The sequence below is a fragment of the Glycocaulis abyssi genome (assembly GCF_041429775.1).
GTDB lineage: Bacteria > Pseudomonadota > Alphaproteobacteria > Caulobacterales > Maricaulaceae > Glycocaulis > Glycocaulis abyssi.
In genome coordinates, this window is sequence record NZ_CP163422.1 from 1 (window position 1) to 169,948 (window position 169,948).

General features: G+C 62.3%; 164 protein-coding genes and 7 pseudogenes. 76 read left to right on the forward strand and 95 right to left on the reverse strand.

The window, feature by feature from the left end:
* Genes repC through AB6B38_RS13995 form a run of 3 tightly spaced genes read left to right on the forward strand, consistent with a single transcriptional unit; the run spans position 1 to position 2,031 of the window.
* Entirely contained in the window at positions 1-1,356 is a 1,356-nt protein-coding gene (gene repC / locus AB6B38_RS13985; RefSeq protein WP_371395199.1) for a plasmid replication protein RepC, read from the forward strand.
* Positions 1,357-1,414: 58 nt separating this feature from the next.
* Positions 1,415-1,645: a hypothetical protein gene (locus tag AB6B38_RS13990; RefSeq protein ID WP_371395200.1), complete on the forward strand. Its 231-nt coding sequence runs from the start codon at positions 1,415-1,417 to the stop codon at positions 1,643-1,645.
* Positions 1,646-1,683: 38 nt separating this feature from the next.
* A complete protein-coding gene (locus tag AB6B38_RS13995; protein WP_371395201.1) occupies positions 1,684-2,031 on the forward strand; it encodes a hypothetical protein in 348 nt (115 codons plus the stop codon).
* A 28-nt stretch (positions 2,032-2,059) separates the two neighbouring features.
* Here AB6B38_RS13995 and AB6B38_RS14000 read toward each other — a convergent pair whose 3' ends face one another.
* From AB6B38_RS14000 to AB6B38_RS14010, 3 genes are all read right to left on the reverse strand, one after another.
* The gene (locus AB6B38_RS14000; protein ID WP_371395202.1) at positions 2,060-2,698 is read right to left on the reverse strand and encodes a hypothetical protein; all 639 of its coding nucleotides are present in this window, start codon (positions 2,696-2,698) and stop codon (positions 2,060-2,062) included.
* Positions 2,682-3,146, reverse strand: a complete 465-nt coding sequence (locus AB6B38_RS14005) for a thermonuclease family protein (protein ID WP_371395203.1) — start codon at positions 3,144-3,146, stop codon at positions 2,682-2,684. Before AB6B38_RS14005 ends, AB6B38_RS14000 begins: the two co-directional genes overlap by 17 nt.
* Before the next feature lie 61 nt (positions 3,147-3,207).
* Positions 3,208-6,090, reverse strand: a complete 2,883-nt coding sequence (locus AB6B38_RS14010; RefSeq protein WP_371395204.1) for a Tn3 family transposase — start codon at positions 6,088-6,090, stop codon at positions 3,208-3,210.
* A gap of 120 nt (positions 6,091-6,210) precedes the next feature.
* Here AB6B38_RS14010 and AB6B38_RS14015 point away from each other — a divergent pair, with 120 nt between their 5' ends.
* Together AB6B38_RS14015 and AB6B38_RS14020 are read left to right on the forward strand one after the other, a co-directional pair.
* On the forward strand, positions 6,211-6,822 hold the full coding sequence (locus AB6B38_RS14015; RefSeq protein ID WP_013496757.1) for a recombinase family protein: 612 nt from the start codon (positions 6,211-6,213) through the stop codon (positions 6,820-6,822).
* Positions 6,823-7,004: 182 nt separating this feature from the next.
* A pseudogene (locus tag AB6B38_RS14020) lies at positions 7,005-7,591 on the forward strand (IS5 family transposase); the annotation flags it as partial.
* A 9-nt stretch (positions 7,592-7,600) separates the two neighbouring features.
* Here the strand turns inward: AB6B38_RS14020 and AB6B38_RS14025 are convergent.
* The 3 genes from AB6B38_RS14025 to AB6B38_RS14035 all read right to left on the reverse strand — a co-directional run bounded on the left by AB6B38_RS14025 (position 7,601) and on the right by AB6B38_RS14035 (position 9,531).
* Positions 7,601-8,068, reverse strand: coding sequence for a DUF411 domain-containing protein (locus AB6B38_RS14025; protein ID WP_112313392.1), 468 nt, complete (start codon positions 8,066-8,068; stop codon positions 7,601-7,603).
* A 102-nt stretch (positions 8,069-8,170) separates the two neighbouring features.
* On the reverse strand, positions 8,171-8,680 hold the full coding sequence (gene lspA, locus AB6B38_RS14030) for a signal peptidase II (protein ID WP_055296365.1): 510 nt from the start codon (positions 8,678-8,680) through the stop codon (positions 8,171-8,173).
* On the reverse strand, positions 8,677-9,531 hold the full coding sequence (locus AB6B38_RS14035) for a cation transporter (RefSeq protein ID WP_371395205.1): 855 nt from the start codon (positions 9,529-9,531) through the stop codon (positions 8,677-8,679). Before AB6B38_RS14035 ends, lspA begins: the two co-directional genes overlap by 4 nt.
* A 56-nt stretch (positions 9,532-9,587) precedes the next feature.
* Between AB6B38_RS14035 and AB6B38_RS14040 the strand changes: the two genes are divergently transcribed.
* From AB6B38_RS14040 to AB6B38_RS14070, 7 genes and pseudogenes are all read left to right on the forward strand, one after another.
* Positions 9,588-9,938, forward strand: coding sequence for a helix-turn-helix transcriptional regulator (locus AB6B38_RS14040; protein ID WP_112313393.1), 351 nt, complete (start codon positions 9,588-9,590; stop codon positions 9,936-9,938).
* Between the two features lie 203 nt (positions 9,939-10,141).
* A pseudogene (locus tag AB6B38_RS14045) lies at positions 10,142-10,438 on the forward strand (Tn3 family transposase); the annotation flags it as partial.
* Between the two features lie 338 nt (positions 10,439-10,776).
* Complete coding sequence (locus AB6B38_RS14050; protein WP_371395206.1) at positions 10,777-10,920, forward strand: hypothetical protein; 144 nt, start codon at positions 10,777-10,779, stop codon at positions 10,918-10,920.
* A gap of 127 nt (positions 10,921-11,047) precedes the next feature.
* On the forward strand, positions 11,048-12,181 hold the full coding sequence (locus tag AB6B38_RS14055) for a TolC family protein (protein WP_371395207.1): 1,134 nt from the start codon (positions 11,048-11,050) through the stop codon (positions 12,179-12,181).
* Positions 12,182-12,189: 8 nt separating this feature from the next.
* Positions 12,190-13,875, forward strand: coding sequence for an efflux RND transporter periplasmic adaptor subunit (locus AB6B38_RS14060; RefSeq protein WP_371395208.1), 1,686 nt, complete (start codon positions 12,190-12,192; stop codon positions 13,873-13,875).
* The gene (locus AB6B38_RS14065; RefSeq protein ID WP_371395209.1) at positions 13,865-17,062 is read left to right on the forward strand and encodes an efflux RND transporter permease subunit; all 3,198 of its coding nucleotides are present in this window, start codon (positions 13,865-13,867) and stop codon (positions 17,060-17,062) included. Before AB6B38_RS14060 ends, AB6B38_RS14065 begins: the two co-directional genes overlap by 11 nt.
* On the forward strand, positions 17,059-17,496 hold the full coding sequence (locus tag AB6B38_RS14070; protein ID WP_371395210.1) for a copper-binding protein: 438 nt from the start codon (positions 17,059-17,061) through the stop codon (positions 17,494-17,496). Before AB6B38_RS14065 ends, AB6B38_RS14070 begins: the two co-directional genes overlap by 4 nt.
* Before the next feature lie 2 nt (positions 17,497-17,498).
* Here the strand turns inward: AB6B38_RS14070 and AB6B38_RS14075 are convergent, their stop codons facing one another.
* The 8 genes from AB6B38_RS14075 to AB6B38_RS14110 form a co-directional block, all read right to left on the reverse strand.
* Complete coding sequence (locus tag AB6B38_RS14075; protein ID WP_371395211.1) at positions 17,499-18,053, reverse strand: RNA polymerase sigma factor; 555 nt, start codon at positions 18,051-18,053, stop codon at positions 17,499-17,501.
* A 16-nt stretch (positions 18,054-18,069) separates the two neighbouring features.
* Positions 18,070-18,513: a Spy/CpxP family protein refolding chaperone gene (locus tag AB6B38_RS14080; RefSeq protein ID WP_371395212.1), complete on the reverse strand. Its 444-nt coding sequence runs from the start codon at positions 18,511-18,513 to the stop codon at positions 18,070-18,072.
* Positions 18,510-18,809 carry a hypothetical protein gene (locus AB6B38_RS14085; RefSeq protein ID WP_371395213.1) on the reverse strand — a complete coding sequence of 100 codons (300 nt, stop codon included), beginning with the start codon at positions 18,807-18,809 and terminating at the stop codon, positions 18,510-18,512. Before AB6B38_RS14085 ends, AB6B38_RS14080 begins: the two co-directional genes overlap by 4 nt.
* Before the next feature lie 253 nt (positions 18,810-19,062).
* A complete protein-coding gene (gene modC, locus AB6B38_RS14090) occupies positions 19,063-20,142 on the reverse strand; it encodes a molybdenum ABC transporter ATP-binding protein (protein WP_371395214.1) in 1,080 nt (359 codons plus the stop codon).
* Positions 20,132-20,803 carry a molybdate ABC transporter permease subunit gene (modB, locus tag AB6B38_RS14095; RefSeq protein ID WP_371395215.1) on the reverse strand — a complete coding sequence of 224 codons (672 nt, stop codon included), beginning with the start codon at positions 20,801-20,803 and terminating at the stop codon, positions 20,132-20,134. The genes modC and modB overlap by 11 nt, the downstream gene beginning before the upstream one ends.
* Complete coding sequence (modA, locus tag AB6B38_RS14100) at positions 20,796-21,593, reverse strand: molybdate ABC transporter substrate-binding protein (RefSeq protein WP_371395216.1); 798 nt, start codon at positions 21,591-21,593, stop codon at positions 20,796-20,798. Before modA ends, modB begins: the two co-directional genes overlap by 8 nt.
* 53 nt (positions 21,594-21,646) lie before the next feature.
* Positions 21,647-22,135: a hemerythrin domain-containing protein gene (locus AB6B38_RS14105; RefSeq protein WP_371395217.1), complete on the reverse strand. Its 489-nt coding sequence runs from the start codon at positions 22,133-22,135 to the stop codon at positions 21,647-21,649.
* A 1-nt stretch (position 22,136) separates the two neighbouring features.
* Positions 22,137-22,586: a group III truncated hemoglobin gene (locus AB6B38_RS14110; protein WP_371395218.1), complete on the reverse strand. Its 450-nt coding sequence runs from the start codon at positions 22,584-22,586 to the stop codon at positions 22,137-22,139.
* Between the two features lie 102 nt (positions 22,587-22,688).
* On the opposite strand from AB6B38_RS14110, the gene AB6B38_RS14115 reads away from it, so the two are divergent.
* The 4 genes from AB6B38_RS14115 to hemN are packed head-to-tail and all read left to right on the forward strand — an operon-like array spanning position 22,689 to position 25,607.
* Complete coding sequence (locus AB6B38_RS14115) at positions 22,689-23,126, forward strand: Rrf2 family transcriptional regulator (RefSeq protein ID WP_371395219.1); 438 nt, start codon at positions 22,689-22,691, stop codon at positions 23,124-23,126.
* Complete coding sequence (locus AB6B38_RS14120; RefSeq protein WP_371395220.1) at positions 23,123-23,848, forward strand: NnrU family protein; 726 nt, start codon at positions 23,123-23,125, stop codon at positions 23,846-23,848. Before AB6B38_RS14115 ends, AB6B38_RS14120 begins: the two co-directional genes overlap by 4 nt.
* Positions 23,848-24,270 carry a YbaN family protein gene (locus AB6B38_RS14125; protein ID WP_371395259.1) on the forward strand — a complete coding sequence of 141 codons (423 nt, stop codon included), beginning with the start codon at positions 23,848-23,850 and terminating at the stop codon, positions 24,268-24,270. The genes AB6B38_RS14120 and AB6B38_RS14125 overlap by 1 nt, the downstream gene beginning before the upstream one ends.
* The gene (hemN, locus tag AB6B38_RS14130) at positions 24,267-25,607 is read left to right on the forward strand and encodes an oxygen-independent coproporphyrinogen III oxidase (protein ID WP_371395221.1); all 1,341 of its coding nucleotides are present in this window, start codon (positions 24,267-24,269) and stop codon (positions 25,605-25,607) included. The genes AB6B38_RS14125 and hemN overlap by 4 nt, the downstream gene beginning before the upstream one ends.
* 9 nt (positions 25,608-25,616) lie before the next feature.
* Here hemN and AB6B38_RS14135 read toward each other — a convergent pair whose 3' ends face one another.
* Genes AB6B38_RS14135 through AB6B38_RS14165 form a run of 7 tightly spaced genes read right to left on the reverse strand, consistent with a single transcriptional unit; the run spans position 25,617 to position 32,039 of the window.
* A complete protein-coding gene (locus AB6B38_RS14135) occupies positions 25,617-26,453 on the reverse strand; it encodes a cupin domain-containing protein (protein WP_371395222.1) in 837 nt (278 codons plus the stop codon).
* A complete protein-coding gene (locus tag AB6B38_RS14140) occupies positions 26,450-28,207 on the reverse strand; it encodes an aspartate aminotransferase family protein (RefSeq protein ID WP_371395223.1) in 1,758 nt (585 codons plus the stop codon). The genes AB6B38_RS14135 and AB6B38_RS14140 overlap by 4 nt, the downstream gene beginning before the upstream one ends.
* Positions 28,204-28,824 carry a molybdenum cofactor guanylyltransferase gene (locus AB6B38_RS14145; RefSeq protein WP_371395224.1) on the reverse strand — a complete coding sequence of 207 codons (621 nt, stop codon included), beginning with the start codon at positions 28,822-28,824 and terminating at the stop codon, positions 28,204-28,206. Before AB6B38_RS14145 ends, AB6B38_RS14140 begins: the two co-directional genes overlap by 4 nt.
* A complete protein-coding gene (locus AB6B38_RS14150; RefSeq protein ID WP_371395225.1) occupies positions 28,821-29,453 on the reverse strand; it encodes a carbonic anhydrase in 633 nt (210 codons plus the stop codon). The genes AB6B38_RS14145 and AB6B38_RS14150 overlap by 4 nt, the downstream gene beginning before the upstream one ends.
* Positions 29,450-30,043, reverse strand: coding sequence for a hemerythrin domain-containing protein (locus AB6B38_RS14155; RefSeq protein ID WP_371395226.1), 594 nt, complete (start codon positions 30,041-30,043; stop codon positions 29,450-29,452). Before AB6B38_RS14155 ends, AB6B38_RS14150 begins: the two co-directional genes overlap by 4 nt.
* A 29-nt stretch (positions 30,044-30,072) precedes the next feature.
* On the reverse strand, positions 30,073-31,254 hold the full coding sequence (locus AB6B38_RS14160) for a hypothetical protein (protein WP_371395227.1): 1,182 nt from the start codon (positions 31,252-31,254) through the stop codon (positions 30,073-30,075).
* Complete coding sequence (locus AB6B38_RS14165; RefSeq protein ID WP_371395260.1) at positions 31,251-32,039, reverse strand: peptidylprolyl isomerase; 789 nt, start codon at positions 32,037-32,039, stop codon at positions 31,251-31,253. Before AB6B38_RS14165 ends, AB6B38_RS14160 begins: the two co-directional genes overlap by 4 nt.
* Before the next feature lie 511 nt (positions 32,040-32,550).
* Between AB6B38_RS14165 and AB6B38_RS14170 the strand changes: the two genes are divergently transcribed.
* Positions 32,551-33,441: an endonuclease/exonuclease/phosphatase family protein gene (locus AB6B38_RS14170; protein ID WP_371395228.1), complete on the forward strand. Its 891-nt coding sequence runs from the start codon at positions 32,551-32,553 to the stop codon at positions 33,439-33,441.
* A gap of 37 nt (positions 33,442-33,478) precedes the next feature.
* On the opposite strand, the gene AB6B38_RS14175 is transcribed toward AB6B38_RS14170, so the two are convergent.
* Together AB6B38_RS14175 and AB6B38_RS14180 are read right to left on the reverse strand one after the other, a co-directional pair.
* On the reverse strand, positions 33,479-34,255 hold the full coding sequence (locus AB6B38_RS14175) for an acyl-homoserine-lactone synthase (protein ID WP_144253274.1): 777 nt from the start codon (positions 34,253-34,255) through the stop codon (positions 33,479-33,481).
* A gap of 78 nt (positions 34,256-34,333) precedes the next feature.
* Positions 34,334-35,071: a LuxR family transcriptional regulator gene (locus AB6B38_RS14180; RefSeq protein WP_144253275.1), complete on the reverse strand. Its 738-nt coding sequence runs from the start codon at positions 35,069-35,071 to the stop codon at positions 34,334-34,336.
* Positions 35,072-35,204: 133 nt separating this feature from the next.
* Between AB6B38_RS14180 and AB6B38_RS14185 the strand changes: the two genes are divergently transcribed.
* The 5 genes from AB6B38_RS14185 (at position 35,205) to AB6B38_RS14205 (ending at position 41,713) form a co-directional block, all read left to right on the forward strand.
* Entirely contained in the window at positions 35,205-35,474 is a 270-nt protein-coding gene (locus tag AB6B38_RS14185; RefSeq protein WP_371395229.1) for a helix-turn-helix transcriptional regulator, read from the forward strand.
* 251 nt (positions 35,475-35,725) lie between these two features.
* Complete coding sequence (locus AB6B38_RS14190; RefSeq protein ID WP_144253277.1) at positions 35,726-36,061, forward strand: hypothetical protein; 336 nt, start codon at positions 35,726-35,728, stop codon at positions 36,059-36,061.
* Between the two features lie 63 nt (positions 36,062-36,124).
* Complete coding sequence (locus AB6B38_RS14195) at positions 36,125-37,438, forward strand: TolC family protein (RefSeq protein ID WP_144253278.1); 1,314 nt, start codon at positions 36,125-36,127, stop codon at positions 37,436-37,438.
* A complete protein-coding gene (locus tag AB6B38_RS14200) occupies positions 37,435-38,580 on the forward strand; it encodes an efflux RND transporter periplasmic adaptor subunit (RefSeq protein WP_144253279.1) in 1,146 nt (381 codons plus the stop codon). The genes AB6B38_RS14195 and AB6B38_RS14200 overlap by 4 nt, the downstream gene beginning before the upstream one ends.
* 13 nt (positions 38,581-38,593) lie before the next feature.
* Complete coding sequence (locus tag AB6B38_RS14205) at positions 38,594-41,713, forward strand: efflux RND transporter permease subunit (protein ID WP_144253280.1); 3,120 nt, start codon at positions 38,594-38,596, stop codon at positions 41,711-41,713.
* A gap of 163 nt (positions 41,714-41,876) precedes the next feature.
* Here AB6B38_RS14205 and AB6B38_RS14210 read toward each other — a convergent pair whose 3' ends face one another.
* The 8 genes from AB6B38_RS14210 to AB6B38_RS14245 form a co-directional block, all read right to left on the reverse strand.
* The gene (locus tag AB6B38_RS14210) at positions 41,877-42,440 is read right to left on the reverse strand and encodes a MucR family transcriptional regulator (protein ID WP_144253281.1); all 564 of its coding nucleotides are present in this window, start codon (positions 42,438-42,440) and stop codon (positions 41,877-41,879) included.
* Positions 42,441-42,512: 72 nt separating this feature from the next.
* Positions 42,513-43,267, reverse strand: a protein-coding gene (locus AB6B38_RS14215) for an IS5 family transposase (RefSeq protein WP_371395230.1) whose coding sequence is annotated in 2 segments (ribosomal slippage) — positions 42,513-42,932 and positions 42,935-43,267 — 753 coding nt in all. Because the reading frame shifts where the segments join, the coding sequence is not laid out codon by codon here.
* A gap of 147 nt (positions 43,268-43,414) precedes the next feature.
* Positions 43,415-44,335, reverse strand: a complete 921-nt coding sequence (locus AB6B38_RS14220) for a DUF2493 domain-containing protein (RefSeq protein WP_144254440.1) — start codon at positions 44,333-44,335, stop codon at positions 43,415-43,417.
* Positions 44,336-44,635: 300 nt separating this feature from the next.
* A complete protein-coding gene (locus AB6B38_RS14225; RefSeq protein WP_371395231.1) occupies positions 44,636-45,670 on the reverse strand; it encodes a toprim domain-containing protein in 1,035 nt (344 codons plus the stop codon).
* On the reverse strand, positions 45,667-46,053 hold the full coding sequence (locus AB6B38_RS14230) for a hypothetical protein (protein WP_144254442.1): 387 nt from the start codon (positions 46,051-46,053) through the stop codon (positions 45,667-45,669). Before AB6B38_RS14230 ends, AB6B38_RS14225 begins: the two co-directional genes overlap by 4 nt.
* Positions 46,054-46,064: 11 nt before the next feature.
* Positions 46,065-46,538 carry a DUF6878 family protein gene (locus AB6B38_RS14235; RefSeq protein WP_144254443.1) on the reverse strand — a complete coding sequence of 158 codons (474 nt, stop codon included), beginning with the start codon at positions 46,536-46,538 and terminating at the stop codon, positions 46,065-46,067.
* Positions 46,539-46,664: 126 nt separating this feature from the next.
* Positions 46,665-48,710 (reverse strand): ParB N-terminal domain-containing protein, encoded by a 2,046-nt coding sequence (locus tag AB6B38_RS14240; protein WP_371395232.1) that lies wholly within the window; start codon positions 48,708-48,710, stop codon positions 46,665-46,667.
* Positions 48,711-48,833: 123 nt separating this feature from the next.
* A complete protein-coding gene (locus tag AB6B38_RS14245; protein WP_371395233.1) occupies positions 48,834-50,045 on the reverse strand; it encodes a DUF932 domain-containing protein in 1,212 nt (403 codons plus the stop codon).
* 471 nt (positions 50,046-50,516) lie between these two features.
* Between AB6B38_RS14245 and AB6B38_RS14250 the strand changes: the two genes are divergently transcribed.
* The 5 genes and pseudogenes from AB6B38_RS14250 to AB6B38_RS14270 all read left to right on the forward strand — a co-directional run bounded on the left by AB6B38_RS14250 (position 50,517) and on the right by AB6B38_RS14270 (position 54,490).
* The gene (locus AB6B38_RS14250) at positions 50,517-51,929 is read left to right on the forward strand and encodes a tetratricopeptide repeat protein (RefSeq protein ID WP_144254495.1); all 1,413 of its coding nucleotides are present in this window, start codon (positions 50,517-50,519) and stop codon (positions 51,927-51,929) included.
* Between the two features lie 194 nt (positions 51,930-52,123).
* Positions 52,124-52,264: a hypothetical protein gene (locus AB6B38_RS14255; protein ID WP_170244621.1), complete on the forward strand. Its 141-nt coding sequence runs from the start codon at positions 52,124-52,126 to the stop codon at positions 52,262-52,264.
* Positions 52,265-52,358: 94 nt separating this feature from the next.
* On the forward strand, positions 52,359-52,769 hold the full coding sequence (locus tag AB6B38_RS14260) for a hypothetical protein (protein WP_144254494.1): 411 nt from the start codon (positions 52,359-52,361) through the stop codon (positions 52,767-52,769).
* 84 nt (positions 52,770-52,853) lie between these two features.
* Positions 52,854-53,257 (forward strand): annotated as a pseudogene (locus AB6B38_RS14265) (IS5 family transposase); the annotation flags it as partial.
* A 79-nt stretch (positions 53,258-53,336) separates the two neighbouring features.
* A protein-coding gene (locus AB6B38_RS14270) for an IS3 family transposase (protein ID WP_371395234.1) occupies positions 53,337-54,490 on the forward strand; the annotation gives its coding sequence in 2 pieces (ribosomal slippage) (positions 53,337-53,610 and positions 53,610-54,490; 1,155 coding nt in all).
* On the opposite strand, the gene AB6B38_RS14275 is transcribed toward AB6B38_RS14270, so the two are convergent.
* The 7 genes from AB6B38_RS14275 to AB6B38_RS14305 form a co-directional block, all read right to left on the reverse strand.
* Positions 54,477-55,661, reverse strand: a complete 1,185-nt coding sequence (locus AB6B38_RS14275) for a TonB-dependent receptor plug domain-containing protein (protein WP_371395235.1) — start codon at positions 55,659-55,661, stop codon at positions 54,477-54,479. The genes AB6B38_RS14270 and AB6B38_RS14275 overlap by 14 nt on opposite strands.
* A 303-nt stretch (positions 55,662-55,964) precedes the next feature.
* Entirely contained in the window at positions 55,965-57,020 is a 1,056-nt protein-coding gene (locus AB6B38_RS14280) for a FecR family protein (RefSeq protein ID WP_371395236.1), read from the reverse strand.
* A 24-nt stretch (positions 57,021-57,044) separates the two neighbouring features.
* Entirely contained in the window at positions 57,045-57,710 is a 666-nt protein-coding gene (locus tag AB6B38_RS14285; RefSeq protein WP_371395237.1) for an RNA polymerase sigma factor, read from the reverse strand.
* A gap of 226 nt (positions 57,711-57,936) precedes the next feature.
* Complete coding sequence (locus tag AB6B38_RS14290) at positions 57,937-58,566, reverse strand: plasmid pRiA4b ORF-3 family protein (RefSeq protein ID WP_371395238.1); 630 nt, start codon at positions 58,564-58,566, stop codon at positions 57,937-57,939.
* 75 nt (positions 58,567-58,641) lie between these two features.
* On the reverse strand, positions 58,642-59,049 hold the full coding sequence (locus AB6B38_RS14295) for a DUF6375 family protein (protein WP_371395239.1): 408 nt from the start codon (positions 59,047-59,049) through the stop codon (positions 58,642-58,644).
* An 11-nt stretch (positions 59,050-59,060) separates the two neighbouring features.
* The gene (locus AB6B38_RS14300; RefSeq protein WP_371395240.1) at positions 59,061-60,029 is read right to left on the reverse strand and encodes a radical SAM protein; all 969 of its coding nucleotides are present in this window, start codon (positions 60,027-60,029) and stop codon (positions 59,061-59,063) included.
* A 95-nt stretch (positions 60,030-60,124) separates the two neighbouring features.
* Complete coding sequence (locus tag AB6B38_RS14305) at positions 60,125-61,924, reverse strand: ABC transporter transmembrane domain-containing protein (RefSeq protein WP_371395261.1); 1,800 nt, start codon at positions 61,922-61,924, stop codon at positions 60,125-60,127.
* A gap of 210 nt (positions 61,925-62,134) precedes the next feature.
* Here AB6B38_RS14305 and AB6B38_RS14310 point away from each other — a divergent pair, with 210 nt between their 5' ends.
* Positions 62,135-64,429 (forward strand): AAA family ATPase, encoded by a 2,295-nt coding sequence (locus tag AB6B38_RS14310; RefSeq protein ID WP_371395241.1) that lies wholly within the window; start codon positions 62,135-62,137, stop codon positions 64,427-64,429.
* 153 nt (positions 64,430-64,582) lie between these two features.
* On the forward strand, positions 64,583-66,208 hold the full coding sequence (locus tag AB6B38_RS14315; RefSeq protein ID WP_371395242.1) for a hypothetical protein: 1,626 nt from the start codon (positions 64,583-64,585) through the stop codon (positions 66,206-66,208).
* Positions 66,209-66,237: 29 nt separating this feature from the next.
* Here AB6B38_RS14315 and AB6B38_RS14320 read toward each other — a convergent pair whose 3' ends face one another.
* From AB6B38_RS14320 to AB6B38_RS14340, 5 genes and pseudogenes are all read right to left on the reverse strand, one after another.
* Positions 66,238-66,921: an SOS response-associated peptidase gene (locus tag AB6B38_RS14320; RefSeq protein WP_371395243.1), complete on the reverse strand. Its 684-nt coding sequence runs from the start codon at positions 66,919-66,921 to the stop codon at positions 66,238-66,240.
* 11 nt (positions 66,922-66,932) lie between these two features.
* Positions 66,933-68,798 carry an ATP-dependent endonuclease gene (locus tag AB6B38_RS14325; protein ID WP_371395244.1) on the reverse strand — a complete coding sequence of 622 codons (1,866 nt, stop codon included), beginning with the start codon at positions 68,796-68,798 and terminating at the stop codon, positions 66,933-66,935.
* A gap of 204 nt (positions 68,799-69,002) precedes the next feature.
* A pseudogene (locus AB6B38_RS14330) lies at positions 69,003-72,277 on the reverse strand (error-prone DNA polymerase).
* On the reverse strand, positions 72,274-73,761 hold the full coding sequence (locus AB6B38_RS14335) for a DNA polymerase Y family protein (RefSeq protein ID WP_371395245.1): 1,488 nt from the start codon (positions 73,759-73,761) through the stop codon (positions 72,274-72,276). Before AB6B38_RS14335 ends, AB6B38_RS14330 begins: the two are co-directional and overlap by 4 nt.
* Positions 73,718-74,341: an ImuA family protein gene (locus tag AB6B38_RS14340; RefSeq protein ID WP_371395246.1), complete on the reverse strand. Its 624-nt coding sequence runs from the start codon at positions 74,339-74,341 to the stop codon at positions 73,718-73,720. Before AB6B38_RS14340 ends, AB6B38_RS14335 begins: the two co-directional genes overlap by 44 nt.
* A 256-nt stretch (positions 74,342-74,597) precedes the next feature.
* Between AB6B38_RS14340 and AB6B38_RS14345 the strand changes: the two genes are divergently transcribed.
* From AB6B38_RS14345 to AB6B38_RS14355, 3 genes are all read left to right on the forward strand, one after another.
* Positions 74,598-75,185 (forward strand): hypothetical protein, encoded by a 588-nt coding sequence (locus AB6B38_RS14345; RefSeq protein WP_371395247.1) that lies wholly within the window; start codon positions 74,598-74,600, stop codon positions 75,183-75,185.
* The gene (locus AB6B38_RS14350; protein WP_371395248.1) at positions 75,185-76,123 is read left to right on the forward strand and encodes a nucleotidyl transferase AbiEii/AbiGii toxin family protein; all 939 of its coding nucleotides are present in this window, start codon (positions 75,185-75,187) and stop codon (positions 76,121-76,123) included. The genes AB6B38_RS14345 and AB6B38_RS14350 overlap by 1 nt, the downstream gene beginning before the upstream one ends.
* 230 nt (positions 76,124-76,353) lie before the next feature.
* A protein-coding gene (locus AB6B38_RS14355) for an IS5 family transposase (RefSeq protein ID WP_371392684.1) occupies positions 76,354-77,153 on the forward strand; the annotation gives its coding sequence in 2 pieces (ribosomal slippage) (positions 76,354-76,689 and positions 76,692-77,153; 798 coding nt in all).
* 12 nt (positions 77,154-77,165) lie between these two features.
* Here AB6B38_RS14355 and AB6B38_RS14360 read toward each other — a convergent pair.
* The 17 genes from AB6B38_RS14360 to AB6B38_RS14440 form a co-directional block, all read right to left on the reverse strand.
* Positions 77,166-78,112, reverse strand: a protein-coding gene (locus AB6B38_RS14360; protein ID WP_371395249.1) for an IS630 family transposase whose coding sequence is annotated in 2 segments (ribosomal slippage) — positions 77,166-77,773 and positions 77,773-78,112 — 948 coding nt in all. Because the reading frame shifts where the segments join, the coding sequence is not laid out codon by codon here.
* A 233-nt stretch (positions 78,113-78,345) separates the two neighbouring features.
* Positions 78,346-79,032 (reverse strand): type-F conjugative transfer system pilin assembly protein TrbC, encoded by a 687-nt coding sequence (trbC, locus tag AB6B38_RS14365; protein WP_371395250.1) that lies wholly within the window; start codon positions 79,030-79,032, stop codon positions 78,346-78,348.
* Positions 79,002-80,018, reverse strand: coding sequence for a conjugal transfer pilus assembly protein TraU (gene traU, locus AB6B38_RS14370; protein ID WP_371395251.1), 1,017 nt, complete (start codon positions 80,016-80,018; stop codon positions 79,002-79,004). Before traU ends, trbC begins: the two co-directional genes overlap by 31 nt.
* A complete protein-coding gene (gene traW / locus AB6B38_RS14375) occupies positions 80,015-80,653 on the reverse strand; it encodes a type-F conjugative transfer system protein TraW (protein WP_371395252.1) in 639 nt (212 codons plus the stop codon). The genes traU and traW overlap by 4 nt, the downstream gene beginning before the upstream one ends.
* A 14-nt stretch (positions 80,654-80,667) precedes the next feature.
* The gene (locus AB6B38_RS14380) at positions 80,668-81,198 is read right to left on the reverse strand and encodes a DUF2726 domain-containing protein (RefSeq protein WP_371395253.1); all 531 of its coding nucleotides are present in this window, start codon (positions 81,196-81,198) and stop codon (positions 80,668-80,670) included.
* Between the two features lie 7 nt (positions 81,199-81,205).
* A complete protein-coding gene (locus tag AB6B38_RS14385; protein ID WP_371395254.1) occupies positions 81,206-81,685 on the reverse strand; it encodes a S26 family signal peptidase in 480 nt (159 codons plus the stop codon).
* On the reverse strand, positions 81,685-82,122 hold the full coding sequence (locus AB6B38_RS14390) for a hypothetical protein (RefSeq protein WP_371395255.1): 438 nt from the start codon (positions 82,120-82,122) through the stop codon (positions 81,685-81,687). Before AB6B38_RS14390 ends, AB6B38_RS14385 begins: the two co-directional genes overlap by 1 nt.
* Positions 82,104-82,391: a hypothetical protein gene (locus AB6B38_RS14395; protein ID WP_371395256.1), complete on the reverse strand. Its 288-nt coding sequence runs from the start codon at positions 82,389-82,391 to the stop codon at positions 82,104-82,106. The genes AB6B38_RS14390 and AB6B38_RS14395 overlap by 19 nt, the downstream gene beginning before the upstream one ends.
* Before the next feature lie 3 nt (positions 82,392-82,394).
* Entirely contained in the window at positions 82,395-84,971 is a 2,577-nt protein-coding gene (traC, locus tag AB6B38_RS14400; RefSeq protein ID WP_371395257.1) for a type IV secretion system protein TraC, read from the reverse strand.
* Positions 84,972-85,349 carry a hypothetical protein gene (locus AB6B38_RS14405; RefSeq protein ID WP_371395258.1) on the reverse strand — a complete coding sequence of 126 codons (378 nt, stop codon included), beginning with the start codon at positions 85,347-85,349 and terminating at the stop codon, positions 84,972-84,974.
* Between the two features lie 11 nt (positions 85,350-85,360).
* Positions 85,361-86,260, reverse strand: a complete 900-nt coding sequence (locus AB6B38_RS14410; protein WP_371395117.1) for a DsbC family protein — start codon at positions 86,258-86,260, stop codon at positions 85,361-85,363.
* Between the two features lie 14 nt (positions 86,261-86,274).
* Positions 86,275-87,537 (reverse strand): TrbI/VirB10 family protein, encoded by a 1,263-nt coding sequence (locus AB6B38_RS14415; RefSeq protein WP_371395118.1) that lies wholly within the window; start codon positions 87,535-87,537, stop codon positions 86,275-86,277.
* Positions 87,537-88,298 carry a type-F conjugative transfer system secretin TraK gene (locus tag AB6B38_RS14420; RefSeq protein WP_371395120.1) on the reverse strand — a complete coding sequence of 254 codons (762 nt, stop codon included), beginning with the start codon at positions 88,296-88,298 and terminating at the stop codon, positions 87,537-87,539. The genes AB6B38_RS14415 and AB6B38_RS14420 overlap by 1 nt, the downstream gene beginning before the upstream one ends.
* Positions 88,285-88,647 (reverse strand): hypothetical protein, encoded by a 363-nt coding sequence (locus AB6B38_RS14425; protein ID WP_371395121.1) that lies wholly within the window; start codon positions 88,645-88,647, stop codon positions 88,285-88,287. Before AB6B38_RS14425 ends, AB6B38_RS14420 begins: the two co-directional genes overlap by 14 nt.
* Positions 88,644-89,252, reverse strand: a complete 609-nt coding sequence (locus AB6B38_RS14430) for a TraE/TraK family type IV conjugative transfer system protein (protein ID WP_371395122.1) — start codon at positions 89,250-89,252, stop codon at positions 88,644-88,646. The genes AB6B38_RS14425 and AB6B38_RS14430 overlap by 4 nt, the downstream gene beginning before the upstream one ends.
* Entirely contained in the window at positions 89,252-89,536 is a 285-nt protein-coding gene (traL, locus tag AB6B38_RS14435; RefSeq protein WP_188452621.1) for a type IV conjugative transfer system protein TraL, read from the reverse strand. Before traL ends, AB6B38_RS14430 begins: the two co-directional genes overlap by 1 nt.
* Positions 89,537-89,628: 92 nt before the next feature.
* A complete protein-coding gene (locus AB6B38_RS14440; protein ID WP_371395123.1) occupies positions 89,629-89,904 on the reverse strand; it encodes a hypothetical protein in 276 nt (91 codons plus the stop codon).
* Between the two features lie 665 nt (positions 89,905-90,569).
* Here AB6B38_RS14440 and AB6B38_RS14445 point away from each other — a divergent pair.
* From AB6B38_RS14445 to AB6B38_RS14485, 9 genes and pseudogenes are all read left to right on the forward strand, one after another.
* Positions 90,570-91,043, forward strand: coding sequence for a hypothetical protein (locus AB6B38_RS14445; protein WP_371395124.1), 474 nt, complete (start codon positions 90,570-90,572; stop codon positions 91,041-91,043).
* Positions 91,044-91,279: 236 nt separating this feature from the next.
* Entirely contained in the window at positions 91,280-91,756 is a 477-nt protein-coding gene (locus AB6B38_RS14450) for a hypothetical protein (protein ID WP_371395125.1), read from the forward strand.
* A 58-nt stretch (positions 91,757-91,814) separates the two neighbouring features.
* A complete protein-coding gene (locus AB6B38_RS14455; RefSeq protein WP_371395126.1) occupies positions 91,815-93,686 on the forward strand; it encodes a ParB/RepB/Spo0J family partition protein in 1,872 nt (623 codons plus the stop codon).
* A 438-nt stretch (positions 93,687-94,124) separates the two neighbouring features.
* Entirely contained in the window at positions 94,125-94,811 is a 687-nt protein-coding gene (locus AB6B38_RS14460) for a ParA family protein (RefSeq protein WP_371395127.1), read from the forward strand.
* Positions 94,812-94,822: 11 nt separating this feature from the next.
* A complete protein-coding gene (locus AB6B38_RS14465; RefSeq protein ID WP_371395128.1) occupies positions 94,823-95,218 on the forward strand; it encodes a hypothetical protein in 396 nt (131 codons plus the stop codon).
* An 860-nt stretch (positions 95,219-96,078) separates the two neighbouring features.
* A pseudogene (locus AB6B38_RS14470) lies at positions 96,079-97,542 on the forward strand (strawberry notch family protein); the annotation flags it as partial.
* Positions 97,543-98,207: 665 nt separating this feature from the next.
* A pseudogene (locus AB6B38_RS14475) lies at positions 98,208-98,753 on the forward strand (strawberry notch C-terminal domain-containing protein); the annotation flags it as partial.
* 63 nt (positions 98,754-98,816) lie between these two features.
* Complete coding sequence (locus AB6B38_RS14480) at positions 98,817-99,632, forward strand: hypothetical protein (RefSeq protein ID WP_371395264.1); 816 nt, start codon at positions 98,817-98,819, stop codon at positions 99,630-99,632.
* Between the two features lie 305 nt (positions 99,633-99,937).
* Positions 99,938-102,214 carry a heavy metal translocating P-type ATPase gene (locus tag AB6B38_RS14485; protein WP_371395129.1) on the forward strand — a complete coding sequence of 759 codons (2,277 nt, stop codon included), beginning with the start codon at positions 99,938-99,940 and terminating at the stop codon, positions 102,212-102,214.
* A gap of 9 nt (positions 102,215-102,223) precedes the next feature.
* On the opposite strand, the gene AB6B38_RS14490 is transcribed toward AB6B38_RS14485, so the two are convergent.
* From AB6B38_RS14490 to AB6B38_RS14500, 3 genes are read right to left on the reverse strand one after another with little or no spacing between them, the layout of a single operon-like run.
* On the reverse strand, positions 102,224-102,892 hold the full coding sequence (locus tag AB6B38_RS14490; protein WP_371395130.1) for a class I SAM-dependent methyltransferase: 669 nt from the start codon (positions 102,890-102,892) through the stop codon (positions 102,224-102,226).
* A gap of 53 nt (positions 102,893-102,945) precedes the next feature.
* Complete coding sequence (cueR, locus tag AB6B38_RS14495) at positions 102,946-103,350, reverse strand: Cu(I)-responsive transcriptional regulator (protein ID WP_371395131.1); 405 nt, start codon at positions 103,348-103,350, stop codon at positions 102,946-102,948.
* 12 nt (positions 103,351-103,362) lie between these two features.
* Complete coding sequence (locus tag AB6B38_RS14500) at positions 103,363-104,079, reverse strand: MauE/DoxX family redox-associated membrane protein (protein ID WP_371395262.1); 717 nt, start codon at positions 104,077-104,079, stop codon at positions 103,363-103,365.
* 242 nt (positions 104,080-104,321) lie between these two features.
* On the opposite strand from AB6B38_RS14500, the gene AB6B38_RS14505 reads away from it, so the two are divergent.
* The gene (locus tag AB6B38_RS14505; protein WP_371395132.1) at positions 104,322-104,723 is read left to right on the forward strand and encodes a hypothetical protein; all 402 of its coding nucleotides are present in this window, start codon (positions 104,322-104,324) and stop codon (positions 104,721-104,723) included.
* Entirely contained in the window at positions 104,720-104,935 is a 216-nt protein-coding gene (locus AB6B38_RS14510; RefSeq protein ID WP_371395133.1) for a GDCCVxC domain-containing (seleno)protein, read from the forward strand. The genes AB6B38_RS14505 and AB6B38_RS14510 overlap by 4 nt, the downstream gene beginning before the upstream one ends.
* 242 nt (positions 104,936-105,177) lie before the next feature.
* Here AB6B38_RS14510 and AB6B38_RS14515 read toward each other — a convergent pair whose 3' ends face one another.
* Positions 105,178-106,323, reverse strand: a complete 1,146-nt coding sequence (locus tag AB6B38_RS14515) for an acyltransferase family protein (RefSeq protein ID WP_371395134.1) — start codon at positions 106,321-106,323, stop codon at positions 105,178-105,180.
* Positions 106,324-106,449: 126 nt separating this feature from the next.
* On the opposite strand from AB6B38_RS14515, the gene AB6B38_RS14520 reads away from it, so the two are divergent.
* Both AB6B38_RS14520 and AB6B38_RS14525 read left to right on the forward strand, forming a co-directional pair.
* Positions 106,450-107,892, forward strand: a complete 1,443-nt coding sequence (locus AB6B38_RS14520) for a TolC family protein (protein WP_371395136.1) — start codon at positions 106,450-106,452, stop codon at positions 107,890-107,892.
* The gene (locus tag AB6B38_RS14525; RefSeq protein WP_371395137.1) at positions 107,892-109,229 is read left to right on the forward strand and encodes a multicopper oxidase family protein; all 1,338 of its coding nucleotides are present in this window, start codon (positions 107,892-107,894) and stop codon (positions 109,227-109,229) included. The genes AB6B38_RS14520 and AB6B38_RS14525 overlap by 1 nt, the downstream gene beginning before the upstream one ends.
* Before the next feature lie 18 nt (positions 109,230-109,247).
* Here the strand turns inward: AB6B38_RS14525 and AB6B38_RS14530 are convergent, their stop codons facing one another.
* The 3 genes from AB6B38_RS14530 to AB6B38_RS14540 are packed head-to-tail and all read right to left on the reverse strand — an operon-like array spanning position 109,248 to position 110,544.
* Positions 109,248-109,823 carry an RNA polymerase sigma factor gene (locus tag AB6B38_RS14530; protein ID WP_371395138.1) on the reverse strand — a complete coding sequence of 192 codons (576 nt, stop codon included), beginning with the start codon at positions 109,821-109,823 and terminating at the stop codon, positions 109,248-109,250.
* Positions 109,820-110,260: a Spy/CpxP family protein refolding chaperone gene (locus AB6B38_RS14535; RefSeq protein WP_371395139.1), complete on the reverse strand. Its 441-nt coding sequence runs from the start codon at positions 110,258-110,260 to the stop codon at positions 109,820-109,822. The genes AB6B38_RS14530 and AB6B38_RS14535 overlap by 4 nt, the downstream gene beginning before the upstream one ends.
* Positions 110,257-110,544, reverse strand: coding sequence for a hypothetical protein (locus AB6B38_RS14540; protein ID WP_371395140.1), 288 nt, complete (start codon positions 110,542-110,544; stop codon positions 110,257-110,259). Before AB6B38_RS14540 ends, AB6B38_RS14535 begins: the two co-directional genes overlap by 4 nt.
* Positions 110,545-110,725: 181 nt before the next feature.
* Between AB6B38_RS14540 and AB6B38_RS14545 the strand changes: the two genes are divergently transcribed.
* Positions 110,726-111,472, forward strand: coding sequence for a copper resistance protein CopC (locus tag AB6B38_RS14545; protein ID WP_217979911.1), 747 nt, complete (start codon positions 110,726-110,728; stop codon positions 111,470-111,472).
* Positions 111,473-111,510: 38 nt separating this feature from the next.
* On the opposite strand, the gene AB6B38_RS14550 is transcribed toward AB6B38_RS14545, so the two are convergent.
* On the reverse strand, positions 111,511-112,398 hold the full coding sequence (locus AB6B38_RS14550; protein WP_371395141.1) for a CopD family protein: 888 nt from the start codon (positions 112,396-112,398) through the stop codon (positions 111,511-111,513).
* Between the two features lie 148 nt (positions 112,399-112,546).
* On the opposite strand from AB6B38_RS14550, the gene AB6B38_RS14555 reads away from it, so the two are divergent.
* The 17 genes from AB6B38_RS14555 (at position 112,547) to AB6B38_RS14635 (ending at position 132,048) form a co-directional block, all read left to right on the forward strand.
* The gene (locus AB6B38_RS14555; protein ID WP_371395142.1) at positions 112,547-112,990 is read left to right on the forward strand and encodes a hypothetical protein; all 444 of its coding nucleotides are present in this window, start codon (positions 112,547-112,549) and stop codon (positions 112,988-112,990) included.
* 932 nt (positions 112,991-113,922) lie between these two features.
* On the forward strand, positions 113,923-114,873 hold the full coding sequence (locus AB6B38_RS14560) for an ArdC family protein (protein WP_371395143.1): 951 nt from the start codon (positions 113,923-113,925) through the stop codon (positions 114,871-114,873).
* A gap of 400 nt (positions 114,874-115,273) precedes the next feature.
* A complete protein-coding gene (locus tag AB6B38_RS14565) occupies positions 115,274-115,708 on the forward strand; it encodes a single-stranded DNA-binding protein (protein ID WP_371395145.1) in 435 nt (144 codons plus the stop codon).
* Positions 115,709-115,783: 75 nt separating this feature from the next.
* Positions 115,784-116,023 (forward strand): hypothetical protein, encoded by a 240-nt coding sequence (locus tag AB6B38_RS14570; RefSeq protein WP_371395146.1) that lies wholly within the window; start codon positions 115,784-115,786, stop codon positions 116,021-116,023.
* 59 nt (positions 116,024-116,082) lie between these two features.
* Positions 116,083-116,565: a RadC family protein gene (locus AB6B38_RS14575; RefSeq protein WP_371395147.1), complete on the forward strand. Its 483-nt coding sequence runs from the start codon at positions 116,083-116,085 to the stop codon at positions 116,563-116,565.
* A 98-nt stretch (positions 116,566-116,663) separates the two neighbouring features.
* A complete protein-coding gene (locus tag AB6B38_RS14580) occupies positions 116,664-117,137 on the forward strand; it encodes a hypothetical protein (protein WP_371395148.1) in 474 nt (157 codons plus the stop codon).
* 156 nt (positions 117,138-117,293) lie between these two features.
* Positions 117,294-117,641 carry a single-stranded DNA-binding protein gene (locus AB6B38_RS14585; protein WP_371395149.1) on the forward strand — a complete coding sequence of 116 codons (348 nt, stop codon included), beginning with the start codon at positions 117,294-117,296 and terminating at the stop codon, positions 117,639-117,641.
* Between the two features lie 127 nt (positions 117,642-117,768).
* Positions 117,769-118,242: a hypothetical protein gene (locus tag AB6B38_RS14590; RefSeq protein WP_371395151.1), complete on the forward strand. Its 474-nt coding sequence runs from the start codon at positions 117,769-117,771 to the stop codon at positions 118,240-118,242.
* A 340-nt stretch (positions 118,243-118,582) separates the two neighbouring features.
* Positions 118,583-119,137, forward strand: coding sequence for a hypothetical protein (locus AB6B38_RS14595; protein WP_371395152.1), 555 nt, complete (start codon positions 118,583-118,585; stop codon positions 119,135-119,137).
* A gap of 1,179 nt (positions 119,138-120,316) precedes the next feature.
* Positions 120,317-121,213, forward strand: coding sequence for a DUF2493 domain-containing protein (locus AB6B38_RS14600; protein WP_371395153.1), 897 nt, complete (start codon positions 120,317-120,319; stop codon positions 121,211-121,213).
* Between the two features lie 1,596 nt (positions 121,214-122,809).
* A complete protein-coding gene (locus tag AB6B38_RS14605) occupies positions 122,810-123,175 on the forward strand; it encodes a ribbon-helix-helix domain-containing protein (protein WP_371395154.1) in 366 nt (121 codons plus the stop codon).
* Entirely contained in the window at positions 123,175-125,358 is a 2,184-nt protein-coding gene (locus AB6B38_RS14610) for a type IV secretion system DNA-binding domain-containing protein (RefSeq protein ID WP_371395155.1), read from the forward strand. Before AB6B38_RS14605 ends, AB6B38_RS14610 begins: the two co-directional genes overlap by 1 nt.
* Before the next feature lie 3 nt (positions 125,359-125,361).
* Positions 125,362-128,319 (forward strand): MobF family relaxase, encoded by a 2,958-nt coding sequence (mobF, locus tag AB6B38_RS14615; protein ID WP_371395156.1) that lies wholly within the window; start codon positions 125,362-125,364, stop codon positions 128,317-128,319.
* Between the two features lie 3 nt (positions 128,320-128,322).
* Positions 128,323-130,011: a hypothetical protein gene (locus AB6B38_RS14620; RefSeq protein ID WP_371395157.1), complete on the forward strand. Its 1,689-nt coding sequence runs from the start codon at positions 128,323-128,325 to the stop codon at positions 130,009-130,011.
* A 2-nt stretch (positions 130,012-130,013) separates the two neighbouring features.
* On the forward strand, positions 130,014-130,898 hold the full coding sequence (locus AB6B38_RS14625) for a hypothetical protein (protein WP_371395158.1): 885 nt from the start codon (positions 130,014-130,016) through the stop codon (positions 130,896-130,898).
* A gap of 50 nt (positions 130,899-130,948) precedes the next feature.
* Positions 130,949-131,359 (forward strand): antitoxin Xre-like helix-turn-helix domain-containing protein, encoded by a 411-nt coding sequence (locus AB6B38_RS14630; protein WP_371395159.1) that lies wholly within the window; start codon positions 130,949-130,951, stop codon positions 131,357-131,359.
* Complete coding sequence (locus tag AB6B38_RS14635; RefSeq protein WP_371395160.1) at positions 131,359-132,048, forward strand: RES family NAD+ phosphorylase; 690 nt, start codon at positions 131,359-131,361, stop codon at positions 132,046-132,048. The genes AB6B38_RS14630 and AB6B38_RS14635 overlap by 1 nt, the downstream gene beginning before the upstream one ends.
* A 135-nt stretch (positions 132,049-132,183) precedes the next feature.
* On the opposite strand, the gene AB6B38_RS14640 is transcribed toward AB6B38_RS14635, so the two are convergent.
* The 3 genes from AB6B38_RS14640 to AB6B38_RS14650 all read right to left on the reverse strand — a co-directional run bounded on the left by AB6B38_RS14640 (position 132,184) and on the right by AB6B38_RS14650 (position 138,191).
* Positions 132,184-133,361, reverse strand: a protein-coding gene (locus tag AB6B38_RS14640) for an IS3 family transposase (RefSeq protein ID WP_371392216.1) whose coding sequence is annotated in 2 segments (ribosomal slippage) — positions 132,184-133,109 and positions 133,109-133,361 — 1,179 coding nt in all. Because the reading frame shifts where the segments join, the coding sequence is not laid out codon by codon here.
* A 45-nt stretch (positions 133,362-133,406) separates the two neighbouring features.
* Entirely contained in the window at positions 133,407-133,814 is a 408-nt protein-coding gene (locus tag AB6B38_RS14645; protein ID WP_371395161.1) for a hypothetical protein, read from the reverse strand.
* A gap of 249 nt (positions 133,815-134,063) precedes the next feature.
* Positions 134,064-138,191, reverse strand: a complete 4,128-nt coding sequence (locus AB6B38_RS14650) for a HigA family addiction module antitoxin (protein ID WP_371395162.1) — start codon at positions 138,189-138,191, stop codon at positions 134,064-134,066.
* A 228-nt stretch (positions 138,192-138,419) separates the two neighbouring features.
* Between AB6B38_RS14650 and AB6B38_RS14655 the strand changes: the two genes are divergently transcribed.
* From AB6B38_RS14655 to AB6B38_RS14665, 3 genes are all read left to right on the forward strand, one after another.
* Positions 138,420-139,517: a type IV toxin-antitoxin system AbiEi family antitoxin gene (locus AB6B38_RS14655; RefSeq protein WP_371395163.1), complete on the forward strand. Its 1,098-nt coding sequence runs from the start codon at positions 138,420-138,422 to the stop codon at positions 139,515-139,517.
* Positions 139,517-140,422, forward strand: a complete 906-nt coding sequence (locus AB6B38_RS14660) for an antitoxin (RefSeq protein WP_371395164.1) — start codon at positions 139,517-139,519, stop codon at positions 140,420-140,422. Before AB6B38_RS14655 ends, AB6B38_RS14660 begins: the two co-directional genes overlap by 1 nt.
* A 402-nt stretch (positions 140,423-140,824) precedes the next feature.
* Positions 140,825-142,002, forward strand: a protein-coding gene (locus AB6B38_RS14665) for an IS3 family transposase (RefSeq protein WP_371392216.1) whose coding sequence is annotated in 2 segments (ribosomal slippage) — positions 140,825-141,077 and positions 141,077-142,002 — 1,179 coding nt in all. Because the reading frame shifts where the segments join, the coding sequence is not laid out codon by codon here.
* Here the strand turns inward: AB6B38_RS14665 and AB6B38_RS14670 are convergent.
* The 6 genes from AB6B38_RS14670 to AB6B38_RS14695 all read right to left on the reverse strand — a co-directional run bounded on the left by AB6B38_RS14670 (position 141,928) and on the right by AB6B38_RS14695 (position 145,944).
* The gene (locus AB6B38_RS14670) at positions 141,928-142,455 is read right to left on the reverse strand and encodes an RES family NAD+ phosphorylase (protein ID WP_371395165.1); all 528 of its coding nucleotides are present in this window, start codon (positions 142,453-142,455) and stop codon (positions 141,928-141,930) included. The genes AB6B38_RS14665 and AB6B38_RS14670 overlap by 75 nt on opposite strands.
* Complete coding sequence (locus tag AB6B38_RS14675; protein ID WP_371395166.1) at positions 142,452-142,907, reverse strand: antitoxin Xre/MbcA/ParS toxin-binding domain-containing protein; 456 nt, start codon at positions 142,905-142,907, stop codon at positions 142,452-142,454. The genes AB6B38_RS14670 and AB6B38_RS14675 overlap by 4 nt, the downstream gene beginning before the upstream one ends.
* 148 nt (positions 142,908-143,055) lie before the next feature.
* The gene (locus AB6B38_RS14680; protein WP_371395167.1) at positions 143,056-143,631 is read right to left on the reverse strand and encodes a zeta toxin family protein; all 576 of its coding nucleotides are present in this window, start codon (positions 143,629-143,631) and stop codon (positions 143,056-143,058) included.
* 8 nt (positions 143,632-143,639) lie between these two features.
* Positions 143,640-143,996 (reverse strand): hypothetical protein, encoded by a 357-nt coding sequence (locus AB6B38_RS14685; RefSeq protein WP_371395168.1) that lies wholly within the window; start codon positions 143,994-143,996, stop codon positions 143,640-143,642.
* 43 nt (positions 143,997-144,039) lie between these two features.
* A complete protein-coding gene (locus tag AB6B38_RS14690; RefSeq protein WP_371395169.1) occupies positions 144,040-144,813 on the reverse strand; it encodes a sigma factor-like helix-turn-helix DNA-binding protein in 774 nt (257 codons plus the stop codon).
* A gap of 22 nt (positions 144,814-144,835) precedes the next feature.
* A protein-coding gene (locus AB6B38_RS14695; protein WP_371395171.1) for an IS3 family transposase occupies positions 144,836-145,944 on the reverse strand; the annotation gives its coding sequence in 2 pieces (ribosomal slippage) (positions 144,836-145,680 and positions 145,680-145,944; 1,110 coding nt in all).
* Positions 145,945-146,032: 88 nt separating this feature from the next.
* Here AB6B38_RS14695 and AB6B38_RS14700 point away from each other — a divergent pair.
* Positions 146,033-146,869: a plasmid partitioning protein RepB C-terminal domain-containing protein gene (locus AB6B38_RS14700; RefSeq protein ID WP_371395263.1), complete on the forward strand. Its 837-nt coding sequence runs from the start codon at positions 146,033-146,035 to the stop codon at positions 146,867-146,869.
* Positions 146,870-147,123: 254 nt separating this feature from the next.
* Here AB6B38_RS14700 and AB6B38_RS14705 read toward each other — a convergent pair whose 3' ends face one another.
* The 8 genes from AB6B38_RS14705 to AB6B38_RS14740 all read right to left on the reverse strand — a co-directional run bounded on the left by AB6B38_RS14705 (position 147,124) and on the right by AB6B38_RS14740 (position 153,297).
* Positions 147,124-148,086, reverse strand: coding sequence for a glutathione S-transferase family protein (locus AB6B38_RS14705; protein ID WP_371395172.1), 963 nt, complete (start codon positions 148,084-148,086; stop codon positions 147,124-147,126).
* 10 nt (positions 148,087-148,096) lie between these two features.
* Entirely contained in the window at positions 148,097-148,960 is an 864-nt protein-coding gene (locus AB6B38_RS14710) for a VOC family protein (RefSeq protein WP_371395173.1), read from the reverse strand.
* A 61-nt stretch (positions 148,961-149,021) separates the two neighbouring features.
* Positions 149,022-149,465 (reverse strand): DoxX family protein, encoded by a 444-nt coding sequence (locus tag AB6B38_RS14715; protein ID WP_371395175.1) that lies wholly within the window; start codon positions 149,463-149,465, stop codon positions 149,022-149,024.
* 26 nt (positions 149,466-149,491) lie between these two features.
* Positions 149,492-150,124: an NADPH-dependent F420 reductase gene (locus AB6B38_RS14720; protein ID WP_371395176.1), complete on the reverse strand. Its 633-nt coding sequence runs from the start codon at positions 150,122-150,124 to the stop codon at positions 149,492-149,494.
* Between the two features lie 134 nt (positions 150,125-150,258).
* The gene (locus tag AB6B38_RS14725) at positions 150,259-151,170 is read right to left on the reverse strand and encodes a LysR family transcriptional regulator (protein ID WP_371395177.1); all 912 of its coding nucleotides are present in this window, start codon (positions 151,168-151,170) and stop codon (positions 150,259-150,261) included.
* 253 nt (positions 151,171-151,423) lie between these two features.
* Positions 151,424-151,681: a hypothetical protein gene (locus tag AB6B38_RS14730; RefSeq protein ID WP_339640332.1), complete on the reverse strand. Its 258-nt coding sequence runs from the start codon at positions 151,679-151,681 to the stop codon at positions 151,424-151,426.
* Entirely contained in the window at positions 151,678-152,331 is a 654-nt protein-coding gene (locus AB6B38_RS14735) for a YcbK family protein (protein WP_371395178.1), read from the reverse strand. The genes AB6B38_RS14730 and AB6B38_RS14735 overlap by 4 nt, the downstream gene beginning before the upstream one ends.
* Before the next feature lie 93 nt (positions 152,332-152,424).
* Complete coding sequence (locus AB6B38_RS14740; RefSeq protein WP_371395179.1) at positions 152,425-153,297, reverse strand: LysR family transcriptional regulator; 873 nt, start codon at positions 153,295-153,297, stop codon at positions 152,425-152,427.
* Between the two features lie 150 nt (positions 153,298-153,447).
* Between AB6B38_RS14740 and AB6B38_RS14745 the strand changes: the two genes are divergently transcribed.
* Positions 153,448-154,167: a putative quinol monooxygenase gene (locus AB6B38_RS14745; RefSeq protein WP_371395180.1), complete on the forward strand. Its 720-nt coding sequence runs from the start codon at positions 153,448-153,450 to the stop codon at positions 154,165-154,167.
* Between the two features lie 128 nt (positions 154,168-154,295).
* On the opposite strand, the gene AB6B38_RS14750 is transcribed toward AB6B38_RS14745, so the two are convergent.
* The 4 genes and pseudogenes from AB6B38_RS14750 to AB6B38_RS14765 form a co-directional block, all read right to left on the reverse strand.
* Entirely contained in the window at positions 154,296-154,928 is a 633-nt protein-coding gene (locus AB6B38_RS14750; RefSeq protein WP_371395181.1) for a DUF6441 family protein, read from the reverse strand.
* A gap of 5 nt (positions 154,929-154,933) precedes the next feature.
* A complete protein-coding gene (locus tag AB6B38_RS14755; protein ID WP_371395182.1) occupies positions 154,934-155,245 on the reverse strand; it encodes a hypothetical protein in 312 nt (103 codons plus the stop codon).
* Between the two features lie 58 nt (positions 155,246-155,303).
* A pseudogene (locus AB6B38_RS14760) lies at positions 155,304-156,230 on the reverse strand (phage terminase large subunit family protein); the annotation flags it as partial.
* Positions 156,178-156,774, reverse strand: a complete 597-nt coding sequence (locus AB6B38_RS14765; RefSeq protein ID WP_371395183.1) for a hypothetical protein — start codon at positions 156,772-156,774, stop codon at positions 156,178-156,180. The gene AB6B38_RS14765 and the pseudogene AB6B38_RS14760, both read right to left, overlap by 53 nt.
* Positions 156,775-156,887: 113 nt before the next feature.
* Here AB6B38_RS14765 and AB6B38_RS14770 point away from each other — a divergent pair, with 113 nt between their 5' ends.
* Positions 156,888-157,034 carry a hypothetical protein gene (locus tag AB6B38_RS14770; RefSeq protein WP_371395185.1) on the forward strand — a complete coding sequence of 49 codons (147 nt, stop codon included), beginning with the start codon at positions 156,888-156,890 and terminating at the stop codon, positions 157,032-157,034.
* Positions 157,035-157,054: 20 nt separating this feature from the next.
* A complete protein-coding gene (locus AB6B38_RS14775) occupies positions 157,055-157,225 on the forward strand; it encodes a hypothetical protein (protein WP_371395186.1) in 171 nt (56 codons plus the stop codon).
* Positions 157,226-157,297: 72 nt separating this feature from the next.
* Here AB6B38_RS14775 and AB6B38_RS14780 read toward each other — a convergent pair whose 3' ends face one another.
* The 4 genes from AB6B38_RS14780 to traN are packed head-to-tail and all read right to left on the reverse strand — an operon-like array spanning position 157,298 to position 165,267.
* Positions 157,298-160,489 carry a conjugal transfer protein TraG N-terminal domain-containing protein gene (locus tag AB6B38_RS14780; protein WP_371395187.1) on the reverse strand — a complete coding sequence of 1,064 codons (3,192 nt, stop codon included), beginning with the start codon at positions 160,487-160,489 and terminating at the stop codon, positions 157,298-157,300.
* A gap of 5 nt (positions 160,490-160,494) precedes the next feature.
* On the reverse strand, positions 160,495-161,925 hold the full coding sequence (locus tag AB6B38_RS14785) for a conjugal transfer protein TraH (RefSeq protein ID WP_371395188.1): 1,431 nt from the start codon (positions 161,923-161,925) through the stop codon (positions 160,495-160,497).
* Positions 161,925-162,746, reverse strand: a complete 822-nt coding sequence (locus AB6B38_RS14790; RefSeq protein ID WP_371395189.1) for a conjugal transfer protein TraF — start codon at positions 162,744-162,746, stop codon at positions 161,925-161,927. Before AB6B38_RS14790 ends, AB6B38_RS14785 begins: the two co-directional genes overlap by 1 nt.
* The gene (traN, locus tag AB6B38_RS14795) at positions 162,739-165,267 is read right to left on the reverse strand and encodes a conjugal transfer protein TraN (RefSeq protein ID WP_371395190.1); all 2,529 of its coding nucleotides are present in this window, start codon (positions 165,265-165,267) and stop codon (positions 162,739-162,741) included. Before traN ends, AB6B38_RS14790 begins: the two co-directional genes overlap by 8 nt.
* A 279-nt stretch (positions 165,268-165,546) precedes the next feature.
* On the opposite strand from traN, the gene AB6B38_RS14800 reads away from it, so the two are divergent.
* The 4 genes from AB6B38_RS14800 (at position 165,547) to AB6B38_RS14815 (ending at position 167,208) form a co-directional block, all read left to right on the forward strand.
* On the forward strand, positions 165,547-165,876 hold the full coding sequence (locus AB6B38_RS14800) for a hypothetical protein (protein ID WP_371395191.1): 330 nt from the start codon (positions 165,547-165,549) through the stop codon (positions 165,874-165,876).
* A gap of 83 nt (positions 165,877-165,959) precedes the next feature.
* Positions 165,960-166,484, forward strand: a complete 525-nt coding sequence (locus AB6B38_RS14805) for a hypothetical protein (protein ID WP_371395192.1) — start codon at positions 165,960-165,962, stop codon at positions 166,482-166,484.
* A 94-nt stretch (positions 166,485-166,578) separates the two neighbouring features.
* Complete coding sequence (locus tag AB6B38_RS14810) at positions 166,579-166,869, forward strand: type II toxin-antitoxin system RelE/ParE family toxin (RefSeq protein ID WP_371395193.1); 291 nt, start codon at positions 166,579-166,581, stop codon at positions 166,867-166,869.
* A gap of 9 nt (positions 166,870-166,878) precedes the next feature.
* On the forward strand, positions 166,879-167,208 hold the full coding sequence (locus AB6B38_RS14815; protein ID WP_371395194.1) for a HigA family addiction module antitoxin: 330 nt from the start codon (positions 166,879-166,881) through the stop codon (positions 167,206-167,208).
* Positions 167,209-167,254: 46 nt separating this feature from the next.
* Here AB6B38_RS14815 and AB6B38_RS14820 read toward each other — a convergent pair whose 3' ends face one another.
* On the reverse strand, positions 167,255-167,890 hold the full coding sequence (locus AB6B38_RS14820) for an SOS response-associated peptidase (protein WP_371395195.1): 636 nt from the start codon (positions 167,888-167,890) through the stop codon (positions 167,255-167,257).
* Positions 167,891-167,944: 54 nt separating this feature from the next.
* Positions 167,945-168,151 carry a hypothetical protein gene (locus tag AB6B38_RS14825; protein WP_371395196.1) on the reverse strand — a complete coding sequence of 69 codons (207 nt, stop codon included), beginning with the start codon at positions 168,149-168,151 and terminating at the stop codon, positions 167,945-167,947.
* Between the two features lie 135 nt (positions 168,152-168,286).
* On the opposite strand from AB6B38_RS14825, the gene AB6B38_RS14830 reads away from it, so the two are divergent.
* Positions 168,287-169,198 carry a toprim domain-containing protein gene (locus AB6B38_RS14830; protein WP_371395197.1) on the forward strand — a complete coding sequence of 304 codons (912 nt, stop codon included), beginning with the start codon at positions 168,287-168,289 and terminating at the stop codon, positions 169,196-169,198.
* A 59-nt stretch (positions 169,199-169,257) separates the two neighbouring features.
* The gene (locus AB6B38_RS14835; RefSeq protein WP_371395198.1) at positions 169,258-169,476 is read left to right on the forward strand and encodes a hypothetical protein; all 219 of its coding nucleotides are present in this window, start codon (positions 169,258-169,260) and stop codon (positions 169,474-169,476) included.
* The last annotated feature ends 472 nt before the right edge of the window (positions 169,477-169,948 follow it).

The following is a 169,948-nucleotide window of genomic DNA, read 5'->3' on the forward strand; positions in this document are numbered from 1 at the left end:
ATGGCTTACGGCCAACAGGCAACGGCGCTTTCCTTGTCCGAGAAGACGGGCTTTCGCCGCAAATTCCCCGAGGATCTTGTCAACGAGGAACTCGTCACCCGCTATGACGATAAACCGGCCCGGATCTCCCGGCTGGAAATGCGCAATGAGGTGAAATGGTTCAGGAGCGCTCTGAATCGGAAACTCAACCTGGCACCGCTCGCCTGGGAATTACTCCTTGAGCTGATCGATCTCTCCCATGATTGCGACTGGCAGGGCGGACCCATCACCGTATGGCCGTCCAACGAGTACCTCATGGAGCGCCTCGACTGTTCCGAGCGGGCCTTGCAATACCAGCTGCGAGCGCTCTCACGTGCGAACCTGATCACGCATATCGATCATTCGTCGCGTAAGCGCTTCGGACATCGCGGCCTCGATGGGCGCATCGTGATGGCTTTCGGCATCGATCTTCGCCCGCTGGCCGCACGCGCCGACGAGCTCGTCGAAATGGCCCGAAACGCACGTGATGAACGTAAAGAGCGCGGCCGGCTTCGCCGGACACTCAAGGTGACGATCGCGCACCTGACAGAATATCTGCGCACGGCGGCCAGCCAGAACAGCGCTGCAGCGGACTGGAACACGCTCTATGACGAGCTTCGGACCATCTCAGAGACCATTTCCCTGAAGCGTATCGCCCTCAATGCCCTCCGGCTCGCCAAGCAAGCCTTGCAAGCCCTGGAAGCGAAAATCCGCAAGGTTCTGGTCAAAGCGCTCCGCCCCAAGGCCCAGAGCGACAACAAGCCCGATAATACTGCGCCCAAGGGTGCAGCCGATTGCACCCTAGAAACAACAACTACCCTTCAATCTTCAAATGAAGATACTGTGATGCCACCAGAAAGTGGCGTTGCCGGAACTGACGAGCCCAGACAGGCTCCCGCAGAGCGAGCGGAGAGGGCGAGGGAAGGGGATTCTGGCCATTCATTCGGAATAACACCCTTTGGCGCGCACCAGCATCTTGAAAAATATAAAATCACGGCCCAGCTCGTCGCTACAGCCTGCCCCAGCTTCTGCTCGGGCCTGCAGGCCGATCCTGAATGGGACGATCTGATCGACCATTGCGACCAGTATCGCTCGCTCTACGGCCTCAGCCCGTCTGCCTGGTCCATGATGATCACGACGCTTGGCGAACGCCCGGCCGCCGTCGCACTGGCCGTGATTGGTGAGAAATTCCTCCGCGGCGCACGTGGCGGCGGAAATATTGTGGAATCACCGGCCGGATATTGCGTCTGGCTTACGCGTCAGGCCAAAAATCGCGGCGTTCTCGATCTCGGACCGAAAATCCACGCCCTGCTGACTAAGGACCAGCGGCCCGGTTAGTCAATCTTCACGTTTTTACCGCAACTTACAAATCGTACACGCAATCGGAGCAGAGACGATGATCGAGAAATGCACAGTGTCGCAAGCGTCCGCCGGCGTCAGTGTCGAACTCTCGGCCGATCTGGCCGACAGCCTCGGAATCCGGCCCGGCGATACGCTGACAGGCATTCGCCTGAATGAGAGCCAGCTCCTGCTTACCGCCTCCGATCCCGATTTCAATGCCCAGGTTGAAGCGGCCCGTCGGTCCGGCACCGAGTTTCGCAACGCCATAAGGGCTCTGGGAACATGAGCACGCTGCCTCTCTCTCGAACGGCCATGACCGCTAGCATGCTCCAGATCGCAGGTCAGACCGGGCAAACCTGTGGCTGGTCCGATATGCAGGCCCTCAAGGCTATTGCCGACAGGCACGCTCACCATCCTGGGCAGCCGCACAAGGCCGCGTCCTTGCTGATGATTGACGTACTGGCCTCTCCGCTGGCTCCCCAGCTGGTGGCGCCACTCGCTCTAGTGCTCGCCGCAAGCTTCTTGCGCGTGAACCGGCAGGGATGGGACATCAGTGAAGCCGAGGCCGTACTTCTGGTCGAGAATGCTCGAAATGGCGCGTTGGGCGTCGATCAGATCGCACGATTTATCGACACGCGACTGCACAATGACCGTCTGGCGCACGCCAGCTGACCAAACTCTTCGCGCATCACTACCAGTTTTAAGTGGGATCGGGGCGAGGGGGCACGATCCACGGGCCTTCGCGCAGATCTTCCGGCCGCACCGATTTCAGATCGTCGTCAGGCGCCAGAAAACGGACCTCTTCCCAACTCTCGCGCAGCTTCGAGTACGTCATATTGTGGATGTAATTGCGGGCGCTGACTTCCGGATAACCCCTGTAATTATATAGATATACGAACTGAGCGATGATCAGATTGCCGGTATTTTCCACCACCTTTCCATCCGGCGTGTCGATGACCGCACAGGCGCGTGCCTCCACATAATCAAGCCAGCTCTTCACCCGAGTGTAAAAAGCATAGGCTTCCTCCGGATGGGAGATCGCCCGCTCAAAGACTTCATTGTAAGCCCAGACCCGGATTTCCCAGCCTTTTTCGGCTTCCGGATCCACACGCCACTGATATTCGTAGTCACCGAAATATCCGGCCCTGAGAACGTCATGCGTTTCATCGCTAATGAACTGGACGGGGAAGTGCTCGAAGCCTTTGCCCTGCCAGATCAGGCCTTCCGCGTGTTTGAGATAATACTCGCAATCAAACCCTTCATCAGCGAAGGGGAGCATGCTCGCGATATTCCAGTCGAGCTTCTTCGTACCCAGCACGTCTTCAATTCCTCCCGCCACGCCGGTGCGCTCCTGGATCAATGATTTCGTCGGCCGACCAGATTCCGACACCGGCACGCCGGGCTTCAGCCTCGACCGCTACAAGCTCAGGCGCCGTCGGCCTTCCGCGAAACCGGTAGACTACAGCCAGACCTTCAGCCACCAGCTGACGGCCGAGATCCAGCTCTCCAACAAAGCATCGTGCGACCCTTCGGCCATACACGTCGCGGCGTTCGCAATCACACCGGACCGCACTCGATCCAATCAGTTGGACCATGCGGATCCGGCCGGCTTCGCCACAATCCCATTGGCGGCCGTCCAAGATCATCGTCTGACCCAGCTCGCAGGCGTCCATGCCTACGATCCGGATCCTTTCACCATCGAGTACGATCGTGTCGCCATCGATCACCCGGACATTGATGCTCGCTGGTCCACCACCATTCGCGTCTGTCGCCTCCAGCCCCATCATGCCGGCCAGTAGTGGGGGTCTGATGCCGGAGAGTGCAGAATCCTACGCTAAGGCCGTTTGGTCATCTTTTGGGCCACCTGTATTCACCGGTGAGAAGGATGTGCGCCCACCCGAGGGGTGAAATATGCGCCAGAAGGTTTGCTGAGCAGTCCAAACCATCACTGCGGCGACTATCGACAGCGTGACCGAGATGTCTGGTGTTCCAGTAAATGATGATGGCGGCGAGGAGGTTCAGCCCGGCCATTCGGAAGTGCTGGCCTTGGGCTGTTCGATCACGGATTTCACCTTGGCGCCCTATGCGCAGGGCGTTTTTCAGCGCATGATGCGCTTCGCCCTTATTCAGGCCGATTTGGGCACGGCGTTGCATGTCGGCATCCAGCAGCCAATCGATGATGAACAGCGTCCGTTCGATCCGGCCGATTTCGCGCAATGCGACCGCAAGTTCATGCTGTCGGGGATATGCAGCGAATTTTCGCAAGAGTTGGCTTGGCGGCATCGCGCCCGCCACCATGGTGGCCGCTGCGCGTAGGATGTCGGGCCAGTTCGAGCTGATGACAGGTTCCCTGACCTTGCCGCCGATCAACCCCTTCAATTCTTTCGGGCAGGATGCCGGATTGAAGAGGTAGAGGCGCTTGGATGGCAGATCCCGGATGCGGGGGATGAACTGAAAGCCCAGAAGGGCAGTGACGGCGAAGACGTGGTCGGTAAAGCCGACCGTGTCGGCATACTGTTCGCGGATTTTCTGACCTGCGTCTGTCATCAACAGGCCGTCCAGGATGTAAGGGGCCTCGTTCACCGTGGCCGGGATGGTCTGGGTGGCGAAAGGGCCGAACTGGTCAGAGACATGGGTATAGGCTTTCAGACCGGGTTCATGGCCGTATTTGGCGTTGATCAGGTTCATCGCCTCGCCCTGGCGCGTGGTCGGGAAGAATTGCCCGTCGCTCGAAGCGGTCTGCCCTGCGCCCCAAAACCGGGCCATCGGCAAGGCAGATTGACCTTCGATCACCATGGCCAAGGCGCGTGCCATCGCCTCGCTTTCCACATGCCAGCGCGACAAGCGCGAGAGCTGGAAATAATCATGGGTGTTCGTGGCCCCAGCCATTTTGCTGAGGCCAAGGTTCAGCCCCTCAGCCAGCAGCACGTTCAACATGCCGACCCTGTCTTTGCATGGAACGCCGGTGCGCAGATGGGTGAAGGCCTCGGTAAAGCCGATCTCGTCATCCACTTCGAGCAGGAGGTCTGTGATCCTGATCTCTGGCAGGCGGTTGTAGAGATCGAGCACCATGGCATCGGCCTCTTCGGGGACAGCGGCCGTCAGACGGTCGATCTTGAGCACGCCATCTTCGATAGAACCTCCCGGAATGGCACCCGCCCTGGCGGCGCGGGCCAGTCGTTCCAAGCCATCTGCTAGGCGAGATTTTCGATCCGCGAGCCAGAGCTCCGGTTCAAACGGCATGGCCAGTTTTGGCGTGGCCCTGGCAACTTCCGTCGGAACCAGCGCGTCCTTGAGATCACCATACCGGCGGGAATGTGCGAGCCAGATGTCGCCGGCACGGAATGCGTCGCGTAGGTGGCACAGGACCGCCACCTCCCAAAGCCGGTTCCCATCGTCGTGATTCAAGTGTCGATGCCATTTCGAAGCCCGGCGCAGAAAGGTCAGTGGCCGGGTAGTTGTCGTTTCCGTACCCGCGACGATGTCGGCGGCGGCAAGCAACGGTTCGGCCACCGGGGCCGCCTGAATATCGAGCGCCCGGAGCATGCGCGGCGCATAGCGTCGGAAGCGATGATACCCGTGAACAACATGTGCCAGTGGATCAGCCGCCAATGTGTCGGTCAGTTGGGCGGCGGTGGAAACAAGCCCCCTCAGCGATGACCAGCCTCCGGCGTTTTGGACGGCCTCCATCAGGGAGGCCTGATCTTCATATGCTTCCAGCAGAGCTGATCCAAAATTTGAGAAGCCCTGCAAGGTGTCTTTCAAAGCAGCCTTGGCGTCATCTGCCCGAGCATCGCATACGCGTTTCGCCTCACGCCACGTCTTCCCCACAATCCGGTCATGGCTTTCGACCACAGCATCGGCAATGGCACTGCGCCATTCCAAAGCGCAAACTGCGAGGATGGCAAGGCGGCGGTCGCCTGAAATATCCCGCAGATCTCCTGCGAAATATCGTTCCCCTTGCCTTCGGAGGCGCGCGATACGGTGGGGTGGCACACCCGACAGGATGCTTCTGTCCACGGCCATGGCCTGCAAGAATTCCAACCGGTCGAGCAGCCGGTTCATGTCCGCCGAGTTCTGGCCCACCTCAAACTGGCGCAGCCAGACAAAGCGGGTGACAGAACTGTCCGCCGTTTCCGTCAGCAAGGCGTCAAGTCGGCTGCACATCTCATCATCCAGCCGGTCGGCAATCCGAGCGTCGATCCGTCGCTCTGCAGCAACGAGTGCATCCGCGCAAAGGCGTTCGATAACCGTGATCCCCGGTAGTATGGTCTGGGTCGCCCGGCATTGTTCCACGAAACGCCGCGCCAAATCCTCGTTCGATCGGGCGGTTTCGGCTGTTCTCTCCAGCCAGGCCTTCAGGTCGCGCGACCCTCGGCCAGTGAACATCTTGTAGCCATAGAGATCCCGCAGGGCCGCCAGGTGTTCATGACGCGTTTCTTCGCGGCTTGCATATCCAGCCAGATCGTCTGACTTCAGCCCAAGTTGCGCTGCCAGGAAGCGCGTGATCTCCATTGGAATGACCTCGCCCGGGGTCAACAACCGACCGGGATAGCGCAATGCGCAAAGCTGGAGAGCAAACCCAAAACGATTGTGGGGGCGGCGGCGGGCGCGGATGATTTCCAGATCGTCGTCCGCAAGGATGTAGTGGCGCAACATCGCCGTTTCATCGATCGGAAGATCAAAAAGTACTGAGCGCTGACGCTCGGTGAGGATAGTACGATGCGCCATATTTCTTTTGCTTTCTACATATGGTTTGCGTATTGATGATTAAGATATTGAATAAGGAATTGTTCGGATGGCCGAAAGCGCGCCGCTTTCCAGAACACCTCAAACGAACGTTTGTGAAACATGCTGATCGGCTATGCGCGGGTTTCGAAAGCTGACGGCAGCCAGTCCCTCGACTTGCAACGAGATGCATTGATCGCGTCCGGCGTCGAGGAGGACCAGATCTACTCAGATCTGGCGTCCGGCAAGAAGGATGACCGATCCGGTCTGGAGGCCTGCCTCAAAGCATTGCGTGAGGGGGATGTGCTGATCGTGTGGAAGCTCGACCGCTTGGGGCGCAGCCTCCACCACCTTGTCAAAACCGTCAGCATGCTGTCCGAGCGTGGCGTTGGCCTCAAAGTTCTCACCGGGCAAGGGGCGCAGATTGACACAACGACTGCGGCTGGAAGGCTTTCATTCGGCATCTTTGCTGCGCTTGCCGAATTTGAAAGCGAGTTGATCCGCGAACGCACGATGGCGGGGCTCCAAGCCGCCCGCGCGCGCGGCCGAAAGGGAGGAAGAAAGTTTGCGCTGACGAAAGCGCAGGTCCGCATGGCTCAGGCCGCAATGGCTAGCCGCGACACATCGGTTTCAGAACTCTGTAAGGAATTGGGGGTCAAACCGGTCACACTCTACCGATATGTCGACCCGAACGGCAATCTACGCGATTACGGGAAACGGGTTCTCAGCGCTTAGCGTAGGATTCTGCACTCTCCGGCATCAGACCCCTAGAGCATGGGATGGCTAGGCGCCACACCCCGCACAAGACATTGGAGACGATCCACCGCCGAAAACCATCATGAGGCGCTCAATGCGACCTCGGAGAGAACCATGACCCCGGACGGACACAACCCCACGCTTGACGAGGCCGCAATCAGAGAACGCTCTACAGCCGGTGGAAGCGGTGGAGCGAGAAAGGCATCTTCGCCCGGATGATGGCAGGTCTGGCCGCTGAGCACGGCGAAGAGAAGACCGTGATGATCGACGCGACATATCTCAAGGCCCATCGAACGGCGACCAGCATGGCCGCGAAAAAGGGGGGCGTGGTCGTCTGATCGGTCGAACCAAAGGCGGCATGAACACCAAGCTGCATGCCATCTGCGACAGTCAGGGACAACCGATCGACCTGTTCGTCACCGCCGGACAGGTCAGCGATTACATCGGCGCACGCGCATTGCTCAGCGGCCTGCCAAACGTCAAATGGCTGCTCGGGGATCGGGGCTACGATGCTGACTGGTTCAGAGAAGCTTTGCAGGACAAGGGGATACGCGCCTGTATCCCAGGCCGGAAGAAACGCAAGACACCGGTCAAATACGATAAGCGCCGATACAAGCGGCGCAATCGCATCGAGATCATGTTCGGAAGACTCAAAGACTGGAGGCGTGTCGCCACCCGATATGACCGGTGCCCGAAGGTCTTCCTTTCGGCGATCGCCCTCGCCGCCCTCGTCATCTACTGGTTATGAATCCTGACCCTAAGCTGCGGAATAGCTCGTAAAGACCTCGCTGCTACCATCCCGGCGGATCAAGAACACATCATAAGCTTCACGCTGATCTTCTGGGCCCATTCCAGGCGACCCATAGGGCATGCCAGGAACAGCGAGACCGACAGCATCTGGCCGTTCAGCCAACAGGCGGCGGATGTCGGCGACCGGCACGTGCCCTTCGATCATGTAACCCTCAATCTCGCCCGTGTGGCACGATATCATTCTTTGCGGGATGCCGTTGTCCAGCTTGTGACGCATCATAAGAGTCCCAAAGCTCCGCTCCTCGGTGACGCGAAAGCCCTCCTGCCTAAGAATGGCGACCCAGGCGCGACAGCAGCCGCAATTAGGGTCTTTGAGAACGTGGATTGTTGGTGCAACTTGCGCAAATGCCGCAAGCGGCGCGGCGCTGGCAATGCCAGCGACGGCGGTCAAAATTTGGCGGCGCGTTATGTGCATCGCATTTCTCCTTTTGGATGGCATGTCTTGTGCGGGCCTTGGGTTGCGCAGTTGGGCGAACGTGCTGTCGAAGCCCTTTGCGGATGGTATGCCGGACATCGTTTATCTCCCCGTGATATTTCCCTCGCGTTGGTCTTGTACCTGATGTCCCGGCTTACCTTTCGTCGCGCGAAAGCCGTCCCAGAACAGCAGTGCCACCCCACAGAAAATCGCCACGTCAGCGAGGTTGAAGGACGGCCAGTGGTATGTTCCGAAATGAAAATCCAGAAAGTCAGGGACCGCCTGATAGCGCAGACGATCAAGGATATTGCCAAGCGCGCCTCCGATGATCAGACCGAGCGCCGCACCTGTCAGCCTGTCCGGAGCCTTCCACAGCCAGATCAGCAGCCATGCCACGACCACGGCAGCAAGTGCGACCAGACCCCACCAGGGTACGACCCCGCCGAGCATACCGAAGCTGACCCCATCGTTCAAAACCCGCACGAGGTTGAGAAAGGGCAGAACCTCGACCCCGTTCTCAAGCGCCGGGGAGTTCAGGGCAAGAGCCTTGGTGCCCTGATCAACACCAAACGCGGCGATGGCGCAAAGCCCACCGAGAACGCGGCTGTTCATGCCACCGCCTTCAGATCGGCCCGCGCATCGCGGATGATCGCCCAGGAAGAATGCAGGAATAACCCGGCGATGCCGAAGGCGACAATGAGGTCGGGCCACGCGCTACCCAGCCAAACCACCAGACCGGCCGCGACAACGACTGCCGCATTGCCAATGGCGTCGTTGCGCGAGAACAGCCAGACGGCACGCATGTTCGCGTCCCCCTTCCGGTACTGCAGCAACGGCAGCACGGAGATGACATTGATCACAAGAGCAATCAGGCCCAGAAGCCCCATCAGCGTGGCGTCTGGGGTTGTCGGCTCGAATGCCCGCATGATGGTTGTCCCAAAGACGCCAAGACCGAGCAGGGCAAGGAAGATGCCTTGGATCAGGGCCGACCGCGCCCGCCAGAGAAGACTCCAACCGATGGCCAGCAGGCCGAGGAAGGTGATCGCGCCATCACCAATAAAATCCAGCGCGTCGGCCTTCACCGCCTGTGACCCGGCAATAAACCCACCAATCATTTCCAGAACGCCGTAACCGACATTTAGAATCACGACGATCCAGAGCGCGCGGCGGTAGCCCGGGTCCTGATGGGCCGCACTTTGCTGAAGGTCCTCGTCGCTCTCGATGCGGTCGAACCCATATCCCGTTGTCTCAACGGCTTTTTCGATCTCCAGCAGGCTTGCTTCAGGGGCTTTCAGAGTCATGATATGGGTCGCCGCCGACACCTTCACCTCATCGGGCGCGACCCCTGCAGATTGCGCCGCCCGTTCAATCTGCGCGGCATCCTTCGCGCAATCCATGCCGGAGACGCGGTAACGGAAGGATGGGATATCTGCCGCCGAACCGGTGCTATCAGCGTTGGCCATGGGTGCAATACTCCTGCTAGGGTGAATCAAGAAACAACATATCAGTGAGGAATGATATGGACCAGGTTGTCGCCGACCGCAACACCGGGGCCACCGCCATCGAGCGAAGAGCGAAGCTGTTTCGCGGCTTTGCGGACCCAAGCCGTCTCGCGATTCTGGACGCCTTGTGCGAAGCGCCGTTGGCCGTTCACGAGATCGTGACGCGCACGGAATTATCGCAATCAAACGTCTCCAACCATCTCCGATGTCTTTTGGATTGTGGGCTTGTCGCCAGCGACCGCGATGGACGCTTCATCCGCTACCGTATCAGCAGTCCGCGTATTACAGCTCTTTTGAATGACGTGGACGCCCTTCTCGATGTGGTCGCAGAGGGTGTTGAGGCGTGTGACAATTATTGCGGGGAATAAACGGTCCTTTGCGTGTGTGCTTGGATTCCATGAAAGGTTTGGATCGCAATAATTTAGTCGATCAACGGACGCAGCAACTCCACTGCATCGACATCTAGTGCCACTGCGACCTTTTCTAGGGTCAGGATTCATAACCAATAGATGACGAGAGCCGCGAGGGCGATGGCTGAGAGGAACACCTTGGGGCATCGGTCATAGCGGGTCGCGCCCAGATCGGCCTGAACAAGGGCGAAGCCCATCACGCCCTCAAGAATGCGCTGCGTATTGGCCGCCAAGGTGAAATTCGCGACCGGACAACCGAAGGCCAACATTTCAGGATGGCCGGGCTGAACCTGCTCACCACCATCATTATCTACTGGAACACCAAGCACCTCGGTCAGGCTGTCGCCATCCGCCGCCGTAATGGGTTGGATTGCTCACCCGACCTGCTAGCGCATATCTCACCCCTCGGATGGGCCCACATCCTGCTCACTGGCGAATACAGGTGGCCCAAAAGATGATCAAACCACCTTAGCGTAGTATTCTGCACTCTCCGGCATCAGACCCCTAGTGTTGCCAACGCCAGTGCCACAATCGCCATCGTCTGAAACCTCCGCCTGCGGGACAGTCTGATCATCCTGTTCATAGTTTTTCCTGCCATATCGCAACCCGCTTGCGTATATGATCCGTAACTTGTTAAAACATCATGAGGCACAATAAAAAAGCAAACTATATTTCTCATAACGTTTATTATGCGACGGCCCGGTGTAAGCGCAAAGTAGTAATCTTGCATCTGTGCCGCATAGAAATCTTGCACGCTAGCCTCCTCCCGCGCGGTCATTTGGAGGAGGCCCTAACGATGCTGGATGTGTTTGACGTGAGCCGGAAAGAACTGCAGCGCGCCGAAATCCTTGACGATGTGAAGGCCGGGCGCCTGAGCCTGAAAGAGTCGCCTCAATCAGCCGGATATACGCAAGCTTTTGGATGCATTTTGAGGGAATGATCGGTTAGCGGCGTAACACGGCGGCAACCCCGTTCGTTACCTCTGTGCCGTCATGCTCCTCTTATCCATCCTCATTGCCGCCCATATGCAGGCAGCTCCTTTGTCCACTCCAGCGGTGCAGGAGTTGATGGTGCAGCTGGACGCACACCCTGCCCTGCAGGCCTATACCGCTGAATCCCGCGCGGCAGAGGCCATGGCTGAGGGCGCGATGGGCCTGCCCAATCCCCGGATTGGCGCCGCGGTGGAAAACGTTCCGGTCAATGCGCCGCTGCGTTTCGACACTTCGGACATGAGTTCGCGTTCCGTGATGGTGTCGCAGGACATTCCGGGTCGGGGCCTTCGCGGTGCCAGGGCCGATGTTGAGCAGGCCGCCGCGCGGCTGGTCCTGGTCCGGCGAGAGGCCCTGCGGGCCCAATTGGCAGGAGAGCTTCTGTCTGCTCTGGCCGAATATGAGATGGCTGGGGCGCTGGAGGGTCTGCTGGACGCGCAACTCGCCCTTCTGGATGAGCGCGAGGCCTATCTCAGCGGCCGCATCGATGCCGGAGACGCGCTCTTTGCCGAACTGGCCGAGACCGACGGGGAGCGCGCGGCCATCGACCAGCGGCGTGCGGACGTAACCCGGCAAAGTACACAGGCCCTGAGCGTGCTGACCCGCCTGGTGGGAGAGGTGCGTACCCCTCCCCCCGTTTCACCCATTCCTCCCCCCGCTGCGGAAACCGGCGAGACCGTGTTCCACGCCGTGCGCGTGGCCCAGGCAGTCGTACAGGCTGCCGAGGCCGGCGTGTCGGTACGCGAGCGCGAATTCGACCCGATCTACAGCGTCAGCCTCAGCTATATGAACCGCGAAGGCGCCCCAGGCATGCGCGCAGATGACATGGTCAGCGCGCAGCTGATGGTATCGGTGCCGCTCTGGTCGCGCTGGAACCAGACCCCGCGGCTGGAGGCAGCCCGCATCAATACCGAAGCGTCCCGCCTGCGCCTCGCCGATGCGGCGCGTGTGTCTGCCGACGCGTTCCGCGCTGCCGCCGCCGATTACGCTGCCGCGACGCGGTCCATCGCGGCACTGGAAGCGCGCCACACGGCGCTGGACGCAGCCCTGGCCGCCGCCAGCAGGCGTTACGAGGCCGGGGATAGCAGCCTTCTGCCTCTCATAAATACACGTATCACCCAGACGGAGCTGCGCATCCGTCTTCTGGAACAGCGTCTGGCCGCAGACCGCGCGGCGGCACGCATGCATGGCCTTGTGGCAGGTGAATTATGAAATCGCTGATGGCCCTTTTCGTCCTGGTAGTGGCGGCTATCAGCCTGTCCGCCCCGCCGGCCGCTATCGCGCAGGAGCAGCATTATACCTGCCCGATGCACCCGCACTATATCGCGTCCGATCCCGGCACCTGCCCGATCTGTGGCATGGATCTGGTCCCCATGGAGACCGGCGAGGCGGACGCTGATATGGCGGCAGAGGGCCATGAACGCATGACGGTGCGGGTTCCGGCCGAAACCATCCAGACCATGGGGGTGCGCATTGCACCGGCTGAAGAGGCCCTGTTTGGCCGGCAGATGCGCAGTTTCGCCGCCGTGACGCCGGATGAAAGGGCCAGGCATGCCGTGTCCAGCCGGGTGGCAGGCTGGATAGAAACCCTCGATATCCGTGCCGTGGGCGATCCCGTGGCGCCGGGCGACCGGCTCTTTACCCTCTACAGCCCTGAACTGGTTTCCGCCCAGCAGGACTATTTCGCCGCGCGCGCGGCGGGCGGAAGGCGGGCCGATGCTGCCGAACGCCGCCTGCGCTCCCTCGGCGTGCAGCCCGAGGTCATGGCGCGCCTGCGTACGCGCAGCGAAGCCCTGCACGCCATCCCGGTCTATGCGCAGGCGGCGGGCCGGGTGTCGGATATTGCCGTGGCCGAGGGACAGTATGCCGGACCCGGCGCGGCGATCATGACCGTGCAGGATTACAGCCAGGTCTGGCTGATAGTGTCGGTGTCCGAACAGGACCTGCCCTTCCTGCGTGAGGGTACACCGGCACAGGTAACGCTCCCTGCCCGGCCGGGGGAAACACTGTCCCTCGCCGTGGACTATATCTATCCGACCGTGGACACCCGCACGCGCACCGGCCAGGTGCGCCTGATCGTGCCCAACCCGGATGGCACGCTGCGGCCCGGCGCGTTTGCCGATGTGGTCTTCGAGGCAGATCAGACGCGGCGGCTCTCGGTTCCTTCCGAGGCCGTGCTGATGGACGGCACGGGATCGTGGATTGTCGTCTCGCTGGGCGAAGGGCGTTTCCAGCCGCGCCGTGCCGAAACCGGGCTGACGGCGGGCGGCCGCACCGAAATCCTCACCGGAGTGGATGCGGGCGAGATGGTGGTGGTTTCCGGCCAGTTCCTGATCGATTCCGAAAGCAGCCTGCGCGAATCCTTCCGGCGGCTGCAACATGCCGCCCTGCCCCTGGCGCTGGTCACGCTGTCACAGTCCGAACAGGCAGTGGTCGACCATGTCGTTGATGCCGCCCTCTACCTGCACGAGGCTCTGGTGGACGGTTTCGACATCCAGCCGGGATTTCTCGATCCGGCGCTGGACGCGGCCCGCCATATCGAGGAGCGCTGGGCGCAGACACCACTGGCAGCCGTGATGGAAGCCGCGCGCCCGCCGCTTCAGGCGGCGCAACAGTCACGCACTGAAAGCGGGTTGCAGGACGCACTTGCAAGCCTGGTAGGTGCGCTGGACCCGTGGCTGATGGAGGGCCGGCCGGAGCATTACCGCGAGGCCGGGCTGGTCTACCTCACCGATGAAGAGAGCGGCCGCAGCTGGCTGCAACTGGGCACCGCACCCCGCAACCCGTATGGCGCCGGGCCTGTGCAGGCCACGCCATGGCCTGACCTGTCCCACCGGCGTGCGGAAGCCGAAGACGCCCGTTCGCGCGAGACGCCGGAAAGGCCGGATGCTGGCCATGTCCACTGAACACGAACTGCACGACCCTTCGCGCAGCTGGGTGGCGCGCCTGATCGCCTGGTCGGTAAACAACCGGATTCTGGTGCTGATCGGGGCTGTGGCACTGCTGGCCGCCGGGCTGCGCGCCGTCGACAACATCCCGCTCGACGCGATACCGGACATGTCGGACACCCAGGTGATCATCCGCACCGATTTCCCGGGCCAGAGCCCGCAAGTGGTGGAGGATCTTGTCACCTATCCGCTGGCCTCCGCGCTGCTGGGCCAGCCACGGACCCGCGATGTGCGCGGCTTTTCGATGTTCGGCTCGTCCTTCATCTATGTCGTGTTCGAAGACGGCGTGGACCAGTACTGGGCCCGGGCCCGTGTGGTCGAGGCGCTTTCACGGATTCAGGGGCAGTTGCCCGAGGCGGCCACCCCGCAGATCGGACCGGACGCCACCGGTGTGGGCTGGGTCTACCAGTATGCGCTGGTGGACCGCTCAGGGACACACGATCTGGCCGATCTGCGCGCCTTGCAGGACTGGTTCCTGCGATTTGAGCTGGCCGCCCTGCCCGGCGTTGCCGAAGTGGCATCGGTGGGCGGTTTCCAGCGCGAATACCAGGTACTGGTCAATCCGAACCGGCTGCGCGCCTACGATATACCCTTAAGCCGCGTGATCGAGGCGGTACGGGCCTCCTCCATGGAGACGAGCGGACGTATCGTCGAACAGGCCGAGACGGAATTCTTCGTGCGCTCGCACGGCTATGTCTCCCGGCGGGACGAGCTGGAACAGGTCGTCATACTGGCCAGGGAGGGTACGCCGGTCCTGCTAGGCGATGTCGGGCGCGTCGTGGAGGGTCCGGCCCTCAGGCGGGGCGTCGCGGAACTGAACGGCGAAGGCGAAGTTGTTGCCGGGATCGTCGTGATGCGCGCCAGCGAGAATGCGCTGACCGTCATTCAGGGGGTGCGCGAGCGCCTTGATGAACTCCAGGCTGGCCTTCCGGCCGGTGTGGAGATCGTTTCCGTCTATGACCGGGCGCCCCTTATCGAAGGCGCGGTCCGCTATCTGCGCCACAAACTCATTGAGGAAGGTATCGCTGTCGCCCTGGTGGTGCTGATCTTCCTCCTGCATGTACGCTCGGCCTTCGTCGCGGTCATCACCCTCCCCTTGGGCGTGCTGGCGGCGTTCATCGTCATGCAGATGCAGGGCGTCACCGCCAATATCATGTCGCTGGGGGGCATCGCGATCGCCATCGGGGCCATGGTGGACGCCTCCATAGTGATGGTCGAGAACGCCAACCGGCGGCTGGCGGAACTGCCGCCGGATGCGAGCCGGGCCGAACGCGATGCGGCGCGCCTGAAAGCCGCGCAGGAAGTCGGGCCCGGCCTGTTCTTCTCCCTCCTGATCATCACCGTGTCTTTCCTGCCGGTCTTTGCCCTTACCGGTCAGAGCTACCGGCTCTTCTCGCCGCTCGCCTACACCAAGACCTACGCCATGGCGTTCGCCGCGGCTCTGTCGGTCACGCTGGTGCCGGTATTGCTGATGATGCTGGTGCGCGGGCGCATACGGCGCGAGATGGCCAATCCGCTGAACCGCATCCTTGCGGCGGCCTACCGTCCCGCGCTGGCCATGGCGCTGAAATGGAAATGGATCACCCTGTCGGCGACCGTGCTGATGCTGGCCAGTTCTGCCATCCCGCTGATGCGCCTTGGCGGCGAATTCATGCCGCCCCTTTATGAGGGCGATCTGCTCTACATGCCGACCACCCTGCCCGGCGTGTCGATCTCGCGGGCGCGTGAAATCACCGCGCAGACCAACCGGCTCATCATGACCGTTCCCGAGGTCGAGCTTGCCTTCGGCAAGGCGGGGCGCGCAGACACCGCCACCGATCCCGCCCCCGTCTCCATGATCGAGACATGGATACGCCTGCGGCCGCGCTCGCAATGGCGCGAAGGCCTCACGCCGGAAGCGCTGATCGCGGAACTGAACGAGCGGGTGCAACTGCCCGGGCTGGTCAATTCCTGGGGCTATCCGATCCGCATCCGCATGGACATGATCACAACCGGTATCCGCACCCCTGTGGGGGTGAAGATCACAGGGCCTGACCTTGCCACTATCGGCCGGATTGCTGGCGATGTGGAGGATGTGGTGCGCACCGTGCCGGGAACCCGCTCGGCCTTTGCAGACCGCACCCAGGGCGGGCGTTATATCGAAATCCTGCCTGATCGCAGCGCGCTGGCCCGCCACGGGATCGATCTGGGTGGCTTCCAGATGGTCGTGCAGGCCGCGCTCGGGGGAATGCCAGTTACGGAAAGCGTGCAGGGCCGCGAGCGCTACACGATCATGGTGCGCTATGACCGGCCTTTCCGTGAAAACGTGCAGACCCTGCACGATGTCCTGATCGCCAACCCTCAAGGGGCTCATATTCCTCTGGGCGAACTGGCCTCGGTCCACATCGCAGACGGCCCACCCATGATCCGCTCGGAAAATGCGCGCCTGACAGGCTGGGTATTCGTCGATGTCGCCGGCCGGGACATGGCCGGTTATGTCGCCGAGGCCAGACGTGAGGTGGCGGCCGGGGTGGACCTGCCGCCGGGCTACGCCATCGGCTGGTCGGGACAGTTCGAACAGATGCTGCAAGCGCGCGAACGGCTGTCTTTCGCCATTCCCGCCGCCGTGCTGACCATTTTCGTGCTTCTGATGCTGCATTTCGGGCGGCTGGACCGGACGCTGATCGTCATGGCCTCCCTGCCCTTTGCATTGATCGGCGGATTGTGGTCGGTCTGGCTGGCTGGTTATCAGCTTTCGGTCGCCGTCGCCGTCGGATTTATTGCGCTGGGCGGTATCGCGGTGGAAACGGCTGTCGTGATGCTGATCTTCCTCGACCAGCAGGTGCGCGAGACACCGCCAAAGACCCGCGCCGCCCTGTTTGATGCAGTCATGAAAGGCGCCGTATTGCGCCTGCGTCCCAAGCTGATGACGGCGCTGACCATTTTCGCCGGCCTTGCGCCGATATTCCTCACCGACGGCCTCGGCGCGGACGTGATGCGCCGGATCGCCCTGCCTATGGTCGGCGGCATGGCCACCACGACGGTGCTGACCCTGATCGTGCTGCCGGTGATCTATTTCGTCTGGGAAGCCGCCCGGAGGCGGTTGCCCGTATCCGAGCCGGAGGACAGCCCGGCACCCCAACCTGCCTATGGAGAATCCCGATGACCCGACTGCAAATGCTCGCCATTCTTGCCGCGCCGCTGGCTCTGGGCACCGCTGCCTGCTCGCCGCAGGATACGCAGCCCCCTGCCGGTAACTATGAAAGCGCCCTGGCCGTTCATGACGATCATAACGGCCACGAGGGGATGCACCACGAAGGCATGGATCATGAGGAGATGGACCATGCAGGCATGACGGCCGACGCTGCGCTGGAAGCCAGTGCGGCAGGTGTCCTCAATGCGGTCGATATCGAGGCAGGCTCGGTCAATCTGACCCACCCTCCCATGCCGGAAATCGGCTGGCCTGCAATGACGATGGACCTGCCGGTTACCCGCCAGGTTGATCTTTCCGCGTTCGAAGTAGGCCAGGAAGTGCGTTTTACCGTGCGCCGGGGGCGGGACAACATGTTCCGCATCGTTGCCATGGAGCCCGCGCAGTAGGTTCAGGCGTCGGGGTTTTCCAGCCGTGCCTGCAGATGTTTGCGGGCACGGTAAACCCGCATTTCCACCGATTTGGGGCTGATGCCGAGTATCGCGGCCGTCTCCTGCTGGGAGTGCTGCTCGACCGCGGCCAGCACGAAAGCGGATCTCAGACCCTCGGGCAGCGCGCCGATTTCCGCTTCCAGCCGCGCCGCCTGCTGGCCTGTTCCCAGTTGCTCTTCGGGATCAGGCATGCCGGTATCGGCCCGGTTTGCGGCATGGTCGAGATCGCGCGCGTGATAGAAAAACTGCCGGACCTTCCTGCGGCGCGCGCGGTCCCGGCACTTGTTCAGCGTGATCTGGAACAGCCAGGTCGAAAACCGCCGTGACGGGTCGTACCGGGCAAGGTTTTTCCAGGCGGACACGAAGGCTTCCTGCACGACATCATAGGCTTCGTCCGGATCGCCGGTGTGCAGCCGGGCAAAGCGGTAGGCCGGCTCCTTGAGCCGGCGTATCAGGGCGGTGAAGGCCGGTTCGTCTCCCGCAGCCGAACGCGCCGCGAGGTCTTCGTCCGTCACGCCCCCCGTATCGGCATTACTCGGAGGCATCGGCCAGCGCGCGGACTATCTCGGCGTCGAAAATCTCAGCCTGCTCCGGGGTCAGTTCGGCGCGCAGTTCGAACACATGCCGGATGGTCGCTGCCTGCAAGGCACTCATGGCAACGTGAAAATCCTCAATGGCCGCACGCACGCGCGGGCTGTAGGCTTGGTCCTCGCGCATCGCCTCGGCCAGCGCGGCATTGGATGCGCGCATGGCCGCCTCCAGCTCGCTGCGCCGCACCGCATAACGGGCCTCGATCCGGTCAAGCGTTTCCTGTTGAGAAGGCGTCAGGTCCAGCGAGCCATGGATAATCGCGCTTACTGTGGCTACACGCTCGGCGGTTGCTCCACTGCCAAGCTCGTTGCCGATTACTACACCTGCCACTCCCGCGATGAAGGCGACAGCTGCGGTCAACGCTATCTGGCGAACGCGCATCATGCCCCTTTCCCTCCCAGAATGGTCGAGGGCGCGTTCGGAGCGTGAACCGAAAACACAGCAAAATCGTTGCCCTGCGTCACCGGGACGGACATCACGCCCATAGCAAGCCCGAGCGCGAGCGTGATGGCGCCAATGCCTGAATGCAGCGCAATCGCTGCCGGCGCGCCTGCAAATACAAACCCGCGAGGCCGCTGCGTCTCCTCAATGCGCTGCCAGACCCGTGCCTCCAGCCCGTCAAGCGGGCGGGCGGACGGCGCCTGGCGCAAGGTTTCGAGATCGCGGTCAAGATCTGTCATAGGTGATCTCCTTTGGCTGTTTTACGCGGCGGGTATACATTTCCCTCAATTCGAAGCCATGTCAGGGAAAACTTCCTGAAGCGCCCTGGCCCGGCTTCTTGCCTTTGGGAATGAACCCCTTCCGTTATTTCAAGACGTCGCCAGAAGCGATCATGATGTCAGTGTGCTTCCTCGCGGCATTGCGGAACGCTCCGGACACAGCTCTCGCCAGAGTGGCGCCCGCTGCCTCTTCCGCCGGGCATCGGCAGACCGTCTAAATCTCCACCCGCACCGATTTGACTAGCGCGAAAACGCTCTTGCCCGTTCCCAGCCTGAGCGCGCTGACGGACGACTGACTGATACAGGCGTTCAGCACCGTGCCGCTCAGGTCCAGCGTGACGGTAGCGAGCCCGCTATCCGTGTTTTCGGTCACCGCTTGCACGCGCGCAGGGAGGATATTGCGGATACTGGTCCCTGCCGGACGCACCAGGGCGATGGCTATATCCTGGGCGGCTATCAGGAGTCGCACCGGGCTGCCCGGTGGCGGGGACGCGGCCAGCACCGCCACAATATGCCCCGCGGGAGTGTCTATGGCGGCAAGGCCCTCGCCTGCGCTGTCCGCGCTCACATACCCGTCGAGCACGTTCAGCCGCTCGCCCGGTGAGGCATCACGGTACAGTTCGCCTGAAAGCGCGTGCGCGCTGCCTGCGGCACGGATCACCCCGCCCTCCAGCAGCACGATATGGTGAGACAGGCGCAGCACTTCAGCCGGATCGTGCGAGACATAAATGGCCGGTATCCTGCTCATGGCCACGACACGCTCCAGATAGGGCAGGATTTCGCGCTTGCGGGCGCGGTCGAGCGCGCTCAGCGGCTCGTCCAGCAGCAATAATTCAGGCCCGGACAGCAAGGTACGCGCCAGCGCCACGCGCTGGCGTTCCCCGCCCGACAGTTCGCGCACGCGCCGGGTGAGCAGTGCGGACAGGTCGAGCGCATCGATCAGTTCCTCACCTGGCACGCCCGGCACACGGGCGCGGCGGCGCGCAAAGTCGAGATTTCCGGCTACGTCAAGATGATCGAACAGGCGTCCGTCCTGAAAGAGAAAGCCCACCGGACGCTTCCAGGCGGGCAGGTTGGTGCCCTCTGCGCTGTCGAACCAGCTTGTCCCGCCAAAGCGGATAACGCCCTCGCGCGGTGTCTCGAACCCGGCGATCAGGCGCAGGAGCAAGCTCTTGCCCGCCCCGCTCGGCCCGAACACGGCGCTGACGCCGCGGGCAGGAAACCCGGTCTCGGCCTTCAGGCTGAACCCGCCAAGGTCCAGCCGGGCGTCAATATACAGCCCCTCACCCGACACGGATACGGTACCGCCTGTTCAGCGCGTAAACGCTCAGAAGCGTCACGAAGGAGAAGATGAGCAGGCCCGCCGAAAGGATATGGGCCTCCTGGTATCGCAGCGTTTCCACATGCTCGAACACGGCAATGGACAGGACGCGCGTGCGGCCGGGAATATTACCCCCGACCATCAGGATCACGCCGAATTCGCCAATCGTATGGGCGAAGGTCAGCACGCCGGCGGTGAGGAAACCCCGCGCCGACAGCGGCACCGCCACGGTGAAGAAGGCATCGAGCGGCCGCGCGCGCAGGCTGGCAGCAGCTTCCATCGCCCCGCGTCCCACCGCCTCGAACGCGCCCTGAAGGGGCTGCACCGCAAAGGGTAGCGAATAGACCAGCGAGGCCACGACTAGCCCGGAGAAGGAAAAGGTGAGGCTTTCTCCCGTCATGGTCACCCAGAAAGCCCCGATAGGCGCTTCAGGGTTCAGCATGAGCAGCAGGTAGAAGCCGAGCACGGTCGGCGGCAGCACCAGCGGCAGCGCCGTGACCGCCTCGATGACGGGCTTGAGCGCAGAGCGCGTATTTGCTAACCACCAGGCGAGCGGCGTCGCAAGCGCGAGCAGGATCACTGTGGTGACCAGCGCAAGCTGGATGGAGAGCCAGACCGGCGCAAGATCAGGCATCGGGCCAGCCATAGCCGCTGGAGAGGATGATGGCACGGGCGCGTTCGCTGGCCAGATAATCCATGAAGGCACGCGCGGCAGGGTTTGCCTCCGCCCGGCGAAGCAGGACCGCGTCCTGGCGGATCGGAGCGTGATACGTTTCCGGTACCTCCCAGCGCGAGCCGGGAGACGGATTGCGCGGACTGACCACCAGAGCGAGCGCCACCATGCCCATATCGGCTGCGCCGGACGCCGTCATGGCAAATACCTGGCCTGCATTGCTGCCCATCGCGACCCGTCCCGCCGGCAGGATTATCCCCAGCGCATCAAGCGTCTGGACAGCCGCCATGCCGTAAGGCGCGAGGTCAGGATTGGCGATAGCGATACGATGCCAGCCGTCACCGGCGATCAGCTCAACCATGTCGCCGGTGACGCGTTGCGGGTCCGGGCTCCACAGGGCGAGCCGCCCCAGCGCATAGGTCTGGGGCACACCAGAAGCGCGCCCTTCATCGGCCAGGCGCCGGGGCCGGGCTTCGTCGGCGGACAGGAACACGTCAAACGGCGCGCCATGCACGATCTGAGCGTAGATTTGCCCGCTGCCTCCGGCCGACAGCCCGGCCGAATATCCGGTCTGCGCCTCGAAATCGGCAATCAGGGCCTCAGCAGCGTCCAGAAAGCTCGACGCCACGGCCACCCGGAAATCGGGCTCGGCAGATCTGGGCCAGGCGAGCAGCGCAATAAGCGCAACAAGGCCGGCGAATAGCGCCGCCCCCACCGGCCATCCCGGCCGCTGCGCCCATACATCCTTCATACCCTGCGCTCCGGCAAGCTGCTGGCCATTTCCGGCCGCCTGCAAGGCTTACACTATTCGAAGACAGGAAACAGGATATCGTTCTCAATTGCGATATGCTCTTCTAGATCGGTACAGAGCTTTTCCAGCCCCTGATAGAGCGCCCGCCAGGTGCCGCAGGCGCCAGCCGGCGCATGAAAGGCACCCGTCAATGCCTTCAGTTCGCCCAGCATGGCGTCATGCTCTTCATGGTCTAGACGCATCTGGGTAATCGGACCGGACAGCCGCCCAAAGAGGCCCTGACGCATCATCGGAAAGAGTATCAGCTCCTCCCGCTTCATGTGCGCCTCCAGTTCACCATGCATTTTCTTCAGCCGATATGCGATATTGTCGGGTAGGTTGGGGTGCCCTGCGTGTGCCTCCTCAACCCGCATTGCGAGGCGGATCAACTCCGGAAACTCGCGCCGGTGGGTCTCGTGATAACGGGTAAGTATATGATCGATCAGGGCGCGCGGCTCCCGCTTCGGGTCGAGGGTTTCGGGAAGGCTGGCAATAACACTCATATCAGGCTCCATGAGTAACCAGTTGAACGCGGGAGGGGCATTCGCCGCGCGCCATCGCCACGCCGTATTGCAGGCTGGCGGCGATACGCTGGGCGCGGTCGATGAATTGCTCGGCGGCGGCCTCAGGACAGGTCTTGCGGGCGACCATGTCGAACAGGGCCAGCCACCGCTTGAAATGCGCCGCCGTGACAGGAAGCGGTGCATGTACGGCCATGGGCCGACCGCTATAGCGGCCTGTGCGCAGCATGACGGACGACCAGAAATCACACATGCGCTCGATATGGGTGTCCCAGTCCTCAATGTGATCGGCGAAGACCGGCGCCAGCACCGGATCGGCCCGCACACAGGTGTAAAACGACCCCACCAGCCGGGTGATCATGGCTTCATCAACCGCTTCGGAAGGGGGCGGCCCGGACGGGCTGTACGGCGATCCGTGCTGAGGGAGGGGCATGACGGCCTCCTTATAAGGGGCATATTATATGCGCATTATATCGATTGTAATATGCATATCAAATGCTATTTTGGAATTCCGCTGACAGGGAAGGCTTTTTCGATGCGCCTGACCGCATTTACCGATTTCGGGCTGCGTGCACTGATGCGCCTGGCGGGTGAGCCCGAGCGGCTTTTCACCACCGAGGAGATTGCTGCCGAGTACGCCATCTCACGCCATCACCTTGTGAAAGTGGTCCGCGATCTGGCGGCTGCCGGATTTATCGAAACCCGGCGGGGCACCGGAGGCGGTTTTCGTCTCGCCCGTCCCGCCAATGAAATCAGCCTGGGAGAAGTAGTGCGCGCGTTGGAATCGCGCGCGGCTCTGGTGGAGTGTTTCCGGCCCGACGGTGGCCAATGCGCGCTCAGCCCCGATTGCCGTCTGAAAGGGCATCTGGCGCGCGCGGGCGACGCGTTCCTTCGCAGTCTGGACGCGATACCGCTATCTGATTGCGCCGTGACATCCATTCCGTGCCGATTGAAAACGGCGGTGCCCGCATGACCGGATGGACCCAATTCGCTCTGGCCTATGCGGTCTTCCTGCTGGCCCACATGATCCCGGCCCGCCCTGCCCTACGCCGCCGTCTTGCAGGCTGGCTGGGAGAAAGGGCCTATCTCGCCGTCTATTCACTTGTCTCCATACTGATTCTCATATGGCTATTCGCCGCCGCTGCGGGCGCGCCGCGCCTTGTCCTCTGGTATGCACCGGGCTGGAGCTACGCTGCGCTGCCCCTGGTGATGCTGGCCGCCTGCCTGCTGGTCAGCTCTGGTGCATTTGCGCGCAATCCGTTCTCGATTGCCGGACGGGCAGACGGGTTCGACCCTGAGCGGCCGGGGATAGCCGGGCTCACGCGCCACCCTGTCCTGTGGGCCTTCGCCCTGTGGGCCGGCTTCCATGTCATCGTTACCGGCACGCTCGCCCACACTTTGCTGTTTGGTGGCTTTGCGGCATTTGCGCTGGCCGGGATGTTGGCGCTGGACCAACGCGCAAAGCGTCTGGCCGGTGACGACTGGCCGCATCTGTCAAGGCGAACATCCCTGCTGCCATTGGGGGCATTGATCCGGGCCAAATGGCGCCCGGACTGGCGAGTGGACAGGATGGAGATGGCAGGCGCGTCGGTCAGACTGCTGGCAGGCCTTTGCCTCTACGCCCTGCTAGCAGGGCTGCATGCACCCGTCTTCGGAGTGAACCCGTTCACGCGCCTGACAGGGCTACTGCCATGATGGCTCTGCTGGTCCGCCCGCTATGGCTATTCCTGGGCGTGGTGAGTTCCGGGCTGGGGCTTGCAGGCACCGTCTTGCCATTACTGCCGACCACGCCGTTTGCACTGCTGGCGGCGTTCTGCTTCTCGCGGTCATCAGAGAGCTTGAAGAACTGGATAGAGACCCGCCCGGGCATCGCCCCCGTTCTCGCAGACTGGCGGGAAGGCGGCGCGATCCGCCGATCCGTAAAACTTATGGCGCTGCTATCCATGCTCGCCTCAGCCCTGATTGCATGGCTCGCAGGAGTGCCCGTCTGGGCCTTGGCTACACAGGCGGGTGTCATGACATGTGCCGCTGCCTTCATACTGAGCCGCCCGACCCGGCGGCGGCATTCCACAACAAGATCCGCACCATACGCGCCTGAAGGACGCCTGATGCCATGACCCGCCGTGAAACCCTTCTGCGCTTCGCTGAAACACGCACGCCGCGCTATACCAGCTATCCCACGGTCCCGCATTTCCACACGGGTGTGGGCCCGGCGGACCAGGCGCGCTGGCTATCCGCTCTGGATCCCGCCGAGCCGGTTTCGCTCTACATCCACATCCCCTATTGCCGACAGCTATGCTGGTATTGTGGCTGCAATACGCGCGCGACCACACAGGACGGCCCGATCATCGCCTATATGGAGCGTTTGCTGGCCGAGCTCACACTTGTAGCTGACAGGCTGCCCAGTCGGATGCGTATCTCCCATTTCGCTATGGGGGGCGGCACGCCGGCCATATTGTCACCCCAGCAGATCGACGGGCTGATGGAGGCCGTGCGCGCACGCTTCGATTTTCTTCCCGAAGCCGAGCTGGCCATCGAGATCGACCCGCGTCATTTCACCCGCGCCGATGCGGACGGGCTTTCCCGCAACGGTTTCACGCGCGCCTCGACTGGCGTGCAGAGCTTCGACCCGGCCGTGCAGGCAGCAATCAACCGCATCCAGCCGTGGGAATTGGTTGCCATCACCTTCGACAGGTTGCGCGAGGCGGGAGTACCCGCCATCAATATCGACCTGCTCTATGGCCTGCCCCGGCAAAACATTGCCAGCGCCATCGCCAGCGCCGAAGCCGCCGCCGAGCTGGAACCGGACCGTCTGGCCGTGTTCGGCTATGCCCATGTGCCGCACATGAAGGCGCACCAGCGCCTCATCAACGAAGCCGAATTGCCGGGCGCAGGTGCACGTCTGGACCAGGCCGACGCCATAGAGACAGTCCTCACCGATTATGGCTACCGCATGATCGGGATCGACCATTACGCGCGGCCCTGGGACCCGATGGCGGCAGCCCTCAATGCCGGCACGCTGCGCCGGAATCTTCAGGGCTATACCACCGACCCGGCACAAACCCTGATCGGGCTTGGCGCATCGGCCATCGGGGCGTCGCCGCAGGGTTATGTGCAAAATGCCAGCGATGTGCGCAGCTGGGGCGCAGCGGTGGAAGCCGGTATCCTGCCCGTGGCGCGCGGCATTGCGCTGACGGATGATGATCGGGTGCGCCGCACCATCATCGAACAGCTCATGACCTATCTTACCGCCGATCCGGCGGCCATTGCGCGCCGGGAAGGCATGCCGGTGCCAGAGATCGATCTGCAAGCGCTCGAGACGGCCGGCATTCTCACGCGCACCGGGACCGCGATCCGGATCAATCCCGCTTATCGCCCGCTGGCGCGGCTGGCAGCCGCTGCGTTCGACGCTCATCTGCCGCGCAGTACAGCGCGTCACTCCGTGTCGGTCTAGCCGCAAGGGCTAGTAGATCGGCGGGGCATGCCAGGGCTCGCGAGCCAGCTCTGCCATGTCGCTAGGCAGGACCGGCTTGTACGGGGCGTTGAAGTCAAAGGGCGCATCGCCTTCGCTCCACACATTCACATGCCGGCCGCCGACGAACCGGATCAACATCACACAGCCCCAGCGCGTCCCGAACGGCCCGTGAGGGATGCCGGGCGGGCGCCAGAAATACGCGCCGGGCGCCATGGTGCCGTGCGGGCCGGTCAGCTGCCCATTGATCATGTAGCACTCTTCCACGACCGGGTGATGCTCCTGCGGCCCCTTGCTGCCGGGCGGCTCGGAATGGGGCAGGACCATGGACAGGAAGGTGCGCTCTCCGGTCTGCGGATCAAGGCGCAGATCCTTCCGGCTTATCCCCAGATGGGCTAGCCGGGAGTCGTTAAGTGTCATGTCCCAGGGCGTATGCAGAGCGTCCACGCGCGTAACCGGCAGGGTGTTCCCCTCTCCTGCATGAACAACCGGCTCGCGGTCCAGAAAGGTCAGCGCCACCGCCCCTTGCGGCGCGCTCATGGACCACCGCGTCGTTCCGGCAGGAACATGGCCGTACACATCATGGCTGAAGGTATCGCCATTGAGCTCGATCATGCCATCAAGGACATAGAACTCCTCGGCTGCCTCGATATGCTCAGGCCCTTCGCGGCGCCATCCGGGCGGATAGCGGATCAGGATCGAGCAGGCGCCGTCATCAGGGTCGCGACTGAGAAACTTGAACTCGGCGTCCGGACGCGCCAGCCTTGGTCCGATGCGCTTCCAGGGCAGTACCTGAGCCTGGATAAACTCTATATGCGGACGGTTCAACAAGGCGCGGCTCCCGACAGAAGCGTCACCATGTCCTCCACGACGTGTGCGCGCATGGTCTCGCGCTCCAGATAGGGGTTCATGAAGACACAGCGCAGCACGGTCAGCCCGTCAGCATCGAAATCGCCGCCCCACTGTTCCACATGGCGCGTTATCTGCCCGGCATGGCTGCTCAGGGGAAAGTGCGTCTTGGACAGGGTGAAGCGCCCGCCCTGCACGGACGCCTCGTAAAGCGCCTCGCTGCCGGCATTCACGACGCTTAAGGGTTCACCTGTACGCGCCACTGTGAAACAGGCGATATTGGTATCGCACGGATCCAAAAGACGTAGATCAGGACAGGCTTTCATGGCGGCGTGCATGATCGCACGCCGGGCCTCAACAGCGTTTTCCAGTATGCGGCCGAAACCGTCCGGCGTGAAACCGATGGTTGTGCCCGTCATCCATACCGCTGCAGCGCCGGCCGATGTACGCGAGCCTTCCAGCGTGGCACTCCATAGATCATCGCTGACATGGGCGCGCTCCAGATAGGGCGCCGCAAAGCTGGACACGGCATAGCGCTGTGCATCGCGTACCAGGAACGCCCCGCAGGCATAGGGTGTATACCCCAGTTTGTGGGGGTCGATAGTGATGGAATCTACCCGCCTGATGGCCGCCAGCGCACTTGCCGCCACGTCAGACAGGGCCGTCGCCCCGGCGCCGAGCGTGGACGCGAAAAAGCCGCCATAAGCCGCATCGACATGATGCCAGATGCGCCAGCCGCGCTCCCTCCGCCAGCGCTCCATCAGGTCACAGACACCGTCCACGGGATCGAAATTGCCGGTCTCGGTCGCCCCGGCTACCGAGACGGCAGCAAGTACCGGGCGGCCCTGCGCAGTGGCCTTCTCCACCTCGTGCTCCAGCGCTTTCAGGCACAGGCGCCCCTGCGCATCGAGTCCGACACCGCGGAAGGCCTCTTCGCCGAGGCCGAACACATTGGCCGCCTTGCGCCAGGAAAAATGCTTGTTCTCCGGCACCATCACGACCGGGCCGAGATATTCCCGGCCCGAAGCGCGCGAAATCCTGCGAAAGGTGTCCGCCGGATTACCCGCCACCGCGCTCGCTGCGCGCAGGGCGTCTTCAGGCGGAGCATGGCGCTCGCGAAGGGTATGATAGCGCGGCCAGCCCATATGGGCGGCGGCAAATACGTCCAGCCGTTCGCCTTGCGTCTCGGCCAGCCATAAGGCCAGCGAGAGCCAGTGGTCGAGACGGAAGCGTGCACGCCACACCGCTTCAAAGTTAGCAATGGTTCCGCACGAGGTCATGTGTCCGCGCGCGTGAGCCGGATCGAACCCTATCATGCGCGCCAGCATGGCAATCGCCTCAGCCTCGATCTGGGTGCCGACACGCGACACTTCCTTGGAGGTGTTGTTCGGATTGTGCAGGGTCGCCAGCACATGGCCCAGCAGGGCTGGCATGCTGGCATCCGACACCATGTGCCCGGCATAATGGGGCGAGAAGGTCGCGGTCTCTCCACTCAGCCGTCTGGCAAGCGTCTGCAGGGCGGCATCAATCTGTTCATGCTGGTCATCGGGCAGCTGCCCGTCAGGCCAGACAGAAGGGTCCCCCGCACCAGCGTCGCGCCGCCAGGCACTCCACGTGTCAAGCGAGCGCGCCAGCGCATCCCGCAGCCAGGCGGCGTGTTCGGCACGCGGCCCCGGAAACCAGCCTGCGCTGTCTATGCCATGGGCGGGCAGATCGCGTGTACCAAGGGTCATGACACCTTCCGGTCAGCTGCAGCCAGTAGCACCTGGGCTTCGGCCAGTTCCTCCGGCGTGTTGATGTTGAAGAATGGATCGGGCGCTTGTGTCCATATGACATGGCGCACCCCTGCCCTCGCCGCGAGCGCTTTCAGGCTGAAATTGCCAGCAAAGGCCTGCTCGGCAATCAGGCCGCTGACAGGGCCGCGCCACAGCGTGCACACCGGATGAGGCCTGCCCTGGCTTTGCGCCATGGCACACACCGGTCCGCGCTCGCCAACCAGAGCAGCGCCCAGCCTGCCTGGCAGATCATCAGGCAGGAAGGGCATGTCCACCGGCACGGTCAGCAGATCCCGGCCTTCTGCTTCCGCCCGCAGAAGCGCCGGATACAGCCCGGCTAGCGGACCTTCCAGCACGACACCCGGCGGGCTCGCATCACATATCTCTTCCGAGCCTCCGAGACCGCCCTGCCCGGCCTGCCGCACCAGTTCCCAGAGCGGAGCACGCCATCGGCTCACGCGGTCCTTCACATGGTCGGCGAGCGGCCTGCCCGCCAGCAGGCGTGACGGCTTGTTGCCGCCAATGCGTGTGCCCAGTCCGCCAGCAAATACCGCAATGGCAAAGGTGTGGTTCATGCGGTACCGCCAACCAGCGCGCGGGCCTGCTTTGCCCCGTTAACGGGGTCACACACCTCGCGCAGAAGTCCGTCATGGAGCGAATAGATCAGCCCGTGCAACGCAAGCGGACGCCGCCGCCGCCAGACATCCGCGACCAGAGGGCTGCTGGCAAGTGAACGTATCTGCGCCGCAACGACAAGCTCACACAGACGGTTTGCCCGAGCCTGTGTACTGGTGATCAGTGCAAGTTCCGCATCATGGCGCGCTGCCTCATCGCGAGCCGGCGATAGCCAGTGTGCCAGTGGACCAACATCACCAGAATCTCCCGCAGATAGTTGGCCTATCGACGCACACCCGTAATGCCCGCAGACAACGATCCGGCTAACCTGAATGTTTCTCAGCGCCATATCGAGTACCGCCACGCAGGCAAGATCAACCGGATTGATCAGCGCGCCTGGGGTGCGCAAGACGGCAAAAGACCCTGGGTCCTTTCCGGTAAGGGCGGCCGGTGACAGTGGGCTGTCTGTCGCGGTGAGCCATAGCGTGTCAGCCTGACGGCCCTGGGCTGACAGGCCGTCCTCGTGCGGGTGCTTTTGCCTCCAGTCCGTGAAAATCTCCAGATTGGCCTCAAGAAGGTCCTCAATCATGGCAGGCTCCCTTCGGCAACTGGCACGCCCAAAGCCTTCAGCTTGATGCCCCGGCGGGCCGCCATCCTATGACTCAGACCGTCCAGATCCGCCTGCTCCAATCGTATCCGGGCAATCGGCAAGACGACCGCATTTTCAATGGCAAGGTGGTGGCGCAGATCGTGAGAATAGGCCCTCAACGTACGGCCAAAACTCACATCCCCGGAAGGCGGGTGGCCTCTCTCCAAGGCCTTCTGAAGGCCTTCGCAGACAATATGTGCGTTGGCTTCTTCACGGACATGATCTGCGGCGAGCGCGCCCAGGACCTGCTCGATCTCGTCCTCCGGCAGACAACGCCGCCTTAGAAGCGGAAACAGATCTTCTTCCTCATCTATATGATGCATTTTCAAGTCGGTCTCGAGATAGTCGAGAACGCTGGCAATCAGCGCGGCATGGAACGTTGGCACACGTGAGAGAGTCTGCAGCCCATCGCAAAGCTGACGCTGCCGGTGATGCTCGGCGAATATCCAGTTCAGCGGCTCCCGCAACAGATCGACCGGCATCGGTTCGATGACAGGCAGGCGTGTCAAAGCGTCATTGTCACGTGTCATGACCGGACTTCCACTTCTACACGGGCACGCTAAAAGGCCCGCTCCAACGTCACCCAGAACTTCTCACGGTCTGCGAACCGGGAGCCGCGCCCGTCAAAAAGCGCAGCCTTCAGCTCCATGTCCCAGCCTTGCCACAGCCCCGTGCGGACCATGGCGTCAAACTCCCGTCCGAACCACCCGGCACCGCCGCCGCCACGGAACTCGTGCGCGGTCAGGGCAAGCTGCGCGCGGCGTTCTCCCGGCGCAGGCAGTGTCCAGCGGGCCTGCAATGAGTAATCTTCCAGCCCTTCCGGCGGTGTGGTGAGGAACACATCAGCCCATCCCTGAAAGGCGTGCAGGGTCGCGAGCGGCGTCTGGAAGGCCGTCGCGCAATCACCGCGCAACTGCTCATAGCGGACCTGATAGGAAGCGCCGGACCGGGCCGCAGTCAGGCTGGCACGGTAATACTGGTGCGAGAACTGCGCCGGGTTCGGGCCGTGCGGGGTCTGTTCAGCGGCTTCGAGCGTATACTGACCGGCCCACTCGCCGGTCATCGGCCACTCACCGTCCAGCCGTCCGCCCAGCGTGCGTGAGGACATCCCGGGCGCATTCGCAAAGTCGAACCAGTGCCCATAAGCCGTTAAGCGCCCGAGCGGCGTTGCTGCTGCCGCCTGAAGCAGATGGCTGTCAGAACGCAGCCGGCCTGCCGGGCTACTCGGGCCGAATACTCGGTACACATTGTCTATGTAGGTGTAGCTCGCCGAGAGCCCTTCCTGCGGGGCAAATTGCACCCGCACGGCATCATAGGTCTGCTCATTCTGGCGGAAACCGACATTACCGATATGGCGCGCATCATCGACGATAATGCGTTGGCGGCCCAGCGTGACGCTCAACGAGGGTCGCGCATTCCAGCGCAACTGCAGCCGGTTGAGCTCCACAGCTTCAGGATCAGAAATGATCGGGCGATCCGCCGGTCCGCTGATCGTGTCGTTGTAATCTCGGATCAGCGCCCCAACGGCCTCGCCTTCGACAAGAAACTCCAGCGAGGGGTTGACCGGCACCTGCCAGCCAAGGCGCAGCCGCGCTGTCAGCCCGTCAGCATCGCGGGCGAGACTATCCTGGGCGACATGCTCGTAGCGCAACCGGACATGCCCGTGCCATGTACCCGGCAGCGGAGATTGCGGCGCTTCCGCTCCTGACATTGTCAGCGCAAGGGCCAGCCCCATGATCATGGGCCGGACTTTCTGATGAGCGTTACAGCCGGTCGGGCCGGTTTCAGTGACCGGCGCAAGATAACGCGGACACTGCCCAGCACGGGATCGTCACTGTCCTGTGCCGCCGAAATCAGCGTGCTCCATGCGCTATCATCCGCCTCACGCACGAAAGCACTGGACGCCCGTTGAACCAGACCAGCCACGCCGTCGTCGGAGGCAGCATCCTTCACCGCAGCAAGCAACTCCGGATCGGTGCCCGCCAGCCAGCTTTCGATACGTTCTGACAGCTCCGGCCCGGCGGACATGAGCGTGCCGAGCGATATCGCAGGTGCGCCCACCTCACCCTCTTCGGACAGCGAGATAGCGATGCCCTCATGTGCAGAGGCCGCCATCAGACGTTCAGCGTATTCCGCAGCCCCCAAAGCCCAGGAGCGCGCATCAATGCGCATGCGGATCGCCTCGCGCACGTGCTCATAGGGCAGAAGCGCTCCCCCCGCCCGCTGGTCCAGTCTGAGGACGTGCCAGCCATAGGCAGAGCGCACCGGCTTCGGCGCAATGCCCCCGGGCTCCAGCGCGGCCAAAGCGGCTTCGACCTCGCGCACCAGATCGCCGGTCTCCATCTGTCCCAGCACGCCGCCCGACTTGCCTGACGGGCAGTCTGAACGGGTCAGGGCCAGATCCTCAAACCGGCGCCCGGCGTTGAGATCGGCGAGGGTCTGGCGGGCGGAGTTCAGAGCCTGCTCGTCGGCGTCCCCCTCCAGAGGCTCCGCTTCGTGAATGCATATCGAACTCGAATTCTTAATCCCAGCAAGGTGTTAGCTCAGCGCCTAAGATGGATTAAAACGTTCGGGAAGGATTTGGATTTCGGCGCTATCCCAAAATCTCCGGATGCGCTGTGAGGGTCGGAATGGTCCGCAGAATGACACTTATCCCTATCTCGGTGGCCTAGCTCGAAGAACGCCTACTCAGAAGCTGGTTCGAGGCTTGAACAACGCATTTTGCGTTGACCGCCAGTGGCGGTGATACTCGCCATCATGGATGAAGCACAAGGAAAGCGCTGGCTCCTGACCTGCCCTCAGGGATGCCGGAAGCCCCGTGCATGGGGCCCGGTCCGCGACCCGTTCCAGGCGTCGGCCGTTGAGGCCATTGCACGCACGAAACGCTGTCCAGCCTGCCAGGCCCCGCTGGACGTGCGCCCCAACACGGATACCCCCAGGCCTTCCTTGACGTGGGCGCTCTTGGGGTGGTTTCAGTCGGTTCGCCCGAACCGATAGATTTCGGTGCAGGCGGGGCGGATCAATTCAGGGGGCAGTCATGAGACATCTTTGGGCGGCGGCATGCGGAGCGCTCCTGCTGACGGCATGTGGCCAGGACGGAGCCCGGGCGCCGGAACGCGCCTCGGACACTTTACGGGTCGCGGCCTGGAACATCGAACATCTCACCGCTGAGACCGGGGCGGGCTGCGCGCCGCGCGACGAGGCCGCGCTCGACTTGGTGGCGGACTATATCGCGGCGGTCGACGCCGATGTCTGGCTGCTTCAGGAGATCGATGGAGAGGCCGCGCTCGAGCGCGTGTTCGGCGAGGGCTGGAGCTTCCATGTCGAGGAGCGTGAGGCGGTGGGCGAGTACCCGCTCTGCCGCGGCCGGGACAACGGCAGCCGACTGCGGGCCCAGAACACGGCGGTCGCTGTGCGCGACGGCGTCGCGCACAGCCGCATCCCCGATCTGGACGCGCTCGATGTAGCAGGCGCGGGGCGGATGCGCCATGGCGTCGCCGTCACGGTGTTCGACAATGAGCCGATCGACCTCATGAGCCTGCATCTCGCGTCGGGCTGCCATGAGGGCGAGGAGTCCAATGTCTGTCCGACACTGTTCAGCCAGATCGAGGTTCTGGAAGGCTGGATCGACACGCGGAGCGCTATGGGCCGCGCGGTCATCGTTGGGGGCGATTTCAACCGGCGCCTCGAACTGGACGCGGATCTGGTCTGGAGCGAGCTCAATGACGGCGATCCTTACCCGCTGCATGTCGCGGGTCCGGGGATCCGACCCCAATGCGATCCGCGCTATGGCGAATTCATCGACTTCCTCATACTCAATAACCACGCTCAGGGCCGCAAGATCCAGGGATCCTTCCACGAGACCACTTATGGCCGCGGCGACCGGCCCTCCGACCACTGTCCGATTCTGATTGATCTGCGGCGCTGACGCTTCGGGGCAGGCCAGCGGCCCGCCCCGTGCCCTATCAAGCCCTGCGCCGGACGGTCTCTGGCTCTACCGGCCCAAGCGCTGCCTCGGTCAGCATATGGATCGCGCCCAACAGGCTCTCCAGATGAGACCGGTTTTCGACCTCCAGCAGGCGGTCGAGGATCGCCCAGCGGACAGGGTCATTCGCCCTGTCATCCAAAAACGCGCCAGCGCTGAACGCAGCGGGAGATTTCAGCTTCATCAGAGCGCGGATGCCGCGCAGGGCGGCGACGGAGACCTCACACCGCACGGCATACCCCTGCCCCTGCCCGTAACTGACCGGTCCGCCCAAGGTCTCGATCGGCACACCGATTTCCTTAAAGTAGGCCATGAAGGTTTCATCGACGGACGCGACCACCGCGGTGGCACCGAAATGGAGGCCGAATTCCGCGAGTGCGGCGAACATCAGCGCGCGACAGACTTTGTCGGTCTTCGGATCAAAGCCCGGCCCCGCGATCCAGCGCGACACCTCCCATATCCCCGCGCCGCGGGCGCGCTCCCGGTCGCTCAGGAAGTCGCCGAGCGTGGTTTCGAAGAGGTGAGGCTTCCAGGTCGGCAGCAGGCGGGCGGAGCCGAGGACTTCGCCGATATCGCCCAAGAGCAGCAGATAGAAGGTGTCAGGCGTATCGAATTCGTCGCGCTCGAGTTCTTCGCCCGTATCGATCTCCGACCAGCCGAGCCGGTCGATGAAGACCTCCCGGCGCTGGCGATGCATCTGTTCGAGCTGTACCCCGTAAAGTCCGCGATTGGCTGGTGTCACGATGTGAACGCGCATGGGTCATCCCCTTAAGGTTGCTGAACCCGTTCACTCCAGCAGCCTGCGCGATTCTCCGAACGCCGGGATTTCCCTTCATCAAATTTGTATATGGCCGAGACGGATGGCCTCGACACAGAGCTGGGCCGTGGTCTTCACGTTGAGCCGGATCCGCGCCGCAGCGAGATACTGCTCCACGGTCTTGTCAGCCAGCCCCAGACGATCGGCGGTTGCACGCTGGGTGTAGCCGCTCGCGATGAACGCTACGATGTCCCTCTGCCTCGGGGTCAGGCCGCCCCTGCCCTCGATGGTGCGCCGCCTGAGGGTTTTGGTCATCCCGGCATAATAAAGCGACATCACATGGAGCGCCGTGCGCACGGCCGGGCTGTCATCGATGTCGCGGCCCGACACGGTCACCAGGCCGAAGGACCCATCGAGCGAGCGCAGCGGGGTGACGACGCCGTCACGTCCTCCATAGGACTCGGCGTCTTCGAAGAACTCATGCTGGCTTTGAGTGAGCCTCGCCGACGCCTGCACGTCTTTCCAGGTGAACGGCGCCGGGTGGCGGGTGGCCCGGTGCACGGTCGGATCGAGAGCCCCATAGCCTTGACCGAAATAGCGGCTCTGCCAGCGGGGATCCCAGACGCCGGTGAGCGCGTCTTCGACGGGCCGCCCTCCGGGTCCCGTAATGGCGACATGGATGAAGTGATCGTACCCGTACGGAGCGATGCGGCTGCGGAAGGCGGCGTTGAGGGAGGCCATGTCGCGATGGCTCTCGATGCGCTGGAGGAAGGAGAAAGCCTCCGATCCGATATCTGCGTGCCTGACCCCGTCCATCCGACGCCTCCGGATTGGGATGATCCTCAATTTGACGGGTAATCTGCCTTGATTCTGAACCTAGGATTTCACTTTCAATACGATACTATCCACACGGCACTTTCTCTGGGTCGGGCTGGACATCATGCGACCAATGACCGATGGGGGCCGGCAGGTCATGGCCGAAACGGCGCTGCTCGGCGGCCGGATACGGCTGTATCGACAGATGCGGGGCTGCTCTCAGATCGAGCTGGCCAGTGCGGTGTCGATCAGGTTTGCGGAGCTGACCGCTTTCGAGCGGGGGCGCGCGCGGATATGCGCGGCGCTGCTCAACCGGATCGCGCTCTTTCTTGAGGTTCCGATCCAGTCCTTCTACGCCGATCTGCCAGATCAGCAGCTCCCGATCTGCTCGGGACGGCGTTGACGACGGAAACCCGGACGTGTCCGCCGTGTCCGTTGAGCACTGTCGATGATGGGATGCGGCGCGCCGGAGACCGCCGGGAGCGCCAGGGCCAGCCGCCCCCTGATTCCGAAAGACCGCTGTACCGCCCGCTCGCATTTCTGAGGCTTGAACGCGCGGATGCGGTCAGATTGCCGCACTCTGCTTCTTTTCCATTTTGGCAGGTGCTAGGATGAGCCGTGGTCGTTTTGACGACGCCGTCATTCTGGTGACGCATGAGCCGTGTCCGATCGAACATTCGAAGCGCAGCCCATGCCCTCCTGGCCGGGCTGTGGCTCATCGTGTCGGTTTCTGCATCTGCGTATGCGATCGTGGAGACGCCGCACGGCGATCTTGAAAGCCATGCGCACGCTTCCGACCACACCCACGATCTCGACGGCTGCGAGAGCCATGCGCCCTGCAAGACGGCGCCATGCCATGTTCATTGGCTGGCAGGATCCGCGCCGGTCTCCGTTTTTTCTCCGCGTTACGCCGCGCCCGCAGCCGGGCGGCTGTCCGACACCTATGCCAGCCGGGGCGATCCGCCCGGCCTGAAGCCTCCGATGATCTGACCTGCCACCGCCGTTCCCACTTCGCGCGGGGACGTCCTGACAGGTTGGAACCGGAGTTTTCTCATGATCACGACATGGCTGCGCAGCGGGCTTCTGGCCGCCGCGCTGGCCGGGGGCGCGGCGCAGGCCGCCCCCGGACTTTGCGACGGCGTATCCGTCGCGGCGGCCGCCCCCGTGGCGGGCGCGCCGCTGACGCTGGACGCCGCGTTGCGGGCGGTGGATGCCGCCTCGCCCGAGCTCAGGGCGTCGGCGCTGGAAACCTTGGCTCTGCGCGCCGAGGCGCGTCAGGCCGGGCGTCTGGCCAATCCCGAGATCGAGGTCGATCTTGAAGAGTTCGATGGCGCGGGCTTGCGGGCGTTCGGCGCCTCCGAGGCCACGGTGTCGATCGCCCAGCCCCTCCCTCTGGGCCGCCGTCTGGCGCGCGCCCGCGCAGCGGGAGAGGCCTGGGCGGACGCGAGCGCGGCAGACTGCGCGGCCCTGCGTCACGGCTTGCTGCTGGAGGCGGCGGGCCTGTTTCACGATCTTGCCGCCGCCGAGGCCCGCGCGTCGCTGGCCGGAGACGCCGCGGACTTGGCCGGAGAGGTCAGCGAAGCGGTGCGCCGCAGGATCGAGGAAGGCGGCGCGCCGCGCATTGATCTGGCGCCTGCGCAAGCCGAGCATGCCGCCGCCCGCGCCGACCTGGAAGCCGCCCGGGCCGAGGCTTCCGGGCTGAGGCTGGCGCTCGCCGCCCTGTGGGGCGAGGGAGAAGCTGAGTTCGGCCCCCTCCAGCCTGCAGAGGCGGACGCGGCCCTGCCGCCTGTCGAAGAGGCGGTGACGCGCATCCAGACCCACCCGGAGCTGGTCTCGGCCCGCGCGGCGGGACAGGCGCGCCGCGCAGAAACGGCGCTGGCCCGCGCCCAGGCTTACCCCGACATCACCGTCAGGCTGGGAATGCGCAGCTATCGCGACACCGACGACCGTGCGCTGATCGCGGGAGTGAGCGTGCCCCTGCCGCTCTTCGACCGCAATCAGGGCGGCCGGGAGGCGGCCCGCCTCCGGGCAGGCGCAGCGGAGGTTTCCGCCGCCGCGCTGGACCTCCGTTTGGCCGGACGGGTGCGCGCCGCCCATGCCCAGGCTGTCTCGGCCCGTACGCGCGCGCGTGTTCTGGCCGATGAGGCCGCGCCCGCGGCCCGGGACGGTTTCACCGCCGCTCAGGTAGCCTATCGCGAGGGCCGGTACGGCCTGACCCTGCTCCTGGACGCCCGGCGGCGTCTGATCGAGGCCGAGACCCGTCGGGTCGACGCCGAACGCGACGCGCGCGGAGCGCGCGACACGCTGCTCGCCCTGGGCGGCTATCCCCCTTTCACGCAGTCTGATGTTTCCGGAGGCCGCCCATGAGCGCCCGCATCCTCGTCGCCACGCCGCTTCTGGCCATGGCGCTCCTGTCCGCTTGCGCTCCTGGCGGGGCGGACCATGACGACGATCACGGTCACGAGCATGATCACGACCATGTCGAGATGGACGCCCAGGCCGCCCGCGATGCGGGCATACAGACGGTTCAGGCAAGCTTGTCTTCGCCCGCAGAGGTCATCGACCTGCCTGCCGAGATCCGCTTCGATCAGGATCGGGTGGCTCTGGTCGCCCCCCGCGTGAGCGGGGTCGTGCGCGCTCTGAACGCCTCCGAAGGCGACCGGGTGGAAGCCGGCGCCGTTCTGGCGGTTCTCGACAGCCGGGAACTGGCCGCGCTGGCTGGTGAACGGCGCAGCGCGGAGGCGGCCCTGGCACTGGCGGAGACGGCCTTCGCCCGCGAGCGGCGCCTGCTTGAGCAGGGAATCGCGTCCCAGGCCGAGCACGACGCCGCGCGCGAGGCCGAGCAGGCCGCCTCGGCCCGGCTGCGAAGCGCCGATGCCGGATTGCGCGCGGCGGGAGCGGACGGGCCGGATTCCGAACGGGGCGTGAACCGTCTGACGGCGCCGATTTCAGGCACGGTCATGCGTCGGGAGCTGGCGCTGGGCCAGTCGGTGGACGTGGGTGCGGGCCCGGCCTTCATGATCGCTGACGAAAATGCGCTGTGGGCGGACATCGCGGTTTATCCCGGACAGCTCGCGCACGTGCGCTCCGGGGCGCGGGTCACGCTTTTGCAAGACGATGGCGCGGCGCTGGCCGTGACGCGGATCGGGTTCATCGCGCCTCAGCTTTCAGAAACCTCCCGCACGGCCATTGCGCGGGCGCCGCTGGACAATGCGGACGGGCGTTTGCGGGCGGGTCAGTTCCTGACCGCGCGTGTGGAGACCGACCCGGTCGAGGAAGGGCTGTTCGTGCCGGCCCGGGCGGTTCAGCCCTATGAGGGAGGCTGGGCCGTCTTCACCCCCGACGATCACGGTTTCGACGCCCGCATGGTCGTCACCGGCCGCCGGGTGGGCGAGCATCTGGAGATCGTCTCCGGGCTGCAGCCGGGCGAGGCCTTCGTGACCGAGGGCGCCTTCACCCTGAGGGCCGAGCTGGAGAAGTCCGGCTTCGACGATGGCCACGCGCACTGAGGAGGATACTGCCATGAACTCGATCATGACTCGCGTGACGGGCGGGCGGCTGCTGGCCGTGCTGCTGATCCTCGCCGTGTCCGCAGGCGGCGCCTGGGCCTTCCGCAGCCTGCCCGTGGACGCGTTCCCCGACACCTCGCCGTCTCTGGTGCAGGTCTACACCATCGCCGACGGCCTGGCGCCCGAGGAGGTTGAGCTTTACATCACCGCGCCGCTCGAACGGGCGATGGCGGGTTTGCCGCGCGTGGCGGAGATGCGCTCCATCTCCAATTTCGGCCTGTCCATCGTGAACATTTATTTCGAGGACGGCACGGACATCTATTTCGCCCGACAGGTCGTTTCCGAACGTCTGGCGAGCGCCAGCGAGGAGATGGACGAGGGCTTCGGCGAGCCGCGCATGGGGCCGGTGTCCACCGGGCTGGGGATCGTCGTGTACTACAAGCTCGTCGACGAGAGCGGCGCGCGCAACCTGATCGAGATGCGCGAAATTCAGGACTGGCTGGTCAAGATCCCGCTCCAGAGCGTGGCGGGCGTGGCCGAGGTGCTCTCGCTGGGCGGCTATGAGAAGCAATACCAGATCATCGTCGAACCCCAGGCGCTGCTGCGCTACGGGCTGAATATCGGCGATGTGGAGCAGGCGATCCGTGACGGCAGCCGCACGGCGGGCGCGGACATCGTGGAAATCGACGCGGAGCAGTATTCGGTGCGGGCGGTGGGGCTGGCCCGCTCGCTCGAGGACCTGGGCGAGATCGTGCTGCGCTCCGAGGACGGCGCGCCCGTGCGCGTGCGGGACGTGGCGCGGCTGGAGATCGGCGGCGGCCCGCGTCAGGGCCTGGCCACCGCGGACGGCGAGGGCGAGGTGGTCGCCGGGCTGGTTCTGAAGCTTCATGGCGCGAACACCGCTGAAGTGGTCGACGCGATCCGCGACCGGTTCGAGCAGATCAACGCCGCCTTGCCCGAGGGGGTGACGGCCACCGCGTATTACGATCAAGGCGAGCTGGTCACCCAGGCGTCCGCGACCGTGGCCTCCGCGCTGTGGCAGGGGGCGCTTCTGGTCGCCATCGTCATCGTGGTCTTCCTGGGCGGCTGGCGGCCCAGCCTCGTCGTTGTTCTGTCCATACCCTTTTCCGCAGGGGTCGCCTTCATCGGGATGCGTCTTTTGGGCATGAGCGCGGATCTGATGTCGCTGGGGGGCGTGGCCATCGCCATCGGCATGATGGTCGACGGCGCCATCGTCATCGCCGAGAATGTCGACCGGACGCTCAAAGAGCGGCCCGGCGCCTCCCGCCGCGCGGCGGTCGCTGCGGCCGCGGCAGAAGTGGTCGGGCCGCTGGTGGCCGCGGTCAGCGTGGTGATCGTGGTCTTCCTGCCCATCTTCGCGCTGGACGGCCCGGCGGGGAAGACGTTCGGCCCGCTGGCGGCCGCCGCGGCCATGGCGATGGCCGGGTCGCTGGTCTACGCCGCGCTGGTCGCGCCAGCGCTGGCGGCCCTCGTGATGCGTCCGCCCCGCGACGGCCAGGGCCCCGGCGAGGGCGGCGGCCGGATTGGACGGATGGTGTCCCGCCCCGCGCGCCTGTTCGTGCGCCGCCGCTCTCTGGCGGTGGGGCTGGCCCTGGTCATGCTGGCGGCGGGCGCCGCCGTCCTGCCCCGGCTGGGGTCGGAATTCACGCCTGTGCTGGAAGAGGGTGACATCACCATCCGCGCGACCATGGCTCCCTCGATCTCCCTGACCGAAGCCGAGGCGGTCATCAGCCGCCTCGAGCGGCGCATACTGGAGGATTTTCCTGAAGTGGAACTGGCTGTCGCGCGTGTGGGCCGGGGCGAAATCGGCGCCCACGCCGATCCGGTCAACAACGCGGAAATCTTCCTGGGCCTGCGCCCCCGTTCCGAATGGCGCGGCGGCCTCAGCCCGGCGGACCTGCGTGCGCGCCTGTCGGAAGACCTGTCGGATTTCCCTGGCGTCATGGTCAATGTCAGTCAGCCGATCGCGATGGCGCTGGACGAACTGGTGACCGGCACGCGCGCCCAGCTGGCTGTGAAGATATACGGCCCGGATCCGGACGTTCTGCTGAGCGCTTCCGAACGCATGACCGCGATTCTGGGCGGCGTCCGCGGCGCGGCGGACGTTCAGGCCGACCAGATCACCGGCGCGCCTCAGCTGCGTATCGAGCTGGACCGCCGGGCCATGGCCCGGCACGGCCTTTCCATCGAGGACGCGCTGTCGCTGGTGGGCACGGCGGTCGGCGGGCAGCAGGCCGGGGCCGTGTTCGAAGGCGAACGGCGCTTCCCCGTCGTGCTGCGCTATCCGCAGACGCGGCGCTCCAGCCCCGAGGCGATCGGCGCGCTGACGCTGCGCGCGCCCTCCGGCGCGCTGGTCCGGCTCGACGAGATCGCCGTGATCGGCACAGAGGTCGGCCCGCGCCAGATCACCCGCGAGGATGGCGAGCGATTCATCGCGGTCCAGGCCAATGTCCGCGGTCGCGACATCGGCTCGTTCGTGCGTGACGGGCAGGCCGCCATCGACCGTGAGCTGGACCTGCCGGCAGGCTATCGCGTGGCGTGGGGCGGACAGTTCGAGCTTCAACAGCAGGCCAATCGCCGCTTCGCAGTGGTCATTCCTGTCACGCTCGGGATCGTGGCGCTGATCCTGCTGCTGGCGTTCGGCCGGGCGCGTTCGGCGTTGCTGATCCTGATGAACATCCCGCTGGCGCTGACCGGCGGGGCGCTCGCGCTGTGGGTCACCGGCCTGCCGGTATCGGTTCCAGCCACCGTGGGCTTCATCGCCCTGTTCGGTATCGCGCTGGGCAACGGGATGGTGCTGGTCAGTTTCCTGGACCGCTTCGCCCGGCAGGGCCGCGACCGCGACGCGCTGGCTGTCGAAGGCGCGTCTCTTCGTGCACGCGCGGTGCTGATGACGGCGCTGACAACGGCGCTGGGCCTGGCGCCGCTCCTGTTCGCGACCGGCGTCGGCGCGGAAGTGCAGCGGCCGCTCGCCGTCGTCGTGACAGGGGGGCTGGTCAGTTCGACTCTGCTGACGCTGCTGGTCCTTCCCGCCCTGCATCGCTGGTTTGCGCCTGGTCCGGACGCGCGATCAGACACGCTCGCCCCCGCGAAGGAGGCGCCGGCGTCATGACAGGGTCGGCGGCGCCTCCGGTGACCGGGCTGGCCGCTGCCGGCGGGATCGCCTTGGATCGGGAACAGGCTTTGGCCATGGTCAGCCTGGGGCCTGGATCGCTGGTCGCGTCGACCTCACCGGGTGGATCTGCACCTGGGACAGCCTGTGGCGCAGATCCCTGTCAGGGCTTCGCCTTCCGGGGACGTCCGCCTTTCCTCGAGGCGGCGGTGCGGGATGACGCTGCCGGCCTGGCAGCGCCTTGTCGAGCCGTCCTGCTGCCGGGGGCCGCTGCCTTTTTTCCTGCGGCTTGGAGGGAGGGCGTGGACTGACCTGGCGGCTGCGGCGTCGGCTTGCGGCCCAGTCCGCGCGCCTTGGCGACGGCGCTGCGCTCCTCGGAATAGGACGGCGCGATCATCGGATAGTCGGCGGGCAGACCATATTCGGCGCGATAGGTTGATGGCGTGAAGCCGTGCGCCGCGATATGCCGCTTGAGAGTCCTGTAGGGCTTGCCGTCAATCAGGGAGAGGAGGTGATCGCGGCTGGCGAGCGATTTGCGGACTGACACCGCGGGCTTGAGCGTCGGTCCGCGGTCTTCGGGTTCATCCCTGGACAGAGCGTCCAGCGTCGCATGGATATCACGGATGAGCGTCGGCAGATCGCCCGCCGGCACGGCATTGCTGCCCGCGAAGGCGCTGACGAGTTCCGTCGTCATAGAGACGATATTCTCGGTCGACGGCGTGGTCATGGAATAGCCCCCTCGAAAGTCCTTAAGAAAACAGCCGATGATCTCGCGGACCAACCTAGGGTCCAGACTCGATCATATCCAGAACGCGACGATGGCTGCGAGGGCTGCGGCTGAGAGGAAGTTGGCGGCGAGCTTGTCGTAGCGCGTGGCCACGCGGCGGAAGTCCTTGAGCCTGCAGAAGGCGTTCTCCACCAGGTGGCGGTCCCTGTACCGGCGGGCGTCCAGCCGGACTTTGCGCTTGCGGTTGGCGCGGCCGGGGATGACCGGCACGGCTCCAGCCTGGCGGATGGTGCTGCGCAGACCGTCCCCGTCATAGCCCTTGTCCGCGATGAGATACTTCACGCGCTCGGCGCGCGCCAGCAGGGCCGGAGCGACGGTGATGTCAGCCGCGTTGCCCGCGGTCAGGGTCAGCGCGAAGGGGCGGCCCACCACGTCGGTCAGCGCGTGCAGCTTGGTGGTCTGGCCGCCGCGCGACGGGCCGATGGCCTGATTTTTCGCCCCCCTTTTCCGCCATGGGCGGCGCGCTGAGCCTTGACGTAGGTGGAGTCGATCGCGGTGCTTTTCGTCACCGCCCCGCTGGCGGCCAGCGCCTCCAGAAGCCTGATCCAGAACCGGCGGCGGGACCAGCGGTTGAAGCGGTTGTAGATCGTCGTGGGCGGCCCGTATTCGGGCGGACAGTCGCACCACCGGCAGCCGGTCTTGAGCACGTGGATGATGCCTGAAATCACCCGGCGGTCGTCCACCCGGCGCGCGCCGGGCTGGTTGGTGGGCAGATGCGGCGCGATCGCCGCCCATTGCATGTCGCTCAGCCAGAACAGGCGGGCCATGATGTCCTCCGATCACCCCAGCAAAGCCATCGGAATCACGATTTGCCGTGCTCACGCAACACGCTGATTGGGTTCAGACCCTAAGAACGGCAAGACATCGCTCCCAGAAAATAGGGTGCGAACGCGCCCGAGACCTGGCGATGAAGGTCACCCTTCGCCCTTACTGAACCGGTACACGGGAATCCCCAGCCGCCGCGCCTTGTCGGCGAAATTCTCCTGGATGCCCGATCCGGGGAAGACGAGCGCCCCGATCGGCAGGGCGCCGAGCACCGCATCATTGCGCTTGAAGGGCGCGGATTTGCCGTGCCGGGCCCAGTCGGGCTTGAAGGCGATCTGGGGGACGCTCCGGGCATTCGCCCAGCAGGCGGCGGCTTTCTCCGAGCCCTTGGGCGAGCCGCCATGCAGCAGGACCATGTCAGGATATTTGGCGTGGACCTGATCGAGCCGGGCCCAGATGTCGCGGTGCTGGTCGGTGTCGCCCCCGGTGAAGGCGATCCGCGTGCCCGTGGGCATCATGACCGCGGCGTCCGCGCGGCGGCGCGCGGCGAGGAAATCGCGGCTGTCGACCATCGCCGCAGTGAGGTGGCGATGATTGACCTTCGACCCGGTGCGCGGTCTCCAGGCTGAGCCGGTGCGGCGCTCGAAGTGGAGCGCGGCCTCATCCCGCATGAGCTCGAAGGCGTCGCGGCGTTCGAGCAGGGTGCCGCCCTCGGCGATCAGGCGTTCCAGTTCGACCGAGCGTATCTCGCTGCCGTCCTGCTCGCGCTGGCTGGTTTTCTGGGCCTTCTCATTGTCGTCGAGCTCGCGCTCGATGCGGCCCGCGGCGCGGTGGAAGAGATTGACCGCCGACCAGAGGAGGCCTTCGAGGTCCGGTTCGAGGCGGGTGTCCTGCAGGGTGGCGGACAGGGCGTCGAAGATGTCGGCGACCGCGCCGGCGACTTCGTCGCCGCCCGGGAGCGGCCTTGGGTCGGGCTCGTCCGCGAACGGACGGTGGCCGTAGAGCTGGAGCTCCTGGAGCAGGTGCTCGGTGGGCGATGGCGGGTTCTGGGGTGCGTCGTGCGGGTTCATGGCGGGCTCCGTCGGCAGGGACCGCGACCATCGCGGCCTTCCTGGCGACCCGAGCCCACGGGCGGTCCGGACAGGCAGCCCGAGCAAAGCGAGGGCCCTGATGGCGGAGGCCGACTATTTTGCTTCGCGATGGAACGCGCTCCCGCTTCGGGAGCGCGCCGGAAAATAGTCGGCCGCAGCCATTGCCGGGCCGGGCCGGCTGTGGGCCGCTCGCCCGCTGGAAGGCCGTGGCGCGGACCTCTTCCGCCGCGCCCCGGCTCCCGCACGCGCGCCCTGCCCCGCCCCAGCTTGCAGACCGGCTCAGGCCCCTCCGAACCGCACCCGGTCTTCGCGGGCGAGCTGGCGCGCGAGCGCCGCGTTGAGGCGGCGAGCCCCTGAAGCGAGGAGATCGTCATTGAAGTCGCCGCGGGCGGGCCGCAGTGGACGCGCCTCGACACCGGCCTCGCGAGCTCGCTCGGCGAGGCGGGCGAACGCCCCCTCCCCGGCCGCGTCGGCGTCGAGGATGACATAGAGACGGCGCAGACCGGGCGGGAGCGCGAGGGCGCCGAGATGGGCGGCAGAGAGCGCCGCGACGGAGGGCAGGCCCGGCAGCGCCTCGCGAACGGAGAGGGCATTCTCGAGGCCCTCGCCTGCAGCCAGGACCTCGCCGGGACGACCGAACCGCACGCCGTGGCCGAGGAGCTGGCCCATCGCCTTGCGCGGCGGATCGAGCGGAGCCTTGGCCGCCCCGTCGCGGGCGAGCCAGGTCCGGTGCGCGCCGGTCTGGGCACCGGAGAGATCGGTCACCGAGGCGATCAGGGCGGGCCAGGTCTGACGCGGCGCGCCGTCGCCGGGCAGGACGGTGCAGCGCGGATGAAAGCGCAGCGCGGCGAGGTCATCGAGCCGGGTCAGGCGCCGCGCGCGCAGATAGGTCTCCGCGAGCGTGCCCCGGATCGGCCGGGCCGCGGCGAAGAGACGGCGCGCCGCGGTGGGGCTCACCACGGCGGGCTTCGGTCTGGCGCGCGGTGGCGAACCATCCACCGGCTCGGGTTCCGGGAGAGCGAGGAAGCGCCGGGCTTCGGCGAGGATGTCAGAAAACCGGCTGAGCCCGCGTGTCTCGCGGATGATGTCGAGTAGGTCGCCATGCTCGCCGGTGGCCGCGTCGGTCCATTTGCCGGCCGGGCCGCCGGGCGCGTCGGCGAGGCGCACGAACATAGAGCGGCCCGCCTCGCCGCGGGCGTCGCCGACGCGCCAGTACTGGCCGTCACGCCGGCCGTTGGGGAGATAGTGGCGGCAGACCGCCTCGGCCTGGCGGCCGAGGCGGCGGGCGAGATCGGCGGCGTCCGAGCGGCTCATTCCGCTGCGGCCCGCGCGGCGGGCGCAGCCGCGCTGAACGGGTCGACCTGTTTATGGATCGGCTGGGCGCGGCCCATCCAGGGCTCGGGCCTTATGCAGCGCACCCAGTCGGCGAAGCTGGGGATGAAGCCCAGATCCTCGGTGACGTGCTGTTCGCCGATCAGGCGGACGGGCACGACGCGGCCCGTGGAGATGGTGATCGCCGCGCCGAAGAAGCGTTCGAGCATGAAGATGCCTTCGGCGTGATGGCGCAGCGCCCGGTGCCGGAAATCGGCGGTGATCGCCTTGGACTCGTCGAACCATTGATGCAGGGCGAGATAATCCTCCGGCGCCCCGCCCCATCTGCGCACGGAGGAGAGCGCATGGTGATAGCAATGTCCCATGACCGGCCTCCTCAGAAATCGTGGTGGTGAGCGTCAACGCTGGTATAGCGCTCATTATAGTCCAGACGGATCGTCCCGGCGGCGACGTCGAAGACGAACGCGCCATAGGCCCCGTCATTGTCCTCCCAGCCGCCATGGGTCTGGGAGAGCGCGTTATAAGAAAGCGTCTCGACCGCCTCGGCGACGGTCATCTCCTGCTCGCGGATCTCTTCGTCATGGAAGCTGACCGATCGCAGTGTCAGGGGCGCCTCGGGCAAGGCGGCGGGCGTGTCGCCGGCATAGGCCTGGACGTCCTCGATCTGCCCGCTGTCGCCATAACCGTCAAAGGTGACGTCGATCCGGGTGATGCCCGCCGGCGCGAGCACGGCGAAGAGCGACGCCTTGTTGGCGGGCATCAGCGCGGCGGCGCGGGCTTCATAGGCTTTCATGCGCGCGACGATGTCGGCCATCGGCGATGGCGCGGGCGGCGGGTTGGACTGGGTCATGATGGAAACTCCCATGTGCGGTTGAGGTCATGAGCCGGGCGACCGCGCCCGGCTCACGCGCCAACCCGCGCGCCTTTGCCAGGAGAGACGCGCGGGGCCCCGCGGGAGATCAGGGATGGCGGGCCGCTATTCGGCGGCGACGGCCGGGGCGCCCTCCTCGTCTTCGGCCGGAGTCTCCTCCGCAGGCGGATCACCCTGCGTGCGCAGGGCGGCGGGCAACCAGCCCGTGCCCGCAAGCAGTTCCTCGGCGGCCTTGGCCATGGCGTCCTTCTTCAGCCCCTCGATGCGCGCGGCGGCCTCCTCGCCCGCGCCTTCGCGTACGGCCTCGAGGATGCGGGCCTTGGTGACCCGGCCGAGATAGCTCGCCACCGTGGGCGTCCAGCCCGCCTCGGCCATGTCGAGCCCGGTCACGCGGGCGAGACGGTCCGCCTCGCGCATCCGCCGCTCGAGCCCGGAGGCCGAGATCCCCGTGCCATAGGGGCTCGGGCGTTCGAACAGGGCGTTGACCCCGAAGCTCACGCAGTGAGCGAGGAGGGCCAGCCGGCTCGCCTCGTCCAGCCGGTCGAGCCAGTCCCAGACCGCGTCATCGCCCTCGGCCAGCGGGATGTCGGCCTTCCAGGCCTCGTCGCGCTCCTCGATCATCCGCGCCGGGAGGCTGTCGGCGAGCCCCTCGCCCTGGACGGGCAGATAGACCGGGCTCACCCGCGCCTCCAGCGCCGCGCCGGGCAGCGCGCGGCTGAAGCTGTCGAGCACGAGCTTGTGCAGGAGCGCGGTCATCGCGATGCGCGGATGGCCCGCGAGCGCATCGCGCAGGGCGAGCGTGCGGTGGGCGGTGAGCTCGATGGTGAGGCGCTCTGGCAGCGGCTTGCCGGTGTCATCCTCCTCCTCGGGCTCCTCGGCGGGCGCGCCGTCTCCGTCGATCGACACGGTGGTGACGACCTCCTCGTCAGCGGCATCGCCGACGGGCTCGGCCTCGTCGGCGGCGGGCTCGTCCTCGGGCCGAACATAGCCGCGATCGATCTGGAGCCGCCCGCTGGGGTCGATGCTGATGAAGGCCCCGGCGATGGCGATGTCGGCCGGATCGAACCGCATCGGGCGCTGATCGAAGGCTTCGAGCGCGGTTTCGATCTCGCCCAGCCGGTGGTCGACCTCCTCGGGATACTCATCGGCCTGGGCATGCTCGGCTTCGAGCCGGTCATACTCCTCGGCGAGCGCGGCGCGGGCCGCGACCTCGTCCTCGGTCAGATCGACGGGCTCGCCATCGATCTCCCGCAGGCTGAAGGTATGGCCATAGGGGAAGTTGATCTCGGTCTCGGTCCACTTCCAGCCTTCGGCGGCGATGGTTTCTGCGGCGGCCGCGAGCTTCTCGGCGACCAGGCGGCCCAGGAGCGCGGGGTCCTGCAGCCAGCCGCCATGGTCCTCCTCGAACAGATCGCGCAGGACGCGTCCGCCCGCCGCCTCATAGGCCTCGATGCCGATGAAGAGCGCCCGCCGGTCGCTGGCGCGAACGGCGGTTTCGGTCAGGAGGCGCCGGATCTGCTGAGGCGTCCTTGTATAGCTCGCCTGCACCGCCTCCCAGACCTGGCGCTGGCGGTCCTGGTCATCGGTGACGGTGAACGCCATCAGGTGTTCGAGCGTCATCGCGTCTTCGGCATAGGCGTCGAGCAGCTCGGGCGCGACGGCGGCGAGGCGCAGGCGCTGGCGCACGATCTGGGCCGGGACGAAGAAGGCGGCCGCGATCGCCTCTTCCGTCATGCCTTTGGCGCGCATCGCCTCGAAGGCGCGGTACTGGTCGAGCGGATGCAGCGGCGCGCGCTCGACATTCTCGGCCAGCGAGATTTCCTCGCTGAGCACTTCGCTGGCCGCATCGCCCACGACACAGGGGACGGGCGCGGACTTCGCGAGCCGCTTCTGCTTGACCAGCAGTTCGAGGGCGCGGAAGCGGCGCCCGCCGGCGGGCACCTCGTACTGGCCGGTCTCCGCTCCGGCCTCGTCGAGGAGCGGCCGGACATGCAGGCTCTGGATCAGGCCGCGCCGGGCGATGGAGGCGGCGAGCTCGTCGATCGAGACGCCCGCCTTCACCCGGCGGACATTGGTCTGGGCGAGGACGAGCCTGTTGAAGGGGATGTCGCGCGCGGGCGACAGGGTGATTTTCGTCTTGGCGTTGGCCATCGGTGGACACTCCGCGACGGGCGGCCGGAGTCTCTCTCCAGCCTCGCAACCCGTCACGACGACCGCCGCCGCCCTCGAACTCTGAGGGCGACGGCGGCGCCGCGAGGGCACAGCGGCAGAGGATCAGGCGGCCCGTTCGAGCAGCGTCTTCGCGCGCCCTTCCAGTTCGAGGCGGGCGTCCTGATGGGTCTGGCTGCGGGCGTGGGCGGTGATGCCCTGGACGAAGTCGAACACGGTCTCGGGCGGGCGGCCTTCCTCGGCGAGGACCGTGTCGATGATTTTCGCCGTAGCCGCCTTGGTGAAGCCGCGGCGACGCAGGAAGTCCTGGCGGCCCTCCTCATCGCGGGCGACAACGCGCTCGCGCGCGGCGCGGATGCCGTTCACGAAGGGCATGGGCGAGGAATTGGCGAAGCGCGTCAGCGCGGGCGCGGCCTCATGGGCGAACCGGCTGGCGGCGTATTTGGAGTGCCGGATGCGGATCTCCTGGAAGTCCTCCACGCCCCACAGATTGCGGTTCTGGCAGACGGCGCGCAGATAGAAGCTCGCGATCCCCAGCGTCTTCGCGCCGACTTCCGAGTTCCAGCAATAAAAGCCCCGGAAATAGAGGTCCGGCGAGCCGTCGGGCAGCGTGCCCGCTTCGATCGGATTGAGGTCATCGACCAGGAAGAGGAAGACGTCCCGGTCCGAGGCGTAGAGCGTGGTCGTGTCCTTGGTGACGTCGACGCGCGGGTTGTAGACGCCGTTCGACCAGTCCAGCACGCCGGGCACTTTCCAGCGGGTGTCGCCGGTGCCGTCGCCGGCGATGCGCCGCACGGCCGTGACGAGCTCATGATCGAAGATGCGGCCATAGTCGGGCCCGGTCACCGCGCGCAGCTCGGTGCGCCCGTCCGCGGTCTCGAGCGTCTTGATCTGCTCGGCGCGGTGGGCGGTGAGGCCGTATTGCAGATTGATGCCCGCGAGCGGGGCGGGCAGCTGGCGCATATAGGCGGCGGGCGCGCCGACCAGGCTCGCCAGCTGGCCGAAGCTCCAATGGGTGGGCGCGATGGGCGCGTCCGCGCCCGGCATCATCAGCGCGAGGTCTTCGGGATCATCCCGCTCGGCGAGCACGCGGATCTGGGCGCTTTCGACGATCCTTGTGCGGCTGGCCTCGGCGCGGCCGCGGACCGCGTCATGGAGATCGGACAGCGAGAGGTAGCGTTCATCGTCGGGCCGGCTGAACCATTCGGACGAGACGCGTCCGATCCGCTCGCCGCGGCTGACATCGACCTTGTAGCCGCCACCTGGAGGAGGCGATGGGGACGGGGCGAGAGGGGGCAGGATTTCTTGTCGGGGCATGGGACTTCTCCGCGACGGGCGGCCCGGAGCCCTCTCCCGGCCTCCAACCCGTCACCCCCTCCCCGCCCGCCTCTGCCTCTCTCACCCGCGGTGACGTCTCGCCGGACGCCGCACGCTGTCCCGCAGCGCATCAACCCGCACAAATTGCGGACCTACTCGATTTTACACTACCCAGCGTCGTCCGTTTGCGCTACCATTGGGTGTTTTCCGGTATACCGCAATTGAAGCGGCGGAGAGCATGAGCGGGCGAGATGCCAGACGCGGAAGAACGCGCGGGATCCTGCCTGATCTGACCTGATCCGTTTTCGCTGCGCCCACCTGACCTGCTGAATGGCGGGCGCGCGACGGCGCGTCACAGGGTGGTCCGCGGCCCTGGCCGGACTGACGGCATGACGCGAGACGCAGGCACTCCCCGTTCGAGACCGCCCGCACCGGGCGACGCCCCCGCGCTATCCCTCTGCGGAGGCGGTCATGACTGAGTACGGCCGCCCCTCCCCTCGTCCGGACTCGACGGGCGCGCCCGCTTCCGACTGGGAGACCTGCCTGAAGACCGGCGTCGCGCTCGCCCGCGCGGGCCGGGCCCATGACGCCCTGCCGCATCTGCGCCGCGCCCGGCTGATCCGTCCCCGGCATTTCGACACGCTGCAGGCGCTCGCCAGCGCCCAGCTGCGGGCGGGTCTGGCGGAGGAGGCGGACGGCACGTTCGGGGCGATCCTTCGCATCGATCCGCGCCATGTGGATGCCCGGCACGGCCGCGCCCTCGCCCAGAACGCGCTCGGCGACCGGGCGGCGGCGCTGGCGACCTTCCGGAAGCTGGTGGCGGGTGAGCCGAATGCCTGGCGCAGCTGGCAGTCGATCGCCGACATCACGCCGGACGAGGAGGAGCGGGTCGCCGCCGTGGACGAAGCCGCCGAGGCGCTCGAGCGATTGTGCGCCGGCGACCGCGCGGCGCCGGAACTCTATGCGGCCTGCGTGACCGCGCTGGTCGCAGCTCGCCGCGCGGAGGATGCGGCCACGTTCGCGCAAGACCGGTTCGGCCGGTTCCGAAGCGCGAGCGCTGCGCATGACAAGCTCGCGGGCGCGCTCTACCGGGCCGGCCGGTTCCGGGAGGCGGCGCTGCAGAAGGCTTCGGCGCTGGCAAGTCTTCCGGCGGCGGACATCCCGGCCGCGCCGCGCGCGAACCCGTTCGGGATTGCCACCGGTAACGACGCCCTCGCCTCCTTCGCCGCCATCCTGGAGGCGGCGGGGATCGATTACTTCCTGGCGGCCGGCACGGCGCTCGGCTTCCACCGCGAGGGCGGCCCGCTCGCCCACGACCGGGATCTCGATATCGGCGTGATCCGGCGCGCGGATGGCGGCCCGGATCTCGCTGGCCTCATCCGCGCCCATCCCGACCTCATCCTCGACCGCGGCGCGCGCCCGGGCGACCGGTACATCCCGCTCCATCACCAGGGCGCAGGCATCGACCTCTTCGCGCATGATCCGCAGGCGGACCAGCTGGTCTGCGGGTTCAGCGGGACGGATGGCGATGTCGCCTGGCGCTTCTCCGCGTTCCAGATCCGCCGCCGGACCTTCGGAAAAACCTCCTATCCCCTGCTCGACCCGGTCGAGCGGTATCTGACAGAGAGTTATGGCGATGGCTGGCGCACGCCCGATCACGGGTTCGCCTCCGCGATCAGCTCGCCCGCGCTCGACGGCGTCAGCCCCTGGGTGCGCGCCTTCTATGCGCTCGCCCGGGCGAAGTCGGCGCTGATGCGCGGCGACCGCGCCAAGGCCCGCGCTCTGCTCGCCCAGTCTCCCGTGCGCCTGCCCGGCATGGACCGGATCCTGCCGAAGCTCGCGCGCGCACGCCCCGACAAAGAAGAGGAGACCCGCTTCCGCTGACCGTCCGCCTACGGGCCAACCTCGTTGATTGCCGCCTCGTTCCGCCGCCCCTCACAGGCCGGACAGGCGGATCATATGCCAAGCCATAACCCACCGTATTTATTAGGCTATTCCTTTTGACTCCCCACCGCCCCAAGCGCAGGCTTCAGGTGCCGCCAGCGCGGCGGCGTCCCCCAGAAGGAAGGAGCATCATCATGAAACGCGAAGAGCAGACCCATCCGCAGGATGACAAATTCGAGCCGATCGAACTCGGATCGGTCTCGGAGGAAACGAAAGGTGGAATCTTCCCCGGAAGCGAAGTCGACCTGACGCAGAACTCGAGAGACTCGGCTTAGGGTCGAGACAAGGGAGGGCCCTGCAGGGCCCTCCCTTCTTCCTGGCGGGATTTTTTGAACCCCAATGCTAATAGCACTAGCTGGGATGCGCAATATGAGAGCGCCGTTGCATCTACCTGAGGGCGTTTATTTGCAAAGGCTTGGTGATGTATACATCTTCCTGGATGCCACCAGCGACCGCTACGTCACTTTGTCGAAAGATCAATCCAGGTGGTTTGAAGAGGTCCGCAACATGGATGCGACTTCATCCCTTTCGAATATCGCTGAGCAGTTTGCGAATAGGCTGGTAGAGAGAGGGCTGCTCTCGCAAGACGCCCAACAGGGAAAACCCCTGCGCGAATCCGATGTTCCGGCAACACAGTCCTCTGTGTACGATCCGGTCGCACTCGACGCGAGAGGCGTATCGGCGAGAGAGGTCGCGGCGATACTGCATGCGGTTGCCTCAAGTTGGTGGCTGTGCCACCGGCACCGTTCAAACGTCGAAGCGATACTGCGGGCGGTCTAGGTCCTGTTGACGAAGTGGATTCCCAACCTGCCCGAAGCGTGATTCAAGACTGGTTTTTGGGAGGCGGTCTTGGTTCGCGGTTTGATGACGGACGAGGAGTGGGCGTTTTTCGAGCCCTTCGTGGTGGCGACCGGGGGCAAGCGGGGCCGCCCGCCTTCGGATCACCGCCGGGTGCTGGACGGGGTGTTCTGGATCGCGCGCACCGGCGTGCCCTGGCGTGATCTTCACGAGCATTTCGGTCCGTGGACGCGGGTCTACCGTCAGTTCCGCCGCTGGACGCTGTCGGGCGTGTGGGAGCTGATGCTGGAGGCGCTGGGCGAGAGCGGGGCTGTGCCCGACACCTTGCAGATGGTCGATTCCACCATCGTTCGCGCGCACCATCAGGCTGCGGGCGCTAAAGGGGGACTCAAAAACAGGGTTTCGGGCGCTCTAAAGGTGGCTTCACGACCAAGATACACCTGCGCACCAACGCCGAGGGCCTGCCCATTGAGCTGCTCCCCAGAATTCGGACGCTGACGTAAGCTACAATTTGGGTTCTGCTGATCTTCGACGACGAGGAGATCGCAGATGTCGAAACGCAAGCAGCATTCGCCGGAGTTCAAGGCCAAGGTGGCGCTTGAAGCGTTGAAGGGCGAACAGACCGCGGCCGAGCTGGCGAGCCGGTTCGGGGTCCACCCCACGATGATCCACCAGTGGAAGCGCGCTCTTCTGGAGGGCGCTTCGGGCGTGTTCGAGCGGGGATCGCGGCGCAAGCCGGAGGTGGACGAGGCCCAGCTCCAGGCGCTGCACGCCAAGATCGGCGAGCTGGCGGTCGCCAACGATTTTTTGTCCAGAAAGCTCAAGCCCTGGGGCGGGACGTGAGGCGCGCGATGATCGAGCCTGATCATCCGGCGCTGTCGATCGGTCGCCAGTGCGGCCTGCTGTCGATCGCGCGGTCCTCGTTCTATTACACGCCCGAGGGCGAGAGCGATGCGAACCTGGCGCTGATGCGTCGGATCGACGAGCAGTTCCTGGAGACGCCGTTCTATGGCGTGCGCCAGATGTGCTGGCATCTGCGCAATGAGGGGCATGGCGTGAACGTCAAGCGCGTGCGCCGGCTGATGCGGCTCATGGGCCTGATGCCGATCTACCAGAAGCCGGACACCAGCAAGCCGGCCAAGGGGCACAAGACGTATCCGTATCTCCTGCGCGGCCTGCGCGTGGATCGGCCCGACCAGGTCTGGTGCGCGGACATCACCTATCTGCCGATGCGGCGCGGCTTCCTGTACCTGGTCGCGATCATGGACTGGCATACCCGCAAGGTGCTCGCCTGGCGCATCTCCAACACGCTGGAGGCCCGGTTCTGCGTGGAGGCGCTGACCGAGGCGATCTGTCGGTTCGGGCCGCCGCAGATCATGAACACCGACCAGGGCAGCCAGTTCACGGCGTTCGCCTGGACCGACACACTCAGGCGGGCCGGCGTGCGCATCTCCATGGACGGCAAGGGGCGCTGCATCGACAACATCTTCATCGAACGGCTATGGCGGTCGCTGAAGTATGAATGCGTCTACCTGCATGCCTGGGAGACCGGCTCGCAGGCCAAGGCCGGCGTCGGCCGCTGGATCCGCTTCTACAATCACCAGCGGCCACACACCGCTCATGGCGGGCGGCCGCCCGCCATGATCTACTGGCGCGAGCGCCAGCCCAATCAACCCAGTCAGCAGGAGCTCAGAGTAGCTTAAAACGTCCCCGAAACTGTCCAAACATCGGGGAGCAGCTCAGGTCTTGAAAGTCCTGACGCACCGAAATTACGCCGCTGTGGCGCTCTTGCCCTGGAAGCAGGCTGAAGAACGCCGGATCAGGGAGCACAACAGATGGCGTCCTGGGTGGGAAAATGTCGATGTCAGGCCGATCAGCGAGACTGAGAGCGTCGCGATCATAATATTCGTAGGTGGCGAGAAGATTCCCGCTGCCCCATGCGCGGCCTAGCGTTTGGCTCAGCCGGATCTCACGCATGTCACCGCTGGTCACATTGCCGTAACGCAACGACGTCTCCGCACCGTCGAAATCGTCTCGCAGGATGAAGTTCACGACGCCCGCAATGGCGTCGCCGCCGTAAATAGACGAAGCGCCGTCTGTCAGCAGATCAATTCTTTCAATCGCGGAAACCGGTATGAGGGACAGATCGACGAAATCACCAATTTGCGACGACGGGGCTACACGGTTCCCGTTGAGCAGCACAAGCGTGCCGCGCGAGCCAAGGCCGCGTAAATTGGCGCTACTGCCTGCCGTATTATTCTGACCAGAATTTGAATCATTAGGTAGCGTGACCGGGACAAATTCGGAGGAGCCTCCGCCGAATAATTGCGGAATCGTACGAAGGAACTGTTCTGTGGAGGCGAGACCCGATTCGAAAATCTCCTCGCGGGTAAACATCTGGAAAGGCGAGCTCTCCGGCGCGATCCCGCGGATGCTCGTGCCGGTGACGGTGATCGTTTCGATCCGCCGACTGTCGGTCTCCGGGTCGGGCTCGCCCGATACTTCCCGCCCCCTGCCCCGTCCGGGTTCCGGTGTCTGGACCGGATCGGCGCCCGTCTGCCGGCGGACGATCAGATTGCCGTTGGGGCCTTGGGTGAATTCCAGCCCGGTGCCCTGGAGGAGGAGGCCGAGCGCCGCCTCGGGCTCGTAGGTGCCAGTCAGGCGCGGGGCGGTCAGGCCGGAGACTGTGCCTTCAGAAAACAGGATAGCGCGGCCGGATTGCTGGCTGAAGGCGCGCAGGGCGTCGCCGAGCGGGGCGGCTTCGATGGTGAACTCGGCCGGCTCGAGCGCCAGCGTGTCGGCCGGCATGGCCATTGCGGTGATGATGGCAGCCGCGCAGAGCAGCCCCTGCCTGAATGACGTCCTGACGCCCATAGTCTCCCCTCCAGTGTCGTGTGCCTGGTTCCTGATGATGAGGCCGCGGCAGGCTCCCCCGGCGCGCAGCTCCCTCCTCAACCGGGCACTCCGGAAAGCGGGCAAAAAATTCTGAAAGCGGTCTGGCAATGTTCGGCGCGGCCTCCTGACCCGCCCTCCCCGGTCCGCGTTTCCCACGACACGTCCTCCGCGCCCCGGTCCTCGGGCGCACCCGTCCGCCTGCAGACGACCCGATGCCTTCCCCCGCGCGCATCGCGCGCCCTCTGGCCCCCTATCCGGCGCCGGTCTCCCGTCGCGGCGGGCTCAGCCCCCGCGCGGCGGCGCGATGAGGATGGTGTCGGCGGTCCGCACGGTGCGGATCGGCAGGTAGAGTTCGAGGGTTTCGACGAAGCCGTCGGGATCGCCGGTCGGGAAGGCGCCGCTCAGGCGCTCGGCGGCGAGTTCGGGATCGGTGACGCGTAGCTTGATGGCGGAGTAGCGGTTCAGCTCGCGCACGGCCTCGGCGAGGGTGACGTCGGTGAACTGCACGAAGCCGGAGCGCCAGCTCGTCAGGGCGGTGGAGTCAACCGCCGCGATCTCGGGCGCGGCGCTAGCCGCCAGCCGCGCCTGCTGGCCGGGCGCCAGCGGGACGGCCTCGCCGGTGACCTGCGGGCCGCGCCAGGGGGCGAGCCAGCCCTCGCGGGCGGGCGCGACGCTCACCCCGCCTTCCAGCAGGGTGATGGTGGTTTCAGCCGGGCGGAGCCAGATGTCGAATTCGGTGCCCGTCGCGGTGGTCAGGGTCTCCCCGGCGAGGACCTGGAAGGGCCGCGCATCGGACGGCGCGACCTCGAAATAGACCTGCCCGCCGGTCTGGCGCACGAGGCGCCGGTCCCGGGCATAGGCGACCTCGACAGCTGAGTTGGTGTTCAGGGTGAGGCGGCTGCCATCGGCCAGCTCGACCGTGCGCTGCTCTCCGAGCGCGGTCGTGTAGATCTCGCCCGCCGGCCGCAGCTGGCCCGCCGCCAGAACGGACACGCCGAGCGCCACGACCAGGCAGGCCGCCAGCGCGCCCGCGATCCAGGCGACGCGCCCGCCCCGCCCCCGCGGCGGCGCGGCGGCCGCGATGTCCTGTCCAGTAACAGAACCGGGCACGGCGCCGGCATCCGGGCCGGTGTCATTGGCGGGCGCCGCGGCGGCGGACGGCCTGAGCGCGCCGAGGCCGCGCTCGACGGCGCGGAAGGCTTCGGCATTGGCCGGATCGGCCTCCCATGCGAGGAAGGCGTCCCAGGTCTCGAGCGTGACATCGTCGCGGCGCAGCTCGGCATACCAGCGCCCGGCCGCGTCGATCCGGTCGTCCTCGTCTCGGGGCTGATCTGTCATACGCCTCAACATTCCTGGCCGCCTTCAGTCCCGGATCCGGCGCTTGAGCTGCCGGGCCAGGGTCGCGACCGCCTGGGCCAGATTGTATTTCACCGAGGAGGGTGAAATGCCCAGCTGGTCGGCGATCTCGTCATAGGTCAATCCATCGAGCCGGTGGAGATGCAGGATGCGGCGGCGCCGCGGCTTCATCCCCCCGACGATCTCATCAACCAGCGAGACGAGCTCGCGGTCGATCACATTCTGCTCAGCGTTCGGCGCGCCAGTTTCGGGCAGCACGTCCTGGACCGATCCGATATCCACGGAGCGCCGCGCCGCGCGCGAGCGCGCCGCCGCGGCGAGATTGGCGGATTTGTTGCGGATGGCGGTGAAGAGCAGCTTGCGCAGCTCGTCCGCCGGCTTGTCGGGATAGGCGCGCCCGATATCGAGGAAAGCGTCCTGCACGATGTCCTGGGCGTCGCTCTCCGACCCGGTGCGGATCGCGGCGAAGCGCAGGAAGTGCGCATACTGATCGCGGTAGAGCGCCGCCAGCGGGCGGTCATCGCCGTCCGGCGCGGCCCCGGCCGCCCTGCCCTCGCCCGGCCCCGACGGCGCGTCCGGCCGGCTGAGGCGGGCGCCGGCGGCCGGGCGCATGTCCGCGGCCGCGCCTGCATCGGGCGCGCCGGCTTCGCCTGTCCTGAACGCCCCGCTCACGTCTGGCCGCCTCTCGCTGAGCCCCGTGCCGGTCCGGCGCTGCCGCCGGACACGCCCCATTCTGGCGGGCCGGGACGGGCCGCGGTCAAGGAAATTCAGGGTCGGGCGGGCTCCGGCGTGTCCGATTGCGACTTCAGGGCGCCGCGCGGAGCGGCCACTCGCCTCAGACGGATGCGCCTGCCTCCGGGCACGCTGCGGGCCGTCCCGCCTGCCCGCGCGAGATCGCTCAGTCGCTCGAGCCGGGCTTCCCGGCCTGGCTCTTCTCGAACCCCGCACGGCCGCGGGCCCGCCGCTCGGCCAGCGCGCTCATGCGCGCCTGGATCGCCGCCTCGTCCGGCGTTTTCGGATCGAAGGGTGCCGGATGCCAGTCGCGCATCTGGCGATGCTCGGGAGGGGCGGGATCACCGATCGCTTCGAGAAACACTGCAAAGCCGGGCGGCCCGCCGACATCCTCGGGCGGCGCGCGTCCTGCCCCGTCCACATAGCGCGGCCAGGCCGCGCCCGGATCGGCCTCGAAGACGGTTTCCACGGTGAGGCTGAACTGCCAGTCATCTCCGAAATCATAGGCATAGGCGAGCCGGGTGACGCCCCGGTCGATAAAGGCGCCGAGCCGCGCGGCGCGCGCCGACCAGATCCGCGCGTCGGGCGCAGCGTCCGCCTCGGCGGCCAGCCGGTAGCGGTCCTGGCCGATCCGGACTTCGAACAGGTGCCGGTCCTCGAAAGGCATGGCGGCCTGAATGGCGTCGTGCAGGCCTTTCAGGGTCGATGTCAGGGGCAGCTCGAGCCGCCGCCAGATGCGCGGCCGGACATCGTCGAGTTCGAGTCTGATGCGGGCGATGCGGGCGGGTTTGGCCATGGCCTCTCTCATACAGGAGGAGCCTTCATCAGCCATCCCCGATGCAAGTCCCGCGTTGTTGGAGAGAGTTCGAAATCAGCTCGTCGGCCGACCGTATGGGCCCGGATGGTCGTGGCGGGAGTAAACTTCGATTTTCGCGCCGCCATGCAGAAGGACTTTCATGAAGGCATTGAGGCTCAACTCCTCCGTGGTGATAATCACCTTTTCTCCCTCGCGCCTAGCACCGAACTCGTAGAGCAGTTCTTCGGTATCCCCGTAATCGAGCGACAGATTAGCTCGCGTGAGCAAGTCCAATACTCTGTCAGAAAATCGGGTGGAAACTTTACCCGCTTCGAGAAGGCCATCGGCTTCATCTGCTTGAGCCACCTCGGCCACCTCATTGAGAAGCTGTAACGCCTTCTCAGCTTTATCGACACCCTCGAATTCACCGATTAAAACTAAGTTCGCCGAATGCTCGCTGCCGTAGCCGTTCCAGAGCTTCATGGCGATTCCTCCTATGCGTGTGTGGGAGCGGAACGTGTATTCCGCAGAGCTTCGATTGCGACGAGCAGAGAGTCCCCCTGCTCCAACTGGCGTCCCTGGCGTTCAAATGCTCCGAACTTCAGCACTCCGCGCGCATCAAGGTGCATGAAGTCGAAACTTCCATCGGAGGAAGCGATTGGAAGCCGGGGGACGCCCAGAGCGGCGACCGCATGATCGGACGTGGCCAGTCGGACGCGCGCTTGGTTTTCCGAGACCCAGTTTGCCGCGCGAGAAAGGGTCTTCGGGTCACATGTAAGCTCCCCGTCCACACCGGTCTCTGGGAGCAAAAGAAGTTCTTGCGCACCCTCGGAAAACGCGAAATCGGCGGCGTCCGGAAGGTCCGATATAGTTTCGGAGTTCAATACCATATTGATGCCGAAACCTGTTGTTCTTCGGATCAGATTCAGCTGGCTGCGAAATTGATCGAACGAGCGACCTCTCAATCTTTCGTAGGTCGATCCGACGCCATCCATCGACAGACGAATAAAATCCACTGATCCTGAGAGGCTTTCGACCAACTCTTCAGTGAACCGATGGCCATGGGTGGTGAAAGTCACTGCAAGGTTGGTTTCGGAGTGAACGGATTGGCACAGCTCAGCAAAGGCCGGAAATAGAGTCGGTTCGCCTCCGCCAAATCCGACGCCCAGACCACCATTAGCGTCGAGTTCTTTGGCCCACTGAACAACCTGATCCGCCCGTTGCCGAGCAGGTTCCTTCGCCGCGTAGCAATAGGGGCAAGAAAGCTCGCAGGCATTGGTCAGGGCGATTGACATGTATCGGGGAGCGCGCGCCCAACTCGCCGTCGCGGTCTCCACTTCTTCGAGAAGCAAATTCCATCCTGATCGACGGTCGAAAAAATGCACGCCCTCAGGGCAATAGCGGACCTGAAACCCGCTCTGATTCGAAATTTTGGCGTTCAGCGCAGAAGGCGCATTTCCCATCTCAGTCGCCAACGCTGCCCCCGTTGGTTGTCGAATTAACGGCTACATCCCTCAGTCAGCCCTACCTGATCTTGAGGCTTTGGTCCAGAAACACCTCAATTTCCTGCGCCTTCCGTCTGCGCGCGCCAGAGATCGGCATAGAGCCCGTCCCGTTCCAGCAGCGCGGCATGGGTGCCGCGCTCGGCGATCCGGCCCGCTTCCAGCACGATGATGTCGTCGGCCGCCATGACCGTGGAGAGCCGGTGCGCGATGAGCACGGTGGTCACGCCCCGGGTCGCGAGCGCCAGGCTTTCCACGATCCCGGCCTCGGTGCGGGAGTCGAGGGCGGAGGTCGCCTCGTCCGCGATGAACAGGCGCGGCTTCTTGAGCGATGCCCTCGCGATGGCGACGCGCTGCTTCTCGCCCCCTGAAAGTTTAAGCCCGCGCTCGCCGACGATGGTGTCATAGCCATCGGGCAGTTTAGCAATCAGGTCTTCCAGGCTCGCCAGCCGCGCGGCCGCCTCGACCTCCTCGCGCGCGCTCTCATATTCGGGGAAGCCGATATTGAAGGCGAGCGAGGCATTGAACAGCGAGGTGTCCTGCGGGACGAACGCGATCCGCCGCCGGAGCTCAGCGGGCGGATAGTCCGTCAGCGGCACGCCGTCGAACAGGATGAGCCCCGCGGTCGGCTCATAGAAGCGCATCAGCAGCCGGGCGATGGAGGACTTGCCGCCCCCGGACGAGCCGACCAAGGCGGTCACGGACCCCGGCGCGATCTCGAAACTGAGATCCTGGAGCACGGGCCGGCCGGGGTGGTATTCGAAGGTCACGTTCTCGAAGACGATGCCGGCCGGGCCCGGCGCCTCATCCTCCCGCGCGGCCTCCGGCGGGAAGTCCAATTCGGGCTCTTCATCGAGGAGTTCAACCATGCGCTCGATGAAGGCCGCGCCCTGCCCGATATCGCGGATGCCGAAGCCGAGCATTTCCAGCGGCCGGACGATCTGGAGCATGTAGGCGTTGACCAGCACGAAATCCCCCAGGCTCATCGTGCCGGCTTCGACCCGGGCCACGGCCAGCCAGAGCACTGCCGCGAGCCCGGCGGCGAAGACCAGCGCGACCTGCGCGCCATTGCGGAATCGCGCCCTGTAGAACGCGCCCCAGCGGCCCTGGGTCGTCTCGAGCGCGGCGTCATAGCGGCGCGTGAAGGCGGCCTCGCCGGAGAAGGATTTGACGGTCTCGAAGTTCAAAAGGCCATCGGCGAGCTGGGCGTTGGCGTCGATGCGCGAGGCGGAGACCGCGCGGCTGGCTTTCAGCACGCGGCGCGCGCCGTCCACGAAGACCGCGACATAGGCGAGCGCGCAGGCGGCGAAGACCAGGAGGAAGACCGGATCGAGCACCAGCGCGATCACGATCGACATGATGAAGATTTCCAGGAGGCCCGGCAGGATGGTGAAGAGCATGTGCTGCATCACCAGGCGGTAGCCCTGCAGGCCGTTCTCGAGGGTCTGCGCGACCGCCCCTGTGGCGCGGGCCAGATGGAAGCGCAGCGGCAGGGCCATGACATGGGTGAAGACCCGGCGGCTAAGCTTGCGGCTGATGGACTGCTCGGCCGCCCCGAACAGTAGCGCGCGCAGTTCGCCGGCGATCCGGCCCAGCCCCTGCGCCCCGGCATAGAGGGTCAGCAGGAGGACCGGCGCGAGCAGATAGCCGAGGACCGGCGGCGGCGTCGCGCCGGGCGTTAGGGTATCGATGAGGAGCTTGAGCGCGACGGGCCCAAGGGCGGTCAGGGCAGCGGCGAGGACGACGCAGACGAGCGCGGCGGTGAGCCGCCCGGCATCCGCGCGATCAAGCTCGGCCCGGATGACCGCCAGGGCGCGCTTCAGAGTGCCGCCACCGGTGCGCCGTGATGCCTGCAGCTCTTCCTATCGCACTCCCTCGGACCGGCCCCGACAACCCGAAACCAATGGTTGATTGTATCATAAAATAAGTCATATTTCGATCTTGGGTCGAGGGTTAGCGTTACAGTGTGAAACGCGCGGAAGGTCGCGAACCGGGTGAAGTGCTCGTATCACGCCGGGGACCAACCAACCGCTCTACCCCCGAAATTGATGGGTGTAGGGGATTGAATGGTCCGCGCGTTTAGACTGCTCCAAAACGTCGGCCGGTTCGACAATGTCGGCGCTGGGGCGCAGCTTCCGTTTGATCGGCTCAATGTAATCTACGCCGAGAACGCACGGGGCAAGACCACGCTGGCGGCCATTCTGCGGTCGCTCTCTACGGGTCGAACGGACCTCGTCACTGAGCGTTCCCGGCTCGGCGCTCAGCACCCTCCCCGTGTGGTTGTCGAGATGGGGGACGGCGGTAATGCGATTTTTGAGAATGGAGCCTGGTCCCGCACTGCTTCAGAGGTAGTGGTATTCGACGACACGTTTGTCGCCGAAAATGTCTGCTCAGGCATCGAGGTCGGCACGGCGCATCGGCAGAACCTGCACGAACTGATCGTCGGTGCGCAGGGGATCGAGTTGGCGCGCGCTCATCAGGCGGAAGTCGACCAAGTTGAATTGCACAACCGAGAACTTCGGGAACGAGAGGCAGCGATTCCCGCGAATGTAAGGGGCGATCTAACCATCGATGCCTTCTGCGCGCTCGCGATGGTCGCCGATTTGCCCAAGCAAATCGAGGAAGCGGAACGCCGTATCGCCGCCGCGCGCGACGCTGCCCAAGTTGCCGAAACGCCAACATTCCCGGCGCTGCGTTTGCCGAAAATCGACCTTGGACCGCTTCAAGCGCTCCTCGGCAAGGGGCTTCCCGAACTCGACGCCGAGGCCCTTGCGCTTGTGCAACAACACATCAGCCATCTTGGACACGGCGGTGAGGCGTGGATCGCCGAAGGAATGAATCGGGCGGCTGAGGTGGCTCGCCATGGAAACCAGAGTTGCCCCTTTTGCGCTCAAGACCTCGCAGAGTCACCACTCTTGGTCCACTATCGTGCTTATTTCAGCGAGGCCTATGAAAGCCTCAAGGGCGAGATCGAGGAGTTTGCGCAAACCTTCCGTGCGATACAAGGAGGCGACTCTCCCTCGGCGTTCGAACGGAGCGTTCGTGAAGCGGCCGAACGCCAAGCATTCTGGAAGTCTTTTACTGACGTTCCGACGGTAGAGGTTGACACCGCCGCAATCGCGCGGACGTGGAAGGCGGCCCGAGAGAAGGTCGAAGTGCTGCTGGAGGCTAAGCAGGCCGCGCCGATGGATGCATTGACCGTGCCCGACAACGTGCTGAAGTCAGTAGCCGAGCATAACGAACATTGCGATCGTATTTGGGATCTTTCAGAACTTCTTTCCGCCGCAAATCCACATCTAGAGGCTGTCAAGGAGCAGGCCCGCGAGGCGAACGTCCCCACCCTGGAAAGCGACCTGCGCAGCCTACGTGCTGTGGAGGCTCGATACGACCCGAACGTCGCGCCGTTGTGCGAAGCCTACATCGCGGAGAAAAATGCAAAGGCCGCTACGGAGCAGCGACGCTCCGATGCACGGGCTGCGCTTGACCTGCATCGGCAGACCGCCTTTCCGGCCTATGGCATAGCCATCAATGACTTTTTGCGACGCTTCAATGCTAGCTTCAGAGTTGGACCGGTTGATCCCGTGAACACAAGGGGCGGTCCCGCCGCAAACTACACTTTACTCATTGACGGCAATCCTGTGCCGCTATCAGGCAACCCGGGCGATCCAAGCTTCCGCAATACCCTCAGCGCCGGCGATCGCAACACCCTGGCTTTGGCGTTTTTCTTCGCGAGCATGCAAGCCGATCCTCAGCGCGCTCAGAAAATCGTGGTCATCGATGATCCTATGACGAGTTTGGACGAACACCGCACTCTGCACACTCTGCAGGAGATGGATCGACTCGCGCGCGACGTGGCCGGGATGATCGTTCTCTCACATTCGAAGCCGTTCTTGCTCGGTGTATGGGACAAGATTCAACAGCTCCCGAAAACGGCGATTGAGGTCCGAAGATCAGGCACTGGGTCGACGCTTGCCGCCTGGGACGTGAACGCCGCATTGGTGACCGAGCATGATCGGCGGTATGCGGCGTGCGTAGCTTACCTTGAGCACGCCGACCCGGCGACCGAGAGACGGGTGGCTGAGGCACTCAGGCCCATGCTTGAGGCGTTCTGCCGGGTTGCGTATCCGGCCAACTTCCCTCCAGGCACTCTCCTTGGCCCGTTCCACCATCTTTGCGTTCAGCGCATTGGAACGGAGCGAGAGATTATGGGCGAAGCGAATGCTCACGAATTGCGGGCGCTACTCGACTACGCAAACCGCTTCCATCACGACACCAACGCCGCATTTGAGACCGAGTTAATCAACGACGAGGAGCTGGCCGACTTCACGCGCAGGACCTTGGCCTATATTCGGCGCCCATGAGTGGTTGGCGCAACCGGTCGGTACACAGGCATGGCGAAAACCAGCGCGCAGGCGTGATGGCGGACGCCTCCCTATTCAACCTGAGCAATTTCCGACAAATTCGGGGCAACGCTTGTTCTTGATTTATTCCGCAACAAAGCTAATCGTGACTATATGAAATTCCCGCGTCTCAGCCGCTACCGAACAGGTGGCACGACCAACAACATGAATCTAAGCGTGCCCCTGACCCGAACGCCAGGCGGCAGAGTCTACCGATATTCCCCCAACACCGACGCCCATCCACGTCATTTCGTCATTGGCAACATCGCTCTCGATGTGCCGCTCACCGACCTTTTGCGTGCGCGCATGAAGCACGATCCGCACATTCCAAGTACTGTCTGCCCGTATAGCGGCATGGTGGCGGACGACGCAGCGTTTACGCATCCTGAAGATAAAAAGGCGGCGCTGGAACTGGTGAAACACGAGGCCGCGCAGGATATCCGAGACGCGATGTCCCAGATGCTCAAAGACACGTTTAAAGGCAGCAAGACCTTCAAGTTCACGCCCGGCCATCGATCCGCACCAAAGCCGAGACCCAGATTCACCCGTCGGGATCTAATGCGTGAACTTATCTGCGATCACTGCGGCCGTGACTACGGCGTGTTTGCGATCGGTCTGTATTGCCCCGACTGCGGCGCCCCAAACTTACGGCTTCATTTTGCCCGCGAAGCGGAACTCGTAGACGATCAGGTCTCGCTTGCGGAGGAGATCGAAGCCGACAGCGAGGAGCTGGCTTACCGGCTCCTCGGGAATGCGCACGAGGACGTTTTGACCGCATTCGAAGCGACGTTGAAGGCTGTCTATCAGCACGGCAAATCTGCGGCGGGAGAAAATCCACAGCTGAAGGTCGGCAACGATTTTCAGAACGTTGAAAGGGCCATTAAACGATACGGAGAACTGGGCTTGAATCCATTTCTCGACCTAACAGATGCGGAGATAGCCGCACTCAAGCTCAACATTCAGAAGCGGCATATCATCGGGCACAATCTCGGCGTGATCGACGACAGGTTCGCGACGCACGCTGAGGACTCAAAGATTGGCGAGACCGTCCACCTCGTTGGGGAGGATATCCGCCAATTCGCTGCCATCAGTCAGAAAGTCGTTAACACGCTAGATGCATGGCTCGGCGGCTCTCCCTCCCCGACCATCGATCAGTCCCCGCCGCTGCTCACCGTGAAGGAGCCCGTGATGAAGCCCGACGATCCAAAAAACCTCATCGGCATGGACCTCCAGCTTTCGCTCCTTGCACGGAAGGTCGCGGTGTGGGTTGCGGAGCAGGATGCCGATGGCAGGCGCAGTTTTGTGGATACTCAGAAGCTTCAAGGCGCCTTCAAAGACATAGGCGAATCAGAGCTTGTAGAAGCGATTGCGGAGCTCGAGACAGACGGCTTCGCCCAGATGTCGCGTGCGCACGGAAGCGGCCTTCCCAATTTCCGACCTACTCTGGACCTGTATCTCACCTTCGATCGCCCCGCCTTCGGTTGCGACCCAATCGCCGATACTGTAACTGTCGCTGAACTGGCCTTGGCCGGTCCAGACAGCGTCAATGCCGAGCAGATTTTTGAGCAGACTGGGTGGGATGACCGGCGATTCAATCCCGCTTTCGAGTACCTCGCGTCCCAGGTTCCGGAAGGCCGCGTAAGTAAGGCGTTCGGGTCGAAATTTGCGGTCGGGTTCTTCCACATGCTGCCGGAAGACCGTGTGCGTATTAAGCGCTTCATCGCGATTCTCAAAGGCTAGCAAAACGCCCCTCCCATCCCGCAATTTTCTTAGTCAGACTGGACCGCCTCCAGCAGCTTGATACCCTGACTGCGGACGTTCCCAACGGCCTTCCCGACTTTCCACGCTTGCATGTTGTCAGGATCATGGGGCTCGATCATCGCGGCGCGCAGGTCAGGTGATCCCTGAAGCCAGTCCCGTATCCGATCCTGTCGCGGAATCAGGGGCATCCGGTTGTGGATGTCACCCACGAGGGAGTTTGGCCGCGTTGTCAGGATAGTGAAGCTATCTAAAGGCGCACCATCCACGGTCGCGCGGTCCCAAAGACCGGCGGCGAAGAAGAGGCGCCGGTTGCTAAGACCGATGGCAAAGGGCTGCTTCCCGCTGGCTTCTGTCTTCCATTCGTAGAAGCCGGACATGGGTACCAGGCAGGGCCGATCCTTCCAGGATGTTCGGAAAGTCGCCTTCTCGGCGGCCTCCTCGCCCTTGGCATTGAAAGTCGAAAACTTCTTTTCCGAAAGCGGCTTCTTCCACCAGCGGGGCACGAGGCCCCACATCGCGTCGGCGAGCACCGGCTGACCGAGACTGGGTTCAATGCGGATGATGGGCACGGTCTGGGTCGGGGCAATATTGTAGGCGGCCGACGTGCTTCGCACCTCGCCCCATTCGAAGAGATTGAGATAGGAGAGATATTCCTCCCAGCTCACTTCATGTCTGAAAAAGCGACCGCACATGGCGGCTAGATTTATTCGTCGGGCAGTAAATTGGGAAGCACGACATTGAGATTTTCATTCGAGGAAATCTCGACTGGGAAACCCTCGCGAGCAAAAATCGGTGAATCGATCTCAACCTTTATTCTTAGCTCGCCGTTTGCAGACGTATTCGTGAGCTTGAACACCCCCGCACTCAATCCGATTGTACTTCTCGACAGGGCATTGAGTTCGTCCGCCGTTGTGGTTTCGGTCATACCCTGAAAAGCGGCGGATAATGCAGCGGCGAGTTTCGGGCGCAACACGCGGTTCTCAATCACCCCCCGAGACGGCGCGATGTGCGCTATCGCCTGGAGAACGTCCCGGTACTGTTTTTCGAGAGCGGCCGGATCCGAGCCTTCGAAGGTTGCAGCTTCGTTGGCCGCCGCCGCTGGCTTCGGACTCTCCACAGAGCGACTTGAGAAGTAATTCTCTATCGCTCCAGCACGTAGGAAGAAGCAGCCCATTTCTCCGAGCATTTCGAGGAGCACCTCGTAGCGTGACGACAGCATCTTGGCTTCGACACGGGCGGGTTCGCATAAGCTGGTGGGAGCGACGAGTATGAGCGCCAAGGCGAGCCGTTTCTCGCGAACATCGGCCGTCACTTCACCCGACCAGTCAGGGTATTCCATTATATGATTAGAGATGGCCGTCCTGAATTTCGTTATGAATGCACTCAGATCATTGCGCAGATCACCATCAAGCTCGGCGATGCTCCGTGCACCGCGTTTGGACGCGACGTCGTTTGCACCGGCCAAACCGCTAAAATGGTTCACTAATCCGTTATCGTCCGCGAGCGCATCCAGATCCGCCAGAACAGCCACTTGCTTTCCCATCAGGCGAAACAACTTGGCGACTTCCGGAAACTCTCCCTTACCCGTCACGGGCAGAACCTGAGCATTCCGCGCCAGAAGAGGCCAATCGAGACGATGTGCGAACTGCGTGACAATCGTCTCGTCGGAGGGGCCCTCGACCAGCAGAATGCGCTCTGCAAATACGGCCATACGATGCGTGGCGCCGAGCCTTCCTAAGAGCGCCTTCAGTTTGGCCCTCCGCAGCATCGGTTCATCAGCCGCGACCTGCGCCGGAGGCGTACTGACGTCGTTGAAGAAGGCATAGTTCGGCAGCTGCTGTTCAGATCGAAGCGCGAGCATCGCAGGTGCGTGGGTTGCGAAGATAACCAACTTCTTTCTCCGATCCGCAGGATCTCCAGCAACACGCTCCATTTCCTGCAGCAGAAAGGCCTGATGTTGGGGGTGAAGAGAGATTTCGGGTTCATCAATGATAAGCGCGCCGATCTCGTCATTATGGATCGCTGCAAGCAGCGCAACGAGCTGGAGAATTCCGCTTGCCTCGCTGTTGGCTGGATAGGAGCCGGCGCCACGGGTGGATGTGATCCGTGGAGACAGGCCGTCTTGAGACCAGGTGAGATCTATGCTGCGGTCAAATAATTGCTGAAGGCGCGCTTCGACTTTCAGTTTCAGGTCCGCACGAGCATCAAGCGCGAGCAAGTCGCCAGTAAGGCTTTCAATCTTCCACCAAGCATTGCGGTGACTTGAGTGCCCGACAGCAGCATCGCTGTTCATAATGTGATCCGGTCCAGCGGCATTCGACCGGTAAACTTCGAACGGACTGCTCCGTCCCGCCGACAAGAAGCGGACTTTGCGGTCATACATTTCAATTCGATTTGTGCCCTCCAAAGCGGTCTTTATGGCTCTGAGGGCGCGGGTTTTGCCGCTGCCGTTAGGGCCGACCAGAATCGTCAGCCCCGGACGGATATCGACGTGGCCGAACTCTTTCCCATCAACCCCTAGCAACATGGCTCCCAGCGGCCATGCGGGCGACTTTTCAACTTCATTCATATTCACCCCCTCCCCTTGCCTGAAAGCAAACGAAATCAACTTTCGCCCGCTACCGCCTTGTAGCCGTAAACATTAGATTTGATCGACAGTGAATCGCTCAGGCCTCGCCTTATGTGACGAAGGCCATACCCCTATCGCGTGACACTCCTCATTTCCCAAAATTCTTGCTGTTCGGAGTATGCGGCCGCTCGTCACCAACACCCCTCAATGAAAATCCCGGCTGTAGAAGAGCTTCTTCGCCTGCTCTCTCGGATGGCGCGCGCCTGAGCCATAGCGCAGCTGCCGGGCCCGCTGCAGTTCGGCGGTGACCTCTTCAGACAGGGGCGCGCGTTTCGGGCGTTTCGGGCCGTAGACGCCTTCGGGCCCCGGGCGCCTCGCCTCATCGGCATTGTCATGGGTCGGATCGATCGAGGCGCCTGCGCTTTCGGCGTCGCCGAGCGTGTCGAGCAGCCAGGAGCGGTCTTCGATGCGGGCGGCGACGAGATGGGTGACAATCCCCTCGCGCTGCAGCCGGCCGGTGATCTTCAGGAGCCGCCGGCCATCACGCTCTTGCGGTTTGCCTCGAATGTCTTCGGCCAGACGACGATGTTGGAGACGCCGGTATCGTCTTCGAGCGTCAGGAAGATCACCCCGCTCGCGGTGCCCGGGCGCTGCCGGGTGATGACAAGGCCCGCCACGGTGAGGCGCGCACCATCGGGCGCGTCCCGCAGGGATCCGGCGGCCGCGAACGCGCCGAGGTCGGGGCGGAGCAGACAGACCGGATGCGCGCGCAGGGTCAGGCGGGTGGCGACATAATCCTCGAATACCTCCTCGCGGTCCGACATCACCGGCAGGGGCGAGGCCCCCGCCACCATCCCCTCCCCCGTCTCCCGGAAGAGCGGCAGCGGTCGCTCGCCGCCGAGGCCTTTGACCGCCCAGAGCGCGTCGCGGCGGCTGAGGCCGTATTCGGCGAACGCATCGGCGCCGGCGAGCCGGGCGAGCGCGGCGCGCGCCAGCCCCGCCCGCCGCCACACCGCTTCGATCGAGCGGTAGCCATTGCCGCGGGCCGCGGCGATCCAGTGACCGTCCTCTTCGCTGAGCCCCTTGATCAGACGGAAGCCGAGGCGCACGGCGAGCGTGCCGTCGCCGGCGGGCTCGAGCACGCAGTCCCAATAGCTGTGCTCGGCGCAGACCGGGCGCACGGTCACGCCGTGGGCGCGCGCGTCCCGGACGATCTGGGCGGGGGCGTAGAAGCCCATGGGCTGGCTGTTCAGCAGCGCGGCGCAGAAGACTTCCGGATGATGGCATTTGAGCCAGGAGGAGGCGTAGACCAGCAGCGCGAAGCTCGCCGCATGGCTTTCGGGAAATCCGTAGCCGGAGAACCCTTCCAGCTGGCGGAAACAGGCTTCGGCGAAATCGCGGTCATAGCCATTGGCGAGGCAGCCGGCGATGAAGCGGCCCCGGAAGGCCTCCACTGAGCCCGGCCCGCGGAAACTGCCCAGCGCGCGGCGCAGCTGGTCGGCCTCGCTGGCCGTGAACCCGGCCGCGACGATGGCGATCTGCATCGCCTGTTCCTGGAAGAGCGGCACGCCGAGGGTCTTTTCCAGCACGGGCCGGAGCGCCTCGGACGGATAGACGACCGGGGCCTCGCCCCGGCGGCGCTTGATATAGGGGTGGACCATGTCGCCCTGGATGGGGCCGGGCCGGATGATCGCGACCTCGATGACGAGATCATAGAAGGTGCGCGGGCGCATGCGCGGCAGGAAGTTCATCTGGGCGCGGCTCTCGACCTGGAAGACGCCCAGCGTGTCGGCGACGCACAGCATGTCATAGACGGCCGGGTCATCCTGCGGGAGGGTGGCGAGCGTGTAGCGCTCGCCCTTCCAGAGCTGGAGGAGGTCGAAGGCCTTGCGGATGCAGCTCAGCATGCCGAGCGCGAGTACGTCGATCTTCAGCATGCCGACGGTGTCGATATCGTCCTTGTCCCATTCGATGATGGTGCGCTCGTCCATCGCCGCATTCTCGACCGGGCAGAGTTCATCAAGGCGCCCGCGCGTGATGACAAACCCGCCGACATGCTGGGAGAGGTGGCGCGGGAAGCCGATGATCTCTTTGGTCAGGGCGAGCGTCTGGCGCAGGCGTTCCTCGCCCGGATCGAGCCCGGCATCGCGTGCGCGCTCGCCCGCGATGCCGGCATTGGAGATGCCCCAGACCTGGCTGGAGAGGGCGGCGACGGCGTCATCGGAGAGACCCATCGCCTTGCCGACCTCACGGATGGCGGCGCGGCTGCGGAAGTGGATGACGGTCGAGCAGATCCCGGCGCGGTGGCGGCCGTATTTGTCATAGATGTGCTGGATGACTTCCTCGCGCCGCTCATGCTCGAAATCGACATCGATATCGGGCGGCTCATTGCGGGCCGCGGAGATGAAGCGTTCGAAGACCATGGAGATGGTTTCGGGCGAGGCCTCGGTGATGCCGAGGGCATAGCAGACGACGGAGTTGGCGGCCGAGCCGCGCCCCTGGCAGAGAATGTTCCGGGAGCGGGCGAAATCGACGATGTCATGGACGGTCAGGAAGTAGCGCGCATAGTCGAGTTGCTCGATGAGGGAGAATTCCTTCTCGACAAGGGCGCGCACCTTCAGCGGCTCGCCTTCGGGATAGCGCCGTTTCAGCCCGGCTTCGGTGAGCTGGCGGAGCCGGTCCAGCGGCGCGAGGCCGTCTGTGACCTCGTCAGGATATTCATAGCGCAGCTCATCCAGCGAGAAGCGGCAGAGCGCCGCGATCTCCCCGGCCCGGCTGACGGCGTCGGGATAATCACGAAAGAGCCGCCGCATCTCGAACTCGGACCGGAGCCGGCGCTCGCCATTGGGCAGGGCGCGCCGGCCGAGCCTGTCTATGGTGGTCTTCTCGCGGATGCAGGTCAGGATGTCGGCGAGCGCGCGGCGGGCGCTCGCATGCATCAGCGCGTCGCCGGTCGCCACCAGGGGCGCGCCGATCTCTTCGGCGAGCGCGGCGCGCGCGGCGAAGCGGGCCTTGTCCTCGCCATCATAGCGCGGCGCCATGCCAATATAGAGGCGCTCACCGAAGGCTTCGCGGAGCGCGCGCCCGGCCGGGGCCGCGTTCTCCTCGCCCGCCAGGATGAAGAGGCAGTCCTCGCCCCAGGCGAGGACGTCGGCGAGGGTGAGCTCGCAGCGGCCCTTGGCGGTGCGCCGCTTGCCGGTCGTCAGCAGGCGGCAGAGCCGGCCATAGCCGGCCCGGTTCATGGGATAGGCGAGCAGGTCCGGCCCGTCGGTCAGGACGAGGCGCACGCCGACGATGAAGCGCAGGCCCGATTCTTTCGCGGCGGCATGGCCGCGCACGATGCCGGCGAAGGTGTTGCGGTCGGTGATCGCCAGCCCCGCGAGGCCCAGCTCTCTGGCGCGCACGACGAGTTCTTCGGCATGGGAGGCGCCGGTCAGGAAGGTGAAATTGCTGGTGACGGCGAGTTCGGCATAGCTCATGGCAGCCACCCGGCCACATGCCAGCCGGCCGCCTCCCGGCCCGGATAGTGGACCAGCCAGAGGCGGGGCCCGGCGCGCGTCTGGACGCGCCAGTAATCGCGCAGCCGCCGGTCGCCCCCGCGCCACCATTCGGCGGCGAGGCGCTCGGGGCCTTCGGCGGCGGCGGTCTCATAGCGGGTGCGGCGCCATTCGAAGCTGAGCGGCGGGCGGCCGGGCGCCTCGACGCGCAGGGGCTCGGGCGGATCATAGAGCCGGACCGGGCGCAGGCGCGGCGCGCGCGTCCAGACCGGATCGCTGGCCTGGGTCATGGCTTCCACGGTGGTGTATTCGCGCTCGGGCAGATGGCTGTCGGCGGGCCGGAAGAGGCGCACCCGGTCATGGCCGAGCCGGTTGCCAAGTGTGGAGACGAGATCCGTCCAGCTCTGATCGATTTCGGCGACCCGGTCGAGACGCCGCTGGCGCGGATGCAGCGGCTCGACGAGGTCGGCGACCAGCCGGAATCCGTCCGCCCCGAAACCGATCGTGAGCTTGTCCAGAGGCGCGCGGAACTGCTGAACGACGGCGTCCGGGGCGGCGGTCGGACGGGCGAAGCCGACGCTCAGCCGGTGGTCGCCGGTGTCCACGCAGCGCACCGTCAGATGAAAGCGGCGCGCCCCGGCCCCGGCCGCTTCCAGCCGGGCGCAGACCGAAGCGGCGAGCCGGGCGAGCACGCCTTCGAGATCGGTGAGATGGCCGATGGGCTCCGGCAGGGTGGCGCGCGCGGCATAGACCGGCTCGGCCTGGGCGGCGACGACCGGATCGGGCGTGAAGCCCAGCGCGCGCTGCAGGGCGGTGGTCAGCTCCAGCCCGAAGCGCCGCGCGAGGTCTGCGGCGCGGATGTCATAGAGCTGGCCGATGGTCTGCAGCCCGGTCCGGCGCAGCGCGCCGGTCAGGGCCGCCGGCAGGCCGAGGGCGGCGAGCGGCAGGTCGCCCAGGGCCTCGCGCACGCCGCCTGGCGCGGCGATCGCCACCGGCCCCGGCGCGAACCGGGCCAGCGCGCGGCTTGCGCCTTTCGTGTCGGCGATGCCGGCGCGGGCGAGGATCTGCAGGTCTTCGAGACGGCTGAGGGCGGCGGTTGCCATCGCCTCCTCCCCGCCGAAAAGATGGGCGCAGCCGGTGATCTCGAGGATGAGGCCATCCGGCGGATCGAGGCCGACCACGGGCGAGAGGCTGTCGGCCCAGCGATGCAGGGCGCGCAGGAGCGCCTCCTCCCGGGCCGGATCGGCAGGCTCGGTCAGGAGTGCCGGACAGATGGCGCGCGCGTCGGTGAGCGACAGGCCCGGCGTCAAGCCGGCCTGGACCGCCGCTTCGGTGAGATGGGTGAGACGCAGGGCGTTCCGGATCTCGGCGACGATGGCGAAGGGGCCTGAGAGCCGGTCATCGCCAAGACGCGCGCGCCGATCAAGCGGAAGCTGCTTCAGCCAGAGGGCGAGCACGCGGCGCATTGTCATTCCCCGTCCATGTGGCCTGCCAGCTGCTGGCCGGGCCGCGCTTGTTCTTGAGGCAGGTCCAGGCCCAGCCGCCCTCGGGGCGGGCCTCGCAGCGCCAGCGGGTTTCTGCGGCCGAGGTCTGAGCCCGGCCGCGGATGAGCACGAGCCCGATGGCGCCGGACTCTTCGGCGGCGATCTGCAGGCGCCGGCTTTCCTTGAGGCCCGGCCCCTCCCTGAGTTCGAGGATAACCGTCGGCGCGCAGCGCGCCCTAAGCGCCTGCTCGGCGGCCCAGAGCTGTTCGGTGCGGTGAAGCCCCGTCACCAGGATGATCCGGGCGGGGTCGAGGAAAGCCTGCAGCCCCGTCGGCGCGAGCGCGGCGATCTCCCGCGCGCCCCCCACCCAGACTACCGGCCCCTGCCCCCGCGCGGCGGCGGCCAGCGCGAACATGTCGGCGCTGTCGCCGGTCAGCTCATGGGTGCGTCCTTTGGTGAGGCGAATGGGTCCGGCCAGCGCGACGGCGCCGTGATCGACGGGGCCATGTAGCCTGGCCGCGCGCACCGCCTGGTCGCGCCGGAGGGAGGGGTCTGGGATCATGTTCCTATTTTGTTCTGACGACAGCCGGAGTCAAGCGACGCTACGCCCGACGCGCTGCCGGCTTTGCACTGGCAGGGGCCGCATTCCGCATAAAAATACGAAACTTCTTCGATTCAGAAGATCGTCAAAAGCGCTTATATCCCTGACATAACTGACATTATTATCGACATATTCCCTATAATGTGCATGGATTTTCAACAATAATGCTTGCATACTCCAGCGATGGTGCCCATTTCGGAGCTGAGGAGAGCGTGCGATGACCGCCTTGAGCGCCCTGAAAAAGCGGCTTCGGCCCGGACAGGTTTACCGCCGCCAGGATCTGGCGCGCTGGTCGAACGCGGTCGATCGCCATCTCCGGCAGCTGGTCACGGAGGGCACGCTCGAAAAGGTTGGCGCTGGCCTTTACATGGCGCCCCGCCCCACCCGGTTCGGTCAGGCGCCCGCTGCGCCTGAGAAGCTCGTGTCCGGCTTCCTGCGCGACGACCGGTTCCTGATGGTCTCGCCAAACGCCTATAACAGTCTCGGGCTCGGCACGACGCAGCTCTACAATGAGCCTGTGGTCTATAACCGAAAGCGCCATGGGCGCTTCCAGCTGGACGGGCGCGCCTATGATTTCAGGGTCCGCCCTTCCTTTCCGAAGACGGTCACGCCGGAATTCCTGCTGGTCGACCTGCTCCACAATCTCGACCGGCTGCCCGAGGACAAGGCGGCGCTTCTGCCCAGAGCCCTGGAGCGCGCGCGTCGGCTCGACAGGGCCCGCCTCGCCCGCGTCGTGAACACGTATGGATCGGCCCGAGCCGCGCGTCTGCTCGAACCCGTGCTCGCCGAAGGCGTAGCGGCCTGATGTTCCTTCACGAGCTTCCGGACTTCGCAGACCTCATCGCGGTCACTGCTCGCAATGAACGGATCGATCCGGGTCTGGTCGAAAAAGACTATTGGATCATGCACTGCCTGTGGGGGCTGAACGCCGCGGGATACCGGTTCGAATTGAAGGGCGGAACATCCCTGTCGAAGGGCTATGGCCTCATTGACCGGTTCTCCGAAGACATCGATCTCCTGATCCACCCGGACACCGAGCTCCGCTACGGCCCCAACCACAGCAAGCCCTCCCATATCGCGGCGCGGCGCGCCTTTTTCGACCAGCTGGCGGAAGAAATCCGGATCCCAGGCATCATCGGCGTGGAGAGGGATTGCGAGTTCGATGATACCCCGACTTACCGCGGCGCGGGCATCCGCCTGCACTATCCGGCCGTCAACCCGCCACCGGAAGGCTTGAAGGCCGGCATTCTGCTGGAAGCGGGATTTGACCAGGTTGCGCCCAACCAGCCGAGACTGATTTCGTCCTGGGCATATGACCTTGCCGCCGCAAGCGGCCTCGATGACCTGACCGACAACCGCGCGGTCGACGTCCCCTGTTATGAACCGGGCTACACCTTCGTCGAGAAGCTCCAGACGATCTCGACCAAGCACCGGCTGCACGCTGAGACCGGCGAGATGCCCGCCAACTTCATGCGCCATTATTACGACGTCTACTGTCTGCTGGGAGATCCGGCGGTCACGGCCTTCATCGGCACCGAACCCTATCTGGCGCACAAGGCGAAACGCTTCCGCGAGGGAGACGAGCCGGACATCACACGAAACGACGCCTTCCGCCTGTCCGATGACGAGACCCGCGCGAGATACGCTGCCGCCTATGCAGCCACGCGCGGCCTGTACTACCGCGACCAGCCTTCGCTGGAGGCCATACTTGATCGCATCAGCGAATTTGGCGCCCGCTTGTGAGCTGCCAGCATCTCACATTCTGTGCGAAACCTGAGCGCCTCGAACTCACCGGTTCAACTTCGAATCTAAGTCCGCGCCATTCCAAGGTCATTTCTGAGCCTTAGCACGCTCGGTCGGCAGGCGCGGCTGGAGATCGAGCCCCCTCACGATCAGTCTAGGTCATAAACTCATAAACGGGATTCCGTTTTTGGCCGAAGCCTGATTCAACCTTCGCGAGGAGGATATGGATCATGGGCCGTCGCCGCTACGAGTTGACCGATTTCGAGTGGTGGATCATCGAACCCTTGCTGCCGAACAAGCCGCGCGGTGTGCCGCGTGTGGACGATCGCAAGGTGCTCAACGGGATTTACTGGCGCTTGCGCACCGGGTCGCCCTGGGCGGAAATCCCGGAGCGCTACGGTCCGGCGACGACCTGCTACAACCGCTTCGTCCGGTGGCGCAAGCTGGGCGTCTGGGATCGGATATTCGACGCGATCACAGCGGCTTACGACGGCGACATCCAGATGATCGACAGCTCGTCGATCCGCGTTCACCAGCACGGGGCGAACGCAAAAAAGGGGGCGCGGACGCCGCCGCCGGAGACACTCCTGACCCCCGATGCATGGGGCGCTCGCGGGGCGGGCTGACGACGAAAATCCATGCCCTCGTGGACGCCAACGGCCTGCCCGTCGCACTCAAGCTCACGCCCGGCCAGGCCCATGACGGACGCAGCGCCACCGATATGCTCGGCGGGATCGGCGAAGGCCAGATCCTGCTGGCCGACCGGGCCTATGACAGCGACGCCCTGCGCGACAGCCTAAAATCGCGTGGTGCATGGGGTTGCATCAAACCGGTCTCACGTCGCAAGAACCCGCCCAGCTTCAGCCCCTTCCTCTATCGCTACCGCAATCTCGTCGAACGCTTCTTCAGCAAGATCAAACACTTCCGGGCCATCGCAACGCGCTACGAAAAACACGCCGATAACTACCTTGCCCTCGTCAAACTCGCCGCTATCCAGATATGGCTCAGAAATTATGAGTCTGTGTCCTAGAGCGTTTTCGTCCTATTCCGGCTCATATCCGCATGCCTTGAAGTAGTTGGCGCATTCGGCGGGAGTGATGGCGTCGAGGGCTTGGGCGACGGCGTCGTGGAGCTCGGGGACGGTGCGCGCGGCGGCTTTGCGCAGCAGGGCCTTGAGCTTGGCGAAGGCGTTCTCGATCGGATTGAAGTCGGGGCTGTAGGGCGGCAGGTAAGCGACCCGTGCTCCGACCGCTTCGATGGCATCTCGCACGCCGGCGACCTTGTGGGCGGGCAGATTGTCCATGACCACGACGTCGCCGGGCTTGAGCTCCTTGACCAGCATGCCGCGCATCCAGGTCAGGAAGGTCTCCCCGTCCATGGCGCCGTCGACCAGGGCTGGAGCCGCCACGCTGTTTAGGCGCAGGCCGGCCACCAGAGTGATGGTCTTCCAGTGTCCGTGGGGAACCGGCGCCCGGCAGCGCTCGCCCCGCAGCGAGCGTCCGCGCAGACGGGCCATCTTGGTGGACACCCCGCTTTCATCGATGAAGACCAGGCGGGCGGGGTCCAGATCGGGCTGATGCTCGAACCACTTCAGCCGACGCTTGAACACGTCCTCGCGGCTCTGCTCGCTCGCGTGCGCGGTCTTTTTTTATACGTTAGGCCGCGCTTGCGCAGGAAGCTCCACAGCGTGCTCAGCTGAACGCGCACGCCATGGTCGGCGTCCAGACGCTCCACCATCTCCGCCAGCGTGATGTCGGGGCGGTCTTCGATCAGACCGAGCAGATACACCTCGTGCGGGTCCAGCCGGGACCGGCCCGGGTTGCCTCTCGGCCGCGCCGCAACGCTGCCCGTGCGCCGATACTGGCGCGCCCAGCGCCCCACCGTCGCCTCCCCGATGCACAGCCGCCGTCCGACCGCGCGCAGCGACAATCCCTCCTCGACAACAAGCCTCACGGCACGAAGCCGAAGATCCTCGCTCAACGTTCTCATGGCCGCCCTCCTCAAACAGGCGACACCCCATGAATCACGCTTCGCCGCTAAACGAAATCCCCGTCGAGTCAGAAACAGACGAAAACGCTCTAGGCCGAACCACTACACCTCTCCAACAGAGAAATACTATGACTTAAGCAATGATCGCCGCACATGAATAGGCCTATGTATGAAAGTGTAAATTTTGTGGGAAGGATATGGTGCTGTTCCTATATTTAGGAATAAATATAAGATCATTTATAAATTGGGAATCCCATGATCTCCAGTGCTGCGCGGATCGAGATATTCCCGCGAACCATGTCATGGGGCGGCATCTCGGGAGTGCAACCAAGCTCGCCGCACGGCACCACGCCGTGCTCTGCGCGAATGATGGCAGGAACAGCCGACACGCCAAATGCCTGAAACGGTCGAGGATCGATCATCAGACCGCCCGTCTCGTCCTCTTCAAAGAGATCCATAATCCGGGCCTGGGTCTGCTGCCAGTCGCCCCCATAGAAGCCCCGAATGACAATCGTGCCATTAAGTTCATCGGCTTCCCGCACCAGGCCGCGAAGCGCCTCATCTGGCATTCCGAGGCTCACGAGCACGTAAAGGACCGGACCTTCTAGCACTTCCGGCTCGAACATACCTTCGATATTGAGATCTCCACCAAACATCTCACCGACCGCTCCGGAACCCTGCCGCGCCAGATCCACGCTATCTGGGAATGCCCCGTCTTGCGCCTCACGGATCCGGTCAGCTGATGACATCAGCCGATCAGCAAATTCCAGGGCGCTCTCCCCCTGAGCATCCCGGGCCGCCTCTAGGCCGGAGCGCATACGCTCCACCGCCTCCAGATCAATCGGGCTTGCCGGTTCATCTCCAGCCAGCGCCAGAGCCAATCCCATGGTCAGAATGCACAGCAATTTCTTTTCCTCCAAAGCAGGAAGCCAACATCCTCACCCGTGGCCGGCCAAGTCCGGCCGGACTCATAGATGACGGTCGATACCCCCACACGCGGACACGTCCCCGGACCGCTTACATGAGGGTTGGGATTGACCAGCTGGAACCGGTATTGCTCGCGCGGCCAGATCGGAGCGAGCTGTCGTTGACACAGGGCAGCAGACCCCGACGTCCGATAAGCCAGCAGCTGACGATGCATCTTGTAGACCATACGTTCCGCCGCCAGGGCTGCACCCTGCACGCGTGTCGCATCCCTCTGGATATTGCCGTTCATCGGGTAGATCGACCCATGGCACCCGGCGCACCAATACATGCCGGGCACGTTGCGACCCGTAGTCGTGACCGTGGCACAATCGGCCACGCACGCCGCCTGCGCCAGAAGATTGCCGAACAGGATGCTTTCCGGGTGGATGAGATAGCTCAGCTCGTCATCCTGCCAGAGCGGATCCAGCTCTGAGATATAGGCGATATCAAACTGCCCGCGCTCCAGGCAGGCCGCGTCTGCCAGCAATTCCAGCCAGTAGAAGAGCGGGTAGACATAGTAATGGACGTGATACTGACCTCCAGACCACCGCCCATCGATGAAGGTGCGGCCCTTGTCTCCAATGTCGAAGCCCGGATCCAGCCGGATCCCGCCCAGATTCACAAAGCACCAAGGCCGCTTGGACACATCGAGAAGCCGGATCGGCTCCCAGAAACCTACCGCTATCCCCATGCGCACGAATGGCGGCGTCGGCATCGAGCACAGGCAGATCGGCAAAGTCGGATTATCGGTATCGGGCGCATTTCCGCTCAACGACACCTGCAGCCCGCCGACACTGAGAGGAAACATGCAGTCCCAGCAGATATCCCCGATAGGATTGACGAAGCCGCCCTCACACCGGCTTTGTGCATGGCTGGCCCCTGCGCCGGTCAAACCGATCACGAGGCTTGTCATCAATACAGCCAGCCAACGCCTCGTCATGGCATGCCTCCGTCAATCACCCGCCATTCAGCGCGCCCATACTGGCGCACCCTCACCAGGCGGCCTTCCTGTTCGATAGAGGCGGGCACGGCCGTAATTCCGAACCGGTTCGTCAGCACCCCCTCCTGATCGAAGAAGAAGCGCCTCTGATGGCGCTCCATGAGATCTAAAGGCTCTCCGTTCACGAGGATCAGCGACACCAGACCCTCGCGATTGCGGTAGCGTTCCAGCCCGAAGCGAACCTGGTCTTCATCATCACCATCAATGAACACATAGCTGCGCGTCAGCGTTATCGTATCGAGCGGATTGACCTCCTGGCCGGCATGGGCAAACGCAACGCCTTCATGGTTCACGATGTCTTCCTCCACTACGATCGTCGGGTCGTAGAGCCAGCTTTCGCTCTCTTCCGCGTGAAGGATTCCTCTCACGGCCGGAGGACGACGAACCCGCGCTTCCGCGCGTTCGGCCGCCTGCTCGTTAAATGCGTCAATGCGGCCGTCGGCCTCCATTCGGGCCAGCCGCTCCGCGATCCACTCCAACAGATCCGGCTCCACGATCTCCCAGGTCTCCCCGTACACGCCATGGTCCTCGTTCACCGCAACACCGGCCAAGGCCCACGCACAAACCACTCCCATTAGACCGGCTCCCATCACGCCACCTTCTTCTGCTGGCCAAGGTTCTCGATAGCGCGTTCGAGCAAGCGACTTTCTTGCAGCCGGTTCGGCTTTACCCGCACAAGCGGGATGCGAGCCTGCCCGAATACGTCATTGATCAGCTCGTCGCGCACGCGCCGTTCGGGACGGTCATGGCTGCTATCGTCGACTTCGACCGCAAAAGCAGCTTCACCCTGCTGATCAAGAACCACAAAATCGACATGCTTCTGTGCCAGCTGGCTGAATACGCGCCACCAGGTTTTCTGACTGCCTGCTCTCATCCTGATCCGGATCAGATCCGCGACACGCACTTTGGGGGCGACGAACCCATTTCGGCCGACGCGGCGTGTCAGCCAGAAAAAAGCCCGCCGTTCGGCAGGGCTCAAAAACATGTCAACGCGCTCGTAGGCATACGTCGACACGCGCAGGCCAAGCCAGCCAGCCCGAGCGGCAACCACAATCAACACCGCGAGTATCCCGAGAACGATCCACAGGGGTTGCTCCGCCAGTCCTAGCAGCATGTCCATTTGCACCTCACAGAACAGGTATCGCGCGGCCTTCAATCGTCTCCACGGCGATCAATCCGATCTCGGCATACCGGCTGTCATACGAGTCCAGCGCGTCCGTGACCGCGAAAACATAACCTTCGGGAATGATGCCAGGCGCTATCGGCTCAAGCCCCCTGCCCTCGCGGCTTTCGTTGAGCGCGACACCGGACCAGTCTCCAGCGACGCTGACGCGCCGCCCCTCGACCTCGATCCGATCGCCCGCCACACCCACGATCCGCTTCACAAACAGACCGTGATAAGCCGCCGTCTCCGGCGCGGGGAACACGGCCAGCTCACCGCGCCCCGGTAGCTCGCCCCGATCCACGATGAATGCCCAATGTGGCAAGCTCTCCGACAGATTAAGGCCGGCATACCAGCGTGGCTGAACGTTCAGCATCACGACAAACACGCAGCCAATCGCGACGACGCCGCCTAACCTGCCGATCATCGCCCAGGACAGGTTCATCACTCCGCCCTTTGCCTCGCAGCGCCGATCTCGCGCATTGTCTCGCGATGCACCCAGCCGGTTATGTCGGTCATACGATCGCCCCGGCCGACGACCGCTTCCGAAGCGATGACGACCGTGCCGGTCCGGGACGAAAACTCCTGGGTGAGCATATGGGCCGTCACCAGATAGCGATCGGTCATCCCTTCCAGTTCACTCGACGGCACCAGCTCCACGATCTCACTGGCGAAGAGGGACGCCAGCTGTTCATAGGACACCATCACCATTTCGTCCTGCTTCTGGCGGCTCTCATGGAGCGCCAGCAGGCTAAGTCCGGTTGAAATGATGATCGCTCCGCACAGAGCCAGATCACCGATGTTTATCCCGCCGAACGCCCGGCGAATCCCTGCCAGAAGGCCCCTGCCCTCTTGGCCGATTTCTATGCTTGATTCAGCCATTGCGGCCTTCCTTTCCAACGTAGTGCGACAACGATCCCCAGCCATACGCACCAGACCGGCACAGCCACGCCAAGGAACGCCAGGCGAGCGCCTTCTTCAGCGCGCGCGAAGTGGGTGAGGAAACTTCCGAGGAGGCCAGACGCGAGTACCAGATTGCCGCCCGTTACCAGCAGCAGCAGCACAATCTGTCCGCCATAAGTCAGGGCGATACATTCCACGGCCCAAACCAGCTGGACCACGACCCGACGCAAGAGGGAGATCGCGCCCATCGGCTATCCCTTCATCGCCAGCTCAGCCACGACCTCAGCCAGATCGCGGCCAGCCTCAACGCCGGCGCGGATTCGCGCATAATCGGCAGGGCTGGAAGAGAAAGCTTTCGCTGTGAACGGATCGAGCGTTAGCCGGGCCACAAGCTTCGTGCCTGGTCCGGTTATGAGCATTTCGGAGAACTCGCCGCGGCTCATCTTGAGTGTCTTGATCGTACCGAGCGTGGCGTCGTCCATCGAAAGACGCTTGGAGGAGCGAAGGCCCTCCGCCTCTTCCTCACTGATGCGCAGCAGGATCCGCCAGGCGCTATTCTCGAACGCAGCGCGAGATCCATCATTCGCGTAGTAGTCATTGACCGACTGCGTGCCGGTCACGAGCGAACCACCTTCCTTGCGCGCACGACGGGCAAAGCCCTCGATAAACCGGGCCGCAGGCCCGCCGCCCAGCATCTGCCAGGCCTCATCGATGAACACCATCTTGCGCTGGCCGCGCCCGCCAATCTTCATACGCTGATCGACCTGGAAGAGCAGGCACAGGATGATAACCCCGCGCAGCTCCTTCATGCTCTCCAGATCCGAAAGCTCGTACACCGTGAACGGGTTGTGTGTGGTCAGCGATGCTTGTCCGTTGAAGAACTCCTTGTACCGGCCGACACCGTAAGGACTCATGCCCTGCGCAATGAGGTCGGCCGTTGGTGTTTTCATCTTCAGCAAAATCTGGCGAACATCTTCGACTGAGCCCTTGCGGCCCTTCTTCTTCCAGACCGTGCCAACTGCCTCGTCGATTACACCCAGCTCATCTCTCGAAGCGCCTTCCTCTCCGAAAGCCATCAACTCGATCACCTGGACAATGGAATCGAGTGCCTGAAGCCGGTCGTCATGGCTGGTCAGCGCTTTTTCGCTAACGAGTGAGAACGGATTGACGCAAATCGCTTTGTCGGCCCGGAAGACAACATGCTCACCACCGAGCAAATGGCACATCGTCTCGAAAGACCGGCCATCATCGACCACAATCGCATGATAGCCAGCCGCCAGCCCGTCCGCGCAAAGCGACTGCATGAAAACCGATTTGCCCGAGCCGGACTCGCCCGTCACGGCCACATTATGGTTGCCCTCGCCCTCATTCTGGAACTGAGACCAGAACAGAGGCTGACCAAGCCTGGTCATAAGCATCATGTGCGGATGGCCAAAACTCTTCGGCTGCCCCTGCAGCGGCGCAAGCGCCGGCATGTGGCGGGTGAGACCCGTCCTCAGCAGGCGCATATTCTCCAGATCGGTCGAGAAATTGTCTCCATATCCCATCGGGAGCTGCGTCAGCATCGAGATCAGGTGGGCGCTATCATTACGCTCCAGATCCCACCCACGCGTCCGGTAGAGATTGCGCAGATTGCGCTCGGCTTCCTCGCCTGCCCCGTGCGGGCATTGCACCATGATCTGGTAACAGAACCGCACCAGCCGGGCGCCATCTTGTACCTCGGTATTGGCAGCTTGCCACTCGCGCGCCTTTTCAAGCACGGCCGGAAAGAACTTCGCCACCGGCGAGCTGAACTGCCTGCCTGCCTTCGCAGCACTCAGGCCTGCCTTCGACTGGCTTTTCTCCCGGCTAAGATACGTGATCTGCAAGGTCTTCCAGACCGACCCGGACAGCCGCATCGTATCTTGCGACCAGTCGCCAAGAAGCGAGGCCATCATGGACTGGCTGGACTCGTGCGGAAGGCGGGATACCGAGAAGGTCCGCACCTCATTGCGCGACTGCATCAGCTGGCGCGCACGAAGCGTCCCCTTCAGATACGAATGCACCCCGTAGCCTGTATTCTCCAGCTCCAGGCGGGGCTTGAACACTTCAATCGAGCTATCGCTGCGTACCATCTGGTCGCAGACCCAGCTTTGCGGGTCGTATTCAACCTCCGGATTGCACGTGTCGCGACCCATATTCAGCCACCCTGAAACAAGCGAAATCACACCGCTCGCGTTCAGGCTTTCCGCCGGATGACCCAGCGTGTCGAAGCTCTTCTGGACCCTCTCCCTCAGCTCAATCAGGCTCGCAATCGCACGTGTCGCATTTGTCTTCGGCATCGAGGCCGAAACAAACACCCTAAAATCTCTGGCATGATATGGCCCGCTGCGAGAACCGCTCTTCCAGATCATATCCTTGAAATAGTCGGCGCGCTGCCGGCCGATCGTCTCCATCACGCCGCCGCGCTTCACACGGGGGCCCGCCCATTTTTCGAGAATCGTCCCGACATAGGGCGACGAGTAAGACGAAATCTGAACATGCACTTCATCGGGCATCGCCTCTTCGAGCACGCCCTGGATAATGGATTCAGTTTGGGTGTCCCCGCCCGTCAGGGGCCAGACTTCCAACACCCAGCCAAACGAATGAAGGTTCTCGAATATCCGGTTCTCTTCGTCATAAGTGCGGTACGGCAGATAGCCCGCTATCGAGCTGGCACGTGCGTGATAGCGGGCCCGATCAGACGGAATACGGTCGCCCAGCAGGTACTCGCTGGCAGCATCGAGCGCCGGACCTACGCCAATACGGTCCAGCAATCCGTCGAGTTTGTCGAACGCCGCGCCCAGCATCTAGCGCTCCCGGCCAGGAGCGCGCGCACTGGCAGGTGCCGCCCACTGCTCGTCGCCGTAAGGGGCGAAAATCGTCGTGCCGGCATGATACCGCCCGTCGCCATCAACCCACGGGGCGAGCGTCACCCGCAAAATCTGGCGGCCATAGAGAGTCGGCCGGTCTGGCGCATTCGATACCAGCGGCCCATGCGGCCCGACATGGATCCTGCCCGCACTGACCTCGTGAACATCGATGTCATTGCTCGCGATATCCGCGCACGTGCTGTTGCCGAGCGCCCGGCAGCTCCATTCGCCCGAAACGGACGAGCCGCGAAACGTGCTGCAGCCTGTCACCAGACCCGCTGCAACAATGACACTCAATACATGACCAAGCTTCATCGCCCCCTCCCCTAGCTTTCGCTATTGATGAAGGCGGTGATCTGTTCGAGCGGCATATATCCGCCCGGCAGACGCCGGCCGTCCTCAAACACCATTGTTGGTGTCCCGCGCATGCCAAAACTCGACGCGAAGGAGGTGTTGGCCGCGATCACGGGGCCATATTCTGCAGCGCATTCAGCCTGCTCGCGAGACACAGACACCGTACCGCTGGCGTACATGTCGTCGGCAGCCTGAGACCTGTCCTCGGCGCAAAGAACCAGAGCGGCGCGTGCGCCCCCTCCCCGGCCAAGCCAGTCCACGTAATATTCGCGAACCTCAAAATCCGTCGCGCGGACCAGTTCATTGTGCAGGCGCTGGCAATAAGGACATGTCAGATCGGAGAAGACGTGCAGGACGGGCAGGCCCTGTCCGCCATTATGAACCACGGCATTCTCCACCGGCAGCGTCACCTCGACACTGACTACGGCCTCCCCGCCGCGCCCCGGCGGAACCGCAGGAGGCTGAGCCCCCTGCCCGCCAGCTACGCGATCCGGGCCGCCGTTGCGCACCTGAGCGTCACCGGCCAGAAGATTGGCAAACCCCACGACCGCCTCCCGGCGCCGTGCTGTAACATCCTCTCGCGCTTCGAGATCGTAGATCGAGCCCGTGTAGGCATACCCCCGGCGCGGATCTACATAGAAGATCCTTTCGCCCGCGATCACCTCGCAAAGACCCGCCACGGCCTCGCAATTGACACTGGTGACAGCAATCCCTGGAAGGAGCCCTTCCACCTGGGAAATCGTCATTTCAGCCGCCCTGCCGTCCGACCGGGACAGATGGGCCACAGTGAGCGCAGCGGCCGCTGTTGACCCCAGAACCGCGATCAGGACCGCTGCACCGGCGTACAGAATTTTCTTGTTGGGTGACTTCATGCCTCTAGCTCCCTTTAGCGAACCACAACGCCAGAAAGGAACACGATCTCGACATCGATCCCCGTCGGCATTTCAATAACCGGCTGATATTGTTCAGCCCTCTGGATGTAATACTGGGCGAGCTGGCTGGCTGCGCTCGACACGCCAGACCCCGCCGAGCTGATGGCAATATCCGAGGCGCTTGGCAGTTCAGCGGCGCCCGTAAGCCCACCCAGCGTGCCTGGCTGGCCAACACGGCTGAACGCATTGCCAAGCCCCTGCAGCGTGCCCGCGATAAGCGCGCGCTCAGTCAGATCGCCCTCACGGCTAATGACGCGCCCGCGTACACCGGCCTTGCCGGCAAAAACGACATAGCCTTCCACGCTGGACTCCGACACGCGGCCCGACCCGTCATTTACCGGGCAGGTCATGCGCTGCAGGCGCACATACACGCGCTCAGACGACAATTCGCCGTAAGCCGCCCCGTTAACGAGACAGCCTTCGATATCAGTCTCGTAAACCTGCCCGCCTTCAATGGCCGAGCGTGCCTGCCCGCTTATTCGCAATAGCACCGGCTTGGGATCTGACGAGAAACTGGTCCCTGTCGCCGCATCCACACCCACCAGTACACGCGCCGACGCATAGGAATTGGGCGGCACGTAATTGTTAGGGTCGCGGATCACGGCGCGTTGAAGGGAGGCGGACTCTCCTTGTGTCGCTGTTGAAAACACAACGGAATGCAAAGCCCGTCCGCCGGATGTCTCAAGTCCCGCTGTCGAACTTCCGCCTGCCCGTGAAGAATCCGCCTCCACAACACCCCTTTGACGGAAGGGGTCCGGTTCGGAGCCCTGCCCCGCAGTGCTCCAGCTCTGGCTCGAAGTCGCACTCGCAGTTGACCGCGCATTGGCTTCATCCAGCGCCGCGCCGAGCTGCTCGATGATCGCGTTGGCTTCTTCCTGGATTTCCTCATTCGCCTGACGCTGAGATTCCAGATCACGCCGGAGCTCTTCATTCTCCCGCGCCACACCATCACGCTCTACGCGTATCGATCCGAGCTGCTCTTCCACTGTGCGCAGCCGGCCTTCATAGATCTCGAAATGCGTGCGCTCGCCTACGGGTTGCCGCGCAAGGTCCGTCATGCTCGCACTCGACGGCGGCATCGCACTTTCCATGCGGGAAACCGGATCGGAGTTGTTGCCCGAGAGGACGAACCAGATCCCGGCTGCCGCCAGAACAATCACTATCAAGCCGACCAGCAGCTTGCGACGGTGCTGGCTTCGCGTGTTCTCGTCAGCCATCAGCGGGCCTCCATCACTGTGAAGACACGTGCGCGGCCGCCAGCCGGTATCTCGTCCAGGCTGGAGACCACCGCGAGAACGGCCACATCAGCAAACGCCTCATGTCGAATATCGACATTGGCTGCAGTGATGTTCGAGAACTCGAAAAAGCGCGCTATCAGACCGTCGCGCTCCACATCACCGATGATTGAGAGGCTCACGCCTTCGGAAATGATTTCAGGGCGGCTGCGGCGCCCCTGCGGCGACTGGCCTGCCGCCCATACGGCAAACTCGACTATGCGCTGTGCGTGAACCTGAGCGCGGCCAGCGCGCGCAGGAGCCTGTCCACCCTCAGAGCCGATACCCGAAATGAAAATCTGCGCGGCTGGCTGATCCGCCAGCGTAAAGAGCGCCTGATAGGTCGCACCACGTTCTGTCGTGATGAAGGCACTGATAACCTGTCCAGGGCGGCCTCCGGACACCACGCCATACAGATCACCGGTCGCGTCATCTCGCTCCCAGTTGATGACGGGGCCACCGGCCTCGCCATTCTGGGCCGATCGTACCCCGGCAACGCGATCACCATCAAAACTGATCCGCGTCACTTCGCTGGTCGACAGAGTGGCGGGAAACCGCTCTCCATCTGCCAGCCGGAAATGGCTTTGACCCCACTCCCGGCCGTGATCTGGAACCTGATCGTCCGCCAAGCTCGAAAATGTGAAGATGACGGCGGCGATACATGCGCCAACCAGGGCCCATGCCAAGTTCTCAACCCGCAGCATGCGCGCTCTCCTTTATCTCAAAATCCAGCTCGATGATCTTGGCGCGTGGCGCCAGCGCCCAACGCGCGGCGTACGTCACTTCGAAGTCGCCATTACGGCCTCTCACCGATCCGCTGATGCTGATCAGAAGCCGTGTCTGCGATCCGGCGTAGCGATCCATGCCCCGCAGGTGAAAATGGTCGCCACGGCCTTTCATGGCGCGAAGAACCGATACGTTCCGCTTTGCCTTATTGCTCATCGCCGGCATGGCGAAGTCAGGCGACAACTGGCCAAACAGTTCATGACCGAGTTGGCGCATCTCCTGCTCGATCTGCTTCTGTCCGAGATCGAAGGTTTGAAGCTCGCTCATCGGTCGTCATCCTCTACAATCCGGCGACGACTGCGCGACTCGCTAAGCCGCGAATCCCGCGCGTCGATCCGTGCAAATTCGATCAGGCGCAAGGACAGACCATCCAGCCGCCATTCCGCTGCGAACACAGCGTTCTCACGTGAGATCCGCTCGTCCCCAACATAGGTTTCGAGCACGCCGTGGATTTCCGAATAGGATTGGGAGCTTTCCGTGTAGAGCTCTACCGGATGGAAGACCGTAGACGTATTTGTCTCGATCCGATTCACCCGCTCCTCATTGAGCCGGCGCTCCATATCGCCATAAACCGAGGAATGAACCAGCCGCAGTACGGCCCGCTCGAAATATGCGCGATTTCGCGGATGGCGATTAAGAAACAGGCCCGCAACATCACGCGTCACCTGCTCTAGATACTCACGGCTAACGGTCCCACTGGATACGTGCATATCAGAGGTGAGCGTCGGCACCAGGATCACATCCTGACGCGTATTCATCAGCGCCAGCGCCATCATCCCGTTGCCTACTGCAAGGGCGCCCACCAATACGCTGGACACTACCAGCTGGCGGGTCATCGACCGGAGTTTCTTGGCGGCCGCTTCCTGTTTCATCACCCTACCCATTCCCTGATCACTGAATCGGGTGAGCGGCGAAGACGCACCATGTGCGCCGGCAATACCCAGTACAGCGATGCAATAAGATTTCGGATGGACAGGCCGCGCTTGGCGCGCTTCCAGACATTCCAGCTGACCACAAACGTCACGATGCCTGTGATTGGCATTCCAAATCCGAACCCGATAACCAGGCACCCCGCCAGAAGCAGGAATTCATCTATCGTGAAGATCAGGAACCGATCCGGTTCGTCGAGCATCTGGTATAGTCTGGTGCCAGCCATGGCGCGCCCCGTCCCGAGCGCGCAGCGCTACCAATCCAATCCGGTTATGGGCTTTCACTCCCGGTCAGATTCCAGCGCTGCGCGCTGTCTAATCAGATGACCGCCGAAAACATTCCCGACACGAGGCCGGGTCCGAAGCTTGCCAGTCCGGCCAGAGCAAGACTTCCGAGGATAATCATCACGTTGAAGCGCACCACGCACATCACGACGGCGACCATCAGCGCGATAAGCGCCACCAGATTGCCGAGCGAGCCTTCCAGCCAGCCCGTAATCATCAAGATGAAGTCCTGGAATGTGCTGTCTGTCCCGCCCGCAAGCGCCGGTGCCGTAGCCAGTACAAAGCTACCTACCGCCAGCAACCCGGCCATGACGGCCATTTTCCCAAGGTTGCAAGAGAAATTCTTATCGTTCTCCAAACGACCGATTGACATGATTGATCACCCCGTCAAGATTCCTGAAAAAAGCCAAGCACGGCTTGAGCTTATTCATTCCCATTCCTGTCAGAGCAGATCAATCACTAATGAGTCTCTATTTGGGCGATGTAATGCGCGTATGTTTTATGTCTGTCGCCTGACGGGCGACCTTTCTCTAATCAGCTCTTAATGCTTCTTAACCGGGTTGAGTGTTATTGCGCTTCTTTCGTTAATTTTTCGAGATTCTGCGACCCATTCCGGGCGATTATCGTTCCGTCGCTTTAATTTTTGTCGCCTCAGCAAGCATTGTTACCTTACATCTTATGGCTGCACATGCGCTCCTTTCCATTAATCATTGTAGCGCGCCATGTAACGGGCTTGTTCAATTGCGCTTCAGATGGCAGACCAGCCTAATTACAGGCCTTTATTAAGTAGAGTACATATTATAACTTCTTGCAGCCTGCATAACCATATTGTAACAATCGCCTGACATACAATGTACTAAACTATCAAGCAGTCAAATCAGTCCTTCTTTCATCCAACCGAATGCACAGCTAAGCGCTTGCCCGCATCAATCCCTGTCGCTAGCGTTTTTGAGAGGGATTCGCAGAGGGGACATCATGCAAAATCTCATCGTGGCCGACACGTCTGAAGTTTCAGTGGAATCTCTGTCGGCCATAAGACTCGACCGCCAGATGCGGCAAATCACGATCGTCCATCAGTTTCTGAAATGGAGGAACGTTCCTAGCAAAAACTATGACGAGGTGCTGGGCTTCGACAAAAAGACTCTGAGCAAGCTGAAAACCGGCGACACGAAACTTGCCGCACACCATCAGTTTTCGATATCCAATGGCCTTCAAATGCCCTGGTGGTATATCGAACTCCTCACGGACATCCCCATGTCTGATGAGCAGTTATATCAATTATATTCCGATGCAGATTGGTTTAAATCCATGCTGCCCAAATTCTTCCTGATACCAAAACATCTGCGCGATCAGCATTTTCAAACACTGCATGCTGCCTGGCACCATCATATAAACGCGCTTAAACTTCAATCATTAGCGCTCGATGCCACGATTTCTACAAATACATAGTGTTTGGCCTTCTAATCGCCCAGTGTGAGCGTCAGGAGGATCCGTCTCGCGATGACGGAACGCTCACAGCGCCTGCCATACAGACCGCCCTGCAACTACGCGCACTCACTGGCGCCATTACGGCTGCTCATGGTCTTGTTGACGGGCTCAATACGATCCTCACCGAGGCATCCCGTGCGCCGCGGTTTACGCGTTTGCCTGCTACCCTACCCCAGCTCCAGGCGCTCCGCTCAATCTTGGCCTGGTCCCGATCCCTTTTCTTCATCGCGGCGCAACTGACTGAAACCAATCAGGCGCTCCATGAGCTCGATTGCCCATCTGGGCATATAAGCAGTTATGCCGCGCTCTTGCGTGCGCGCATCATCCTTTCCGGCAAAGCGTTTGTTGGCGGATTTCGCGCCGTAGACCCCGAAAACCTGATCATTCATCCAGACAAGAAATTCCTGACTGAAACGGGCATGTGCATTCTCGGGGATGCGGCGATCATCAATGCCGCGTCAGACGTGCCCGACGGTCTCTCAGAATGCCTGATCATCGATCAGCTCAACGCTGCTTTGGACGCCCAACAGACCGCCAGCTTGCTCATTCGTGAGCTTATTCCGTCGCTCTCCCTCAAACGGCTGTCCAGTATCCACTCAAGGATGGCAGAAAACCCGGCGATCTTCGGCCGGCTGCCCCCTGGTTGCGATCCCCTCTCCCCGATCGCGGGATAGAGAGAAAAATGAGGGACGAGAGATGCTTATTCAGCATCTGATGACAGGAGAATAGCCCATGTCCGTTACCCTTGTTCCGCTCAAGCAACTTGTCGTGTGCCAGTCCAATATCCGCTCTCGGCCCTACACGCCGGAGAGTGTCGCAGCTCTTGCCGCCTCGATCGAGAAAAGAGGCCTCTTGCAAGCCCCGCTTGGCTACCGCAAGAGCAAGAAACAGGTTGCCCTCGTCGGTGGTGGCCGCCGCCGCGCCGCCCTGCTTCTGCTCGACAAAGAAGGCCGCATGCCGGACTCCCTCAAATCCGGCATTCCGGTCAATTTGCGTGAGGGCACCCAGGCCGAACACCTCGCCGCTTCCTATGACGAAAACATGGAGCGCGTCGATCTCTCCCCGGTGGAGCAGTTTCGTGCTTTCCAGAGGCTCCGCGATCAGGGCCTGAGCGTTGAGGCTATTGCTATCGAAATGAACGTCACCCCCCGCATGGTGCGGCAGCGTCTTTCCTTATCCACTCTGCATCAAAGCATCCTGGACGCTTTTGAAGAGGGCCGGTTCGGTATCGATATCCTGCAGGCTTTCACGGCAACCGAGAACACCGAGCGCCAGCTCGAAGTGCTCAATGAAATGCTCAACGCATATTACAAATGGTCCCCTCATCAGCTTCGCCGCGAGTTGGTACGAGACGAAATCACACCGTCCCACAGGCTCGTGAAGTTCGTCGGGCGTGAAGCCTATGAATCAGCGGGAGGTTCGTTCACGGAAGATCTTTTCGATGAAAGCCTGTCCTATTGCGACAATCCCGATCTGTTGACCGAGCTCGCACAAACCAAACTCGAAGAGCATGCCGCCGAAATTGCTGAAGAAGGCTGGAAATGGGTCACGCCGGTAATAACCCTGGTGTACTCCGAGATCCGCGAGTTTGGCCGCCACTATCCCGAAGACCGCTTCCGTGATGAGGCCGCCGCAAAACGTGACGCGGAGATCAGTACCCAGCTGGAATCTCTTGAAGCACGTTTTCAGACCGAGACTGATGACGATGCTCTCGCCAAACTGGGAGAGGAATTTGACGCCCTCGAAAGTGAGCGCGAAACCCTCTCGATCGAAGCCTTTAATGACGATCAAATTGCTCAATCTGGTGTCTACGTCTCTGTCTCCCAGACGGGAGAACTTTCAGTGGAACGCGGGCTCATTCGTCCTGAAGACCAGCCAGCCGCTCCAGAAGCCCCCTCGCCTACTTCCGCAGATAACGAGGAAGCTTCACAGACCGACGGCCATAACAAGGCTTATCGCTTTTCCAATCGTTTGGCCGAGGACATCGACCGCGCACTGCAGGCGGGTATCCAGCACGCCATTATGGATGATCCGAAAACCGCGTTTCTGCTTTCCACGGCTCATTTGGCGAAGATCACCTTCAACCACTCGCGCCGGACGGTCACGATTTCCTCTGAAAGCCCTGCCAACACCGCATCTACAATCGAGGTCATCACGTCCCAGAAGGCCTCTGACCAGTATGATGCCTGGTCGGAACGCCTGAAAAATGCCGAGTGTCTGCTTGAAGAGCTGGCCAGCTGGCCTGAAGATGATGTCAAGGCCCTGCATACCTTCTGTGCCGCACATCTATATGCGCGTTCAACCCACTGGGGTCGCAGTAATAATCCGGAAAGCCACCATACTCTGCGTACCCTTCTTGGCTTCAAGCCTGAGAACCATTTCTCCGCTGATACCGCCCTCTTTGGCCACTTCACGAAGGGTCAGATCGCCACAGCCTGCGGTATCATGGATTCAACGATGGCACCTGTTACGAACGCCAAGAAGTCGGACATGATACCCCTAGCGGTCAAGCTGGCCGCCAAGACCGGATGGCTCCCATCCGCTTTCACCGATGAAACTGGCTACGGGCTCATTGCGCCGTCGCCAGCTCGTGAAGACGCATAGACGCTTCAAGAGCTTTAGGAAGGGCGGTTTGCGTTTTCTCCTGGCGCAAACCGCCCTGCTTTATGTTTGCAACTGCCCAAGATTCCATCTGATATGAGAGTCGGTCGATGGCACCCGCGTTTCCGTTTCCAATGTGCCGCGCCGGTAACTGTGTTGCACAGGGTACCCGGCGTCTACCAAGTGCGTCCGGGTTGACTATGGCACCAGTAATGGCCATAGTTGCCATTGTTCCCATTGTTCCCATTGTTCCCAATGTGTGGCGTTGTTGGCGGTGTTTCCAATGTGCGACGGCCTGCCCCGTATTAAACACCGCGTACATTGTTGCCAATGGACGACGCTGCCAACATTGTTACACTCTGTTAACTCTGTTGTGTCAGGTTCCCGCCGTTATGTGGCGTAACCAGCGTCCCACCATGTTTCCATGAAGGAGAGCGTCTAATGCCTCATAAGGTCATCAGTATCGCCACATCAAAGGGTGGCGCGGGCAAGACAACGCTTTGCATTTGCCTCGCCAGCGCATTCGCCGAGCAGGGTGGGAAGATTGCACTTGTCGACACCGATCCCCAAGGTTCGCTGACTTCCTGGGCCGAGAAAGCTGATCTGCCCGAATCCATATCGGTTTTCTCGGAATCTACTGATGAAAACCGCGTCATCGATCTCATTGAGGCGGCGAGCAAAACTCATCATCTGACCATTGTAGACGTGCAGGGAACCGCCAACACGCTAGCTCACACAGCCATGGCCTTTTCCGATCTCGTAATCATCCCCATGAAAGCATCGGAATTTGATGCAAGAGCTGCATTCGATACTCTCACGGCCGTGAGAGCGGTTGCGCGCAGCCGCCGCAGTGACATCGAATTCATGCCGGTGCTCAATTGCCTTTCGCCTGCCATACCATCGCGAACCGCGCAGGCCATTCGAGAAGGGTTCGAACAAGCCGGAATTGCCGTCCAGACAGGGCTTTCTGACAGAGAGGCATTCAGGTGCATCTCAGCCTATGGGGGCTCTCTGTTCGAGCTCTCTGACAGCCAAGCACCCGGTCTAACCAAGGCCAAAGCGGAAGCACTCGATTTTGCCAGCCTGGTCGCAGACAGGTTGGGCATCTCACAAACGCGGGCTGCATAGGGGAGGGCGATATGGTCGAGAAACCCAAACTCACGTTCTTTGAAGAACCACCGGCTAAAGAGAAATCTCCGGCGATAACGCGGACACGCGAGGAAGTCCTCGCTGCTACCCAGGTGATGAACAAGACACGAGGCATCACGCCCGTGAAGCCGCGTTCCAAATCCGGGCCGGTTCCAAAGGAACGGACCCGAACAGATCGCATCACAGCCCGCACCTATCCCGAGCATTCGGCCGTAGCGAAATACCTCTTTGAAAAACACCGCGCAGCTGGGCCCGTCCTTGAAGCTGCCATTCTTCAGTTCGCACGGGACGTGATCAAACGAGGCAGTATCAATGACCAGCTCCTATCCGAGCGCCAGATTGCTGATCTCCAAGCCCTTGTCGATCAGGCGCTCGCCAATAATTAGTGATCTTACATAGACCGCAAAAGGCATATTAAACAACAACTTATAAAATGTACATTTCGCTTGAAAGAAACATAGGCTCGTGCTACATCATTGAACGTCAACGCATACGTTGACCATCCCACTTGGCCGGGCTACTAGCCCACCCCCGTAAATCGGTGGCCCGGCCAATATCCTTTCCCGGTCCAGCCGTATCGTTCGACCTCTTCACCGCCCGAAAGGGAAAAAGGGGAGGGGTCTTCCTGAAACTTTTCAGGAGAAAGACGATGCACCAACAATCCCCGCTATCGCGTGCTGCCACATTATTCGCTGGCACGCCCATAGAGAGACCGCTATCGCGAGCCTCTATCAACGAAACCATGGACACAACCCATGAGTTTGGCAGGTGGGAATGGCGCGACGCTTACGACGCTATCGAAGCTGCCACTGTGCTGCGTATCCTGGCAAGCAATCCCTCCAGCTCCGTGGCTGAACTTCTGACTATCGCCACCCAGCTCCAGCACTGGAAGCCCACACAGACCATACGTTCCATTGCCAGTCAGTCGCGCGAACTCTTTTCCACCCCTCCCATATTGGCAGCTGCGGCCACTGCTCTACTGAATACGCGCACAGACATGCGTGTTCTGGAGCCTTCGGCCGGCAACGGCATGCTGGCAGCTTTTGCAGGCTTGAAAGGCGCCGCGCTCACGCTCAACGAGCCTAATGCTCAGTCACGTTCAATTCTCAAATTCCTCTTCCCCTCAGCCGAAATAATGGCTGCTGATGCCGCCGTCCTTGACGCGTTGACCGCTCCGGACGGGCGATATCACCGGGCCATCATCAACCCACCCTTCGCTCATGCCGAACGTCATCTGAAGACCCTTATGTCCTGCCTTGATACCGAAGGTGTTGCCGTCGCCTTGCTGCCAGCACGATTGACGGACGCCAAGGCATTGTCTGCCGTCCTGGGTGACCGGGCAGAGTGTGACGTTCTGTTGAGTCTCGCTCCCAAGCTCTTCGCACACGCAGGCGTCTCTACCGCTACTGCTCTGGTGCGCTTGATCAAACGCGCTCCGCAAAGGCTCCCCGACGTTCAACCTATCGCCGACTATGACGAGCTGAAAACTACCGTTCAGGACATCCGCCGCGCTTCCAATGCTCAACCAGGCGCGGCTCCATCCAATACTCCAGATTCAGGACAACTTGGTCTGGATCTCGGCCAAGGCTCTGCCACCCGCACCTCCAGAGTCCGGTCCTTCGGCACATTCCGTCCTCCGCTTCCCGGAAAACCCCTGCAATATGGCACCACCGAGCCTCAATCTGCCCAGCCAGCCGGAGACTCTGCCATCTTCGCGCGATACCGCCCCAGCCGTGTGGCTCTCGAAGATGCCAAGCCTCATATCACCCCGCTTGTTGAAACGTTCTCCATGGCATCCGTGCCAGCGCCCAAGCCTACCTACCAGCCGTGCCTTCCCGCCCGAGTAATCAAGTCAGGCATACTCACCGACGCCCAACTGGAATCCATCATCTACGCAGGTCAGGCACACGAACGCTTCATTCCCGGAGCCTATCTGCCCAATGAAAGCGCTCTTGACGTCAATGAGCACCCTGAAGGCCACGCCTATCGCTATGGCTACTTCATCGCCGATGGCACCGGAGTAGGGAAGGGGCGCGAAATCGCCGGCATCCTGATGGACAATCTATGCCGCGGCCGCACCCGTCACCTCTGGATTTCAGAAAGCGCCACCTTGATAGAAGACGCCCGGCGAGACTGGACCGCTCTTGGTGGCCGCGCCCATGAAATCATCGATCTCAAAGCTATCTCGGCCAACGACGATATCTCCAACGTCGAAGGCATCCTCTTTGCGACCTATGCAACACTGCGTATGGGCTCCACCCAAGCGCGCCGTGCCCGCATCGACCAGATCATCGAAGCTTTCGGCACCGATTTCGACGGCTTGATCATCTTCGATGAGGCCCATGCCATGGGCTCTGCGATCCAGATCCAGGGCAAGATCGGTATGGGTAAGGCATCCCAAACCGGCCTCACTGGCCTGCGCCTTCAAAACATGCTCCCAGAGGCCCGCATCGTTTACGTCTCTGCCACCGGCGGCTCTCACGTCGAAAATCTGGCATACGCCACGCGCCTCGGCCTGTGGGGCTGTTCGAAGACGCCCTTCGATACCCGTGAAGCATGCCTTTCCAATCTCTCTGCTGGCGGTCCTGCAGCTCTTGAGCTGCTGATGAGAGAGCTGAAGGGCAGGGGACTCTACACCGCCCGTTCCCTCAGCTACGAGGGTGTATCCTATGACCCTCTCTCCCACGACTTCACACCAGACGATATCGCTCTCTGGGATGAATGGTCAGCCGCCTGGACCGTAATCCACTCCAATCTCCAGGCCGCTCTGGAATCCACCGGCATTGTCGATGAAACCAACGCCACCAATTCCAGATCAGCAAAAGCGGCCGCGCTCTCGGCTTTTGAATCCACTAAACTCCGGTTCTTCGGCCACCTGCTTCAAACCATACAATCACCAGCACTCATCCAGGCCATTGAGGAAGACATTTCCAATGGCCTTGCCCCGGTCGTGCAGGTCACATCCACCAATCAGTCCGTTCTCGAACGCAGGTTGAAGCAGGCTGGCGATATGGGCATCGAGAATATCGACATCACGCCCAAAGAATATGTGATCGATTATCTTGAGAACGCCTTCCCCGTTATCAAGCAACAGCCGATTTATGAAGACGGCGAGATCGTCGACACCACACCTCTGCTCGACAAGGACGGCAACTACGTCGTCTGCCCCGAAGCAATCGCAGCAAGAGAAGCCCTCTTGACCCGCCTTCTCCTGCTCCCTGAATGCCTGGGCGCTCTCGACCAGCTCGTTCTTCATTTCGGTACTGATCGCCTTGCCGAATGTACCTGCCGCTCCCGTCGGCTGGTCATGGACAATGGATCCCGCGCGCTTGTAACCCGGCGGCCAGTTCAAACCCGGCTGAAGCAGCGCGCTTCATGGCAGGTGATGCGGATCTGCTCGTCTTCTCCGACGCTGGCGGTACGGGCCGTTCCTATCACGCCAGTCTCGACCACAAAAACCAGAAGCGTCGCAGCCATTATCTTATCGAACCGGGTTGGCGCGCTTCCAAAGCAATTCAGGGTCTTGGACGCTCGCACCGTTCCAATCAGGCGGTACCCCCGCGCTTCCGGCCGGTATCTACAAATCTCGCCGGGCAGAAGCGCTTCATTTCCACCATCGCCCGCCGTCTTGAGGTGCTTGGGGCCTTCACCAAAGCCGACAGACGTTCGGCCGGCGACCAGCTCTTTTCCGCCCTGGACAATCTGGAAGGCCCATACGCCTTTGGCGCCTATCGCAACTGGGTTCATCAGCTCGCCTCGGGAAAAGCGTGTATCTCTGCAGCTAAATTCGAGGAGCTCACTGGTCTCAAACTGACCGCTAACGCAGCCGCGATCTCTGACCTGCCTGCCATAACACGCTGGCTAAACAGACTCCTGGCGCTGCCTTTCGCAACGCAGAACGCCATCTTCGCAGAATTCTTCGGCCTGCTGGAAGCCTCGCTCGAACAGGCAAAATCACAAGGTATCCTCGATCACGAGATATCCATGATCACCGCCGATGAAATCCGTTTGCTTGAACGCCATCAGCTCCCTGCCGATCCAGAAGCTTTCTTGCCCGGCTATGTCTCTGTCTATGAGACAACCGACATCCTCCACCCACGCTCCTTGGATGCTCTATCAATCGATCCGGACTTCACATCGGGCTATTTCAAGGACCGTAAAACACAAACGCCCATCCTCGCGTCCATGCCCCGGCTGGCTGCAGGAGATAACGGTATTCCCTACACCGTCCTCACGCTCGACAGCCCCTCTTCACGCTGGCATCAGTCAGAAAACGTCCTCATCATGCGCTACGATGAGATCGATCGGGAAGAGTTCACGCGCCTCTGGGAAGCCGCTCAATCCAAACCGGCTCAAATCCTGAAACGCCTGGTCCATATCCTCCACGGTGCCAGCCTTCACCTATGGCGGTCATTCGACTCCTCGGACATCTCCGTCCGTCGCATAATGGATGACAACGGCGATTCCGTTGTCGGCCGGCTGCTCACTGCCAACCAGGCCCAAATGCTTGCCGATATCGAAACCCGTCAGAAACCCGATCACCTTATCTCCCAGCTGAGAGAGGGGCGATCCATAAGCCACACCGCTTCTCGCCTTCACCTTGTGCCCACTCGCTTCATGGACAAGCCCGTGATCGAGATTCGTGGCTGGAAAGCCGACGATCTTCCATTCTGGACCTCCCTAGGTGCCCAAGCGCAACGCCATTCCTACCAGATGCGCCTCACGGTGCCAGATCAGGAAGCCCTGGGCTTCCTTCAACGGCTACAACAATCCCGGCCCGATCTCGTCTTGGCGGCCTGACGTATGATTATCCCTGCACGCGTCCCCTGGGGTAGGAGAACTCTTAACTCAATCGCTCTATTACAAACATTGGGCTCTCTGGACAGTCGCCTATATCTGTTTTGTTGTTAGACACGCACTGAACTCAAATATTGAACGCCGGAGTGCAGAGTTTTCAGGCGCAACACATTCTTGTGAAAGGCTCTCCAATCAAATGCGGGACCAATCGGGTCTTAGGTAAGCTCGCGCGTCCTGTTGAGGGCACCAGCAGCTCCGTGCGTATAGCCTATCAGGTAACCTGTTCTGCAGAAGCGGGGGCAAGCGGCATGTCCGAAATTACAGCGCGTTCCGGGGACGAAGCCGGTTCCGAGACCATTCTTACGATACCGGGAATGGGCAGTGATCACTGCGCAGGCATCGTGTCGGAATCCATCCGCCGGCTCCCTGGCATCGCCAAGGTAAAGACCAATATCGCCGCCCATCGCGCCAGCGTGCGCTTCGACCCCGCGCAGACCGGTCCCGAGGCCATCCGCACGGCGGTGGAGAAGGCGGGATATGAGGTTGACGCGGTTCGAACGGCCTCTTCGGCGCACGACAGTGAGGATGCCGAAGAACGATATCTTGCCCTGGCGGTGAAACGGCTTTGGATCGCCGCAATTCCCGCGACGCTGATCATGCTGCTGATGATCCCGCACATGTTCTGGCGCCCGGTGCCGGGTTACCTCGCCATCGTTGCGGTTCTGGCCTTTCCGGTCGTGTTTCTTTATGGCGGCTGGGCGACGCACAAATCAGCCTGGCGCTCGCTGACCAACCGCACCGCCAATATGGATGTGCTGATCTCCATGGGCAGTCTGCCGCCCTATCTGATCGGGCTGGCCGGTTTCATCTGGCCGATGACCAGCTTCATCGAGATGGCAGCCACCATCATGACCTTCCACCTGCTGGGGCGCTATCTGGAAACCCGCGCCAAGGGCAGGGCCAGTCAGGCCATCAAGCGGCTGCTGGCGTTGGGGGCCAAGACCGCAACCGTGATCCGCGATGGACGCGAGGTGGACATCCCGGTCGCTGAGCTGGCTATCGGCGATGTCATGCGGGTGCGCCCGGGCGCCAAGATTCCCACCGACGGTGAGGTGGTTGAAGGCACGAGCCATGTCGATGAATCGCTCGCCACCGGCGAGCCGGTTCCTGTCGAAAAGCAGCCCGGCGATGCGGTTCTCGGCGCGACCATCAACAAGGAAGGCGTATTGACCGTGCGCGCGGCGCGCGTTGGAGCAGACACCTTTCTGGCGCAGGTGATCCGGCTGGTAGAGGAAGCGCAAAGTTCAAAGGTGCCGATCCAGGAGTTCGCCGACCGGCTGACCGGGCGCTTCGTACCGGCGGTGATCGTGATCAGCCTCGCCAGTTTCGCGGCATGGCTGGGCTTTGCCGAGCAGCTGCGTCCGATACTGGAGTGGGGCTCGGGCTTTCTGATGTGGGTGAACCCGGAGATCTCGCCCCTGCCTGCGGCCCTGCTGGCTGGCATCGCGGTTCTGGTGATCGCCTGCCCCTGTGCGCTTGGACTGGCTACGCCCACCGCGCTCATGGTGGGCTCCGGTCTGGGGGCGGAGCGGGGCATCCTGATCCGTTCCGGTGAAGCGATCCAGACGCTGAAAGACATCAAGCTGGTCGTTCTCGACAAGACAGGCACCATTACGATGGGCCGGCCTGCTCTGGTGGGCGTATCCGCTGCTGACGGCGTGACGGAGGACGAGGCGCTGCGCCTGGCCGCCAGTGTTGAAGCAGGCTCTGAACACCCGCTGGCTGAAGCGATGCGCAAGGGCGCTGAAGAAAGAGGCGTCAGCCTTACCCCTGTCAAAGGCTTCAAGGCGCACGCTGGCAAGGGGGTCGAGGCCCAGCTGGACGCTGAAACCGTGCGCGTCGGCAACCCGCGTTTCCTGACCGAAAACGGTGTTGATGTTCCCGACACGCTGCTGGACGCCCTCGCGGGGTACGAAAATAACGGGCAAAGCGCCGTACTTGTCGCGCGTAATGATGACGCCGTCGGTGTCATCGCGGTTTCCGACACGCTGAAGGCGGATTCCAGGGCCGCCATCGCAGCCCTGCACGCCATGGGACTGCACACGGTGATGATCACCGGCGATAACGAGCGAGCTGCGCGTCATGTCGCCGCTCAGGTCGGGATTGACCAGGTTCTTGCCGGGGTGCTGCCCGAAGGCAAGGCCGACGAAATCCGCCGCCTGCAGGAGCAGCATGGCCCGCATGTCGCCATGATCGGAGATGGCATCAACGATGCGCCAGCCCTGAAACAGGCCAATGTCGGCATCGCCATCGGCGCCGGGGCCGATGTCGCCATCGAGGCCGCGGATGTGACACTGGTGAGTGGTGAGCTGGGCAAGGTGGTGGAAGCCATACGGCTTTCGAAGGCGACTTTCCGCAAGATCGTGGAGAACCTGTTCTGGGCGTGGTTCTACAATCTGGCCGCCATTCCACTCGCTGCAGTCGGCCTGCTGCACCCGATGATCGGCGTCATCGCGATGACGGCCAGCTCTCTGTCGGTGATCGGCAACTCGCTCCTGCTGAAGCGGGCCAGATTGAGCGACTGAGCCTGAACGTCAGGCTCCCCGGTTAGCGGAATAGATCGAAATCGAGCCGGTGACAGTCGGGACAATTTTCGTCTCCCGAACGTCTTCAAATCCGGCCTGCTCCATCAGCAAGGGCAGCACGCCATCTGCGTTCGGGATTGTATCTTCAATCCCGTCCAGTCTCTGCACGGTGTTGCGGAACAGGGTCCGCATTAGCTTTGTCCTCTGCAAACCGTAATCGGCGATCACCAGCCGTCCTCCTACGGGCAGAATATCGAAAGCCTGCGACAGGATGCGGCGCTTCTCCGCCATCGGCACCTGATGCAACACCAGGCTGCTGGTGATCACGTCTGGCTGCCAGCCGTCAGGCAGGCTGGCCTCGCCAAAAAATCCCTCGATGAAAGTTATTCGCGCCTCGCGCTTACGTGCCTTGCGCTTCGCACGTGCCAGAACGGACGGGTCAGGATCAAGACCGGCCAGGTCCGCGCTAGGCTCCGTACCGCTTATTGCCAGCAGCAAGGCGCCGGTGCCGCACCCGATATCGAGTATCCGCATGCTGCGCTGGGGGGCGATGTCGCGGACAAGGGCGGTCCGCCACACCTTTTCACGCGTCATCAGCGCGATGGCTGCGTCGTAGGCGGGGGTCAGCCATGCCTTGCCGAGGGCGGGCGTGAAGGTTTGCGGGGCAGGGTCGGCCATGGTGGTGATCCTTGCTTGGAGCAGTGGGGTTGTGGGCGGTGTTGGACCAATGATCAGGTCGAGTTCGGGTCAGCAGTCGAGGCGATACGGTTGATGATCGGGCAGTCTGGACGGTCATCGCCTCCACAGGCCCTGGCCAGCGTCTCCAGTGCTGCAATCATCGCATTAAGTTCGGTGACGCGGGCACGTAGCTCCTTGATATGTCCGTTGGTGAGGTGTTTCACATCGGCGCTGGAGCGTGAGCGGTCCTGCCACAGGGCGAGCAGGGCCTTCACATCCGGCACCGAAAAGCCCAGCCGCCGGGCCGCGCCGATAAAGCGCAGCGTGTGGATGTCCTGCGGCGTGTAGACGCGATAGCCATTGGCCGTGCGCCCTGGCTGGAGGAGGGTAATCTCCTCGTAATAGCGGATCATCTTGCGCGAAATGCCGGACGCCTTTGTCGCTTCGCCGATATTCATCGCACCCGGCTCCTAAATCACGCCATACATGCGCAGCGGCATCCAGATCGCCATGGCGATCATGATCAGGTTCTCGGTCAGCGAGATGAAGCCCAGCGGCACGCGGCTCTCTCCACCCATGCAGGCGCATTTCAGCTTGCGCCGCTCGATATAGACGGCCCTGAACACCGAGACCGCGCCAATAGTGCCGATAAAGAGGGCGACCGGGGAGGCGAGCCAGATCAGGCTGCCCGCCAGCATGAGAAGACCTGCACCGGCCTCCGCAAACGGATAGATACGCCCATAGGGCACCCAGCGCCGCGCCAGCAGGTCGTAATTGAGGAACATGGTAGCGAAGGCTTCAATATTGGTCAGCTTCTGCAGGCCCAGCAGCACCATCGCGATGGCGATGAAATATTCCACCGTGTGCAGGCCGACGATAGGCATGTTCGATTGCCAGGCGACGGCGAGGGCGAGCAGGGCCGATATCGAGAACAGCGCAATCACGGGCGTGTAGGTCGTTTCCTTTTTCGGCTTTGCCACACCCAGATAGGCTTCCAGCGCCTCATAGCCGCCGACGCGCTGGCCATCGATGAAAGTCTGCGGCGTGGTCTTCACGCCATGCTCGGCCTTGAACGCGTCTACAGCCTCGCGGCTGGTCAGGAGGTGGTCCTCAACTTTGTAGCCCTTGCTGCGCAGGAGATGACGGCTCTTCAGCCCGTAGGGGCATTTATGCTCGGGCGTTTCCATGCGGTAGAGCTTGGCGGTCTTTCCGGTCACTGGAAGTTTCCTTTCAACGGTATGCGGGGTCGGCTGGCGCGTACCGTGAACCTTACCACCATGGGTGGGTCAAGGGCCGCGATGTAAGGGTCTGCACGACTGGATATGACAGGTCGGCCAGTGCCCGCTTTTTTGCTTTTACGCGACGAACTGCGGGATAGTTGTGGGCCCTTGGTGAGCTCACTGTGATGTGAGGTGACGCGCGCCGTTTCATGATCGACATTCGTGAGATGACGGATCGCTCTCTCGGCCAGGTTATAAAACGACCGGTGGAACCAGATCGCTTGGCCGGTGTGTTTGCGGGCGGCGGCGCGCTGGCCGCGTTATCCGGGTTGGCCGGCGCAACCTGTTGCATCCTCCCGATAGCCTTGGCCAATCTCGGGGCGGGAACGGCCTTGCTCCTCCACTTGCGTTTCTTTGTCCGTAACCAGCTCTGGTTATCCGCAGCCGCTTTGGCGCTTGTCGCGTTGGCCGGATATCTCGCGTTCCGCGGAGGGCGCAAACCGTCCCGGATCGTGACCGGGGTCCTCGTCCTGTCTGGCCTACTTGCCGCTGCGTCGCTCATTGTGCCGCACTTTGAGACGGAGCTTATGCGCTGGGTGTATGGACGATGAATGCGATCCTGACCCACTCGACGCTGACCTGCCCTGAATGCGGCCACGTTTCCCGAGACGAAATGCCGACCGACGCTTGCCAATTTTTCTACGATTGCAAGGGATGCGGCGCCGTGCTGCGTCCGGAGGCGGGTGATTGCTGCGTCTACTGTTCCTTTGGCGATGTTGCCTGCCCGCCTGTCCAAATGGACAAAGGCTGCTGCGGCACCTGATCCAATAGGGCGCGGGGGTACGCTTTGCCCACGCAGATCGAGGTCATCACACAACGACAGGCACACTCTTCACGATCCCCTGGGCCATTTCGGCAAACACATCCGCCTTGCGGCGTTGATCAGGATGAGGTGATTGGTCGGCTTAAGGTTGATCAGCGTTCTAGATGGCCTGACGGTCTTCCGTGTTGATTATGACGATCAACGCGATCCCGCAGGACAGTGGACAAGTGTTGGTTGGCGCGTCAGACGCCCTGACGCACCGTATTGATCCGCTCAGCGGTGCCAGTGGAACGTATTCTGCCCGGGTTAAGCAACGCGCGCAGGCGTGGTTTCAGGGCAAGCGCCGGTTTTTCGACCCAGACACGCATCAACCAGCCAGTCAGCAATGCTGCCGGTGCCATCACTACAAGCAATGTGAATGCTCCCGCCCCGGGATGGAGTGCGAGCACGATCTGGCCTATCGGCCAGTGCAGGATGTAGACGCCGTAGGATACGTCCTCGACCTCACGCACGGCCACGCCGATATGGCCTGGAATGCGCAGGAAGCCTGCCCACAGCGTGACATATCCCATCGCCAGCTGACCGGCGATCATGGCGGCAGGCGTGTCCTTGAGGGCAAAGGCGAAGAGGACAACCAGCAAGCAGCCGAGCGGCGTCAGGGCAATCCGGTCGCGCAACGCGAAGAACGCCGCCCCGGCCATGAAGGCACCGCCGAACCGCGCGGACGCATCAACCGTTGCCGCGCCGATCCCGTCCCATGGCTGTATCATGTGAACGACCGAGAATGCAGCGGTTCCCATAAACAGCGCCACAATGATGGATGGGCGGCGGAACAGCCCCACTGCCGCCAGAATGCCTGCGGCAAGGTAAGCCAGCAATTCATAGCGGATTGTCCAAAGCGGGCCGTTCATTTCCTGCATTGGGTGCGCCGAGAAGACGCCCGGAAGGCTGGCTTGCGGATCGACCTGGGAAAGCAACAACAGAGGGAAAACCCAAGTCTCACCCTGTGCAAAATAGCCTCCCGGCCCTAAGCCGCTGAAAAGCGGTCCAACGAAGAGCCAGAGCAGAAGCACTGCAAAAATCAATCCGGGGAAGATGCGCAGGAACCGGGACAGGGCGTAGCTTGTCATGTCGGCAGAGCGCATCAGGCTCGCGGCGATCATGTAGCCTGACAGAATGAAGAACCCGTCGAGCGCGAACTGTACGGCGACATCGAGGGTTTCTTCAAACACGCCCGTGATTGGCAATCCCATGGGCAACATGATCGCGTGCCCGCCAAGCACAAGAAATGCGAAACCGATGCGGATGGCCGTGAAATTGTTGGCATGATCCTCCAGACGGCCATGGCCATTTGAAAGCATCGCACTGGACCATTTCGGAACACTCATACGCCATCTCCCCGTTCACGAGACAGCAAGTGCAAGACTCAGTCCGCATTTATCCCGGAAATGAGGGACCGCGCCGCCGGTAGCGTATTCGTTCACAAGCAGCAACACATCGCGGGTGTTTGACGAATGATACTCCTGAGGATCAGAGGCGCGTTGGCGTCTGGAGCGATAGCGCTGGCCGTTTCCGGATGCGCCAGCATCGCGCCTGACTCCAGCTTTGCAGAGGTCTCGGCGCTGGTTGAAGCGCGCACCGGCGCCGCGCCCGGCTGGGCAAGAACCGATGAGGATAGAGCCGCACTGTCCGCCTCGGTCGACAGCCTTCTGGAAGCACGGGTGGGAATGGATGAGGCCGTGGCCATCGCCTTTCTCAACAGTCCCGCCATCCAGTCCGATCTTGAGGAACTCGGCATAGCCAGAGCCGCATTTCTGTCTGCGGTATTACCACCCAACCCGGTTATCGAAGTGGTCCGCGCCGCCCGCGGCAACGAGCTGGAGGTGAAGGTCAGCGTATCACTCCTGGAGCTGTTGTTCTGGCCGCAGCGGGCAAGAGCTGGCGAAGCGCGCATGGACGCCGCGAGAGCCGACGCGGCGCGGCGGCTTGCTGAGGCGGCAGCAGATGTGCGGATCGCCTATGTGGATTACGTTGCAGCCCGCCAGGCGCTTGATCTTTACGAGCAGGCTGAAAGCGCGGGTGAAGCGGCCCGGCTGGCCGCGCAGGCGATTTATGCTGCAGGCAATATCGCACGTGTCGATCTGGACCGGCAGCGCCAGTTTGCAGCACGGATGACAGCGGAACGCATGCGTGCGGAAGGCCGCATCGGCCCGGCATTCGAGCGTCTGACCGCAGTCCTCGGCCTGGACGGACAGCAGGCGGCCGCGCTTCAGACATTGTCGCGTCTTCCTGCTCCGCCAAACAGGATGATTGATGCCGACCGGGTAGCAGAGGAGGCCGTCAGTGACAGCTTCCCGGTAGCCGTGGCGGAAGCGAGGCTCCGGGAAGTGGCCTCGCGGCGCGGCATCAGGAATGTCGAAGCTCTGCTGGGTGATGTTGAACTGATCGGAGAGTTCGAGCGTCAGGGGCGCTGGTCTGAGGCCTACGGGCTGGGCTTTACGCTGCCGCTTGATCTGGGAGCCTCCGGACGCTTGCGGGCGGGCGCTGAGTTCAGACAGGCTTGGCAACAGCTCCAGCAAGCGCGCCTGGAAAGCCTGACCGCCAGCCGTTCAGCGGCCATGCGAGCAGAAGCGGCCCGTGAACTGGCGCTGTTCCATCGCGACGTATCCCTTCGGATTTCCGCCGATGTATTTGACGGCGTGGTCCGGGACTTCAATGCCATGCAGATCGGCATGTTCGAGCTTCTGCAGGCACGGCGCGACCGGGTCGAGGCGGGTCGCGACTATGTTCAGGCCGTTGCCGAATACTGGCAGGCACGCGCCGACCTTGAACGGCATGTCCGGCTGGCGGACATCGAGACTTCATCTGACCCGTCCCGTCGGCAGGAAACGCCCGCAAACGCTCCGTCTCCTGCAACACATGATCGAGCACACCAGCATGAAGGGCATGTTCACTGATGAGCGAGTTTCTACTTAGCCGTCGCGGAGCGATTGCCGCAGCCGGTCTGGCCGCAGCCGGGGCAGGTCTGGCAACGGGCCGCGCGAACGCCTCAGCGTCCAATCCCGGCCCCCATCATGCGCGCACTGTGGAACCCGGCGATTATCCTCCCGGAGAGCCCGGCGTTCACTACACGCCTGTCGTCACGCCGAACGGCTCAACGCTTCCCTACAGGCTCGTCGGCGGCGTGAAGGTGTTCCACCTTGTCGCTGAAGAGGTCGAACACGAGTTCGCGCCGGGGCTGACGGCTACCTGCTGGGGCTTCAATGGCCAGGTCCATGGCCCCACGATTGAAGCCGTTGAGGGCGACCGGGTGCGGATTTACGTCACCAACCGGCTGCGCGCGGCGACATCGGTCCATTGGCATGGCCTGATCCTGCCGTCCGGCATGGATGGTGTCGGCGGCCTGACGCAGCCGCTGATCCGTCCGGGCGAGACGTTCCGGTATGAGTTCCCGCTCGTGCAGCACGGAACGCAGATGTATCACGCCCACCACGACGAAATGACCCAGATGGCAATGGGAATGATGGGCATCTTCGTCATCCATCCCCGCCGGGCTGAGCGGCGTGTTGATCGCGACTTCGCCCTGCTTCTGTCGACGTGGAAGATCAGGCCGGGCGCGCGCCGTCCCGATCCCAACGAGATGACGGATTTCAACATTCTGACGATCAACGCCAAGGCCTTTCCCGGCACCGACCCGCTGGTGGTGAGGCAGGACCAGAGAGTGAGAATGCGCGTCGCCAACCTGTCGGCGATGGACCATCACCCGTTCCACGTGCACGGCCACACCTTCCAGGTTGTCGGCACTGACGGCGGCGAGATACCGGAAGCGGGGCGCTGGCCGGAAGCCACCGTCCTCGTGCCTGTGGGCTCTGCACGCACCATCGAGTTTGTTGCAGACAATCCCGGTGACTGGGCCGTTCACTGCCACATGACCCATCACGTCATGAACCAGATGGGACACGATATCGAGAACATGGTCGGAGTAGACCAGTCATCGTTCGCCGGGCTGGTTGGAGATCTGGTGCCCGGCTACATGGCGATGGATGGCAACGACATGGCGGCCCACGGCGAACATGTCGAAATGGGCCATATGGCCATTCCGGAGAACTCCATCCCGATGGTGGGAGCACAAGGCCCGTTCGACTATATCGGCATGGGCGGGATGTTCACGATCATGAAGGTGCGCCCCGGCATCACGCGTTATGACGATCCGGGCTGGTACAGGGCGCCGGACGGGACCACGGCACGCGTGGCAACGCCCGGCGAACTCTCGCGGGACGGTATCCGCACCTGACGGACTTCCACATCCGCTTCAGGAATCCTCCGGCAGCTGGAGCGTTCGCGCCAGCGCCTTGCGGGCACGATACAGGCGGTTCTCGACAGCCTTGGCACTCATTCCGAGAACGGCTCCGGCCTCAGCCATGGTGAGACCGTCGAGGGCGGTGAGCAGCAATGGCGCCTTGAGACCGTCCGGCAGGCTCGAGATGGCAGCATCGGCCCGGCGTAGTTCATCGCGGTCCAGAAGCTGAGTTTCAGGACCGGCCTCGAGCGAGGGCGGATCAGCCTGCCTTTCGGAAATCTGACCCAGCGCCATCATGAAACGGCGAACCTTCCGGCGTCGCGCCATATCACGGCACTTGTTCAGGGCAATCGCGCGAAGCCAGACGTCGAAAGCCCGGCCGGTATCGAACCGTGCCAGGGCCTGCCAGGCCGAGATGAACGTGAGCTGCACAATCTCCAGAGCATCATCGCTATTGCCGCTGTAGCGGCGCGCAAAGCGGTACAGCCCGTCCTTGTGGCGTGTCATCAACTGCCCATAGGCGCGCTCTTCACCCGCGAGAGCGCGGTGAACGAGATCGGTGTCGCTGTCTTGTGGCTCCCCGGTCACCAGTCCTGATCGGTCAGGGAAGCGGTTACGGTCGCATCAAAATGTTCTCTCTGGCTGGCATCGAGTATCTCGCGCACATCGAGAACATAGCGGATTGTCTCCAGCTGAAGTTCGCCCATCGCGTGATGGAAGTCATGGATCGCCGCGCGAACATTGTCGTCGAGCTGGTGGTCTGCCTCGATGGCTGCCGCCAGCCGGGTATTCGCCGCGCGCATTTCGCGTTCGCGGGCCTGGCGTTGAGCGGTATAGCGCGCCTCGATCTCGGCGACGCGGGCTCTCTGCCCGGCGGACAGGTCCAGCTCGTGATGTATGATGCGGTGAAGGGATGGCTCTGCTGCAGCGGACGAGAAGTAATGTGTGGCGCACCAGGCCGCAAACACGCCTGCAAGGACCGCGAGGACGAGGCTTAGAGCGAGGTAGATACGAAGTCGTGTCATCGGCTTGTTCCCGTCAGCAATGTCGATGGAGCAAGCGGGGTGTTGGTGGAGAAAACCGCCATATCTTCCACCGTATGCCGTGGTGGCGCGCTAAGGAGCGCCGTGGCAAAGCCGAGCGCCAGCGCCGAGGCCGTTGCGGTTACAGGAAGTGCGCGCAGCCAGGCCGTTACCCGGCCAGATTGCATGACTTCGATCCGGCTCCAGACGCGCGCTTCCAATCCGGTGAGATCGCGGTCTGGCTCCGTCCTGAGTAGGCGGTTCAGAAGATTATCCAGCTGGTTCATGGTTTTCGCCTCATGCGTCCTACGATTTTACGTCCCGGCGCGGCATGTCCCTCATCTGCTGGTGCCCACCGGCCGGTAACGGCGCGGCGTTCCAGCTGAAATGATCAGTCAGAGGCCGGGAAGGGATAACGCCCGCTAATGCGTAAATACTCCAGAAGCGCCTGATCAGGGAGAGCAATCGATGCCATTACTCAGACTCGCAATAGCCAGCGCCGCCGTCATGTTGCTGGCCGCCGCCGCGTTCGCACACACGGTGATGACCCATTCCAGTATCCGCGATGGTGACGTGCTGGGCGAAGCGCCTTCGTCGTTCGATTTCGGCTTTGCCGACCCCGTCTCTCTCGTCGGGCTTGAGCTTGCCGTTGTCGACGGAGACGCAATCGATATCGGGTTTGAGCGCGTTCGGGGAATTCAGGACGAGTTTTCGGTACCGTTCCCGCCGCTCGAAGAGGGCAATTACGTAATCCGGTGGCGCGCCGCGGCGCAGGACGGCCATGTCATGCGCGGCGAAATAGCCTTCGAGCTGAACGCCGACGCACACGCCGATGAGCACGGGCAACAGTCTTCCGGACACGACGATCACCACGACCATCACCATGATCATCACGATGAGGGCGCGCACGATGATCATGCAGGGCATGGTGATATGGTAGGGCTGATCCGGTCAGTCCCGTCCGATGGTGCCATTGTCGATAGCGGTCTCGAGCGGATCGAGCTGCATTTCGATCACCCGATGGCCGTGCGGTCGATCCAGCTGTCTACGCTCGCGATGGAGCGGATTACCGTTGAGTTCGAGGCGCAGGAGGCCCCAGTCACCTCCATTGAGGCCGCTACCGAACCTCTTGACCCCGGCGAATACGAGTTGAGCTGGCGGGCTGATGGTGGCGACCATGAGATGAGCGGGACTGTCCGCTTCACTGTCGAGTAGAGTAGAGGCGCTGGCGCTTGATGCAGGTGCGCGTGCGATCAGCCAGAATGGGGCGGGGTTATACCCAGTACGGCGACGCACGCCACCACGCCTGCGCCGAGACCGGCCTCCACCAGTACCGCCCATCGTATCCGCCCGGCGGCCTGATCGGTCAGGCGCTGGGCGAGCGCTGGCGCAAGAACGAAGCGGTTGAGCGCCGCAAGGCCTACCATCCCGGCAAACAGGGCGAGCTTGACGATCAACCAGCTGCCATAAGCGGTCTCCAGCGTCGACATCACCCGGCCCGGCCCCGCAACAAGCACGGTGTTGGTCACGCCCGTGATGACCAGCGCCGCGACGGCAACGCTCCCGATGCCGGAAAAGCACGACAGGAGCTGAGCGGTCCGCTGGCGGTAGTCTCTCGACGCAGCCTGCGGAGCGAACAGCCGCGAAAGAAAGAGGCCGAGCGCACCCAGCCACACTGCCGCTGCGAGAATGTGGGCAACGGTAGAGGCCTTGTGCAGCCCGCCTTGCAGGCCCTCACCGGACGCGGCATGGCCGGTCCAGGCGAAACTGGCGAGCGCTGCAGCGAGGAGCGCAAGGGCGGCCCATGCTCCAGACTGTCCGCGCCAGACCAGAAGCGCGCCGAGTGCCAGACCGGCAAGGATCGTGCGCGCGAGGAAACCCAGGGCCGGATCGAAGGTCGTCAGAATGAAGACCGCTCCATCCGGCGAGAACACCTCAGGCCACGAGTCCAGAACCGCGTGAGAGAAGATCAGACCATTTGCAAGAGCTCCGGCGGCCAGCAGGCCGCAGCAGAGCGCGAGGGCCATCCGGCTTGCCCTGCCGGGTTTTTCCCCCGCCCAGAGCAGGGCCGCGAGAACACCGGCACCAAGCAGCCCCGTTCCGTATTGCAGTGTGCGAACAGTTATCTCCGCAGCGTCCATGATGCCCACTCCAGCGGTCTTGCACTACGGGCCTATACGCGCCGGACCCCGACGTCACTTCGTCCCGTTTCACCTGGTCCGGGAAGGGCATCGCCCCGACCGGGCGCCATCACACCTGACAGCCTTCAATGATAGCAAGGAGAAGAAGATGACCTTTGTTTCGCTCGGAGCCCGGCTTGCCGCCGCCACGCTTTTCGGCCTCTGCACGACCGCCGCCCTGGCACACGAGGTGGAGGTTGTCGGCGATGGCCGCTATCTCGTGATTGTTGGCTTCGTTAACGAGCCGATCTTTACCGGTGAACGTAACGGCCTTGATCTGATCATCCGCCCTGCAGGCGAACGCGAAGCGATTCCTGGGCTGGAAGACGGACTGTATGCCGAGCTCATTGCGCCAGATGGCGAGACACGCAGAGCCTTCGATATACGCCCGCAATATCCGCATCCCGGACGCTATACCTTTGACGTGATGCTGACAGAGCCTGGCCGTTATCACGTGCGGGTGTGGGGCGAGATTCACGATGTCAGTTTCGATGTGACGCTGCCACTCGACGAGGTGACACCGATTTCAACGCTGCGTTTCCCAACGGAGTGATCCCAGCAGCAGCGCTCGCCGAGGACTCTAAAACGCTGCCAGACGCCCATTTTGAGTTTGTGCTGTCTGACCAGCATAGAATGCCGGGGCATTTGCAGGAGCCTTACTAATGCCTGCAAAGGGCAGGAGGTTCGGCGCCTAAACCACTCGAGGGCAGATGACGCCGTCTAATCGGCGATAGCGTCTCGGCAGATCTGAATACTCACTGCTACACGGCAAGCCCTTTGCAGTGATCACAGGCGAAAAAGCTACTTTCGGGCGGTTTGCTCGGGACCCCGGCGCATTGGGGTTGGGTCCTCCAAACTAGCAATGAGATCAAGGGTCTCATGTAGCCGTCCCTTGCCGCTGGAGCTGTCCAGTCTAATTCGCTGATATATCGTTTACTCTTGCCCGATTTATACGCCTGCTATAAACCGCCGCCATGGCAAAACCTTCGTCCAAAATAAGCGTAAGGGTCGCTATCGCTGCCGCCCATCAGAAGCGGCACGAACAGTTTCTCTATTCCCTGTCCACGAAATACAACACTCCAATATATACCGTAGGCTCGCTTATCGTTACACGTTGTACTAGCGCCGTTCTCGAAAACTTACCTCAGAATTTTTATGCGCCGCCAAATGATAGCGCTGTTTATGTGATTTCAATCCCTCGCATTCTTCATACGCATGTTCAAGAGATCATAAACGTTTCTATTACGACATTCTTCTATCACACGATGCACCTATTTTATACAGATTCACGTATTCAAACCGATGTCATGTATTCTCTCGCAGAATCGTTGGAAACGACCGTTTCTGAACTTTTCGCCTGCCTCCATGACAATACGCCTATACCGCCCGGCGCCACCACCATGAGCAAAGTGTAAAAGTCAGACAGCGGGACTGACAGGCTTTGGCCAGAGGAAAGGCCTCTGGAGCCTGCTCAGGAGACCCGCCATGCCTCGCAAAGCTCTACCGCGCACACAGCGCGCGGACATCTACGAAGAGATCACCAACAAGATCATCAGCCAACTCGAAGACGGCCGGCTGCCTTGGGTTCAGCCATGGGCTCGCAATGGAAATTCCTCTGTTGCCATGCCACTGAACGCCTCAACCGGCCGCACCTATTCCGGCATCAATATCCTGCTGCTCTGGGGCGCTGCCATCGAGCGGGGATTTGCCGGCCAAAGCTGGCTCACTTTCCGGCAGGCTCTTTCCCTTGGTGGAAATGTCCGCAAAGGCGAGCGCGGCACTACCGTGGTCTATGCCGACAAATTCGTGCCTCAATCCGAGAAGGACCGCGCTCTTCAGTCTGGCGACGAGCCTTCCGCCATTCCTTTTCTGAAACGCTTCACCGTTTTCAACGCCGATCAGTGCGAGGGGCTTCCCGAACACATTGCCCCCCAGGCTCCGCCAGTGCCGGAAGGCCTGATCGACCCCACGGTCCACGCAATCATCTCCGCAACGGGAATCGACTTTCGTATTGGCGGGGACCGCGCTTTCTATGTGCCACGTCATGACTACGTGCAGGTGCCACCACCCCAGGCCTATTTCGACACGATTGACTGGCATCGCACCGCCCTGCATGAGCTGGGTCACGCCACAGGTCATCCTTCGCGCCTTGACCGCGATCTCTCCGGCTCCTTCGGCTGCAGGAAATATGCTTTCGAAGAGCTCATCGCTGAGATGACAGCGGCCTTCACATGCGCCGCCCTTGGCATCGAGCCAACCGTGCGGCACGCCGACTATATCGGCTCCTGGCTAGAGGTTCTGCGAGAGGACAAACGCGCCATCGTCCGCGCTGCCAGTCAGGCCAGCAAGGCGGCAGACTGGATTCTCGCTTTCCGGCCGGCTCTTGAAGCAGATGCAGCGGGCGACCAACTCGAAGCCCAAGCAATAGCTGCTTGAGCATTATCAGTATCGTCGCATGCTCTGGCCAACCCCAGTTTTCCAGAAATTGCATATTACCGGATCGGCTAACCGGTTTAGCCCCCTGCCATATCTGCACCGGCGCCTTCTCCTTCGCATAAGCGCGAGGGGGAGGCGCCTACGGCGCTTTCAGCAAGGCTGAAAACCCACACGGGACCTTACAAGCTCACCCTTCAACACCTCTGCCTCAAATCTTTAAATTCCAATCTCAATTTATCGAATTGCCACCCCCATAAGTGCCAACCCGGATACGCATTTACCCGGACGGTCCATCCCGCTCTCAAATTCAAGAAATGAGGGAATGAAGTTGAACCTGATGATCGAGAAGCAGTTGGCGATACGCGCCAGACGGTCACCAGGATCGACAGGAGAGACTATTATGGCCAGCTTTGACATCACGGGCCACCTCGGCCAAGACGCCGTTATCCGCGAGATTGGTCGTGCTAACGGTTCGACTACAGAAGTCGCTTTCATCTCGATCGCGTCAAATGACTACGCCGGCGCCGATCGCCAGGGCAAGCCGATCTACAATGTGAACTGGTACGATGTAGCCACTTTCCGCAAGGATCTGATCAGCTTCCTGAAGAAGCACGGCAAGAAGGGCGCCATGCTCCAGATCCGTGGCGATATGGACAGCGAGCGCGTTCAGGCGGACGGCAAATACTTTTCCGTCACCCGCTTCCGCGTCGGCCAGACCGGCTTCATGACGCTGCTGCGCCCCGCCTCTGAGAAGAGCGCTGATGAACGTCAGTCATCCGCCGAGCAGCGGCCCGCATTCGCCTCCGATACGCTCGACGACAACATTCCGTTCTAGCGGACACCTAGCCAGCGGCAGTGCCATAAGGCGCTGCCGCCCGCTTTCCCACTTCACACACTCTGGAGGTTCGTCATGATGACGAATAGCGAGCGCGCCGAACGCGGCGAGGCTGCCGTTGACGGCTATCTGGCCTATGGCGGCGATCTGAGAGGCAGCTTCGACACCGAGGAACTGCTCCATGACGTTTTCACCGACCTGCACCATTGGGCGGTAGGGCAGGGCCTGTCTAGGCGTGATGTCGAAACCACCTTCGGCAAAGCCGCCCAATCCTATCTCGACGAACTGGCTGAAGACGAAGAAGGCGGCTCCTAGCCGCCTTCATTCCTTCCTCGTTCCTCAATCCTTGACACACATCTGCAGGGAGTCCCGCCATGCAGACCGCCCTAGATCTCGAAAACCCACATTGCGGGTATGCACCCCAGGACGCCGCGATCATCGCTGAGGCGCGCGCGGTGCTCCGCCGTTACATGATCCACCGGCCCCAGATCACCAGCTTTACCACCGCCAAGGATTATCTGCGTACCGCCTTCGCCGGGGAGAAGCAGGAGGTGTTCCGCGTCCTCTACCTCGATATCAAGAACAGGCTCATCGAGGACCATCTTGCAGGCCGCGGCACCGTAAATCACACACCTGTCTATCCGCGTGAACTGATCCGCCGTGCGCTGGAAGTCGGCGCATCCGCCATGATCCTAGCGCACAACCACCCATCGGGTGATCTCACGCCCAGCCACGCCGATATCGTAATGACCCGCAAGATCCTCGATGTCGCCAAACCCTTCGATATCGCCGTCCACGACCACTTCATCGTGGCCGGTGACGAAATAGGCTCCATGCGCTCTGCCGGTCTCATGTAGCCCGGCGCGCCGCTTCAACTCAATCGCACATTCCTGCAGGCCCGCGCCGCGCACACGCGCGCGCCCGGTCCTGCCCGCAACCCACGGAGATCCGCACCATGCAATCGCTCCACCTGCCCGAAGACCTCGTGCAAGACGCACTGGAACGTCTTCGCTCCACCCTCGAACACACGTTCGAGGACATGCACGAAGACCTTACTCAGACAGACCAGAGCCGGGCCGAGTACGAGGCGCTGATGCGCCGCTACTGGCCCTATCTGGGAATGACCGCGCCCCATCCCCTCTGGAAAGACCAGTCCATACCGGCCTTCGAGCTTTCGCCCGAGGATCAGGAGATCCAGAACCAGATCGGTGAGGCCGATGACACTGAAGGCCCCATACGTCTCTGGTCAGCACGCACCTACCGGCGCGAAATCATCATCGCGCGAGAGGATGTCCAGGTTAGCGCGCGTTCCGAACGCGAAGCGCTCGAAATCATCCGCGATGGCGAAGTCCTCGCCGCCACGAATTTCGAAATCAGCAACACGCTCGAAACCGAGGTGACCGAGATAACGATGCTCTGTGAAGCCTAGCCGTCACACAAACCCTCAATACCTCAACCGTCGCCTCAATCGCAACCCTTCCTCAACCCGTCCAAAAGGAAAACCGGGAAAGAATTCATGCTCATAAGGGCATGAAGAAAAGGCATGACGCCTGATCGGCCTCTTGGGCATAAACAGGAGATACCCATGAACAAGTTCATCATTTCCGGAAATCTTGGAGCCGATGCGGATATCCGCGAACGCGAGCACAATGGCGAAACGCGCCGCCATGCCTTCATCCGCGTCTGCTCGGAAACCTATACCGGCCAGAAGGATGGCCAGCCCACCTACCGCAAGGACTGGTTCTCGGTCGCCGTCTTCAATCAGGGCCTGGTCAACTATCTCGAAAAGCACGGCAAGAAGGGCGCTTACGTCCTCGTGGAAGGCGAGATGGAACTGCGCCGCGTCGATGAAGCGCGCGACGCTGCCGTCGAGACCCTCTACCGCGTAACGCAGAGCAACGGCTCCATCGAGCTGGTGAACCGCGCCAACTAACCTCGCCATACCCCCGGCCGACATGAAAAGGGCGCTCCCGAGGAGCGTCCTTTTCTCTTGGACCCCACCGCTCCGCATCAAAGCGAAAAATCAGGACGCCTCCAGCGAACCCGCAATGGAGGAAGCCATGTCTGTCAACTTCGCGGCCATCAAGACCCGTCCCACACGAGATCTTGAAGCCGAGTATTGGGGCGACGCCGACAAGCTCTTCGAGGGCCGCCGCCTGACGACCGGCAAAGTCGAGCTGATGAATGAATGGCGCTGCGCCCACTACGCCTTCGACGATATCGCCACCGATTTCGTGATCGATCGCAAGCGCTACACCGTCATCTTCAAAGGCCCACGTGCGGAAACCTGCGCCGGCGGACTACGGCGCGCCATTACCGACTACCTGGTTGAGGCCTACGAGAAGACCGAGGATCCAGCCATCTTCCGGACGTTCAAAATGCCGGTTCTCGTCACCGGCACCTGGAAGCCTCGCCACTGGCGCGATTCACGCGGCGTCTGGCGCCGCACGCATGAACTGATCGCCGCGAGCTGGTCCTATACCGATCCCAATACCGGCCAGCACATGGAAGAAGGGCGTAATCCGCGCCTCTGACCGTTTCGGCAGCGAAAAGCGAAGCGCGGTGCCAGCCCGCGCGAGCTGTGGGAGATGGGCTCCCCGGCCTATGGCGATAAGCCTTCGCTGCTGAAGGGAGTGAAGCTGATGTGGTTCTTACCGTTTAGCTTCTCTCTAGACGTGAAAAAGACCCGGACTAGCTGGCAAGTTAGACTCCGGGTCTCTCTCATCGCGTTCTAGAAAAACGGGGGTCGGGCGAAAGCTCGATCCCCACTCCCTCAATCTATCCCATCCCCAGCCATTTGTGAACCCGCTCGCACGGGCGCGCCGCCATGCGCGCACCCGCAGCGATGCTTCACCAGCAACAAGGAGTCCCGTCATGGACCAGTCCGTCACCATTCCCGTATCGTCCCTCGATCACGTCAAACTCGAATATGGCCCGCGCTTTGAATACGCGCCGGCCGAAGGCGAAACCAGAGGCCGTATCGGCCTGCCACCTGACGGCATCCCGCCCCATTTCTGGGGCATCTATATGCGCAGCTCTGATGGCCATGCTGTCCATATCGACAACGTGGCCGATGAAGACATCGCCCGCGCCTATGGTGCGATCTCCGAAGAGCTCCTGACCGACTCTGCCATGAGCCTCTGGGAAGCGGTCTGCACGGCCGAACCTGCCTCCCGTCTCGCCAACCACGCCGATCCAGTCCGCTCCATCAATGGCACCGCCTATCTTCGCGATCGGGTAGGGGCCATTGCCCGCGCCTGCCATATCGGCTGGATCGCCGCCCATAAGGGCGGCAATGGATATGATGACGCGTTCGACTGGGAGTTCTGCCCCTGGTTCCTCCTCGAATGCTGCAGCTGGGACGACAACGCCCTCTCACTCAAACCCGACTGGCTGGATACCTGTCTCGCCCTTGGCCGCTCTGGCTGAGCGCGACAACGCACAACGCCTCCATACTCTTCGAGGATGTATCTCTTTTCTGTTTTTCGGGCCGGGATGGTAATTCTCGCAATGGCTACGCCCATTCGAGACCGTCCGGCGGCAAGCCGGGAGCGGAGAGGAAGGGCAGGGGGCGCAGTCATCACCGAAGGCGGATCGATACCCCGCGCACCCTCTGAAGTGACCAGTAGTGCGAGGCCCCCTAATTTGCCCTTGGAGAGCCATGCCGGCTCCGGGTGGTCCAAGCAGCATCAATCGCGCATACAGCGTCTGGCGGGCTTTATACGGGCCTTCCAGACCGGCTGGGATTCTCTTCTGCCCTGGCGGGCTCCATCATCCCTGCCTCTGCCGTCTCGATCAGACATTCCCCATTGGGGCAGCTCTCGGGCTTTCCAGCTCTCTCAGCCCTCATCCGCTGAGGCGGATAACGACAGCCATGGTCCCCCGATCGGCCCGATCATACGTCTAGTCTCATGGCACCTCCCTCATCCCTTTCGATACCAGCACGCGTGCATCGCGTCGTAGATCCGGAGCCTGCAGCTTCGCGTTCCGGCCGGTGGCGTGCCCGCCAGTCTGTTCGATCTTGTCCTGTCCCGCGTAGGCTCTGTCTATTGCCCTCGATCGGCGGTCCCATCATCGCCCGATCGCACTGGTCAGATCTCTGGCATGGTTGAAGGTCATCCCCGGCCTGCAGCTCTATGCTGCGCGCGTCTATGTCACCCATCCCGCGCGCGCCTCTTGGAAAGCGGGCATTTCCTCACAGCGCCCGCTTCAAACGCTGGCCGGCCTTTTCCAGGTCCGCTCCTCTGGCGGCGGCCAGGTGCGTAATCGCAGCTTCGCGAGCTGGCGGGTTTCCTCTCAATCCCTCTCGAAACGTCATGCGGTGACGCAAGGGCTGCCGGACTTTGGCTTGCCTTTTTCGATGCAGAACCGAACGGCCTCGAATGGGAAAAGGTCTGCCCGAAGGACGGCTTCGCCTCGACCGGCTAAGGCGCAACAGCGCCGGGCCGATTTTTTCCCCTGCCAGCGCTACGCGCTGTCATTCCTCGCGAGGCAAAAAATAGTCCCTCTGCTGTCAAGCCGCTGCGCGGTGCGCCGCCGATCGCCTCCGGCCTGCGACCACCCATCGAGGCCGCACGGTGCGCCTCAGACAGAAAAAGGAAAGAAGCCATGTACGACGCTCATGACACCATCACCGCCAATGACGGCTACTCACTCGTATCTGAAACCCGCGACATTCCCACCGAAGACGCCATCGAAACGACCTTCACCGCTATCGCCAACGAGCTGGCTGATCTGGGTGCCGGCAATGCGCTCGAACCCGTCATCGCCGAACTGCTGGCCCGCTTCACCGGCGCCCTGTACGGCACGGCCGAGAATTACTCCCGGCGCCATGGCGAGCTGCAATCGAAAATCGTCGAACTCATCCAGTGCCAGGACGGTTCTGAAGTGAAGTCGGTCGAACTGGAAGAGGCCCGCACTGAAGCTGAACGTCTCGACGAGCTCATCGACGCCGTGAACAACGGACAGGAGATCATGGCACAGGGCTATGCCGCCCTGACCGGGGAACGCTGGAAGCCCGCACGCGGCTCCATCTACTCCAAGCGCAAGCACGCCAATGCCGCCGTCATCGAGGGCCGCGAATATCTCGCCAATCGGGAGAAAGCCGAAGCGCTGCGCGCCGTGCCGGAGGGGACAAAAGTGGCCGTCGTCGGCACCGCCAACTACACCGATCACGAGCAGGCCTTCGAGAAGCTCGACGCCATGCACGAAAAGGCCCCCGATATGGTCCTGATCACCGGCGGACAGAAGACCGGCATCGACAAGATCGCCGCCATCTGGGCTGGAAATCGCAATGTCCCGGTTCTGGTAGTGCGTCCCGACTTCAAGCGCCACGGCAAAGCCGCTGCCTTCAAGCGCGTCGATCACGTGCTCGATACCTTCAAGCCCGCCGCCGTCTTCGCCTTCCAGAAGCAGGGCGATCCCGCAGGTCTCGCGCTCAACATGGTCCAGAAATCCGAAGAGCATGGCGTCTTCACCCGCCGATTCGGTCAGAAAGCCGACTAGAACCCCAAAGCCTTCCATCCGCCGCCCGGCTTGGCCGGGCGGCTTTTCTTTTGGCTCGCGTGCGGACGAAGACGGAGACCGGCCAGCGCAGCTGGCCGGTCACTCTTCTGCTTTTATCCCGGCCCGGAACCCTGATCCTTTTCCTGTGGTAGCCGCCCCTCGCGCATCCTGCATGAGTTCCGCTTATGGCCGTGCTTCCGGTTCCAGCCTTTACGTGGCAACCCGAGTGATCCCGGCTGGCTATTTTCCGCGTCGTCGTCAGCGACGGGGCAGGGGAGTTTGAAGCGCCTGTAAATCCGCTTTCCTCACTGCTGGCTCGCATTGATCTCGTATGCCGGTGCAGCGCCATCGGAGCTTGTGTGCGCAGATTATCGCCTGTCGCTTACGGCTTACGGTGTCGGAATCCGGCTAGCATGATGGATCTCTTGCCGACCGATTGCGAGCACGTTCCGATGCCGGTTGAGCCGTATGGCTTGCTGAAATCCGGTGTGATGGATTTACAGATGAAGGATGATCTGAGCGAACCGGCCTAATGGCCGGCCAGGCTCTATTCCGCTACGCTCCACCAAGCCCAGGCCGCGCCGGGTCTTGGCCCATACGGGTGACGATCCTTTTCGCGCCGTGCGCACCCGCTTCCACACCAAACCTGCCACCGCTCTGATGGCTTCTTCCCGCATCGCTGAGAGCAAGAAATGAGACAGATAGGATGACTGGTCTTGGCGAAGATCAGTCGGCTCCTTTCCCCAAACTCCCGGCCGCCCGTGGCTGACCCGCTCCGGGCGGTTTTTTTGCCATCGGGGCGAGCGTCCCCGTGTCCCGCTTTCACGGTCTTTTCCGACCCCTTTTCCTCCATCCAAACATCGCGCAAGCCCGGCCATGCCGGGCTATTTTTTTGCGATATGACCGAGCGCTTTCGCCACTACGTTTCTCGCGCGCAGCGAGGGGCTTTCTGGTGCCGGTTCCGGCCCACTTTTCCTGTCACGGGTTTTCGGTTTGTCGAACGCGACAACGCAGCCACTTCCGGCTCCCTATCACCTTCCCGTCACGTCCGGTCATTTCGAGCTGGCGCATTCACATCCCGTAAGCGGGGTGTGATCCTCTCCCGTCCAGGCGGAGAGGTTGGTCGCTATGCGTACCGATCCAGTCTTCGCAACTGGCAGTATCGCGGCAACGGCTCAGACGATGTGGCCCTGTTCCCCTTTGCGACTGTTAGCCGGTACGGGCGGCTGCGCCGCCCGCGCATCAGCGCATTGGTTTTTTATCACACAGTATGCACACCGTGCCGTCTTGCTGCGCAAGACGAAATACACCTATTAAACCAATTGGTTAGAAGGTGGGGGCCATCTGGACCAAGGCGACAACGCCTTAAGGTTCGAATTGGACGTAATTCTGTATCGCCGTAATATCAATAACTTAGGATGGGCCGCGTGCGGCCCACATATGGGCCGGCCCCGGCCACCCCCAGGGCCGGTTGCGGCCATCCCCATATCAGCGGCGGTGTGTTGCCGCTAGACGAGTTGCGTCCCGGCAATCCCTATGCTTGAATGAAACCGTCTCAAGTCCCGCTGTCCTTACATAACCAGTAAGGGTGGCAATATGACTAATCTCCCCGACCTTGATAGCGCGCCCAGAGTGCGCTTCCGTATCGATCCGGATCTTCTTCAGCAGCTTGATTATGGGGTTCTGTCAGGGCTAGCCGCTTCCCGGCCAGAGCTGATCCGAACCGCTATTCGAGAGCATCTAAACGGCGCGTCCGAACGCCGGGAAATGCTCAAAACCTTGCGCTGGCTGAGCTTCGCACTTATCGCCGCTCAAGTCGAAAACTGGCCCGATTCTCACAAGAAAGATGTGGTCCAGGCGGCCGTGAGAATGGGCGCCGATAACGTCCTCACGCCGCTCGAATTGTGTACCGCGATCAGCGCCCTCAATCCTGAAAAATGGATCGACGGGGAGGGCGCATAATGAGCCGTCACGACACCTCACTTGGCAGCAATGCCGCTCATTCCTCGTTCCTGCGAGGCGGTCAGGTCTTCATCCATACGGCGCGCATGTCGCTCCAGATTCTGCGCCTCATGGCAGTGCTCTGCGTGATCACCACCATGGGCACCGCCTTCTACCTGATCACCCAGCGCGCAGATCCGGTCGACCAGCAAAACTGGATCACCGTAAACATGGCGCGCGTGAATACCGCCCTCGGTTCCAATCGCGAATATGCCGTCGCGCGCCATGACAGAACCCATGTGCGTATGCCCGCAGACCGCATCCTGGCGGACCCCTATACGCGTCAGTCCGCCGACCGATTTGTCGCCTTCTCAAAGGGCTATATCTACAACGCCCTGGGAATTGGAGGTGCGCTCTTCCTCATCATGGCCGCCATCTTTATCGCGCACGGCCGGCGCCTCGGTTCAGATCGCACCATCCGCGGCGCGCTGCTCATTACCGCCAAGGAGCTCACCCGGCGCATCAAGGCCTTCAATCGCCAGCAAGCCAAGCTCTACAAAGTCCGCAAATACAAGCCCTACGAGATTGCCGGAGTGCCTTATCCCTACCGGGCTGAGACCACCCATACGCTTCTGGCGGGCACTACCGGCTCGGGCAAAAGCCAGGTCATGCTTCGCCTGATGGAACAGATCCGCGAACGCGGAGACCGCGCCATCGTCTACGACAAAATGCGCACCTATGTGCCGCCATTCTACGATCCCGAACGCGGTGACCAGATCCTCAATCCACTCGATCAACGCTGCGCCGGCTGGTCGCCCTTCGCAGACGCCCGCTCCCATGCAGACTTCCGCCAGATGGCCGTTGCCCTGATCCAGTCCAGAGGCAATGATTCAGATCCTGTCTGGGCCGAATGGGCGCGCCTCTTTTTCACCGAAACCGCTTACAAGCTCCATCGCATGAACAAGCGCTCGGTGAGCGATCTCATGTACCTCCTGCTGCGTGCGCCCTTACGCGATGTGGCAGATTTTCTGGCCGATACCAATGCCGCCGCCACCATGGGCGCCGATACCCCCAAACAGTCCCAAGGCATCCGCGCAACGCTGCTCGCGAGCATGGCATCCATGCAGGCTCTGGCCGACAGCGAAGGCGATAAACCGGTCTTCTCCATCCGCAAATGGGTCGATGAAGACTCTCCCTCCTGCCTCTTCCTGACCTCACGTTCCGACCAGCACGAAACGATCCGGCCGCTCATAACCACATGGATGGAAGTCGCCCTGTCCGCCATCATGGCGCAAACCCGAGATCCTGATCGGACTATCTGGATCCTGCTTGATGAACTGCCGAGCCTCAACCAGCTGCCCTCACTCCAGGGTGGCCTAGCAGAAGGCCGTCAGTTCGGAGCCGCATTCGTGCTGGGCATTCAGCAGCTCTCGCAGCTGAAAAGCATCTACAAGGATGACATCGCCCATACGATCATGGGCCTTGCCCGCACCAAGATAATCCTGAACCTCCCGGACCCCGACACTGCCGAATACGCAGCCAGAACCATCGGCAAAACCGAAGTGCAACGCGCCCAACGCGGCGTTTCCTTTGGTGCGTCCAACGTGCGTGACGGGGCCTCCTATACCTTGCAGGACAAGCTCGACTTTCTGGTCCTGCCCGACCAGCTCATGCGCCTGCCCAACCTCTCTGGCTATATCGTCCCGGCCACAGACCTGCCCTCCGCTACGCTCTCGATCAAATACAGGGCGGCAAAAGAAAAACATCCCGGCTTCCTCGAACGCCACGACGACACTAGCGAAATCGACTGGTCCACGGTGTTCATCAAGCGCCGCGCCAATGCCACGCCCGGGGCTGGGGAGGATTCCAACAGTACGGAGCCAAAATCTGCCGACGCATCCGCTTCAGGCTCAAGTTCGGCGGTCGCCTCGGCTCTGCTATCAGAAGGTTCCCATCCGCCCGGTTCCACCGCTCAATCCAGCGACCATCAGGCTGGTTCAGACGAATCCGAGGGCCGCGAAGCACGTCAGGAATCTGCCCCGGCCGCGCAGCACGACGCGCAATATGCGAGCGCTTCAGCGGTCCTCGGGCAGGATATGGAAGGAGCAGAACTCAACTCCCATTCCGAGTCCGATGCCCTGATCTATCAGCAGACGGCCGACCCGCTCGCCATGGTCATCCAGTCCGATGAGCCGGAGCGCTGATCCATGCTGTCCGGTTCCAAAGACGGAGGCGGCCTGTCTGCCGAATACTACAGCGCCGACAACTATTATGCGGCCGATGAGGGCACAGGCGAAAGCTCGCAATGGTCGGGCAAAGGCGCCGATCGCCTCGGCCTGACCGGCAAAGTCGATAACGCCGCTTTCAATGGTCTGCGACAAGGCCAGCTTCCCGATGGAACACCCCTCGATCCGTCCAGCAAGCAGAACTCTGTGGAACACTCCCCGCAAGCTGAAAAAGACGGCCCGGCCGGAAAGGAGCGCACCCCTGGCTGGGACATGACGTTCTCAGTACCCAAGTCGGTCTCCCTCATGGCGCTCGTCGGTAAGGATGAGCGCCTGATAAAAGCCGCTGAAAAGGCCGCCGCTACAGCCATGGCCTATATGGAGTCCAACGCCACAACCCGCGTGCGCGAGGGCAGGGTGGTGCGTGAATTGAAGACCGCCAATCTGGTGACATCACGCTTCACCCAGCACACATCTCGCAAAGGCGATCCCCAGCTCCACCTTCACAACTACATCCACAATCTCACCTGGAACCAGAACAAAGGCCAATGGCAGGCCGTTCATTCCCCGTCCCTGTTCGCGTCCAAAGAAGCGACCGACCGCATCTTCATGGCCAGTCTGCGCGAGGAAGCCCGTAAAGCCGGTTATGACGTCACGCCCGTAGATCCACATGGAAACTGGGAAATCAAAGGCGTGCCCACGAAGGTCATGGAAGATTTTTCCAAGAGGCGCGCCGATATCGAACAGGCCGCGAAAGCCACGAACGCCCCCCTGAACCGCGCGACCATGGAACGCCTTGCTCTGATCACCCGCCCCACGAAGGATCAGAGCAAAATGCCCGGCAATAATACCGAGCGCTGGCGCGCCGAAGCCGGAGAGCGCAATACCCGCACCCTCGACGCGCTGGCCGGGCAGGCCCGGTTAAAAGCCACCACCATCAACCCGCTGCTCAATTCCAGACCCCTGCAGAACGCCGGCAAGGCCGTCCGCTCCTTTATCAATCTGCTCGATCCGCGCCCGGCCTGGCAGAAACCCGCCCAGGGCATTGACGGCAAAACAGCCCTCCAGCGAGCCATATCCCATACGACCGAAAACTCGGCCGTCATGCACAATAGCGATCTAATCACACGCGCTATCACCTTCTCCCATGGTGACACCTCACCCACCGAGATCCTGCAGGCTTATAGCGACGCCCTGAAATCCGGCGAGCTGGTCGAAGCGGAGAAATACAAGCCCGGCCACGTCACGACGTCTGACATCCTCAAGGCCGAACGCGACCTCATCAGTACCGTCAAGGACGCCTCGCCCAGCTGGACAGCGCTGGCGGGTCACGACGTGGCCGCACACGCTGAAGACCACGCACTGAGTAAAGACCAGAAGCAGGGCTTTCGCGCGATGCTGGACGGCACACAGCGCTATGCGCTCGTCCAGGGGTTTGCCGGCACCGGCAAGAGCTACATGGTCCAGGCCGCCCATGCCACGCTCCAGAAGCTAAGCCCGGACACGAAGCTTCTCGTACTTGCGCCCCTGCACCGTCAGGTCGAAGAGCTTCGCGACAAGGCCCACGCCACATTGTCACAGGGTGGCAAGCCGCCCGCCAATTTCGAGGCGGCCACCATTGCCCGCTTCGTCACCGACATGCAGGCGCTGCAATCTGCCGGTAAAGACCTACCCGATATGTCCAACACCCATGTCGTCATCGATGAGGCCGGTCTCATGGGTAATAAAGACGCCCAGGCACTCGTCTCCATTCTCGAAAATGCCAATGCCGGCCGCGTCGTCATGATGGGCGACCCCAAGCAGAAATCCGCGCCCTCTGCAGGCGCGCCCTTTATCGCCATGCTCAAATCGGGCCTCAAATCAGCCCGGCTGGATTTTATCCAGCGCCAGAAAAGCGCCAATTACCTCCAGGCCGCACGCCTCGCCGCTACGGGAAAACCCGGACAGGCCCTCAAAGCTATCGGTTCCGCGCTGCTGGAAACTGGCAAGGACAGCATGGAGGCGCGCGCCGTGGCCGAGTGGAAGTCCTTACCCGGCGCGCTGCGCTCCAACGCCCTCATGGTCACCACGACCCGCGCCCGACGTGACGAGATCAACGGGCTCATCCATGAAGCCCGCCTGAAAGACATCTCCCTGACACCAGACGAGCGCCTGAAAGGGGAGGGAACCACCCACACCACACTCGTCTCGCTCAATCTCTCAAAAACCCAGCGCCGCCACGGTCTGGGGGTCCGCGAAAACCACGTCCTCGTCTTCAATCGCAATCTGCGCGCCATAGGCGTCACCAAAGGCGACCAGCTCAAAGTGCTCAAGGCAGATCCCCGGACCGGCCGGATGATCCTTCTCAAGGCCGATGGCACCAAGGTCCAGTATCAAGCGCCAGCCGATAAACACGCCCGGCCGCACTATGACGCCTTTCAGGAAAAATCCCTGTCCCTGCACGAAGGTGAAAAGCTCGTCTGGACGAAATCCTTTCCCAAGCATGGCGACATCAAAGCCAATACCGACACCACCATAGTGCGCATCGACCGCAGCCACATCACGCTCCGCGACGATAAGGGCATCGAGCAGACCTTCGAGCGTACCGATCCGCGCCTCGCCCACCTCAATTACGGCTATGCGCACACGTCAGTGGCCGCGCAGGGTACGACCGCCAATCCCGTCATCGCCGTCACCGGCGCAGCCGATCGATATGCCGGCGACCAGGCCCACAACTATGTCGCTCTGACCCGCGTTGGCGGCCCGGACGCCAAAAACGAACACCTCGTTTATGTCACCGACGACAAGGCAAAGCTCACCCAACGCCTCAATATGAACCGGCCAATCCCGGATTCCGCGCTCGCGCACGTCAAAGCCGAACCTGCCAAGGAGCCGCCCGCTGAAGCAAAGCAGCCAGAACCGGCCCTGCAGCCCTCTCTCGATTTCTCCCGGGGCCGTTGATCCATGGCCGTCCCGCCCGTCCTCGCGGCGTCCAGCCAGCTCATCAAGGCGGCCGATCAGGCCGCCCACAGCCGTGCAGCCATCAATCCTGACCAGCTGATACAGCTAGCAGCGCGTGAAACCCGCGCGGCAGGCATTAATGACATCCACCTGGAAGCCGCGCTCCATACCCTCATAGAGCGCGGCTATCTGCAACATTCCGCAGAAGAGGCAGGCCAGCTCGTCACCGACCGGACACAGCGCTGGACAGACAGCTTTGCGCGAGCCCTGACCCATCCTGCCCACACCAATACGCAGATCCCGGCCCACATCGTCCGGTCAGGGCAGTTCAACCGTGCAGATCCGCTCAGCCAGCCTCAACGCTACACCATTATCGACGTTACCCGTTCCGGAGGTACGGACGCCACCTTGCGCGCCCTGACAGAGCCGAGGGTGAAAAGCACCCTCATCGAGCCCGATCACACTCACCAGTCCACACATCACCCTCGCATCGAAAGCCAGACCATGACCGGCTGGCTGCGCAATGCCGTCCAGTCCATCCATCGCATCGATCGCAACGCCCTTCCCACGTCGCAAGCCGTTCTGTTCGTCCGCGCCGACGCCCTGCAAAGCGCGCACCGTGCGCTGGCACTCACCAACGCGGCCGACAAGCTCCACATTCCAAAAGTCATCATTCTGGCGGACCCTGCGCGCGACCACCCGGCAGATATACCTGCCCTTATGGCCGCCATCCGCGCCGGCGCCGTTTCAAGCCTGGCAGCGCCCACGCGATTCAACGAGCCTCGCAATAGCGAAAACCTCTCCTCTCGCCTTCTCAATGCTGGCCCCAGACTGATCGACGCGAGAGGGGAGACTGCGTTCATGGCAGCGGCACGCCTCGCTCTTACAGAGTCCCGGCAGCTCTACGCGGCGACGCCCGACCACGCCCGCCAGCTCGACCTTGCCGCCGCGCATTCAGGGCAGACCTTCAGATCCGGCGCGGCCTCCCTTACCCAGCTCTACCCCATCAAGAGTCATCTGGCCGATACCAGAACCGGCGCAGGTTTGCGCGCGGACGATGTTCTAAGGCTCGATACAGGCCGTGACGGTGACCGGCCCACCCAGTTCACATTGAAAAGCCTCGATCCGCTCACCGGCCATCTCGTTGCCCAGGACCGTGACGGAAAACTGGCCACCTTCAATCTCAACACTCTCCACGATCAGGGTGTGCGCATTCAGGCTTTCTCAGCGGAAAAGCTCCCCATCAAACCGGGTGATCCGGCCCGCTACCATCAATCCGACTCACAGATCCCAGCGCTCATCAAATCTGTCTCGTCGGAAGGCATCGCTATTAGCGCGGCCAATGGCCGGGAGCAGATACTTTCGAGCGCGCAGGCCCATCAGGCCCTGACCCTCGACCACACCACCTCGCGCATCGATCCTGGTAAGCCCAGCGTATCGGCCGCACTCAGCCATGACAGAGATCCGGCCGGACATTTCAGCCCTGGCGCCGCTGCCATGGCCGGAGCTAGATCCGGTCCATTCGCGGAAATGAAGGTGGCCACCGATAATGCCACCGCCATCACCCGCCAGTCTGCCAGCCTTCCCAAGGGCGCAGAAAAGGCCATGGAAGAGACGATGAACCATTCCCTGCAAGCCTCTCGCGACATGAACACTCCCTCGCGAGAACTCGATATGGGACGGGAGAAATAGCTATGACCGGTTTTCCAGAACCCATCACCATCATCGCGCTTGCCGCGCTGTTCCTGCTGGCACTGGCTGGTGTCTGGCTCGTACTTCCGCCCGCATGGCGCTTCCCACGGCCATCCAGACCCGCTCCCGACCCGCAAAAGCCCTCACCTCTGCCCGACCGGGAGATTGAGCCGGCTCACATATGGACAGAGAACGCCGCCCCGCTCGTCGCGCAGCTCATGGAATTACGCCCCGACCTCGCCTATCTCTGGGGGCCTCGCCTGGCCGATTTCCTTGGCGTCGAAGCACGCTATCGCGGCACCGGCAAAGCCATAGCGACAGATCTGCGCCTGCGTCAGACGCGTGTAGGCCTCGTGCTTATGGAGATCCCCACCATATCGCCCCTCGGAGTGCTCCTGATCGCCGGGCAGAATAACGAGGTTGCCATCTCACTCTTCGATCATCTCAAGCTGCCCTATGCCGAGGTTCACGCGCGGGACCCGAATGCCGTTGCCAAGGCTTTATCACTCTTCGGTCTCGAAGCGCCCATCACGCCTGCCACCTCACGAACTGCCCAGCCCACCAAACCGATATCTTCACAGGCTATGCCCGCAAGTGCCGACAGCCATGTTTCAGAGACCAGAAAACCTGCACGGCCGAAATCGACACGAAAGAGCAAGCAAGGGGACTCTTCCCAGCCCGAGGCGGCTTCTCAAAAGCCAGCTTCAAAACCGAAAGCAGAAAAGTCTGAGAGTCCCGCTCCCGAAACCATTCCCCTGCCACTGCACACGCGAGGGGAGGAACCTGAAGACATGTTCGCTGCGCGGTCCGACGAGCCGGTGCCGCCAGATCCAACGTCCAAGCGCCCCTCATTACCAGCAGCCGCCAATCGACCCGACATCGTTTAATCTTGCCATTTGGCGACCTTTGGGCTAGTTTGCGCCAAAGGGAGATTTCGATGCTTGAAGAACTACGGCGCACCGAGGCGGCACCAGATCGCCGGCGCATCACGGAAGACGAAGCTGGCGCACTCGCACGCGCGGCCGTCAATCTGTTCAGAAAATGGGAGCTGAACGACGCTGAGGCCCGCGAAATTCTCGGCGGCATGTCGCCTCGTACTTATTCCCGCTGGAAGCAGGGGGACACAGGCCGTATCGACCGCGATCTGGCTACGCGGCTCTCATTGCTCATGGGTATCCACAAGGGCTTGCGATACCTCTTTACCGACCCCGCACGAGGCTATGCCTGGGTGAGAAAGCCCAATCAGGTCTTCGGAGGGCGCGCACCTGTCGAGATCATGGCGCAAGGCGATATCTTCTCACTCGCGCGCGTACGCGAGTATCTGGATGCCGAGCGCAGCGGCTGGTGATGGTGACGCTCGCCGAAGTGCCGGTGCATTGGCAGCACTCATACCGCATCATCCGCTCGATCTACCCTCCGATTGACCTCTTCGAAGATATTGCCGACCCGGCAGACTGGGAGGCGCTAGCTTCAGCAGAATCCAAGACCAATCCTCGCATCTGGGAGCATATCGGCCGGCTGCAGCTGGTTCCGCCCAACCGCAGGGTAGGGGGGAACGGAGCCAGCTACCTCATGGCACCCTTCGTCCATGTCAGCACGGACCGGCCGGGACGCTTTACGGACGGCACCTATGGTGTCTACAGCGCGGCCAGCAGCGAGGAAGCGGCTATCCGGGAAGTCGCTCACCATCACGCTTTGACTATGGCCAGCAGCGCGGAAGAGCCCGGCTGGACATCACAGTTTCGCGCCCTGACAACCCCCCTCAATGTCGATTTGCATGACGCCCGCCCGCATCCCCAATTCCATGATCCGGACGATTATCTGCCGTCACAGGCACTCGCGCAGACTCTTCGCGCCAACGGCTCCAACGGAATCCTCTACAACAGCGTAAGGTGCCCTAGCAGCGAGTGTGCAGCCATCTTCTGGCCTGATCTGATGACCGTTCCCGTACAAGCCGATCATTACGATTATCACTGGGACGGCACGCGCGTCGACAAGGTGCGCAATTGCAGAACCAAGCAGATTTTCGCCCTATGAGCCATTCCAGGCCGGGATGATTGCTCGAAGTCCCTTACGGCCACTAGGATGGCCTCCTTGGTTGAATCATATAGGCGGTTTTTGACGATGAATTATTGGGGCGAGGTGACCCAGCCCCGTGATCCGGGCCGTGAGTTAGTAGAGTCTGTTCGCCTTTCTTTCTGGGTTGATGTGGTTGGTCAAGGCCCGGTGAGCGGCGCTTGCGCGTAGCTCAAGCGAACCGGGCCGGGGGTGACGTGTTCGCTCGGCGTAGACACAAGGTGCGAGCCCGCCGAGTGCGGTGTGCGGTCTCTCGGTGTTGTAGTCGATCCTCCATGCCTCGATCAGGTCGCGCGCTTCGCCGAGCGAGGAGAACAGGTGTTCGTTCAGGCACTCGTCCCTGAACCGGCCATTGAAGCTTTCCACGAACGCGTTCTGGGTGGGCTTTCCGGGTGCGATGTAATGCCACTCCACACCGCTGTCCTTCTGCCATCGCAGGATCGCGTGACTGGTCAGTTCGGTGCCATTGTCGCTGACGATCATGCGCGGCTTTCCTCGCCGCTCGATCAGACGATCAAGCTCACGGGCCACGCGCACGCCTGACAGCGAGGTATCGACCACGACGGCTAAGGCCTCTCGCGTGAAGTCGTCGACCACGCATAGCGTCCGGAAGCGCCGCCCGTCGATTAGAGCGTCGGAGACGAAGTCGAGGCTCCAGCGATGGTTCGCCGCCGCAGGCAACAGTATCGGGCGACGGGTTCCAACCGACCGCTTGCGGCCACGCCGCCGACGGACCGCCAGCCCTTCTTCCCGGTAGAGCCGGTAGACCTTCTTGTGGTTCGCATAAAGACCCTCCCGTTCCAGCAGGATGCCAAGCCGACGATAGCCGAACCGGCGGCGCTCGCCTGCCAGATCGCGCAAGCGAGCTCGCAAGGCGTCATCACCACCAGAACGCTTCTGATACTGGAACGTGGAGCGATCAAGTTCTGCAAGGGCACACGCCCGACGCTCGCTCAGCCCGTGCCTGGTCACCATGTGGTGCACGGCCTGGCGCTTGACGTCGGGCGTCAGAAGTTTTTTGAGGCGAGGTCCTTCAGGGCCGCATTGTCCAGCATCGCATCGGCCAGAAGCCGCTTCAGCCGGTTGTTCTCCAGCTCCAGCGACTTTAGGCGCTGGGCATCGGATACTGTCATGCCGCCGAACTTCGCCTTGTATTTGTAAAACGTCGCGTCGGAGATGCCGTACTTGCGGCAGACCTCCTTCGTGCTCACACCAGCATCGTGCTCCCTGAGCATGCCGATGATCTGCTCCTCCGAATAACGGCTCTTGCGCATGGTCCATCCTCTTTTCGATGGACTCTACCATTCAATGGCCGGAATTCACGGGGCTGGGTCAGTATCAACAATGGCAAACTGCGATCTCAATACTCTCTCAGCATACCCTCTAAGAACGGCATCATCGATCTGGACCATTACCATGCTGTTATCGGATTTAAGGACTTCCGCATGCTTCAATACTTTGCGCAGCTGCTTGCTAAGTTCGACGTCCTCGCCGGCTTCTCGAAATGATAGCTCATCGCGCAGGCTGCGGATTTTTCTTTTGGTCGTCCGCAATTTTCGAGCGACATCGAAATCAGTGAGATGGTTGAAATCTTCCGCGTGTTTGTGAAGTAGTTTCAGCACGAGGAGATCAATTTCGCGCTTTGTTAGCACGCCAAAACCAACTGCTATATACTGCTCAACAAATGCTTTTGCGAAATTGCCTGCTTCACTCTCTGTCTCGAACATGTGTCACCGCCTTCCCCCTTGAAACTTAGAGTTTCTAGGGAACACACCGATACTGCAGTTGGCAAGGCAAACTGCCCAACGCGATCCCAGCTTTCATCCGGTCGTTACGCAGGTCCCCGGTTGATCTGCTCTGCCCCCGAAATACTGGATCGTCTAAAACTGGGGTCTTCCGCTGGTGCTCTACCCCCGAAAAACTGGATCGTCTGAGACTGAGGTCTTCCGCTAGCGACCCAGTCCTCAGCCGCGCGCCTATCGAAGACGGTTACGGATATCCGCCTCAGAATCATGCCAGTTCGCGTCACGGGTATACGACTCAGACATATGGTCCAGGACTTGGGTCGCGGTAAAGGGATGAGTGTAACGGATGGCATTGGCCCAGCCCTTATATCGCGCCGCCAACTCCCGCTCTGGTTGGCCACCCTCCCCACGCCAGGTCACACCACGGCGATTATATTTGCCGGTTGTGAAGCCACTACACATGGCCTCGGACTGTACGAGCTCGATAACGTCTCTTACCGCTTCGCAGGGCCATACACCGTCCTCGCCGTCCGGTGACGCAGAGAGCAGCTGCCCAATGGAATGGTCGGTCATTTCCAAACGACTGATCTCTTCGCCGATCTTTCTCGCCGTTTCGACCCACTTGATGAGCTTCTGGGAGCTAAGATTACCTTCGTCATCATGGCAAGGGAGTTGCTTGAGCCTATCGATCAGCTTATAGCCTCGCTCAGCGAAGAATTGCTCCCGGCCAGGCTCGATGCGCCAGGGCTCTTCGTCTTCTCCCCCGTCATCGCGGCGAAAAGCCCAAGCTACCGCCTGGACAAAGAATTCCGGATGGGCCTCAATATATTTTTCCAGATTCGGAATTCCGCGACCTCGTGATCCGTCCCTGTCAGAGAGTATCTCTAAGTAAGCAAATTCGAGCTGCGCCTTCTGATCAACCGTGTAATCGCGCGACTCCTGAATTATCTCGAACACGCTCGCGATGTCGTACTGTGAGAGCTGGTACTCGCCAGGGCGATCATTACCCCCTTCGCGCGCCATAGCCGAAAGAAGCTCAAACAAGACCTTAACGTTCAGCTCATCGCGTTGAAATCTTGAGTAAGAGAAAGCAGCGCGGGGGCGGCCCGCATCCATTAAATGCTTAACGCCATCTTGCAATTCAGCGCCGTTTGTGCGCCCGCTCGGTATGACACTTAACCAGTACTTGTCGCGTTCGGCAGGAGCCCATTCATCCAAGAATTGCCAAGTTGCCCGATCAAATGGGGCCTGCTTCAGCAGCGCAACTCGATGCCGCTCTCCCGCCTTCTTCAAGACTCTTTTGATCAGCGATGTACGCTTTGTTACATCTTCCATCGAATGTAGCACTGCACTAACCAAGTTTCGTTTGGCCGTCGGCAGCTCACCGTGCTCATCAGAGATCAGCTTTATGAGAAAGTCAGCCAGTTCGTCTCCTTGGAGGATCCGTTTTGAGACCAGCCAGCCAATTTCCCATGCTGCGTCACCCATGCAGGCGAATTCTATGATGCCCTCGGTCCCGCGTTCCTGCAGGATTTCGTTCAGAGCATTTGTGCGCAGTCTTGAGATGCGCTCATCGCGCTCGCGAATGTCCAGTTTCTCATCGTAAATTTCCTCGGCGGACTCATCGACCCAAGATGTCCGGAACAACCACCCATGTTTCGCGAACAGATCTTCTGGTTCCAAAGCCTCGTACGCTTTCTGCGCCGCCCTCCGTATTTTTTCGTGATCAGTCCGCTTGTTCTTCCGTGCCGCTCTCCATGACATCACGCTCACACGTATGCGTTCCCGCAACCATGCCTTTTCCTCTTCCCCTGCACCTGCTTCAGCCCAAGCGTGGATGTTCTCCCATACACGCTCTTGGTCTTCGCTCATCAAACCATCAATACGCTCAACGAGGTCAGAAAGCGTATCGCCGTCATGCGAGGGCCAAGACAGTGCCAAATCGACCATCGCCCGAACAAACTTCTGAACTGGCTCCCACGACTTCTCCGGCTCACCGTGTCCAAATCCATCCGGGCGCCAAGTGGGCTTATGCGAATAGCTACCTGTCTGTGAATAGTTCTCGAACTGGGCAACGCTAATCTGCCAAGCGATCGTTGGATGCCTAGTGGCTAAGGCTCTTATCATCTCTATTCGCTGCTCCACCGTCGCAGATGTCTGCGGCATCCACGACCGGAATATTGATTGAAGTGAATTTATGGGCTTGTTCGCCCAGTTGTCGTTGATCTCGACTTCAGCCAAGCGAGCGAGAATGAACACGGCTCTAGGGAACGTCTCCACGCTCCAAGCAAGTCCTTCAAGCGCCCAAAGCAACCCTGTCCGTGCACAGCCGCCTCCGAAAATTCCGGCATCTGCAGGCCGCATCAATCCGAGGGCGGCTGAAGCCTGGGACCGCAGATCTCTTTCCAAGATGTCGAGAAATTCGTCCGGCGCTGCTTCTGCATAGATGGGCAGGTCACGCTCGTTCGCTTCAAGGCTTCTTGGGTCTAGGGTCTTGCCGTCGCTCGTGAGCAGTTCCCGCACGACGAGCACGGCCTGCAGCCCAGAATCGATACCCAGCCGCCCCCCGAAGAGCTTCTCACCATGTACTGAGAGCAGCACGAGACTTTCTGCTACACCGCTCCTAAGGGCCCCCGAAAAATCTCTAGATTTTCCGCGCATTGATGCCAGCCAGCGGTCTTCCTCGGGAAGGTCGAGCGCCGGGTCATCTTCACCCAGGATCAACCGCGCCATGTCGAAGAACCGCTCGAGGTCCTTTGCCGTGATCCAATTTCTTACTGCAAAGATGGCGTCAATCTTGGAGACCAGCCCGCGGTAGCTCCCGACCATCCAAATAGGTGCGTCGTCCTGAGCGCTTAGAGCATGACAATCGCGCTCGAGGCGCTCATATGAACCCTCATCCGCGATGAAGCACATCGCCTCACAATCCCATGAGGTCTTGGAGTCCCATGCGCCGACGAGCGCCAAAGGGACAAGCGCCTTTGCCAACGCCGCATCTTCAGACCAGCGGGGCTTTCGTACAGCCTCTACCATCGAAAGCCGCCGTCTGAGGACAGTAAGCGACCGGCCGCTTTCAGCCTCTAACATTTGAATCTCGTCGCGTGCCTTTCCCATTTCTGATAGCGCGCGCTCGAACGGGATGCTCCCGAGAGGCTCCAGTACGACGTCCGGATCCTTTGACGCCGCATTACGCGAGTAGACCATGATCGTATGGATCGATGTGACATGAGGTGCGAGTTCGAGTTGAACGTCGTGATCACTTGCGACGGCTATTATCTCAGCTATGGACGAAGCTATCTTCTTGAAGGCGCCCGGCTTGTCGAGAACGATGATCTGGTCTCTGTAGCGACCAAGAGCCTCATGGTGGGGAGAGATAAGTGCCGACAAGAACGCAAACGCTTCATCAACGGAGTCGGCTACCAAAACAAATGGGCGCTTCGGCGGCTCTTTGAGGTACTTGAAGATCGCCCTTTCGCCCGCGTCGATCGCTGTATCGAATAGCCTCGGCGTTAACGGCGGATCTGATACCTCAGCCCAATCTGCCCAGACTCTATCCAGTGCCCGAACATCTGACTTCGCGCGATCTGTCTCGTTCGCGAACCAAACTTGACCAGGTATTGATTGCTCCAGCCATTGTTCGAGGTCGCTTCGGTCATAAGCGCGAACTTCCTTCCAAAGCTTCTTCAATCTCTGATCTTCTGCCCACTTGTCTTTGCCAGTCCATTTGCGTGGGGTGACAAAAATAAAGGTGGTCTCGGCACGCTCAGCAGCCGTAGAGGCGGTCAAGCTCTTTGAAAAGTCACGGTCGGCCTTACCCTTAACTTCGAGATCTACGCCAAACTCCCAACCGGTCTTGCCCTCCGGAACCCAAGGTGTCCCTTGTGAAGCTTGCGTCCAGCCGTCCCATCCAGGTCTTTCTCCGTCTTCGTTTCCCGGAAAGTCGCTCTCCGTGAGGTCAATACCGGTCGAGTTAACAAGCGTCCGAATGAAGACCGCTAATCTGGTACGCGCGGAGTGATTATTGGTCGCCCAGTCTTCGATCTCAGTAGCCTTGATCGCCAAGAACGGAGGAACGTAGCGGCGCGCCGTCGTAGGCGCGCCTTTCTGCTGGGCCTCATACGCATCAAATGCGGCTTGTTGTTCGAGAAGCTCCCTCGTGGGGACCCCAAATGCGCGCTCAATCCGTGATGCCATCTCTGGAGTGACGTCGGCATTGCCATTCAAGAAATTTGAGAGCGCCGGTCGGCCAACGCCGACGAGTTTGGCCGCCTCTGTGACCGAGAGACCTTTTGGCTCAAGGGCTCTCCGCCGAACAAATTCGCCAGGGTGGAGTGGGGCATATTTGGGTGAGTTGGCCATAACGTCATCTCCATGTTGCTGACATCATAGCGTAGGAGCATGTGTTGCGCAACACGCTACACTTTACTCTTTTTGTTCCGATTGCAGGCTGTGTTCGACAAACCAAGGGGCGGTCTCCCAAGGCGCGTCGATCGGCCAATTCGCCATCTTCGCCGAACAGCAAATATTGACGTTTGGGCGAATATTCGCTATTTTTAGCATATTCACTGAGCAGCGAAAGCGGCAGAAATGGCAGGTTTTGAGGGCTACAGATTTGAAAGGGAAACGACCGAACGGCTTTTGGAGGCTCTTCGGAAGCTGCCGGACGCGCAGGTAAGCGTTCCTGTTATGCAGCCGGCGCCCTTGGGCGACCGGCAGATAGACGCCGAAATCGAAGTCAGCACAGGGGGCAAGACATACGTCCTGCTCATCGAAATCAAAAGGTCGGTATATCCACGGGATGCCCAGCAGGTGCTTTGGCAGCTTGATCGCTATATGGCGGCGGGTAACACCGAGCGCAAGAAACAACTGGTTCCGCTGCTCGCTGCTGAATCGATCTCGCCCGGCGCCAAAGACCTCCTCAAGAGCGAGAATTGCGGATTCTTTGACACGGGCGGAAGCCTCTTCATCCCTGCGCGCGGCGCTTATGTCTATATCGAAAAGCCACCTCCGAAGACCCTTCAGAAAACGGTACGCGGCCTGTTCAGGGGGAAGCGCTCGCAGGTTCTTCACGCGCTGCTGATGCGACACAACGACTGGTTCGGCGTGAAGGAGCTATCGGCGCTGGCCGAAGTGTCGCCCGCGACGGTTTCCGAGACGCTCACGGCGCTTGAGCGCTTTGAGTGGCTGACCGTGAAAGGGCAAGGCCCTTCCAAGGAACGCAGGCTCACCGATCCCGGCGTACTGCTGGACGAGTGGCAGAAACAGACGCTCGCGGCGCGGCGCCAAAGCTACCGTAGGTTCTACGTGCCCTCGCACGATCCGGAGGCGATAGCCCGCCGGCTTGCCGATGCCTGCGAACACCTCGATCTTGAGTACGTCCTGACCGAGCAAAGCGCGGCACAGGCCTATGCACCGTACCTTACCTCTGTATCGCGCGTGACCTGCCGTTTGCTCTCCGGCCGCCGGGCCAACGACCTTTATGCGGACCTGGAAGCAAGGCCGGTGAATGAAGGCGCGAATCTCGATGTCATAGAGACCCGTTCGCGCGGAGAGTTTCTGTTCCGGGAACGGGTCGGAAATCTTTGGCTCGCAAGCCCCGTGCAGGTCTATCTCGACCTGCTGCGCAGCGGCGGGCGCGGACAGGAAATGGCCGAACACCTGCGGCAGGAAAGGATTGGCTTCTGATGAACAAACCCGCTCAGGCCAGCGGCTATAAACAAGAGGTCACGGAGAACTGCGAACGGGTTCTCGTGACGCTGCTGCGCGGCCTCGGCCCGTGGAAAAATTCGGTTTACCTCGTGGGCGGTCTCACACCGCGCTATCTCATCAAGGCAAGGCCGCCGGAGGTTCCTGCCCACGCGGGAACGGGCGATGTCGACATCGTCGTTGAGCTGCAAATGCTGGCCGACACCGAGGCCTATCACTCGCTTGAGGAGAACTTCAAAAAGCTCGGTTTCGAGCGTGGCGAGAATTTGAAAGGCGAAAAGGTCTCCTGGCGCTGGCAAGCCAAAACCGAAAGCGGGGCGACGATTATTCTGGAACTGCTGGCCGATGATCCGGAGCTGGGTGGCGGCAAGGTTCAGCCACTGCCGACCGAAGGAAACATCTCGGCGCTCAACATTCCCCATTCCTCCATGGTCTTCGATCATCACGAGACCAAGGAGATCAGCGCGGAGCTGCTGGGGGACAACGGCAACGCGACAGAAACCATACGGCACGCAGACATCGTCAGCTTCGTTTGTCTGAAGGCCCTCGCGCTCGACCAGCGGCATGAGCGCAAGGACGCGCACGATCTGGTTTACTGCCTCGAACATTATGAGGGTGGGCCGGAAGCCGCCGCGAAGGCCTTTGCGGCTGCGGTGGACGGCAAGCACGGCGAAGCCGTGGACACGGCGCTCAACATCCTCGGCAAACGCTTCGCCGATGACGGCAACTCCGAGGGTTATCTGAAGGACGGCCCTGTCGCGGTCGCAAAGTTCGAGCGGGGCGATGATGCTGATGCGAGGGAAGCGCGGATGCTGCGCCAGCGCGACGCTAGCCATATTGTGATGCGACTCCTGCAGGAGATCGACAGTTATCCTAGCGAATGACTAACGGCCAAAAGATCGGACTTGGTGTACTTTCGCTGAATGAAAACCGAGAGCACGTATACCTTTAGCGCATGGCCGACGATCTACCAAAACCATCTGAAAGCGAGCGCCACGATGATCGCAATTGCGACCGCACCATAGAACAAGGCTCCAGGCAGCCATGGGGGCATTTCCTTGCCGGTCGGTGGCGGCTGCTGGTGATTGCCCTCACCCCAATAATTCATGTGTGGCCTCCTGATAGGGAACGGTTAGGACTGCCATTTTGGGGGATCCAAGCGTGGATCGAGTGCAAAGGATTCGTGCTGTACGTCTTTGAACCAGGCTTGGTCATCGTCTGCAATTGACCCAGCCCCGTGAATTCCGGCCATTGAATGGTAGAGTCCATCGAAAAGAGGATGGACCATGCGCAAGAGCCGTTATTCGGAGGAGCAGATCATCGGCATGCTCAGGGAGCACGATGCTGGTGTGAGCACGAAGGAGGTCTGCCGCAAGTACGGCATCTCCGACGCGACGTTTTACAAATACAAGGCGAAGTTCGGCGGCATGACAGTATCCGATGCCCAGCGCCTAAAGTCGCTGGAGCTGGAGAACAACCGGCTGAAGCGGCTTCTGGCCGATGCGATGCTGGACAATGCGGCCCTGAAGGACCTCGCCTCAAAAAACTTCTGACGCCCGACGTCAAGCGCCAGGCCGTGCACCACATGGTGACCAGGCACGGGCTGAGCGAGCGTCGGGCGTGTGCCCTTGCAGAACTTGATCGCTCCACGTTCCAGTATCAGAAGCGTTCTGGTGGTGATGACGCCTTGCGAGCTCGCTTGCGCGATCTGGCAGGCGAGCGCCGCCGGTTCGGCTATCGTCGGCTTGGCATCCTGCTGGAACGGGAGGGTCTTTATGCGAACCACAAGAAGGTCTACCGGCTCTACCGGGAAGAAGGGCTGGCGGTCCGTCGGCGGCGTGGCCGCAAGCGGTCGGTTGGAACCCGTCGCCCGATACTGTTGCCTGCGGCGGCGAACCATCGCTGGAGCCTCGACTTCGTCTCCGACGCTCTAATCGACGGGCGGCGCTTCCGGACGCTATGCGTGGTCGACGACTTCACGCGAGAGGCCTTAGCCGTCGTGGTCGATACCTCGCTGTCAGGCGTGCGCGTGGCCCGTGAGCTTGATCGTCTGATCGAGCGGCGAGGAAAGCCGCGCATGATCGTCAGCGACAATGGCACCGAACTGACCAGTCACGCGATCCTGCGATGGCAGAAGGACAGCGGTGTGGAGTGGCATTACATCGCACCCGGAAAGCCCACCCAGAACGCGTTCGTGGAAAGCTTCAATGGCCGGTTCAGGGACGAGTGCCTGAACGAACACCTGTTCTCCTCGCTCGGCGAAGCGCGCGACCTGATCGAGGCATGGAGGATCGACTACAACACCGAGAGACCGCACACCGCACTCGGCGGGCTCGCACCTTGTGTCTACGCCGAGCGAACACGTCACCCCCGGCCCGGTTCGCTTGAGCTACGCGCAAGCGCCGCTCACCGGGCCTTGACCAACCACATCAACCCAGAAAGAAAGGCGAACAGACTCTACTAACTCACGGCCCGGATCACGGGGCTGGGTCACAATAAATATCAGGTTCCATGCCTGGCGAGACACGGTGCTCGGAATGATAATTGCGCCATGCTGTTGAAGGAGGTTGTCCCCAAATTGCTGTTGTCCACCACTGACTGCCGTAGGCATCAGCCAGTTTGAGTTTGGAATCTGGGGATGACGGATAACGTTGATCACATGCGATCTGGCAACGGTAGCGCGTGTCAGGACGTGAGGAACGCAATTGAGTGCATTTAAGCCTTTATGCGCAGCGACTTCAAAGACGGCCGTGGAGGGGTCGAGAGAGCAGTAGACCGCCCTGACGCCCGGTGAATTCCAGCGCCCGCCATAGCGATAGCTCCCTTCACCTGAATTCCACGTGGCACTGTATTGTTGATGGTCAAGGCGCCAGAAATGGATGGCCCCCTGTCCGAGGGAGCCGGGTAGGTCCATCATGTGTAGACGCCGTATTCCAGTCGGCGCAGATGTGCTTCCAGCAGCTGGGAGCCAGCCGGCGTCCTGATGAGGTCGATCGGTCGTTCATTGTCCAGTGCCATTGACGGCCGCTTGAGCCATTGAAGAGCATCCTCTCTTGACCCGAGAACGTCAGTTGCGGTGGCCAGTATACGAGCGAAGCTCCAAAGGTTGCCGCTTTGATCAGGCGAAAGGCGCTTGGAGTGGCTCTTCAAACGTTGAAAGGCTCGTTTATTAAGGCCGGTTACGAATTCCACATCTTCGCGGCTGGGAACGTGTGTCAGCATGGCAATGAAGGAAGCGAGCGGAAGGCCTTCCGCTATTGCACGGTGCGCCTCCACTGGATTGCTGGCGTCAAAGACATCTTCACCACCCAGATATTCGACTGTTAGGTCGAACTCGGTTTTACGGGTAATCTCGTCGGCCAAAGCCATGGGGGCCACCTGATATATTGGAAAGCGTCACTAGGCTTAAAATGTGGCTTCTTTCGCGTTTGATCAAGGTCGTGTCAGGCGACAGCCGCTCACGTCTTTCAATTTCGACGTATCGAGCGGCCTGGTCGCAGTTGATAGTAGAGGTCGCTCAGACTTGAAGGTCTGCTTCATAGACCGAGCTGACCCAGCCAGGAAGGCGCGGCAGCGCGAACACCAATTTTCCATTCTCGAATGTCAGACAATGGGTTGGCGGTTGGTTGAGCTTCGAATTGTCGAAAACCATGCCGCGATCCGCTTTGAGGACAGCAGCGCGGATGAAAGGCGCACCGCGGGTATAGCGGGCTCGGATTTTGTCTTCCGGTACGTTATGTCCGCCCTCTTCTACCCGTGCGCCGACACGCGCAACGGACAGATCCGGGGTATCGACGCCGACATGCATCACGATGACCGTGAATCCGCTGGCGCGTGCTTCGTCGAGGAGTTCGAGTTTGGAGGAATGCGAAAAGACGGTCTCGGTCACGAAATCTCGCCTCTTGGCAAGATAGTCTGCTCGTCGTGAAGCCGCGATCTCGGCGGCTTTGTAAGAGGCCTCTGGCGATGAATCGTGCAGCTCGTCCCGCTGAATGATGTCAGCGTTGATGAACGGCCCTGCGAAACTCGGCTTAACGCGGGTCTCGTAGAGTGTGGACTTGCCGGCGCCGTTGGGCCCGGCAAGGACGATCATCGTTGGCTTCATGCCTTGGAAGCGGCCTTCTCACGCACGAGGTTGCCGGCCGCATCGAGGCCGATACCGATGCCAAGCTGCCGTCGCCGGGCAAAGAACGCGTTCTCATCAGCCTGGGCTTGGCTCATTTTCTCGACGAAGCTGTCGAGCCAGACATCCTTTTCCTCGTCGGTGAGGTCGGTCGTCTCGATTTCACCGGCGAGCGCAGCCGTGATCCGGGCATGATCGTAATTGCCGGATTTTTCGATGGCTCGGCCGATGCGCACCCAATGGGCTATCTGGCCGGCGATCGAGCGGCTCTGCAATTCGGATTCGCGGCGCACGATATTCATGATTCTGTCGGCAAGCTTGATAGATTGGGCCATGGGTAACCTCCATGTCATAAGGTGGCATGATGCCACCAATGTTTCAAGGAGTCTGCTTTGCGGCGGGCGGGTCCGCGTAAATCCCTGAAACACGCTCCTCTGCATGCTTTATGGCGCGCGAAAGGCTCATTCTCTGTTCGCGCAAGGTGGATAGCTGGTAGAGGAGGCGACGGCCCCTCAGCTTTTTGGTGAACCAGCCATGCTGTTCCATTCGGGCGATGCGGATATTCAGGTCGGCGGCCAGGCTTCTGAGATTGAGGAGATCGGCCTCAGCAAGATGCAACTTCCGGCGCCGGGCGTTCTTCGCAGATTCCGCGCGCTGGCGCGCTGCTCGTTCTTGTTCAAGCTCTAGGCGGCGGCGTCTTGCGTGCTCTTTCGCATTCTGAACCTGAGTCTCATGTTCAGCGTCATGTTCAGCGTGTTTTGCGGCTTTGGCTTGTCGCCGTTCGAACTCGGCGTCCAGTGCTTCCGGATCGTGAATGTCCACGTTGCGGCAGACCCACATCATTCGGCGAAAGGCTTTGCCCTCGATCTGGTAGATGCGGCCTTTTGAAAGGCCGATGGACTCGCTGATTTCGGCAACGGTATGGACGTGATGGTCAGAGAGACCGTAACGCATACGCACGATCGTCGCCTCGCGCGGAGACAACAGAGAGATGAGTTTCTCGACCAGAACAGGATCTGAGATGCTGACCCAGCCCCGTGAATCCCCGCAATTGAATGGTAGAGTCCATGGAAAATTGAACTTGACCCCGTTTTTGGGCCACCGGGATGTAGAAAATCCCCGTGTCTGAACTTGACCCCGTTTTTGGGCCACCGGGATGTAGAAAATCCCCGTGTCATGGCGCCAGGGCGGGCTGCGTGAGCCCTGACGCTTTTCGTGCCTCCGCAGGCGTTCGGTAGCCGATGGCGCTGTGCGGACGCTCGGTGTTGTAGTCTCTACGCCATCGCTCGCATTTTCCGCGCGCGTCGGCAAGGTTCATGAACCAGTGCGCATTCAGACATTCCGCCCGGAACTTGCCATTCAGGCTCTCGATGAACGCATTGTCCGTCGGCTTGCCTGGCCGGGAGAAGTCGAGCTCGACCCCGTTGGCATAAGCCCATAGATCCAGGTCACGCGAGATGAACTCGGGCCCCTGATCCACCCGGATGGACCTGGGGTGACCGTGCCGGGCGCAGATACGCTCGAGAACGTCGACGACGTCTGCGCCGGTGAACCGTTCGCGTGGCTCGATGGCAGGCACATAGCGGGTGAACGCGTCGATCACGGTCAGGATCCGCATGCGGCGGCCGTCGTAGAGCTGGTCATGAACGAAGTCCATCGCCCAGACTTCGTTGGCCATCACCGGGTCTGAGCGGCCTTCCCGGAGCTTTGCCTTCACCTTGCGCTTCGGCGTCTTGTTCCTCAGCTGTAGACCCATCTCGCGATAAAGCCGATAGACCCGCTTGGCGTTCACCGACCAGCCCTCCCGCTGAAGCAGGACATGGATACGCCGGTAGCCATACCGAACCCGCGTCTCAGCGATCTCCCTGATCCGCTGGCGGAGTTCGTCCTGGGACCCGCGCTGGGACTTATACTGGTAGGTCGAACGATCGGCCCTGAGAACCTGGCAGGCGCGTCGGACGCTCACCCGCCAGGCCGCGCGCAGATGATCCACCAGCTCTCGCCGGCGCGCGGGCCTCAGAGCTTTCGACGGATAACGTCCTGAAGCATTTCCTTGTCCAGCGAAAGATCGGCCACGATCCGCTTCAGCCGACCGTTTTCTTCCTCGAGCTGCTTGAGCCGCTTCATCTCCGACGGCATCAGGCCGCCATACTTCTTTTTCCAGTTGTAGAAGGTGGCCTGGCTGATCCCCGCCTTGCGGCAGACCTCTTCCACCCGCGTGCCTTCCTCGGCCTGACGCAGAATGAACGCGATCTGCGCTTCAGTGAATTTCGACCTCTTCATCGGCCTTCTCCCCGTACCAGCAGCCCAAGCCGTTAAACGGGAATTTTCCACTTTTCCGTGGCCGGGAAAACGGGAAGCAGGTCACGCGATCCTGCCGTTGCGGACCCTCGGCAAGAACGCGAAGTGGAGCCGAAAGTATCGGCAGATCGTGGCCTCCATCGCTCAGATCGGAATCGTCGAGCCGCCAGTCGTCGTTCGGAACCCCGACAAGTCCGCGACCTGGTTGCTGCTCGACGGCCACCTGCGGATCGAAGCCCTGAAGGACGCCGACGCCCAGGAGGTAGAATGCCTCGTCTCCACCGACAACGAGGCGTTCACCTACAACCGGCAGGTCAGCCGCCTCGCACCGATCCAGGAGCACAGGATGATCCGCAAGGCGATCGAACGCGGCGTGCCGGAGGAGAAGATCGCACTCGCGCTCGACCTCAACATGAGCAGCATCCGGCGCAAGGCCCACCTGCTCGATGGCATCTGCGAGGAAGCGGTCGCGATCCTGAAGGAAAAGCCCTGCACCAATGCGGTGTTCGAGACACTGCGCAAGATGAAGACCATGCGCCAGATCGAGGCGGCCGAGCTGCTGGTGAACGCAAACAACTACTCCGTTGCCTATGTGAACGCGATCCTCGCGGGAACGCCGCAGGCGCAGTTGGTGGACTCGTCCAAGCAAAAGAAGGTCAAGGGGATCACGCCCGAGGCGATGGCGCGGATGGAGCAGGAACTCGCCCGCTTACAGGAGGGCATCGCCTCGATCCAGGACACCTACGGCCAGGACCATCTGCATCTGACGGTCATCAAGGGCTACGTCGGCAGACTGCTCGGGAACGCCCGGGTCGTGCGCTATCTGGCGCAGAACCATCCCGAGTTCCTCGGCGAGTTCCAGACGATCACAGAGATTACACCGGTGGAAGCCGCCACCCCCGACTGATTGAGGCGATAGCAGATAATGGGGACCCGGACCCGACAAGCGCGGGGACCGCGGGAGACGCCGGACGGTGGGCCGGATCGAGCGCGGCGGTGGGAATGGCGGCGAACCCGTTCGGAGCCCACCAGGTCGGTTCGAGTTTTCGCCGGCCGCGTGGCCGCCTCTGCGGCTGCGTTCAGTCTGGGCGTGTCGGAGGCTGGGCTACTCCGGCACGCCCACCCAAAGTGGTTCAATCCTGGAAGCGAACAGCAGGAGCTTCATGCTGCGAGCGCCGTCGGCAACGCTGGCCCTACCGGAACGATCCCGGTCGGGTTGAGCGCCTTGATCGAGTAGTAGCCGCGCTTGATGTGGTCGATGCTCACGGTGTCGCGCACGCCGGGAATGGCGAGGATGCGCGCCTGGTAGGCACTGAGGGCGGGATAGTCGGCGATGCGGCGCAGGTTGCACTTGAAGAGGCCGTGGTAGGCCACGTCGAAGCGCACCAGCGTCACGAAGAGCCGGATGTCGGCCTCGGTGAAGCGGTCGCCCAGCAGGAAGTCACGGCCGTCGCCGAGTCGCCCCTCAAGCTCGTCGAGCATGGCGAAGACGTCGTGGAACGCCTCCTCGTAGGCGGTTTGCGTGGTGGCGAAGCCCGCGCGGTAGACGCCGTTGTTGAGGCGAGGATAGATGCGGGCGTTCAGCGCGTCGATCTCCTCGCGGAGGTCGGCCGGATAGAAGTCGAAGGTGGGGTCCGCGAAGTCGCCGAACCCGGAGTTCAGCATCCGCAGGATGTCAGCGGATTCGTTGTTCACGATGGTACCACGCTGCTTGTCCCAAAGTACGGGCACCGTCGCGCGGCCCGAAATGGCGGGGTCGGCGCGGGTGTAGATTTCGTGCAAGAAATTGGCGCCGTTCAGCGTGTCGAGGTCGGCCCCGCCAGTATCGCCGAAGCGCCAGCCCTGGTCGGAGAGTTCGGGCTCGACGACGGAGACCGAGATTGCGTCCTCGAGCCGCTTCAGCTTGCGACCGATCAGCGTGCGCGACGCCCATGGGCAGATCAGCGCGACGTAGAGATGGTAGCGGCCAGGCTCGGCCTTGAAGCCGCCTTCGCCGGTCGGCCCGGCGCTGCCGTCAGGGGTGATCCAGTTGCGGAAACTGGAGGTCTGGCGGACGAAGCCGCCCTTCTCGTCCCTGGCCTGGACGGGCTGCCAGTCGGCCACCCATTTCCCGTTCATCAGCATGGTCGTCTCCTCAATTCCTCAGCGTGATTGCGGTACCCCAAGGGTCGCGCAGGGTCAGGCCATCGGCGTTCCTGGTGCCTGCAATGCCGGCGCTGTCGGCGCGTGCGGCAATGGCGGTGATGTTCGTGGCATCCCGGACAAGGATCTCGACGGCCTTGAGACCTGCCATGCGCTCGGGACGTCTGCCGGCGCGGCGGCTGTTCCAGACGTTGCCGGCCAGCTGGTGGTGATAGCCGCCGCTGCCGTAGAAGCTGGCGCCGGGATAGCGCGCCGCGATATCGAGGCCGAGCACGTCGCGGTAGAAGCGATCGGCCTCGGCCGTGTCACCCACCTGCAGGTGGACATGGCCGACACTGCCGCCTTCGGGGAAGCCCGACCATTCGGTGCCCTCCGCGCTTTGCAGCAGGTCCTGCAGATCGAGCGGATCGGTGCTCATCCGTATCTCGCCGCTCTCTCCGTGCCAGTCCGAGACCGGGCGGTCGGCATAGACCTCGATGCCGTTGCCCTCGGGATCGGCGAGATAGAGCGCCTCGCTGACGATGTGGTCCGACGCGCCCTGAAGCGGCACGCGCGCCGCGGCGACATGGGCGACCCAGCGGGCCAGGTCGGCTCGGGTCGGCATCAGGAAGGCGGTGTGAAAAAGCCCGGCCTGGCGCGGATCGAGCGGGGCGAGGTCAGGATCGCCCACGAGCTCCAGCAGCGGCGTGCCGCCGGTGCCGAGCGTGATGCGATCCTCGCCGGTCGCGATCGGGGTGAGCCCGAGCACGGACTGATAGAAGGCAGAGACCGCACGGAGGTCACGCACCTTGAGCCGGACCGCCCCGATCCGCATCGGCGCGGCAGTCATGTCGAAGTGGTCGGCTGCGATGGTCATGGCAGGTTTCCTTGAAAATATGTGCTGGCCGCGGGAGGGTCCACGCGGCCAGCAAGGGAGGTCAGGCGCGGCTGCGCTTGAGGGCGAAAGCGCCGTCGCCGAGCAGGGCCTGGACGACTAGCGTCACCGCCCAGAATGCCGGGAATTCCCAGCCGCCGCCTTCGTTCGAGAAGAAGAAGCCGGCCGCGCCGTGGGGCACGTAGATCGAGCCCAAGAGGATCGGCACGAGCGCCAGCGACACCCAGCGGCTGTAGGCGCCGAGGATCAGCGCGAGGCCACCGAAGAGCTCGGCCGCGATGACGAGGTAGGCGAGAGGCCCGGGCAACCCGAGGCTGGCGAAGTAGCCCACTGTCCCGGCCGGAGTGAAGACGAAAAGCTTCAGGCCGGCATGGGCGAGGAAGAGAACGCCCATGGAGACGCGCAGGATCGTCGCGGCGAGATCGGCGTTGGAGACGCCGTCGACAAGCGACGGACGGTCGGAGGCGGAAGCGGTTGCGTAGGTCATGGTCATGTTCCTTGAATCGAGGGGGCTCAGGCAGCGCGCTGCCAGGTGGGGGCGATGTCGGTGCCGTGGCCGAGGCCGTAGCCGAGCGTGATGTTCAGCGCGGCGGCGGGCTCGAGGTAGCGTGCGGTGGCAAGCGCCCCGGTCTCCAGCGTCTCGAAGCCGGCGCTGCGCGCCAGTTCGGCGACTGCGGCCCGCGCGGCCTCGTCGTCTCCGGCAACGAAGACCGTGGCGGGACGGCCGGCGGCCCGACCGCCGTTCTGGAGCACCTGCGCGAAGATGGTGTTGAAGGCCTTGACGACCTTCGCCTGCGGCGCGCGCTTCTGGATTTCCTCGGCGGCGCTGGTCGTGTGACCGATGGTGAGACCGGAGAAATCCGCCTTCATCGGGTTGGTGATGTCGACGACGATCTTGCCTGCGAAACCGCCGGCCGCCTCGATGACGTCGCCCGCAGCATCAAAGGGCACAGCCAGGACGACGATGTCCGCCGATTGCGCAGCCGACGCGAGGGGGGCGGACGACACGCCGTTGCCCACTTCCTGGGCGGCAGCGTCAGCTTTGGTTTCGTCGCGGCTGGCAAGCGTGACGGGATGGCCGGCATTCGCGAAGCGGGTCGCGAGACCCTTCGCCATGTTGCCGGCGCCAATGATCGAGATGCTCATGTTCGTTCTCCTTCTGACATCCGGCGTTCGGCTGAACGCCAGCTCGTTCGTCATGCGGAAAACATAGACTCTGCCTAGAAGGACGATAATCCGGCCTCGGGGAAGATGATTGCTTCCCGAAGAAGGGTAATGGCCTACCAGCCTTGCTCCCAGTGCGGGGTCTGCCGGTAGCGTTCTGAAAGAAAGTCTACCAGCAGGCGCACCTTGGCCGCGAGATGGCGGCTGTGCGGATAAAGGACGTGGACGTCGTAGGGATCGGGTTCGAACGACGGCAGCAGTCTGATCAGCCTGCCCGAGCGCAGGGACTCCCCCGCCACGAAGGCGGGCACGCAGGCGAGCCCGAGTCCAAGTTCTGCGGCCTGGACGCAGGCCTCGGCGTTCGAATAGCGGATGCGGCCGTCGACGCTCGCCATCTCGACCTCGCCGGTCTCGCCCTTGAACGGCCACCGGGTCGGCTCGCGGAAGTTGGTGTCGATGATGCAGGCGTGCTCGGCAAGGTCCGAAGGCGACTTGGGCGCATCGTGCTGTTCGAGATAGGAGCGTGCGCCGACCACGACGATGCGTACGGCGCAGAGCCTGCGGATGATCAGGCTGGAATCGCCGGGACGCCCGACGCGGACGGCAAGGTCGAACCCCTCGTCGACGACGTTGACGACCCGGTCGGAGAAGGCGACATCGAGTTCGATGTCGGGATAGAGTCCGGCGAACGCGTTCAGCGCGGGCGCCAGTTCGCGCGTGCCGAAGGTCAGGGGCGCCGTCAGCCGCAGCCGCCCGCGCGGGGACTGCGAGATGTTTCGGATGTCGAGGTCGAGGGTGTCAAGTTCATCGACAAGCGGCTTCAGGCGGTCGTAGTAGGCACGGCCAGCCTCCGTCGGCGCGACGGATCGGGTCGTCCGGTTGAGCAGCCGCACGCCCAACTCGGTCTCGAGGCGCGAGATCATCTTCGACGCCTGTCCGGACCGCGTGCCCAGCTTCTCTGCCGCCGCCGTGAAGCTGCCTGTCTCGATCACGGCGAGAAACATGCGGTCGCTGTCGAGGCGGTCCATTTCTTCCTCATAGGCAGATATGAGCGATGAATATCGATCATTGTACCAAGATTGGGAAGAAAAAGGAATCGACCGATGAACGCAAGATCATCGCCCTCGGCAAGCGCGCGCCTGATCCCGTATGACGCTGTAGTCGGCAAGCATCGCGGCGATAGCGGACCTGTCCGGGAGCAACACGACTTCCTCCGCTGCGCGGACTTGGAACTCCTGGTCGTACTCAACGACGGGTGGGCACACGGCGCCGCTCAGCAGATCAGAACCGCCCGTCGCGCAGCCGCTCAGCAAGCTCGTTGCGATCGCGAGGACGGCGAGCCGCCGCTTCCAGCATCCGACGTTGGACGTCATTGGCCTTCTCCATGGTTTCAAGGCGTTCGGCGAGGCGTCCCGATCGCTCGCCGGAGCGACGCAGGGCCAGCAGGAACAGAAGGATCGCGAGGGCGGTGACGCCGTAGCGAAGCGCCGCGCGCGCCCATGCCGATCCGGCGAACGTGGCGACGAGGCACCCAATCATCGCCGCCCCCGGCGCCAATCATCGAGGCGGGCGTAGATCGTGACTGCGATGCCCCCGAGCGCGACGGCGATGAACAGCCAGCGCAACGTGTCGAGATACGGCACGAGCGGCAGGATGGCGGTCTGGGTCTCGGCCAAGACGCTCTGCGCCACCTCCACCCCTGCGGCGCCCAGCGTCGCCACACCAGCCGCCCCTCCACCCTTCATGGTGCGGCTGTCGGCCAGCACTTCGCGGGCGGGCGGCGTTTCGGCTGCAAATGCCGTCGCCCGTACCGGGAACCGCTCGCCCCACTGCCGTGCAGGGCCGAGATCGACATGCATGAACCCCGAGCGCGGATAGAAGCCGAAGCCGAGGAACCCGACCTCCCGCGCCGCCGCCTCGAAGGCCACCGGGTCGTGGTTCGCCATGGCAATGTCGAAGGCGGCGCCGTCGAGGTGCTTGGAGCGGGTCGCGCCGCCGACGGTGCGGTTGTGCTCGGGGCTTCGATAGGCGGAGCGGACGATCAGCGGCTTGCCAAGCCGGTCGCGCAGGATCAGCAGGCCATCGGCCGGCACGCGCTCGGGCAGTACCTCGCCGCGGAGCGCGGTGGCAGGCAGCGCCGAAAGCCGCGCGTGCAGCGCGGTGAGGATGGTTTCGCGAGGGGTGGGCATTGGTTTTCGCTATGTTGCGGGTGCAGAGAAGGTCTGCTTGGAGCCCATAGTGACGAATGCTGCACGATGGGCGAATGTCGGTTACCGACCTCACTACGCCAGCGTGCGCGTCATCTCACGGATCAGATCATTTGTCTCTGGTCTCGTCGTTTGGTGCCGATATCGAAGAGCCACAACAGTTCTTGATATTTCAAGGCCATCGATGGGTTTCGACACCAGGCCAATGTCCGAAGGAATAGCGGTGGCTGGCAGGATCACCGCACCTAACCCTTGCCGAGCAAGCTCAACCAGCCAATCCACGCGATTTGACCGATAGGCCGCGTAGAGTTCGTGACCTTGGTCTGCACATGCCCCATGCAACGCATCCCGCATTTCGCAATTGGGTCGATCGAGCATGTCAGTTTCAGCGAGTGTCGAAAGAGAAATAGCGTCTCGTTCAGACAACGGGTGCGACTTGGACACCACAACCTTGTAGGACTCGTCATAGAGCTGGTCTATTCGATAGAGGTCTTCACTGACCGTCGTCGCTGTGACAACGACGTCAAATTCACCCTCTCGCAATCCGGCCAGAAGCTTGGAGGCAGACGCCACGATCAACTCTATTTCGGCTTGCGGCAATCGTGTACGGAAGCGTTCCACGGCGGCTGAAATCCGGTTGTGACCAATCGTTTCGCCAACACCGACAGAAATAGGAACCCGCGCTAGTCGCGTGTGGCGGACGGCTTCTGCCTTAGCTGCCTGCGTTTCGTCATGCGCTTTCTGTAGCCTTGGCTGCATGAGTTTTCCAAGTGCCGTCAACCTGCATCCCGCGCGGTCCCTGACAAACAGATCACCCCCGAGCTCGTGTTCAAGCTTCTTGATCGCGGTCGTCAGGGACGGTTGGGAAACATTTGAGGCGCTAGCGGCATGGGTGAAGTTGCGATGCTCGCAGACAGCCAAAAAATACCTGATCTGGTTCATCTCCACTGCCACAGTCTCCGTCACTTTCCGCCATGAGGTTCACCATAGCACATGTCTATCAAAGAATAGAAGTTCGGGATTGGTGCCTGAGGCATTCGGCATGGGAAAAGGGTGCATCGAAACCAGACACACCAACCTCTCAATCAGGAGGCGACCATGAAAGCCCAAATTCTCAAGACACTCGCCGCTTTGGCCTTGATCACGACATCTGCAGCCGCACAGGAAACCCCAATGGAAAATCACACTGCCAGCTACATCGCCATGCCCGCTGCTGAAGGCCAGACCGAAGCATTCGCCGAATTTCTGGCCGGAGCCGCCCCGATTGTCGCGGACACCGAACCAGGCACCTTGCTTTGGTTTGCCTTGCAAGCCGAAGATACGCTCGCGATCTTTGATATCTTCGTGGATGAAGAAGCGCGCAATGCGCATTTCTCCGGCGCCGTGGCCGCGGCTTTGAACCAAAATGCCGACGCGCTGGTCGCCGGAGGCTGGGACGATGGTGTTGTCGCGAACATCAACAATTCCGATGTCTTGTCGATGAGGGAACCGGTTGATCTCTACTCGGCCACGACAGCCACGTACATCAAGCTCGAAGCAGCACCCGGCAAAGGGCCGGAATTGGCAGCCTTGCTGACCGCAGCTGGTCCCATCGTCGAAGAAACCGAACCCGGCACATTGTTCTGGGCGGCGCTGCAGATTGACGAAACATCCTTCGCAATCTTCGACATCTTCACCAACAATGCTGGCCGTGAAGCACACTTTGCCGGTCAAGTCGCCGGGCTGCTGAACGAACGGGCAGCGGAGTTGGTCGCTGGCGGGTGGGACGACGGTGTGGTCGCTAACGTCCACAACTTCCACATCCTCGCCATCAAGTAACGCGATGTGACAGGAACAAGAGGCGCCTGGTGCAACGCATCAGGCGCTTTGCCGAACGAATTTAGATCACCGTGAAGCGGTCGTTCGAGTAACTGCAGCGAATTAGCGCTTTGTCCGCACAGCGGCCTTCAACCTGTTCGCCCTTCAACCCAGTTCGCCACGATCAGCCCCGGTACACCGTCCAACGCCCGGTCTGCATCCCGAGCCAGGTCCAGCCGCTTGGGCAGCTTGACCTGCGGGACCAGCAGGAAGATCGGCGCGGTGACCTTTCCGCGCCCGGTCTTCGAGCGCGACACGACCGTCTGACCCTTCGTGTTCAGCCGCCCCTCGGCCACCAGCAGGCTCGGGCCTGTCCGGCGATAGACGAAGCGCAGGCGCAGCCCGCGTCGCCGCTCCCATTCACCGGGCGTGATCCTGCCACCGCGCAGGGACTTGCCCGCGGCTGGCAGCGGGATCGCCAGCCATAACCCGTCCTTGGATCGGATCAGCGGTCCGGTGTCGTGCGCGCCGACGATGACCGGGGCCTTGGACCAAACGAGCGATGCCGCGTCGAGGCTCTCGCCCGACCTCGGGAAGTTCTGGCTGCGGATGGAATTGGCGAGCCGTGCGCCGAGCCCCGCGCCGGTGATCAGCAACCGCCATGCCGCTTTCAGCCCGGTTCCGGCCTCGCGCATGGCTGCGGTCACGGCGCGTTCGCCCGCCGCGACCTCGGCCGCCATCATCGCGACGATGTCGGGATCGATGTCGAGCTTGAGTCTCATCGCGGTCACGCCGGGCGCAGATCGACGGTCCAGACCAGCCGCTCACGGTCACGGACGGGCTCGCCCTGAATGAGGAAGGCATCGCCCTCGATCTCGACACGGTCGCCGGGGCGCGGGTTCGTCACCTCGGCAACGCGCAGGTCGACTCGCGTGGTCTCGGACCAGAGCCGCGCGTCGCCGAATTCCGTGACCGCGTCCGCACGCCGGGCGACAACGCGCACGAGCACGGGCGCGCCGCCGTCAGCGATGTAGACCGCGTCCCGGCCGATATTGGGATCGGCGAAGAGCGCGCCGACGGCGGCAGCGAAGGCAGTCATCAGAAGCTGCCGTTGAGCCGCACCCGGCCGATGGTATCACCAGCGCCAGCCGCAACCGCCTCGGTGGCAACGCCGTCTTGTGGTGTTCCGCGATTGCCGCGTCGCAGCCCTCGCAGTGATACTCGGCAGTCTCCGGGCGGCCCTTCTGCCAGCGCAGCCGGTCGAACTTCAGCCACTGCATCGCGCCGCAGTGCGGGCACGGCACGAAGTACCGCCGCTGGTCGCTGGCCTCGTATTCCCGCTCGATGCGCGACAGCCCCCGGATGGTGGGCGTCGAGACCAGCAGCACCTTGCGCCGATGGGCGAAGGTCAGCGACCGCGCCTCAGCAAGCGTGACCGGGTCGCCTTCCTCGTCGGCTGAGGCCGGATAGGCGTCGACCTCGTCGAGAAAGATGTATCGCGCCGGGGTGGACCGAAGCCCGACCGCCGAGTTGGCCCCCGTCATGATCAGGATGCCGCCCGCGAATTCCTTCGACAGCATGGTGTTGCCCGCGTCGCGGGACCGGGCCGGCTTGACCCGCTCGCGCAGCTCCGGGCTTTCGTCGATCAGAGGGTCGATCCGCTGGCGCGAGTTGCGCTTGGCCAGCTCGACCGTGGGCTGGACCGCCAGCATCGGACCCGGTGCCTGGTGAATGGCGAACCCGATCCAGTTGTTGCCCGCCTCGGTCGCCCCGACCTGCGCGGCCTTCATGAACACGATCCGCTGCATGGGATCGCCGGGCGACAGCCGGTCCATGATTTCGCGCATGTAGGGCGTGCGCACCGTCCGATACCGCCCGGGTTCGGCCGAGGCGCGCCCCGAGAGCATCTGGTGCTGGTCCGCCCATTCCGAGACGGTCAGGTCCGGGTCGGGCCGCAGCCCGTTGCCCCAGGCGCGCAGGATCTCGCCCGCGCCGTCGAAGTCCGTCAGGCCGCCAGGATCATCGCCGCTCTCACCGGAAGTCGGGCCGGACCTCGGCGAGTTCGTCGAGGTGGGCGCGTACATGTTTCTCCAGGACCTTCTGCATCGCGGCTGGCTCCACGGTGATCTGATGGCCCGTCGTGTCGCTGGATGCCGCCGAGAGCTCGGCCGCCATCAGCGCCGCCGCGCGCGCGGGCCAGTTCACCCACGTGTCCCGTTCCTCCCGCGCCAGGCGGAACACCAGCGCCAGCGCCCGGGCCCGCTCGATCAACTCCCCCTTCAGCTTCTGCAGACGGATGCGTCGTTCCTGCGCCTTCAGCACCTCGTTCGCGGTCTTCGCCTGCAGGAAGGTCGTGCCGCCGCCGACTGCCGGGACGGCCAGACCCTGTTCGCGGAGCGTTTCGCCGACGGCAGCCACGGCAGCCTCGGGGACGGGCTTCAGCTTCGGCGCAGGCGGCTTGCGGGTCTTCGACGGGTCCGTCGTCTCGGCGCGCCGGACGTCGCTGGCGGCCGCGTTGATGCTGCCGTCGGGATAGAGAACCAGCCGCTCGGCCGTCTTCGCCTTCTGGATCGCGCCCCGCGACAGCCCGACATGGGCGGCGTACTGGCGCTCGCTCATGCCCTGCATCGACGGCTCCGATTATCATTCAGAATCATGTGCTTATCGAGTTGATAAGCGGCACGGACAGAGCGAACGTCACTCCAACGAAGCGATGCAACTCGACCCAAGGAGCCACCCCGATGACCCGCCGCGCACAGGACAACACGAATGCCCTCGACGCCTTCATCGCCGCGAAGTCGGAGATCGACGCGATGCTGGAGCGGCTCGCCGCCCTCAGCGCCGACCATTTCGAAACCAGCCCCGACGAGATCAACTGGGTCAGTTAGATCGAACGAAGGAGGATGCCATGCTTAGAGATCCAAATGGTGCTAGAAACTCGGTAACAAACATGCTTCCGCAGGAAATTGATGAATTCCTCGGCAAACCCGATCCCAACGATGACCGCGCAGCACCGTTTGTCCTTGCAGGAATAGCCTTCATAGCCGCCTTCGCCGCATATATGTTTTTCTTCTTTTAGGCCTTTAAGCCCAATCAGAATGATAAACCCCCGGTGCCCTTCACCGGGGGTTTTTGATGTCAGGGCCTTTTCCTAATTTCTTGGTACACGCATGGTGGGCGGTAGCGTGAACCGCTCGTCATCCACATCGACGCTGCCGGGAGGGGCGCGGTTATCAGCTGGCGCCGCTTGCCTGGCCCCTCCACCTGACCCTCCCCAGTTTACCCCAGATCGACGGCCAGCCTGCGCATCAATCAGATCACCAGGTCTGCTTCCTCCGCCTTCTGCTACCTCAGCCGAGCCTGCAGACGAATTCAGTGCTTCGCGACGCTCCCTTTCGGCATAAAGCTCCTGTACATTCGCGTCACCATATCGGTTCTGTGGATCCCAACTGTCGCTGCCCGCATGGCCAAGCTCGTGGATACGGATCCCATAGTTCACCTCTTGGTCACTCCACCCACCATAAGGCGATCCCGATCCCACGCTCTGATCATCATGTCCCCAACCGCTCATATCCCGCGCACCAGCGGGATCAGGTCGGATGTGCTCCGGCATTTCCGGCGCTTCCGTACTCGCCGTTAGTCCGGCTTCGTGAGCAGACGAAACACTCTCAGTTGGATTTGGACCACTCCATCCAACGCCCCCGTCAGGTGCCAATGGCAGGTTCTCATAGCCGGCAGTCTCCCAGTTCGGATCTATCCGTTCCGGATTGATCCCCTCATTGATAACACCCTCGATACGATTCCGGCCGCCCTCAATCGCACCCATACCGCCAAAGCCGGAATCCATCATATGGCCAGCACGGGCCATATCACCGCCGATACCCAACTCTTGCGGTGCTAATCCGGCCTCCTGGGCCACCTGCTCGCGCATGAAGCTATCAGCGTAGTTCCCAAAAGCCGCCCGATCCTGATGGAACAGCGCCATCACATCATCATGTGACCCTATCGCTCGACCGTTCACGCCTTCGCGCCCGTTCATCCAGTTCAGGAACACATCATCTGATGGCATGGAGTAGCTATGCTCGCTGCTCTCCATCTGTTCGGCCATACGCTCAAAGCGCTGGCTGACTTCGCTCATACGGCCTGCCTGCTCGTTCTGGGAATGCGCCATGCGGAAGGCTTCATTGATCGAGTGACCATCGCTCGTCTGCCCAGCTTCTGAGAAGCTTATATCGCCCCGCCGATGCGCTTCACTGACCCGGCTGTAGATTTGAGACAATTCTTCACGCTCGCTTTGCGACAACGCGTTATAGACATCCCTCGCTTGCGAGTCCGACGCGCTCCATTGGTTCTCAACTGATCCTCTGGCCAAAGCCGAGTAGAATGCTTGCGTTCCTGATCCGAGAAAATCCAGACCAATGCTTCCCCGCACCCCAGCTTCCGCCACAGCCCCAACTGACGCTGAAGAGCCACTGCCGGACGTTGATGTCAGCCCGGCTCTCTGAGCGGCATCCCTGACGATGGAGTTGCCGCGCGCCAGGTCTTCAACAGTCCGGTCACCCTCGGCCCGGTTCACATTGATCACGCCATCCAGACCACGCGTGTGGTTCGCCGCGCTGGTGTGAATTGCATCAAGCGCCTGGGCGGTGTTGACCGCAGCCGATTGTGAGTAGCTCTCGCTCTGGCTTTGCGCGTCAGAGGCCATCGTCCGCGCCGTCTGGCCCCAGGCCTGCCGGTTCTGGAAGCCGAATGGCGTGCGCGATACACCGCCGCTCATATCGCTATAAACCCCGCCATCCTCGTGGTGAGCCGTGCGCACACCACCCCGGCCGACCACATTCCAGTGGCCCATATTCACATCGCCGCTGGTGCCGTGCTGATTGCCGAAGGTCTGGTTGAAGCGGTGCGTATCGAACGCCGTCGTTCCCAGATTCATATTGCCCACGGTCTGATCGGCCGCCGCCTGTTGAGCGGCGCCCGACACCGAGTTCAGAAGCGAATTGCTCTGCATCGCCAGCCGATCGACACCGAAGGCCAGCATGGTGGCCATCACGGGGATCATCATGGTCATCCAGCCCGCGATAGACGCCAGATCTCCATTGATCCCCGCAACCCCGTCCATGGAAGCCAGAGTCACGCCGGAATAGCCCTCATTCGCGTCATAACCGGCCGCACGGCTCGCTTCGGCGATATGGTGCATCATAATCCCGTTCAGGATCACAAAGAGCGGCCCCCACGCCTGCAGGATCAGGAAGCCGGAAAAATACTTCTTGAGCAGCTGAGGCCCGAATTTCGGCAACAGGAAGAATGGCGCCATCAGCGGGAACATCGAGTAGAAGATGATCTCCAGAACCACCCGCAAAAGCGGAATCCATTTATGGGCCATCTCGGCCGACATGAAATTCTGCGTCCGGGACTGCTGCTCCGCTCGCGTCATCGAATACGCTGAAATATCGACGCCAGACTCTGCGGCCGCCGACAGCTGCGCATCGCGCACCGAGTTGATCGTCATGGCCTGAATGAACACATCAGCCGCCGACCGCGACTGGTCCATCAGGAAGGCATGAGCGCCCTCGACATTCACCCGGATCGTCGTTTCCGCCAGCGGCCCGGCAAGATCGGGATGCACTACCCGGCCGAAGCGGTTAGCTGCCTGGTCAGCCATGGCCTCACGGCCAGCTCTGAGCTGATTGGCGGCTTGCACACATCCGATCGTCTCGCGCGTGCCGTCAGGACTGATCCATTGGGTCGCCAGTCCGCCGTGCGGCGACACCGTGATGAAATCGAACAGATCCGGAGCCGTTCCCAGATCATGCATCGAATAGTGGTGTGTGTGCAGGTCGTGCATCACGCAGCGCACGACATAGGAATCCATGTTCGCGGCGAAATACTGGTCCGGCCAGCGCAGCATCGTCGTTTCGCGAAGCACCCGGCTGCCATAGATCAGGCCTGTTTGCGAGTACTGCGCCGCTTCCGGGTGAGGGAACACCGTCTCGGTGAGCTGGGTGGCCGCATCCCCGATCGTGCTCGATAGCGAGAATACGAGGCCGACAGCCATGGGCACGTTGTCGACAGCAACAGGCGCGCCCACGCTCAGCCTGTCATGGATGATGATCGTAGTCCGCGGGACCAGGATCACCGCCGTGATCAACAAGGCGCCGGCAAACCACATGACCGTTTCCTTGAGATTCAAGGAAAAGGCCGCCGACACGATCACCATGACTAGGCCGATCAGCATGACCAGCCGGATCAGGCTATCGATCACCGAATTGCCCATCATCATGGCAATCGCGTTGAACGCGTTCACATAATGATCAAGCCCACCATAAACGAAGCCCTCCATCGCCCTTACCAGCCTCCCCGCGTCGCCATGGCCTGGCGCATGAACCGGGTCTGCAGCCGGTTCGAGAGGATCTGGTCCATCCGGACATAGTGATCGATGAAGGCTTCATCGCGCGCCGTTTCGCCCGCAAGCTCGATCCGCTTCTGATGGATGAACTGGCGGACCTGGCGCACCTGATCACGCCACTCGCGATATTCGTTCTCGCCTGACGCCAGCTCCATACGCGATCGCGACCGCTGCGTTTCTGCGAGTGCCGCGTCGATGAACATGTGCACCATGTCCACGGCGATCAGATCGATCAGCCGTTCATCGACCTCCACGATGCCGAAATTGCCGGCCTGGACCTCGTGGGCGTGCTGTACCGACAGCATGCGGTAAATCGGAATGCTTGTGGTGTTCAGGAAGGCCAGCTCCTGCGTTGTGAGCGGCGCGCGCGTCACCAGTTTCTCAGCCATGGAATCGACCACGTTGCGCACGCGCGCCCGCAAGCTCTGACTCTCAGGGATCGTCACCTGTTGAGTCTGGACCACCAGGCAGCTCTCATGGCCGTCCGCGCAGCGATAGTAATCAAACTCCCCGCCCTGCATGAGCGCAGTCAACGCCCTGTCGGTATCACCGGCCGGAGGGAACCAGTGGTATTCAGGCTGCGCATTTGACCCCGTTCCCATCGTTATGACGGCCGTGCCGGTCATGGACATCAGAAATTCGGCCGTCTGATTGTCCTGCGACGTGCCTTGCATCCATGGCAATTCCGTCAGGGCCGCCCATGCCAGGTTCACATTCGTGAACGTGCGGCCCTCTGCCTCGGGATGATTGAGAACATTGCCGGTCTGACCGCCAAGGCCGCACCCATGACGCGCCGAAACAAAGTCAGAGAAAATGCCTGAACTGGAACCCGCCATCTGGCACACAGCACGCGATCCGCTCTCATGGCGCGGCCAGACCGACCCCATGAGCTGCTGCGCTGCCTGACAGGAATTGAAATTCTGCGAATTGATCTCTTGAGCGAGATTATTCATCTCGCTGATCACGTCAGAGCACATCGGGCAGACGGTCGCCAAGGCCAGCTGGAACGCTACCCCGGTGGCATTGGCGCCAAGCGCTTGCATCATCGCCACAAGCTGATCGGAATCGATGAAGCTGAAACCGCCCGTGTAGATATCGATCCCGCCGCAACCAGCCCTGATCGACGGGCCCGTCATGCTCAAGGGTTGAATGTTGCGTTGAGGCGCACGCATCACCAGCGATCCGCCCGTAAAATACCCGCCAGCCTGACCCATGCCAGCGCGTGGGCTGGTCACATTGACGTTCACACCGTCCCAGAACTCATCCAGCTCGCGCCCGACATTCTGGCCACTGGCAGCCGATACGCTCATCATGGCCGCGCACGCGGCCGCGCCTGCCATGCCGGCGATATTTCTGATCAGTTTCAGCATTAGTAGTCCTCTCCGGGCTCGCGTGACATCGTGACAAAGATCCGTTGCGCCAGCTCCTGACCGGAGATCGCGCCGAAACTCACCCAATGCGTGGTGTTGGTTTCAGTGTTGAGCAGCATGACGGCCGGAACGACCGCTTCGCGACCGCCAAGCAAAAGCTCGAACTGGCCGGTATCCAGCCGCGCGTCTGGGAACTCAGGGGAGGGGCCTCCATCGACTGAAACCGCCCTGACCTCTACACCATGGCTATCGGCGAAATAGCGCAAGACGGGGGAGAACCGCGCGCAATAGGGGCAATCGCTCCGGTAGAAGTAAAAGAGACCATAGCGTTCGCTCAAAGCCGCCAGATCAGCCGTCATTTCCATCGACCGCTGATCGATCCACTCGCTGCGCGCATACTGAGCGACCGGCCTGCGTACCGAATAATCCAGCGCGGGGTCTGACCAGACATTGCGGCGCCAAAAGTCAGAAAACAGTGCCGCGCCTTCCATGGCCCGCCATTGCATGGCCTGGTACTCGCGCACACGCTCCTCTGTGGGCGCATACGCTGCCATCAACCGTAATTCATCCAGCCTGCGCTGGAAGGCTTCTGCCTCTGCCAGAAGCGCCGCTTCCGCGCTCATGGGCGCGGCAGGGGGCGCCGCCTCACCTTGCTCCTGGTCCTCCGGCTCTGGTTCCGGCCGAGAGCAGTAAAACCAGTGTCCGAGACCGCGCTCTGCGCAGTAGAGATCATCCCTATCAACCGTTCCGGCCGACACAGGGGCCAGGCCAGAGAACGCCAGAACGCACGCGCAGAGCGCGCGTGTCGCAAACTCAATCATCACCGTCTCCTGGAGGAATGTCGGTATTGACGCCCGACGAGTAGAAATCGCTCACCCGCTGCTGGATGCGCGCGCTGACAGAGCTTTCGCCTTCAGGCGCAAAGCCCTGCATCATTTCCGCCATCATCGGCGTGAAATCCATCAAAGAGAGATCAAGCTGCGCGAATTGCTCCGGCGTCAGCCCGTCACAATCAGCGTCTGCAGGTTCCCCGAAATCGAGCCCCAGCTGGGCGCGGCCCTCTTCATTGATGATCCGGGCCAGCACCGATCCAAAGCAGCACGATGTCCGGCGCTGCTGCCGGCATCCAAACCAGCCGCGCCTATGGCAGTACCAGCCAACATCGACACACAGATCGGCCTCGCGCGCCTGAGCCAGACGCTGCTCTTCCTCGTTACAGGATCCGTTGAGCCAGTTGATAGCGATCCCGCCACCGCTGCAGCAATTCTTCCAGATCCCGGTCTTGTGACATTGCAGGGCTTCGCCCGCCATCAATGTCATTTCATCGAAATTGTGCGCTTCAAAGAGCGCGGCCAGCTGCGCCAGGGCCCACGGAGCCTGCGCTGCCGCGTTATCGCGTTCAACTTCAATGCATACGCCGTTCGTGCAGCTTACCGTGCGGCACTGATCCACTTCCTGGACATATTCGCCCGGCTCCACGCACTCGTAGACCATGGTGCGCGACCGGCAATCGTCGTCCATGCACTCTTCAGACTGAAGCACACAGTTCGGATCAGGGTTACAATCGGTGACCGTTTCTCCCACGCCAGGGCAGATGTAATCGGTGCGCTCATGCCAGCACTCCGAATAGACCTCGACATCATCGATAAGCTTCGTGCCAGGCCCATCCAGACAGACGGTATCCTGCTCTTCGCACTCCCACTCCGGATCTAGCTGAGGACAGCCAATCTCACGCCATTCCGGCTCGCCAATATGGTCGATAAAGCCGTCAGGCGGAGGGCCGGCAGGGTTGTCGCAGACATAGGTCCGTTCCCGGCCCACACAGCCCTCAGGATCACCCCAGCAATCATAGACGTGCTCAACCCTGTCACACTGGCCATTCGCATTAAACGCAATGCACCGCTGCGTCGGACTTGAGCAGTACGGGGGTGGGTCACAATCCGTATCAGGCACCCGCGTGACGCATTCATATCGCCGCTCCCGGCGTACACACCCATGTGGCGTGTTCTGCACGCAGGTCGTTTGGACGATCCCGCAGTCAGGATTGCCGCGTGAGGAACACCCCGCTTCCCACTGCCAGTTTCCAAGACTTACATGCTCGATAATGTCGACCGGTGTGGCCCCAGAAACCGGCGAGTCACAGCGGTAATCTTGCCGTTCCCGACTGCAGTAATTTCCGGTGCTGCAACGGAAGTCACGTGCCCATCTGGCGCATAGATGGAATGGTGTGTTGGGATTGTCGATGTTACCTTGTAAGTCTGCTAGGCAGTATTCCGATAACTCACAACCAGTAATGATTTCTATTGGCTGCCCGTTTTGGATACAATTACCGCCTCCACATATCAACTCGTCATTTGGCCCCATGCAAATGTTACCAAGTTGACCGTATCCGGTATGTACTCCGTTATGTCCTACTCCGAAGTAACAATAATAGGAGTCATATATTTCTGTTATTTCAGTGCAACTTGACCCACCTTGCGGAACGCACCCCCCTGTGTTTGCCGCTCCGCACGAGCTGTTCTGGCTTACGACATTGCCATCTTCGTCGAGCGTGCGCACACAGCGATAGACATACTCCTCTTCCACTTCGAGATCGCGCGATTGGTAGCAAAGCTCCTGGCTGACTTCCTCATCGTGCCAGTCATAGCAGGTGTAGCTATCCGGAAGGGCGTCCACTTCCTGCGTGCATTCTTCCTCTTCGAGCGTGCAATCTGCGTTGCTATCGAAGCCAGAGCACTGCGTTGACCAGCTCGACACCGTGCGGGGCCGGTTTTCATCGCAGCGATACACATAGTCTCTATCAACCGAATAATGGACGACACGCTCGCAAGCCGGCTGGTCGATGCCTTCGCCATTATCGATTGAGCAGTGATAGGTGGTCCGGGTCTCGTAATCGCGCACCACGGTCTCGGTGGTGCATTCCTCGAATCTGCCACCAGGATCAGTGATCCATTCATCGAAATTTTCGGCCTGGTCCAGCATGCCGGCAACCATGTCGTCGAACTGGCCACCGCCTTCGTACCGGTTCCCCAAAATGGCTTCATACTCAGGCTTCGTGATCGGCTCCAGATGCCGGCCCATCACGTCATTACCCATCTGAGCAGGATTGTTCCCATAATCCAGAAGATGCGCGGGCGGCTCAGCTGCCCCGCCAAGGTCAGACGGTCTGAACGCACCGAAATCTACATCCGGTGGCTGAACGGACCTCGCTGCCTGCGCCGCGTCCTGATTTCTCTGAGAAGGGAAATTGAACTGCGGGCCATCGGCCATGGCCACGCCGTGAGAAAACGCCATAACACAAGCGCTTACGCCAACTACAAAACGTATGAATAACGGGCTCATGGGCTCTTTTCCGCCTGTCATAGCGCAGCACAGCCCCTATGGGGCTGCGCATACAAGAAACTGGCGGCCGAGATTTTGCCCATACGGCCGAGAGTGAGAATGCAGGGAATATAAGGTGAAGTCAACAGGTTAGCGGTTCGTTATGGTCTCTCATCCGTTAACCTGGGGGCTTCCTTGCGGCTAACACCCTGAGATCGCTCTGCTTGCGCTTGAGGGTGGCAGTTACAAAACGTATAAGGCTCCCGATTTGCGGGGGCACATCACAGAAAGGCTTATCTGATGAAATCCATGACCATTACGGTCGCCGCAATCGCGGCGCTCGCAGCAACCGCGTGCTCGACAAAGAGCTATCCAATTGAAGCGCAGCTTTCCGAGGCTGAGATCGAGCTAATGGACTGCCGTGAACTCGCGCGCGAATCTCTGCGCGCAGAAAACGTCCGCGCCCAGATCAATGACACGGCCAATCTCAACTGGCGTTCCGCCGCCGGCTTCCTCGGTGATTTCGGGATCGGCAATGCCATGGCCCGCAACGACGCCGAACAAGCCCTGGATGCTCGCGTCGCCACCATCCGGCGAGCCCAGGTCGCCAAGGGCTGCTCCACATCGTAGATTGCCACTACCGGCAATGCCTCAGCGCCGCCCGAAAGGGCGGCGCAATCAATTCCGCCACCGCCTATACCGGAGTCGTGTCCATGGCGATCCTAAGCCGTTTGCCTATCTACGATCTGCGCACAGACCTCGTGACGGATCTGCAACGCTCCGACTGTGAGCCCTCTATGATCGAGCTTTGCTCCAGCATTGATCGCTACCAGGGTGCCGATCTGTCCGATATGGGCGTGCGTATCGCAATGCAGTCATTTCCGGCCCAGCCAGCTCAATCCCGTGCCTTCCCGAGCATTGGCGCAACACTTCCGCTTCGCGCCTTCGCCATTACGCGAAACGAAAATACGATCGCTGTCGGTATCGTCTGCTGGGACGACCAGTTTCTGGATGACGCCTGGATGCTCATCTGTCTGCAGGGCCTTTATCACGCAGTTTCAGCCCACACCAGCGATAATCCCTTCGCCCACCATTATGGCCCTGTCGGCTTCATCTTCCGCACAGCTGAATGGGACGAACTGCAAGCGCCACTGGGCGGTGAGCTGAATAACTACCTCAATCACCTCGTCTTCGCACTTGCTGAGAGGCCGAGTCGCGTGACGGAAGGACGAGTCTGACCAAATCCGCGACCGCTGGGTTAGCTGGACGTCTCGCCTTGTTGACATGTGCGCCGTCACTTGACACCGTACACTTACGGGATTAGGAACTGCCATGAAGATCAGAAACGTGATCCACAAGGGATTGCGACGGTTCATTGAGGATGATGATGAAAGCGGGCTTCAGCCCGCTGTTGTCGCCAAGGTCCGGCGTATCGTCACTTTCCTTCAGGACATGGAGCGCGAGGATGAGCTGCGCGCCGTGCCAAGTTGGAAAGCCCATAAGCTGACAGGTGACCGGAAAGGGACGTGGAGCCTGTTCGTGACCAGGAACTGGCGGATGACGTTTCGGATCGACCGTGACGAGATTGAGATTATCGACCTCGATTATGAGGATTACCACTAGGAGGTAACCATGGCCGCGATTGGAGGCATCCGCTTGAAGAACCCGGCCCATCCGGGCGGTTTCATCAAGCATGAGATCATCGAGCCGCTGGGTCTGTCCGTCACGGCGGCGGCGGAAGTTCTGGGCGTGACGCGCGCGACACTTTCCACCTTGCTCAACGAGCGCGCGCACCTGTCACCGGAAATGGCGTTGCGTATCGAGAAGGCGTTCGGTGTGTCGATGGACACTCTCATGCGGATGCAGAACAGCTACGACATCGCGCAGACCCGAAAGCGCGAAGGCGAAATCCATGTCGCGCCTTTTAAGGCTAGCGCTGACGGGGCACCGGCGTCAGTTTGATAAATGTTCGACGCTTTCCAGACTTGATTCTGCCGTATCTTCATTATCAGCGCCGTACTAGCTGCTCCCCTTCTCCTATTATCGGACCCTTAACCGGGTAGATATCCAGCAATCCCATGAACGGGACACATATCTCCGTAGGTGCCGCGCCGCTCATCCATGCCTCGCGCTGGCTCTCGCTCAGGATCGCTGGCATGCGGTCGTGAACCGGCTCGACCTGCTCATTGGCCGGGCATGTCACGATGGTGAAGCTCATCACCGGCTCGCCATCCTTCATGGCACTTGCCCATAAACCCGCAAACACCAGAAGCGGTTCGCTGGGATGGCGGATGAAATGAGGCTGGCGCTTACCCTTCGGGCCAGTCCACTCATAGAAGCCCATTGCGGGTACGAGACAGCGCCCCTTGTCCAGCAAGGGCGCATAGAGGCGCGAACTTTCCAGTCCCTCTGCACGAGCATTGAAGGTGGAAAGGCGCTTGCCTTCCATCCATGGCTGCCAGATACCCCAGCGCCCGAATGTGAGCTTGCGCACCCCGTCCGCCTCCATGGCGAACGGGGCCTGCACTGCTGGAGCGATATTGAAGCGCGGCTCCAGGTTCGAGCGTGGGGGCTCACCTGTCAGATTGAGCCAGGCCCGATACTCTTCCCAAGTCGTATCTCCAGTGGCGTAGCGTCCGCACATAGCGCGACGCTAGCGATTCTCCGAAGCGGCGGGAAGGGCGCGAGGGCAGGGGGATCAGGACGCTTTTAGCCCGCAAATGGCCGCGTCCAGCTTTTCCACATCGGCACTGGCCGCTGCGGCGAGCAGCTTCTTAAGTACCTGCGGGCCGAGCTGGTAAGCTCCCGTTTCCATAACAATTCCAGCCGCTTCCGCACTCGCTTCAGCTTTGAGTTTTTCCAGCTGTTCGGCCTGCTTGGCGAGCTTGGTCATCGGTGAAGCCATGAATCTTTCCTTCCGTAATTAACGCCCCGTTAAGGCCCAGATGGTGCTCTGGCCATCAGTTACAAATCGTATAAGCACCTAAGAAAGAGTGAATGTGCGGGGGCGAGCTGGTGAACAGCTCGAAGGAGGCATGTTATGTCGCTGATTTTGCGGCAAATTGTATCCAGTATCGGCGGTGAACTGCACGACGGTGGGACGCGCGCCCTGTGTCCAGGACCAGGCCACAGCCAGAATGACCGCTCCATGTCCCTGATGATCGGGAGGGACGGCCGTGTACTCATCAACTCGTTTTCCTCGCGCACCAACTGGCGCGATTGCCAGCGCTGGCTTGAAGATTTGAAGCTGATCGAACCCTTCGATCCGAAGAGGCCCCCATCCAAAGTGCACCCAGAACAGCGCATACAAAATGTAACTGAGCGAGAGCGGCAAAAACTTGATCGCGCCAAGCGCCTCTGGGCGCAGTCCAAGTCACTCGCCGGCACCCTTGGGGCGCGCTACGCCGCCCTTCGCGGCCTGCGTCTCTATGAGCTTCACTCAACAGAGATCCGCTTCCACCCGAGTGTGCGCCGATCGCGCGGCGGGTATCCCGCTATTCTCCAGAGAATCACGTCCTCAACGGGCCGGATGATGGGCGTCCAATGCACCTATCTCGATCCAGTCACGGCGAACCGTCTGCCTGACCGTGATGGCCGGCGCATTATCGGCCGTTTCAAATCTGGCGCCGTTCGCCTGGCACCGGCCGGTCAGGTTCTTGGAGTAGGAGAGGGGATGGAATCCACCGCCTCCGCAGCGCGGCGCTTTGCCGTTCCTGGCTGGGCGCTTCTCGGATCTGAAAACCTCAAAGCCTTCACACCGCCTGCCGGCGTCGAACTGTTGCTCATCTTCGCAGACCATGGCGAGGGCGGGTTGATCGCAGCCGAAACGCTCAAAACCCGCGCGCTCGATACAGGAATCGATGCACGCATACTTCCGCCGCCCAAGTCGGCCGGGGACTGGAATGACCTCGATAAACCAGCCTTTCCAACAGCCGATTTCGAGAAGGTTTGACTCGATAAACGCGAATCCCGCCATGGTGGCCAGAATCTGTGACTGATCGGATGAGAGATATGGCAGATACGGACGATAGAACGTCAATCCAGCAACGCTGGCGCAAGAAGCGGATCGAGGAAGGCCACGCTGATGTGCGCGTCCTGCTGACACCCGACGAGCTGGATGTCGTCGACCATATCTCCCAATACACCGACCGCAAATCGCGCGCGGCCGCCTTGCGCGCGCTGATCGCGAACGCGGACAAGATCATTCCGTTGAAGGAGAGGGGCGTATGATGTGAAGAAGCCGCCCCTTTTGCCGAAGGGGCGGCTCCTGAAGCTCAAGCTGTAGGGCTAGAGAGCAATGCCAAGAACGCTTTTAGCCCGACATCGCGAAGAATGCAAGCGCAGACTGGTCTGCGAGCGATACCGGCTTGCCTGACGGCTCACATCGCCGAAACACGATGGCCCACACCATGATCTCCACACAGAGCACCCGCCAGGCGCGAGAAGTCGCGCCGGCGCCCGTGCGTGCGTGTTCATCAATCAGCAAAGGAGGGGCGATCAGCCAAAAATAAACCCGGCCAGAGGCCGGGCTTTCAAGGCGGTATCAGGAACCAACGAGACCAATAAAGGCCACGAGCCGGTCCGTAAAGCTAACTCCTGAATACCACCTCCATCGCAGCCGTCAAGCAAAATGTGCGATTCGCACAGCCTGAATGCATGCGCTGATTTTGGGCTGATCGATCCTTGATGGAGGATCGAAACT

Coding starts and splice junctions, on each gene's coding strand:
- repC (WP_371395199.1), top strand. CDS start 1: ATGGCTTACGGCCAACAGGCAACGGCGCTTTCCTTGTCCGAGAAGACG.
- AB6B38_RS13990 (WP_371395200.1), top strand. CDS start 1,415: ATGATCGAGAAATGCACAGTGTCGCAAGCGTCCGCCGGCGTCAGTGTC.
- AB6B38_RS13995 (WP_371395201.1), top strand. CDS start 1,684: ATGCTCCAGATCGCAGGTCAGACCGGGCAAACCTGTGGCTGGTCCGAT.
- AB6B38_RS14005 (WP_371395203.1), bottom strand. CDS start 3,146: ATGATGGGGCTGGAGGCGACAGACGCGAATGGTGGTGGACCAGCGAGC.
- AB6B38_RS14010 (WP_371395204.1), bottom strand. CDS start 6,090: ATGGCGCATCGTACTATCCTCACCGAGCGTCAGCGCTCAGTACTTTTT.
- AB6B38_RS14015 (WP_013496757.1), top strand. CDS start 6,211: ATGCTGATCGGCTATGCGCGGGTTTCGAAAGCTGACGGCAGCCAGTCC.
- AB6B38_RS14025 (WP_112313392.1), bottom strand. CDS start 8,068: ATGCACATAACGCGCCGCCAAATTTTGACCGCCGTCGCTGGCATTGCC.
- lspA (WP_055296365.1), bottom strand. CDS start 8,680: ATGAACAGCCGCGTTCTCGGTGGGCTTTGCGCCATCGCCGCGTTTGGT.
- AB6B38_RS14035 (WP_371395205.1), bottom strand. CDS start 9,531: ATGGCCAACGCTGATAGCACCGGTTCGGCGGCAGATATCCCATCCTTC.
- AB6B38_RS14040 (WP_112313393.1), top strand. CDS start 9,588: ATGGACCAGGTTGTCGCCGACCGCAACACCGGGGCCACCGCCATCGAG.
- AB6B38_RS14050 (WP_371395206.1), top strand. CDS start 10,777: ATGCTGGATGTGTTTGACGTGAGCCGGAAAGAACTGCAGCGCGCCGAA.
- AB6B38_RS14055 (WP_371395207.1), top strand. CDS start 11,048: ATGGTGCAGCTGGACGCACACCCTGCCCTGCAGGCCTATACCGCTGAA.
- AB6B38_RS14060 (WP_371395208.1), top strand. CDS start 12,190: ATGGCCCTTTTCGTCCTGGTAGTGGCGGCTATCAGCCTGTCCGCCCCG.
- AB6B38_RS14065 (WP_371395209.1), top strand. CDS start 13,865: ATGTCCACTGAACACGAACTGCACGACCCTTCGCGCAGCTGGGTGGCG.
- AB6B38_RS14070 (WP_371395210.1), top strand. CDS start 17,059: ATGACCCGACTGCAAATGCTCGCCATTCTTGCCGCGCCGCTGGCTCTG.
- AB6B38_RS14080 (WP_371395212.1), bottom strand. CDS start 18,513: ATGATGCGCGTTCGCCAGATAGCGTTGACCGCAGCTGTCGCCTTCATC.
- AB6B38_RS14085 (WP_371395213.1), bottom strand. CDS start 18,809: ATGACAGATCTTGACCGCGATCTCGAAACCTTGCGCCAGGCGCCGTCC.
- modB (WP_371395215.1), bottom strand. CDS start 20,803: ATGCCTGATCTTGCGCCGGTCTGGCTCTCCATCCAGCTTGCGCTGGTC.
- modA (WP_371395216.1), bottom strand. CDS start 21,593: ATGAAGGATGTATGGGCGCAGCGGCCGGGATGGCCGGTGGGGGCGGCG.
- AB6B38_RS14105 (WP_371395217.1), bottom strand. CDS start 22,135: ATGAGTGTTATTGCCAGCCTTCCCGAAACCCTCGACCCGAAGCGGGAG.
- AB6B38_RS14110 (WP_371395218.1), bottom strand. CDS start 22,586: ATGCCCCTCCCTCAGCACGGATCGCCGTACAGCCCGTCCGGGCCGCCC.
- AB6B38_RS14115 (WP_371395219.1), top strand. CDS start 22,689: ATGCGCCTGACCGCATTTACCGATTTCGGGCTGCGTGCACTGATGCGC.
- AB6B38_RS14120 (WP_371395220.1), top strand. CDS start 23,123: ATGACCGGATGGACCCAATTCGCTCTGGCCTATGCGGTCTTCCTGCTG.
- AB6B38_RS14125 (WP_371395259.1), top strand. CDS start 23,848: ATGGCTCTGCTGGTCCGCCCGCTATGGCTATTCCTGGGCGTGGTGAGT.
- hemN (WP_371395221.1), top strand. CDS start 24,267: ATGACCCGCCGTGAAACCCTTCTGCGCTTCGCTGAAACACGCACGCCG.
- AB6B38_RS14140 (WP_371395223.1), bottom strand. CDS start 28,207: ATGACCCTTGGTACACGCGATCTGCCCGCCCATGGCATAGACAGCGCA.
- AB6B38_RS14145 (WP_371395224.1), bottom strand. CDS start 28,824: ATGAACCACACCTTTGCCATTGCGGTATTTGCTGGCGGACTGGGCACA.
- AB6B38_RS14150 (WP_371395225.1), bottom strand. CDS start 29,453: ATGATTGAGGACCTTCTTGAGGCCAATCTGGAGATTTTCACGGACTGG.
- AB6B38_RS14155 (WP_371395226.1), bottom strand. CDS start 30,043: ATGACACGTGACAATGACGCTTTGACACGCCTGCCTGTCATCGAACCG.
- AB6B38_RS14160 (WP_371395227.1), bottom strand. CDS start 31,254: ATGATCATGGGGCTGGCCCTTGCGCTGACAATGTCAGGAGCGGAAGCG.
- AB6B38_RS14170 (WP_371395228.1), top strand. CDS start 32,551: ATGAGACATCTTTGGGCGGCGGCATGCGGAGCGCTCCTGCTGACGGCA.
- AB6B38_RS14175 (WP_144253274.1), bottom strand. CDS start 34,255: ATGCGCGTTCACATCGTGACACCAGCCAATCGCGGACTTTACGGGGTA.
- AB6B38_RS14180 (WP_144253275.1), bottom strand. CDS start 35,071: ATGGACGGGGTCAGGCACGCAGATATCGGATCGGAGGCTTTCTCCTTC.
- AB6B38_RS14185 (WP_371395229.1), top strand. CDS start 35,205: ATGACCGATGGGGGCCGGCAGGTCATGGCCGAAACGGCGCTGCTCGGC.
- AB6B38_RS14190 (WP_144253277.1), top strand. CDS start 35,726: ATGAGCCGTGTCCGATCGAACATTCGAAGCGCAGCCCATGCCCTCCTG.
- AB6B38_RS14195 (WP_144253278.1), top strand. CDS start 36,125: ATGATCACGACATGGCTGCGCAGCGGGCTTCTGGCCGCCGCGCTGGCC.
- AB6B38_RS14200 (WP_144253279.1), top strand. CDS start 37,435: ATGAGCGCCCGCATCCTCGTCGCCACGCCGCTTCTGGCCATGGCGCTC.
- AB6B38_RS14205 (WP_144253280.1), top strand. CDS start 38,594: ATGAACTCGATCATGACTCGCGTGACGGGCGGGCGGCTGCTGGCCGTG.
- AB6B38_RS14210 (WP_144253281.1), bottom strand. CDS start 42,440: ATGACCACGCCGTCGACCGAGAATATCGTCTCTATGACGACGGAACTC.
- AB6B38_RS14220 (WP_144254440.1), bottom strand. CDS start 44,335: ATGAACCCGCACGACGCACCCCAGAACCCGCCATCGCCCACCGAGCAC.
- AB6B38_RS14225 (WP_371395231.1), bottom strand. CDS start 45,670: ATGAGCCGCTCGGACGCCGCCGATCTCGCCCGCCGCCTCGGCCGCCAG.
- AB6B38_RS14230 (WP_144254442.1), bottom strand. CDS start 46,053: ATGGGACATTGCTATCACCATGCGCTCTCCTCCGTGCGCAGATGGGGC.
- AB6B38_RS14235 (WP_144254443.1), bottom strand. CDS start 46,538: ATGACCCAGTCCAACCCGCCGCCCGCGCCATCGCCGATGGCCGACATC.
- AB6B38_RS14240 (WP_371395232.1), bottom strand. CDS start 48,710: ATGGCCAACGCCAAGACGAAAATCACCCTGTCGCCCGCGCGCGACATC.
- AB6B38_RS14245 (WP_371395233.1), bottom strand. CDS start 50,045: ATGCCCCGACAAGAAATCCTGCCCCCTCTCGCCCCGTCCCCATCGCCT.
- AB6B38_RS14250 (WP_144254495.1), top strand. CDS start 50,517: ATGACTGAGTACGGCCGCCCCTCCCCTCGTCCGGACTCGACGGGCGCG.
- AB6B38_RS14255 (WP_170244621.1), top strand. CDS start 52,124: ATGAAACGCGAAGAGCAGACCCATCCGCAGGATGACAAATTCGAGCCG.
- AB6B38_RS14260 (WP_144254494.1), top strand. CDS start 52,359: ATGAGAGCGCCGTTGCATCTACCTGAGGGCGTTTATTTGCAAAGGCTT.
- AB6B38_RS14275 (WP_371395235.1), bottom strand. CDS start 55,661: ATGGGCGTCAGGACGTCATTCAGGCAGGGGCTGCTCTGCGCGGCTGCC.
- AB6B38_RS14280 (WP_371395236.1), bottom strand. CDS start 57,020: ATGACAGATCAGCCCCGAGACGAGGACGACCGGATCGACGCGGCCGGG.
- AB6B38_RS14290 (WP_371395238.1), bottom strand. CDS start 58,566: ATGGCCAAACCCGCCCGCATCGCCCGCATCAGACTCGAACTCGACGAT.
- AB6B38_RS14295 (WP_371395239.1), bottom strand. CDS start 59,049: ATGAAGCTCTGGAACGGCTACGGCAGCGAGCATTCGGCGAACTTAGTT.
- AB6B38_RS14300 (WP_371395240.1), bottom strand. CDS start 60,029: ATGGGAAATGCGCCTTCTGCGCTGAACGCCAAAATTTCGAATCAGAGC.
- AB6B38_RS14310 (WP_371395241.1), top strand. CDS start 62,135: ATGGTCCGCGCGTTTAGACTGCTCCAAAACGTCGGCCGGTTCGACAAT.
- AB6B38_RS14315 (WP_371395242.1), top strand. CDS start 64,583: ATGAAATTCCCGCGTCTCAGCCGCTACCGAACAGGTGGCACGACCAAC.
- AB6B38_RS14320 (WP_371395243.1), bottom strand. CDS start 66,921: ATGTGCGGTCGCTTTTTCAGACATGAAGTGAGCTGGGAGGAATATCTC.
- AB6B38_RS14325 (WP_371395244.1), bottom strand. CDS start 68,798: ATGAATGAAGTTGAAAAGTCGCCCGCATGGCCGCTGGGAGCCATGTTG.
- AB6B38_RS14335 (WP_371395245.1), bottom strand. CDS start 73,761: ATGCGCCGCGTGCTCGCCCTCTGGCTGAAGCAGCTTCCGCTTGATCGG.
- AB6B38_RS14340 (WP_371395246.1), bottom strand. CDS start 74,341: ATGATCCCAGACCCCTCCCTCCGGCGCGACCAGGCGGTGCGCGCGGCC.
- AB6B38_RS14345 (WP_371395247.1), top strand. CDS start 74,598: ATGACCGCCTTGAGCGCCCTGAAAAAGCGGCTTCGGCCCGGACAGGTT.
- AB6B38_RS14350 (WP_371395248.1), top strand. CDS start 75,185: ATGTTCCTTCACGAGCTTCCGGACTTCGCAGACCTCATCGCGGTCACT.
- traU (WP_371395251.1), bottom strand. CDS start 80,018: ATGACGAGGCGTTGGCTGGCTGTATTGATGACAAGCCTCGTGATCGGT.
- traW (WP_371395252.1), bottom strand. CDS start 80,653: ATGGGAGTGGTTTGTGCGTGGGCCTTGGCCGGTGTTGCGGTGAACGAG.
- AB6B38_RS14380 (WP_371395253.1), bottom strand. CDS start 81,198: ATGGACATGCTGCTAGGACTGGCGGAGCAACCCCTGTGGATCGTTCTC.
- AB6B38_RS14385 (WP_371395254.1), bottom strand. CDS start 81,685: ATGAACCTGTCCTGGGCGATGATCGGCAGGTTAGGCGGCGTCGTCGCG.
- AB6B38_RS14390 (WP_371395255.1), bottom strand. CDS start 82,122: ATGGCTGAATCAAGCATAGAAATCGGCCAAGAGGGCAGGGGCCTTCTG.
- AB6B38_RS14395 (WP_371395256.1), bottom strand. CDS start 82,391: ATGGGCGCGATCTCCCTCTTGCGTCGGGTCGTGGTCCAGCTGGTTTGG.
- traC (WP_371395257.1), bottom strand. CDS start 84,971: ATGCTGGGCGCGGCGTTCGACAAACTCGACGGATTGCTGGACCGTATT.
- AB6B38_RS14405 (WP_371395258.1), bottom strand. CDS start 85,349: ATGAAGCTTGGTCATGTATTGAGTGTCATTGTTGCAGCGGGTCTGGTG.
- AB6B38_RS14410 (WP_371395117.1), bottom strand. CDS start 86,260: ATGAAGTCACCCAACAAGAAAATTCTGTACGCCGGTGCAGCGGTCCTG.
- AB6B38_RS14415 (WP_371395118.1), bottom strand. CDS start 87,537: ATGGCTGACGAGAACACGCGAAGCCAGCACCGTCGCAAGCTGCTGGTC.
- AB6B38_RS14420 (WP_371395120.1), bottom strand. CDS start 88,298: ATGCTGCGGGTTGAGAACTTGGCATGGGCCCTGGTTGGCGCATGTATC.
- AB6B38_RS14425 (WP_371395121.1), bottom strand. CDS start 88,647: ATGAGCGAGCTTCAAACCTTCGATCTCGGACAGAAGCAGATCGAGCAG.
- AB6B38_RS14430 (WP_371395122.1), bottom strand. CDS start 89,252: ATGAAACAGGAAGCGGCCGCCAAGAAACTCCGGTCGATGACCCGCCAG.
- traL (WP_188452621.1), bottom strand. CDS start 89,536: ATGGCTGGCACCAGACTATACCAGATGCTCGACGAACCGGATCGGTTC.
- AB6B38_RS14440 (WP_371395123.1), bottom strand. CDS start 89,904: ATGGCCGGGTTGCTGGCGGTAGGTAGCTTTGTACTGGCTACGGCACCG.
- AB6B38_RS14445 (WP_371395124.1), top strand. CDS start 90,570: ATGCAAAATCTCATCGTGGCCGACACGTCTGAAGTTTCAGTGGAATCT.
- AB6B38_RS14455 (WP_371395126.1), top strand. CDS start 91,815: ATGTCCGTTACCCTTGTTCCGCTCAAGCAACTTGTCGTGTGCCAGTCC.
- AB6B38_RS14460 (WP_371395127.1), top strand. CDS start 94,125: ATGCCTCATAAGGTCATCAGTATCGCCACATCAAAGGGTGGCGCGGGC.
- AB6B38_RS14465 (WP_371395128.1), top strand. CDS start 94,823: ATGGTCGAGAAACCCAAACTCACGTTCTTTGAAGAACCACCGGCTAAA.
- AB6B38_RS14480 (WP_371395264.1), top strand. CDS start 98,817: ATGATCACCGCCGATGAAATCCGTTTGCTTGAACGCCATCAGCTCCCT.
- AB6B38_RS14485 (WP_371395129.1), top strand. CDS start 99,938: ATGTCCGAAATTACAGCGCGTTCCGGGGACGAAGCCGGTTCCGAGACC.
- AB6B38_RS14490 (WP_371395130.1), bottom strand. CDS start 102,892: ATGGCCGACCCTGCCCCGCAAACCTTCACGCCCGCCCTCGGCAAGGCA.
- cueR (WP_371395131.1), bottom strand. CDS start 103,350: ATGAATATCGGCGAAGCGACAAAGGCGTCCGGCATTTCGCGCAAGATG.
- AB6B38_RS14500 (WP_371395262.1), bottom strand. CDS start 104,079: ATGGAAACGCCCGAGCATAAATGCCCCTACGGGCTGAAGAGCCGTCAT.
- AB6B38_RS14505 (WP_371395132.1), top strand. CDS start 104,322: ATGATCGACATTCGTGAGATGACGGATCGCTCTCTCGGCCAGGTTATA.
- AB6B38_RS14510 (WP_371395133.1), top strand. CDS start 104,720: ATGAATGCGATCCTGACCCACTCGACGCTGACCTGCCCTGAATGCGGC.
- AB6B38_RS14515 (WP_371395134.1), bottom strand. CDS start 106,323: ATGAGTGTTCCGAAATGGTCCAGTGCGATGCTTTCAAATGGCCATGGC.
- AB6B38_RS14520 (WP_371395136.1), top strand. CDS start 106,450: ATGATACTCCTGAGGATCAGAGGCGCGTTGGCGTCTGGAGCGATAGCG.
- AB6B38_RS14525 (WP_371395137.1), top strand. CDS start 107,892: ATGAGCGAGTTTCTACTTAGCCGTCGCGGAGCGATTGCCGCAGCCGGT.
- AB6B38_RS14535 (WP_371395139.1), bottom strand. CDS start 110,260: ATGACACGACTTCGTATCTACCTCGCTCTAAGCCTCGTCCTCGCGGTC.
- AB6B38_RS14540 (WP_371395140.1), bottom strand. CDS start 110,544: ATGAACCAGCTGGATAATCTTCTGAACCGCCTACTCAGGACGGAGCCA.
- AB6B38_RS14545 (WP_217979911.1), top strand. CDS start 110,726: ATGCCATTACTCAGACTCGCAATAGCCAGCGCCGCCGTCATGTTGCTG.
- AB6B38_RS14550 (WP_371395141.1), bottom strand. CDS start 112,398: ATGGACGCTGCGGAGATAACTGTTCGCACACTGCAATACGGAACGGGG.
- AB6B38_RS14555 (WP_371395142.1), top strand. CDS start 112,547: ATGACCTTTGTTTCGCTCGGAGCCCGGCTTGCCGCCGCCACGCTTTTC.
- AB6B38_RS14560 (WP_371395143.1), top strand. CDS start 113,923: ATGCCTCGCAAAGCTCTACCGCGCACACAGCGCGCGGACATCTACGAA.
- AB6B38_RS14565 (WP_371395145.1), top strand. CDS start 115,274: ATGGCCAGCTTTGACATCACGGGCCACCTCGGCCAAGACGCCGTTATC.
- AB6B38_RS14570 (WP_371395146.1), top strand. CDS start 115,784: ATGATGACGAATAGCGAGCGCGCCGAACGCGGCGAGGCTGCCGTTGAC.
- AB6B38_RS14575 (WP_371395147.1), top strand. CDS start 116,083: ATGCAGACCGCCCTAGATCTCGAAAACCCACATTGCGGGTATGCACCC.
- AB6B38_RS14580 (WP_371395148.1), top strand. CDS start 116,664: ATGCAATCGCTCCACCTGCCCGAAGACCTCGTGCAAGACGCACTGGAA.
- AB6B38_RS14585 (WP_371395149.1), top strand. CDS start 117,294: ATGAACAAGTTCATCATTTCCGGAAATCTTGGAGCCGATGCGGATATC.
- AB6B38_RS14590 (WP_371395151.1), top strand. CDS start 117,769: ATGTCTGTCAACTTCGCGGCCATCAAGACCCGTCCCACACGAGATCTT.
- AB6B38_RS14595 (WP_371395152.1), top strand. CDS start 118,583: ATGGACCAGTCCGTCACCATTCCCGTATCGTCCCTCGATCACGTCAAA.
- AB6B38_RS14600 (WP_371395153.1), top strand. CDS start 120,317: ATGTACGACGCTCATGACACCATCACCGCCAATGACGGCTACTCACTC.
- AB6B38_RS14605 (WP_371395154.1), top strand. CDS start 122,810: ATGACTAATCTCCCCGACCTTGATAGCGCGCCCAGAGTGCGCTTCCGT.
- AB6B38_RS14610 (WP_371395155.1), top strand. CDS start 123,175: ATGAGCCGTCACGACACCTCACTTGGCAGCAATGCCGCTCATTCCTCG.
- mobF (WP_371395156.1), top strand. CDS start 125,362: ATGCTGTCCGGTTCCAAAGACGGAGGCGGCCTGTCTGCCGAATACTAC.
- AB6B38_RS14620 (WP_371395157.1), top strand. CDS start 128,323: ATGGCCGTCCCGCCCGTCCTCGCGGCGTCCAGCCAGCTCATCAAGGCG.
- AB6B38_RS14625 (WP_371395158.1), top strand. CDS start 130,014: ATGACCGGTTTTCCAGAACCCATCACCATCATCGCGCTTGCCGCGCTG.
- AB6B38_RS14630 (WP_371395159.1), top strand. CDS start 130,949: ATGCTTGAAGAACTACGGCGCACCGAGGCGGCACCAGATCGCCGGCGC.
- AB6B38_RS14635 (WP_371395160.1), top strand. CDS start 131,359: ATGGTGACGCTCGCCGAAGTGCCGGTGCATTGGCAGCACTCATACCGC.
- AB6B38_RS14645 (WP_371395161.1), bottom strand. CDS start 133,814: ATGTTCGAGACAGAGAGTGAAGCAGGCAATTTCGCAAAAGCATTTGTT.
- AB6B38_RS14650 (WP_371395162.1), bottom strand. CDS start 138,191: ATGGCCAACTCACCCAAATATGCCCCACTCCACCCTGGCGAATTTGTT.
- AB6B38_RS14655 (WP_371395163.1), top strand. CDS start 138,420: ATGGCAGGTTTTGAGGGCTACAGATTTGAAAGGGAAACGACCGAACGG.
- AB6B38_RS14660 (WP_371395164.1), top strand. CDS start 139,517: ATGAACAAACCCGCTCAGGCCAGCGGCTATAAACAAGAGGTCACGGAG.
- AB6B38_RS14670 (WP_371395165.1), bottom strand. CDS start 142,455: ATGATGGACCTACCCGGCTCCCTCGGACAGGGGGCCATCCATTTCTGG.
- AB6B38_RS14675 (WP_371395166.1), bottom strand. CDS start 142,907: ATGGCTTTGGCCGACGAGATTACCCGTAAAACCGAGTTCGACCTAACA.
- AB6B38_RS14680 (WP_371395167.1), bottom strand. CDS start 143,631: ATGATCGTCCTTGCCGGGCCCAACGGCGCCGGCAAGTCCACACTCTAC.
- AB6B38_RS14685 (WP_371395168.1), bottom strand. CDS start 143,996: ATGGCCCAATCTATCAAGCTTGCCGACAGAATCATGAATATCGTGCGC.
- AB6B38_RS14705 (WP_371395172.1), bottom strand. CDS start 148,086: ATGCTGATGAACGGGAAATGGGTGGCCGACTGGCAGCCCGTCCAGGCC.
- AB6B38_RS14710 (WP_371395173.1), bottom strand. CDS start 148,960: ATGACCATCGCAGCCGACCACTTCGACATGACTGCCGCGCCGATGCGG.
- AB6B38_RS14715 (WP_371395175.1), bottom strand. CDS start 149,465: ATGACCTACGCAACCGCTTCCGCCTCCGACCGTCCGTCGCTTGTCGAC.
- AB6B38_RS14720 (WP_371395176.1), bottom strand. CDS start 150,124: ATGAGCATCTCGATCATTGGCGCCGGCAACATGGCGAAGGGTCTCGCG.
- AB6B38_RS14725 (WP_371395177.1), bottom strand. CDS start 151,170: ATGGACCGCCTCGACAGCGACCGCATGTTTCTCGCCGTGATCGAGACA.
- AB6B38_RS14730 (WP_339640332.1), bottom strand. CDS start 151,681: ATGATTGGGTGCCTCGTCGCCACGTTCGCCGGATCGGCATGGGCGCGC.
- AB6B38_RS14735 (WP_371395178.1), bottom strand. CDS start 152,331: ATGCCCACCCCTCGCGAAACCATCCTCACCGCGCTGCACGCGCGGCTT.
- AB6B38_RS14745 (WP_371395180.1), top strand. CDS start 153,448: ATGAAAGCCCAAATTCTCAAGACACTCGCCGCTTTGGCCTTGATCACG.
- AB6B38_RS14750 (WP_371395181.1), bottom strand. CDS start 154,928: ATGAGACTCAAGCTCGACATCGATCCCGACATCGTCGCGATGATGGCG.
- AB6B38_RS14755 (WP_371395182.1), bottom strand. CDS start 155,245: ATGACTGCCTTCGCTGCCGCCGTCGGCGCGCTCTTCGCCGATCCCAAT.
- AB6B38_RS14765 (WP_371395183.1), bottom strand. CDS start 156,774: ATGCAGGGCATGAGCGAGCGCCAGTACGCCGCCCATGTCGGGCTGTCG.
- AB6B38_RS14770 (WP_371395185.1), top strand. CDS start 156,888: ATGACCCGCCGCGCACAGGACAACACGAATGCCCTCGACGCCTTCATC.
- AB6B38_RS14775 (WP_371395186.1), top strand. CDS start 157,055: ATGCTTAGAGATCCAAATGGTGCTAGAAACTCGGTAACAAACATGCTT.
- AB6B38_RS14780 (WP_371395187.1), bottom strand. CDS start 160,489: ATGGAGGGCTTCGTTTATGGTGGGCTTGATCATTATGTGAACGCGTTC.
- AB6B38_RS14785 (WP_371395188.1), bottom strand. CDS start 161,925: ATGCTGAAACTGATCAGAAATATCGCCGGCATGGCAGGCGCGGCCGCG.
- AB6B38_RS14790 (WP_371395189.1), bottom strand. CDS start 162,746: ATGATTGAGTTTGCGACACGCGCGCTCTGCGCGTGCGTTCTGGCGTTC.
- traN (WP_371395190.1), bottom strand. CDS start 165,267: ATGAGCCCGTTATTCATACGTTTTGTAGTTGGCGTAAGCGCTTGTGTT.
- AB6B38_RS14800 (WP_371395191.1), top strand. CDS start 165,547: ATGAAATCCATGACCATTACGGTCGCCGCAATCGCGGCGCTCGCAGCA.
- AB6B38_RS14805 (WP_371395192.1), top strand. CDS start 165,960: ATGGCGATCCTAAGCCGTTTGCCTATCTACGATCTGCGCACAGACCTC.
- AB6B38_RS14810 (WP_371395193.1), top strand. CDS start 166,579: ATGAAGATCAGAAACGTGATCCACAAGGGATTGCGACGGTTCATTGAG.
- AB6B38_RS14815 (WP_371395194.1), top strand. CDS start 166,879: ATGGCCGCGATTGGAGGCATCCGCTTGAAGAACCCGGCCCATCCGGGC.
- AB6B38_RS14820 (WP_371395195.1), bottom strand. CDS start 167,890: ATGTGCGGACGCTACGCCACTGGAGATACGACTTGGGAAGAGTATCGG.
- AB6B38_RS14825 (WP_371395196.1), bottom strand. CDS start 168,151: ATGGCTTCACCGATGACCAAGCTCGCCAAGCAGGCCGAACAGCTGGAA.
- AB6B38_RS14830 (WP_371395197.1), top strand. CDS start 168,287: ATGTCGCTGATTTTGCGGCAAATTGTATCCAGTATCGGCGGTGAACTG.
- AB6B38_RS14835 (WP_371395198.1), top strand. CDS start 169,258: ATGGCAGATACGGACGATAGAACGTCAATCCAGCAACGCTGGCGCAAG.